The 230,686-nt window shown below is 54.2% G+C and carries 181 protein-coding genes, 1 pseudogene, 1 riboswitch and 1 other annotated feature (2 of these 184 cut by a window edge); of the genes and pseudogenes, 148 read left to right on the top strand and 34 right to left on the bottom strand.

Annotated elements, in window-relative coordinates:
- The 9 genes from MYS68_RS12610 to MYS68_RS12570 form a co-directional block, all read left to right on the top strand.
- Positions 1-1,759: the 3' portion of a glycosyl hydrolase family 95 catalytic domain-containing protein gene (locus MYS68_RS12610; protein ID WP_248926177.1), read on the top strand. The gene continues 779 nt to the left of window position 1, outside the view; only the last 1,759 of its 2,538 coding nucleotides appear in the window; the start codon falls outside the window, past its left edge; its stop codon occupies positions 1,757-1,759.
- Positions 1,760-1,923: 164 nt separating this feature from the next.
- Complete coding sequence (locus tag MYS68_RS12605) at positions 1,924-2,268, top strand: DUF2294 domain-containing protein (RefSeq protein ID WP_248926176.1); 345 nt, start codon at positions 1,924-1,926, stop codon at positions 2,266-2,268.
- A 239-nt stretch (positions 2,269-2,507) separates the two neighbouring features.
- Positions 2,508-3,611 carry an ABC transporter substrate-binding protein gene (locus MYS68_RS12600; protein ID WP_248926175.1) on the top strand — a complete coding sequence of 368 codons (1,104 nt, stop codon included), beginning with the start codon at positions 2,508-2,510 and terminating at the stop codon, positions 3,609-3,611.
- Between the two features lie 117 nt (positions 3,612-3,728).
- Positions 3,729-4,664 (top strand): nucleoside hydrolase, encoded by a 936-nt coding sequence (locus tag MYS68_RS12595; RefSeq protein WP_248926174.1) that lies wholly within the window; start codon positions 3,729-3,731, stop codon positions 4,662-4,664.
- Positions 4,665-4,697: 33 nt separating this feature from the next.
- Positions 4,698-5,519, top strand: coding sequence for an ABC transporter permease (locus MYS68_RS12590; RefSeq protein ID WP_248926173.1), 822 nt, complete (start codon positions 4,698-4,700; stop codon positions 5,517-5,519).
- A 4-nt stretch (positions 5,520-5,523) separates the two neighbouring features.
- A complete protein-coding gene (locus tag MYS68_RS12585; RefSeq protein ID WP_248926172.1) occupies positions 5,524-6,312 on the top strand; it encodes an ABC transporter permease in 789 nt (262 codons plus the stop codon).
- A gap of 15 nt (positions 6,313-6,327) precedes the next feature.
- Positions 6,328-7,389: an ABC transporter ATP-binding protein gene (locus MYS68_RS12580; protein ID WP_248926171.1), complete on the top strand. Its 1,062-nt coding sequence runs from the start codon at positions 6,328-6,330 to the stop codon at positions 7,387-7,389.
- Positions 7,390-7,412: 23 nt separating this feature from the next.
- Positions 7,413-9,125, top strand: a complete 1,713-nt coding sequence (locus MYS68_RS12575) for an adenine deaminase (protein WP_248926170.1) — start codon at positions 7,413-7,415, stop codon at positions 9,123-9,125.
- 237 nt (positions 9,126-9,362) lie between these two features.
- Entirely contained in the window at positions 9,363-10,037 is a 675-nt protein-coding gene (locus MYS68_RS12570) for a response regulator transcription factor (RefSeq protein ID WP_248926169.1), read from the top strand.
- Positions 10,038-10,161: 124 nt separating this feature from the next.
- Here the strand turns inward: MYS68_RS12570 and MYS68_RS12565 are convergent, their stop codons facing one another.
- Positions 10,162-10,641, bottom strand: coding sequence for a C40 family peptidase (locus MYS68_RS12565; protein WP_248926168.1), 480 nt, complete (start codon positions 10,639-10,641; stop codon positions 10,162-10,164).
- Positions 10,642-10,853: 212 nt separating this feature from the next.
- On the opposite strand from MYS68_RS12565, the gene MYS68_RS12560 reads away from it, so the two are divergent.
- The 5 genes from MYS68_RS12560 (at position 10,854) to MYS68_RS12540 (ending at position 16,209) form a co-directional block, all read left to right on the top strand.
- Positions 10,854-11,969: a glycosyltransferase family 4 protein gene (locus MYS68_RS12560; protein WP_248926167.1), complete on the top strand. Its 1,116-nt coding sequence runs from the start codon at positions 10,854-10,856 to the stop codon at positions 11,967-11,969.
- A 76-nt stretch (positions 11,970-12,045) separates the two neighbouring features.
- Positions 12,046-13,017, top strand: coding sequence for a carbohydrate deacetylase (locus MYS68_RS12555; RefSeq protein WP_248926166.1), 972 nt, complete (start codon positions 12,046-12,048; stop codon positions 13,015-13,017).
- A 125-nt stretch (positions 13,018-13,142) separates the two neighbouring features.
- A complete protein-coding gene (locus MYS68_RS12550; protein ID WP_248926165.1) occupies positions 13,143-14,144 on the top strand; it encodes an ABC transporter substrate-binding protein in 1,002 nt (333 codons plus the stop codon).
- On the top strand, positions 14,141-15,175 hold the full coding sequence (locus tag MYS68_RS12545) for a FecCD family ABC transporter permease (RefSeq protein WP_248926164.1): 1,035 nt from the start codon (positions 14,141-14,143) through the stop codon (positions 15,173-15,175). The genes MYS68_RS12550 and MYS68_RS12545 overlap by 4 nt, the downstream gene beginning before the upstream one ends.
- Positions 15,175-16,209 (top strand): FecCD family ABC transporter permease, encoded by a 1,035-nt coding sequence (locus tag MYS68_RS12540; protein WP_248926163.1) that lies wholly within the window; start codon positions 15,175-15,177, stop codon positions 16,207-16,209. Before MYS68_RS12545 ends, MYS68_RS12540 begins: the two co-directional genes overlap by 1 nt.
- 78 nt (positions 16,210-16,287) lie before the next feature.
- Here MYS68_RS12540 and MYS68_RS12535 read toward each other — a convergent pair whose 3' ends face one another.
- Positions 16,288-17,010: a YheC/YheD family protein gene (locus MYS68_RS12535; RefSeq protein WP_248926162.1), complete on the bottom strand. Its 723-nt coding sequence runs from the start codon at positions 17,008-17,010 to the stop codon at positions 16,288-16,290.
- Positions 17,011-17,255: 245 nt separating this feature from the next.
- Between MYS68_RS12535 and MYS68_RS12530 the strand changes: the two genes are divergently transcribed.
- The 11 genes from MYS68_RS12530 (at position 17,256) to MYS68_RS12480 (ending at position 30,145) form a co-directional block, all read left to right on the top strand.
- On the top strand, positions 17,256-18,392 hold the full coding sequence (locus MYS68_RS12530; protein ID WP_248926161.1) for an MGDG synthase family glycosyltransferase: 1,137 nt from the start codon (positions 17,256-17,258) through the stop codon (positions 18,390-18,392).
- A 28-nt stretch (positions 18,393-18,420) separates the two neighbouring features.
- On the top strand, positions 18,421-19,596 hold the full coding sequence (locus MYS68_RS12525; protein ID WP_248926160.1) for an MFS transporter: 1,176 nt from the start codon (positions 18,421-18,423) through the stop codon (positions 19,594-19,596).
- A gap of 30 nt (positions 19,597-19,626) precedes the next feature.
- On the top strand, positions 19,627-20,997 hold the full coding sequence (locus tag MYS68_RS12520) for a polysaccharide deacetylase family protein (RefSeq protein WP_248926159.1): 1,371 nt from the start codon (positions 19,627-19,629) through the stop codon (positions 20,995-20,997).
- A gap of 51 nt (positions 20,998-21,048) precedes the next feature.
- Entirely contained in the window at positions 21,049-21,663 is a 615-nt protein-coding gene (locus MYS68_RS12515; protein WP_248926158.1) for a GNAT family N-acetyltransferase, read from the top strand.
- A gap of 103 nt (positions 21,664-21,766) precedes the next feature.
- Positions 21,767-24,079, top strand: a complete 2,313-nt coding sequence (locus MYS68_RS12510) for a polysaccharide lyase 6 family protein (RefSeq protein WP_248926157.1) — start codon at positions 21,767-21,769, stop codon at positions 24,077-24,079.
- A 159-nt stretch (positions 24,080-24,238) separates the two neighbouring features.
- On the top strand, positions 24,239-24,844 hold the full coding sequence (locus MYS68_RS12505) for a DUF2087 domain-containing protein (RefSeq protein WP_248926156.1): 606 nt from the start codon (positions 24,239-24,241) through the stop codon (positions 24,842-24,844).
- A gap of 180 nt (positions 24,845-25,024) precedes the next feature.
- A complete protein-coding gene (locus tag MYS68_RS12500) occupies positions 25,025-26,155 on the top strand; it encodes a hypothetical protein (RefSeq protein WP_248926155.1) in 1,131 nt (376 codons plus the stop codon).
- Between the two features lie 125 nt (positions 26,156-26,280).
- A complete protein-coding gene (locus tag MYS68_RS12495) occupies positions 26,281-27,144 on the top strand; it encodes an aminoglycoside phosphotransferase family protein (protein ID WP_248926154.1) in 864 nt (287 codons plus the stop codon).
- A gap of 90 nt (positions 27,145-27,234) precedes the next feature.
- Positions 27,235-27,330: riboswitch (cyclic di-GMP riboswitch) on the top strand.
- A 222-nt stretch (positions 27,331-27,552) separates the two neighbouring features.
- Positions 27,553-28,308 (top strand): GTP cyclohydrolase II, encoded by a 756-nt coding sequence (locus MYS68_RS12490; RefSeq protein ID WP_248926153.1) that lies wholly within the window; start codon positions 27,553-27,555, stop codon positions 28,306-28,308.
- Between the two features lie 21 nt (positions 28,309-28,329).
- Entirely contained in the window at positions 28,330-28,701 is a 372-nt protein-coding gene (locus tag MYS68_RS38835) for a zinc ribbon domain-containing protein (RefSeq protein ID WP_338043570.1), read from the top strand.
- A gap of 115 nt (positions 28,702-28,816) precedes the next feature.
- Complete coding sequence (locus MYS68_RS12480; protein ID WP_248926152.1) at positions 28,817-30,145, top strand: extracellular solute-binding protein; 1,329 nt, start codon at positions 28,817-28,819, stop codon at positions 30,143-30,145.
- A 147-nt stretch (positions 30,146-30,292) separates the two neighbouring features.
- On the opposite strand, the gene MYS68_RS12475 is transcribed toward MYS68_RS12480, so the two are convergent.
- On the bottom strand, positions 30,293-31,249 hold the full coding sequence (locus MYS68_RS12475; protein ID WP_248926151.1) for a YbhB/YbcL family Raf kinase inhibitor-like protein: 957 nt from the start codon (positions 31,247-31,249) through the stop codon (positions 30,293-30,295).
- Between the two features lie 133 nt (positions 31,250-31,382).
- Here MYS68_RS12475 and MYS68_RS12470 point away from each other — a divergent pair, with 133 nt between their 5' ends.
- Positions 31,383-32,183 carry a PaaX family transcriptional regulator C-terminal domain-containing protein gene (locus MYS68_RS12470; RefSeq protein WP_248926150.1) on the top strand — a complete coding sequence of 267 codons (801 nt, stop codon included), beginning with the start codon at positions 31,383-31,385 and terminating at the stop codon, positions 32,181-32,183.
- An 83-nt stretch (positions 32,184-32,266) separates the two neighbouring features.
- Positions 32,267-34,726 (top strand): tetratricopeptide repeat protein, encoded by a 2,460-nt coding sequence (locus MYS68_RS12465; protein WP_248926149.1) that lies wholly within the window; start codon positions 32,267-32,269, stop codon positions 34,724-34,726.
- A gap of 90 nt (positions 34,727-34,816) precedes the next feature.
- On the opposite strand, the gene MYS68_RS12460 is transcribed toward MYS68_RS12465, so the two are convergent.
- Together MYS68_RS12460 and MYS68_RS12455 are read right to left on the bottom strand one after the other, a co-directional pair.
- Positions 34,817-36,100 carry an MFS transporter gene (locus tag MYS68_RS12460; RefSeq protein ID WP_248926148.1) on the bottom strand — a complete coding sequence of 428 codons (1,284 nt, stop codon included), beginning with the start codon at positions 36,098-36,100 and terminating at the stop codon, positions 34,817-34,819.
- A 104-nt stretch (positions 36,101-36,204) separates the two neighbouring features.
- Positions 36,205-36,372, bottom strand: a complete 168-nt coding sequence (locus MYS68_RS12455) for a hypothetical protein (RefSeq protein WP_248926147.1) — start codon at positions 36,370-36,372, stop codon at positions 36,205-36,207.
- Positions 36,373-36,613: 241 nt separating this feature from the next.
- Between MYS68_RS12455 and MYS68_RS12450 the strand changes: the two genes are divergently transcribed.
- The 11 genes from MYS68_RS12450 to MYS68_RS12400 all read left to right on the top strand — a co-directional run bounded on the left by MYS68_RS12450 (position 36,614) and on the right by MYS68_RS12400 (position 48,740).
- The gene (locus MYS68_RS12450; protein WP_248926146.1) at positions 36,614-37,594 is read left to right on the top strand and encodes an HD-GYP domain-containing protein; all 981 of its coding nucleotides are present in this window, start codon (positions 36,614-36,616) and stop codon (positions 37,592-37,594) included.
- Between the two features lie 404 nt (positions 37,595-37,998).
- Positions 37,999-39,369 (top strand): ABC transporter substrate-binding protein, encoded by a 1,371-nt coding sequence (locus MYS68_RS12445; protein ID WP_248926145.1) that lies wholly within the window; start codon positions 37,999-38,001, stop codon positions 39,367-39,369.
- Between the two features lie 71 nt (positions 39,370-39,440).
- Positions 39,441-40,307 (top strand): carbohydrate ABC transporter permease, encoded by an 867-nt coding sequence (locus MYS68_RS12440; protein ID WP_248926144.1) that lies wholly within the window; start codon positions 39,441-39,443, stop codon positions 40,305-40,307.
- Positions 40,304-41,137, top strand: a complete 834-nt coding sequence (locus tag MYS68_RS12435) for a carbohydrate ABC transporter permease (protein WP_248926143.1) — start codon at positions 40,304-40,306, stop codon at positions 41,135-41,137. Before MYS68_RS12440 ends, MYS68_RS12435 begins: the two co-directional genes overlap by 4 nt.
- A gap of 23 nt (positions 41,138-41,160) precedes the next feature.
- Positions 41,161-42,168 carry a Gfo/Idh/MocA family protein gene (locus MYS68_RS12430; RefSeq protein ID WP_248926142.1) on the top strand — a complete coding sequence of 336 codons (1,008 nt, stop codon included), beginning with the start codon at positions 41,161-41,163 and terminating at the stop codon, positions 42,166-42,168.
- A 43-nt stretch (positions 42,169-42,211) separates the two neighbouring features.
- Positions 42,212-42,742 carry an adenylyl-sulfate kinase gene (gene cysC, locus MYS68_RS12425; RefSeq protein ID WP_248926141.1) on the top strand — a complete coding sequence of 177 codons (531 nt, stop codon included), beginning with the start codon at positions 42,212-42,214 and terminating at the stop codon, positions 42,740-42,742.
- The gene (locus MYS68_RS12420; RefSeq protein WP_248926140.1) at positions 42,739-44,157 is read left to right on the top strand and encodes a sulfatase family protein; all 1,419 of its coding nucleotides are present in this window, start codon (positions 42,739-42,741) and stop codon (positions 44,155-44,157) included. Before cysC ends, MYS68_RS12420 begins: the two co-directional genes overlap by 4 nt.
- Positions 44,158-44,241: 84 nt before the next feature.
- Entirely contained in the window at positions 44,242-45,204 is a 963-nt protein-coding gene (locus MYS68_RS12415) for a helix-turn-helix domain-containing protein (RefSeq protein WP_248926139.1), read from the top strand.
- 145 nt (positions 45,205-45,349) lie between these two features.
- A complete protein-coding gene (locus tag MYS68_RS12410) occupies positions 45,350-46,453 on the top strand; it encodes a Gfo/Idh/MocA family protein (RefSeq protein WP_248926138.1) in 1,104 nt (367 codons plus the stop codon).
- 48 nt (positions 46,454-46,501) lie between these two features.
- Positions 46,502-47,308 (top strand): sugar phosphate isomerase/epimerase family protein, encoded by an 807-nt coding sequence (locus MYS68_RS12405; protein ID WP_248926137.1) that lies wholly within the window; start codon positions 46,502-46,504, stop codon positions 47,306-47,308.
- Positions 47,309-47,351: 43 nt separating this feature from the next.
- The gene (locus MYS68_RS12400; protein WP_248926136.1) at positions 47,352-48,740 is read left to right on the top strand and encodes a sulfatase family protein; all 1,389 of its coding nucleotides are present in this window, start codon (positions 47,352-47,354) and stop codon (positions 48,738-48,740) included.
- A gap of 178 nt (positions 48,741-48,918) precedes the next feature.
- Here the strand turns inward: MYS68_RS12400 and MYS68_RS12395 are convergent, their stop codons facing one another.
- Complete coding sequence (locus tag MYS68_RS12395) at positions 48,919-50,316, bottom strand: sulfatase family protein (protein ID WP_248926135.1); 1,398 nt, start codon at positions 50,314-50,316, stop codon at positions 48,919-48,921.
- Between the two features lie 360 nt (positions 50,317-50,676).
- Here MYS68_RS12395 and MYS68_RS12390 point away from each other — a divergent pair, with 360 nt between their 5' ends.
- From MYS68_RS12390 to MYS68_RS12310, 17 genes are all read left to right on the top strand, one after another.
- Positions 50,677-52,878, top strand: coding sequence for an ATP-binding protein (locus tag MYS68_RS12390; protein ID WP_248926134.1), 2,202 nt, complete (start codon positions 50,677-50,679; stop codon positions 52,876-52,878).
- A 32-nt stretch (positions 52,879-52,910) separates the two neighbouring features.
- Positions 52,911-53,471: a Pvc16 family protein gene (locus MYS68_RS12385; protein WP_248926133.1), complete on the top strand. Its 561-nt coding sequence runs from the start codon at positions 52,911-52,913 to the stop codon at positions 53,469-53,471.
- A gap of 232 nt (positions 53,472-53,703) precedes the next feature.
- Positions 53,704-54,264 carry a hypothetical protein gene (locus tag MYS68_RS12380; RefSeq protein ID WP_248926132.1) on the top strand — a complete coding sequence of 187 codons (561 nt, stop codon included), beginning with the start codon at positions 53,704-53,706 and terminating at the stop codon, positions 54,262-54,264.
- A 115-nt stretch (positions 54,265-54,379) separates the two neighbouring features.
- On the top strand, positions 54,380-56,215 hold the full coding sequence (locus MYS68_RS12375) for a phage tail sheath family protein (protein WP_420852113.1): 1,836 nt from the start codon (positions 54,380-54,382) through the stop codon (positions 56,213-56,215).
- 38 nt (positions 56,216-56,253) lie between these two features.
- Complete coding sequence (locus MYS68_RS12370; RefSeq protein ID WP_248926130.1) at positions 56,254-56,688, top strand: phage tail protein; 435 nt, start codon at positions 56,254-56,256, stop codon at positions 56,686-56,688.
- Between the two features lie 89 nt (positions 56,689-56,777).
- Positions 56,778-57,155: a phage tail assembly protein gene (locus MYS68_RS12365; RefSeq protein ID WP_248926129.1), complete on the top strand. Its 378-nt coding sequence runs from the start codon at positions 56,778-56,780 to the stop codon at positions 57,153-57,155.
- Positions 57,152-57,334 carry a DUF6760 family protein gene (locus tag MYS68_RS12360; RefSeq protein WP_248926128.1) on the top strand — a complete coding sequence of 61 codons (183 nt, stop codon included), beginning with the start codon at positions 57,152-57,154 and terminating at the stop codon, positions 57,332-57,334. Before MYS68_RS12365 ends, MYS68_RS12360 begins: the two co-directional genes overlap by 4 nt.
- Before the next feature lie 14 nt (positions 57,335-57,348).
- Positions 57,349-57,786: a phage tail protein gene (locus tag MYS68_RS12355; RefSeq protein WP_248926127.1), complete on the top strand. Its 438-nt coding sequence runs from the start codon at positions 57,349-57,351 to the stop codon at positions 57,784-57,786.
- 11 nt (positions 57,787-57,797) lie between these two features.
- Positions 57,798-61,985 carry a hypothetical protein gene (locus tag MYS68_RS12350; protein WP_248926126.1) on the top strand — a complete coding sequence of 1,396 codons (4,188 nt, stop codon included), beginning with the start codon at positions 57,798-57,800 and terminating at the stop codon, positions 61,983-61,985.
- Between the two features lie 35 nt (positions 61,986-62,020).
- Positions 62,021-62,638 carry a CIS tube protein gene (locus tag MYS68_RS12345; protein ID WP_248926125.1) on the top strand — a complete coding sequence of 206 codons (618 nt, stop codon included), beginning with the start codon at positions 62,021-62,023 and terminating at the stop codon, positions 62,636-62,638.
- Between the two features lie 4 nt (positions 62,639-62,642).
- The gene (locus tag MYS68_RS12340) at positions 62,643-63,737 is read left to right on the top strand and encodes a phage late control D family protein (RefSeq protein WP_248926124.1); all 1,095 of its coding nucleotides are present in this window, start codon (positions 62,643-62,645) and stop codon (positions 63,735-63,737) included.
- Positions 63,734-64,453 (top strand): phage baseplate assembly protein V, encoded by a 720-nt coding sequence (locus MYS68_RS12335; protein ID WP_248926123.1) that lies wholly within the window; start codon positions 63,734-63,736, stop codon positions 64,451-64,453. The genes MYS68_RS12340 and MYS68_RS12335 overlap by 4 nt, the downstream gene beginning before the upstream one ends.
- A 49-nt stretch (positions 64,454-64,502) precedes the next feature.
- On the top strand, positions 64,503-64,904 hold the full coding sequence (locus tag MYS68_RS12330) for a GPW/gp25 family protein (protein ID WP_248926122.1): 402 nt from the start codon (positions 64,503-64,505) through the stop codon (positions 64,902-64,904).
- The gene (locus tag MYS68_RS38830; RefSeq protein WP_248926121.1) at positions 64,905-67,958 is read left to right on the top strand and encodes a baseplate J/gp47 family protein; all 3,054 of its coding nucleotides are present in this window, start codon (positions 64,905-64,907) and stop codon (positions 67,956-67,958) included.
- 52 nt (positions 67,959-68,010) lie between these two features.
- Positions 68,011-70,263 carry a putative baseplate assembly protein gene (locus tag MYS68_RS12320; protein ID WP_248926120.1) on the top strand — a complete coding sequence of 751 codons (2,253 nt, stop codon included), beginning with the start codon at positions 68,011-68,013 and terminating at the stop codon, positions 70,261-70,263.
- Between the two features lie 12 nt (positions 70,264-70,275).
- A complete protein-coding gene (locus tag MYS68_RS12315; RefSeq protein ID WP_248926119.1) occupies positions 70,276-72,357 on the top strand; it encodes a phage tail protein in 2,082 nt (693 codons plus the stop codon).
- A 35-nt stretch (positions 72,358-72,392) separates the two neighbouring features.
- On the top strand, positions 72,393-74,060 hold the full coding sequence (locus tag MYS68_RS12310; protein ID WP_248926118.1) for a hypothetical protein: 1,668 nt from the start codon (positions 72,393-72,395) through the stop codon (positions 74,058-74,060).
- 52 nt (positions 74,061-74,112) lie between these two features.
- On the opposite strand, the gene MYS68_RS12305 is transcribed toward MYS68_RS12310, so the two are convergent.
- Both MYS68_RS12305 and MYS68_RS12300 read right to left on the bottom strand, forming a co-directional pair.
- On the bottom strand, positions 74,113-75,786 hold the full coding sequence (locus MYS68_RS12305; protein WP_248926117.1) for an MORN repeat-containing protein: 1,674 nt from the start codon (positions 75,784-75,786) through the stop codon (positions 74,113-74,115).
- Between the two features lie 34 nt (positions 75,787-75,820).
- Positions 75,821-76,207, bottom strand: coding sequence for a DUF4280 domain-containing protein (locus MYS68_RS12300; protein ID WP_248926116.1), 387 nt, complete (start codon positions 76,205-76,207; stop codon positions 75,821-75,823).
- Positions 76,208-76,275: 68 nt separating this feature from the next.
- On the opposite strand from MYS68_RS12300, the gene MYS68_RS12295 reads away from it, so the two are divergent.
- Genes MYS68_RS12295 through MYS68_RS12285 form a run of 3 tightly spaced genes read left to right on the top strand, consistent with a single transcriptional unit; the run spans position 76,276 to position 82,664 of the window.
- On the top strand, positions 76,276-78,015 hold the full coding sequence (locus MYS68_RS12295) for a TolC family protein (protein ID WP_248926115.1): 1,740 nt from the start codon (positions 76,276-76,278) through the stop codon (positions 78,013-78,015).
- Entirely contained in the window at positions 78,012-79,850 is a 1,839-nt protein-coding gene (locus MYS68_RS12290) for a stalk domain-containing protein (RefSeq protein ID WP_248926114.1), read from the top strand. The genes MYS68_RS12295 and MYS68_RS12290 overlap by 4 nt, the downstream gene beginning before the upstream one ends.
- Positions 79,851-79,871: 21 nt before the next feature.
- A complete protein-coding gene (locus MYS68_RS12285) occupies positions 79,872-82,664 on the top strand; it encodes an adenylate/guanylate cyclase domain-containing protein (RefSeq protein WP_248926113.1) in 2,793 nt (930 codons plus the stop codon).
- 514 nt (positions 82,665-83,178) lie between these two features.
- Here MYS68_RS12285 and MYS68_RS12280 read toward each other — a convergent pair.
- A complete protein-coding gene (locus tag MYS68_RS12280; protein ID WP_248926112.1) occupies positions 83,179-83,550 on the bottom strand; it encodes a winged helix-turn-helix transcriptional regulator in 372 nt (123 codons plus the stop codon).
- A gap of 102 nt (positions 83,551-83,652) precedes the next feature.
- Positions 83,653-84,552 (bottom strand): LysR family transcriptional regulator, encoded by a 900-nt coding sequence (locus MYS68_RS12275; protein WP_248926111.1) that lies wholly within the window; start codon positions 84,550-84,552, stop codon positions 83,653-83,655.
- Positions 84,553-84,850: 298 nt separating this feature from the next.
- On the opposite strand from MYS68_RS12275, the gene MYS68_RS12270 reads away from it, so the two are divergent.
- From MYS68_RS12270 to MYS68_RS12195, 16 genes are all read left to right on the top strand, one after another.
- Positions 84,851-85,729: a DMT family transporter gene (locus MYS68_RS12270; protein WP_248926110.1), complete on the top strand. Its 879-nt coding sequence runs from the start codon at positions 84,851-84,853 to the stop codon at positions 85,727-85,729.
- A 596-nt stretch (positions 85,730-86,325) separates the two neighbouring features.
- A complete protein-coding gene (locus MYS68_RS12265) occupies positions 86,326-87,366 on the top strand; it encodes a hypothetical protein (protein WP_248926109.1) in 1,041 nt (346 codons plus the stop codon).
- Complete coding sequence (locus MYS68_RS12260; RefSeq protein WP_248926108.1) at positions 87,353-89,539, top strand: molybdopterin oxidoreductase family protein; 2,187 nt, start codon at positions 87,353-87,355, stop codon at positions 89,537-89,539. The genes MYS68_RS12265 and MYS68_RS12260 overlap by 14 nt, the downstream gene beginning before the upstream one ends.
- Positions 89,536-90,099 (top strand): 4Fe-4S dicluster domain-containing protein, encoded by a 564-nt coding sequence (locus tag MYS68_RS12255; protein WP_248926107.1) that lies wholly within the window; start codon positions 89,536-89,538, stop codon positions 90,097-90,099. The genes MYS68_RS12260 and MYS68_RS12255 overlap by 4 nt, the downstream gene beginning before the upstream one ends.
- A gap of 32 nt (positions 90,100-90,131) precedes the next feature.
- Positions 90,132-90,668: a Rieske 2Fe-2S domain-containing protein gene (locus MYS68_RS12250; protein WP_248926106.1), complete on the top strand. Its 537-nt coding sequence runs from the start codon at positions 90,132-90,134 to the stop codon at positions 90,666-90,668.
- Positions 90,658-90,846, top strand: coding sequence for a hypothetical protein (locus tag MYS68_RS12245; protein ID WP_248926105.1), 189 nt, complete (start codon positions 90,658-90,660; stop codon positions 90,844-90,846). The genes MYS68_RS12250 and MYS68_RS12245 overlap by 11 nt, the downstream gene beginning before the upstream one ends.
- A gap of 11 nt (positions 90,847-90,857) precedes the next feature.
- On the top strand, positions 90,858-92,372 hold the full coding sequence (locus MYS68_RS12240; protein ID WP_248930893.1) for an MFS transporter: 1,515 nt from the start codon (positions 90,858-90,860) through the stop codon (positions 92,370-92,372).
- Entirely contained in the window at positions 92,365-92,685 is a 321-nt protein-coding gene (locus tag MYS68_RS12235) for a hypothetical protein (RefSeq protein WP_248926104.1), read from the top strand. The genes MYS68_RS12240 and MYS68_RS12235 overlap by 8 nt, the downstream gene beginning before the upstream one ends.
- 68 nt (positions 92,686-92,753) lie before the next feature.
- Positions 92,754-93,374: a L,D-transpeptidase family protein gene (locus MYS68_RS12230; protein WP_248926103.1), complete on the top strand. Its 621-nt coding sequence runs from the start codon at positions 92,754-92,756 to the stop codon at positions 93,372-93,374.
- Between the two features lie 204 nt (positions 93,375-93,578).
- Positions 93,579-94,880 carry an ABC transporter substrate-binding protein gene (locus MYS68_RS12225; protein WP_248926102.1) on the top strand — a complete coding sequence of 434 codons (1,302 nt, stop codon included), beginning with the start codon at positions 93,579-93,581 and terminating at the stop codon, positions 94,878-94,880.
- A gap of 76 nt (positions 94,881-94,956) precedes the next feature.
- A complete protein-coding gene (locus MYS68_RS12220; RefSeq protein WP_248926101.1) occupies positions 94,957-96,057 on the top strand; it encodes a dipeptide epimerase in 1,101 nt (366 codons plus the stop codon).
- Positions 96,054-96,986 (top strand): C40 family peptidase, encoded by a 933-nt coding sequence (locus tag MYS68_RS12215; RefSeq protein WP_248926100.1) that lies wholly within the window; start codon positions 96,054-96,056, stop codon positions 96,984-96,986. The genes MYS68_RS12220 and MYS68_RS12215 overlap by 4 nt, the downstream gene beginning before the upstream one ends.
- 54 nt (positions 96,987-97,040) lie before the next feature.
- Positions 97,041-98,075 carry a serine hydrolase domain-containing protein gene (locus MYS68_RS12210; RefSeq protein WP_248926099.1) on the top strand — a complete coding sequence of 345 codons (1,035 nt, stop codon included), beginning with the start codon at positions 97,041-97,043 and terminating at the stop codon, positions 98,073-98,075.
- 34 nt (positions 98,076-98,109) lie between these two features.
- Complete coding sequence (locus MYS68_RS12205) at positions 98,110-99,087, top strand: carbohydrate ABC transporter permease (protein WP_338043569.1); 978 nt, start codon at positions 98,110-98,112, stop codon at positions 99,085-99,087.
- Positions 99,088-99,129: 42 nt separating this feature from the next.
- Positions 99,130-99,951 (top strand): carbohydrate ABC transporter permease, encoded by an 822-nt coding sequence (locus tag MYS68_RS12200; RefSeq protein ID WP_248926098.1) that lies wholly within the window; start codon positions 99,130-99,132, stop codon positions 99,949-99,951.
- Positions 99,948-100,718 (top strand): HAD family hydrolase, encoded by a 771-nt coding sequence (locus MYS68_RS12195; RefSeq protein ID WP_248926097.1) that lies wholly within the window; start codon positions 99,948-99,950, stop codon positions 100,716-100,718. The genes MYS68_RS12200 and MYS68_RS12195 overlap by 4 nt, the downstream gene beginning before the upstream one ends.
- Positions 100,719-100,753: 35 nt before the next feature.
- Here the strand turns inward: MYS68_RS12195 and MYS68_RS12190 are convergent, their stop codons facing one another.
- Both MYS68_RS12190 and MYS68_RS12185 read right to left on the bottom strand, forming a co-directional pair.
- On the bottom strand, positions 100,754-102,337 hold the full coding sequence (locus tag MYS68_RS12190; protein ID WP_248926096.1) for a sensor histidine kinase: 1,584 nt from the start codon (positions 102,335-102,337) through the stop codon (positions 100,754-100,756).
- Positions 102,334-103,023, bottom strand: a complete 690-nt coding sequence (locus MYS68_RS12185) for a response regulator transcription factor (protein ID WP_248926095.1) — start codon at positions 103,021-103,023, stop codon at positions 102,334-102,336. The genes MYS68_RS12190 and MYS68_RS12185 overlap by 4 nt, the downstream gene beginning before the upstream one ends.
- Positions 103,024-103,211: 188 nt before the next feature.
- Between MYS68_RS12185 and MYS68_RS12180 the strand changes: the two genes are divergently transcribed.
- The 6 genes from MYS68_RS12180 to MYS68_RS12155 are packed head-to-tail and all read left to right on the top strand — an operon-like array spanning position 103,212 to position 111,245.
- The gene (locus tag MYS68_RS12180) at positions 103,212-104,066 is read left to right on the top strand and encodes a carbohydrate ABC transporter permease (protein WP_248930891.1); all 855 of its coding nucleotides are present in this window, start codon (positions 103,212-103,214) and stop codon (positions 104,064-104,066) included.
- A gap of 17 nt (positions 104,067-104,083) precedes the next feature.
- Positions 104,084-104,992 (top strand): carbohydrate ABC transporter permease, encoded by a 909-nt coding sequence (locus MYS68_RS12175; RefSeq protein WP_248926094.1) that lies wholly within the window; start codon positions 104,084-104,086, stop codon positions 104,990-104,992.
- A gap of 39 nt (positions 104,993-105,031) precedes the next feature.
- Positions 105,032-106,177 (top strand): efflux RND transporter periplasmic adaptor subunit, encoded by a 1,146-nt coding sequence (locus MYS68_RS12170; protein WP_248926093.1) that lies wholly within the window; start codon positions 105,032-105,034, stop codon positions 106,175-106,177.
- Positions 106,178-106,190: 13 nt separating this feature from the next.
- Entirely contained in the window at positions 106,191-107,642 is a 1,452-nt protein-coding gene (locus MYS68_RS12165; protein ID WP_248926092.1) for an ABC transporter permease, read from the top strand.
- Complete coding sequence (locus tag MYS68_RS12160) at positions 107,623-109,050, top strand: ABC transporter substrate-binding protein (protein ID WP_248926091.1); 1,428 nt, start codon at positions 107,623-107,625, stop codon at positions 109,048-109,050. The genes MYS68_RS12165 and MYS68_RS12160 overlap by 20 nt, the downstream gene beginning before the upstream one ends.
- A 26-nt stretch (positions 109,051-109,076) precedes the next feature.
- On the top strand, positions 109,077-111,245 hold the full coding sequence (locus MYS68_RS12155) for a hypothetical protein (RefSeq protein ID WP_248926090.1): 2,169 nt from the start codon (positions 109,077-109,079) through the stop codon (positions 111,243-111,245).
- Positions 111,246-111,319: 74 nt separating this feature from the next.
- On the opposite strand, the gene MYS68_RS12150 is transcribed toward MYS68_RS12155, so the two are convergent.
- Both MYS68_RS12150 and MYS68_RS12145 read right to left on the bottom strand, forming a co-directional pair.
- Positions 111,320-112,240, bottom strand: coding sequence for a DMT family transporter (locus tag MYS68_RS12150; protein ID WP_248926089.1), 921 nt, complete (start codon positions 112,238-112,240; stop codon positions 111,320-111,322).
- A gap of 103 nt (positions 112,241-112,343) precedes the next feature.
- Entirely contained in the window at positions 112,344-112,937 is a 594-nt protein-coding gene (locus tag MYS68_RS12145; protein WP_248926088.1) for a sterol desaturase family protein, read from the bottom strand.
- Between the two features lie 274 nt (positions 112,938-113,211).
- On the opposite strand from MYS68_RS12145, the gene MYS68_RS12140 reads away from it, so the two are divergent.
- From MYS68_RS12140 to pdxA, 10 genes are all read left to right on the top strand, one after another.
- Entirely contained in the window at positions 113,212-115,173 is a 1,962-nt protein-coding gene (locus MYS68_RS12140; protein WP_248926087.1) for an ABC transporter permease, read from the top strand.
- 21 nt (positions 115,174-115,194) lie between these two features.
- The gene (locus MYS68_RS12135; protein WP_248926086.1) at positions 115,195-115,851 is read left to right on the top strand and encodes an ABC transporter ATP-binding protein; all 657 of its coding nucleotides are present in this window, start codon (positions 115,195-115,197) and stop codon (positions 115,849-115,851) included.
- An 85-nt stretch (positions 115,852-115,936) separates the two neighbouring features.
- Positions 115,937-116,236: a DUF2277 domain-containing protein gene (locus MYS68_RS12130; RefSeq protein ID WP_248926085.1), complete on the top strand. Its 300-nt coding sequence runs from the start codon at positions 115,937-115,939 to the stop codon at positions 116,234-116,236.
- Between the two features lie 121 nt (positions 116,237-116,357).
- Complete coding sequence (locus MYS68_RS12125) at positions 116,358-117,077, top strand: YebC/PmpR family DNA-binding transcriptional regulator (protein WP_248926084.1); 720 nt, start codon at positions 116,358-116,360, stop codon at positions 117,075-117,077.
- A 201-nt stretch (positions 117,078-117,278) separates the two neighbouring features.
- Positions 117,279-119,078: a sigma-54-dependent Fis family transcriptional regulator gene (locus MYS68_RS12120; protein WP_248926083.1), complete on the top strand. Its 1,800-nt coding sequence runs from the start codon at positions 117,279-117,281 to the stop codon at positions 119,076-119,078.
- A gap of 268 nt (positions 119,079-119,346) precedes the next feature.
- Complete coding sequence (locus tag MYS68_RS12115) at positions 119,347-120,516, top strand: iron-containing alcohol dehydrogenase (protein ID WP_248926082.1); 1,170 nt, start codon at positions 119,347-119,349, stop codon at positions 120,514-120,516.
- A 37-nt stretch (positions 120,517-120,553) separates the two neighbouring features.
- Positions 120,554-120,715 (top strand): hypothetical protein, encoded by a 162-nt coding sequence (locus tag MYS68_RS12110; protein ID WP_248926081.1) that lies wholly within the window; start codon positions 120,554-120,556, stop codon positions 120,713-120,715.
- A gap of 39 nt (positions 120,716-120,754) precedes the next feature.
- Positions 120,755-121,657: a 4-hydroxy-tetrahydrodipicolinate synthase gene (gene dapA, locus MYS68_RS12105; RefSeq protein ID WP_275983466.1), complete on the top strand. Its 903-nt coding sequence runs from the start codon at positions 120,755-120,757 to the stop codon at positions 121,655-121,657.
- 98 nt (positions 121,658-121,755) lie between these two features.
- On the top strand, positions 121,756-123,039 hold the full coding sequence (locus MYS68_RS12100) for a four-carbon acid sugar kinase family protein (protein ID WP_248926080.1): 1,284 nt from the start codon (positions 121,756-121,758) through the stop codon (positions 123,037-123,039).
- Positions 123,036-124,028, top strand: coding sequence for a 4-hydroxythreonine-4-phosphate dehydrogenase PdxA (gene pdxA, locus MYS68_RS12095; RefSeq protein ID WP_248926079.1), 993 nt, complete (start codon positions 123,036-123,038; stop codon positions 124,026-124,028). Before MYS68_RS12100 ends, pdxA begins: the two co-directional genes overlap by 4 nt.
- A 98-nt stretch (positions 124,029-124,126) precedes the next feature.
- Here the strand turns inward: pdxA and MYS68_RS12090 are convergent, their stop codons facing one another.
- Together MYS68_RS12090 and dapA (MYS68_RS12085) are read right to left on the bottom strand one after the other, a co-directional pair.
- Positions 124,127-125,776 carry a stalk domain-containing protein gene (locus MYS68_RS12090; RefSeq protein WP_248926078.1) on the bottom strand — a complete coding sequence of 550 codons (1,650 nt, stop codon included), beginning with the start codon at positions 125,774-125,776 and terminating at the stop codon, positions 124,127-124,129.
- A 153-nt stretch (positions 125,777-125,929) separates the two neighbouring features.
- On the bottom strand, positions 125,930-126,820 hold the full coding sequence (gene dapA / locus MYS68_RS12085; RefSeq protein WP_248926077.1) for a 4-hydroxy-tetrahydrodipicolinate synthase: 891 nt from the start codon (positions 126,818-126,820) through the stop codon (positions 125,930-125,932).
- A 428-nt stretch (positions 126,821-127,248) separates the two neighbouring features.
- Here dapA (MYS68_RS12085) and MYS68_RS12080 point away from each other — a divergent pair, with 428 nt between their 5' ends.
- The 5 genes from MYS68_RS12080 (at position 127,249) to MYS68_RS12060 (ending at position 135,591) form a co-directional block, all read left to right on the top strand.
- On the top strand, positions 127,249-128,217 hold the full coding sequence (locus MYS68_RS12080) for an aldo/keto reductase (protein WP_248926076.1): 969 nt from the start codon (positions 127,249-127,251) through the stop codon (positions 128,215-128,217).
- A 183-nt stretch (positions 128,218-128,400) separates the two neighbouring features.
- Positions 128,401-128,835 (top strand): VOC family protein, encoded by a 435-nt coding sequence (locus MYS68_RS12075; protein WP_248926075.1) that lies wholly within the window; start codon positions 128,401-128,403, stop codon positions 128,833-128,835.
- A gap of 138 nt (positions 128,836-128,973) precedes the next feature.
- Positions 128,974-134,226, top strand: coding sequence for a macro domain-containing protein (locus MYS68_RS12070; protein ID WP_248926074.1), 5,253 nt, complete (start codon positions 128,974-128,976; stop codon positions 134,224-134,226).
- Between the two features lie 94 nt (positions 134,227-134,320).
- Positions 134,321-134,968, top strand: a complete 648-nt coding sequence (locus MYS68_RS12065) for a DUF2306 domain-containing protein (RefSeq protein ID WP_248926073.1) — start codon at positions 134,321-134,323, stop codon at positions 134,966-134,968.
- A gap of 92 nt (positions 134,969-135,060) precedes the next feature.
- Positions 135,061-135,591, top strand: coding sequence for a hypothetical protein (locus MYS68_RS12060; protein ID WP_248926072.1), 531 nt, complete (start codon positions 135,061-135,063; stop codon positions 135,589-135,591).
- An 11-nt stretch (positions 135,592-135,602) separates the two neighbouring features.
- Here MYS68_RS12060 and MYS68_RS12055 read toward each other — a convergent pair whose 3' ends face one another.
- Positions 135,603-136,478, bottom strand: coding sequence for a helix-turn-helix domain-containing protein (locus MYS68_RS12055; protein WP_248926071.1), 876 nt, complete (start codon positions 136,476-136,478; stop codon positions 135,603-135,605).
- 127 nt (positions 136,479-136,605) lie between these two features.
- Between MYS68_RS12055 and MYS68_RS12050 the strand changes: the two genes are divergently transcribed.
- Both MYS68_RS12050 and MYS68_RS12045 read left to right on the top strand, forming a co-directional pair.
- Positions 136,606-137,619, top strand: a complete 1,014-nt coding sequence (locus tag MYS68_RS12050) for a zinc-binding alcohol dehydrogenase family protein (protein ID WP_248926070.1) — start codon at positions 136,606-136,608, stop codon at positions 137,617-137,619.
- Positions 137,620-138,094: 475 nt separating this feature from the next.
- A complete protein-coding gene (locus MYS68_RS12045; protein WP_248926069.1) occupies positions 138,095-139,423 on the top strand; it encodes a sulfatase family protein in 1,329 nt (442 codons plus the stop codon).
- A 781-nt stretch (positions 139,424-140,204) separates the two neighbouring features.
- On the opposite strand, the gene MYS68_RS12040 is transcribed toward MYS68_RS12045, so the two are convergent.
- Positions 140,205-141,131 carry an IS110 family RNA-guided transposase gene (locus MYS68_RS12040; RefSeq protein ID WP_248925012.1) on the bottom strand — a complete coding sequence of 309 codons (927 nt, stop codon included), beginning with the start codon at positions 141,129-141,131 and terminating at the stop codon, positions 140,205-140,207.
- Positions 141,132-141,547: 416 nt separating this feature from the next.
- Between MYS68_RS12040 and MYS68_RS12035 the strand changes: the two genes are divergently transcribed.
- From MYS68_RS12035 to MYS68_RS38825, 6 genes and pseudogenes are all read left to right on the top strand, one after another.
- Positions 141,548-142,564: a response regulator transcription factor gene (locus tag MYS68_RS12035; RefSeq protein ID WP_248926068.1), complete on the top strand. Its 1,017-nt coding sequence runs from the start codon at positions 141,548-141,550 to the stop codon at positions 142,562-142,564.
- Positions 142,561-144,366 (top strand): cache domain-containing sensor histidine kinase, encoded by a 1,806-nt coding sequence (locus MYS68_RS12030; RefSeq protein WP_248926067.1) that lies wholly within the window; start codon positions 142,561-142,563, stop codon positions 144,364-144,366. Before MYS68_RS12035 ends, MYS68_RS12030 begins: the two co-directional genes overlap by 4 nt.
- A 106-nt stretch (positions 144,367-144,472) precedes the next feature.
- Positions 144,473-145,993 (top strand): extracellular solute-binding protein, encoded by a 1,521-nt coding sequence (locus MYS68_RS12025; RefSeq protein ID WP_248926066.1) that lies wholly within the window; start codon positions 144,473-144,475, stop codon positions 145,991-145,993.
- A gap of 92 nt (positions 145,994-146,085) precedes the next feature.
- Positions 146,086-147,633 (top strand): sulfatase family protein, encoded by a 1,548-nt coding sequence (locus tag MYS68_RS12020; RefSeq protein ID WP_248926065.1) that lies wholly within the window; start codon positions 146,086-146,088, stop codon positions 147,631-147,633.
- Between the two features lie 70 nt (positions 147,634-147,703).
- Positions 147,704-148,684 (top strand): annotated as a pseudogene (locus MYS68_RS12015) (sulfatase family protein); the annotation flags it as partial.
- A gap of 223 nt (positions 148,685-148,907) precedes the next feature.
- Entirely contained in the window at positions 148,908-149,342 is a 435-nt protein-coding gene (locus MYS68_RS38825) for a chitobiase/beta-hexosaminidase C-terminal domain-containing protein (protein ID WP_338043670.1), read from the top strand.
- A gap of 82 nt (positions 149,343-149,424) precedes the next feature.
- Here MYS68_RS38825 and MYS68_RS12005 read toward each other — a convergent pair whose 3' ends face one another.
- The gene (locus MYS68_RS12005; RefSeq protein ID WP_248926063.1) at positions 149,425-150,822 is read right to left on the bottom strand and encodes a sulfatase family protein; all 1,398 of its coding nucleotides are present in this window, start codon (positions 150,820-150,822) and stop codon (positions 149,425-149,427) included.
- Positions 150,823-151,042: 220 nt separating this feature from the next.
- On the opposite strand from MYS68_RS12005, the gene MYS68_RS12000 reads away from it, so the two are divergent.
- From MYS68_RS12000 to MYS68_RS11960, 9 genes are all read left to right on the top strand, one after another.
- Entirely contained in the window at positions 151,043-152,509 is a 1,467-nt protein-coding gene (locus MYS68_RS12000; protein ID WP_248926062.1) for a sulfatase family protein, read from the top strand.
- Positions 152,510-152,543: 34 nt separating this feature from the next.
- The gene (locus MYS68_RS11995) at positions 152,544-154,079 is read left to right on the top strand and encodes an extracellular solute-binding protein (RefSeq protein ID WP_248926061.1); all 1,536 of its coding nucleotides are present in this window, start codon (positions 152,544-152,546) and stop codon (positions 154,077-154,079) included.
- An 88-nt stretch (positions 154,080-154,167) separates the two neighbouring features.
- Entirely contained in the window at positions 154,168-155,112 is a 945-nt protein-coding gene (locus MYS68_RS11990; RefSeq protein ID WP_248930889.1) for an ABC transporter permease, read from the top strand.
- 2 nt (positions 155,113-155,114) lie between these two features.
- Positions 155,115-155,984, top strand: a complete 870-nt coding sequence (locus MYS68_RS11985) for a carbohydrate ABC transporter permease (protein ID WP_248926060.1) — start codon at positions 155,115-155,117, stop codon at positions 155,982-155,984.
- Positions 155,985-156,120: 136 nt separating this feature from the next.
- Entirely contained in the window at positions 156,121-157,131 is a 1,011-nt protein-coding gene (locus MYS68_RS11980; RefSeq protein ID WP_248926059.1) for a response regulator, read from the top strand.
- Positions 157,132-157,135: 4 nt separating this feature from the next.
- Positions 157,136-158,965, top strand: a complete 1,830-nt coding sequence (locus MYS68_RS11975; protein WP_248926058.1) for a cache domain-containing sensor histidine kinase — start codon at positions 157,136-157,138, stop codon at positions 158,963-158,965.
- Complete coding sequence (locus tag MYS68_RS11970; RefSeq protein ID WP_248926057.1) at positions 158,962-160,434, top strand: sulfatase; 1,473 nt, start codon at positions 158,962-158,964, stop codon at positions 160,432-160,434. The genes MYS68_RS11975 and MYS68_RS11970 overlap by 4 nt, the downstream gene beginning before the upstream one ends.
- A 35-nt stretch (positions 160,435-160,469) precedes the next feature.
- Complete coding sequence (locus MYS68_RS11965) at positions 160,470-162,701, top strand: glycoside hydrolase family 3 C-terminal domain-containing protein (RefSeq protein WP_248926056.1); 2,232 nt, start codon at positions 160,470-160,472, stop codon at positions 162,699-162,701.
- A 641-nt stretch (positions 162,702-163,342) separates the two neighbouring features.
- A complete protein-coding gene (locus MYS68_RS11960; protein WP_248926055.1) occupies positions 163,343-168,643 on the top strand; it encodes a choice-of-anchor I family protein in 5,301 nt (1,766 codons plus the stop codon).
- Between the two features lie 129 nt (positions 168,644-168,772).
- Here MYS68_RS11960 and MYS68_RS11955 read toward each other — a convergent pair.
- A protein-coding gene (locus MYS68_RS11955) for an IS1182 family transposase (protein WP_248924449.1) occupies positions 168,773-170,130 on the bottom strand; the annotation gives its coding sequence in 2 pieces (ribosomal slippage) (positions 168,773-169,566 and positions 169,566-170,130; 1,359 coding nt in all).
- A 275-nt stretch (positions 170,131-170,405) separates the two neighbouring features.
- On the opposite strand from MYS68_RS11955, the gene MYS68_RS11950 reads away from it, so the two are divergent.
- Genes MYS68_RS11950 through MYS68_RS11935 form a run of 4 tightly spaced genes read left to right on the top strand, consistent with a single transcriptional unit; the run spans position 170,406 to position 174,602 of the window.
- Entirely contained in the window at positions 170,406-171,863 is a 1,458-nt protein-coding gene (locus MYS68_RS11950; RefSeq protein WP_248926054.1) for a sulfatase family protein, read from the top strand.
- Positions 171,864-171,904: 41 nt separating this feature from the next.
- Positions 171,905-172,717: an ABC transporter permease gene (locus tag MYS68_RS11945; protein ID WP_248926053.1), complete on the top strand. Its 813-nt coding sequence runs from the start codon at positions 171,905-171,907 to the stop codon at positions 172,715-172,717.
- A complete protein-coding gene (locus MYS68_RS11940) occupies positions 172,693-173,508 on the top strand; it encodes an ABC transporter ATP-binding protein (protein ID WP_248926052.1) in 816 nt (271 codons plus the stop codon). Before MYS68_RS11945 ends, MYS68_RS11940 begins: the two co-directional genes overlap by 25 nt.
- A 23-nt stretch (positions 173,509-173,531) precedes the next feature.
- Positions 173,532-174,602: an ABC transporter substrate-binding protein gene (locus MYS68_RS11935; protein ID WP_248926051.1), complete on the top strand. Its 1,071-nt coding sequence runs from the start codon at positions 173,532-173,534 to the stop codon at positions 174,600-174,602.
- Positions 174,603-174,638: 36 nt separating this feature from the next.
- On the opposite strand, the gene MYS68_RS11930 is transcribed toward MYS68_RS11935, so the two are convergent.
- Together MYS68_RS11930 and MYS68_RS11925 are read right to left on the bottom strand one after the other, a co-directional pair.
- A complete protein-coding gene (locus MYS68_RS11930) occupies positions 174,639-175,334 on the bottom strand; it encodes a response regulator transcription factor (RefSeq protein ID WP_248926050.1) in 696 nt (231 codons plus the stop codon).
- Positions 175,335-175,351: 17 nt separating this feature from the next.
- Positions 175,352-176,878, bottom strand: a complete 1,527-nt coding sequence (locus MYS68_RS11925; RefSeq protein ID WP_248926049.1) for a sensor histidine kinase — start codon at positions 176,876-176,878, stop codon at positions 175,352-175,354.
- Positions 176,879-177,084: 206 nt separating this feature from the next.
- On the opposite strand from MYS68_RS11925, the gene MYS68_RS11920 reads away from it, so the two are divergent.
- The 4 genes from MYS68_RS11920 to MYS68_RS11905 are packed head-to-tail and all read left to right on the top strand — an operon-like array spanning position 177,085 to position 182,691.
- The gene (locus tag MYS68_RS11920; RefSeq protein WP_248926048.1) at positions 177,085-178,044 is read left to right on the top strand and encodes an ABC transporter permease; all 960 of its coding nucleotides are present in this window, start codon (positions 177,085-177,087) and stop codon (positions 178,042-178,044) included.
- 1 nt (position 178,045) lies between these two features.
- Positions 178,046-178,915 carry a carbohydrate ABC transporter permease gene (locus MYS68_RS11915; RefSeq protein WP_248926047.1) on the top strand — a complete coding sequence of 290 codons (870 nt, stop codon included), beginning with the start codon at positions 178,046-178,048 and terminating at the stop codon, positions 178,913-178,915.
- A 38-nt stretch (positions 178,916-178,953) separates the two neighbouring features.
- The gene (locus MYS68_RS11910) at positions 178,954-181,221 is read left to right on the top strand and encodes a glycoside hydrolase family 3 protein (protein WP_248926046.1); all 2,268 of its coding nucleotides are present in this window, start codon (positions 178,954-178,956) and stop codon (positions 181,219-181,221) included.
- A gap of 33 nt (positions 181,222-181,254) precedes the next feature.
- Positions 181,255-182,691: a sulfatase family protein gene (locus MYS68_RS11905; protein WP_248926045.1), complete on the top strand. Its 1,437-nt coding sequence runs from the start codon at positions 181,255-181,257 to the stop codon at positions 182,689-182,691.
- An 81-nt stretch (positions 182,692-182,772) separates the two neighbouring features.
- Here the strand turns inward: MYS68_RS11905 and MYS68_RS11900 are convergent, their stop codons facing one another.
- A complete protein-coding gene (locus MYS68_RS11900) occupies positions 182,773-183,336 on the bottom strand; it encodes a hypothetical protein (protein ID WP_248926044.1) in 564 nt (187 codons plus the stop codon).
- 117 nt (positions 183,337-183,453) lie between these two features.
- On the opposite strand from MYS68_RS11900, the gene MYS68_RS11895 reads away from it, so the two are divergent.
- The 5 genes from MYS68_RS11895 (at position 183,454) to MYS68_RS11875 (ending at position 191,226) form a co-directional block, all read left to right on the top strand.
- Positions 183,454-183,804, top strand: coding sequence for a carboxymuconolactone decarboxylase family protein (locus tag MYS68_RS11895; protein WP_248926043.1), 351 nt, complete (start codon positions 183,454-183,456; stop codon positions 183,802-183,804).
- A gap of 807 nt (positions 183,805-184,611) precedes the next feature.
- Positions 184,612-185,583 carry an ABC transporter permease gene (locus MYS68_RS11890; protein ID WP_248926042.1) on the top strand — a complete coding sequence of 324 codons (972 nt, stop codon included), beginning with the start codon at positions 184,612-184,614 and terminating at the stop codon, positions 185,581-185,583.
- A gap of 55 nt (positions 185,584-185,638) precedes the next feature.
- A complete protein-coding gene (locus tag MYS68_RS11885; protein WP_248926041.1) occupies positions 185,639-186,523 on the top strand; it encodes a carbohydrate ABC transporter permease in 885 nt (294 codons plus the stop codon).
- Between the two features lie 44 nt (positions 186,524-186,567).
- Positions 186,568-188,133, top strand: a complete 1,566-nt coding sequence (locus tag MYS68_RS11880) for an extracellular solute-binding protein (protein WP_248926040.1) — start codon at positions 186,568-186,570, stop codon at positions 188,131-188,133.
- Positions 188,134-188,886: 753 nt separating this feature from the next.
- Positions 188,887-191,226: a helix-turn-helix domain-containing protein gene (locus MYS68_RS11875; RefSeq protein ID WP_248926039.1), complete on the top strand. Its 2,340-nt coding sequence runs from the start codon at positions 188,887-188,889 to the stop codon at positions 191,224-191,226.
- 17 nt (positions 191,227-191,243) lie between these two features.
- Here the strand turns inward: MYS68_RS11875 and MYS68_RS11870 are convergent, their stop codons facing one another.
- Both MYS68_RS11870 and MYS68_RS11865 read right to left on the bottom strand, forming a co-directional pair.
- Positions 191,244-192,581: an ArsB/NhaD family transporter gene (locus MYS68_RS11870; protein ID WP_248930888.1), complete on the bottom strand. Its 1,338-nt coding sequence runs from the start codon at positions 192,579-192,581 to the stop codon at positions 191,244-191,246.
- A gap of 22 nt (positions 192,582-192,603) precedes the next feature.
- Complete coding sequence (locus MYS68_RS11865) at positions 192,604-192,777, bottom strand: hypothetical protein (RefSeq protein ID WP_248926038.1); 174 nt, start codon at positions 192,775-192,777, stop codon at positions 192,604-192,606.
- Positions 192,778-193,117: 340 nt separating this feature from the next.
- Here MYS68_RS11865 and fumC point away from each other — a divergent pair, with 340 nt between their 5' ends.
- From fumC to MYS68_RS11820, 9 genes are all read left to right on the top strand, one after another.
- Positions 193,118-194,509, top strand: coding sequence for a class II fumarate hydratase (gene fumC, locus MYS68_RS11860; RefSeq protein ID WP_275983464.1), 1,392 nt, complete (start codon positions 193,118-193,120; stop codon positions 194,507-194,509).
- 80 nt (positions 194,510-194,589) lie between these two features.
- Positions 194,590-194,851, top strand: a binding site (T-box leader).
- 106 nt (positions 194,852-194,957) lie between these two features.
- Complete coding sequence (gene asd, locus MYS68_RS11855; protein ID WP_248926037.1) at positions 194,958-196,043, top strand: aspartate-semialdehyde dehydrogenase; 1,086 nt, start codon at positions 194,958-194,960, stop codon at positions 196,041-196,043.
- 138 nt (positions 196,044-196,181) lie between these two features.
- Positions 196,182-196,964, top strand: coding sequence for a hypothetical protein (locus tag MYS68_RS11850; RefSeq protein WP_248926036.1), 783 nt, complete (start codon positions 196,182-196,184; stop codon positions 196,962-196,964).
- A 179-nt stretch (positions 196,965-197,143) separates the two neighbouring features.
- Positions 197,144-198,946 (top strand): cache domain-containing protein, encoded by a 1,803-nt coding sequence (locus MYS68_RS11845; RefSeq protein ID WP_248926035.1) that lies wholly within the window; start codon positions 197,144-197,146, stop codon positions 198,944-198,946.
- A gap of 68 nt (positions 198,947-199,014) precedes the next feature.
- Entirely contained in the window at positions 199,015-199,260 is a 246-nt protein-coding gene (locus MYS68_RS11840) for a hypothetical protein (RefSeq protein ID WP_248926034.1), read from the top strand.
- A gap of 228 nt (positions 199,261-199,488) precedes the next feature.
- Positions 199,489-200,880, top strand: coding sequence for an MATE family efflux transporter (locus tag MYS68_RS11835; RefSeq protein ID WP_248926033.1), 1,392 nt, complete (start codon positions 199,489-199,491; stop codon positions 200,878-200,880).
- Positions 200,881-200,934: 54 nt separating this feature from the next.
- Positions 200,935-202,098 carry an iron-containing alcohol dehydrogenase gene (locus MYS68_RS11830; RefSeq protein ID WP_248926032.1) on the top strand — a complete coding sequence of 388 codons (1,164 nt, stop codon included), beginning with the start codon at positions 200,935-200,937 and terminating at the stop codon, positions 202,096-202,098.
- Between the two features lie 301 nt (positions 202,099-202,399).
- Positions 202,400-203,122, top strand: coding sequence for a kasugamycin N-acetyltransferase AAC(2')-IIb (gene aac(2')-IIb / locus MYS68_RS11825; RefSeq protein ID WP_248926031.1), 723 nt, complete (start codon positions 202,400-202,402; stop codon positions 203,120-203,122).
- Positions 203,123-203,275: 153 nt separating this feature from the next.
- Positions 203,276-204,928: an S-layer homology domain-containing protein gene (locus MYS68_RS11820; RefSeq protein ID WP_248926030.1), complete on the top strand. Its 1,653-nt coding sequence runs from the start codon at positions 203,276-203,278 to the stop codon at positions 204,926-204,928.
- 88 nt (positions 204,929-205,016) lie between these two features.
- On the opposite strand, the gene hcp is transcribed toward MYS68_RS11820, so the two are convergent.
- On the bottom strand, positions 205,017-206,312 hold the full coding sequence (gene hcp, locus MYS68_RS11815) for a hydroxylamine reductase (RefSeq protein WP_248926029.1): 1,296 nt from the start codon (positions 206,310-206,312) through the stop codon (positions 205,017-205,019).
- Between the two features lie 230 nt (positions 206,313-206,542).
- On the opposite strand from hcp, the gene mobA reads away from it, so the two are divergent.
- Positions 206,543-207,172, top strand: coding sequence for a molybdenum cofactor guanylyltransferase (mobA, locus tag MYS68_RS11810; protein WP_248926028.1), 630 nt, complete (start codon positions 206,543-206,545; stop codon positions 207,170-207,172).
- Between the two features lie 5 nt (positions 207,173-207,177).
- On the opposite strand, the gene MYS68_RS11805 is transcribed toward mobA, so the two are convergent.
- From MYS68_RS11805 to MYS68_RS11795, 3 genes are all read right to left on the bottom strand, one after another.
- Complete coding sequence (locus MYS68_RS11805; protein WP_248926027.1) at positions 207,178-208,281, bottom strand: PAS domain-containing sensor histidine kinase; 1,104 nt, start codon at positions 208,279-208,281, stop codon at positions 207,178-207,180.
- Positions 208,274-208,927: a response regulator gene (locus MYS68_RS11800; protein ID WP_248926026.1), complete on the bottom strand. Its 654-nt coding sequence runs from the start codon at positions 208,925-208,927 to the stop codon at positions 208,274-208,276. The genes MYS68_RS11805 and MYS68_RS11800 overlap by 8 nt, the downstream gene beginning before the upstream one ends.
- A gap of 83 nt (positions 208,928-209,010) precedes the next feature.
- The gene (locus tag MYS68_RS11795) at positions 209,011-209,448 is read right to left on the bottom strand and encodes a GAF domain-containing protein (protein WP_248926025.1); all 438 of its coding nucleotides are present in this window, start codon (positions 209,446-209,448) and stop codon (positions 209,011-209,013) included.
- Positions 209,449-209,742: 294 nt separating this feature from the next.
- On the opposite strand from MYS68_RS11795, the gene MYS68_RS11790 reads away from it, so the two are divergent.
- The 13 genes from MYS68_RS11790 (at position 209,743) to MYS68_RS11730 (ending at position 223,582) form a co-directional block, all read left to right on the top strand.
- Positions 209,743-210,453: a Crp/Fnr family transcriptional regulator gene (locus tag MYS68_RS11790; RefSeq protein ID WP_248926024.1), complete on the top strand. Its 711-nt coding sequence runs from the start codon at positions 209,743-209,745 to the stop codon at positions 210,451-210,453.
- A 192-nt stretch (positions 210,454-210,645) separates the two neighbouring features.
- Positions 210,646-212,003, top strand: a protein-coding gene (locus MYS68_RS11785; RefSeq protein WP_248924449.1) for an IS1182 family transposase whose coding sequence is annotated in 2 segments (ribosomal slippage) — positions 210,646-211,210 and positions 211,210-212,003 — 1,359 coding nt in all. Because the reading frame shifts where the segments join, the coding sequence is not laid out codon by codon here.
- 274 nt (positions 212,004-212,277) lie between these two features.
- Positions 212,278-212,454: a cytochrome c oxidase subunit 2A gene (locus MYS68_RS11780; protein ID WP_420852112.1), complete on the top strand. Its 177-nt coding sequence runs from the start codon at positions 212,278-212,280 to the stop codon at positions 212,452-212,454.
- A 38-nt stretch (positions 212,455-212,492) separates the two neighbouring features.
- A complete protein-coding gene (locus MYS68_RS11775) occupies positions 212,493-212,963 on the top strand; it encodes a cytochrome c oxidase subunit II (RefSeq protein WP_248926023.1) in 471 nt (156 codons plus the stop codon).
- Between the two features lie 25 nt (positions 212,964-212,988).
- Complete coding sequence (locus MYS68_RS11770; protein ID WP_248926022.1) at positions 212,989-214,647, top strand: b(o/a)3-type cytochrome-c oxidase subunit 1; 1,659 nt, start codon at positions 212,989-212,991, stop codon at positions 214,645-214,647.
- A gap of 225 nt (positions 214,648-214,872) precedes the next feature.
- Positions 214,873-215,184, top strand: a complete 312-nt coding sequence (locus tag MYS68_RS11765; RefSeq protein ID WP_248926021.1) for a heterocycloanthracin/sonorensin family bacteriocin — start codon at positions 214,873-214,875, stop codon at positions 215,182-215,184.
- A 158-nt stretch (positions 215,185-215,342) separates the two neighbouring features.
- Positions 215,343-217,259 carry a putative thiazole-containing bacteriocin maturation protein gene (locus MYS68_RS11760; protein ID WP_248926020.1) on the top strand — a complete coding sequence of 639 codons (1,917 nt, stop codon included), beginning with the start codon at positions 215,343-215,345 and terminating at the stop codon, positions 217,257-217,259.
- Entirely contained in the window at positions 217,256-219,199 is a 1,944-nt protein-coding gene (locus MYS68_RS11755) for a TOMM precursor leader peptide-binding protein (protein WP_248926019.1), read from the top strand. Before MYS68_RS11760 ends, MYS68_RS11755 begins: the two co-directional genes overlap by 4 nt.
- 60 nt (positions 219,200-219,259) lie before the next feature.
- Positions 219,260-220,837, top strand: a complete 1,578-nt coding sequence (locus tag MYS68_RS11750) for a SagB family peptide dehydrogenase (RefSeq protein WP_248926018.1) — start codon at positions 219,260-219,262, stop codon at positions 220,835-220,837.
- A gap of 98 nt (positions 220,838-220,935) precedes the next feature.
- Positions 220,936-221,526: a TetR/AcrR family transcriptional regulator gene (locus tag MYS68_RS11745; RefSeq protein ID WP_248926017.1), complete on the top strand. Its 591-nt coding sequence runs from the start codon at positions 220,936-220,938 to the stop codon at positions 221,524-221,526.
- Positions 221,527-221,844: 318 nt separating this feature from the next.
- Positions 221,845-222,783 carry a hypothetical protein gene (locus MYS68_RS11740; RefSeq protein WP_248926016.1) on the top strand — a complete coding sequence of 313 codons (939 nt, stop codon included), beginning with the start codon at positions 221,845-221,847 and terminating at the stop codon, positions 222,781-222,783.
- Positions 222,784-222,945: 162 nt separating this feature from the next.
- The gene (locus MYS68_RS11735) at positions 222,946-223,113 is read left to right on the top strand and encodes an anti-repressor SinI family protein (RefSeq protein ID WP_248926015.1); all 168 of its coding nucleotides are present in this window, start codon (positions 222,946-222,948) and stop codon (positions 223,111-223,113) included.
- A gap of 133 nt (positions 223,114-223,246) precedes the next feature.
- Positions 223,247-223,582, top strand: coding sequence for a helix-turn-helix domain-containing protein (locus tag MYS68_RS11730; protein ID WP_248926014.1), 336 nt, complete (start codon positions 223,247-223,249; stop codon positions 223,580-223,582).
- A gap of 58 nt (positions 223,583-223,640) precedes the next feature.
- On the opposite strand, the gene MYS68_RS11725 is transcribed toward MYS68_RS11730, so the two are convergent.
- From MYS68_RS11725 to glmS, 5 genes are all read right to left on the bottom strand, one after another.
- Positions 223,641-225,653 (bottom strand): hypothetical protein, encoded by a 2,013-nt coding sequence (locus MYS68_RS11725; RefSeq protein ID WP_248926013.1) that lies wholly within the window; start codon positions 225,651-225,653, stop codon positions 223,641-223,643.
- Between the two features lie 241 nt (positions 225,654-225,894).
- Positions 225,895-226,710: a response regulator transcription factor gene (locus MYS68_RS11720; protein ID WP_248926012.1), complete on the bottom strand. Its 816-nt coding sequence runs from the start codon at positions 226,708-226,710 to the stop codon at positions 225,895-225,897.
- 38 nt (positions 226,711-226,748) lie between these two features.
- Positions 226,749-228,212, bottom strand: coding sequence for a glycosyltransferase family 2 protein (locus MYS68_RS11715; protein WP_248926011.1), 1,464 nt, complete (start codon positions 228,210-228,212; stop codon positions 226,749-226,751).
- The gene (locus MYS68_RS11710) at positions 228,209-229,423 is read right to left on the bottom strand and encodes a HEAT repeat domain-containing protein (protein WP_248926010.1); all 1,215 of its coding nucleotides are present in this window, start codon (positions 229,421-229,423) and stop codon (positions 228,209-228,211) included. Before MYS68_RS11710 ends, MYS68_RS11715 begins: the two co-directional genes overlap by 4 nt.
- Before the next feature lie 37 nt (positions 229,424-229,460).
- A protein-coding gene (glmS, locus tag MYS68_RS11705) for a glutamine--fructose-6-phosphate transaminase (isomerizing) (RefSeq protein ID WP_248926009.1) crosses the window boundary here: on the bottom strand, positions 229,461-230,686 show its 3' portion. The gene runs 601 nt beyond the window's last position; 1,226 of the gene's 1,827 nt are visible here — the last part of the coding sequence; its start codon lies beyond the right edge, outside the window — the gene reads right to left on this strand; the stop codon is at positions 229,461-229,463.

The following is a 230,686-nucleotide window of genomic DNA, read 5'->3' as shown; positions in this document are numbered from 1 at the left end:
CGCGCAGCTCGAATCGGCAAGAACGAAGGGATATGCGCAATTGCTGGCCGAGCATAAAGCATGGTGGAACGACTTTTGGACGAAGTCGTATATTCGCCTGAACAGTGCCGACGGTAAAGCCGAATTCGTGGAGACGCATTATACGTATTACCTGTACCTCATGGCCTCGAACTCGCGGGGAGGCCATTACCCGCCGAATTTCGGCGGTATGCTGCTGAGCCCGCGCGGCGATTTGCGCCACTGGGGCGCGATGCAGTGGTGGAACAATCTGAATTTGTATTACAATGCGGTGCTCCCGTCGGGACATTTTGAACTGATGCATCCGCTATTCGACATGTACTCCGGAATGTACGAGGCGTGCAGGACAGCGGCCCGGCAGCAATGGGGGAGCGAGGGCATATACATCCCCGAGGTGACCTGGTTTAACGGTCCGGCGGAGCTGCCGGACGATATCGCGGAGGAAATGCGGGAGCTGTATTTGTTCCGCAAGCCGTGGGAGGAGCGTTCGGCGCGGTTCACCGAATATGCATACTTGAAACCTCCGCATGAAAGCCGTTGGAACTGGAAATGGCACGAAAAATGGATCGACGGCAGGCTCGTATATACGGACCGGGGATACGGCCCGTTCGGTGCGACGACGTTCATGTTTTTGGCGCAGGCGGAGGTCGCTTATCACTTCTGGTTGTATTACGAGTACACGAGAGACGAGGCTTGGCTGCGCGGCCGGGCATATCCGATGATAAGAGGAGTGGCTGAGTTTTTCCGTCATCTCCCGCTGGTGCGCAAAGATGAAGACGGCTTATACCATATTTATCACACCTGCAGCGATGAAAAATATTTTGACGGCAAAGATACGGTCGATGCGATGGCGGCCATGCATTTCGTATTCCCGGCGCTGCTGAGAGCTTCAGAGATTCTGGGCGAAGACGAAGAGCTCAGGACGCTCTGGCAGGAATTTTACGACCATCTCGCACCGCTGCCGAGGAGCGATCATCCCGAAGCCGTGCTGCGAACGGAGGAAGATGAGCCTGCCGTCTGGGTAGGCGCTTTGGGACCCGTGTTGGACGGGCGAAGCGGGGTCAGCCTGAACGTCGGCCGGGTTTGCGATTTGATTTCACTCGAAACGGCTGAGGACAACCCGGATATGTTCCGTACGACTATAGCCACGTTCGAGCACGAGCAGGCGAGACATGGAGGCGACTGGGGAAACGCGGCTTCGGAGATGTCGACGGTTCCTTGGGTACTCGCGAACTTAGGGAAGGCGGAGCCGTTCAAGCAGGTCGTGCTCGCGCAATTGGAATGCAGAAACGCGGAGCGGGAATACTGCTATTTCGAAGATACGGGCCGGGTGAAGTTTTTCGAAAACCGGCTGACCGTCCGCGAAGGCGTCAACTGCATCAGCGCGCAGCGTCTGGGCAACGCCGCCGTCGGGCTGCAAAGCGCGCTGTGCCAAAGCCGGCCCGCAGGCCCCGGGAAACCGGCCGTAATCCGCGTATTCCCGGCTTGTCCGGACGATTGGGATGCGCAGTTTTCGCTGTGGTGCCGCGGCGGCTTTGTCGTTACGTCCGAAAGGAGGGGCGGCGAGATTCCTTACGTGGAAATCGAGTCCACGCTCGGCGGCATATGCCGGATTCGCAACCCATGGGGAGAGCGTCAAGTGATCGTCCGCAGAGGGGACGAAACGTCGACCATAAACGGTTCGCTTCTGGAGATCGATACCGAAAAGGGAAGCAAAATTCGTCTCGAATCATTCCAATGAAAACGCCCCATTCGGGAAAAATGAATTTTATGTCACACGTTATGTCAGAAATTGCTTGTTTTCGCGAATAAAACCGAACGATTCTCTTGATAAAATCGGTCATCCTATGTATTATTAAGATAGGTTTTGTGATATGGGTCGATATCGCTCCAGAAGGTGGTCCCATGCCCCCTGTAGATTCCAACGATTATAAGAAGAAGCTGTGCCATATGTACAACGAGATTTCGAAGGAATTGTTCGGTTTCGGCACAACGTCCTTGCGGGCGGCGGTTGAACCCAATCTGATCACGTTGTACGCCCGGCACCGCAAGTCGCCGCGCTCCACTGCTTTGGAAGGCGAGGCTCCGACGCTGAAGCACGAGGTCGATTTTTACATGTCCTCGATCTATAAGAAGAGGATCCGCGAGAAGCTGGAGCAGGAATTCGAACTTTCGATCGAAGCTGTGCTGAGGGACTACGATCCGCATACGCAATGGGCGATCACGAACATCATTCTTGCCGAATCTTAAAGACGAACCGAATAAGCCGCGGAGTTTTTCTTTTGATTTATCTTAAGGAAAGCCCGCACGAAAGCCAAACGGATGTCGCTTGACGTTGTTTACGACGAAGAGTGCTCTTGTGAGATGACTTATTATCTTCCAAGGGTGCTTTTTCTTTTTTTTCGGGACAGGGTGAGGGGTTGGAGCGTAAGAATGGGGACTCATGGAAACAATACTTGTAAAATTTATGAAACATGGGGGTTATCTCAATGAAACAACGAATGATCCGCGGTTTGGTATCTTTGTCCTTGGTGGGACTCGCTTTATCCGGATGCGGCACGCCGGCGAAGGATCAGGCGGGAGCGGGAACGAACGCGAATACCGGAGCGCCGGCAGCGGCACCCAAAGGCGAACCGACGCAGCTCGTCATCTCGACTTGGGGCTTCTCCGACGACTTCTTCAAAAAAGAAGTGTACGCTCCGTTCGAGAAAGAGCATAATGTGAAAATTGTGCTCGACACCGGAAACAACGCTGACCGTTTAAACAAAGTGCGCCAAGGTACATCCAACGTGGACCTGATTTATTTATCCGACTATTATGCGCAGCAGGGTATCGAAGCGGGAGTATTCGAAAAAATCGACCGCAGCCGCATTCAGAATCTGAACGATATTTACGACATCGCCAAAGCGCCGCTTGGAGAGGATTACGGTCCGGCGTACACGATCGGCCAGCTCGGCATCGCGTATAATCCGAAAGCGCTCGGAGGCAAGGACCTTACCTCGTGGAAAGACCTGTGGAGCCCCGAGCTCGCCAAGAAGCTGACGATGCCGAACATTACCGGCACGACGGGGCCGATGGTGCTTGACGCGGCTTCCCTTGTTTCCGGCAGTGCGCAGTTTAACGCCGACCAGGCATTCGCGAAGCTGAAAGAGCTGAACAAAAGCGTAGTGAAGTACTACGGACAAACGTCCGAGTTCGTCAACATGTTCGCCCAGGGCGAAATTGCCGCAGGACCGATCATGGAAATGTACGTGAAAGATTTGAAAGCGGCCGTGCCGGAAACGAAGTTCATCACCCCGGCGGAAGGCGGGTATGCGGTCATGAATACGGTGAACGTGGTCAAGGGCAGCAAAAACAAGCAGCTCGCCGAAGATTTCATCAATTACCACCTCAGCAAGGAAGTTCAGGAAAAAATCGCCAAAGCGAAGGTGGATTCTCCGGTCAACACGAAGCTGCAGCTGAGCGGTGACGATACGAAGGGCATCACCTACGGAGCGGATACGGTCAGCAAGCTGCGCAAGCTGGACATGAAGTTCGTCAACCAGAACCTGAAAGGCTGGATCGACCGCTTCAACAAGGAAGTCGCACAATAAATCTTAATGGGACAAGGGTATATGACAACCGCATGTACCCTTGTTTTTCGCTTGGAAATCGATGCAAAGACCATTCGTTGAATAAACGGGGACCAGGAGCAAGGGGGGCTGATTCCAATGAAAAAGAAAGTGATCCTCGACGTGGATACGGGGGTGGATGACGCATTGGGCATTTTGCTCGCGATCCGCAGCGGGCAAATGGATGTGCTCGGAATTACCACGGCAAACGGCAACGTTTCGCTCGATCAGGCGACGGAAAACACCTGCAAAATATTGCAGCTGCTGGGAGCTGAAGCCGAGGGTATCCCGGTCGTCCGCGGCGCGAATAAGCCGCTGCTGCGGCAGACGTATTTCGAGCACCGCGTGCATGGACAGAACGGCATCGGCGGGGCGCTGGCCGACATGCCGGTCAGCAAGGAGCCGGCCGAAGGGCACGCGGCGGATTTTATCATCGGCCAGGTGCGGCGTCATCCCGGCGAAGTGACGCTGGTTATGACGGCGCCGCTGACGAATTTGGCGATCGCGCTGATGAAATGCCCGGAGCTGGTCCGGGACGTCAAGGAAGTGATCGTCATGGGAGGAGTCGTGCTCGGCTACGGCAACGTGACGCCGACCGCCGAGTACAACATGTACGTCGATCCGGAGGCGGCGCGGCTCGTCTTTCAGGCGGGCTTCGCCTCCCTTACGCTCGTCGGGCTCGATGTGACGCGCCGCGCGCTGCTCACGGAGGAGCATATGGAGCGTCTGGGCGACACGAATCTGGGTCGCTACGTCCGCGAAAGCACGGCGGGATACATGCAAAGATACTTCGAGCGAAACGGCGTGCGGGCGTGCGCGCTGCATGATCCGCTGGCGGTCGGTGTGGCGCTCGACAAAGGGCTCGTGACGACCAAGATTTACTACGTCGATGTCGAGACGAGAAGCGAGCTTTGCGACGGGCAAACGGTGTGCGATTTTCAAAACCGGCTCGGCAAACAGTCGAACGTCCACGTGTGCATCGATGTGGAGGCGGATGCATTCCTCGAGCTGTTTGTCCGCACGCTGCGCGGCTAGTCTCGCGAACCCACGAACAGGAGATATCAAGCGATGAAGAAAGCGAACGTATCGTTATTGCTGCTGCCGGGACTGCTTTTTCTGGCCGTATTTATGCTCGTGCCCATCCTGCTCACGGTCGGATCCACCTTCTTTGAGAACGGCCGGCCGTCGCTTGCCGGGTACTGGCATTTTTTCCAAGACCCTTATTTTCTGAAAATATTATGGACTACCCTCAAGGTCAGTCTGGTTACGACTCTGCTTTGCATTTTGCTCGGCTTTCCGGTTTCCTATTACATCTCCAGGCAAAATCCGCGAAAGAAAGCGCTGCTGCTGGCGCTGGCGATTTTTCCGCTGCTCACCAGCTCCGTCGTGCGCTCGTTCAGCTGGATGATCATTTTGGGGAAAAGGGGCCTGCTCAACAACACCCTTGTCGCGCTCGGCATCGTGAAGGAGCCGCTTGACATCTTGTATACGCCGGCGGCGATGATGATCGGCCTGATTCATCTGTTTTTGCCGCTGATTATTATCACGCTCGTCGGGGTGATGGAAAATATCGACCCGGATTTGATCAAAGCGGCCGAAAGTCTTGGCGCGGGCCGTTTCAAGGCGTTTTTTAAAGTGATCGTGCCGCTCAGCGTGCCGGGCCTCATCATCGGCAGCATTCTCGTGTTCGTCGGCAGCCTGACGGCATATACGACGCCCGCCTTGCTCGGCGGCAAGCAGCGGGTGATCTCGACGTTTCTGTACCAGAACGCGATTACGCTGAACGACTGGCATCTCGCTTCCGTCATCGCGACGATCATGATGGTCATCACGTTTGTCGTGATCGGTCTCATGAACAAGCTGGCGAACAAAGTAAATCCGAAGGGGTGAGGGGATGAAGGAGAACAATCGCGGGCTCGGCCTGTTTACGCTGCTCGTCTACGTGTTTTTGCTCGGACCGCTGGTCATCATCGCCATAGCCTCATTCGAACCGAGCAGCGTGCTGAAGTTTCCGCCGACAGGCTTTTCGCTCAAATGGTACCATAACATTTTGGAAGTGACGATGTTCGTCAAAACGTTCTACACCTCGATTCTCGTGTCGCTGGCGGGCAACGTGCTGGCGCTCTTGCTCGGCATTCCGGCGGCGTATGCGCTGAGCCGCTTCCCGATTAAAGGAAAAGATGCGCTGAACGCGGTATTCATATCGCCGGTGCTTATACCGGGGATCGTTCTTGGTTTTACGATGTTGAAATATTTGATCGCGGTATACAATCTGCCGATTTACGCCGCGCTGCTGTTCGGGCATACGGTCATCATGCTGCCGTTCATCATTCGCGTCATCGGCTCAAGCCTCGCGAACTTCGATTTCGCAGTGGAAGAGGCGGCGCTCAGCCTGGGGGCCGGCCGCGTGGCGACGTTTTTCAAAGTCGTGCTGCCGAACATCAAGTCGGGCATCATCGCGGCGGTGCTGATCGCCTTCCTGGAGTCGTTCAACAACGTCGACATCTCCGTCTTTATGACGGGACCGGGGGTCAGCACTTTGCCGATTCAAATGCTGACGTACGTGGAAAACCATTTCGATCCGACGATCGCCGCGATTTCCGTGCTGCTGATGCTGTTTACGGCGGTGTTCATGTTTATCATCGAACGACTGATGGGATTGTCTTATTTTACCAAACGATAACGGAGGCTTTTGCCCATGGCATTGCTATCTTTGGAAAACATCTCGGTTGCTTACGAGCAGCAATATATTTTGAAAGATTTTAACCTGAACGTGGAAAAAGGGAACCTCATTTCGCTGCTCGGCCCAAGCGGCTGCGGCAAAACGACCACGCTTCGGCTCATCGCGGGATTTCTTGAAGCGAAGGCCGGCCGGTTTACGCTCGGCGGGAAAGATTATACGCGCGTGCCGGTAAACAAGCGCAATTTCGGCTTTGTGTTCCAAAGCTACGCGCTCTTCCCGCATCTCAATGTTTTCGATAACGTGGCGTTCGGCCTTCGCTTGCGCAAGGTGAACGGCGCCGATATCGAGAAGCGCGTACGCCGGATGCTGGAGACGGTCAGCCTGACCGGCTTCGAGAACCGGTTCCCGAAGGAGCTGTCGGGCGGCCAGCGGCAGCGGGTCGCGATTGCCCGCGCGCTCGTCATCGAGCCGGACCTGCTGCTGTTTGACGAGCCTCTCAGCAATCTCGACGCGAATTTGCGCGTGAACATGCGGGTGGAAATCCGCCGAATCCAGCAGGAGCTGGGCATTACGACCGTGTACGTGTCCCACGATCAGGAGGAATGCTTCTCGATCTCCGACCAGGTCGCGATCATGAACAAAGGGGTTATCGAGCAGCTCGATCGTCCTTCGACTATTTTTAAATATCCGAAGACGGAGTTTGTCGCGCGGTTTATCGGGTTTACGAATTTTATCGATTTCCATGAGCGGCAGGATAACGCTGACGAAATTACGCTCAAGGCGAAGGAATATACGTTCGTTGCGGCTAAAGGTGCCGGCAGGGGAGAGCAAAAAGGCCGAAAAGGCGCCATCCGCCCGGACGATATCGCGATGGGGACGGCGCAGGAAATCGGCGAAGGGGTCGGGTGTTTGGACGGTCGCGTCAAAGTCAGCACGTTTCTCGGTCGCAGCTACCAATATGTGGTGGAGACGACGCTCGGCGATTTTACCGTCAACAAAGAGATGGAGCTGCCCTATGCGAACGGGCAGGAGGTCCGGCTCTTTATTCCAGGCGAGAAGCTCGTCCTGGTGGAATAGATGCGGTGGAAGGGGAAGACAGCATGAGAGTGGACCTGCTGATACAAAACGCTCAAATCTACAACAGCTACTTTAAAAAATTCATCCATGGCAGCGCCGCCGTATTGGACGGCAAGTTTCTATATATCGGCCCTCGGGGGACTGAAAGCTTTCAGCCGGATGAAGTTGTCGACGCGCAGGGCCGGTACGTTATTCCCGGTCTGATCGACATTCATTTGCATATCGAAAGCACGATGGTGACGCCGCAGACGTTTTCGCAAGGAATTATCCGCAACGGCGTGACCACCATCGTGCCGGAACCGCATGAAATGGCCAACGTGTTCGGCCTGGACGGGGTGAAGCAGATGATATGGGCGAGCCGGGACTGCGCCGCGGACATGTTCTATGCGATTCCGAGCTCCGTACCGGCAACGGCGATGGAAACGAGCGGCGGATCGATCGAAATCGAAGACATGGACGAGCTGCTGCTCACGGAGCGCATCATTTGTCTCGGCGAGATCATGAACTACGTCGACGTGATCAGCGATCCGGACTGCAAAACGAACAAGATCCTCAGGCACATCCGCTCGAATTACCCGCAGCTGATCATCGAGGGACACTGCCCGAAGCTGCTCGATCTGGATCTGCACCGGATCATTTACAGCGGCGTCGATTCCGATCATACGCACCAATCGATCGAAGGCATGGAGGCGCGGATCGCCGCGGGCATGTTTATCGAGATTCAGGAAAAATCGATGACGCCGGAAGTGATGGACTACCTCATCCGAAATGACGTGGCCGAGCATTTCTGCTTCGTCACCGACGACGTCATGCCGGATTCGTTCCAGCAGCGCGGGCATCTCAACCACATTGTGCGCAAAGCAATCTCGATGGGCATGCCGCCGGAAAAAGCGATATACGCGGCTACGTTCACGCCGGCGCGCCGGATGCGCATGTACGACCGCGGCGCAATCGCTCCCGGCAAAATTGCCGATTTTGTGCTGGTAAGCGATGTGCAGCAATTGGCGATCGAGCAGGTGTACAAGAGCGGACGGAAGGTGTACGACGCTCAGGAGCCGTATGAGCCGAAGGCCGGCACCTATGCTTTTCCGGCGCATTATTACCGCAGCGTGCAGCTGCCCTTGCTGAGCGAAGATGATTTTATCGTCTCCGCAGTGGTGAACGACGGCCGGTATCCGTGCCGTGTTATGACGGTGAAGGACGGCTCCACCTTCACGGAGGAATATATCGCCGAAGCGGAGGTGCGCGAAGGCAAGCTCCGTTGGCAGGAAACCGGCTTCGGCCTCATCGCGACGTTCGAGCGCTACGGCAAAACCGGCGGCCGAGCCTACGGCCTGATCGGCGGCGATACGATCAAACGCGGCGCCGTGGCGACGACGTATTCGCACGACAATCACAACCTGCTCGTGGTCGGGCACTCGGCCGCCGACATGGCGCTGGCCGCGAATGAAGTCATCCGCGGGCAAGGCGGGTTTTGCGTCGTCGATGGCGGCCAAGTGCTGGCCAGCCTCCGGCTGCCGGTCGGCGGCATCCTGACGGAAGCGCCGCTGGAGCGGCTCGCCGAAGAGGTGGAGCGGCTGCGCAGAGCGATGGAATCGCTCGGGTATCGCCATTATAACCCGATCATGTCGATCAGCACGCACTCCTTGCCGGTCAGCCCGGCGCTGAAAATTACCGATTTCGGCCTGATCGACGTAAACGCCGGCAAAGTGGTGCCTTTGCTGGTCCACAGCTGACCGCCTTTATGCGGTAATGAAACGGACACCGGGTTTCTCCTTACGGAGAGCCCGATGTCCGTTTTTTGTCCTGCAGGGAATGGGCTAAGAAGGGTGTATGGAGCGGATTCTCTTCCATTTTCTAATCGGCTTCTCATTGATTTCTAATGCTGCTTGTTTTCCCCTCATGTTACGATGTTATAAACTAAACTATGAAGCATTTCGCACCTTAAAGAGTTTGGAAGGGCGGCGATCGGAATGAAGCGCATATTGCTGATAGAAGATGAAAGCAGCTTGTCCCGTGTAATAGAACTGGAGCTTCGGCATGAGCATTTTATCGTTCAAACCGCCTTTGACGGACAAGCCGGACTTGAGTGCGCATTGAATGATGACTGGGACCTGGTACTGCTTGACGTCATGCTTCCGGAATTAAACGGAATCGAGATTTGCCGGCGCATTCGTGCCGAGAAAACGACGCCGATTATTATGCTGACCGCAAAATCCGGCATCGCAGACCGTGTATTGGGGCTGGAAAGCGGTGCCGACGATTATATGCCGAAGCCGTTTGACGCCCGGGAGCTTGTAGCCCGTATTCGCGCTTTGCTCCGCAGGACGGAAATGATGGATCCTTGCCGCTCGTCAAGGTTAACGTTTCGCGATATCCGGGCGGACATCCTTGCCCGCGTCGTTACCAAAGGATCGGAGCTCGTTGACCTGACCAAAAGAGAATTCGATCTGCTCGTCATGTTCTTGAGGCATCCTAACGTCGTGCTTTCCCGCGAACAGCTGCTGGATAACGTATGGGGCCATCATTCGCCCGTGGAAACCAATGTGGTGGACGTGTACGTGCGTTACTTGCGGAACAAACTGAAGGATCCTGGGAAAAAGAGCTGCATAGAGACCGTCCGCGGGATCGGATACGTTCTTCGATAACCGAAATTTTCCGTGCCGCAAACCGCGGCAAAAACGACTTCGCTCCATAACGGGTGAAGTCGTTTTTGTTTGATGCCGCCAAGTGTTCGGAGAGATCCGGAGGAGATGGAGAAGTGTTTTCGGCTTAGAAATGGCGGCCGACGATGAACCGGCTTTGCCAGAACCCCGAGTTGATATCCGTTATTTCCACACCGCGTCCCGGATGATTGTGCACCATTTTTCCTCCGCCTATATAAATACCGACATGGTTGATGTGACCGGGCGTACTTACGCTGAACATGACAAGATCGCCCTTTTGCAGATTCGCTTTGCTTGTAACCGGCTTTCCGTATTGAGCTTGTGCGTTCGAACCCCATGGAAGTTTAATGCCGTTTTGGGCAAATACGAATTGGGTAAACGCGGAGCAGTCGAAAATAAGGCGCTGAGGATCTCTGACGCCATACACATATTTCACTTTGCCGATGTAGGATTCCGCTGTGTTCACGATGCGATCGGCGGTCGATGACGAGATTTGGGCGGTGGCCGCAGAGGATGCCATAGCGACACCGCTGCATGTGCCAAGAAGCGTGACGGCAAGAGCAGAGGCTGCAAGCAGTTTGTTCACGGGCGTTCTTCCCTTCTCATGTTGTCTGGTGTGCTGCGTGTTCCAGTATAAGTGCCGACGATGAGAAAATAATGAGAATCCGGTTGGTAATTTTTTCTCCGTCTGCCCACACGCATCGTTTTCGGGATCATAATGTAGCCATATAAAATGCGGTTGTGTGCCTTGTCGCGCCGGCAACGAGGACCGTCACATTCGGGGAGGAGAAAGGTTTTATGGGAAATTATCGGGTGGTCTGGAGAGGCCCTGTCCATAAAGCGAGCGGTCTCGGGATAGCGAGCCGCGAATACGTTCGGGCATTAAGAAGACAAGGCGTGGACGTCAAGGTCGATACCGGCGTTTCGGAAAAGGCGAAAGCAGGGGATACCGGCAAACGAAAAATACTGATCTACCATTATCCTCCTTCGATGATCAACATGAATAAGGAAAGAAAAAGATTCGACCGGATCATATTGAATACCGTTTGGGAAACGACGCGCATTCCGCAAAGATGGATGGCCAATATCAACCGGTTCGACGCTGTTTGCGTGCCGTCTGAGCACAACAAAACCGCGCTGCGCAACAGCGGCGTAACCGTTCCGATTTTTGTCGTGCCCCACGGCGTTTACACGCAGCAATTTCGTCCCGGCAATAAGAAGCTTCCGCTTAAACAGGCCGCAGGAAGATTCGTATTTATTTCGGTGTTCGGCTTTCAGCACCGCAAAAATCCCGAAGCTCTGCTCAAGGCGTATTGGCAGGAGTTTTCCGCAAAGGATCGGGTCTTGTTGGTAATTAAAACGAACGGCTATGCCCGTTATGAAAATTCCGCGTGGATCAAAACCAAAATTGCGCGATACAAAAACAGCTTGAATCTCCGCAAGGACACGGCGCCGATTGCCATTTATGCCGGCCAGATGGGCAAAGACCGGATTAAGCAATTGTACGCGCTCGGGAATGTTTTCGTACTTCCGACAAGGGGAGAAGGGGTCGGATTGCCGTTTCTCGAATCGCTGGCAAGCGGTGTCCCCGTCATTGCCACAGGCTGGGGCGGACATATGGACTTTTTAACCCGCAATAATTCGTTTATCGTCGCATACAAGCTGACCAAGCCGACGGCAAGCATGAACGGGGGCAGCGCGATTTCCCGAACTTTCCGCCATTTGTTCGCGGGTAGCGGGCAGCGCTGGGCCGAACCGGACATCGGCAGCCTGAGAAAGCAAATGAGATATGCTTACAGCCATCCCGACCTGTGCAGAAAAAAGGGACGGCAGGGCAGGCAAGATATGCTTCGGTGGTCTTGGGATCGAGCCGGAAAGTTGTTTAAGCAAGCGATAGAAAATGTGATCGGGTAGGTGTATTTGTCCATTGCCATTCGTCAAGCCGCCGCATGAGATAAAGGTATAAGATGACGGACGGAGGCCGCAGCACATGAAATATTTGATTATTAATGCCGATGATTTCGGTTTGTCGCCCGGTGTGAACAAAGGAATCGCCGAAGCATACGGGGCCGGAACAATTACAAGTGCTACGCTGATGGTCAATATGCCCGGGTTTTCCGACGCCGTCGGGTTATCCCGTTTGCTGCCGGGCCTCGGTGTGGGTCTTCATTTCAATTTGACTTACGGCAAACCGGTATCGGATCCGAGGCTCGTCCCCTCACTTGTACAAAAGGACGGCTCGTTCCACCCGATCACCGCGCAGTGCACCAGAGAAGAGGGCGATATCGAAACCGAGCTGGCCGCTCAGTGGAATCGGTTTGTCGAGATAGGCCGAAAACCGACTCATTTGGACTCGCATCACCATATTCATCAGGTATTTCCCGCCGTTTACAAGGCGATGATCCGCTTGGCCGAAAAAGAAAACGTCCCGATGCGCCGTTTGCAAACGCCTCACGAACTGACCGTCACGTCTCCGCGGACTACGGATTACGTGCTGCTCGATTCCTACCATAAACAGGACGGCTTGCAGCGGCTGCTCCACTATCTTCGCCACCTTCCGAACGGCACGACCGAACTCATGTGCCATCCCGGGTACATCGACGATACGGTGCGCGAAATCTCCGGTCTGAAGAACGAACGGGAGTCGGAACTGGCTGTTTTTCGCCATCCGCTCGTCAGCCAAATCATCCGGGAATCGAACATTAACCTGATTCATTACGGAAATCTTGGGGAGCTCGGGGAGAAGTCCCCCCAGCCGGAAACCGCCATGGAGATGGAGGAGATCCGTCCTTCGGTCGTTTTGCCAAGTAAAGCGGCGCTGAAGAACAAAAAGAGGCGAAAAGTTTCAAGGCGAAAAAAGAAAACAATCAATATGGAGCGCACCAAAAAACGTCCGGCCTCCCCCGCCAAACGAAAGAAAAAAAAGGTGCTCTCAAGGGCAGGGAAATTTCAGCGTAGATGAGATGAGCCATGCAAAACGACTTTTTTCGTTGACAATGATAATCGTTATCAATTATGATGGTTTTGCGAAACCATATCCGGAATGGGAACGCGCTCATATGGTTATTTCAAGGAGGAACTTTTGTTATGACGCGTCATTCAGCCCATAGAGCCAACCTGCTTCGATCCCGGCACGACTTCACTCGGTGGGCAGTGATTTTGTTACTGGTCTTATTTGTGCTTGCCGGCTGTCAGCCGGGGCAAAACGATACGCAGCAAGCCGGAAGCAGCGGGGCCAAACGGGTCGTTAAACATTTGGGCGGAGAAACGACGATCGAGGGCACTCCGCAAAAAATCGCGGTTCTGGATTACCGTCTCGCCGATTCGCTGCTCGCGCTCGGCATCAAGCCGTATGCGATGACGACGTTTCTCGGTTCGACCGAGCTGCCTTATGTGGACGGCAATTCTCTTTCGAATGTGATTCCCCTCGGCGATACACCGAACCTGGAGGCCATTCTCCAGGCCGGTCCCGATCTGATCATTGCCCGCAGAACCGAAGAGAAGGTGTACGATCAACTGAGCAAAATCGCACCTACCGTCATTGTGGACGTACCGGCCGATTGGCGCGAAGGATTCAAGGAGCTGGGCAGCATTTTGCAGCGCGATAAAGAAGCCGCCGAATGGCTGGCGAACTACGATAAGAAAGCGGCTGACGTCCGCAGCGAACTCGCGCGCTTCGTAAAGCCCGGCGAGACGTTCGTATATTTGCGGATCATGCCGAAGGAAATACGGCTTCACGGCACACAGGAGCTGTTCGGCGCAACTCTGTTCCGCGACCTGAAGCTGACTCCCGCACCGGGTCTCGATCAATTGCAGCGGATTGAAGCGATCTCGCTGGAGAAGCTGCCCGATTATAACGCGGATTACATATTTATGGAAGTCGGTTCGCCGACAGCCGGCGGCGACAAGAAAGCCGAAGAAAATTTGGCCGGCATCTCGCAGTCGGCGGTATGGAAAAATCTCAAGGCGGTCAAAAACGGCCATGTGTTTACGATGCCGCAATGGATCATCAGCGATTATCCGCATATTAAAAGCAAGTCGCTCGATTTGATACTCGACCATTTCAAACGGTCGGTGCCCGGAAAATGATGACGACAGCGGCATCTTCCGAACCCAAGCTGCGCTCCAGGCCGGCTGCCGCCGCGTTCATTATGTTCGGCGGCATCGCCTTGCTGGCGCTAGGTATTATCTTATCCGTCAGCTACGGTGCGGCGAACATCAAGCCGGCTGCGGTATGGCAAGCCGTTTTCAGCTACAATCCGGAGCTGACCGAGCATCAGATCGTCCGGGAGCTTCGCCTCCCCCGCGCTTTGGCAGGGGCGCTTGTCGGCGCCTGCTTCGCCGTAGCCGGTGCGATAATGCAGGGCATGACGCGCAACCCGCTCGCCGATCCCGGGCTGCTCGGCATTAACGCCGGAGCCGGGCTGGTGCTCGCGGTTTGTTTTGCCTTTTTTCCGGGGCTTCCGTTTCTGAAGCTGATCCTGCTTTCTTTTCTAGGAGCGGCGGTTGGCGCCGCACTTGTGTACGGCTTCGGCTCGCTGGCCGGCAAAGGGCTGACACCGGTGCGTCTGGCGCTGGCCGGAGCGACGGTCAGCGCGCTGCTCACGGCGATAAGCGAAGGAATCGCGATCTATTTTCGCATCGGGCAAGATCTCGCCTTCTGGCATGCGGGCGGCGTGGCCGGCGTCAAATGGACGCAGCTTCGCGTCATGTTTCCTTGGGCGGCAGGTGCGCTTGCCGCTGCTCTTCTGCTTTCGCGCTCGGTGACGCTGCTCAGCCTCGGAGAGGAAGTGGCGACCGGGCTTGGCGGGCGGACCGCGATGGCGAAGCTCGGCTGCGCGGCCGTCGTGCTTGTGCTTGCCGGCGCCGCCGTATCGGCCGTCGGTCCGATCGGCTTCGTCGGGTTAGTCATACCTCATATTGCGCGTTACTTTGTCGGCGTTGACTACCGCCGGATCATCCCCGTCTCCGCGATCTTCGGCGGCCTGCTTATGGTGTTCGCCGATATTGGCGCGAGAATGGTCCACCCGCCGTACGAGACGCCGATCGGCGCGCTGATCGCCTTGATCGGCGTTCCGTTTTTCCTCTATTTGGCGCGCCGGGAAGGGAGGGAGCTGTGATGAACGGAGAGCCGTTTCCCGGCTCGTCTCATCGAATGCCGATTCGCGGCATCGCCGTTTGCGCGGTACTCGGGGTTTTGATCATCATCGCCTTTATCGTGAGTATGAACACCGGCTTTACCCGGCTGCCGCCGCTCGATGTGATCAAGACGTTGTTTGGAGCGGGGACTGCGAAGCAGCAGATCATTTTGTTTGATTTTCGTCTACCGCGGATCGTGATTTCCGTGCTTGTCGGCGCGGGGCTCGCCGTGTCGGGCTGCATTATGCAAGGGTTGTCCCGCAACGGGCTCGCCGATCCGGGCATTCTTGGCATTAACGCGGGCGCGGGGCTGATGGTCGTGTTATTTGTCGCGTTTTATCCGGCTAACACGGCTTCTTCGATATTTCTTCTGCCGTTTCTGGCGCTGGTCGGCGCAGGGCTGGCCGCCGCCCTCGTATATGCGCTTGCTTATCAAAAACATACAGGATTGTCGCGCACGAGGCTGGTCTTGACGGGAATCGCCGTCGCGGCAGGGATCCATGCGGCGATGATCGTGCTTACGCTGAGAATCGATCCGCAAAAATACCAATTTGTCTCCGTATGGCTGGCGGGCAGCATTTGGGGGACGAATTGGAAATTCGTGGCGGCGCTGCTGCCTTGGATACTCGTGCTGCTGCCCTATGCGATATACAAGTCGCAAATATTGAACGTGATCAGCCTCGGAGATCAAATGGCGGCCGGTCTCGGTGCTTCCGTGGAAAAGGAACGTCTCCGCCTGCTTGCCGTTTCGGTCGGTTTGGCCGGATCGTGCGTGGCGGTGGGGGGCGGCATCGGCTTTGTCGGCCTGATCGGCCCGCATTTGGCCAGGCGGCTCGTCGGACCGAAGCATCAGGTGCTGCTTCCGGCTTCGGCGCTTGCGGGAGGGCTGCTCGTCATCGTCGCAGACACATTGGCCCGCTGGATCATGCAGCCGAGCGAACTTCCGGCAGGCATCGTCGTCGCCGTCATCGGCGCGCCTTACTTTCTTTATTTGCTGGTCAAATCCAAAGAATAACGCAGCCAAGCCTTGCCGATGACATCCCCGGCAGGGCTTGCTCTTTTTGTGCGAGAGGGCGGGGAGACATCGCCGAACCTATTTGAATGAAACAATGCTGCGGAACACCGATTTGTCTTTCAATTTTCGGAACAGATGAACGTTCGGTTTAAAATTCGCTTCGATAACCCATACTCTGCCCTTGCGATCGAGACCGATGTCGATCCCCATCATTCGAATTCGTTTAAAATATTTGCCGAGCAGCTTGGCTGTCATGAGCGCCACCTCGTCGATTTCCGAAAGAATCTCCGAGGAAGAATATTTCCTTAAAGATGAGCGCTGCAGCGCATATTTGACCGGAACGACTTTGCCTTTGCTTCGTAATATATTAGTGACGATGAAGCCTTTTCCGGCAATTTTGGCCAGCTTGCCCGTTACCGCCCATGGGGAATTTTTGCGGCGTTGCACCATGACCCTTAAATCGAAGGGGCGCCCATCCACCCGGGCCAGCGGGATTCGCTCCTGCACGATATAATTTTTCAGCTTCCGCTTTCGCAAATAGGAAGCAAGGGTTTCGCGGCTTTCGAACATGTTTGTTTTGTTCTCGTGATGCGTCTCATAACGGCGGTCAACGGTTTCGGAAATTTGCACGACTCCGTTGCCCCTGTAGCTTCCCGAAGGTTTTACGATGACCTTGCCGTATTTATCCAGCATCCGCCACAGATTTCGCATCTTCATGTAGCGGGTTTCCGGCAGATAGATCGCCAGTTCCGGCGATTTTCGGAGTATTTTATATTTGCCCCATTTCGTCCAGCTTACCATCGGCGGATCTTTCTCCTTTGTCAAAATCGGTTTTATTTGCTATCGTATTCAGCGGGTGTCCACAAGGTGAACAAACTGCCGCCCGTACGTCCGAATCATAAAGATTTCACATGCGAACTCCTTAAGAAAATGTTAATATTTTCTTCACAGGGTATTTACTTTTCGGTTGTATGATGAATACTATACTGGAGCAAATAGATCCAATGTTTCACTGATTGCCGCTTGCATGGGGGGAGGAAAAGAAAATGGAGCGCAATCCGCGAATATTGATTCTCACGGCAAGTTACGGAGACGGGCACTTGCAGGCAGCCCGTTCGCTGAAGGCTGCCTTCGAACAGCAAGAAACCGGGCTTGTTCATATCATGGATTTGATGAAAGAAGCGCATCCTATTATCAACAAGATTACAACGACGCTTTACATAAAAAGCATGCTGACCTCTCAGTTCGGCTTCGATTATTACGGATGGAGTTATTATTTGACCCGGGACTCCAACCCATATGCAGGGTGGAACCGGTATTTCAATGCGATGGGCAAAAAGAAGCTGAAGCAGCGTGTGGAGCAGGATCGGCCGGATGCGATTGTCTGCACGTTTCCGTTCGGGGCTGTGCCCGAGCTTTGCGAGCAGGAAGGCATTCCCGCTTTTACCGTTGTAACGGATTTTTCCCTGCATTCGCGCTGGATTCATCCGAAAATCGACAAATATTATGTGGCGACCGAGGACTTACGGGAAGAGCTTGTCTCCAGAGGAATTTCACGAAGGAATGTTATGGTCAGCGGCATTCCGATCAGAAAAGCTTTTGAGCAGACCACGGACAGGGAGGCAAATTCGTTCGCGGACCTGTTCGATAAGAACCGCAAAACCATTTTAATATTAGCGGGATCATATGGAGTGCTTGGAAGCATTGAGGACATGATTCAAGCGTTAATCAGGAATACGGGCTGCCAGCTTGCCGTCGTTTGCGGGCGAAATCAGAAGCTGGAGGGTAAGCTGCGGCTCAAATACGGACATGAACCGCATGTCCGCATATTCGGATTTGTCGAACAAATGCAGGATTTGATGGCCGTTTCATCCTGCATCGTCACCAAAGCCGGCGGGCTGACGTTGTCCGAGGCGATTGCGATGCAGGTTCCAGTGTTCATCTTTAAGCCTTTTGCCGGGCAGGAAAAAGAAAATGCCGCGTATTTGTCCGGCAAGGGGGCGGCCCGCATAGCCCGCAGCACGGAAGAGCTGGCGGGGCAAATCGCACAATTGCTCGCGGAGGAAACTACCGGGGCTCAGATGAGGCGGCAGATGGCGCTGCTTCGCAAACCTTCGGCGGCCGGTCTGATCGTTCAGGACGTGCTGCATTACGTAAAGGAGCGGGCAAGCATCCTGATCTAAACTTCGTTTGAAGAAAGGCAGGCTGGGTATGGAGGCTGTAAGCAAGACGCTCGTGCGCGGGAATATGCTGATGTTTGGGATTGTATTATTTATCGTCGAATTCGTCAGGGGAGCGTATCTTGTTTCCTTTTTGCCCACTTATGGTGAAAAAGCATTGGGTTTTTCCGCCGCCGCGGTCGGCACCGCCGTATCTGTCCACTATGTTACGGATACGCTCATCAAATGTTACGCAGGTTATTTATTGGATCGCTTTTCGCTGCGGCTGATCGTCCAGTCCGGCCTGTTCATTTCCTTCACCGGACTTATAATGATGCAATACGCCCATTCCTTTTGGCTGCTTGTCGCCGCTGCCGCTTTATTCGGGGTTGGAATTTCTCCCATTTGGCTGGTATGCTTAAGTAAAGTCAAGCCGGAGCAGCGCGCGGCGGGTATGGGGTTATTGTACACTTGTTGGCTTTGCGGCCTTGGGGCGGGACCGGTCGTCATCAATTTCGTCATCGATCGGAGCTACACCATCTCGTTTCAGATCATGCTTGTGCTGTGGGGGCTGGGCTGGCTGCTTTCGTTATTTATTTCCAATGCGAAGGAATCGGCGCCGGAGCAAATTCCCGTCCGCCAGCAAATTTCCATGTTGTGGGAACGACTGATTGCGATGAAGAAGCTGCTGCCCGGCATGATTTTGCAAACCGCTTCCGCCGGCATGCTCGTCCCGATTTTGCCGGGATTTGCTTCAACTTATTTGGGATTGCAGTATTCCCAATACTCTTACGTGCTTATAGCCGGCGGCGCTTTTACCGTCATTTTTCTCGTACCGATGGGGAAATGGTCGGACCGCTGGGGCAGAAAATGGTTCCTGATCGCCGGTTTTTCCGGGTTCGCCGTGATGCTGTACAGTTTGACGTTTGCCCATACGTTGTGGCAAGCCGTTCTGCTCGCGGCTTTACTCGGCTTATCTTACGCCGCGGTGCTCCCTGCCTGGAATGCGATCATTGCGGGGTTTGTTCCGGCCAACCAGCAGGGGCTCGGTTGGGGATTGTTTTCCAGCGTGGAGGGGATCGGCGTTATCATCGGCCCTGTGCTGGGGGGCTGGCTCGCGGATCTTTTCGACGCCCGGGTAGCGATTTGGACCAGCGCCGCCTTGCTCGCCGCCATTGCCGCCTACTATATCGCAGTGCCGCTAGAAGGGGATAAAGAGCTCGCATGACCAGTTGTTTTGGGCTGAGGAGGACGGGGCATGAATCATATATTGATCCTAATCGTGTGCGGTTTACTCGTGTATACGATCATTCCAACCTTTGTCATTCGGCTGTTCGGCTTCGGAGTATACAGACAAGGGACGGCCGGACGAAGCATCGCGCTCACGTTCGACGACGGCCCGGATCCGGAATACACACCCCGGCTGCTTGATTTGCTGGGGGAGCATCAAATTAAAGCGACGTTTTTTGTGCTCGGCTCGAAGGCGGAGCAGCATCCCGAGCTCATCGTGCGGATGCATGAAGAGGGGCACCTGGTCGGCGTACATAATTATGTGCATTGGGCGAACGCCCTGATGACGCCGAAGCGGGTCAGAAGGCAGATCGAACATTCCGTCAGCGTCATCGAACGCATCGTCGGAATTCGTCCCGTTCATTACCGGCCGCCGTGGGGGATCATCAACATCTTCGATTTTTTGCTGATGAAAAGATTCCGGATGATTATGTGGTCCATTATTGTCGGCGACTGGAGAAGCCGCGGAGGCAAAAGAAAAATCAAAATGAGGCTGCTATCCAAGCTGCGGCCAGGGGCCGTGATCGTACTGCATGACAGCGGACGGACGTTCGGCGCCGATCTGGACGCCCCGGTCTACATGCTTGAGGCGCTGCATGAATTTATCGGCGAAGCGCAGGCCAAAGGATACAACTTTGAACGGATAGACGAAAAGATTTCGCAGGACGAACGAAGCGGGCATGCGAAAATTGGGCTCACGAAACGGTTGTTCGCCTCCCTGTGGTTCAAATGGGATGAGCTTTTTCATCTGCTGTTCCGAATCAAGCAGGTGGACCCGGAAAATCCGTTCCTGTTTTACCGTACGGTCACGTACCGGGGAAAACCGATTCCGCTCGCGGACGGCGAGACGCTGGCAAGCGGCGACCGCGTGATCGAGCTGCATTTTAACAATAAAGTATTGCTGGCGATCGCCGCCGAAACCCGTTCGACTATGCAGCTTGCGGTGAAATTGATCCGCACCGTCAAAGAGGCATTGCCGCAAATTACGGCTAATTTGCTGAAAGACGCAGCCGAAGGACCGGTTAAGGCGGTTTATGGCATCACGATGATCCACCGCGGCGCCGAGCAGCTCGGATTTACGATTACCGATTTGCCGCGCGGATGGTTTTTATTCGCCTCCCGCATTTACCTGCGGGCGCTGCTGTATGCCATTCACCCGGATGGCAAAGCCAGGCTGCAGGCGCGGCCTGAACTTTTGACGCCGAAGATACTCGCGATCTCGACCAAAAAGCTGATATCCGCATTTCCCGCCCCCACCCCTGTGGCGGAGCTGCTCGCTGAAGATCCTGCCGTGACTTCCGCCGTTTCGTTCGAAAGCCAGTTTATTTCCAACCATTGATTAAACGTACGCAAGCCGGCGTATATTTTCGATGAATGCAGGTGAACCCGTTTGCTCGATAAAACACTGCCCTATTATCACGTTATCATGCTGCGTCAAGCAGGTTCATCCGTTCCGAAATTCGCGCTTCCCGCGGGCTTCAGGTTTTCATTGTTTACTCCAGGCAAGGAAGAGAAATGGGCGGAGATCGTTACCTCGGTCGGCGAATTTGAGCGCACTGCGGATGCATTGAAATATTTTGCAAGCGAATATTTGCCGTTCTCTCCGGAACTTGAACGACGGTTGCTGTTTATTGTTACGGAAAAGGGAGAAGAAGTCGCCGCAATTACCGGCTGGTGGAATTACACCGGCCGGCGGCGCGATCCTTCCATTCATTGGGTGGCCGTTAAGCCGGAGTATCAGGGATTCGGGCTCGGGAAGGCGCTCGTTGCCGAAGGGCTGCAAAGATTGCTGCATTTGGAAGGCGACCTGGACATTTACTTGCACACGCAAACGTGGAGTTATAAAGCGATCGGCATCTATTTGCAGGCAGGTTTTCGGATTATGCGGCAGGGAAGCTTCGGCACCTACAAAAACGAGTGCGCGCAGGCTCTGCCGGTATTAATAGAAAAATTATGTGGCGGCACGGAAAATAAAGAAAGCGCTATCACGAAATGGTTAATATAGTGCAACTACATCGGAGCTTTGTACATATTGAAGTATGCTATAATCGCCTCGAAACGCTTCCGGATTGAAGCAATCCCATATGTGGAAAGGCGGTTATGATGATTTGAAAAAAAATATGTTCAAAGTCCTTCAAATGGTTTGTATCGGCGTTCTTGCATTGCCTGCAGCCGGGTTGGCGGCGGGTTCGGGCAACGCAGAGCAGGGCAACTTTGTGAGCGCTTCCAACTCGACTTATGCGCCGGTTTCCGCAGCCGATACAGCTGATGCGGTTAGCGTTTCGAACGCATCGGAGCTTGCTGCGGCCATCGCCGCCGCGACGGCGGGCACGACGATTTTGCTCGAGGATGGCGAGTATGCGCAAAACAGCACGTTCAGCATCAGCGGTAAAAACGGCACCTCCGACAGCCCGATCACCATTGCTGCCAGACACGCGGGAAAGGCGGTCATTAGCGGGAAAGCCGGCTTCAATATCAGCAACTCGTCGTATGTCGTTATTCAAGGCATGAAATTTACCGGAACCGTTACGGCGGTAAATCTGAACAACTCGAACCACATTCGCGTTACCCGCAATACGTTCGCGCTGGCCAATATCAACAATCCGAGCGGGTTCAAATGGCTGCAGTTTTCAGGCTCGAACAGCCACCATAACCGGATCGATCGCAACGAGTTCGGACCGCGCGGCGATTTGGGGCAAATGATCGCTTTTCAAGGAACGGTGATGTCACAATACGACGTCATCGAGTACAATTATTTCCATGACGCGGCGCCGCAGACGGAGAACGGCGGGGAGACGATTCGCGTCGGTTTGTCCGGCTCCTCGATGAGCAGCGGTTTTACGACGATTCAGTACAATTTGTTCGTGAACTGCGACAGCGATGCCGAAATCATCAGCGTAAAGAGCGGAAACAACACGATCCGTTACAACACGTTCATCGATAACAAAGGCCAGGTTACCGCCCGTCACGGACATGCAAACAGCTATTACGGCAACTATTTTTTCCGTACCGGCGACAAACCGGGCGTCGGCGGCTTGCGTATTTATGCGAACGATCAGAAAATATACAACAATTACTTCGAAAATATTCCGGGCACGATTCATATCGACGGCGGCGATTACGATGCGGGGCCGGACGGCAAAAACTACGATTCGTCCGTACTGACCAAACATTGGCGGGTGTACCGCGCCCAGGTGTTCAACAACACGATCGTCGGCAGCTCTTCCGGTATTGTGATCGGCAAAAGCTATACGTACGCACCGGTGGACAGCATTGTGGCGAACAACATCGTCATCGGCAGCGGCGGGCCTCTGTATAACGAAATGAAAGAAACAAACACCGCCTTTTACGGAAACATCGGGTTCGGCGGCGGAACGCTCTCGAACGTTTCGCGAACCGCGGACGAGATCCGGGAGATCGATCCGCTGCTTGTCCAGGCGGACGGCGTGAGCAGGCTGACGGCGGGAAGCCCGGCTATCGACGCGTCGATGTGGAGCAGCCCGCTGCTCGTTGAAGATATGGACGGTCAGCCGCGCCAGGCAGCGGATACCGGTGCGGACGAATATTCGGGCGACCCGGTTCGTCGACGGCCGCTGACCGTCTCGGATGTCGGCCCCGGTTCCGTCATTGTCGTACAGTCGAAGGTGCAAGGAACGGAGCACAGCGGCTGGTACCGGTCGGACGTCAGCGTCGCACTCAGTCCGCTGAATACGGAGCCCGGCGTCGGGCGGGTCGAATACCGGACGGATGCGGAGGCCGCTTGGCAGGAGTATGCCGGCTCGCCGATCCGTTTGACGGAGGAAGGCACGCATACGCTGAGCTACCGTTACCTGAACGAAGACGGAATGGCCGAGTCGGAGAATGCGCAGACGTTCCGCATAGATAAATCGGCCCCGCTGGCGACCTTACTCGCGAACGGGCAGCAATTGGCAGACGGTGCAGTGTTCGCCGATACGGTGACGCTCGCGCTGCAGCTTCGGGCTTCGGACAATTTGTCCGGCATTGCGAACACGAGCTTTACGGTTGCGGGCGCTACCTACGCGTCGCAAGCCGCTCTGCCGCTTGCCGGGCTGCTCGGGGAGAGCCGCATTGACTTCAAGGCGGAGGACACTGCGGGCAACGTGAAGACGGGGGCAATTACGTTCAAGGTAACTCCGACTTGGGATACGTTATCTGCTTTGCTGGACGGCTATGTGACGACAGGGGCCGTTCGCGGTCCGCTCGTACCGCAGCTGATGGGCAGCCTGGATCAGGCTCGCCATCAAAACGACAAAGGCTCGGTGAAGCAGGCGGCGAAATTTCTGGACAATTTCGTCAAGCATTTGACCCGCGACGAAATGGCTGACAGCATCACGCCGGCGGCGCGCCAGGCGCTCCAAAACTATGCGGAAGCGCTGAAAAATCTTTGGGAGAACGCTTGAAGCCAGAAGCTTAAGGCCGATAAAGCCGATTTTTTTAAAAAAGCCTGTGCAAACAGGCTTTTTGTTTTGCCTATTTACAATCGTTTGTAATTAGATTATTATCTAATTAGATAAATACCAAATTCGATTATGATGAAATAATGAGGTGAACTATCCGTTATGCAATTGGATAAAGTCGTCAGCTACCATAAAGCACTGGCCGATCCGACGCGGATCCGATTTCTGATCCTTCTGGCGGAAGGCGAAATGAACGGCCAGATTTTGGCGGAAAAATTATGCATATCTCCAGCAACCGTCACGCATCATGCCGCCAAGCTTCGCGAAGCGAGCCTGATAAACGAACGGCGCGATAAAAACACGATTTATTTTTCGCTGAATCACTACTTCCTTAAAAGCAGCTCGGCGGCTACGGTCGAGTTGATTTACAAAAACGTTAGCGCGCCAGGAGGTCCCGAAGCGATGGATGAGAAAAACAAACGGTTAAAGGATTCCGTTCTGAAAAATTTTTTTACAGCGGAGGGCAAATTAAAGCATGTTCCCGTCCAGCTTAAGAAAAAGCTGATCGTCCTGGAACATGTCGTCTCCCAACTGGACAAGGGCCGAAAATATACGGAGAAAGAAATCAACGACTTCATCAAACGGTTTCATGACGACTTCGCGACGATACGCAGGGAGTTTATCATGCATCAATTCATGTTCAGGGAGAATGAAGTATACGAGTTGAACCCACCGGAGCTGTGGGCCAAGTGGGAGACGTTGTCGTGACGCTGCTCTGACACATTTTGAACTCGGGGCTTTAGAAAACGAAAACATCGGGAGACTGCAAAGTTTTACAAACTTTGTGAGCTCCCTTTTTAATTTCTAATAAATGGTTTGATTGGTATAATGGAAGGGGAAGTTGTCGGATTGTGACCGGTGTTGGACGTAAAATCGAGGGGATTAAGAATGATTGAAATTTATCATGGTGTTCCAGACGAAGTAAAAGAAGCTGCAAATGCTCACTTGGAATCTTTTATCCACTTTTATATGGACATTCAAAAGGATCTGGATGAAAATTTTGATGACCTGTATTCGGATATATTTCCGGAACTGGTCTATTTTAGCAGGAAAGCAAAGTGTATAAAGGCTGTTGAGGAATTGTTTTATTGGACGAGAGACGATTTTATACATACATTAACTCCATTGCACGAGTATGCTCTGTATAACATTATCGAGTATTGCGAAGAAGCCGATGAAGAATTCTGGAAAGAAAATAATGAAGCGTTGTTTTTTAAACATACGGATACCAATGAAGCCATTTTTGAAAATTTCGTTGACGAGGATGAGGATTGGAGCCTTGAAGACATAAACCGTTTTAAGTTTGATTTTTTTTATAATAATTGTTTTCAGGATGTTGATTTTTTGGATGTCGCCTTATACTACTCTTGCTTTAAAACGATGACAGATACCCAATTTAAACAACTTAGAATTAATTTACATACTTATACTGATTTGATGCCCACTGATATAGAGGAAGAATTTCTGAGACTGTCAAAAACCAAAAATTCAAAAGACGATAATTTTGAGCGGACAGTCCGGGAAGGAATAAAATATTTTCAACACTCGATTATGAATCGTGGTATTTACAAATTACTTTGGGATAACGAGCAGGAACCAAGGGATGAAGCGTCGGTTCAAAACCTGTTTTTTGGTATTTCCTTTGTTTTTTTTAGTTTAAATAATATTAATATATCTCGTGAAGCAAACACAGGAAGAGGACCTGTAGATTTTAAATTAAGCAGGGGATCGAATGAAAGATTATTGATCGAAGTGAAGCTGGCAAGAAATAAAAAGTTAAAGCACGGGATTGAAAAGCAGCTATGCCAATATATGATTTCTGAACAAATAAAAGTGGCTGTATACATGGTAGTTATATATCTGGAATCGGAAATGGCTTTCGTTGAACCATTAAAAGAAATTATTGAGAAATGTAATGAAATGTACGATCTTAAGCTAAAGCTGGAAATTATTAATGCCTGTAAAAATAAGCCTTCCGCTTCAAAATTACCGGAAGATTATGACGTTTTTCAATTATGATTTTTGGACTGAGCAGCATCGATTACAAACTAAGGAAAAAACTTCAAAACGACGAAAGAATCATAGAAAGACTAGACATTCTAATCAATGATAGCAGAAGGAAAGATTGAGGTGGATTTTGTGCCATGAACCCGATCAGCGGCATCCGTTGGAAAGAAAAAAGCCGGGTTGTTGATGTGCTGCTCTCGTCAAGCGACTCAATTGAAGCAATCCCTTTGGCTCCCGGCCTCGAGGCTGAAGTGACAAGAATTCGTCTAAAAGGAGCCGACTATGTGCTCAAAGTATGGAACCGGTCATCGAAGCCCAGTATCGAGAATCAGTACAAGCTGCTGCAGGCATTATTTGACCGGGGGTTATCGGTATCGGAACCTTTGGGGTGGGGACTGGATAACAATAATAACCAGGTATTGTTAACAAGTTTTGACGGCGAACCAGTAAGGAAAGTGAACAAGTCGTTATTTGCTCAAATTGCGAAAATATTGACCGGCATTCACAAGTTCCCGCTTGAAGATTTGGACGAAAGCATCGTTCGAAAATACGACTTTGTAACTTATTTTTATCCGCGAGTGGAAGAACATAAAGATATACATCCCTTGCTCCTTCAACTCGTTAAGCAAAGCCAAATGAAACAGGATAAATTGATTCATGGAGATTTTAATTTAGGCAATATTTTGGAAACCGCAGGAAGGTATACCGTAATTGACTGGACGAATGGACAAATGGGCGATCCGAGGTACGATCTGGCTTGGTCGATCGTTTTGATCACCGTGTTTGTGAGTGAAAGAAACGGCTCGATTTACCGTTCGGCCCTGTTGGCGGCAACTCGATATGAAGCGGATGAACTGGAATTATTCGAAGCAATGGCTTGTCTGAGATGGGTCTTGCTGCACAGAATGTTTAATCTGATCAAAGGAAAAGAAACCGCGGCAAGAGTAAGAAACATGTTGAAAAAAAACATCTACTTGAATGAAAGCTTTCTTGGATTGTGACTCTGGCTTCCAAGTAAATATTGGATGAATTTTGGGGATGACCCTTGTAATTTCAGGTATTGTAGTTTATATTTAGTTTGTGTTTTGGAGAAATCGAACAGGCAAAGCTAGTGAAAATTAGCGACGCAAAGCTACAGGGGCTAAGGGATTGCAGGTGCTGCAGTCCGATGCCAGCCAGTTGCCGTATCGTTTGGAGAATCCCGGAAGGACCGTCTCTGCGGTCTCTTCGTGATGTTTTATATCTCCATCCCTGTCGTCGGCAACGATGGCGGGGATTTTTTTGTCGCAAATATCGTTGATCGCAAAGTTTTTTTGTTTTAAGAGCATGGGTCAGCACATAGTGAAACGGGTCCGTCACGATTTTGCGGAAGCAAACAGCAGCCATCTTATACAAGGAGCGGAACGTTGATGCAAACAAGCCTAGTCAGAGAAATGCTGGCGGACAAGATGACCATTTTAACGCAGCCGGGAGCTTCGGATATCGCTTTGGTCGGTCCGGTTCAGCTTCCCGTTCAGCTCGAAGATAGGGAAATCACCTTTCAATGGTACACTTGGTTAAACACGGAAAAAACCGATGTGCAAAAGGAAGACCTGCTCGACATGCTGCCGAAGGCGGAGCTTGCTTCATTTCAGCAATCCTCCGTGCTTGTTTTCGGAGATTTCTCCCATTCGCAGCAGGCGCTTGTCCGGATGCACAGCATTTGCCATACGGGGGACATTTTCGGGAGCAAGCGCTGCGACTGCGGTTACCAGCTGCAGCGCGCCCTGCGTATGATCGCGGACAATGGCAGCGGCGCTCTTTTTTATTTAGCCGACCACGAGGGACGCGGAATCGGGCTTTTTGCCAAATCACTGGCATACTTGCTGCAGGAAGAAGGCTTCGATACAGTGGAAGCGAATCACGGTCTCGGCTTTGCGGACGATCAACGTTCTTATGACGAAGCCATCCGCGTGCTTCGGGGGTTACGTTCAAAGCCGGTCACTTTGATCACAAACAATCCGAAAAAATTGGAATCGCTGCGGGAGCAGGGCTTGTCGACCGATCGTCATATTTCGATATGGGGCAGTATATCCAAGCATAACGTTCGCTATTTGGCGACGAAAATCGCAAAATCCGGCCATTTAACCACCGGAATGATGATTCAAAATATCGAGCGAGGATAATCCAAAACGGAGGGACGGCTTATGATTCAATGCCCGTGGTTCTCTTGCGAAGTCGAACTCGTCGATAATATTTGTCCGGAGTGCAAACACGAGGTTTTGCCCGAACATGTTCAACCAAAAACGAATTCTGTCGATCAGGCAATTATGCATGCCAGCATCGAAGAAATCATCATGAACAAGTTCCGGTGCTCGAAATGCAACCACAATGAATGTTTAACCAAAGAAGTTTCCATGAGCGGAACAGGGTTGAGCAAAATTTTTGATATTGAGTATAACCATTTTTTATTTGTGTCTTGTACGAATTGCGGTTTTGTCGAGGTGTATAATCCCGATGTGCTGAGAGGACATACATCGGGAAGGTTGGGAACGATCATGGACCTTTTATTCGGATGATAGGCGAGGAAATGAAGAATAGACAACAATTTCTTAATATCCGCTAACGAAACCGCCGCCCTCCCTTGGTACAATATGTTGAAAGCGCTTTTACGAAGAAGGGGAGGGAAATGTCATGTCATGGCGGAAGACGGTTTCTTGGTCGCTGTCCGTCGCTGCTGCGGTTTCTTTGGCCGGCTGCGGGGGTGGAGGCGGCGTTTCTCAAGGGGATCAGGGGGTGAAGTCGGGGGATGTGAAGGATTTGGCTTCAAGCAACGAGCCTGTCACAATCACCTTTTACCGTCCGAATAATGCGACAACCGAAGACGAATTCAACAAGTTGATGGGCGATGCGATAAAAGCGAAGTTTCCTAACGTTACGCCGAAGTTTATTCCTTACGATAAAAACGTCGGGATCGACGGTGTGATAACATCGGGCAATGATATCGATATTATGCTGCTGTCCATCGCCTTTTTGCCGCAATTTCCGAACTACAAGCTTCAAATGGACCACACCGATCTGATCAAAAAATACAACTTCGATTTGAACCGGCTGGAACCGACGATGGTGGAGTATATGAAAAACTTCAGCAGCGGGGGCATGTATGCGCTGCCGATTTTCACCACGGCGGAGACGCTCATCTATAACAAGGACCTATTCGACAAATTCGGCGTTCCTTATCCGAAGGACGGCATGACGTGGGACGAAACGTATGAGCTGGCGAAGAAAATGACGCGCGTGGAGGGAGGGACGCAGTACTACGGTCTGATGATGTCGACCAGCCATATGATGCGGACCAACCAGCTTGGACTGCCTTATGTCGATATTAAAACGAATACTCCGCAAATCGCGACCGATTCGTTCCGCAGGCTGATTGAAAATTATACGCGGTTTTACATGGTGCCCGGAGCGGAGCTGAAGGACAAGAAGCCGAACGAGCTGGATCTGTTTACGAAAAGCCGCACGCTCGCCATGTATGCTTATTTTAACAGCGCGATGATTGCCGCTCCGGAGGATATGAATCTGGACGCCGTCACGCTTCCGACATTTAATGAAGCTCCGGGGACTGGCTCGCAAATGTATCCGACGTATGCAGGCGTGGTCAGCAGCAGTAAAAACAAAGAAGCCGCCTTCCAAATACTCGCCTATTTGACAAGCGAGGAGATGCAGCTCAAATTCGCCAAAGACGGCACCGGGCTTCCGGTTATCAAAAACAGCGAAAAAATCGTCGCTGCTTTCGGAGAAAGCAAACCTCAGTTAAAGGGGAAAAACATCAGGGCGTTTTATCCGGCAAAACCGGCACCGATCCCGCAAAGAAACGTATACGAGGATCTCGCCGACAAGCAGCTGAACGCCGCCTTTACCGAAGTAATTCTCGGCAAGTCCGACGTCAATTCGGCGCTGCGCAAGGCGAATGAGCAGGCGGCCAAAGATATCGAGGCGGCCAAAGCGGCGGCGAAGTAGGAATAGTGCAGAGCTTGGCTTAGGCCGGGCTCTTTTTAGCTTCATGGAAGCCTGCTGCTGCATTTGCTGAATGCGGCGGAGTAGGAGGAGACCCGCCCTAATTTGCAAAGTTACTTTGCACCGAAAGACGGGCCCGAAGGTTTTCCGTTATTGCTTAAAGAAGCCGTCCAGTTCGGCGAAAGCGAGCGTATGCTCCTTCAGGATCGGCTCGAGCTGTTCGAAAAATACGGGTGCGTTTGCGACCTCCAGCTTCTCGGTATCGAGGGCGAATACAACGACGCGATACAGGTGGTCGCCGGAATAACGCGGAGGTTCCATGCCGAAATAGGCGTTTAATTCGGTTCCTTCCGGCAGATGGCCTGCGGCGCCTTCCTCCAGCCGGTTCGTCGAAGCCGGCAGATTAAGTACACTCCAATGGATGAAATTGTCGGCGATCGGGTGGATATCGTACATGACGACCGCATACGATTTGGTGCCCTGCGGAGCGCCTTCCCAGCTTACCGGGAGGCTGATGTTCCGTCCCCCGGCGACGCCGCCGTGAGCGTATTGCACGGGAATATCTTCATTTGCATTAAAAGCGGCAGACTTAATGTGGAAAGACTCGTGGTCCGGCCTGGCATTCACCGCAAGCGTTCTTCCGGCGGAATCCCACCGGAGCTCCGAGCCGAGCGCAAGCGGCACAATTTTCTCCGATGCCATGAAGCTGCCGTTTTCGAGCAGCGATTCGTTGTCCAGTTCATAAGACGTACCGTTGACGATGACGGTACGCTGCCCGAGCTTTTGGGCAAGGGAGAGCCCGTTCCTTTGGACATGCAAGGTTTGCGTATCCGCGTCCCACGTCACTGCGGCCCCTGCGGCTTCAAACAGCTCGCGGACCGGGACAAGCATGCGGGTGCCGATCATGATTCCCTGGGATTGCAGCGGTTTGCCGTTATAGACGATTTTGAAAGGAGTATTCCACTGCTGGTAGGAGGCGACGTTTTTCATGACGTCCTTCTGAGTATCGGCCGGTTTGACGGCTTCCGCGCCTGCCGCAGCGGGGGATGACAAGGCGAGCAGCAGCGCTCCGGCCCATAAAGTGCTCCGTTTATAAATGTTCAACATATTTAACCTCTCCTCGTATTTGGTTTTGTTGTACAATAAGATAGGGTAGATCTACCGATATAACAATAAAATGATCTGTCGACGATATTTATGTTATAACCAAATGTTGCCTTTGTCAAGGAGAGGGACAAATTTGTTATCCATCGATAAACAGGTTTTATTTTTGCTGTCGCGGGCTGACGATCTGGAGCCTCACGAATTGATCAGGATTTATGAGCGCAGGGGGTATTCCGCGCCATACATACGCAATGCGTTGTCCCGTTTAAAGAAGGAGCGGTACGTAGACTCTCCGTCGCGTTCCATTTACCGGATCACGGATGCGGGGAGAGCTTTTATCCGCTCCATCAACAGGAAGCCCGGGCTGTACGGGCAAATTTGGGACGGCAAATGGCACCTGGTTTTGGCGGAGTTTCCCGAAGCGCTTCGCCGCAAGCGCGATCAATTCCGCGCAGATTTGCTGCAAACGGGCTTCGGCCTGCTGCATGGCGGCGTCTATTTGGCGCCTTGGCCATACCAGGCGGAGGTGGCGGAGCTGATCGCCAAACATGATGCGGCAGAGCAGGTCACTGTGTTCCGCGGCGCCGGGCTGGAAGGGAGCGGACTATCGCCGGAGGCGGCCGCCGGTATATGGCGCCTCGGCGATGTAGCTGCGGCGTACGGGGAGAAGGAGCGCTGGCTGGTGAGCGAGTTCGAACCCGTCGTTAACCGCATATTTGACGGCGAGCCCGAGCCGCTGGACGTATTTGTCGCTTATTTGCAGCTGGGGGAGGCGATCAGCGAGCTTTATTTGATCGATCCGATGCTACCGGACGAGCTGCTTCCGGCGGCCTGGCCAGCCCGCGGATTGCTCTCCCGCATGAATGACCTGGCAGAACGGCTTATCCGCGCGATACCGGATAACTCCTACTACGCGCGGTTCGTGAGAGGGAATTGAAATTTTTCCGGGCCAGGCTGCAACTTCGGCTATTTTATCGTCGTCTAACATATGGTGGAAAATTATAGGAAAAGGTGAAGACGATGAAGCAAGCTCCCCGGTTTGTTATTTTGACGCTCGCGGCGGCACTGACGGCGGCCGGCATCACATCGGCCGAAGCGCTCAAGACGTCCGAGCCGGCGCTGGAGATGGCGCAAAATCCCGGCTGGCCGGAGGAGCTGACCCGCACGGTAAACGATGCCAAAGCGGCGTACGAGCATGACCGGTCGATCCCGCCGGAGCTGGCCGGACAGCTGACTGCTGCGAAAGAGCAGTTGATCGGCACAGCACGGCAGCGGCTCACTTTGAAGAATGACGGGGGTCAAACGAATGCCGTATCCGAACGCGACAGCTTGCCTCCCGACTGGAGATTTTGGGCGGAGGTGGCGCTGCTTTGGAACGATTCGCGTCTGGTCGACGTGCTTTTGGACTGGACCCGGGCATTTCCCGCGGATATTTACGACAGGAGAGCGTACTTCGAGCTGGTCGCCGGCGCGCTGGGCAGCGATCAGAAGCAGCTTCTTCTGGAGCGGCTCGCGTCGGCCAACCGCCAAGGGACCGAGGTGCTGCTCGGCCTCATGCACAACAAAGGCTGGCTTGACCCGGATCAGGTCGGTTTATGGCTTGTATCCTATTCCGGCAAGCCGCAAGGCGACGGCGTGCTCGATTATTTGGTTAACAGCCGGGAAGGCGCCGATCTGATCCGGATTTATGAAGGCTTCGAGCTTACGAAGGCGCAGAGGCGAGCCGTCATACAAGCCGCGTTAAGCCGGAATGTAGACAAGATGACGCTGGAGTGGGTGAAAAATATCGCCGCCACCGAAAGCGACCCGGTCATCGAACAGAATATCGACCAGTATCTTGTGCTGTTCCACGGCGATCAGGAAGCGGCGGGGAGGCTTTATCGCAGTGGCGAGCGGGACGGCTTCGTCCTTCCGTTGAACGGAAGGGTGGAGAAAGTGCTCGCGGATCTGTACCCTTCCGGCAATCTGGCCGAAGGTGTCCGGCTGTATGAATCGATTCGCGGCCAATCGTATTTTTATTGGCAGGACGAAGCCACCTGGTATAGCCCGGACGGAATCGACCATGAGCACCCGCAGCAATCTATCGATCGCTGGCTTGATTTTTTGACGCGGTATCCGAACCATCCGTCTGCCGACGATGCCGCGTACCGGCTTGCCCGCTGTTACCAGCTTACCGGGGACGGCGAAAATGCGCTTTACTGGCTGAACCGGGCGGTGGGGCTGGGAGACCGGGATCTCGGATACGATGCCCGAGGCATGCTGCTGTTCGTGCTGGATGTCGAGATGCCCGGGGACAAGCTGGCCGGCGTCCATACAGACCGGCTGCCTTCCTGGATGAAGCCGTGGATCGAATATTCCTCGGCGGTGGAGACCCTGCGGTCGGGAAAATATCGGGAAGCGGCGAATGCGCTGCGCGCTTTCATCGATGCCTACGGAGGTCAGGACCTGTTTTCTCAGGCGTACGCACCCCGGCTCACGGATGGGCAATCGGAGTTTTTGCTGCCGCAGGATAAGTACCCGTTCTGGGAGCACGTTCGTTCGCAGCTTGTTCTGGCGGAGCGGATGGCGAAGCTTGCGGAGGAAGTCGAAGGAGCGGCGTCCCCCGCTGACAAGGCGGACCGCCAATATGCGCTTGCCGCGGCGATTTACCGCGAGCCGTTGCTGTTTTACAATCATTTGTGGCGGGGCGAACGTCAAAATTTCTTTTGGTTCGGCCATATCAAGGAAATGGAATACTACGAACCGCTGGACGGTTACATCGGAAGGTTCAATCACTTGTTTCAGGCGGTCGACAAGTTCGCCGCGATCGACCTGCAGCAGGCAAGCGGCAATACGGCGGCAAAAACGCTTTATTCCACGGCGCTCACTTATAGCAAGTTGAGCCATTACAGCACGGAAGTGTCGTTTCATTTGCCGGGATCCAAGCTGAACGAAAATGTGATGAAGTACGCCGGGCAGCTCGTTGAGCGTTACCCGGATTCGGAGCTGGCCGACGATGCGCTCATGCTGATGTACTACCATAGCGGGGATAAAAAGTGGCTCGAACAGGTCGTCGAGCGGTACCCGGGCGGAGACCAGGTAGACGAGGCCAAACGGGTATTGGAAGAGCTTGCAGCCAAGGGAGCAGTCTCGAATGGGGCTGTATCCCCAAGGGTCTATCACGGTTACGGAGTACGTTATGAGGATCTGCAGATCGATGATCCCCGTTTGCCTGAGACGATTAAGAGCTGGCTGGAAGAGCATCGCGGTAAGGCATACCACGGCACGATGACGGAAGGCGACTGGGTGTATGCGCTGATTTCCGCCGACGAAGGGAACGTGATTCCGTATTTGGCGATCGAAAGCGAAAACTTCCGCACGATGGTCATGTCGGAACAGAAGGCTTGGGAAGAAGGGTCGAAGCTGCCGCGCATGAGACTGGCCAGAGTCAAGGCGAATTTTGTGCACGATGGGGAGTGGATATGGCAAGCCGGCCGATGAACTAGGTATTATATGAGCATTCATAAAACAGCAAAAGGGATAGGGCATGCCGGAGCAAGAGCTCCGGAAAAACCTATCCCTTTTTCGGCTTCAAGCGCCGGAACTGCCCGATCCGCTCTTCGCGGCTTGGCTGCGCTCCGCCTCTTCCGCCCATATTTTCAGCTTGCGGTCCGACGGCAGGAAAATCGCCAGCAGCCCGATGAGCGGCAAATAAGCGCACAGCTTGATGACGTGTTCGATGCTCGTGGAGTCGGCGAGTGCGCCGAGCGCAGCCGCCCCGAGGCCGCCTGCCCCGAACGCGAGCCCGAAGAAAAGGCCGGACACGGTGCCGATGTTGCCAGGAAGCAGCTCCTGCGCATAGACGACGTTAACCGAGCCGCTGGACATGATCGTAAATCCGATGATCACGCAAAATACGATGCTCAGCGTAAAATTCACGTAAGGCAGCAGGAAAGCGAACGGCAGCGCGCCGAGAATCGAAAACCAGATGACATTGCGGCGTCCCCACAAATCGGCAAGCGGGCCGCCGAAAAACGTTCCGACTGCGCCGGCGGCCAGAAACGCGAACACGCACCACTGCGCCTGCCCGACGGACAGACCGAACCGCTCCAGCAAATAAAACGAGTAAAAGCTGGTGATACCGGCCAAATAGGCCATCTTCGAGGTGAGAATCAGCACCAGAATCGATATCGCCGCTGCGACTTTTCCGCGGTTAGCGAGCGGTATGCCTGCCCCGCTGCGTGACCGTTTGCCCGCCGCATCCGAGCGCAGCCGCCCGCTGTACCAGCGCGCGGTAAACAGCTGAATGACGATGGCCAGTACCGCCAGCAGCGAGAACCACAAAATGCCCGGCTGGCCGAGCGGCACGAAGATGAGCGCTGTCATGATCGGTGCGAGCGCCTGACCGGCGTTGCCGCCGACCTGGAAAATGCTCTGGGCGAGACCCCGCCTCGGCCCTGCCGCAAGGTAGGCGACTTTGGCCGATTCGGGATGAAACACCGACGAGCCGACGCCGACGAGCACGACGGACAGCAGCATCGTCCAAAAGCCGGAGGCAAACGCAAGTCCGAGCACTCCTAGTAACGTGGATACGACGCCGAGCGGCAGCAGAAACGGCTGCGGCTTCCTGTCGCTGTATAGCCCGACGGCCGGCTGAAGCACCGACGCGGTCGCATTCAGCGCAAAGGCGATGAGTCCGAGCTGCGTATACGTGAGCGACAACGAATCTTTAACGATGGGGAATATCGCCGGTACGACCGACTGAATCGTATCGTTGAGCAGATGAACGAGGCTGATCGCGAGCAAGATGCCGAATACCGTGCCGTTCTGCTTGAGCGGGACGCTGCGTGCGGCTGCCGTCATTTTCGTTTGCATACAAACGTACCCTCCGATCCATGAAATGATGGTTTCGGAAAGTATAGCACAAAATTTCATATGTGTGTCAAACTATTTAGCTGCAGACCTCCGGTGGGGAGCGATTATTTCGGCTTGATCTCCCGCAGCTGGCAAAGCAGCTTGTACGTTTTCATCCGTTCCAGCTTGTCTGCCGCGTTCGGATCGGCCTCATCGTTTTTTTGCAGCTGCGCTTCCATGTGGAAAGCCTGACGGTTTTTAATCATTTTATGCAGATCATAATTGGAGAACACGATAATATCAGCTCCTACAATCATCTCGCAAAAACGGGTTACAATATCATTCGGCATAAACGGCGGGAAACAGGGGGCTGACGTAAAAAACAATTACGACATATATCGACAAAAAACGATATAATACTAGTTCTTCATACACAACACGACAAAAAGATGATATAATTACTAGTGCTTTATACATAAGGCTGCAAAAAAACAATCGATTCGATTATCGAATGCACGCATAATGGAGGACTTTATGAGAATTATTCCGATCGCGCAATATAACGAACTGACCATGCAGCTGGCGAAGCCGGTTTACGACCGGTTCCGGCGCATTTTGCTTGCGGCGAACACAACGATTCACCCCAAGTATTTGCAAAAAATGAAAGAAATCGGCATCCGCAGCTTGTTTGTCGAAGATGCGCAGTCGCGGGGCATTACGATGGATGAGCTGATCGATATGCCAACCTGGATGGACGTCATTCAGGTGCTCAGCGACGTGTATGCCGCCGTCAAGGCGAAAAAAGCGCTGCAGCTGGCGAGGGTGCACTCCAGCGTGGCTCAACTGATCGCCGAGGTCAAGCGAAGACCGATCGTGCTTCCGATACATACGAACGCCATGCCGGACGAAATCAGGCCGTACGGTCATGCCGTCAACGTGGCGCTGCTTGCGCTGCAAATCGGCAAAAATCTTGGCTACAACGAAATAATGCTGCGCGATCTGGGGATCGGATGTCTGCTGCACGATATCGGCAAGGCTGCCGCAGCCGACGAAAGGAAACATCCCGAAGAGGGCTTCGCGATTTTGCGGGGGATCCGGGAGTTGAACTTGCTGTCGGCGCACGTTGCGTTCCAGCATCATGAGACGCTGGATGGGAAAGGGTATCCGCGGGCGATCAGCGGGGCCGCATTCCACGAATATGCTCAGATTTGCGGATTGTGCAACGTATACGAAAATATGACGACGGCCAAGGACATGCCTTCCCATGAAGTTATGGAATATATGATGACGCTGAGCGGCACCGGTTACTCGCCCCATATCGTCGATATGTTCACGAGGTCCGTACCGTCGTATCCTCCCGGAACGATGGTGCAAATGAACGACGGGAAAAACGCCATTGTCGTAAAAATTTCGGCTCATATGCAGCGCCCGTCGATTCGGTATCTCGATACCGGGGAGGAGATTTCGCTGGCGGACCATCCGACGGTGATGGTGGCCAAAACCGTTGTTGTATAAAGTGATTTGGGCAAAACAACAGCATACTACCGCATGGACGGAGCGGCAGCGGAACAGCGATGTTTCGCGCTTGCTCCTTTTTTGCGCTTGCCTGACCCCATAAAGCGGGTTTGCCCGAGCGGACTGCCGGGAATGGCGTCCGAGAAAACGGGAGAGATGGCAAAATCAGCCATGCGAATGGCTATATAGACAATGATGTGCACGAAGAAACCATTTTACAATAAGGGAAACAGGCAAAATCACCAACGCCCGTTGCTTTGGAAGGGGGATACCGGACAAATCGAGCGCATTTTGCAGAGAGAGCAGAGTGAAAGGGCAGCACAAGTATTCAAATGTTTGAAACCGCTTACTTGGTGTCAAATCAGCTTGACCAATTTCATTTTATGCAAAAGGGTGATGTACGAATGACAAAGACCACAAAACTCGTCACGTTAACATCATGTGCTACCATGCTCTTCACCGTATTGACAGGATGCAGCACGACTAACGCCCCTGCAGGCTCGGGCGGCGCAGGCACGTCTTCATCGGGATCGTCTTCGCAAACGGGATCCTCGGGCCAGGCGTCGTCCGACAAAAAAGTGGCGTTGACCCTGATGGTCGGCAAAACGGGCACGCTTTACACGGCGCTTCAGGCGGTGGCGGCGGAAGCAGAGAAAAAGCTGAATATCGCGATCAAATTCGATATTAAACCCGACGGCACCGAAGGCGACAATCTGGTCAAAACGCGTCTCGCCACAGGCGATATGGCTGACATTCTGGCGTACAACTCGGGCTCGCTGCTGCAAGCGCTCTCACCGGAAGAAAATTTCGTCGACCTCTCCAAAGAACCTTACATGGCGAATATTCTTGACTCCTTTAAGTCGACGGTTACCGCAAACGGCAAAATATTCGGCGTGCCGAGCGGCTCCTCGAACGTCGGCGCCGTTTTGTACAACAAGAAGGTCTACGCCGATCTAGGTCTCCAGATTCCGAAGACATGGGCCGACTTTATGGCCAACAGCGAAAAGATCAAAAACGCCGGCAAAACGGCCATTATCGCTTCCTACAAAACCACTTGGACGTCGCAGTTGTTCGTACTCGGCGACTTTTATAACGTGCAGGCGCAGGCGCCGAATTTTGCGAGCGATTACACGGCGAACAAGGCGAAATACGCCACCACGCCGGCGGCTTTGCGCGGATTTGAGAAGACGCAGGAGCCGTTCAAGAAAGGCTATTACAATAAGGATTTTCAAGCGACCACCTATGATGCCGCACTGAAGATGCTGGCTGAAGGAACCGGCGCCCAGTACCCTATGTTGACCAGTGCCATCGACGTAGTCAATCAAAATTTTCCCGATAAAGTGAAAGACATCGGCGTCTTCCCGCTGCCGAGCGACAAAGCCGAGATCAACGGCCTCACGGTATGGATGCCGGGCGCGCTGTATATTAACAAGAAAAGCAAAAACGTCGATGCGGCCAAGAAGTGGGTTGAATTTTTCATATCCGCGGAAGGCCAGGCGATCCTGACGTCCAAAAACAAGGCATCCGGCCCGTACGTGGTAAAAGGAGTAAATTTGCCCAGCGATACGTACGAAGGCGTCAAGGATATGCAGCCGTATTTCGACTCGGGCAAAACGGCCCCGGCGCTGGAGTTCGTTTCTCCGGTTAAAGGTCCAAGCCTCGAGAACATTACGATCGAAGCGGGCAGCGGCATCAAGACGCCGCAGGAAGCCGCCGAGGCTTACGACAAAGACGTTCAGAAGCAGGCCAAGCAGCTTAATCTTCCCGGCTGGTAAGAGGGCTTAAGCGAACGGTTGCGGCCCTGCATGCGCGAGCAGCGGGGCCGACTTTTCAAGGGAGGAAACCTATGACGCAAGTATTTAAGAACAAGTACTCGTATGCATTGCTGCTGCCGGCAGGCATCATTTATTTCGTCTTTTATTTGCTGCCGACGATCATGTCGGTTTTCTTCAGCTTGACGCGGTGGACGCTCACGAAATGGGAATTTATCGGCCTGGAAAACTTTCAGATGTTTTTCTCCGAGGACTCCCTCAGCATCGGCTTTCGAAATACGCTGATCTATGCGGTCGTCACCTGCGGGCTGAAGGTGATCCTGGGGCTCCTGCTCGGCACGTTCCTGACGTCCCGGATTTTGTTCAAGGATTACCTGAGATCGGTCATCTTCTTTCCAACGCTGCTCAGTACGATCGCCGTCGGCATCGCCTTCAGCAGCATGATGCACCCGACGGAGGGGATCATCAACAAAGCGCTGGCCGCCGTCGGCATCAGCGGCCCGGACTGGCTCGGAGACGTCAAGCTGGCGCTCTTGTCGGTCGCTTTCGTCGACGTGTGGAAAGGGGTCGGCATCGCGACGGTCATCTACATAGCGGGCATTTTATCGATCCCGCAGCATTATTATGAAGCGCTTAAAATCGACGGAGGCAATAATTTCGACAGCTTCCGGCATATTACGCTTCCGCTCAGCCGTCCGGCCATGAATTCCGTCATTATTTTGGCGTTCATCGGCGGGCTGCGCAGCTTCGACCTGATCTGGGCGATGACCAAGGGCGGACCGGGTTTCACGACCGACCTTATCGCCTCGATCATCTATAAACAATATCAGGCCGGCTTTTACGGCCTCGCCACAGCGGGCAACGTCATCCTGTTTATCGTCGTTTCCGTACTCGCCTTCCCGCTGTACAAGTTTTTGAACAGAAGCGAGGTTGACCTATGAGCAGAAGCAAAAGCCAGTGGGTAACCGGTTTGATTTCGCTGCTGCTGTCGACATTAATCTTTTGGGTGCCGTTTTACTTCGTTATCATGAATTCATTCAAAAACAGCGCGGAAGCCTCCCTGTTCAACATGGCTCTTCCGACGGCGTTCGAAGCCTTGAACAATTACAAAACGGTGCTGACGGCCGACGATTACATGGTGGTCCGCGCATTTTACAACAGCACGGTGCTGACCGTCTTTTCCATCGTCGTGCTGGTGATCGTCTGCTCGATGGCCGGATTCGTGCTGCAGCGCAGGGAGGGAGGCAGAGCGTCGTCGCTTATCAATTTCCTCATCTTGACCGGACTGATGATTCCTCCGGCGATTGTGCCGACGATCTGGGTGCTGAACGGCATCGGCCTGTTCAAAACGATGACCGGGCTTACGCTCGTCGAGGTCGCGCTGCATTTTCCGTTTGCGGCGATATTGTATAAAGCTTTCATGGCGACGATTCCGAAGGAGCTGGACGAAAGCGCGTTTATCGACGGATGCGGCGGACTCAGGCTGTTTTTCAGCATCGTGTTCCCGCTGCTGAAGCCGGTCACCTCGACAATTGTCGTTTTGACGGCGGTCGGCATATTCAACGACTTCGTGAACCCGCTGTATTTTTTGCCGGGATCGGAGAACGCGACGGTGCAGCTGACGCTGTACAACTTCACGAGCATTTATAAAACGGAGTGGAACTTGCTGTTCGCTGATATCGTGCTCATTTCGATTCCGCCGCTTGTCTTGTTTTTATTTTTCAATAAAAAGATCGTGGCCGGCATGACGGCCGGAGCCGTCAAAGGCTGATCCGCAGGAAGGAGGCGCTCGCTATGATTCGCGTAGCGGTAGTGGGGGTAAACCGGATCGGCGGCATTCATTGCCGTTTCTACAAAGACCATCCGGATACGGAGCTCGTTGCGGTTTGCGATTTGCTGGAGGACCGGGCCCGGCAGGCGGCGGAGGCTTTCCAAACGAAGGCATATACGGATTTGTCCGCCATGCTTGCGAATGAGGAGATCGATATGGTGTGTGTCGCGACGGGCGGCGAGGAGAAAGGAAGCCATCACTTCGCTCCGGTGATGGCGGCGATCGAAGCGGGGAAGGATGTGCTCGTGGAAAAGCCGATCTCCAACAGCATCGAAGAAGCCCGGGAAATGGTGCGGGCGGCCAGGAACAAGGGCGTCCGCTTCGCCTGCAACCTGAACCACCGCTTTACGCCGGCGGCGGCCAAAGGCAGGGAATGGATCGGCCAAGGCAAGCTCGGCGCGCCGCTCTTCCTGAATATGCGGTTGACGATCGCCAATAAAGCTGACGATACCGAATGGTTTCATATGCGGGCGCTGCATCCGCATTCTATCGACGTGATGCGGTACATGTTCGGAGACATTCGCCGCGTGCAGTCGTTTATGACCAAAGCGCCGGGGCGGTCCACGTGGTCGACGGCGAGCGTCAACATGCAGTTTGCCAGCGGCGCGGTGGGGCATCTGACGGGCAGCTACGACATGTCGATGCTGCATCCGATCGAATGGTGCGAGGCTGCCGGCACGGACGGACGTTTCGTGATCGAAAACGTATACGAAAGCATCACGCTGTACCCGCACCGAAGCGAAGAGACGACGGCTCTGCGCAATCCGATCATGCGCGGCATGCTCGGCTTCGACGATACGTTTAACCGGCGGCTCGAGCGGTTTATCGTACAGATTCAAAACGGCGCGCCGCCGGAGGAGATCGAAGCTTCGGGAGCCGACGCGCTCGCCGCGCAGGAAGTGATTGAAGCGGCGATTCTCTCGCACCAGTCCGGAGGTGAAGCGGTTGACGTACCCGCCGCAGGTTTGTAGCGAACATGTGCATACTGGCGACGAATTAAAGGAGGCCGCAGCGATGGATAAACGGGAAGGGAACGTCCTTTGGTTCACCGGGCTGTCGGGTGCAGGAAAAACGACAACCGCCCGCGAAGTGTACGGGTATATGGTCCGGCTTGGCCGGGGGGTGGAGCTGCTCGACGGCGATGAGCTGAGAGCGCGGGTTTGCAAAGGGCTTGGGTTCGACCGCGAGGGACGAATGGAAAACATCCGGCGCATCGGGTATATCGCTTCGCTGCTGTCGCGGCATGGGGTCGACGTGATCGTTTCGGCGATCACCCCATACCGCGAAATGCGGAATTATCTTCGCACGCTGCTTCCCGGTTATGTGGAAATTTATGCGCAATGTTCTTTGGCCGAATGCGAAAAGAGGGATGTGAAAGGATTGTACGCCAAGGCGCGCAGGCAGGAGATCGGCCATTTCACCGGCATCTCCGACCCTTACGAGGAGCCGGAGCGGCCTGATCTCATCATCGATACGGAAAACCGGCCGCTCGCCGAAAACGCAGGCGCCATCATCGAGTGGCTGAGAGGAAGGAACCGGCTATGAACATTATTATGATCTCGCTGGATACGCTCCGCGCGAGCCGTTTGGGGTGTTATGGCTACGCAAAGCCGACCAGCCCTTATCTGGACCGCATCGCCTCCGAGGGGGTGCTGTTCGAGCGGGCGTACGCCTCCGATATCCCGACGGAAGTGGCGCATACGTCGATTTTTACCGGCAAAATCGGCCTGACGACCGGCGTCGTATCGCACGGCTCGGACCTCAGCTACCTTCCGAAATCGGAAGGATGGTTGCCGGCGATGCTGCGGTCGGCCGGATTTACGACGGCGGCGGTCGACAACTTGTATCACCTGAAGGAGTGGTTTGCCAGAGGCTACCGCTACTATATCAACAGCTCCGGCAGGACGCGCTGGATCGACGGCAAAACGGTAAACGAGCTTGCGCTCGCCTGGCTGCGCCAGCATCGTACCGGGCCGTTTTTTCTGTTTTTGCACTACTGGGACGCGCATACTCCGTATTTGCCTCCCGAATCGTACGTCGGGGAGTTTTATCCGGCCGGGCGCGACCGGTTCGACCCTGCCAACCGCAGCATGGAACGCGCTTACAACCATCCGGCGTATCCGTTTTTTAAGCATCATCATTACTGCCATCTCGGCCCGGTAACGGACAGCGATTATGTCAGCGCGCTGTACGACGCGGAAATCCGCTACCTCGACGACCGTCTCCGCGAGCTGGACGAAGCGCTTGAAGCTCTCGGCATCCGCGAGGAAACGCTGCTCGTGCTGTTCGGCGATCACGGCGAAAGCTTGACGGAGCACGATATCTACTGGGATCATTGCGGGCTGTACGAGCAGACGGTGCACGTTCCCGTCATAATGCGCTGGCCGGGACGCATTCCGCAGGGCAAGCGAATCGGCGGTTTGGTGCAGCATGCGGATTTGCTGCCGACGATTATGGAGGCGGTGCGCCGCGGGCAGCCTGCGGGGATCGAGCTTGAGGCGCTGCGTGAGACGGGGACGCTTGACGGGAAAAGTTTATGGCCTTGCATCGAAGGTACCGATTCGAAAGGGACGAACGGGCGCATATACTTAAGCGAGTGCGCCTGGCAGGCGGCCCGGGCTGTAAGGACGGAGAGATACAAGTTCATCCGTTATTACGATTCGGGGCCGTTCACGCGGCCGCTGCGGGAGCTGTACGATTTGCTTGCGGACCCGGAGGAGACGAACAATCTCGCGGAGCGCCTGCCCGATGTTGCCTCAGAGCTGGAACGCGATCTGATTGAGTTCGTTCAAGCGAAGCTCGCCGGCCGGCCCGACCCGATGCATCACCAGCTCAGCGAAAAGGGGCTGCCGTTTCGCAGACGAATTGAGACGATTTTGGCGCAGGCCGGCATGACGTGGGACGAGTGGCGGTCCGATCCCCGCAGGGAGCGGTACGATGCCCGCAGCGACCATCGATAGAATTTTTTCAGGATGCACGGACAGTTCTTATTGCTTTCAAACGGCCGTTGACCTTAAATGAGGAAATCAAAGGAGGGCCTTGCATTGGAGAACCGTTATAGCAGCAGCCAGTTTATGAAGGAACGATCTTTCCCGTTTTGGATTGACCGGTATTTTCATGATCATGATCATGTGCCTTCTCTTCACGGACACGATTTTGTCGAGCTGGTGTACGTGGTGCGCGGCGAAGCGCTGCACGTCTTCGAAGGCAACGCTTACGAGATCCGGGCCGGCGACGTATTTATCATCAATCCGGGCGAAGTGCATACGTACGAGATCAAGATGGGCAAGGAGCTCGAAATCATCAACTGCCTCTTTTTGTCGGACCTGATCCAAAGCAATATGCTGCTGGAGCTCGGCATTCATCAATCGATGGATTACTTCTACGTGCATCCTTTTCTGAATAAAAAAGAGCGCTTCCATAATCAGCTCAACCTGCGCGGCCAGGATGCGGCCCGGGTGCTGTTTTTGCTGGAAGCGATGATGAACGAGCTCTCCGGCCGGCAGCCCGGCTGCGAAGCGCTGATCCGCCTGCAGATGGTGGAGCTGCTCATTTTGCTGTCGCGTTTTTACAGGCACAGGGAAAAGCAGGCCGTCCGCGGCTCTGCGCGCAACAGCGAGCGCGAGCTGCTCGTGCGCCGCATTTGCGGTTATTTGGAGCGCTATTACGACAAGAAGCTGAGCATTCCCGATATTTGCAAGCTGTTCAACATCAGCTCGCGGCAGCTGAACCGCATTTTCAAGGATGAACTCGGCATGACGGTGTTCGATATGATCCATCAGATCCGCATCGAACGGGCAAAAACATTGCTGGCGGAAACGGAGGAGAAGGTGATCATGATCGCCGGGCGCGTCGGCTACGACGATTCCGCTTTTTTCAGCAAGCTGTTCCAGCGGCTTGTGGGCTGTTCCCCGGGAAAATACCGGGAAAGCTCCTATACCGGCAAACGTAGGTCTATCCCGGTCATTTCCGACGCATATGAAGCCGGCGACCAGCGCCGGGCATGACGACACAATCGGCTGTCAGAATGTCGCAATCGGCCATGAAAGCGGCGTTCCGGCTGTCGTATGATAAATATGTAAGGTTTACCATAATCCAGGAAAGGTGGTGCAGTCTCCGGGCCTGACGTCTCCGGGCCCAGGGGCGCAAACTATGGCTTTGAACATCGGCATTGTCGGGATGAACGGAATTGGCATGCGCCACGCGGAATGCTACTCGAAGGACCCGCTCGCGAAAGTGCTGGCGGTATGCGACGTCGTGAAGGAGCGGGCGGACAAGGCAGCGGAAAAATACGGCGTCAAAGCGTATTACAGCCTGCGGCAAATGCTCGAAAGCGAGCCCGATCTGCAGATCGTCGATGTGACGACCGGCGGCATCGAAAACGGCAGCTGGCACTTCGAGCCGGCGATGCAGGCGATCGACGCCGGGAAGCACGTGCTTGTGGAAAAGCCGCTGTCGAGCGATATCCGCGAAGGCCGGGAGCTTGTGCGGTTTGCCGAACAGAAGAAAGTATATCTCGGCTGCAACCTGAATCATTACTTTACCGCACCGGCGGAAAGAGCCAAGCAATATATGGATTCGGGGGATGTCGGGGAAGTCGTTTATTGTCTGGCCAAGATGGGCTTCAACGGCGGGGAGGAGCTGTACAGCGCGCCGAAAACGATGAAGGACAAGGACCGTCCCTACTTCCATATGAAAGCGTTTTTAACCCATCCGTTCAGCGTAATGAGGTATTTTTGCGGCGATATTACGCATATCCAGACGTTCTCGAACCAGGCGGGCTTCCGGAAAAGCGCCGGCGATGTCACGGTATCGATCAACAGCATCCACGTCAAATTCGCCAGCGGCGCAGCGGGTTATTTGCTCAGCCAACGCGGCGACGCGACGTACGGTTTGGGCGGCTGGTGGAGCATGGAGGTAGGCGGAACGAGAGGCACCTTCACGATCGAAAACTGCGTGGAGAAGGTATCCTACTGGCGGGCGCAAAAGGGTGTGCCGGCGATCGGTTCGCATCCGGCGCCGGAGGTGACGGAATCCGGCGTGACCGAGTTTAATACGACGTTCAACAACCGGCTGCACGCTTTCCTCGAAGACATCGCAAATGGCGTTCCGCGCGAGCATATCCGGGCTTCCGGGCGGGACGCACTGGCCGTGCTTGAATATACGTTCGCGGCGATGGAGTCGTATGAACAGGGCGGCGCCGTCGTCAGGCCGCAGCCGCTTCCGCCGTTCCACGGCGATCCGCTTGTCATGTAAGCCGGTCTTTTGCGGGATGAGTTTTTTAGATAAAGGAGTGTATCGACAATGATCAAGCTTGGCGTGAATTCGGTGTTATTCAAGGAATTCGACTTTCAGACGGCGGCCCGTCACATTGCGCTGTGCGGTTACGACGGGGTGGAGGTTTCCGCGATTGAAGGCATGTGCGAGCATCTCGAGCTGGCGCGGTGGAAGGAGCAGGCCGCGCAGATCCGAACGGCCGCTCAGGAAAACGGTCTGGCTCTGCTGTCCATGGAATTTGCCGGCGTGAAAAGCGAGCAGCGCCTCTTGACCGCCTTCGAGGCGGCTGCGGAAATCGGCATTCCGATCGTGAATGTAGGACCCGGAGGGAAATCCGGTGTGGAGGAGGATGTGCAAAAATCGATCGATATGCTGCAGCGCATGTCGGAGCAAGCCGCGTCGTTTGGCGTGACGCTGTGCGTGAAGGCACACGTCGGCCAGTCGATCTTCGATACGCCGACGACGCAGCGGGCGATGGCCGAGGTGACCTCCCCCGCATTCGGCATCGACATGGACCCGAGCCATATTTACCGGGCGGGGGAGGACCCGGAAACGGCGCTGCCGGCGGTGATCAGCCGCGTGAAGCACGTGCATATCCGCGACTGCAAAGGCCGCGAACAGGGGCCGGGACCGATCGAACTGCAGGCGTGCGGGCGCGGGGACATCAATCTGTTCGCCTACTGCAAGGCGATGGTCGACCATCAGTACGACGGTCCAGTCGTACTCGAAGTGATCGGTGCGAAGCCGGAGCATTCGCTGGCGCAAATCTCCATTATCGCCGCCGAAACGTACGGTTACCTGAATGCTTGCCTGAAGCAGCTTGGCGCAAGGTGACCGCTTGAGCGCCGCATATCCGCCTGATAGGGGAGTGAACGATATGGCAACAAACAAACCGAACCTGATTGTTTTCGGCATCGACAGCTTGCGCCGCGACCGGATGAGCGCTTACGGCTACGGCAGGCTGACGACGCCGCACCTGGATAAACTGGCGCGCGAAGGGGTTTTGTTCGAGCAGCACTTCAGTCCGAGCATCCCGACGACTCCCGCTTATGCGAGCATGCTGACCGGGCAGGACATCTTCGGCACCGACGTGGTTGCGCTCAGGCATAAAGGGCCGATCGGAAACCACGTCAGAACGCTGGCGGAAGTGCTGCGCGAAAACGGCTATAACACGACCTGCGTAGGGTTCACGGGCAATCCGTCGTCACGCGGCTTCGACAAATATTTGGACTACGAGGCGTGGATGCCGGACGAGGAAGGAAGATGCCCGAAAGCGGAAAATTTGAACGACGTCACGATCCCGGAGCTGAACCGGCTGGCCGGGGAGGATAAACCGTTTTTCCTGTTCCTGCGCCATATGGACCCACATTCGCCCTACCTGCCGCCCAAGCCTTTCGAGCGGCTGTTCTACGGCAAAGACGAGCGCGATCCGTCCAACCGTTCCATGGACCCGGTGTACGGCTTCAAGCCGTTCGCCGATTTTCTGAAATCGTGGATTCCGGAGGGGGTGACCGATCAGGAGTATGTATGCGCCCAATATGACGGAGCTGTCGCCTATATGGACGCCTGTATCCAAAACCTGATGGAGCACGTTTCGTCGCTCGGCCTGGATGAGGATACGCTGGTCGTGATCACGTCGGATCACGGCGAAACGCTGTACGAGCACGATTGCTACTTCGATCATCACGGATTGTACGACTGCACGCTGGTCGTTCCGCTGATCATCAAGTTTCCGGGTAAAGTGCCGGCCGGCAAACGCGTTGCGGACATTACCCTGATCAGCGATATTATGCCGACGATCCTCGATCTGATGGGTCTGGAGGGGGCGAAGGCTCTCGATGGACGAAGCCTGGTTCCGCTTTTGGAAGGCAGTTCCGTAAAGCCTGTCAGCGAGTTTTACATCACCGAATGCACTTGGATGAGAAAACACGGCTGGCGGACGCCTCATTGGAAGCTGATTCGCGCGCTGGAGCCGGATTTCCATTTCAAACCGGAGATCGAGCTGTACAACCTGATTGAAGACCCGCTCGAACTGAACAATGTGGCGGAGCAGGAGCCGGAAATCATCCAGCTCTTGACTAGCCGGATGGAAGCGTACATACAAAAGCGCGAGCGGGAGACCGGACGGACGAACCCGATGTATACGAATCTCGATTGGCATGGCAAGGGGAGCGGTCCGTTCAAAACGTCGCAGGAAGCGTACGATGCGCTGTATATCGGCAATGCGCGGACCGCACGGACGCTTCAGGCGAAAGAGGCGAAGTAGGCGCAGCAAGGAAACGCAGCGGATAAATTAGGTACCGGAGTCGTGGGAAAACCCGCCTTGCCGCAAGGCGGGTTTTGACTTGCCGGGGCTCGGACGCGGGATCGAGAGTTGTTTTCCCCGATTCGGGTTCTCCGATGCGCGTTGGGGGATGTCGTGCTTGACGGGGGATTTCATCAAGTCACAGCTTTCGTCCCCGCAGCAGCTGATCGCGCATCCACTCGTTTTGCACAAGTCCGTCTCCTTCGGCAAGAAGCGTTTGATACAGCCGAGTTCTAAGCTCGGCCACGACATTGCGGCAGGAAGAATCGCCGATCCGGTTGACGAGCTCTCCCGGGTCGTCTTCCAGATGATACAGCTCGTCGGTGTCCGTCGTATTCCAGATGTACTTCCATTCGTTCGTCCGGATCATCCGCTGGGTATAAAGCCCGAATTGCTGCCCGTTGTAAGTGGCGACCGCTTCTTCCCGCCAATCGGGAACCGGAGCGCCCTGGAGCAGCGGCAGCAAGGACCTGCCGTGAAAATCGGCGGAAGCCGGCATACGGCCGGCCGCCTCCAGCAGCGTGGGGGGAAGGTCCAGCATGTTGCACACGAACCGGTCGCATACGGTTCCATTCCGAACCATCCCGGGCCAGCGCACGATCAAGGGTACTTTAACGACGTCGTCGTACAAAATGTAATGCTTATCCATCATCCGGTGGGCTCCGCACATATCCCCATGGTCGGCGGTAAATACGACGATCGTATGTTCTGCCTGATTCGCGTCCTCCAAAGCCTGCAAAATGTGTCCGACCGCGTCATCCATCTGACTGATGACGGCGTAGTAGCGGGCGACGATTTCCGACCAATCCTGCCACGTATAACCCTCGATGCCCCAGTTATAAAGCTGCTGCTTTTGGATGTAAGGCTTGCCTGCAAACGATTCCTTGAAATTATGCCACTCCGGAATGTCGGCGGGAGAATACATCTCGCTGAAAGGGCTGGACGGCCTGCACGGCAAATGCGGCTCGGGAAAATGCACTTGAAGGTGCCACGGCTTCCGTTCCTTGGCGAACGCATGGATACGCCGGACCGCTTGCGAGGAAAGCCAGTGGGTCCGGGATTGCTCCAGCGAAATGCGATCGTTTTCGCCGAAGTAACCGTTCGCACTCGGCGCAGGAATGCCGGTCTGTTTGCGGAATTCAGCGTATTCCCGTTCCCCGATATACTCGCCGAAGCCGTATTCCATCGGGTCATGCTCCGGATTCACACCCCATTTTCCGATATAGCAGGAGCGGTAAGCTTCGGACAATTCTTTGGGCCATGCGTACTGCTCAGGGGACAGGGCGGACACCTTGAGGGCGCCGCTGAAATTCCACAGCGCTCCGAACGTTTCCGCTCTGCGGCCGCGAATAAATGCTTGCCGGGCCGGGCAGCAGACGGGGATCGGCGTGAATGCGTTCGTAAACCACGCCCCCGCGGATGCGAGCCGGTCCAAATTCGGCGTCCGCACCGGATATTTCCGGGCATACCCGATACAATCGTAACGGCACTGGTCGGCGACAATGACAAGCAGGTTCACCTGCGGCTCCATTTTCATAAATCCCTCCGGGTCGAGAAAAAGATGGATACTATCGACATTTCCAACATACCCTTTTTGACTTAAAAAATCATGGCCGATATTGCCAACTTGGCGATATGAATCCGTTATTCCAAGGCCACGTTCACTGGAAAGGCTTTGTCGAAAGAGCGGGAACCGGGATTCCGGGAACACACCGTCGAATTTCGAAAGATCCATGCGGCATATTATGTTATTTTTTTGAAAATGCAGGAGGAAAATGTTGGCGATCGTCGAATAGTTCCTTTATTAACGAAGTGGGACTTATCTCCTGGTATGTTGCATATAAGAGCCGCTGGCGGCGATCGGGTAAGTTGCCGTTATGATCGGAGGGGTGGATGTTTGGCGAAGCGAGTCGCGGAGAGCAAGCAGCATGAGCCGTTTTCTACAATTGCGGAACATTTGCAGGCCGAATTGACACTGCTGGATTTGAAACTTCATTCACTTTGGCTGAAGCGAAGAGCGGCCGGCGCGGACAATCCGTTCGATCATTTGAAAGGTCTCGTCATGTCCGAGCAGGAGGTGCTGCATTGGCTGAGCGGGCCCGAAGCGGCTTCCGAAGAAGACGAAGATTGGCGAATCGGGGCGCTGGAGGCGGAAATAGAGCAGCGCTTGCAGCTTGGGACCGAAAGGCAGATTGTCATGCCGCTGCAGTATGTATCCCGCGTTTTCGGGTTATCCGCCTGCGAAGAACAGTGCGTGATCATCTGTCTGGCGCCGGAGATTCACCGGAAATACGAGAAAATTTACGCTTATTTGCAGGACGACGTTACCCGCAAAACCGCCTCGGCGGAGCTGGTCATGCAGCTGATTGGCCGCACGGAGGAGGAGAAGCTGCAGCTGCGAAGCTGCTTTTCCGCCGGCAGCACGCTGCAGCGTCTGTTCTTATCGCCGATTCCCCAGCCACCCGGCGGCACTCTGCTAAGCCAGCCGCTCCAGCTCGATGAAAGAATCGTCGAGTTTATGCTCGGCACCGGCAGGTTGGACCGGCGGCTTTCTTCGTTTTGCGAGCTGATCCGCCCACAGGACAATCCGGGCGAGCTGCTCGTGGACCAAAAGCTTCAGGACAAGCTGAGGACGTTTGCCCGCAGGGCGGACGAAGCGGACTCCGAAGGGCATAATGGGCTGCTGTTTTGTTTGTTCGGCGCTTCCGGAGCCGGCAAGCTGTTTCAGGTCCGGCACTTTTGCTCGTTTTTCCGAAAGCCGCTGCTTGTCGTGGATGCAGGGCGTATGCTGCAGGAGGACAAACCGCTTGGCGAGCTGCTGACGCACGTGACCCGCGAGGCGCATCTGCAGCAGGCCGTTCTCTGCTTCCGCCGGCTCGATCCACTTCTGCAGGAGGATCCGGCGGCAAGCAAAAAGCTGGATGCGCTTTCGGCGTCTCTTAAGCACTTCCCGCAGATAGTGTTTTTATTGTCGGAACGGTCCTGGAAACCGGATCATGCCGAGCAGCGCTTATGTATCGAAGCGGAGATCGGCATCCCGGACGAAGGGCAGAGGGAAAGGTTATGGTCGACGTTGTCCGGGAATTACCCGATGGATCGGACGGGCATCCCGTGGGGGATGGTCGCCGGCGCATTTCGCTTTACCCCGGGGCGCATCGTGCAGGCGCTGAAACAGGCGCATACGCTCAGCATGTGGGATGCCGGGGATGGCCCGAATGCGGGGCAAATCCGTTACGAGCATGTGATTGCAGCCTGCTATCGCGGGGCGCAGCATCGTCTGGAGACGAAGGCGACGAGGCTGAAGCCGAAATACGGCTGGAGCGACGTCGTTTTGCCGAAGGAGCAAATCAGGCAGCTGCAAAATGCATGCAGTCAGATCAAATATCGGCATATCGTGTACGGCCAGTGGGGTTTTTCGCGCAAGCTTTCGTACGGCAAAGGCGTCAGCATGCTCTTTTCCGGACCGCCCGGCACGGGCAAAACGATGGCGGCGGAGGTGATCGCGGGCGAGCTGGCGCTGCAGATTTATAAAATCGACCTGGCCCAGGTCGTCAGCAAATACATAGGCGAAACGGAGAAAAACTTGCATGACCTGTTTCGCGAAGCCCAGCTCAGCCATGCGATTTTGTTTTTCGACGAGTGCGACGCCCTGTTCGGCAAACGGTCTGAGGTGAAAGATTCGCACGACAAATACGCCAACATGGAAACGTCCTTCCTGCTGCAAAAAATGGAAGAGTACGAGGGCGTCTGCATCATGGCCACCAACTATTTGCAAAATATCGACGAGGCTTTTATGCGCCGCATCGGCTATATTGTCAAGTTTCCGTTTCCGGACGCTTCTTACCGGGAAAACATATGGCGTTCGCTTTTTCCGAAGGAAGCGCCCCTGTCGGAGGAGGTCGATTTCGCTTATCTCGGCCGCAAGCTGGAGCTTTCCGGAGGACATATCAAAAATATTGCTGTGTCGTCGGCATTTCTTGCCGCGGAGGCGGGAGAGCCGATAGGAATGCGTCAAATTATGCAGGCAGCGCGCTACGAGCTGCAAAAAAACGGCAAAATCATATCGGATAACGATTGGGACGAATATGCGGAGGCGTAACGGATGCCGTCCTATTAAGCGAAGGTGGGTTTATGGGAGATTATACGGCGATCGCCGATGTGAGCCAAACGTTGATCGGGCTGCTTCGGGAGCAATTGACTCCATATCCGATAGCGCGTCCCGAGCTTGTAGGTCTCGCTTCCCCTGCGGAGAAGGGGGACTTCGGCCTTACGTTGTTTCTTTACAGCATCAAGGAGTGCATAGAATACCGGCAAGCTGCGTTCTCCGGGCAGGGCGGCGGCTCGAAGCCGCCGATGGCGGTGGAGCTGAACTATTTGATGACGGCCCACTCCGCAGCCGATCCGCAAACCCGCGCGCTCGACGAGCATCTTATTTTGGGCAGGGCGATGCAGGTGTTTCACGAAAACGGCATTATCGACAATTCGTCGCTGCGCGGCACGCTTGCCGAAAACCGCGAAGCGATCCGCATCGTGCGCGAGTCTCTTCCGCTCGATACGATGCTGTCATTATTTCCGCAAATGCCCTATAAGCTGTCTGTCAGCTATTTGGTAGGGCCTGTCTTCATCGATTCGGGCAAGTTTTCGGTCAAGCCGCGGGTCCGCGGGAGCAATACGAGGATGGAAGGCGTATGACAAGGGGGTTATTCGCATCGCAACGATCCGGCTTTCTTTTGTCATCCGGCTAATCGATACTTGCACCGGCGGCCCGCCGCCCGATGGCTCCGTTACGGTTACGCTCGCAGAGACATCCCGGCGGCCGATCGCCAAGCAGGGGGGCATTTACGCTTTCGTCGATCTTTTTCCGCAAACGTATACGGTTTCTGTGCGGTCGCCTTTGTTTTTCGAGCGGGCGATCTCCGTCGATATGGCGTCCTTAGAGCCGGAGGACCCGGTCGTTTACGCGGCGCTCGAACCGAGACCCGAATATCCGTTCGGCGACAGGGAAACGGTGGTTCGCGCCGCTTTGCGCAGCGCTTCCGGGCAGCCTTTGGCCGGCGCGATTGTCATCGCAAGCGTGCTGACCGACGATTGCGCGAGAGCGAGGCTGGCGGCGGATGCCGAGGAAGGCGGCCAGGTCGTCCGGCTTGCCGGTCTGACCGGACCGGTGAGCATCGGGGATACATACCGCATCAAGGATAAAACCGCCGTTTCGGAGCAAACGTATGCCGTATCCGGATTGCATGGCGATCCGAGGACCTTCGAGCTTTCCCCGCCCCTGCCTGTCGGCTACAAAAGGGGAGCCGCGCTTCTGCCCGTCGCCTCGTCCCGAAGCGATGAAAGAGGCGAGGCTGCGCTCGCTTTGCGCGGCTGCCGGACCAAACAGGTTGCCGTCAGGCTTGATATCACATACGCAGGGCGATCGGCCTTCAAGGAACTGAACATCTTGGAAGGCGTGTCGAACTACGCCGGCCGCATTCAATTATGATTAGTCGATCGGACCACACGGCCGGTCTTCTATATAAACCCACCAGGAGGGAGGAACTGGTTTCGATTTTTGAAACCGGGTAATAATGCCAGAGTACAGATCGCCAGGAGTGTATGTGGAAGAGTTTGACAGCGGCGGCGTGCCGATGCAAGGGGTCGGTACGAGCACTGCCGGATTTATCGGCATGGCGGAGAGGGGGAGCGTTGAGGGACTGCCGCAGCTGGTGACGAGCTTCGGCGATTTTCAGCGCCAGTACGGATCTTATTTGCCGGTGAATCCGTACGGTTCCATGCGGTATTTGGCGTATGCCGTGGAGCATTTCTTTATGAACGGGGGGAGCCGCTGTTATGTGATGCGGGTAGCACCCGAAGATGCCAAGGCCGCTTCGGCAGCGACGCTGCTCACAACGGTAGGATTTGCCGCCAAAAATCCGGGAACCTGGGGCAATCAGATCCGTCTAGAGTTTACCCCGGCCAGCAAAGCAAAGACGACGATCACGGCGGTTGTCGGCGATCCCGCCGGCTCTCTCCAATACCGGGTAAAAAATTCATCCGGCTTTAGCCCAGGCGACATCGTCGCTTTCACGACGGACGGCAAAACCAAAGCATACAACAAGATCACGGCGGTTCATGACGACATCATCACTCTTGAGTCCCATTTGGCCGGTGATGCGGATGTGGTCGACGACGGCAAGACGCTGCCTCCGGTCAAGCTGCTGACCACCTGCGAAGTAACGTTAAACGTTTATTGCGGGCAAGAAAATGAAACGTATGAAAACTGCTCCCTGAACGACTCGGCCGCCAATTACATCGAGAAGGTCGTGGGACGCTCGAAACTGATCGTTTTCGCCCAAAACGTGCAGACGCCTGCGAAAGCGGCGGAAGATCCGGCTGCCGGTCCGAACGATGCGGGCGATGAAGGGAACGAGCCTGCGGGTCTGGGCAAAACGGCGTCCTCCGGGATTACGCCTCCGTTTCAAACGCTCGCCGGCAAGCCGGAAACGCCCGTGGACGGCAAGCCGCCGATATACCGGATATTCTTCGCCGGCGGAACCGACGGCACCGTTTCCGACGATCCGAGCAAATTCCCGGCGGACATATACATAGGGGCGGACGGAGGACCGGGAAAACGTTCGGGGATTCAGGCGTTCATCGACAACGAAGAAGTAAGCATCATCAGCATTCCCGGCGTCACGGACCCGGCTACCCAGCTCGCGCTTGTCGCGCATTGCGAAAACCTGGCAAGCCGTTTCGCCGTCCTGGATATTCCGCAGCACAAGAAAAAAACGGACGAGGTGCAGAGCCACCGCAATTTGTTCGACACGTCTTATGCCGCATTATATCATCCGTGGCTTCAAGTGTACGATCCGCTGGAGAAACGGAATATTTTCATCCCTCCTTCCGGCTCGATGGCGGGAATTTATGCCCGCTCGGACAACACGAGGGGCGTACATAAAGCGCCGGCCAACGAGGTCGTTCGCGGCTGCCTGGGGCTGGATTGCCAGTACAACGTCGGCGAACAGGACATTTTAAATCCGCTCGGTGTCAATTTGATACGCGCCTTCACCGGTCAAGGCATTCGGGTATGGGGCGCCAGAACGCTTTCCTCCAACGGGTTGTGGAAATACGTCAACGTTCGAAGATTGTTTATTTACATCGAGCAGTCGATCAAGCAGGGAACGAATTGGGTCGTGTTCGAGCCTAACGATCAGACGTTGTGGGGCCGCGTCAATTTGACGATCGACGCGTTTTTGACCAGCGTATGGCGCAGCGGTGCCTTGATGGGGTCGAGCCCGTCCGAAGCGTTCTACATCCAGATCGGCCACAGCACGATGACCCAGGACGACATCGACAACGGCAGGCTTATATGCGTCATCGGCATAGCGCCTGTGAAGCCGGCGGAGTTCGTCATCTTCCGCATCACGCAAAAAACCGGCGGAGACGCCAGCTAAAGCGGCAGCATCTTTTAACGAAGTGAGGGGAACCATTCATGCCAGATCGTATAGATCCGTATCGCAACTTTCGCTTTAAGGTTCAATTGGACAACATTACGCAGGCCGGTTTCAGCGAGGTGTCCGGCTACGACGCTTCCATCGAAGTGATCGAGTACCGCGAAGGAAATGAAACGGCGACGACGGCCCGCAAGTTGCCGGGTCTGACCAAGTACAGCAACATTACGCTAAAATGGGGCGTTACGGACTCGATGGATATGTACAAGTGGATGGAGGACGCCATTAACGGCAAGATCGCGCGAAAATCCGTCACCATTACGGCGATCGACGAGGTGGGGCAGGAGAAGGCGGTCTGGACGGTCATCAATGCGTGGCCGTGCAAATATACCGCGCCGGATTTTAAAGGGACGGGCAACGAGGTAGCCATCGAGCTGCTGGAAATCGCTCACGAGGGCATGACCCGCAAAAAATAGCAGGAACCATAGGCGGGGCGGATGGGCACGCCGCAAGGCGGCTTGCTTTTTCGCTCCTCTAGCCGGACAACCAAAGGGAGGCATCAGGGATGGTTTTTAAAACGGAGTATGCATTCGAGCTGCCGAAAGGGTATGTGGATGAAAACGGCAATTTGCATAAGCGGGGCGTCATGAGGCTGGCGACGGCCGCCGATGAAATCGCTCCGCTGCGCGACCACCGCGTGCAGTCGAATCCGAGTTACTTGACGATTATTTTGCTGGCGCGTGTCATTACAAAGCTAGGGGACCTGAAGGCGATCGATACGATGGTCATCGAAAATCTGTTTACGGCGGATTTGGCGTTTCTTCAAGGGTTTTACCAGGAAATCAACAAGGCCGATTCTCCGCGCGTTCAGACCGTTTGTCCGAAGTGCGGCCACGAGCATGAGGCGCCGATCGATTTTTTAGCCGGGAACGAGGCGGTTTGACGGTTTATCCTGCGGAGAAGCTGCTCGAGGAGGTCGCCTTTATCGCTTACCACTTCCACTGGCCTCACGATCAAATTATGGCGATGGAGCATCGCGACCGCCGCAGATGGTGTGAAGAGATTTCCAAAATCAACCGGAAGTTCAACGACGAGCCGGAAAACATTTTTGACGTGTTTTAAACGAGGTGGACAACATGAGCAATCCTAGCGGCGCTTTTCGGTTTTTGGTGGAAATCAAAGGAATTGAAGGCGTCTCGGGTTTTTCCGAGGTGAGGGGGCTGCAGGTGGAGACCGAATTCGAGGAATACCGAGAGGGAGGACTCAACGATTACGTGCACCGCTTTCCGAAAAAAACGTCCAGCCCGCCGCTTGTTTTCAAGCGGGGCATCACCGAGTCGTCCAAGCTCTGGGAATGGTACAGCAACGTGACGATGGGGAAAATCGAGCGGCGGCAAGGTTCGGTTATTTTGCAAAGGCAGGACGGCAAACAGCTGTGCCGGTGGGATTTTGTCGGGGCTTACCCGGTGAAGTGGATCGGCAGCGACTTGAACGCACATGGCAACGAGATAGCCGTTGAGACGCTGGAGATCGTGCACCAGGGTCTCAAGACGGTATACTTGACGGGCGGATAAGGGGAAAACGTATGATTCGAGTGCGCTTGCAGCCTTCGCGGTTTGTGCGGGAACAACCAGGCTCGCGAAGTTTCGCCGAAGCGATCATGTCCAAATACGGGTACGTGAAAAGGCCGTATTTGGGGATCGTGCCGCTTGTTTTCAGAGAGCCGGATGTTTTTGCTCCGGATGCGGGGGGCGAATCCGTTTGGCACACGCTGAATCGGTTCCATGTGCAGATTCGGCTGGAGCTCACAGCGCTGCACAGCAAGGAGGCGTCCTTTTTTACGAACCAGGCGCTGACGATGCGGCGGCTGCAGGCTCTCTTGCTCCTCCAGCAGACGGCGGCTTCCGCGGGACGGTTGGGACAGGCTCCCGTCTCGGGAGCGGGACAAAAGCTGCCCGGCCGCGACAATGGGTTCGCCGCGCGCGGACGAGAGTTGGCCGGGACGGCCGGGCAAAGCCGCGAACCGGCGGCTGAAACCCTATGGCCGGGCATGGGCGTTGGTCGTATGCTCGAGAGACAGCCGGCCGCGGATCCTTTTCGCTTGGCCGGGCAGCTCGGGCGTCGCAACTGGAATGCGGCGGTGTTACCCGCTTACGGGCTCATTCCGGGGATTAAGGAGTATTTTGCCCCGGAAAAACGCGGCTTCGCATTTGGGCCGACCGGCGAAAACGGAAATCTGCGGTTGATATACTCGAGGATCGCCGATACCGCAATGGTGCTTGGCAAGCGCAGTGCCGCCGGGGGGGCGGGATTGCCGGGGGTGACCGCGTTTACGCCGCTGCAGGGAAGGCCCGGTATGCCGGCGGCTCGGGTTATGCCCGAAACGCCGGGCGTAACCGGAGGGCCGGGAAAGCCTGCGGGAATTCCGGCGCTGCCCGCGATTCCATCTATGCCGGGGATTCCGACTCCGACTATAGTGCGGAGCATGCCGGAGATTTCGGCGCTGCCTGTCGTGCAGAGAATGCAGGCACCCCTGCCGGTTCCGGATATGCCGGGTTTCAAAGCGGGGCAACGATTATTAAGATTCCCGCCGGAGCCGCAAATTCGCATAATCCGGGGCGCACAGCAGATAGGGGGACCGCTGTCGGCACCTAAAAGTACAGGCTTTCCGGGTTTTCCGCGTGTATACGGGCAGCCTCGAACATCGTGGGGACCGACAGTTAGGATCTTCTCCGGTTCTCGCGCGGAGCCGGGGATAGCGGCGGTAGACGGCATTCAGGGAGATTCCGGTCCCGTGGGTGCGTCGGCAATACGCGGGGCAACTGGGACACAATGGGACCCGATCATGTTTTATGCACGCGAGCAAGCGTGGGGGCAGCAGCGACCGGCCGAAAGCACGGGGACAGGCCGACGGCCTGTCGTTCAGCCGCATGCGTTTTTCAGCGATATGCTTCGTCAAACGGCGGCCGTGCCGAATAACGCAGCCCCGGCTCCCGATATAGTGGGAGGATTGCCGAATGCAATGTTTTTCAGATTGCCTGCCATGCTGCTGTCTTCTGTCGGACCAATCCGGAGAGCAGAGAGCGCGGAGCTGCGCTTTATCGAACGAAACTTTATTGGCCGCACGGGGGGCAGTGCGAGAGAGATTGCGATTCAACCAGTTGGCTCGAATGCGCCTTGGTTGAGCGGTTTATTCGGGATTCCTGCGGCAATCGTTTGGCGAAACGCAGCGAAGTCGACGTTGTCGCCCCTTGCGGAAAATGCTGCCAACAGGTTCGTTCGGCAGGAGGTTTCTGATCGAAGCACGAGAATAAGGGGGCCGGGATTCCGGGGGCCCGAATCGGGTGCGGCGGCAGGTCCAGGACGGGGGCAACCCCCCGGTCTGCCGCCGATCAACATGGGAACGGATTTCCCGACGATGCTGCAAGGCGGGGCAAAGGCTGTCATAGAGCAAATGTTCAATCGTCGGAGAATGCTTCCTGATGACGCCTTGTTTTCCGACTATCGGCTGAACGGACGAGCCGGTCAGGTGTTTATGCAGAGTGCAAATGACGCGTTTTTCCCGCGTTATGTACCTTTAACCGACGCTGAAAGCGGAATGCGGCTTTTCCCTGAAAATGTATGGCGAAACATAACGGATACCCGCAGGGAAAAAACGCGGCCGATTTTTATTTCACAATCTCATTTGCCGGATATGGCCGGCGGCGGCGATTTACTCCTGCCCAGTTTGGACAGCCGCATAATCCGTTTATGGAGCACTATCGTAAGCGGCCTGACCGCCTTCCTGCCCAGCGACCTGCGTGCAGTCCGGCAAGCCAGGTCAGGCGGCTTTCAGACCGCTGCTGCGCGCGCATGGGGCGGGATGATGCCGGTTTTTATGAATCGGAACGTTCGGTCAAACACATTCGGCGGCTATGCGTCAGAACGGCGAATGATCGGGCCGTATGACGCTCCCGGAAGCCGGCTGTCCGGCTTTCCGGCACTGCAGCTCGCGACCCGTGCCGGAACTGCCGCAAATACCGCGATCATAGCTGCTCTGGCGATCAATGGCCGGCGTGGGTTTATACCTGCGATGCCGTTCATCGGCGGCGGGCCGGAGACGGCTGCCGCTTATGCCGCTTCGGCAGCGGCAGGAAACGGAACGCCGAATGCGGCGGTCTTTAGGGCTATGCCCGTATTGCAAAGAGTGGTATGGCCTCTCGGACACCCTGCTCCAAACGCAGCGGCGAGTCCGATGCAGTTGCAGCACGCGTACAGGTCGGTTCGCGATATGCGGGTATGGCAAAATGCGGCTGCGGCGGGGCGTCCGAACCGAAGCGGTCATGGCGATGGCGCAGTGGAAAACTTTGCGGCAAAGCGCGTTTTCGGAGAAGGATGGCGGGACATGCAGTTGCAGTTCACGCCGTTTTCCGTACCGCAAGTATTCCGTCGGTCTGACAGGCAGAGCGGGCAGCAAGCGATCCGATTAAGCCGCCTGGTCCGCGAGATTTCCGTTTCGGCGGGACGCATCGCTCGCATATTGCAGGCAGGCTTCCCTCGCGGGGAACAGCTCATGTCCCGTCAAGCCGCGTACGATTTGTCGACGAGGAATATCCCGGCAATCGACCGCAGCGCAAAACCGTTTTTGTTTCCGATTTTGCAGAGGCAACCGGGAACCGCCGCGGATTTCCGCGCCGGATCGGCATTAAGCGTCCCTATTCGGCATACGGCGCTCCGGCCTGTTATTGGTCCGGGACCGGATAAGGCTGACAAGACGGCTTCAAATTTACCGATAAGATCAGCGGCATATCGCTTTGCGCTGCGTTTATTCGGAATACCCGGGCCGAGGGAAAGAGGCGACAGTCCGAACGTGGCGGTGGAGGCGCTTTATGCTCCGGGCGGGAAAGCGGAAGCAGCCGGAACGGTAAGCCCGCTGAAGTGGAGAACCGGTTTCATGCAACTGCAGCAGGCGCCAGGCACGTTGGCGGAAATCGTCGGGGCTCGGAGAGGGTGGCAGACTTTACTGCTTCTAACGAAGTTGCGAGGCCGGCTTGAACCCGTGAATGGAGCGGCTGTATCAAGCGTCGATATGACCGGCGGATCAGGCCGAATCACGGAGCTTCGCTTCGGGGAAAGCTTCCGGACAAATCGCATGGAAACCGATCAGCCGCATATAACCCGCATTTTGAACCGGCAATGGATACGGACGGTTATTCAGCGGCAGCTTCGGCCTGCGGAGAAACGGACTCAAGGACGAGGCGCAGGTCCGCGGGGCGAAGGAGCCCCTGCGCTGATTCTCACCCGCATATTATCCGTTCCCGACAAACACCGCGCGACATCCATGCTTGCCATAAGCGGCAGCGGTATCGGAGCGGCGGAACGGCTTCCGGTTTTTGCTTCAACATACCGGCTCCGGCAGACGCTGCGACCGATTTCGCAAGCGCCAGGCCTAGCCTTGGCATCCGGTGATAGTCCGGCGGCACGATCGGCGCCCGTTCAAGGTCCGACAGGACCGGCGACCGCAAAACGTCCGGCGGCCGCGGAAAGCTTCATGCAGCCGCACTTGCTGCGCCCGCCATCGCTGGAATACCGCAGCAGACCGAGAGCAGCGGAGCACGAGACGGAATCGCGAAGCGGAAGCGGTACGAATACGACGCAAAGCGAAGTGAAGCTGCAGGCCAACGTTGTGCAGCCGCCCGAGACCCCGGCGATCGATTTTCACAAGATAGTGGAGCGCGTTTACAAGGAAATCGAGCGGAAGATCCGTTTCGATCAGCAGCGCAGAGGCAGGTAAATTCAGACCGGCCGGAGGGAGGGACGTTCACGTTCATGTTGACCAAAGCGAAGATCATCGTCGATCGTCCCAGTCAGACGATAGAAGTATTGTTTAACCCGAACGAATATTCCATTTCGGCAGGGAACCGGTTCGGGCGGGATACGGTGCCCGGTCTGTCCGGCTCGATTTTACAGTTCATCAGCGGCGAATCGATGACGCTGACGATGGATCTGTTTTTCGATACGTATGAGAAGGGGACGGACGTCCGTGACCATACGATGCAAATCGTCAATTTGCTGAACATCGACAAAGACCTGCATACGCCTCCGATATGCCAATTTGTATGGGGAACGATGGATTTCAAGGGCGTGCTCGAAAAAGTGAACCAGAAATATACGATGTTTCTGGGGGACGGCACACCCGTCCGGGCCACCTTGAACGTCACCTTCCGGTCGACGGAAACGGTGATCAAGCAGCAGAAGCGGACTTCGAAGCAGTCCGCCGACCGGACCAAAGAGCGGCAATTGAAGCAAGGGGAGCAGCTGTGGCACATTTCCCAGGAGGAATACGAATCTCCGGCCTACTGGCGGCAAATCGCCCAAGCGAACGGCATCGACAACCCGCGCGACGTGAAGCCGGGTGCCCAACTGATCGTTCCCCGTTTGGAGTGAGCGCATGGCCGAGCCGACATTATCCACCCAAACGTTTACGTTCGAAGAGCTTGAAAAAAAATACGGCGGCTTTTTTGCGCCGACCTTCGAGGTACTGATCAACGGCACCAACATAGCTTTGACGGCAGCCATCACGCAGGTGACGGTCGAGACAAGCATTGAGTCGGAGGCGAGCTCGTTCGAATTCACCGTCGTCAACGCATTTGATCCGTTAAAGCAGGAATTTCAGTGGCTGGACAGCGAGTTTACGCTAGGCACGTACGTGGAAATCCGCATGGGTTACGTGGATAAGCTGGAGACGGTTCTCTACGGCCTCATAACGTCCGTATCGTGCGAATTTCCTTCCGACGATTTGCCGAAAATCATCGTGCGCGGCATGGACATGTCGTTTCTGATGATGCGCAGCGTCAGATCCCAGTCGTGGGAGAAAAAGAAGATCAGCGACATCGTGTCGGAGGTTGGGAAGCAATATGTATCGAAGGTGGTCGCCGACGATACGGGCGATCCGATCGAGATTACTGCGCAAAACGAATGCAGCGATTACGAGTTTATTTCCGAGCTGGCGAAAGAGTTGAATTACGACTTTTTCATCGTCGGCAAGACGATGTATTTTCGCAAGGCTTTGGAGAGTACGTCTCCGGTCGTCACGCTGGCCTGGGGGAAGACGCTGCGCAGCTTCGCGCCCGAGATGAACATCGCCGCCCAGGTGGGCAAGGTGGTCGTGCGCGGATGGGATGTAAAGAAAACGGCCTTGCTCGAAGGAACATCCGGGCAGGTGAAAAAGCTCGGCTCCAACTCCAAGACGGGGCCCGACATTTTGAATTCGCTCGGCAGCTATACGGAGTACGTTTATACGAACGTGGACACGGAGCAGGAAGCGAAGGATAAAGCGACGGCGATCCTGAATTACCGGGCGATGCAGCTGATTTCCGGCTACGGGGAATGCGACGGCATTCCGGAAATGATGGCAGGCCTCTACGTCAAGATGGAAGGGCTCGGAAAAAAGCTCAGTCAGCCCTATTATTTAAAAGCGGTGACACATACGATCGACAGCTTCGGGTACGTTACCCGTTTCAGAATAGGGGGAAATGCGGTATGAGCGTATGGGAACGCAGCTTTCCGGCAAGCGAACGGACATATCAAAAGGCGGAAGGCGTCATGGTGGCGATCGTCACTAACAATCAGGACCCCGACGGCCTCGGACGCGTGAAGCTGAAGCTGCCGCTGCGGGAGACGGAAAACGAGACCGACTGGACGCGGATCGCCACCTTGATGGCAGGCAATGACCGGGGCAGCTATTTTGTGCCGGAGGTGGGGGACGAAGTGCTTGTCGCGTTCCATTTGGGCGAAATCCGCCAGCCTTACGTCATCGGCACGCTGTGGAGTCCGACCCAAAAAGCGCCCAAAGGCGACGATAAAAACAATTTGCGGAAAATCCGCTCGCGTGCCGGACACGAGCTGACGTTCGACGATACCGACTCGGCTGGTAAAATCACGATTACGACGACGGGCGGCACGAAGATCGTTATCGACGACAAGGCCGATTCAATCGAACTTACGGACAAAAACGGCAAAAATAAGATCGAAATCAAAGGCGGCAGCGCAAACGAAATCGCTTTGACGAGCCAATCGACAACGATCAAGATGACCGGTCAAGGGGAAGTGACGGTTTCGAGCCCGAAGTCGATCGCGCTCAAAGCCGCTCAGGTGACGGTGGAGGCTTCCGCGACCCTCAGCTTAAAGGGCGGCGCTTCCGTAGATATCAATTCGGACGGCATGGTCAACATTAAAGGCAGCATGGTGAAAATCAACTGATACGGCGAAAAAGCTAACGCGATGCCAAGCGGGAAAGGATAGACGTCGGATGAATAAAGATTTTCTCGGCCGGGGCTGGAAGTTTCCGGTGCAGGTGGACGGGGCGACAGGCCGTATCCGGATGGCGGAGCACGAAGACGATATCGCCGAGGCGATCCGCATTATATTGCGCACATCGCCCGGAGAGCGGGTCATGCGCGCCGATTTCGGCTGCGGCGTACAGCGCTACGTTTTCGGCACGACGGACCGGACGACGCTGCACCTGATCGAAACGGCGATCCACGAAGCGATACTCGCATGGGAACCGCGGGTGACGAATGTGGAAGTTCAAGCCAACCCGGATCCGGAAATGCCGCAGCGGCTGCTTGTGACGATTCGTTACACGGTCCGTTCGACGAACAATTTGTTCAACCTGGTCTATCCTTTCTATTTGCAGGAAGGGACGAAATAGGTGAAACCGCCCAAAATCGATCCGAGAACAACCGAGATGCTGATCGAGCAAATGAAAGAGATGGTGCCGCATTATACGCCGGAATGGACATTTTCTCCGGATCATCCGGACCCGGGGGCGGCGCTTTTTCTCCTGTTTGCGCAAATGTATCAACAAAATATAAAACGGCTGAACGAGGTCCCGAACAAAAACTTCATCGCCTTTCTCAATATGCTGAACGTATCTCAGCTGCCGGCAAAACCGGCATCCGCTTATGTGACGTTCCGGCTGAGCGAGGGCGCGAAGGAACCGGTAATCATTCCCCAAGGGACCCCGCTGGCAGGGAGCGGCGAGGACGGCGAAGAGGTGATCTTCGAAACGGACCGGCCGCTGCTTGCGACGCCGGCCGCCATCGTCGACGCCTACCAGGTGAGCGCGAGCCGCGACTTCATTTCGCGCGTATCGGACCGTTTCGATCAGGTGGCGGCGGGCAGCGAACGGCGGCCGTTTACGATGTTTTGCTATTCGGAAGGAGACAATCTTCAGGAGCATGCGCTGTATGTCGGCCATCCGGATATATTCAACGTACACGGCAGCTCGCAAATCGAGCTGACCGTCGAAAATTCGCTTCAGCGTTATGCGGAAGCCGGGACCGTTCAGAAGCTGGCGGATACCGCCCATTACGAGTGGTCCTACGGTACGCAGCAAGGCTGGACGCCTTTTGATGCGGTGAGCGCGAACGGTCGCTCGGTCGTTTTGCGAAAAAACGCCGCAGGCCGGATCGTCCTTCGGGAGGTTGCAGGCGATGAAGGCCGCTGGATCCGCTGCAAGGTCAAAGGCGGAATGGGCGAGGCCGGGGCGCAGGAGATCGTGTTCGACCGGCTGCGCATCAAAGCGGAGCATGCTGCGAAGCTCGATTTCTCCGGCCTTGCGCCGGACCGTCTGTTTTTCAACGATATGGACTTGAATGCGTCGGGCTGTTACCCTTTCGGCGAATATTTCGCGCCGTACGGCGTGTTTTACATCGGCAGCCAGGAAGCGTTCAGCAAAAAAGACGGTTTGATTACGGTTACGCTGGGAGTAAGCACCCGCAGGAACGTGCTGCAAAACGAGCCGCCTCCGCAAATCGACTGGAAGCCGATCATGAAACGGTCGCAGTTTGAGCGTCCGGCACCCCCGGAAATCAGCATCCGCCGGGTTATCTGGGAATATTGGAACGGCAGCGGTTGGGTGAGGCTGTTTTCCGGTACGGAATATGAAGAGCTTTTCGACAGGCCCGAAGCGGGCGAGCGGACGATCCGGTTCCGCTGTCCGGCCGATATCGCGGAAACCTTCGTCAATTCGCAGTACAATTACTGGATTCGGGCGCGCATGCTGACGATGGATACGCCGACGGCCGGCAACCCGGTATATCTTTCCCCCTGGATCGGCGGTGTACATCTGCAGTACGAGTTTGAGGACCGGTCGTATTCTGCGTCGGGCTGTGTAACCGGAAATAACGCGGAATACCTGGACCATACGGCGGAGGCGGCTTTGGGGGGGCGGCTCATCCAGCCGTTTGTCGCGGTCGATGGCGACTGCCCGGCCTTTTATATGGGTTTCGCGTCGCCGCCGGTAAAAGGGCCGATCGGCCTTTATTTTTCGCTGAAGGAGCAGGCGTACGGCAATGGGCAGCAGCTCGCGATCGATTGGGAGTACTTAAGCGCCCAAAGCGAAGGAAACCGGTGGGGCAAGCTGAAGACGGCGGACGATACCGGAGGGCTCACGAGAAGCGGCACCGTGCAGTTCGCCGGGCCTGCGGATTTCGCGTTCGCCTCCGTATTCGGCAGAAAGCTTTATTGGATCCGGGCGGTCAACCGCAACCGTCTCGCGGAAAACCAGGAGGCCGGCCAGCCTTTGCCTGTCGTAAACGGCCTGTATCTGAATACGGTCCGGGCGACGCAGCAGGAAAGCGTAAACGGCGAGCTGCCGGAAAAAATAACCGGGCCTGGCGGCGCTTTTTATGCACTCAGCCGGATTCCGGTCGTTTCCGAGGAAGTGTGGGTCGACGAGACGGGGCATGTTGCCGAACAGGACATTGCGCTGCTTGAAGCGAGGGGGTACCCCGCACGGGTCGTTCGCGATTCGGAAGGCCACGTCCAAAAATGCTGGGTGAAATGGAAGGCCGTGCGGACGTTGTACGCGTCTTCGGGGACAGACCGCCATTATACGATTCACCGCACAAGCGGACAAATCCGCTTCGGGGACGGCAAAATGGGCAAAGCGCCTCCAGGCAAGGGGATCGATGCGGTGAAAGTCGACTATAAAACGGGCGGCGGGACGAAGGGAAACCTGCCTGCACAAGCGATCAACAAGCTGAAAAATTCGATCGCATTCGTCAATGCCGTCATGAACCCCGAACCGTCGGGCGGCGGCGGGGAAATGGAAAGCGTCGGGCAGGCGCTCGAGCGCGGCCCTCATTACATCGTGCACCGGGGCCGGGCGATAGCCGCAAACGACTTCGAGTGGCTGGCAAAGGAAGCTTACCCGAACATCGCCAAGGTGAAATGCCTGCCGAATATGAACGCGCGCATGGAGCGGGAATACGGCTGCGTCACCCTCGTCGTCGTGACGCAGGGAGGACTGGGAGACGCGCTTTATTTTCACGAAATGAAGCGGAAGCTGGAAGCTTATTTGCTGGAGCGGGCCGCAAGCGTCATCGCTTTTCCCGAATATATTCAGGTGATTCAGCCCGCCTATTTGGAGGTATCCGTCATCGCCCGGCTGGCGGTGGAACGGATGGACGATGCATTGGCGGCCGAGACGGCGGCGGTCGAGAAGCTGGAGCGGTTTCTCGATCCGATCCGCGGGCAAACGGACGGAAACGGCTGGGAAATCGGGGCGGTGATCCATGAGTCGTTTTTTTACGGGCTGCTGAAGGCGGTTCCGCATGTGCGCTATGTGGAGGACGTGACGATGAGCGTTGTCAAAATCGAGGCCGGAGAGAGGACGCCGCTTAATGCAGGCGCGCTGCCCGCGCTTGCGCACGGGCTTGTCGTCAGCGGCAAACACCGGGTGATTGCAATCGTAAGCTAACAGGGAGCGATGCGCAGCGGCCATCTGCGGCCGGATGAAAGGGGATGACGTCATGCTGCCGATACCTGAGCTCGACGACAGGCGGTTCGAGCAGATCGTCAATGAGGCCAAGCAAATGATTCCGATGCTGTTTCCCGCCTGGACCGACGAAAATTACCACGATCCCGGCATTACGTTCATCGAGCTTTTCGCTTGGCTGACGGAGATGCAGCAGTATTATTTGAACCGGATTACGCTGAAAAACGAACTGAAATTTTTGAAGCTGCTCGGTTTTCGTCGCCGCGCTGCGACGCTTGCCAAAGTTCAATTGTTTTTTGAAAATATTGGCGAGGCAGCGGTTATTCCCCGAGGGACTCCTTTTTTAGCTGAGGAGGAAGTGTTCGAAACGGACGAGACGGTGCTGCTTGTACCGAACGGTGTGTCGAAAATTATCGTGCGAACCGAATCGGAGCTGTGGGACCGCTCGGCCGCCAACGAAAATTTGGGCGTTGCCTATTATGCGTTCGGACCGGACGCGAGAACGGGCAGCAAGTGGTATATCGGCTTTGACAGCCCGCTGCCGGAAGGCAGGGACCTTACGTTAACCGTTCAGATGTTCGAAGATTACCCGGTACCGATCGGCGGGACGGCGATGCAGGCGCAGGTGAACCCTTCGGCGCGTCTCGTCTGGTCGTATTACGGGACGGACGGAGCAGGCGAAGGGAATACGGAACAGACGGGTTGGCACCCGCTGGACGTAAGCCGGGACGAAACGCAGCATTTGGCCTATAGCGGACGTCTTGCTTTCCGGCTCGGCGGCAGGCTTCAGCCGCTCAAGATGTACCCTGCGGCCGATCGCCCCCGCTACTGGCTTTGCTGTACGATGGCGGAGGGGCGGTATGAGGTGGCTCCGCAAGTCCTCAAGGTTTGTATGAATGCGGTACCTGCGACGCACCGGCGGACATGGGTGCGGACGCTCGAATTCGACGGGACCGGCAAGGCCGGACAGACGATCGGCGCCACGGACGATCTTGTTTGGAACGGTATCGTACAAGTGCAGGTGCGCCGGAAAGACGGCGGCTGGATATTTTGGAACGAAGCCGAAGATTTGGCGCAGCAAGGCCCTTCCGATCGATGCTATTCGGTCCGCAGGGACGAGGAGTCGAAGACGACCGTCATCGTGTTCGGCGACGGGCGGGCCGGAGCGATCCCACCTCAGGGGAAAAATAACATCCGCATCATCGCGGTTGATAAAAGCTTCGCCCATCGGCGGGAACCGGCGGCGAGCAATGGGCTTCCGCTGCAAACGGTGCTTACGGAGCTGGAAGGGATCGAAGCGGACAGCTTTCGTCTGCAGGTGGGTGAGGAGCAAACGCAAGACGGCTTTAGCGAAACGGTATGGTTCGATTGGCGCCGGGTCGACGATTTGGACCGGTCCGGTCCGGACGATCCCCATTATACGCTGGACAGCCAGGCGGGAGAAATCGGCTTCGGCAATCACGAACAGGGCCGCATTCCGGAAAAAGCGAATTTTCGCAACATCGCGATAGTTTCCTGTTCGACCGGCGGAGGGGAGAAAGGCAACATTATCAGCCGTTTGCCGCTGAAGCCGCTCAGGTACGCACCGGAATGGGACGGGCTCGCCCTTACCAACCACTTCGGCGCGAAGGGCGGGGCGGACCCCGAAACGATGGAGCAAACGAAGCAGCGGGTTGCCGCCGAGTTTGAGGAAAGCCACAGCGCAGTGACGGGAAGCGACTACGAAGCGCTCGTCAAGCGGGCTCCCGGCCTTCGCATTGCGAGGGTGAAGGCGCTGCCGCTTTATAAGCCGGGGATGCACGATTACCCGAACCGCCGGGCTCCGGCGCAAATGACCTTGGTGGTCGTACCTTACAGCGAGGCGGAAATGCCGCTGCCGAGCGCCGGATTCATGGAAATGGTCCGCCGCTTTCTGGAGCCTTACCGGCTCATTACGACGGAGCTTCACGTCATGGAACCGGTTTATATCGAAATTACCGTGCAAGCGGCCGTAGTCGCCGACCAAAAAGCGAAAGAGGTCGATCAGGCCGTTCGGGATGCGCTCTGCGGGCTGCTCAGACCGCTGGATAAAAACGGCGGAAGCGGCGGATGGGAGTTCGGCAAAACGGTGCATAAAGGCGATGTGCTCAGCGTCATCCACAGCATCCCGGGGGTACATTACGTGGAAAGCCTGACTTTGCATGCGGGAGGAGCCGGTTGGATCAAGGAGCGGTCCGGAGATATCCGCATTCCTCCTTATGCGCTGGTTTATTCGGGAGACCACATCGTCGACGTGCGCTGTAAGTAAGGAGGGAGCTTCTTGGCGGCGAGAAACCTGTTTTTCTCTTTCAATAAAAAGTCCGATTGGGCAAAAGGCCGTACGGTAAACATGGAGATCGACGACCAGGGCATGCGGATCGAACGCGAGATGACGTATACGTTTCGGCGCCATGTGGCGCTTCCGGATCCGGCCGTTTATGGAGCAGCCACCGATCTTGCCGTCGGCAGGCACGGCATGTTGTACGTGCTCACGGGCAGCGCCGCGATTTATCAATTCGATGCGGCGGGCGAAGCGGTCGAGCCGCTGTTCGTACAAGGCCACGGGCTGTTTACAAGCCGGGCGATGCTGGCTGCTTCCGACCGGTTTCTGTTTGTCGCGGACATCGGTGCCCCGGAGCGGCTTGCCGCTTACTCGGCCTTGAACGGACAAATCGTTTGGAGCATGAACCGGATCCGCGGCATGGAGCTGTACCCGCTGGCGACGGCGGCGGACATGGCGGACCGGCTGTATGCGGTCGTCCCGGAACGTGTCGAGCCGGGAACGGATGGAGGGCTTGTCGTGCCGCAAGGTACGGGCATCGGCTTTATCGTGCTGGAAGGGGACCGGCCCCGAGACGCTCCGGACATTCACTTTTTCACGACCGTGGAACGGGATACCGCCTTGAATCGATTGGGCGAATCCTTCTATGCCGCGGTTACGCCGGAAGGCGAGCTGTTTGTGTATGATTCCGGCACGGGGCGTCTGTTCAGAGCGGATGTGACCAGGGGCGACCCTGTTCATACAGGGCCGCTTGAGCTTCCGCCGTCGATGCGCCCGGAGTCGTTATCGGGATTCGTCGTCGGTGCGGACGGCCGTTTGTATCTTGGGGAGAGCCAATCTATCGGACCGGACGAGGACGGGCGGTTTATCCGCATGCTGGCTCCGGACGGCAACGATTCCGCGCTGATTGCCCCGCTGCCCGGCCGCATCGACAAGCTGCTGATCGACCGGTACCACCGGATGTTCGCGTTTAACCGGCAGGAAAACATACTGACGCTGCTTGAGCTTTCCTGGCGAACGAAACCGCTTCGGCCGGGGATAACGAAAGGAGTTTACTACAGCCACGCGCTTGACAGCACGGTTGAAGGCACCGAATGGCACAAGGTGCAGCTGGAAGCGGACAATCCGATCGAGACGCAAATCCGCATCATTTATTACGCCACGGACGAGGAAATGACGCCGGACGATTGGGTGCGGCTTTCCGACACGGATGAAATCGCCGCCAGCGCAAGTGGACCGGCCATCGTCAATCCGCGGGACGCGCTGCTTTTTGGTGCCAAAGGCCGCTACTTGTGGCTGAAAATCGAGCTGTCCGGCAACGAAGGGCAAAATCCGCTGCTCCGCCGGCTGCGCGTCTATTTTCCGAGACAATCGCTGCTCGATTATTTGCCGGCGGTTTATCAGGAGCACGAAGCGAGCCGGCAGTTTCTGGACCGCTTCTTGTCGCTGTTCGCCACCTTTTTCGACGAGCTGGAATATCAAATCGACCGGATGGCCGCCAACTTCGATGCGGGTGCGGCGTCGGGCGATTTTGTAAAATGGATTGGGACGTGGATCGGCATTTCGGGCGAGCAGCACTGGACGGACAGCCAGCTTCGCCGGTTTATCCGCCGCTCTCCGGAACTGTACCGACGTCGGGGGACGAGAAGCGGGCTTGAAAGCATGCTCGAAATTTTTATCGGGGAAAAGCCGATTATTATCGAGCACTTTCAGCTTAAGAGCATGCGCGAGCATGCGGAGCTGAAGCCGATCGCCGAGCGGCTGTACGGCGGCCATCCGTACTGCTTCCACGTGCTGCTGAAGCCGGAGCATGCGGACAGCGAAAGCAAGCGATACGTGGTGGAACGCATTTTGCAGGATCATAAACCGGCGTTTACGGAGGCGAAGCTGATCGTGCTGGAGCCGTGGATGTACCTTGGCATGCATACGTACCTCGGGGTGAACACCGCCTTGTCGGAGCCGTCGCCCATGGGGCTCCTGCCGGGCGCCACGATGCCGCACCATACGCTGCTCAGCGAGAAAGACCGGGATCCGCGACTCGATATGCACGCGCGGATAGAAATGGACGCCGAGCTTGAATAGGTTATTTAAGTTGATGGGAAGGGGAGGAAATCCTGATGAAAAAACCGCGGCGTTATCCTTTTGTAAAAAACCGGTATTTCTACGGCAAGCTGCTGACGGTGCGCGATTTCCAGCTGGAGCAAACGTATGTTGGCGATAAAAGAGGCCTGATGAACAAGCTGCTGCACGGCAGCGGAATCGTCACCGGACTGGAAGTGTCGCGCGTCGACGACAATTACATCGCCGTGCAGCCGGGGCTGGCCATTGACAGCCATGGCAACGAAATCGTTTTGCCTTCTACCGTCAAGCAGCAGCTGTCGATGGTAGAGGGCTTTCCGGCGTCCGATTATGCGCAGAACGTGTACCTGTGCATTGAGTATCGGGAGGAGGACAACGAGCCGGTTCATTCCGTGGCCAGCTCGGCCACCCGCTCTGAAGAGGTGCAGGAGTTCAACAGGATCAAGGAAACGTACAAATTGGTCATCCGCACGGACGCTCCGGCGCCTGCCGATCCGAATTACGCGGGGCTGCTGGAACACGTAGGGGAGCTGTACGCGGACAGCCGGGTGAAGGTGTGGATCAAAATCCCCAAATATGTCAATGCCGGCGATTATTTCGATGTAACGGTGCATATCGACAAAGCGCTCGGAACGGAAAAGGTGAAGCTGTCGTTCGAGCTGATCTCCGATCAATTCGAGTTGGCCGGAGGGAACGGCGGTTCCTTGATTGTGTATGAGGAGCCTGACGGCTTGAGGGAAACGTACGCCGCAAAAACTTACCGTTTTAAAACCTCGGGAGGCCTCGGCGCAGGAACGTTTCGCATTCCGGAGGAAAGCGCCAAACTGACGGTGGGCGATAAAACGAACGTGCTGAATACGGCGTGCATGGAAAGCATGCCGATTGAAATCATCGGCGAACCGGTCAAGGACCGAATCGTCGCCGATTATTATAACCGGACGCTGGATGCGGCCTATGAGGCCGGCAGCCACACGGACGGCTGCATTTATTTGGCGAAAATTTGCCTGATCCAGGTGAAGGTCGACATGAGCACGACCTACAGCATCCAGAAGGTCGAGCCGATTCCGTTCCGCGGGCAGGTCGTCAACCCGACGTTTCTGGGGAAGCTGAGCGAAGCGCTGCCCGCCGCCGCTGCGGCTGCGCCGCTAAGCGTCCATTCGGCGCTGTCCGAAGGGGACTATGACAGCAAACCGAAGCTCGATGTCGATTACAGCTCGGATACGAACAAGCTGGATGTGAATTTGGTCCTGCCGAAAACGCGGCCGGCCGCCGAGGATATTCGCATGGGCATCATTGAGCTGGAGCTCAGCTCAAACAGCCTGAACCCGTTCTCCCGTCCGGAAAAAGTATCGGAGGAAATTCCGCACGGCCTCGGCCCGGGACCGGTTTTTATCGAGGTCGGCATCGAGGCTTACAACAGCGGCACGTTTTCCGAGATGCTGAATTCGAGCGAGCGCATCTATTACGGAAATATCGACGTGTTCGGCGGCGGACCGTACGAATGCGAATGGCCGCGGGTTTCGATCGGGACGATCGTGTATCCGAAAAAAGGCACGTTCCGCATCGGGGTCAGGCTGAACCAGTCGGCTGAGGCGGGAGCGGTGCGGCTCCGCTGGTGGGCGTTCAAAAAACGCGAAGACGCCGCTTCGGAACTTTATGCAAGCGAAGCGGCGGCCTCGAGCGACAGCGGAAGCGGCGGCACGTGACCGCGAAGAAAAAGACCGGTGCCAGAAGGCGCCGGTCTGCCCGCGCTTATTTTCATGATGATGTCACTTCGATCAAGGTGAGCTTGCGATCCACCGGACGGAAATAACATTTGTAAAGGTAGCCGTCCCACAAATATGTCGTCACCGCCGTACCGTCCGGCATCTTTTCTTTCAGCTTCGGGATCGGCTCATCGGCATTGCCGGATTTATCCTTCTTTGCAGCGGCCGATTCCAGGTCGCCCAGCAACTGCTGCATCAGCCGGCTGCCCCAAATTTGCACGGCCGAGACGTTGTTCTCGAGCGGGTTCGCTTCGGAGATGTTCAACAGGAACGTCATTCCATTGTCATTGTATTTCATCGACAACCGGACGTTCGTAAGCGAATCCGGGGAGATTCCGGCGGGCTCATCGGCATGGCCGTCCGTCAGCGCTGCCGCCTCCGTCGCTTTGCCCAGCACTTCCTCCAGCTTGCTGCGGGGCAGGCCGAGGAATCCGGGGTAATAAACGAGTCCGTTTTTAAAATAACCTTTGAAATTCGGATGGCCGTCCTTGTCAAACAAGGTGCCGAGCCCATCGTACAAGCCGTCCTTGAATTTGCCTTCGTATACCGGAGACCCGCCCGATTCGAGCAGCTTGCCGAGTCCGTTATAACGTCCGGCAGCGAACGTACCGGTGTAGCGCAGCATCCCTTGATCGTCGAACAGGCTGCCCTCGCCCCCGTACAGGCCGGCAACGAATTGGCCCTTGTAGACGACTTTGCCGCTCGTATCGAACAGGGTGCCGTCGCCGGCATACACGCCGCTGCGGAATGTACCTTCGTACTGCGCGGTTCCGTCTTGGCGGAACGCTTTGCCGTTTCCGTCATAGACGCCCATCAGAAACGAGCCTTTGTATTTGACGGCGCCGTTCGGGTAATAAGCGACGCCTTCTCCGGAAAATTGGCCGGAGGCGAAGCCGCCTTCGTACGTTTTGCCGCCGTCCGGGTTGAACAGTACGCCGGTTCCGTTATAGAGGCCATCGCTGAAAGTGCCGGCATATTTCACTTTGCCGTTTGGATATAACTCCGTGCCGCTCGCCGGTTTGCCGCCTTGAAAAGTGCCGCGGTACTGCACCGTATTCGGCGCTTCGGAGGTAACCGGGTAATACAACGTCCCTTCGCCGGCGTAAGCGCCGCTTTCGAACGCGCCGCGGTAGACGGGATTTCCCTTACCGTCATATTCGACACCGGCACCTTGCTTGACGCCTTTGGCAAATTGACCCTCGTAGATGAGCTGATCCTTGGCGTCGTACAGCTTTCCTTGACCGTCGTATTGTCCGTCCGTCATATCGCCAAAGTAGAAGAGGCTTTTCCGGCTGTCGAACAGCTTGACCAGACCCGTAAAGTCGACCGGCTTGCCCGCTTTTTCATAGATGGGGGTCGGCAGGCGAAGCCACTTGTTTAGCCAGACCGGCCGGTGGATGAAGCCGAAGACGACGATGAGCGCCAGCAGCAGGACGATAAGGGCAAGCAGACGCTTGGATACATAGTAACGACCGATAGGGATATAGTCGGCCAGCGTGAGCTGCTTTGGAAACAGCAGTCTGCCGGCAGCGGCGGCCGCTTGTTTCAGCGCCTCCAGCGCGGAAGCGAGCAGCTTCCCCAGCAGCTCGGCCGCCTTGGGCGCTGCGGCGGACCGGGCCGTTTGGCTCCCGGCTTCGGGGGTTTGGGTGGCGATGCCATTTTCCAACAAGGATCTCTCCTTACATCTTAGATTCGGCCGGTCAGGGCACCTGAATCGTAAACTGCCCCGGCATCGTAATTTGGATCACTCCGGCCCAACTGCACATCAGCTTGGAGCTGTTGTTCAGTGCGGGCATGCCGCCGATCTGCACGGTCGGGGAGCCCGGCGCCCATGGAGCCGCCGTAACCGGCATGCACGGCTGCGGAGTGAGCACGCCCATGGCCGCCGACGTGGCCGCCGCGACGGCGGGATTCGCCATAGAGCTGCACATGCCGAACGGCATAATATTTACACCCGGCTTGTTGTCCATAATGTTGGCAATCGGCGCCGAGGTCGTCACCCGATTCGCCGGCAGCACCGTGAGCGAGCTCGGAGCCGCGCCGAAGCTGCACTGCAGCACGGCGCCGCCGCATACGATCTGACCCATTTCTATCAATCCCCTTATATGGAAATGTTAAGCTACCATCATCTTACTATAAGGAGAGCCTGTCAACAATGCATCATTTGACAAAATTGCCCCGATCCGTGTCGATCGTTATCCTGTGCGCTGCGGTTTCCCTCGGATCGCTGGCGCCGGCCGCGCCGGTTCGCGCCGAACGGCTGCTGACGCTGGAGCAGGCGGTTAAGGCGGCGGTAGCCGGCGATCCCGAGCTCGCGAAGATGGATCCGAACATCAAGCAAAAAAAGCTGGAGCTGCAGCAGGCGCAGCGGGCCGTTCGCATCCAGGAAGAGAAGGATTCCAGCCTGTTTGCGCGGCAGCACAGTCTGAACAAGGATATCGAGCTGAAGCTGAAAGTGCCGCTGGCGCGCAGCGGCTGGCAGCAAGCGATGACGGAGAAGCTCGACAAGGAGCGCGCCGTCCGCTTTCAGGCCGAGCAGCTGTACCTGGGCGCGCTGCAGGCGATGCAGGCCGCGGATGCGGCCAGGGCGAAGCTCGCTCAGGCAAATGATGCCGCCGAGGCGATGAAGGCGAAGCTGCGTTTCGGAGCCGCCGCATCGAAAGATGTCGACGCCGCGCTGAAGGAGGTCCAGCGGGCGCAGTCGGCGCAGAAGCAGGCGGAGCTCGCCTACCGGGCGAAACGGATCGAGCTGGGCCAGGCGATAGGCATGGACTTGGAGAGCGGCTACACGTTCGAGCTTAAGCCGCAGCATGCGGTGCTGACGCAGGAGACGCTCTGGCGGATGACGCAGCAGGCGGAGAAGCACGATTACACGCTGTATCAGGACGTCGAGAAGCGCAAGCAGGCGGAGGAAAAGGTGCGGACGATACGCGCCTTGTACAAAAGCAAGTTCGGCGCGGGCGATGTCGCGCGGATCGATGCAATGGCCGAGCGGCCGGAATCGGCGGACGAAGCGTTTATGGACGAATACGGTGAAATGCTGGAGAGGATCAAGCGCAAATGGGAAGGGATTTTTTTGCTGCCGATTCCGTTTATTCCGATCGTCCTGCCGATCCCTAAAGTGGTGCTGCAGGGAGAATACGACGGGCTCCGGTATTTCGAGGATTTGCCGAATTCGCTGCCGGTCGCGATGCTGGAGCGGGACAAGGCGAGGATGAAGGAAAACCAGACGCGCGTGGCTCTTGTCGCCAAAGTGAAAAAGTCGTATTTGTCGGCAAAAGCGGCCGAGGAATCGTACGCGCAAGCGCTTGCCGCCGATGAGGCGGCGAAGCGGGAGCTGGGCGATGCGGAGCGAAAATACAAGGTGGGCGTTGTCGGCATCGAAGAGCTGCAAAGCTTCCGGGACGCCGCGGAGCAAGCGGCGAAAGCGGTGCAGGGCGCATCCGCTGCCTACCGGGTGGCCATCGGGCAGCTTCATCTCGATACCGCCGGCGGCGTCGGCTACCGGGACGGCGAGCTGCCGTGGAAAACGATCGACAGCGGGCTTGATGCATTCAAGGAACTTCCCGGCGATTCGCAAACGGTCGGCAGCTGGACGTTGACCGAAACCGTCGGGACGATGATGAGCGAGCTGGAGATCGAGCTGGGCAGCGGCACACCGGCTACCGATTTTGCCGTACGGACGGCCGGAGGGCAGACGATCGGCGGGAAAACAAAGCTGGGCGACAAGGTAAAGCACTTGAGCTTTCTGTTCGGCGACCCTTCGTCATTGCGGATTGTACTGTATCAGGGCGAAACGCTGTTGTTGGAAGCCGAGCTTGACGGAAACGGCACGGGAGGACTTCTGAAAAAGGCGGAGCCGCCGGGAGGCGCAGGAGAGGAGGATGCTCCATGAATCGGATGAAACGGGGGACGGCGGTTCTGCTGCTCTTCGGAATGGCCTTTGCCGGTTGGCTGGGGCTGACGCCGGGGCCTTCCGCCGGAGCGAAAGCGAAGCCGGGCGCATCGGAGCTGAGTGCGGGGTATTTGCTGATCGGCACTTATTTGATTCACCGCGACTCGCTGACCGAGGATAATTTGAAGGCGGCCAAAGCGTCCGTACAGCAGTCCGGCCAAGGCATGTATTATAAATCCGAATTTGCCGACGGGGCCTGGTTTAATATCGAAAACGCCACCGACATCGGAAGCATCATGAACGGGAAGGGAACAAAGCCGGTTTCGAACGAGGCGATCGACAAGCTGAAGCTGGCCGTATGGATCGACGAATCGGGCAATGTCAGCAACTTGCAATCCGACGCCGAAATCGACAAACAGATCGAAGCGCTCAACAAGGAAAAAAAATCGCTGCAGGAAGACAACGAGAAGGCGGTGGAGAAAAACAAGACGAGCGATTCCGCGCAGACTGCGCTGCAAATCAAGGATGTCGAAGCGCGCATCGCCTTTCTGGAGGCGCTGAAGCAAGAGGACGGACGCGCTGCGGCCGGGCAGATGAAAAAGATGGCGAACCCCGCCGCCCTTCTGGCCGAGCTTCCGAAGCAGCTGGACGAGACGCTGAATGCGGGCGACAAGGCGCTGCAGGACGAGCGCGACAAGCTGGCGGCGGCGCTTCGGCAAGCCCGGGACGGCGGGCAGGCCGATCAGGCCGCGACGCTGTCGGCGCAGCTGCAGCAGGCCGACGCGAAGCTCGCGCAGGCGCGGCTGGACGCCGCCGATACGCGGCTCGCCGCGCTCCGCGAGCAGCAGGCGGAGCAGCAGCGGCAGCTCGCGGACGCGCTGGAGCGCGGCGACCGCGCCGCCGCCGAAGCCGCCGCGCAGCAGCTCGGCGCGCTCGCCGCGGCGACCGCCGCCGCGCAGGACGCGCGGCAGAGCGCGCTGCTCGCGAGCCTCGCGCAGCGGCAGGCGCAGGCTGCCGCCGCGCTGGCGCAAGCCGAGGCGCAGCGGGACGGCGCCGCCGCGGACCGGCGGCGGGCCGAGCTCGCGCAGCTCGAGGCGCAGGCGGGCGCGGTGCAGCGCGGGCTTGCGCGCGAGCTCGAAGCCGCGCGGGAGGCGCTGCAGCAGCTGCAGGACGAGCACGGCGAGGCGGTGCGCAAAGGGGACGGCGAGCAGGCGGAGCTGCTGCAGCCCCAGGTGGCCGCCGCCGCCGCTAACGTGAGGAAAGCGGAGAAGGCGGGCCTTTTTTTCCGCAAGGCGCGGTATGAGGAGAAACTGGCCGCTGCGAAGTCGGGAGGGGCCGCTGCTCCCGCGATGGAGCAGCTTGTGAGCGATACCGTTACGGCGATCAGGCAGGTGGAGAAAAGCAAATACAGTAAAGAGGAGCTCTCCGCTCTTCAAGACATTGCGGCCGCCATCGAAAAAAACGGCGAAGGCATGCAGTCACTGCCGGTGGAATCGGTCATTTCGAGGGACTTTGACATACGATTCGAGGCGCCTCCCGTTATGGCGGTCGGCATCGCTTTGATTCCCATCCGTCCGATCGTCACCGCATTCGGAGCGTCCGTCGTCTGGGACGAGCAGGAGCGAAGCGTGACCGTTCTTAAGGAAGGCACCGTCGTTTACTGCCGGATTGGCGATAAAACCGCCTTTGTGAACGGAAGCAAGGCGGAGCTCGAACGGGGACCCGAGCTGATCGGCGAGCGGACCTATGTGCCGCTGCGGCTTGTGATGGAAGGACTCGGCCTTCACGTGCAGTGGATGGAAAACACGAAGACGATCCAAATCGATGCTTATTGATGCGAAGGGAGGAACTTACAGGTGAAACGATTGGCCGTCTCACTGCTTGCCATCGCCGCCGCTCTCGTTTTACTGGGGGTGCTGCTGATCGTCTATCGGGACGAATACGGCGGCTGGGGATTTCGCAGCAAGGTGCAATTTCACCATGTGTCCATGGCCCGAACGGATGCCCGGGGAGGGGTCAGCGTCATCAGCGATTCCCGGCAAAGCCTGAGAACGTTCGATGCGGACGGTACGCTGCGCTATACGATTCACCCCGGAGACAGAGGAGAGCGCACGATGTCGGTTTTTACCGAGGCTGCTGCGGATTCGCAGGGACGTCTGTACGTGCTGACCACCGTGCTTGATTACAATGGCCTCGCGATCCTGTCCGAGGAAATTGAGCGATATTTGCCGGACGGACGTCCGGACAGCTCGTGGAAGCCGATCTCCCGGCCGGCAGCCGCTTCAGGCGGGCAGGCTGCAAGAATGAATGCGATCCGCTCGCTTCAGCTGAAAGGGGATGAGCTCTTTTATTACGAGCTGGAGACGGCGAATTCGGCGGTGCTGAGGCGTGTCACAGCCCCGAACGGGACGAAGAGCGACACCGTGCTGCAGCTGGCTCTGGACAGCGACATTTATCCCGCTTCATTTGCCGGAACCGAGCCGGGGAGCATCGTGTTTTCCACCAAGCGGGGAGAGCTGTACCGGGTGATGCCGGATGGAAAACCCCGGCTTCTGCTGCGCGGCAGCGGAGACGCCGCCGCTAAGGGGGGCGCGGGTTATGCGGAGCAGCCAATTGTTGTCGGAGGAGTCGTTTATTTTATCGACAATTACGGCAGTCAGGTGAAGCGCCTGCCCCTCAGCGGTACGTCCGCGCCGGAGCTTTGGCTGCAGGCGGATAAGCTGACGAACGAGGATCCGGATGCGGATTTTCAAAGCATCCACCCGGGGCAGGACGGCAGCATATGGGCGGCCACGCCGCACCGGGTGCTCCGCATCGACCGCGAACTTGCGGTCCATCCGCTGGAGTATTCGGTGAAAACGATGGCCGCCGACTACGCCTATTGGGCTGCTGCCGCCGCCTTTGCGCTGCTGCTGCTGGTCCTGCTCAAGCTGCTGCTGTTCGATGTGGCGCCGTTTTCCATCATGTATAAGCAAATCTTTGTCTATATTCCGCTTGTGCTGGTCTGTATGCTGGCTCTGGCGGGGATCGTCACGTATCAGCATACGAAAAACGTCCACGACGAGGTGCGCCGGGGGCTCGTTTTTCTTGCTCACGACGGGCAGAAGCTTGTTCAGACGGACAAGCTGGAGAGCATCGGCACCCCCGGCGATTATATGAGTCCGGCGCATGCGCAGCTGGCGGGCAGTCTGGCGTATGCGGACGGGTTTTCCAAATTCTACCGCGTGCTGTACAAGATTGACGGCGATCAAATGCGGGTGGTGCACGATGAGGATATCGCCAGCCTGCGGCTGATGGAACCGAACTCGCTGGGGGCGATCGAAGGCGAGCAGACATGCCAGTACAAGGACGAGCAGACCGGCGCCGTTTATCCGATGACCGATTTTCGCCTGCTGCTTCGGGGGGAATACGCGACATGCCAATATGTGAACGAAAAAGGCAACTGGCTGTATGCGCTCGGTCCGCTTTTTGACACCGCCGGAAAAAAGGTTGTCGGCGTGTACGAGGTCGGCATTCATACGAACGCGCTCGATCAAAGAAGCCGGCAAATTCTCGTCAATACGCTGTACACGATCGCCGCGGTCGCGCTTGCGATGCTCGGTTTGTTCGTACTCGTCACGACGCTGCAGCTTTCCTCGATCCGCGAGCTGCGCGACGGGGTCATTGCGATGACCCGGAGGAGCAGCGACTTGCTGCGGGTTAACGTGCGGGGAAAAGACGAAATCGCCACGCTTGCGGAAAGCTTCAACCGGATGGCGGAGACGATCCGCGGCAATATGGCTGAGCTTCACGAGATCAACAAAGCGAATGCGCGGTTTGTGCCCGATCCTTATTTGAAGTTTTTGGGGAAAAACTCCTTCGTCGATATCAAGCTCGGCGATCAGGTGGAGAAGCCGATGGTGATGCTGAACATGAGCATCCATTCGTTTTACGCTGTAGCGAAGCAGCTGGACACGAAGCAAAATTTCGATTTTATCAACGCTTTCCTTCAGGAAATGGTGCCGGTCGTCCATCATCATAAAGGGATTATCGACAAATATTTGGATGCGGGACTGCTTGCATTGTTTCCCCAGGATGCGGGCGAAGCGCTGCGCTGCGCCATCGCCTTGCGGGAGCGGCTGTACCGTTTCAACGAGGCGAGTCCTGCGCAGTTAAAGATCGATACCGGCATCGGACTGCATTTCGGCACGCTGCTGCTCGGCATCATCGGGGAAGAGGAGAGGCGGGGGGCCGCCGTCTTGTCCGACAACGTGCAAATTACGGCGATGCTGGAAGCGATGACGCAGAAGCTGGAAACGCCGGTTCTGATTACGGATTCGTTCTACGAGCAATTAGGCCGGCCGCAAACGTTTCTGTACCGAAATCTCGGCATGGTTCATTTCGAAGGCAGAAGCAAACCTATCCATCTGATTGACGTATACGAAGGCGATACGGAGTCGCAGCGCAAGCTGAAGCACGCCACAAAGGCGGCGTTTGAGAGGGCGGTCGGACTTTATCAAATAGGTCATTTCGAGGAAGCACGCGAGCTTTTCCTGGAAGTGATCAAACGCAATCAGGGGGATAAGCCGGCCAAGCTGTATTTTTTCCAATGCGACCGTTATTTGCAAAACCGTTCGAAGGACGGATGGAACGGCACTTTGTACGCTTGACCGGAAACCTTACGGCTAACGAAAAACCTCCGGAACCGCGGTTAAACGGGACCGGAGGTCTGTTCTTGACGTTTAAAGCTTAAGTTGCTAAAGCGTGAAAGCGCGAACGAGAGCTTTCTTCCGCGGAATTGCGGTCGGCTCATCCTTGCAGGTAAATCAAGAATTTCTCTTGGCTGTTCCTGGAGATTCGGGTCAAGTCACGGTCCGAACGCTGTTCAAAAACTGTAACGGTTGTGACAGAGCTTATTTAGCTCAAAATACTCATTTTTCAAATTCTAATGGTTGCCTGTGAGCTTATTTGAAGGATTATACAATAAGAGATCACCATTTTGTCCAAATAACGTCAACCAGAACCATTAGAATATTAAAATCCGTAATTTTCCCCCTATAACCTCTGTGGCAACCGTTACAATTTTATCGCATCCAATTCACTTTATCGCCAGTAGTCGACGTTAGAAGTTTTTCTTGTTCGGGAAGCTGTGCGATGCTCATTATCCCGGGCTGCCCGGTTTATTTAGTTCGTTGGCTGCGGCTGGGGCGCTCCCCATTTTTTTACCCATTTATCCATTTCCTTCAGGGCTGTTTGGAAGTCCTTGCCTTTTTCCGTCAATGAATATTCCACGGTGACCGGGACGGTGGGGAACACTTTGCGCAGCACGATGCCGTTTTGTTCAAGATGCCGCAAAGTATCGGTGAGCGACTGCGTTTTGACGATCGCTACGTCTCTCTGCAGCTGCTTAAACCGTTTCGGGCCTTTGTACAGCTCGTCGATGACCAGGAAAGCCCACTTGGCGCCGAGAATTCGGAGCACCTCGCAAATGTTCGAGCCACCCGTTTCCGTGCACGTCTTGGTGGAAGCTTCCTGGGAAGCGGCGTCTTGTTCCATCGTCTCTTTCACTCTCCTTACTTATAATAAGTTAGTCAAAATGACAGGGTAATGTCGAAAAATCAGTGTCTCTTACAAGTTTAAAGCCGCGTCTCTACAATGTCAATCAACGAATTCTCCGCTTAAAAGGGGGGTGGCGGCGTCTTCTTCGGCGCTCGGCAGCAAATCGATAAGAGCGCGAAGCGCGCCGGTCATAAACGAATCTTTGCGCACGATGAATTCGGTCTTCACGTGCCGGATCGATTCGGGCAGTTCATGCGCGCGTAATTTGCCCTCCGCCTCGAGCTTGCGGATGACGGCATGGGGCAGCATGGAAATGCCGAGTCCCGCCGTTACGCCGCCAAGAATCGCTTCCAGCGTTCCGAATTCCATGATCACCGATTGCGTCAAGCCGCGGGAGTGGAGCCACTGCTCCAACAGATCTCGGTATGAACAGCCTCGACCTAAAACGAGAATCGGTCTTTTCACCGCATCCTCCAAATCGGTCACCGACGGCACGGACACGATGACGAGCTCCTCGTCGAAAGCGGGGAACGACCGCAGTTCGGGGTGTGTGCATTGGCAGCCGATAAAGGCGCCGTCCAGCTCGTATTGCAGCACTTTTTCCATCAAAAACGATGTCGGCCCGGTCGTCAGCGTCAGCAGTACATTCGGATGTAACCCGTAATAGGAGGCAAGCAGATGGGGCAGCCGGACCGCGGCCGCCGTCTGCGAGGAGCCGATCGTGAGCGGGCCGCCCGGCTCGTTTACGGAGCTGAGCGCCTTCGTAGCCTCGTCGAGCAGGCCGACGATTTTGTCCGCGTAGGCAAGCAGCGTCTTGCCGCTGGAAGAAAGCGTCATGCCCCGGTTATGGCGGAAAAAGAGCGGAGTCCCGAGCTCGGCCTCGAGCTGTCGGATCCGCGCGGTCACATTGGATTGCACGTAACCGAGCCGAATGGCGGCTTTCGTAATCGAGCCCTCGCGGGCTACCGCTTGAAATACGCGCAGATCGGCGCTTTCCATGGGGAGGTCACCTCTTTTGTTCGCTGCGGCTCGGATCGTACCTCCGATCGCTCTTGTTCACGGATTTCTTGATTGAAACGCCGTTCGGCGGTTGAAATCCGCTCACAAAGGCGACCGCTTCGCTTCTTCGGCACGATTCCGTCCACTCCGCTATTTTCATCAACAATATGGAATCGATGCGAGCTTGATATCATAAATTATGATAATTGCCATCTATAACATTCATTATACTTAAAACCAAAGTTCCGTTACAATAGAGCCAACCTGAAGATATGAAACCGCATGGGAGGTTCTCGCTATGAATCAGATCAAGTATTTCAGTCTTGTCCTATTAACGACGCTTATTATGGGTGTGGCGTTTCCCGTCGGCAAAATCGGCATGGCGTACGCGCCGCCCTTTCTGCTCATGGGGACCCGCTTTGTGCTCGCCGGCGGGCTTTTGGTGATGATCGTCGCCGGTAAGCCGCGACCCCAAGGCGTGCGCTGGCTGCAGGCGGCTTTGATCGGCGTGCTGCAATCTGCCTGCGTGATGGGCTGCGCCTATTACAGCATGCATTGGATCACCTCCGGCGAGTCGGCGATCATCACGTTCACGAACCCGCTGCTCGTTATCGTGCTTGGAACGATATTTACCGGTGCGGTGTATCGCATCCGTCAATGGATCGGCGTTGCCGTCGGCATCGTCGGCGTCGCCTTCAGCTTCGGGTTTAACTTGGGGCTGCAGCCCGGGACGTTTATCGGATTCGCCGGTGCGCTTAGCTTCTCGACGGCAACGCTGCTGATTAAACGGTGGGGACCGGCATTCGATATGAATGTGCTGGCGGCTTACCAAATGTTATTCGGCGGGATCGCCTTGTTTATAGTTAGCGCCTTTACGGAGCATCCGTATTTTGCGTTCAATGGCGTGTCGGTGACGGTTCTGCTTTGGCTTGCGATCGTTTCTTCAATCGTGCAGTTCTCGCTTTGGTTTTATTTGCTCCGCAGCGGAGACCCCGCGAAGACGAGCGCCTTTTTGTTCCTTGCGCCGCTGTTCGGCGTCCTTTCGAGCTGGCTGCTGCTCGGTGAGAAAATCGAGTGGTTCGTCGGAGTCGGAGGAGCGTTGATTTGCGCCGGTATTTTCCTCGTCAATTGGGAAAGAAAAGCTGTTGGCGCAGCGAAAAGAACGGTTATGGGATGACAACCGATACGATGTTGGCCGCGCGAATGCGCGGCTTTTTTTTAGTGACAGAAAGTTTAAGTTCATTAACGCGCTAAAGCGCGTAATCTGTTCATAAACTGTAACGGTTGTGATAGAGCTTATTTAGCTGAAAATGCTCATTTTCAAATTATAACGGTTACCAGAGAGCTTATTTGAAAGATTATACGATAAGAGATCATCATATTGCCCAAATAACGTTAACCAGAACCGTTAGAATTTTAAAATCCGCAAATTCCTTGCAATAACCTCCGTGGCGACCGTTAGAATTTTACCGCATTCAGCTCTAATCCGATGGTCAGAAAGCCCTGACAGCTGGGTCGGGTAGATGTCTGTAAAGATTACCAAGAAAAGCTTCAGCTAAAACACGAATATATCTTCATAGAGAAGGCTTCGATCAGAAGCTTTTCTTATTGTTTCTAAAGGAGTTTGGGGGACGGCTTGCCGCATTGGGGCAACGACAGGCGCCGATTCCTTCCGGTCCGGCGTTTTGGCGGTGTGATAATTATCATCGCGGGCACAGCCTGCCGCATGCTGTAATAGGGACATAGATCACCTGACCAAAGGAGATATGAACCATGGACCGAGCGTTTGCCTCGAAGTTTGCCAAATCGTTTTTCCTCACCGTTTGCGCATTACTTATCCTGATTTACATCGGCTCCCGGTTTTTCACGCATCTGGACCTGGCGCTTTACGGATATATGGTGGGGACGATTGTGTTTATCGGCGGCTTTTTTTACCGCTTTATCGCGTGGGCCGACCGCCCCCCGACAAAGCTGATTTTGCAGAAAGGACTTCGAAGGTTGTTTCGCAGAAGCACGCCGCAAACGGCGGTCGAGCATCTGGCGACCTACCGGTTCATCTGGAACCGCGGCTGGTACCGCTGGACGCAGCACGTGCTGCTGGGCTGGGGCTGCATGTTATCGGCGCTTGTTACGTTCCCGCTCGTATTCGGGTGGATGTATTTTACAATGGCAAACAACGGTTTCTATACCGTCGTCTTTTTCGGCATCGACGTGTTGAAAGTAAAAGCGGACGGGGCCATCGCCTTTTTATTCTACAACGCGCTGAACATCACGGCATTTATGGTGATCGGCGGCGTCTGCATGGCGCTCTACCGCCGGCTCAAAAACATGCAGGCCCGCTCGGAGCAAACGGCGGTTTACGATTTTTTGCCGCTTTATATGCTGCTTTTTGTCAGTATTACCGGCCTGCTGCTCACCTTCTGCAACGTGTTCCTGCACGGCTGGGGACATTCGGTCGTGACTCTCGTTCACCAGTGGTCGGTGATCGTCACGCTGATTTACATTCCGTTCGGCAAGCTGGCGCATATTCCGTTCCGCCCGATGAGCGTGTTCGCCAGAAGTTATCGGGAGTATTACGCCGAGCAGGCGATGAAATCGTGCCGGGTGTGCGGCACCGGGTTCGTATCCGCCGAACAATCGAGCGACGTGATCCGGGTGTTAAAGCAAAACGAGATCGAATTCAGCATGCCGGAAGGCTTTCATCTCGCTGAGTTATGCTTGCCCTGCAGGCGCAAATACCGGATGTCGCGGTTTACCGGCATCCCTACGCACGAGATCAAGGTCAAGGAGGCCAACCAGAATGCCCGAGGATAAATTTTTCAAAGCGATCGCAAACAAAACGCACCCGAACGAGCAGCTCGTGCCGACGCATTGCTCCTACTGCGGCATGCAGTGCGGCATGAATCTGCGGGTGGATACGGCGACGAATAAAATTATCGGCGTCGAGCCGCGCTACGACTGGCCTGTTACGCTCGGCAAAATGTGCCCGAAAGGGGTGACGGCGTACCAGCAGACGAATCACGAAGATCGGCTGCTGCGCCCGCTCATCCGCGACGACGCTTCCTTGAAAGGGACGAAGGAAGGCTTCCGCGAAGCGAGCTGGGACGAAGCATATACGCTTATTGCCAGAAGGTTCGGGGAGCTTCAGCAGCAGTACGGCAAAGACAGCTTATCCGTATTCAGCGGCGTTTCCATGACCAACGAAAAATGCTACCTCACCGGCAAATTCGCCCGGGTTGCGCTGCAAACCCGCTACATCGATTATAACGGCAGGTTTTGCATGTCGAGCGCGGCAGCCGGATTTCTCCGTTCGTTCGGAGTAGATCGCGGTTCCACGCTGCCCTGGACCGATTTGCACGAAACGGACTGCCTGTTTATCGCCGGCAGCAATACGGCGGAATGCCATCCGACTTCGATGTTTCGGGTGTGGGAGGTGCAAAACCGCGGCGGCTACCTGATCGTCGCGGATCCGCGGGAGACGCCGATCGCCCGCCGCGCGGACGTTCATCTCGATCTGAGGCCGGGGACGGATCTCGCTTTGGCGAACTGCATGGTCCATTTGCTGCTGCAAAACGGCTATGCCGATGAAGCGTTTATCCGCGAGCATACAAGCGGCTTCGAGGAAATGAAGGAAGTCGTGAAGCTGTTCACACCGGAATATACGAGCGAAATTACCGGCGTTGCCCCGGAGAAGCTGATTCGCGCGGCGGAAATTTACGGCAAGGCGCCGAATGCGGTCGTCATGTTCGCCCGCGGCATCGAGCAGCAGCATAAAGGCGCGGACAACGTATGCGCCTATACGAATATGTGCCTCGTGACGGGGAAAATCGGCCGGCCGAAGTCGGGCGTGGCGACCTTTACCGGCCAGGGAAACGGGCAAGGAGGGCGCGAGCACGGGCAAAAATCCGATCTGCTGCCGGGCTACCGGAAAATCACCAACCCTAAGCACGTCGAGGAGGTGTGCAGGGTGTGGGGCATCGCGCAAGAGGAAATGCCGCAGCCCGGCGTATCCGCCTACGAAATGTTTGAGCTGATGCAGAGCAAAACGATACGCGGATTGTATTTGCTGTGCTCGAACCCGGCGGTTTCCGCCCCTAACCAAAATTATGTGCGCGCCGCTCTGAAAGGGCTGGATTTCATGGTATGCGCGGACATGTTTTTGTCGGAATCGGCCGAATTTGCCGATGTGGTGCTGCCCTCCGTCTCCTGGTCCGAAGACGAAGGCACCGTGACGAACCTGGAGGGACGGATCATCAAGATCAACCGGGCGCAGCGGCCGCTCGGAGAATCGAAGCCGGATTGGCTTATCCAGGTGGAGCTCGCCGAACGGCTCGGCCGCGGCCAATTTTTCCGCCATTTGAAAACCGCCCGCGACGTCGGGGACGAGTTCCGTTTGGCCTCGAAGGGCGGTTATGCGGATTATTACGGGGCGACGTGGGAGCGGATCGAGAAGGAAAACGGCCTGTTTTGGCCGTGCCGCAGCGTGAACGATCCGGGTACGCCGCATATGTTTCTCGATAAAAAGTTCTACCATGCCGACGGCAAAGCGAAGCTGTGCGCGCTGCCGTACCGCCCTCCGGCGGAAGAGCCGTGCGGACAGTATCCGCTCAGGCTTACGACGGGCCGCGTCGTTTATCATTATTTATCGGGCAACCAGACGCGGCGCATTCCGTTTTTGCGGGATATGTGCCCCGAGCCGTATGTGGAGGTACATCCGGAGACCGCTTCAAGGTACGGGATCGAACACGATGAAATCGTACGTCTGTATACACGCCGCGGCGAGGCCTTGTATAAAGTGAAAATCATCGAAGCGATCCGGCCCGATACGGTATTTGTGCCATATCATTTCGGCCATGAGCAATCGGTCAACCTGCTGACGATTGCGGCGCTCGATCCGATGTCGAGAATGCCGGAGTTTAAAGCGTGTGCGGCGCAAATTGAAAAAATCGGCGATGCGTCCGGCAAGAGGAAGGAGGGCGTGCGATGAAACAGCATCTTTACATCGAGATAGACAACTGCATCGGCTGCCGAAGCTGCCTGGCTGCCTGCACGCAATGCGGCGGGCATGACCAGCGCAACCGGAATTACGTCTACGATGTCAATCCGTTCGTGAACCGGCAGACGATTCCGCTGATGTGCCTGCACTGCGTCAATCCCGCTTGCGCCCGCAGCTGTCCGGCCCAGGCGATTCAGATTACCGAGGAGGGGGCGGTGCTCTCGGCGCTTGTCGAGAAATGCATCGGCTGCCAAAATTGCACGATTGCTTGCCCTTATGGCATCCCGAAATTCGATGAAGCGCAAAACCTGATGTACAAATGCGACCTTTGCTACGATCGGACGAAGGAAGGCATTCCGCCGATGTGCGCCTCGGTTTGCCCGACGAATACGCTGCAGTGGCTGACGGAAGAGGAGCTCGCGGCGAAAAAATCCCGGCAGCAGCTGGGCCGGTGGACGGCAAGCCGCGATCCGTACGACGCGCTTGAAGGAGAAACGAACGTAAAGATAAGCTTGCCGGGAATTTTACAAGGAACAGTGAAGTTGTTTTGACTATAGCGACCTGACTAAGGGGTGGGACTATAATGGATCAGCCGAAAGAACCGCGAAACGGCAAAGTGCCTTTTGAAGAAGATAACTATACCCACAATATACGAAAAAACAACGAGCGGCTGCTGGACCGCAGGGGCTTTATGAAAACGATGGTCGGTGCGGCGGGACTGTTCGCGGTATCGACATTGCCTTGGGGAGCCATAGCGGCGCAGGAGCTGAACGGACTGAAGCAAAAGGCTTACTCCAAACTTAAAATCGCCGATATCTCTGCGCTGCAGGTAGGGGATGCCGTGGAATTCGCCTATCCTGGAGAACACGATTCCGCACTGCTCGTCCGTCTTGGAGAAAACAGCTACGTTGCTTACCAGAACGCCTGCACCCATCTGAAATGTCCGGTATTCTGGAGCAAGGAAAAGGCGGAGCTCGTGTGCCCGTGTCACCACGGCCTGTTTGATGTCAAAACCGGGGCCCCTGTCGCGGGACCCCCGAGAAGGCCGCTGCCGGAAATATTGCTATCGGTAGAGAAGGGTTCCATTTATGCGACGGGAGTGAAGCGGTATGAAGCGTAGCTGGCGAGGCGTCGTTTATTTATGCGTCGTGTTGTTCCTGGACATCGTGTTCACCCAGAAGGCGGTTGGGGCTTTCTTCTATGAGAAGTATGCGTCTGTGGTCGTATACGCTTTGCTGAACGTGCTGCTGTTTCCCGCAGCTTATCTGATTTACCGCAAGGAGCGTGATGCCGTGTGAATGTAAAAAAGATGCAGCTGCCTTTGCAAACCGTCAGTCTTGTCCTCGGTTTTATGGTTTGGGTCATTTTGTCGTCGCTGATGCCGTTTATTAAAGAAACCATTCGCATGACCCCGTCGCAGCTGACGCTTGTGACCGCGATACCGGTGCTGTTCGGCTCCGTGATGCGAATACCGGTCGGATATTGGACGAATCGTTACGGAGCGCGCAAGCTGTTTATGATCAGCTTCATTTTATGCCTGGCCCCGGTATACTGGGTCAGCCAGGCGGATTCGTTTGCGGATTTGGTTGTCGGAGGTTTTTTCCTCGGCATCGGCGGGGCCGTATTCTCGGTTGGAGTGACATCGCTTCCTAAATATTACCCGAAGGAACGTCATGGCTTCGTCAACGGCATCTACGGTATCGGCAATCTGGGAACGGCCATCTCTTCGTTCGGGGCACCGGTGGTCGCCGGTTATTTCGGGTGGCCGAAAACGGTTCTGATGTACGGAGTGCTGCTGATCGCACTGGCGGCAATGAATTTTTGGCTTGGCGACCGGCAGGAAACGCCGGTCAAATCTTCGCTCCCCGAACAGATCCGGGGGATATCGCGCAATTCCAGGCTGTGGCTGCTGTGTTTGTTTTATTTCATCACCTTCGGCTCCTTTGTGGCATTTACCGTATATTTGCCGAACTTTCTCGTCAGCAATTTTCAGCTGGCCAAGGTCGACGCGGGAATGAGAACCGCGGGTTTCATCGTTCTTGCCACCGCCATGCGACCGGTCGGAGGATGGCTCGGAGACAAATTCAATCCTTTTAAAATTTTGATGTTCGTCTTCGCCGGACTAACCTTGTCGGCGGTGCTGCTGTCGTTTGCGCCTTCGATGGGCTGGTATACGGTGGGATGCCTGACCGTCGCTTTGTGCGCCGGCACCGGCAACGGCACGATCTTTAAGCTCGTACCGCTTTATTTTACGAAGCAGGCGGGCATCGCAAACGGGATGATCTCCGCGATGGGGGGGCTGGGAGGATTTTTTCCCCCGCTGCTGCTGACGGCGCTGTACGGTTTGACCGGGCACTATGCGATCGGCTTCATGGCGCTTTCCCAGGTGGCTCTGGCCAGCCTGATCCTGGTGATCTGGATGTTTTACCAGGAGAAGCTGGCGATATCCACCCATATCATCGATCAGACGCAGGAGGGCATCCTGGTGACGGACACCAATGGCGTCATCCGCTCGGTCAATCTGTCTTTTACGAGAATGACCGGGTATGCGGCAGAAGAAGTCATCGGTAAAACGCCGAACATTTTGAAGTCGGGGAAACAGGATCGCGCGTTTTACGATTCGCTGTGGGGCTGCTTGCGGAGCCAAGGGTTTTGGCAGGGAGCGATCTGGAATCGGAAGAAAAGCGGCGAAATTTATTTAGAGTGGTTAACTATTAGCGCCATTAAAAATGAAGCGGGCGATGTCGTCTGTTATTCGGGCATGTTCAGCGACATTACGGAAAAAGCGGATTTTGCGGCGAAGGGCAGTGCGGTCAATGCCTAGCGAATTTCGGGTCGATCTCGTGTTCATTCGGCCTCAAATGAAGAACTCCCGTTTCTTTGACGAGATTGAGCGGGAGATGGAGCGGGTTTTTGCAGGGATCGGTCATTGGTTCGTAGAGCGGAAGCGGGAAGATCGGCTTGAGATAGCCGTAGCGGAGGTAAACGGTTTATCGCCGTTTGATTCGGAGGAGGAGCTGCTGCTCAGCGTGGAGCAAAAGATAGGCTCCGGCTGCTGGGATTGGCTGCAGGGGCTGCATGTGCGGGTCATCCCCAAGGAAGAGGCCGGCGCTTGTTATTGCAGGAAAAGAGGATGAACTGTTGTCAAACGGGCGAATTGTCGCATATAGTAATGGCTGAAGCGAATCAAGTCCGGAGGATGACTATGGAAAAGTTTTGGGATCCGCCGTTTGGCGGGGATCAGCTCGGCCTATGCGAACAGGTTATTTCGGTGGAAGCGGAGCAGCCTGCTTCGTTTCGCGCTGATCTCAAGCTGTTCGAGAAGTCGGGGGAGGTCTGGACGCAAACGATGGGCCCCATCCCCGTCGCAATAGGCCGAAGCGGCATCGCTGCGGACAAAACCGAAGGAGACGGTACAACGCCGGCCGGTTGTTACGAGCTGGGCGAATCGTTCGGTACGAAGCCCGCTCCGGAAGACATTCTGATCCGCTATCGCAAAGTGACGGATTACGATTACTGGATCGACGATACGGATTCGGATGATTATAACCGCTGGGTGTATCATAAAGGCAATCCTTCGGACAGGTGGAAATCGTTCGAACGGCTGACCGACCCTTTATACAGCCACGCGATTATCGTCAAGTACAATATGGAACCTGTGGTGAAAGGGAAAGGCAGCGCGATATTTATCCACGAATGGAAAAATGAGTTCTCTCCTACGGCAGGTTGTGTAGCGATGTCCTATGACAGCCTCGTGCGGCTGATGAAGCGGATCGATCCGCGCAAAAAGCCAAAAATCGTTATCGCAGCAACAGTGAGAGCGTAAAGCCGGGTACAAAGAGCTGCCCGGACCGGTAACGCCCTTTAAAACTGTTATTTTACAAAACCGTTACAAAACCGGCAGCCTCGGGCGGCCGGTTTTATTGTCTTATTCATGAAATAAAATTTCTCAAATTTATTTACAGAAAGATATATTATTTTATATAATTTTTGTTAAGGAATTGTAAATTTCATGAGGGGGGACGGAAATATGAATAAGAGGAAGCTGATCTTTGGTTCTGCGATGATCCTGCTGAGCTCCATGGCGAGTGCTTGCGGCGGAGGCGCGGCTACGCCGGGCGATACGAAGCCGGCCGAAGGCGGGGAAGCGGCCAAGCCGAAAGGCGACCCGGTCAAGCTTGTCATGTACAGCTGGAGGCCGGAAGATAAGGATGGCTACGCGAAAATCGTCGCCGAGTTCGAAAAGGACAATCCGGACATCAAGGTGGAATTCAAGCCGTTCAAATCGACGGAATACAACACGATTTTGACGAATGCGCTGCAGTCCGGCACCGGCGTCGACATTTTGCAGCTTCGCCCTTACGACGGCGCCAAGGCGCTTGCCGATGCGAATTATTTGACCCCGCTGGACAAAACGAAAGGCCTCGAAAATATTCCCGACAGCTACCTCGACGCGGCCAAAGGCAGCGACAACAAAGTGTACGGCGTCCCCTTCATGCTGAACAACGCGGTTATTTTTTACAATAAAAAACTGTTTGAAGACAACGGTTTGCAAATTCCGGAAACGTGGGACGAATTCGTCAAAACGTGCGAGGCGCTGAAAGCGAAGAACATTACGCCGATCGCGCAATCCGGGAAAGCGGCATATTTGCTTTCGATGACGCATACGGTAATCGGTCCGAGCGCATACGGCGCGAACGAATACGTGCAGTCGCTGCTTAAAGGCGCGGCCAATTTCAAGGACGCGAGGTTCGTCGATTCGATCAAGCGGATGAAGCAGCTGGAGGCCTTTTTCCCGAAAGATTTCGTCGCGATCGAAGACAAGGACGCCCAAGGTTTGTTTTATACCGGCAAAGCCGCGATGTACATAAACGGAAGCCACAGGCTGGAAACGTTCGAGGCGAATAAAGTGCCGTTTCCGATCGATTTTATCCCCGGTCTGTCCGCGAAAAAAGGCGATCCGGCGAATATTGCGACCTGGGTTGACGGCTCCTGGGGGGTGGCGAAGAGCTCGAAGCATCAGGAGCAGGCGCTCAAGTTTATGGAATTCGTCGCTTCCAAAAAGTTCGGCCAGCTGTTCAGCGACGAGTTGACCCGGGTTAGCCCGATCAAAGGGGTCGAGCCGAAAAATCCGCTGCTGAAAAGAATGGCCCAGCTGAGCGAAAAGGGCAGCACTCCGTACCTGCTGCTCACCAACTTCAGCCAAGGCACGCCGACGACGAAGACGACTTTCGAGGATTCGCTGCAGGGCATGTACATCGGCAAGCTGACGCCTGAAAAAGTGGCCGAAGATACGCAGGCATCTGCGGACAAATGGTTTAAACCGAAGTGACAAATCCCCACTTAATCCATCGAATTGGGCTCTGCATAATTTGTAAGTAAAATAAACGGCATCGGGAGGCGGCCAAATGATCATTCAGAGCGTTGAAGTGCGGCGTCAATCCGTCCCTCTGATCAAACCTTTCAAAACGGCGCTGCGCACGGTGCACCATGCGGAGTCCGTGTTGGTTCGAATAACGCTGGATGACGGGAAGACAGGTTGGGGGGAAGCGCCGCCAACCGTCGTTATAACCGGGGACTATTTGGAGGGCATTGAAGCTGCGATTCGCCATACGTTTGCGCCGCTTTTGCTCGGAAGAAATGTGCTCGCTTACGAACAGTTGCTGCAATCCGTTCACCAATCGGCGGTCGGCTGTACGAGCGGCAAGGCGGCAGTCGATATGGCTATCTACGATCTGATGAGCCAAAGTTGCGGTATGCCGCTGTACCGGTTTCTTGGCGGTTACCGGGATCGGCTGGAGACGGATTACACGGTCAGCGTGAACTTGCCGGAGGAGATGGGAGAGGACGCCGCCCGTTACGCCAATGCGGGCTTTCGCGTGCTCAAGATCAAGGTCGGCAAAGATTCGATCGAGAGAGATATCGAGCGCATCCGTGAGGTGCGCCGGCGCGTCGGCAGCGGCGTCCGCATCCGCGTCGACGCCAATCAGGGCTGGCAGCCGAAGGAGGCGATCCGCTCGATCCGCCGTATGGAAGACATGGGACTGGACATCGAGCTCGTCGAGCAGCCGGTGAAGGCTCACGATATCGACGGGCTGAAGCGCGTCACCGATGCCGTAGAAACGCCGGTGATGGCAGACGAAAGCGTTTTTTCCCCGCAGCAGGCGTTTGAGATAATCCGGAGCCGTGCGGCGGATATGCTCAACATCAAGCTGATGAAATCCGGCGGCATTTACAAGGCTCAGATCATTTGCCACATGGCGGAGGAGTTCGGCATCGAATGTATGGTCGGCAGCATGATCGAGTCGCGCGTGGCCGTAACGGCGGCGGCTCATTTTGCCGCAAGCAAGAAGAACGTTACGCGCGTCGATCTGGACGCGCCGCTCATGCTGCTGCACGATCCCGTCTACGGCGGCGTAAAATATGACGGCCCGCTGATGACGTTTGCGGAAGAAGCCGGGCTCGGCATTCGCGGTGTGGAAGCATTCCGGGAGGAGGCGCTGGGATGAGCGGCCTTGCGAGAATGCGGGCGGCCGTTGCGGTGGCGACCGTATGGACTTCGCCGGATTCGCCGAGAGCATTGGACGCCCCGGCGTTGAGCAATCCGGCGGATATGCGCGGCTGGCTAAGGTCGATGACGACAGATGACAAGTTGGATTTGTGCGATGCGAACCGGGTACAGACGCAGATTTTGCTCGGAACCGAAGTGGTCGTGACGGAGGAGTGGGGGGATTGGGTTAAGATATGCATCCCCGACCAGCCGACACCGAAACATAACCTCGGGTACCCCGGATGGGTGCCGAGATGCCAGCTTGCGGAGACGAGAGAGACGGTCGATGCGGAAAAATGGGCAGAAGTGACCGCGGCATCGAGTGTTCTGAAACTGGCGGAAGCGCAGGCATCTATGGCTGAAGAGCTGGAGCTGAGCTTTTTGACCCGGCTGCCGGTGCTGGAAGAGACGGACCTCCGCGTTCGCATGCTAACGCCTTCGGGCGAAGGGTGGCTGGAGCGCCGGGACGTGAGCATCCGCATCGGCATCACGCCGACTGCAGCGGACGGCGGGGCGGGCAAGCGGATCGTGGAGCAGGCGGAGCGCTTTATCGGGCTGCCGTATTTGTGGGGCGGGATGTCCTCGTTCGGCTACGACTGCTCCGGTTTCGCCTATTCCATGCACAAGGCGCAGGGCATCACGATCCCGCGGGACGCGTCCGCGCAAGCGCAGGGAGGCAAACCGGTCGCCCGCGAGCGGCTTGAGCCGGGCGATCTGCTCTTTTTTGCGCGCGACGAGGGGAAGGGGCATATCCACCACGTCGGGATTTATGAAGGGGAAGGAAGAATGATCCATTCTCCGGATTCCAAGGGCGCGGTTGAGACGGTACAATGGAATGGGCATAAGCTGGCGAAGGAGTTTTGTCTGGCTGTCAGATATTGGTCGTAAATCTCCGGCATGCGCAGTCGACGCGCACGGCCGGTTCAGAAACGGTGGTTCGGAATGCAAATGGATAACGTAGACAAACTCGTGCAAAGCTGGGTACGCGAGCGGAAAATTCCCGGCGGTGTGCTGAGCGTGGATGTAAATAACCGGTTCCGTTTTCAGAAAGCGTACGGTTCTTTTTCGGATGGCGCGGCCGAAAGAAGGATCGCTTTGGATACGATGTTCGACCTCGCGTCGCTGACCAAAGTCGTGTCGACGCTGCCCGCCGTGCTTACGCTCGTCGCGGCGGGAAAGCTTGGTCTGAACGACCGGGTGATTCAGTATATCCCGGAGTTCGCTCACAAAGAGGTGACGATTCGCCACCTGCTCATGCACAGCTCCGGCCTGCCCGCCGACCTCCCGTATGAGCCGCGAACGGCGCAAGGCCGCCGGGTGCTTGACGACGTGCTCAAGCAGGAACTGCTCGCTCCTCCGGGAACGAAGGTGCTGTACAGCGACCTCGGCATGATTTTGCTCGGCGAAATCGTTGCGCGCATTTCCGGTGAGCCGCTCGACAGGTATGTGCGCAAGGCGGTATTCGGATCGCTCGGCATGACCGAAACGCGGTTTAACCCGGATGCGTCGCTGAAGTCACGCATTGCCGCCACTGAGCTGGTGGACGGAGCCTACGTGCACGGGGAGGTGCACGACGAGAAATGCCTGCACCTCGGCGGCGTATCGGGCAGCGCCGGGCTTTTCGGCACGGCGGACGACCTCGCGAGGTATGCGCGATTTTGGCTGGAGCCGGAGAAGTTCGGCATTATCCCGGCGGAGCTGATGCGGCAGGCGACCCGCGAGCCGTTTCAAAACCGCGGTCTCGGCTGGGAAGTGCTGGAGGACCCGCAATCGCCCCCGTACAGCTGCGGCACGCTCTGGACGCCGGGCAGCTTCGGCCATACCGGCTTTACGGGAACGAGTTTGTGGATCGACCCTTCGCGTGAACTGACCGTCATCTTTTTGACGAATGCCGTCCACTTCGGGCGAAACAACCCTCTACGGCATTTGCGCCGCAGGCTGCACGACGAAATTTTCGCTTCGCTTTTTCATGCGTAAGACGGTCTGCATCCCATAGAAAAAGGAGCTGCCTATGACAGGAACAGGAATCGATCCGGCCAAGGAAGTCCGTTTGTCTGCCCCGTCCAAGCCGGCCGCAGGGAAGGGGAGGCGCAGCATGAAGCATCTTGTCCACCTCTTTTTGCTGCCGGCTCTGCTGTTTTATGCGATGTTTATGATTTATCCGATTTTCCAGGCGCTGCTGAACAGCTTTTTTTCGTGGAAGGGCCTCACCCGGGGTTCATTCATCGGCTTGCAAAACTTCATCCGTCTGTTCACCGAATCCCCGTTCAAGGAAACGTTTGTCCGTGCGCTCGGACACAACGTCATCTTTTTCATCGGCACGATGCTGGCCAAGCTGGTTGTCGCTTTTATCCTGGCGCTGCTGATCAACAGCAAAATCAGAGGCAAAGAGCTGTTCAAGACGTTGTTTTTCATCCCCAAGCTGCTGTCCGTCATTGTCGTCGGTTATTTGTTCAGCCTGATTCTTAATCCGACTTACGGCGCGCTGAACACGTTTCTCGGCGCGATCGGGCTGGAGGAGCTGGCGAAGCCGTGGCTCGGCGACCCGAACACGGCGCTGTATGCGATCATTTTGGTGAACAGCTGGTACGGACTTGGCTTTGCCGTGCTTATTTTTTTGGTCGGCCTGCAGGCGATTTCCCCGGAGGTGTACGAAGCGGCGAGAATCGACGGCGCGTCGGGCCTTACGATGGTGTACAAAATCACGGTTCCGCTGGCGATGCCGTCGATCATGATCATGTCGATTTTGACGTTTATCGGCGCGTTCGAAACGTTCGAGCTTATATTCGCGATGCAGGGTTCGTCGGGAGGCCCTTATTATTCGACGGACGTGCTCGGGCTGTATTTTTACCGGCTTGCGTTCGGATCGGTCAGCGGGGGAGAGTCGATCGGGCTGGGATCGGCGCTTGCCGTCGTATTGCTGATTCTCATTTCCGCCGCCACCGCGGTATCGATGTTTTTCTTTAAACGCAAGGAAGTCGATCATTAACAGATTTGTTCTGTCAGGCGAATATACGATCGGAGGTCATCCATGGCTCTGCGGCTTGCGCAATCGGCAAAATATGTGGTGCTGCTCTTGTTCTCGTTTATTTTCGTTTATCCGATTTTTCTGATGATCGCCTCATCCTTCAAATCGAAGCTGGAAATCATGACGCATCCGCTCGGCCTGCCGACCGGCTTTTCGCTGGAAAACTACGTGTCCGTGTGGGAGAAGGTACATTTTTCCGATTATTTCGTCAACAGCGTCTACGTCAGCGCCGTGTCGGTGGTGCTCATCCTGTTTGTCTCGTCGATGGCGGCGTTTTACATCGCGCGTTATTCGTTCCGCTGGAACGGGCTGGTGCTGATGTTTTTCATGCTCGGCCTCATGCTGCCGATGAAGCTGGCGATTTCGCCGCTTTACATGATGATGCTGAAGCTGAAGCTGCTCGATACGCTCATGTCGCTCGTCATCGTTTATGTGGCCGGGCATATATCGTTTGCGGTGTTCGTGTTTTACGGCTTTTTCCGCACGCTGCCCAAAGACCTCGACCAAAGCGCGCGCATCGACGGCTGCAGCGATTTTCAGGTGTATTACAAAATCGTGCTGCCCCTCATGAGGCCGGCGCTCGCCACGGTCAGCATCGTCGATTTGATCGCGATATGGAACGATTTCTTTTATCCGCTGATCTTTATCAAAAGCACGGAGCTTGGGACGATTCCGCTTGGCATGCTGACGCTGTTCGGCGAATATGATACGGATTGGAACCTGCTGTTTTGCGGCCTTACGCTGTCCTCGCTCCCGATGATTTTGGCGTTTCTGGCAGCTTCAAGACAGTTTATCGAGGGAATGACGACAGGAGCGGTGAAATGATGCATACATGGATTACGTTTGACCTGGACGGGACGCTGATGCAAAACCCGTTCGGGAAGTGGGTGTTTCCGGAAATCGAGGCGCTGATCTCCGAACGGCTGCAGCGGGAGTTCAAATCGACGGAGGCGCTCGTTCGCGAGCATGAGCGGCGCATGTCGCTGAACCTGACGGTGGCCGCTTACGATTGGGACGATATGGTGCGCCGGCTGCTTGGCGAACTGCAGCTCGATCTGCATATCGACGTGGAGCAGCTGGTGGTGAAACATTCCGCGTCTCCGAAAATACATTTGCTTGAGGAGTCGGTCATTCCGACGTTAAAAAAGCTGAAGGAGCGGGGCTTCAAGCTGGCGACGGTGACCAACGGCTTTTACAAATACCAATACCCCGTCATGAAGGAACTCGGCCTCGCCGAATGGTTCGACGAAATCGTTACCCCGGAAAAGGCCGGCTGCGGCAAGCCGGACGCGGGAATTTTACGCGGGCTGCGGGAGACCGGACGGATCGCGGCTCATGTGGGAGACCGGCTCGATCATGACGTTTTTTTGGCAAACGAAAGCGGGGTTTCGTCGGTACTGATTTACCGCAAGCTGCCGGATTCGCTGAAGCGGCTTCGCCCGGACGAGCGTCCGAACGAAGCCGCGTTTTTGGACATTTGCAGGGAGAAGCTGAGGAAGGAAAACCCCCATGTCGGCACGGATCCGTATCCTTCCGCCTACGTGCCGACGCACGTCATTTGCCGGATGGAGGAGCTGTCGGACTGCGTTTAAGGCTGGTCATGCGGCATGTCGTCTTGAGGATCGCCTCAAGGCGCATGCGCATCCAGCGTGAAAAAGAACCGTACGCCGCCGGGCAAATTTTCCGCTCCGAAGCGGCTTTCATGCAAGTTCAGAATGTTTCGGACAATCGCCAGTCCAATGCCGGTTCCGCCGATTTCGCTCGTTCGCGATTTTTCCACTTTGTAGAACGTATCCCAAATATGGGGCAAATCATCCTCTGGAATCGGCTCACCTTCGTTTTCCACCGAAACGAGCCATTTCCCGTCCGCCTCCGGGCGCAAAACAACCTCGATTCGTCCGCCGTCCGGCGTATGCTTGACTGCGTTGCCGAGCAGGTTGGTCAGCACCTGCTCGATGCGCAGGCGGTCGGCCCGCACGAAGGCATGCCCGCCATCCGGCAGCCTGACGGACACGTCAAGCCGCGCCGCTTTCTTTTCCGCTTCGACCGCATATTTGCGGGCTGCCGAACACACCAGCTCGTTCAGCGGAAAGTCGGAAAGGCGCAGCTTGTATTTCATCGCCTCGAGCTGCGACAAATCGAGCAGATCGTTTATAATCGCGGACATTTTCTCCGTTTCCTCCACGATCACATCCAGGTATTCGTCGCGTGCTTTTCCTTGTGCGATATTGTCCCGCAAACCTTCCGCATAACCGCCGATCAAACTGATCGGCGTTTTCAGCTCGTGCGAAACGCCGGCGACGAATTCCTTGCGCAGCTGCTCGAGCCGCTTCTCCTTTTCGATGTCGCGTTTGAGCTGCTCGTTCGCTTCGTGAAGCTGGCCGAGCGTTCGCTGCAAATTGCCGGAAAGCGAGTTGAGCGAACGCCCGAGCTGGCCTATTTCATCCTCGGTGCGAACGTCGCAGGCGACCGAAAAATCGAGCTCGGCCATTCGCAATGCGGCATGGTTAAGACGGACCAGCGGCCTGGAAATCATGCGCGAATAAATCCAGGCCAGCAGTAAAATGCCGAGAATGACAACAAACAGTGTATAAACGTAAAAGTCTTTCAGCACGGTGCCCGCTTCGCCGACGGGCTGCAGCGACAGCATGGCGACAAGCAGCCGCGGAGCCGAACCGCCTGCCGGAAGGGGCGAGATGGCAACGACGCGCGAAATCGGGCTCATTTTGTCGGATTCGTAGGCGACCGTCCTACCTTGCACCGTGACCTCGTCGTACAATTTCCGGTCGTCCAGGAATGACTTCAGCTCTTCGTTCAAGATATCGGGAAGCATCATCTCCTGAACACGTTCGGGGGATAGCATGCCGGCTTCATCCGGATTTCTGATTTTGAGAAATAAACGGATGTGAGGCGTGTTTGTCCCGAAATCGTAGACGATGTTATCCGGGTTTTTCAGGTCGGCCGTAGCGACGACTGCGTCGTAGTTGATCTCGAGCGGCGAAAACGATTGGGACAGCGTTTCGAAATCGCCCGGTGACTTGTAATGCTGCGCTTTAAACGTATCGAGAGCGGTTTTGATTTCGCTCATTTTTTTATTTTTGTAATAAGGCTCGAACCACGACAGCTGGACGAACTGCACGGCGGATAAAAACAGGGTCAGAAACAGGCACGTCACCGCAAACAACTTGAGAGAAATCGGCCATTTTTTCATTTGCCCACCTGAAATTTGTAGCCGACGCCTTTCACCGTCTCGATCATATTCGCTTTGCCTCCCAGCTTTTGTCGAAGCCGCTTGATGGTCGTATCGAGTGTCCGCTCATCTCCTTCGTAATCGTAACCCCATACATGCTCGAGCAGCTTGTCCCGGGTCAGGGCGATATTGAAGTTTTTGGCCATATACAGCAGCAGGTCGAATTCTTTCGGGGACAATGAAACCGGTTCTTCGTCCGCGCTTACGGTACGGGCTTTTAAGTCAATCGAGAGGCCATTCGCGGATAGGATGTCGTCCGGCTCGCGCTGCGTGCCAAGAAGCATTTCCTGGCGTTTGAACAACGCGCGAATTTTGGCGAGCAGCACCTGAGGGCTGAACGGCTTCGTAATGTAGTCGTCGGCGCCGAGCTCGTAGCCTTTCAGCTTGTCCTCTTCCTCGGAGCGGGCGGTGAGCATCAGGATAAGCACCCCAGACTTTGCCCGCATTTCACGGCATACGGACCACCCGTCCAAAAACGGCATCATCACGTCAAGCAAAACGAGATCGACGCCCCGTTCGTTAAAGCGCTCGAGCGCCTCCCGGCCGTTTTTGGCCAAAACCGTCTCATAGCCCCCGTGCCGCAAATAATCGTTCAGCAGCCGCTGCAGCCGTACTTCGTCCTCGACGATCAGCACCGTTTTCCCCATCGGTCCGAACACTCCTTGTCATGAATTCGGCAGTCTCTCACATTTGCCACATATTCTATCAGATCTGTCACACGGTTGTCACTTTGGAATCTTACAATGCAAATCGAGATCAATTGGCAGCTTGATCCAACCATACAAGCTCCAACCAGCAAACGAGGAGGAATGCAAATGTGAAAACTAGCAGGGCCATGGTCAAGGAGCGCTGGATTGCCGCCGCCTTTTTGTCGCCCAGCCTCATCGGCTATTTCCTGTTTTTCCTGCTGCCTTTCGGCATCGGGTTGTATTACTCGCTCGTCGACTCTCCCGTCGACGGAACCTTTGTCGGTCTGCGCAATTATGAAGAGCTGCTCGGCAACGAGGCGTTTTTGCGGGCGGCGGCGAATTCGGCCAAGTTTACGGCGGTTTGCGTACCGCTCGGCATGGCGGTGTCACTTACGCTGGCGATGCTGCTGAACTGCAGCGTCTATGTGCGAAAATGGCTTCGCCTTGCTTTTGTGACGCCGCTCGTTGTTCCGGTCGCCTCGGTCGTGCTCGTTTGGCAGGTGCTGTTTGACAGCGGCGGCGTCCTGAACGGCTGGCTGGTTACGCTTGGCAAACCGCCGGTGGACTGGATGGAAAGCGATGCGGCCATGTGGGTAATCGTGCTCGTCTATTTGTGGAAAAACGCGGGCTACAACATGCTGCTCTTTCTCGCGGGCCTGCAAAATATTCCGGCCGAATATTACGAAGCGGCTTCGCTTGACGGGGCATCCCGGTTTCGCCAATGGAGGGGAATTACGCTCATTTATTTAATGCCGACCGCATTTTTCGTCTTTATCATGTCGATCATCCATTCGTTCAAAGTGTTTCGCGAAACATACCTGATCGCCGGCGGCTATCCGCACGAGAGCATTTATATGCTGCAGCATTACATGAACAACATGTTTCGCTCGCTGGATTACCAGAAGCTGACGACGGCCGCGTTTCTCATGGCCATCGTCGTCATTGTGCTGGTGCTCGTGTTGTTCGCCGCAGAGAGACGAATCAGCCAATCGCTCGGATGACATCGGAGGGAAGCCATATGATGCGGCACATTCGCAAAAAAATCCGCACGACGCTTCCTGTGCTGCGGAAGGCGGCGCTTACCGCCTGGCTCGTTTTTCTGGCGGCCGTCCTGCTGTTTCCGCTGGCGGTCACTTTGACCAATTCGTTTATGACGAAGGGAGAAATTGAGCTGCTTTACGAGCCTCTGTCGGATACGGCGCAGCAGGCGGACAAGGAGGCGTCGGAGCGGTATGTATCGCTGAAGCCGATCCCGGAGAGAGTCAGCTTAAGCCAATATTACGAGGCGCTTGTGAACAAGCCGATGTTTTTGTTCATGTTTTGGAACTCCGTCCTGCTGACTCTGCCGATCGTGGCCGGGCAGGCGGTTGTCGCCTCGCTTGCGGCATACGCTTTTTCGTTTCTCCGCTTCCCGCTGAAGGAAGGGCTGTTTTTCGTGTACATCGTGACGATGCTGATGCCGTTTCAGGTGACGCTTGTGCCGAGCTTTATCGTAGCCGACAAGCTCGGCCTGCTGAACACGCACGCCTCGATCGTGCTGCCCGGCATTTTCGGCGCATTCGGCGTGTTTTTGCTCAGGCAGTTTATGGTGTATATCCCGTACAGCTACATTGAAGCCGCGCGGGTTGACGGGGCCGGGCACCTGCGGATTTATGCCGGCATCGTGCTGCCGATGTGCCGATCCGGGATGGCGGCGCTTTTGATTCTGACGTTCGTCGATAACTGGAACATGGTCGAGCAGCCGCTTGTATTTCTGCAGGATGCCTTGAAACAGCCGCTGTCCGTGTTTATGTCGTCGATCAACGAAGAGGAACGGGGAATCGCGTTTGCCGCCGCTTCGCTGTACATGCTGCCGATGGTGCTGCTCATGCTGCATGCGGAAAACGATTTGGTGGAAGGCATTCAGCTTTCCGGCATTAAAGGGTAAGCCGTTTTGGCGATGCAACCTGGAGAGGAGGAACCTGACATGCAAACGACGGCAGCGCATGAAGCTGTGCCTGCTGCGGACAATGCAGCGCGAAAAAAAGCGGCCCGCAGGTGGATGGCGCTTGCTACCGGCGGATTGCTGCTGCTTACGTTATTTTCCAATACGATCCTGACGTTCTCGCTGCCGACCGTTTCCGCCGAACGGCCGAAGCCCGGCATGCTCGAGCATGTCATTACGGGCAGCGCGCGGATCGAAGCGGCCGAAACTGCAGATGTTTTTTCCGAGGTCAGCTGGTTTGTGAACGAAGTATTTGTAAAAGCCGGCGACAAAGTGGAGGCGGGACAGCCGCTCGTTTCGTTCAAGACGGATACGGCGGCCGACTCCATCCGCGACCTGCAGGATCAGCACCGGCAGAAAGAGTTAAATCTCAAGAAAACCCAAGATGCTTATATCGATGCCCGGATGAAAGGGGATGACAAAGAGGTTAAGGACGCCGCCCGGCAAATCGAAAGCGCCAAGCTGGAGCTGCAGATGCTGGAGCGAAAAATCGCCCAGCTGCGCAGGCAGCTGGATACGCAAAGCGTGCTGAAGGCACCGGCCAGCGGCATCGTTGCCGAGGTTAACGCCCAGGCCGGCGGCATCATTCCTGCAGGGAAGGCAGCGGTTCGCATCAAGGACCGCAGCAAAGGCTTCTCGATGACGGTGCCGGTTGCCGAGAGCAAAGCGAAATATGCGAGCGTAGGAGAGGCGGCGGAAGTGATCGTCCCCTCATGGCAAAACGCCCGGTTGAAAGGAACGATCACGGAAATCCGCTATCCCGAATCGGCCGGGCCGGCGGCCCTGGAGAAGAAGGAAATCGTGGTGACGATGTACGACGATCGGCTGATCGGAGGGGAAACCGGGGAGCTCTCCATCACGAAAAAGGAACCGGGCGGCGCGTTTCTCGTTCCGAGCGAAGCGATACGGCAAAGCGACGGCGGGGGTTATTACGTGCTCGTGCTGAAGGAGCGCAAAGGCCCGCTCGGCACGGAATATTACGCCGAGAAGGCCGAGATCCAGACCGGCTCGTCCGACGATACGAATACGGCCGTACAGTCCGGGCTTCGTCCGACGGACCGCGTCATCGTGTCGGCAAGCAAGCCGATCGACGAAGGCAGCCGCGTCATTGCGGAAACTGCCGAGTGAGGAGGGGGGCGGCATGCGTCGAATGCGGAACTATCGCTTGCCTCTGGCGCTTGGAATTGTGATCATCGTTTGCGGGTTGTCGCTTGCGGCGGCATTGGTCCGCGAGGAGCTGGATGCATCCGGGCCGGCCGGCTGGAACAAGATCGGCATAACCGTTTACTCACCCGGCTATTCGGACGGGCAGGGCAAGATCACGGAGGACGACATTCGGGAGCTGCAGCGGCGGCTCGCCCCGCGCAAGGTGGCGTACAGCGCACGTACGCTGGATACGCTGGAAACCGAAAAAACGTCCACGCAGGCGGACGTGATCGGCGTAGGCGGCCAGTACGGCGAATTTGCCGCACTGTGGGTCACGTCGGGCAGTCCGATCACCGAACAAGCGGTCCTTGGCCGCAGCCGCATAGCCGTCATCAGTGAAAATACGGCCGAGAAACTGTTCGGCTCGCAGCGAATCGTCGGCAAGACCATTCGCATCCACGGGGAGACGTTCACCGTCGCGGGAATTTACCGCGAGCGGGAGACGCTGGTGCAGAAAATGGCTGACAACGGTGTACCGGACGTCTATGTGCCGGCAACCTCGCTGCTGGATTTGGACAGCGGCGCGGGCATCGGCACGGTGGAATGGGAAGCGGCGGACGATGCACCCATACGCGGCAAGACCGAGGCGGGGAATCTGTTAACCGCACTCGATAAAAACAAGTCGCTGTTCGGTGTGACGAACTATGCGGAGAAACGCGAGCTTGTCGGGCAAGTCCCCGCCTTATGTCTGCTCGCCGCAGCGCTTGTGTCCGGCGCAGCGAGCATGCGGCTTGGTATCCGGCTGACAGGGCGGCTGGTCGGTTTGCTGCAGGCGGTGCGAGCCGGCATGGACTGGCAGGCCGAGCTTCGCGTCAGGTGGCGGAAGGCGGTCCGGCTCGGCACAGGTCTTGCCGCATTGATTGCGCTTAACGCCGCCGTATGGCGCCTTGTCGGCTTCCGGCCTTATATTCCGCCGGAATGGATCCCGGAACAATGGATCGATATCGGCTTTTTCGCGGAAAGGATCGAGGAAAGCTGGTACGGGCAGACGAAAAAAATCGGCTATGCCGCGTCGATGAACGAGTGGCGGCTGGCGCGAATCTTCGAGCTCGTCACACTATGCGGCGGAGCCGCACTTCTGCTCGGCTGGCCCGCATACCGGCTCGGCCGGCGCATCCGCAAAACGGCGCAACGCATTGCGAGCGGATCGCCGAGCGGCCTCGCTGCTCATGCGGCGGAGCCTTCGGCTCTACCGGACACTCTTTATCCGGAGCTGCATGCGAGCTTATTGCTCGGCTATGCTGCGGCCGCAGCCGCGATATGGGCCTGCGGAGCTGTCCCGCTGTTCGATTGGCGGGAAGGGCTGGCGCTGCTTGCTTTGCTATATATCGATTGTATTCAATACGAATGGGAAGGGAAGATGCAAGATGAAACCTATTGGCAATGAAAAAAATCGCCCGGCGACCGTTTTGGCGTCCGTGCTGGCGGTGGCCTCCGTGCTGCCGCTTGCCGCTTGCGGCGCAGGTTCTGCACCGGCCGGAAGCGCCGGCGGCGGGGGAGAAAAAGGCGGCACGGTGGCGGGCAACGATCCGATAACGATCACGATTTCAGTGCCGACCTCAAGCCGTTTTCTTGAGCAGGCCAAACAGGCGTATATGGAGAAGCACCCGGGTGTGACGATCTCCATCAAAGAGTATTACGCGACACCGAAGCAGCCCGGCAACATGATGGTGCGGTCCGCGGAGGAAGACCCGAAAAACATCGAAAAATATGTCACGACCGTAAGTGCCGAACTGCTCGGAGGCAAAGCATCCGACTTGATCTTCACTTCCTATTTGCCGTACAAAAAATACGCGGAAAAAGGGCTGCTCGCCGACATCGGCGAACTGATGAAAAATGACAAATCGTTCGACACCAAAGCGTATTACGAAAACATTTTTGAGGGCGTGAAATTTAACGGCAAGCTGTACGCGCTGCCGGTCAACTTCTCAATTAACAAGCTGCTCGGCAATCAGGATGCGATCGGCAGCGAGCCGATCAACGATTCGACATGGACATGGAACGATTTCGTCAGCCTGGCGAAAAAGCTTTCGAAGGACAACAACAAAGACGGTATTCCGGACGTTTCTCCATTGAACCGGATCGAACCTGCGTTGCTCATGAAAATTATGGTAAACAGCAGCTTTGAAAAGTTCGTCGATGTCCCCGGCAAGAAGGCCAATTTCAACTCGCCGGAGTTTATCGGCCTTCTTAAGCTGGCGAAGGCGATGTACGATGAGAAGATGATTCCCGCAAGCGAAATGGCTCCCGGCTCGTCGATGTTTGCGAGTGTCCCGAATATATCGGGTTATGAGGAAATGATCATGCTGCCGCAGGCCAATTTCGGCGATAAAACAGCGATGTACAACCTTCCGAGTCAAAGCGGCGACGCCTCGCTGTCGTTTGGCTCCGGCGTTATGCTGGGCATTTACGAAAAATCGAAAAACAAGAAGGCAGCCTGGGATTTCCTAGCCTTTCTGCTCTCCGAAAACATGCAAAAACAAAGGGAGCTCGGCGGGTTCGCCGTGAATAAAAATGCTTCCAAAGCGAGGCTGGAAAGTTTAAAAACGTTCGGCACACAGCCGGGCATGAAGATGATGATAAACGGAAAAGAGATCGTGCCGAAGCCTGCCTCGCCGGAAGACATCGCACGTTTTGGGCAGACGCTCACTTCAGTCAAACGGTATGCCGAATCCGACCCTAAGGTGACGGAAATCGTGCGGGATGAGACGTCCGCTTATTTTGCCGGACAGCGTTCGGCGGAAGATACGGCGAAGTCGATTCAAAACAAGGTCGGCACGTATTTGCAGGAGTAAACTACTTCATAAAAGAGGGATTCATCATGAGCTGGGAAAAACCGCTCCGCTGCGGCGCGCTTGCCGCGCTGCTCGCATCCGGCCTGCTGCTTGGCACAATGCCGGCGCAGGCTGCGGGTGAAGCCGCCGCACAAGAGGTTGTGCCGCCGCCGGCAGCTGCGGCTGTGCCTGCGGCGGCATTGTACACACCGCGTTCCGTTGGCGAAATTGTTTTTGCGGACGGAGTTGTCGGCGAATTTTCCGATCTGTTCGTCATGTCAGGTGCCGATCCGGCCGAACGGACGGCGGTCTTTACGATGACGCTTCGTAATGCGTCCCCGGAAACGTTCGCGCTTTCGGACTATTGGATCCGGCTGACAGACAACTCGGGAGCGGAGTTTACCGCACGTTTGCTGCCTACCGAAAAGCAGGTGACCTCAATCGACGGGCGTACCGTCAAGTCGATCAAGTATTATGCGAAAATCGGCAGCGTTCCGACGGAGGAACTCAGCATCGAAGCAGTTCGTTGGGATTTCAGTGCAGAAACGTTCGAACGACTGACGGGGCGTCTCCCTATACCGGCGGACTACGAGAATACGACGCCGGCCGGCATCCCCCGCTCCTTGACGGTGAATGGGGTTACCGGCGAAATATCGGTTGCCAGGGTAAGCGGATTGGCTGAGCGGCTTTCCACGTTTACCGTCGATGTGGAGCTTGCAAACAGCGACTTGGCGGCGTTCGACGGCACGATGCTTGTATTTGCCCTGCAAAACAAGGGGGACGGTGCCGTGGTTCCTCTTGCCGCGAAAGATTTTGCGGCTTTATCCGTGCCGAGCCGGGAGAAGCGGGTTGTCCGGCTCGCAGGCAGCACTCCGAACGATGCCCGGGACGGTAACTGGAAGCTTGTCGTTTTCCAAACGTTCAAGGACAGCCAGCTGAAGGCGCCGATCTCCGCTTTCGCGCTGCCGGAAGCGGCAATCCCGTCCTTCTCCGCCGATGGAACGGGCGGCGAAACTTTTTTTCAAACGGAAGAGGGCACGTTCGGGTTGAAGCTGAATCATGTCAGACGCATGCCGTCGGAGAAGAGCGATCTGATCGTTGCCGAACTGACGCTGACGAACCGGGGAGAAACGATGTCCAGGCTGCCGCAGCTTTCGGCTTATTACCGGCTAGGCGGCGGCGTAACGCTGGAGGGGAAAACGGCGCTTTCGGAAGCGATCGGTCTTTCGCCGGGAGAAAAGGTCGGGGTTGTAGCTTACGCCAAGCTGCCTTATTATTCGACACTGGATCGGGCGGTCCTCGTTATCGGGCAAACCGATGACGACAAGCAAACGAGGGAAGTGGCCGAATTCGCCGCCGCTTTCGCTGCGATTCCGCAAATTCCGCTGGGCAGCCCGCTTGAGCTGAACGAACCCGGGTATGCGTCATCCGTCACGGTGAAAAAAGCCGATATGTATGACAGCTTGTCAGCTTCCATCGTCGCCCTGCAGCTTGAGATTGAAAACAAGGAAAACCGTTTTGTCGCGCTGCCCCAATGGATTGCTTCCATTGAAGCCGTTGACGGTACGTTATATCCGGCAGCGGTTATTGATGCCGGCGGCAGCATCGCCCCGCGCTCCAAAGCGCTGTTGACGGCGTGGGCGTACGTGCCGAAAGGCTTCGCCTCAGGCGGAGCCCGTCTGCTGCTCGGCCAGGCGCTCACCGGCGCCGGCTGGACCCGCGCCGGGGAAACGGCCGACGCATACGCGCATGCGGGCTGGCTGGAGCTTCCGAAGAGCGAATATGAGGTGCCAAAGAAGCTGGCCGAGGTTGCGCTCGCACCGTACACGATCGACTTGACCCGCATCGGAACAAGCATCAACCAAAAAACATTGACGCTCATATTCGATTACCATATCGATAAAAATCCTTTGCTGCAAGCCAATATGGAAGGGCACCGTCTCGTCGTCGCCTTTGAGGACGATAACGGCAACAAAGGGTTCGAACGTTCGTACGATTTTGCCGAAATCGATCCGGCGACGCCGCCCAAAGCGGAAACGATGACCGGGCTCCGATTGGGCAAGCACAGCGACTTCCGCATCACCGTCGAAGATACGGACCTCATGTATAAAGCCAATTTTTTAAAAACGTACACGATTCGCCTGTATGACGAGTTTCAAGGTTACCGTAAGCTGCTCGCGGAGCAGACGAACGAGTGGTTCGGTTACTCCGATTAAAATGAATGGCCTGCATCAACGCAAAAACCTCCGATCCGTCCCGGTCGGAGGTTATTTTTGGCGCATAATCTCCATCAAGCCGCCCGCTTGCTGCTGACGGTATCTTGACGCGTTGGTTGGCGCGACAGCAAAATGACGGCGACAATGATGCCAACGCCGCCCAAAAGCTGCACAAGATCCAGCGGCGTATGTAAAAAAACGGTTCCCACGAGAACGGCCGTTAATGGCTCGGCGCTGCTTAAGATGCTGGCACGGGCCGGCGGCACGAGCCTGAGGCTGTCGAGGAACAAATAGAACGGAACGATCGTGCCGATAAGCACGATAAACATGAGCAGACCGGGCAGTTGAAATGAGCCTTGGCTCCAATCAAACGACCAGGGAGGGTAGACGAAGCTCAGTCCGGCACCTCCGATGATCATGCTCCAGCCGACAACGGGCACCGCTCCCCACGTCTTCAGCAGCTTTGCCGGGTATAATGTATAAAACGCGGCGGCTACCGCCGATAAAATTCCCCAAACGAAAGCATTTGCCGTTATTTTTAACGAATGTAACGAACCGCCGGTCGTCATGAAGAACATGCCGGCCAGTGCAATCGCAAATGCCGCGAGCTCTGCGCCCCTCGGCATTTTTTTCAAACGCAAAGAAACGAAAAGGATGATGAACACAGGCCCCAAATATTGAATTAATGTGGCCGTGGCCGCGTTTCCATAGTGTATCGCCGCAAAAAACGTATATTGAACGCCCAGCATGCCGGCGATTCCGAATACAAGCAGCGTCAGTCTGTCCTTTTTGTGAGACCAAATGGAAAATGCGCTCTGCGCCCCTTGAACGACGGTTTGCAGCAGGACCATCAGAATGCCGGCGGACAGCAAGCGGAGGGATACGAGCAGACCGGGAGATGCTGCAAAATGCTGGAAAACGATCTGCGCCGCGATTCCCGACAACCCCCAGCATACGGCGGCGCTTAGAACCATAATAACCCCTTTGTTTTTCATGCTCCGTCTCCGACCTCCGCGAAATAGCAATAATAAAGATCATATACTATTGAAGCGCGGCATGCCAGAGTTATTTTAGGCATCGAAGCTGCTAAAACTCGGCCTACAAGGTCATATTTTTATCGGATCCCCGGGGTTTGGTTTCTTTGGGCCGGTTCGTTCCCATGACGATGTCCAAAACGGGGTTGGATACGCCGTACCACGTGGTTTCATCTTTATGATGATGCAGCAGATGTTTTTTCTTAAGCCATTTGCCCCACGGCGTGAGCGGCGTGATAGGGCGGTGGGATACGTAATGCTTCCATTGATAATAGAGCTGGAACCCCGATGCGCCGAACAGGACGGACCAGGTCATATTCCAGTTATATCCGGTCAAAAGCCACGTTGCCAGCAATACGATAACGTAAGAGACCATGTCGATGGAGACGGGGCCGAACAAATATTTGATATCGCTGGGAGCTTGGTGGTGGGCCACATGCCCTTTGTAGGCAAACGGCGCAATACGCGGGAACTCGTGAAGAATATAACGGTGGACGACGTATTCGACGATAATGAAGAAAAGAGCACCCGCGCAAACGGCAGCGGCAGCGCGGGCACCGCTGTATGTGACAGCAGCTCCGCAGCCGCTGACCATAACAACGGCGCACAAAAACAAGATAAGACGCTGGCTCATGAACTCCTTGACATATTTCGTCATAAGTCTTCTCTCCTTGTCTGTACAAGAATGAGTAAAGAAAGAGATAGCGACCTTGTTTTATATAAATTATACCATTTACCGCCGCCCGTTAACAACGATTCGGCCCTTGCGACAAGCCATTCGACCAGCTTCCCGCCTCAGTAAACTGTACACGGCAAAACGACAAAATATTCTTGGATGAATTCTCATTTCATAATATACTACTTAGAGAACTATGGTGCGAGGCGGTTGCCCAAAAAGAGAATAGATTCGACATACGAAGAGGATTGTCGCCATGGCAAATGTAAACCGCAAGGGGAGCGGTCTGTTTTCCCCCAGATGGACTAAAGTGTTCCGGGATTTGCTCGTAAGCAAAGGACGCTCGCTGCTGGTCGTGCTTACGATTGCGGTTGGCGTGGCGGGCATTGGCGCCGTAGGCCAAGCGGCCGTCGTTTTGAACCGGGCGATGTCGGACACCTTGCGTTCGGCGCAGCCCGCGCAAATTACGCTGTCTACGGCTCTTTTTCACGACAAGGACATTCTTGACCGGCTTCTTGAGCTTCCGGACGTCAGCGGTGCGGAAGCGTCAGCTTATTACCGAGTCAGGCTGAGCGTATCGAAAAATGGGGACGATGCTCCTGCGGCAAGCGCGTGGCAAAATTTTGATCTTTATGCGCTGCCGGATTTTAAAGGTAAACGGATTGACCGGATCTCACCCGAACTGGAGGGGGGAGGTTGGCCTCCCGGAGACGGGAGGATATTGATAGAGTGGCTTACGGCCGAAAATTTGCAGGCAAGCGTGCATGATAACGTCTGGATAGAAACGCCGGACAGCGAGCTACACCGGCTTCGCGTGGACGGAACGGTTTGGAATTCAGGCAAAGAAGCGGTAACGGTTTCCAAGGTCGGTTCCGGATTTATCACGATGGATACGCTGGAAAAGCTGGATTTGCCTTCCGATTACAATCTAATTACGATCCGGGTTCAAGGCGAGGGCACCGATATGAAGCAGCTCGAAGCGGTGGCCGCCGCATCCAGAGAGCTGCTGAAGGATCATTCGATTGAAGTGAAATCGACCTGGATCCCGGAGGCGGGCAAGCATTGGGCGTCGGATATCGTGAATTCGATGACCTCCATACTTCAGTCGCTGGGCGCTCTGGCATTGATTGCCGCAAGTTTTCTCGTCGTCAACACGATGCTCGCCATACTCGGCAGCCAGCTCAGGCAGATCGGGGTGATGCAGGTGCTTGGAGCTGAGCCTGGCAGTTTGGTGCGCATGTATTTGACGCAAGCTTGTCTGTTCGGCGTACTCGCGCTTTCGGTCGGGCTGCCGGTCGGCATGATCGGGTCCAAGGGGCTAACGAATCAATCTACCTGGCTGCTCAATTTTACAAGCGAAGGGTACGATATATCTTATTATATAGTTGCGGTGCAGGTCGTTATCGGACTGGGGCTGCCGCTTCTGTCCGCTTACATTCCCGTTGTGAAAGGGACGCGAATCAGCGTCCGCGAAGCGATAAGCGGGATACCGTCGGGGATGGCCGCCCGTTCCCGGATGGACCGAATGGTGGAAGGCATCCGGGGACTGCCTCGTCCTCTGTTGCTCTCGTTAAGAAATACGTTCCGCAAAAAAGGCCGGTTGCTTCTGACGTTGGCTTCGCTCGGACTGGGCGGAGCGATTGTCATTTCCGTCTTTAGCGTCCAGGCTTCGCTGCTAAAGGCACTCGACCAGTCGCTGCGGTATACCGAATACGACATTCGGGTAGCCACGGCAGCGCCGCAGGATCAACATGAGCTCAGCGAAATCGCCTTAAGCGTTCCCGGCGTTGTCCGGACCGAGCAGTGGGGACTTCTCCGCGCCTACCGCGTTTTTGCGGATGGGAGCGAAAGCTCCGAGCTGACCGTAGAAGCGCTGCCGGCCGATTCCGGGATGATACATCCGCAAATGCTGCAGGGGGAGTGGCTGGCTCCCGGCGAAGACGATACGCTTGTGTTCGATTCCTACTTGCTGAGAAAACATCCCGGACTGAACGTCGGCGACACCATCGCCCTTAAGATCGGCGACAAAACCAAGCTGTGGCGCATTAAAGGATTTTCGCAAAAAATGGTCGGCGAGCCGGTTTGCTATATTACAAAAGAAGGGATGCGCAGAGTGCTGGATGACGATTCGCAAGCATCTCTCGTGCAAGTGATCACACAGCGGCACGACCAAGCAGCCCAAGCTGCCGTAGAGAGCAAGCTGAAGCAAGTGGTATAATCGTTTCAAAGCGAAAGCGGCGTGTACACCGTCTTAAAAGGAATCGACCTGACCATCCGCACCGGAGAATTTGTCGCCATTATCGGCAAATCCGGAAGCGGAAAATCGACGCTGCTCAATATGATTACCGGGATCGACCGGCCAACGTCGGGAGAGGTGCGCGTCGCCGGCACGGACCTGCATACGCTGCACCCCAAACAACTTGCGCCTTGGCGCGGCATGAATATCGGCGTTATCTTTCAGTTTTTCCAGCTGCTGCCGACGCTTTCCCTGCTGGAAAATGTGATGCTGCCGATGGATTTTTGCCGCACTTATACACCGAAGGAACGCAAGGAACGGGCGTTCGAGCTGCTTCGCCAGGTGCAGATGGCCGATCACGCTCACAAGATGCCGTCCGCGGTATCGGGCGGACAGCAGCAGCGCGTTGCGATCGCCCGGGCGCTCGCGAACGATCCTCCGATTATCGTCGCCGACGAGCCGACGGGAAGTCTCGATTCGCGAACGGCCGAATCCGTATTCTCCTTGTTTCGCGATCCGGTAGACCGCGGGAAAACGGTTGTGATGGTGACGCACGACAACGATTTGGCGCATCAGGTTAAGCGGACGATTATCGTCGCGGACGGCGAAATTGTCAACGAGCATGTCGTACGGAACACAGGTTGTCGTCAATGCGCCTGAAACTTTGCGCGACCGGCAAAAGGTTACTGTAACTCCATAAATGGATAACCTGCTAAGGAATAAATAAAATCCGAAGGAGATTGCTATGTGCCGAAATATTAAAACGTTGTTTAACTTTGACCCTCCGGCAACCGACGATGAGGTTCAGGCAGCTTCGCTGCAGTTCGTAAGGAAGCTGACCGGCTTCACCGTGCCTTCGAAAGCGAACGAGGAGGCGTTTAACCGGGCCGTCCAAGACATTGCCGCCGTTGCCCGCGGGCTGCTGGATTCGCTCGTCACAAATGCCGAGCCCCGCAACCGCGAGGTCGAAATCGAGCGGGCGCGTGCCAGAAACGTAAAGCGATTCGGAGTCAAGAACGCATCGGATGCGAAAAACCCGCAGTGAATCGCCAGGCTGCGTACGGTTCGAACGCGCAGCCTGAACTTGTTCAAGCGCCCTTAACGAGATATAATAGACAAAGGTTATTGCGGAGTCAGATTCAATAGCGAAAGAGAGCGGAAACAGTATGGGACGTAAGTGGAACAATATTAAAGAAAAGAAAGCATCGAAGGATGCCAACACAAGCCGAGTATACGCCAAGTTTGGAATTGAGATTTACGTGGCGGCCAAGAAAGGCGAGCCTGATCCGGAGTCGAACCAGTCGTTGAAATTCGTGCTGGAGCGGGCAAAAACGTACAATGTACCGAAAGCGATCATCGACCGGGCAATTGAAAAAGCGAAAGGAAGCTCCGATGAAACATACTCAGAGCTCCGTTACGAAGGCTTCGGGCCGAACGGATCGATGGTCATCGTCGATGCGCTCACCAACAACGTGAACCGTACGGCTTCCGCCGTGCGTGCCGCGTTCAGCAAAAACGGCGGAAGCATGGGCGTGAGCGGATCGGTAGCATATATGTTCGACGAGACGGCGGTGATCGGGCTAACCGGCAAGTCGGTGGACGAGGTCATGGAAATATTGCTGGAAGCCGACGTCGACGTTCGCGACATTTTGGAGGAAGACGAAGCCGTTATCGTTTATGCCGCACCCGATCAGTTCCATGCGGTGCAGGAGGCTTTGAAGAAAGCCGGCATTACGGAATTTACCGTGGCGGAAGTGACGATGCTGGCGCAAAATTACGTGACGCTTCCGGAAGACTCGCAGGGACAATTTGAAAAATTGATCGATGCGCTGGAAGATTTGGAAGACGTTCAGCAAGTATACCATAACGTAGAGTTCGAAGAATAAACGACAGAAGCGGCCAAACAGGTGTTATGCCTGATCGGCCGTTTTTCTTTTTAATATGATTGATTTATCTATCTGATGATGTGTTGCAATTTGCCGCATAAAATTGACACTTTAAACTTGGAAAAGATATAGTAATATTGCTTGCCGCAAATTCGCTGTATGAATTTGCATAACTGAGCTCCTTATACCGGGAGGATACGAATGAAACTTAAGGCTCTTGTGATAGCGCCGTATAGAGGGTTGGCGGAATTAGCCTCATCTTTGGCCGAGCAATTGGAACATTTTCACGTAACGGTGGTTCAGGGCGATTTATTTGAACTGTCGTTGGAAAGCTTGAGGAAGTACGAAGAGGAAGGATATGATGTGATTATAAGCCGCGGAGGCACAGCCAAGCTGATTCGCGAACACTGCTCGCTGCCCGTTGTCGACATCAAGGTGTCGGGTTACGATATTTTGCGGCTTATCACGCTGCTTAAAGAATATAAGACGAAAATTCATATGATCGGCTTTCCGAATATTATATCGGGTGTCATTTCCGTGTCCAAGCTGCTCGAGGTACATTTCCCGCACACGATCATCCATGAGCAGGATGAAGTGGTCGGTGCGTTGGAAGATGCAAAGAAAAGCGGAGCGCTTGTCATCGTAGGAGGCTCCAATACGGTACGTCTCGCCAAAGAGATGGGATTGCAGGGCGTTTTGGTCACTTCAGGACGGGAATCGGTGCTTGAAGCTTTCGAGCATGCCCAAAACATGTGTTATTCGATCAAACATTATCAAGCTGAGAACAAGCTTTTGCAAGGTTTGTTGAACGGGATGGACACGGGAGCGGCGGTTGTTGACCGAAACGGTGAACTGAAGCTTTGCAATGCAAGCTTCTCGAGTCAGCTTAAACTAAGCGGAAACGGTCTACCGGCAAGCCGCGCCTTCAGCGAAAAATATCCCAAGGCGGCAAGTTTGCTGCAAAAAGCATCGAAAAAAAGAGAAGCCGAAGCTTCTTTTGAGTTTTTGGACAGCACCTACAAACATAAAGTAGTGATTGTTCCTCAGCCGCAATACCAGGAGGAGCAGCTGTATCATCTTTACGTTCACCCTGTTCCGGAGGGTGAATTCGATATAAAGATTCAAAATCTGGCAGGTTTTCTCGGCAGCTTTCCACCTCTTATCCAATCGCTGCCCGATTTTAAAGAAGCGATTGCCGCGGCATGGGATCATGTCGGCGAACACAAACCGTTAACCGTCTATGGCGAACAAGGGACCGGCAAGCGGATTTTGGCCGGCGCCATTTCCGACAGATTAGGAGTTGAAAGCGAGCGTTTGCTTGAAGTGTCTGTGGTGCGCGGTTCGGAAGAAGCATTCGAGCATTTGAAGCTGCTGATGGAAGATCTTCCGCGGCAAGCCCTATGTTATATTCGCGGGCTGGAGCGGTTCTCACCGAAACTGCAGCGGAGGCTGGCGGAAATATTCCGAAAATCGGAAGCGCATCTGATTGCGTCATTCGAGAAGCAGCCCGGCCGATTGCTGGAGGAAGGGCAGCTCGATGCGGATTTGTATGATTTGATGTGTAAAATTACGGTCGGCATGAAGCCGTTGCGCGAAAATTTGCAGGAGCTGGAGGAGCTGGTGCGCATTTTTATCGCTGAAAACAACGAGAAATACGGCAAACAAGTTGTCGGCATCCGGTCCGCCGTTCTTGAAGTGTTTTATGAGCAGCCGTGGAAAGGTAATTTGATCGAGCTCAAGGATACCGTGAAGGAGCTTGTAAAATCGTGCACCGGCGAATATATCGACGAAGAGACGTTTGCTTTGCTGCAAAGGCAAAAAGCGGAGCAGCAGCAGGCGGGCGTCGGGAAAACGATCAATTTGAACCAAACGTTTCAGGAAATACAGAAGGATATTATTCAAATCGTGCTGCAGGAAGAAAACATGAACCAGTCGAGAGCGGCGAAACGGCTTGGTCTGAATCGCTCCACCTTGTGGAGAATCTTAAAAGAGCAAACGTAGGCAGCGGCAAGGTTCTGAAAAAAAGTGAAACGCGAAGTCTTGCGTCCTAAGGTCAGAGGGGAGTTTCCGGCCGTAGGACTTTTTTTACGGAATAAACTGTTGCAAATAACAACAATAAATTATTATATGTATAATAGTTCAAGAAAAGTGTTGTTAAAACGACCGTAATAAATATAATAATGATAGCAAGGATTTGAATGTCTTGCGTGGTTAAAAGGAACCTATGGTTCGGAGCGTAATAGGGAAGCAGCGACAAGGAGTTGAGGAAATGAAAGCGTTGTACCGGTTTCAAACCGCAAATCATATCGCGGCGGGACAAAATTCGCTTCAACAGCTGTGCGATCACCTCCATTTAACGGGAGTCCCGGTAAAATCGGTTTTAATCGTCACGCAGCCTTCGATTATAAAGCTCGGTGTCATTGACGAGATCGTAAGGCAGCTGTCCGGCAAAGGGATACATGCCGATGTGAATACCGGTGTCCTTCCGGAGCCGACGGTAGGAAATATCGAAGAGGTTTTTGCAGGTATAGCCGATATAACTTACGATGTTTTGATCGGTATCGGAGGCGGAAGCGTGCTCGATACGACGAAAATTTTATCCGTCTTGAAAACAAACGATTGCTCGGTGCGGGAGCTTTTGGGGACGGATCTGGTCAAAAAGCCGGGCATTCCGACCGTTCTTGTTCCGACCACTTCGGGGACGGGAGCGGAGGTGACTCCCAATGCGATAGTGACATTGCCTGAGGAAGAATTGAAGGTAGGGGTTATCAGCAAATTTTTGCTGCCTAAGTTGGTTATCATCGATCCGGTATTGACATTGGGCTTGCCGAAGCCGATTACCGCTGCAACGGGAATGGATGCGTTCACTCATTCCCTGGAATCGTTTATTTCCAACAAAGCGAATCCGATAAGCGATATGTTTGCCTTGGAATCCATCCGGTTAATCTCATCCGGTATTGTTGAGTCATATCAGAACGGCTCCAACAGTATAGATGCCAGAGAAAAAATGATACTCGGCTCCATGTATGGCGGCATGGCTTTGACGGCTGCGGGTACGGCCGCCGTGCATGCGCTGGCGTATCCTTTGGGAGGCAAGTTCAAAATTGCTCACGGCGTCGCCAATTCGATGCTTCTGCCTCATGTTATGAGCTTTAATATGGATGCCACTGCAGACCGGCTTTCCTTGGTGGCGGAACCTATGGGAATCCATGTTCAAGGCGGATCCGCTTTGCGTGCAGCCGAGCGGGTAGTGGAGCGAATTGCGGAGTGGACGAACCTGTTGGAAATTCCGCAGGATTTAAGAAGTTTCGGAGTGAAGCGGGAAGATGTTCCGGAACTCGCTGTATCCGCTTCCAAAGTAACGCGTTTATTAAATAATAATCCCAAGCCGCTGAACTTGACGGATATCGAATCGATTTATCTTAAACTATTGGTTTAGCTTTTTTGAAACTCAAGAAAGGAGAAACGATTCCGTTATGAAAGTGGCGCTGTTCGAGCTTCCCAATATTATCGCAATGCCGCATATCGCCGGCTACACCAGCGGCGCTATTAATACGCTCAGCATGACCTGCGTGAAAAATATCATCGATGTGCTTATTAACAAGAAAAGACCGCAGCATGTCGTCAACGGGTTATAAGGCGGTATGTTACGATATCAACCATGAGGAGGAGCTCATTTGTTAATTCCAAAAGGCATCATTCCCGCTATGGTGACACCGTTCACCGAGGAATATAAGCTGAACGAGCCCGCATTGCGGCAAATGGTCAACAAGTTTATCGATGCGGGGGTACACGGGTTATTCGGTTTGGGTACGAACGGCGAGTTCTTCTCATTAACCGGCGAAGAAAAAATTCGCATTGCCGAAATCGTGGTGGATGAGGTCAAAGGAAGGGTCCCCGTATATATCGGAGCGGGTGGAATCAGTACGGAAGAAACCGTCCGCCTGACCAAGAAGCTGGAGGAAATCGGCGTGGATGCCGTTTCGGTCATAACCCCTTACTTTTTGACCTTTACGCAAAAAGAACTGCTCGACCATTACAAAACATTGGCCGATTCCACGTCCTTGCCGATCGTGCTGTATAACATTCCTGCGCGAACCGGAAATCATTTGCAGGCGGGTACGGTCAAGGAGCTGTCCAAGCTGCCGAATATCGTCGGCATTAAAGACAGCAGCGGGAGCTACGATCATATTTTGGCCTACATCCAAGAGACCGATCCCGAGACGTTCTCGGTATTGGCCGGGACGGACTCTTTGATATTATCGACCTTAATGGCCGGCGGCCAAGGAGCGATCGCCTCGACGGCCAATGTGTTTCCTGAAGAGGTGGTTTCGATTTATTCGCACTGGAAGCAAGGGGAGCTGGCGAAAGCGGAAAAGGCTCAGCGGGTGCTCCGCAGCCTCCGCAGCGCTTTTGCACTGGGGACGCTGCCGTCGGTGCTTAAGGAAGTGCTGAACATGATCGGAGTTCCGGCCGGACCTTCGCGAAAACCGGTAGGCGAGCTGTCCGCCGAAGTGAAGGGGCAGCTGGAAAAGATGGTTCAAACCTATCGTGAACAAGGCTTTTTGAAGCAGGCGTAACTGCTCAAGGGCGAATAACCGGGCTTGTTGAAGCAGGATCGCAGCCTGGCGGCCCCGATCTGCTTTTTCAAATTGGCCAAAAGGAAGTGATTTCGTATATGCGCTTATGCATAATTTCGGACGATCTGACAGGGGCATGCGATTGCGGCGGTCAATTAATCCGCTACGGACTTGATGTGTCCGTTGCGCTAAACGGCGATGCAGAAGCTTTGCGGGTGAAAGACGCCGTGATCATCGATACGGACAGCCGCGCCGTTTCGGGAGCAGAAGCGTACGAACGGGTAAAAAAAGTGTGCGAACGTATAGGGAATGAGTCTTTTGATGTCGTATATAAAAAAATTGATTCCACTCTGCGCGGAAATGTCGGGACAGAAATCAATGCGGTTTACGACGTTTTTCGCCCGGATTTCGTCATTATTGCGCCGGCTTACCCGGAAAACGGACGCCAGGTCATCGACGGGGTTCACTTTCTGAACGGAAAGCGGCTGCATGAGACGGAAGTGGCGCGGGATCCGAAAACTCCGGTTCAAGATTCCCTCGTCAGCCGGCTTATTCAAACTCAAGCGCAGCGGGAAGTGGGGCACCTATCCTGCCATGATTTGAATCAGGGCCGCGATGCCGTTGCGGAAAAACTGAAATCGTTTAAAAACAGAAACATTTCTTACATAACGGCGGATTCCGCAGTTGAAGAGGATTTGCACCGTCTCGTTCTGTTTTTGAAGCAGACCGGGTATTCTGTCATTTGGGTAGGCTCAGCCGGTTTAATGAAATATTTGCCGCTTGCTTATGGATTAAGGCAGGAAAAAAAGGAAGCCGCCATAGCTAAGCATGAACAACCTGTTTTGCTCGTCATAGGGAGCGTCAGCGCCACCGGACGAAAGCAGCTGCAGCAGCTGCTTTCGTCCCCCAATGTGACCGGAATTGAGCTGGAATCGGCACATGTGCTGCTGGACGGGGAAGCGAAACAAAAGGAACGGCAGCGGGTGATGCAGCTCGCTGAAGCCGCTTTTCTTCAAGGCCGCCATACGGCGCTGTTTTCGTCCAATCAGGTGGAGATTACGCAGCAAATCGGCAGCGGATACGGCCTCGGACCGGTCGAGGTGAGCAATTTAATTTCGGAAGCGCTTGGTGAATTGACCGTCTCTCTGATCCGGCGTTTTGATTTGCAGCATCTGTTTCTTACCGGAGGAGACACGGCGCATCAAGTGTTTCGGCAGCTTCAGACCGATGAATTTCAGCTGCTTGACGAAGTGGAGCCGGGGGTTCCGCTGGGGAGGCTTTATAAAGAGAAAGAGATTTTTGCCGTGACCAAAGCGGGCAATTTCGGTACCGAGTCGGTCATGATAAAGGCGGTAGAAAAACTTCAAGGAGGTCCATTATGAAACCAATCGTCGGGATCACTATGGGAGACGCTGCAGGCATAGGCCCGGAGGTGATTGTGAAAGCACTCGCGCATTCGTCTGTGTACGAAATATGCCGGCCTGTCGTAATCGGGGATAAGGCTATATTGGAACGCGCCGCCCGCATCGTGCAGGCTGAAGCTGCCGTTCATTCGATCCCTCATGTAAGGGAAGGGAAATATGCGCCGGGGACGATAGATTGTTTGGACATGAACTTGCTGCCGGACGATCTTCCGTTAGGGCAAATATCTCCGAAAGCCGGCGACGCCGCGTTTCAATTCTTGAAAAAAGCGGTTGAACTTGCGATGGCCAAGGAGATTCATGCGATTTGCACAGCTCCGTTGAACAAGGAAGCGCTGCAAAAGGGCGGTCATTTATATCCGGGCCACACCGAAATTTTGGCGGATTTGACGGGGACGGAAGATTACTCGATGATGCTTTCTTCGCCCAAACTTAAGGTCATTCATTTGACCACCCACGTAGGCTTGATCAAGGCTATCGAATCGATCACTCCCGAGCGTACGTATAAAGTGATCAAGCTGGCACACGAAACGTTAAGCCGGGCCGGTTACGTCAATCCGAGGATTGCCGTTTGCGGCATTAACCCGCATGCGGGAGAAAACGGCCTCTTCGGCAACGGGGAGGAGGAGGAGAAGTTAATCCCGGGCATACAAAAGGCCGCAGCGGAAGGCATACAGGCGAGCGGTCCCTATCCTGCCGACACGTTGTTTTTCAGGGCGGTTCGCAAAGATTTCGACATCGTGGTCGCATGTTATCACGATCAAGGCCATGTTCCCATCAAGGTGCTGGGGCTTGAAGAAGGCGTCAATATAACGGTAGGGCTTAACGGAGGGATCATACGCACATCCGTCGACCACGGCACCGCCTTCGATATAGCGGGCAAAAACATAGCGGATGAAAGGAGTATGCTCGCCGCCATTCAAGCGGCTGCCGACCTGTCTCCGAAGTAATTAGCGATAAAGGGCTATCCCGGAGCCGTACGGCTAACCGGGATAGCCCTTTTCTTTTCACAAGCGATTTTCAGCAAATCCACCTGGGTATAACGCTGCTATTTATTCGAGGAGCCGAATTCGATCTTCGCGACCGAAGCTCCGATGCCCGGCTCGTTCGGCCGGTTATCGCCGCGCGGCTGGTCGAAGTTGCTGATATACAGCGTATGGCCGACGAAATGCAGGCTCGCCGGGAATTCCAGCGGTCCGCCGTTGCCGTTGTGCGTGACTTCCGTCACCTTGCCGTCCAAGGAGACACGCACGATCGCGTTGCGCTCGTTCGCCGCCACATACACCGCACCGTCCGGTCCGAAGTTCAGTCCGTCCGCGCCGTACAGCAGCGGACTTTGGGCAACGCGTTCCCGCGCGCCGAGCGAGCCGTCCTCGTTGATCGCAAAGCGGTTCACTTCGCCGGAGCTCGTGTTGGCCACGTACAGCTTGCCGTCCTTGCCGAAGGCTACACCGTTCACTGTGATCATCTGCTCCTGGCGCTCCGGCGTTATGCCGCTCTTGAAGGTGTATAATTCGCCGCCCTTCGTCAGCAAGTAAATGTTGCCGTTCGCGCCGCCGCTGACATACATGTTGCCCTTGGAGTCGAACGTCACACCGTTTGCGCCTTGCGTTCCGGTGATATACGTCTCGACCTTTGACGTTTCGAACGGTCCGCCCTCCAGATCCGCCTTGCGGACTTTGAAAACAACGCCTTCTTCGCCGCCGCTCGCAATGAACAGATTGCCTTCGGCGTCGAAAGCCATCCCAGTCGCGGTCCGCGGCAGCACGGTCAGCACGTCCGTTTGGCCGGTATCCGCCATAATGCGGTACAGCTTCTTGCTATCCATTTCGACCGTATACACGCGGTGTTTCTCGTCGGCGATCACGCCTTCGATCCGAAGGCCCGTCGCTTTGTCCGGATCCAGATCCTTCAAAATCGAGACGGTTACGGAGTGGAATTTGATAACCTGCTTAATATCCGGCTGCAGAGGTTTATGGTCGTTGCCGACAAGCTGAACGGTGAGCGTATGTTCGCCCGGCTTCAGGTCCTTGAACACGACCGGTTCGTTTTTGAACGCTTTCACCGCCGTTTGCGGATCGAGCTTATCGGTGTCAAGCCATAGATGAATATGGCCTTCACCGGCTTTGGCTTCCTTCGCTTGCGCAAAATCTTTCAGGGCATGGTTGAAGGCGAAGACGGAAACTTTCAGCTCGCTGCCTGTGACGTAGCCGTCCTGGGTTACGCCGTGCACCTTGAAGGCGGGTTTGGCGTCGGTATTCGATTGCATGCTGACAAAGCGGGTTTTGCTGTCATAGCCGATCCGGTAATCGAAGGCTTCGAACACGACGCGAACAGGTACGAGCACCGCTGTGTCCGTTACCTGTAGGGATGTGGGCGCAGCCAGCTCAAGTCCGTTCACTTTGTACGAACGGCTGCCGGCCTTAAGCTCCAGCGTATTGCTTTCCTTTTGCATCGTCAACGTCTTCGTTTCCGCATTCCATTTCGCTTCTGCACCAAGCTGTTTCGCAACCGCTTCATAAGGCGCATACAAGCTGCTGTCCACCAAATAGCTTTGGTTTGCAAATTCGGCATCCTTGCCGTTAATTTGCAGCAGCATGTCGGACTTGACCGGTTCGGCGGCAAATGCCGCCGAGGATGCCAGCGCCAAACTGCAGGTAAGCGCCGCGGCCGTTGTTAACCACATCTTTTTTCGCATTCTTCGAACCTCCCATATTGATTTGCATGCAATTGCATTGTAATCATTCGCTGCAATCCCTGATTTTTCCTTGGTCAATTTTCTGATTTTTAAAAAAAATTAAGACGGAAAAACAGCGGCGTGGGAGGTTCTTAGGTAAACGGTTCGGTTTGGTTATTGTGCACGAAGTTGGAAAACATGCTCCAGCTCCTGCTGCAGCGCTGCCGTAATCGGTCCCATCGGGGAACGGAGGGCGGCTGACGATAGGATGCCCTTGCGGGCCATCAGCCATTTGAGCGGGGCGGGGTTGGATTCCCGGAATAACATTTCGATGAGCGGATAAAGGGAATCGAATGCTTTTTTCGCCCCGGTGAAATCGCCCTGATCGGCAAGACGGTAAACATCGGCAAAGCGGTCCGTTTCCATGTTGGCCGACGCCAGTATGCCGCCGGAAGCGCCTTGGCTTAACATGGCGTGAAAAAACAGATCGTCCCCGCAAAGCACCGGTTTCGTTTCATGGCGCGTCAGCTCGGAGATGAGCGAAGTGCCTCCGGAACTGTCTTTTAACCCGATCACCCCGTTTAAATCCATGATCCTGAGAATGGCAGCTGCAGAAAGCCGAATACCCGTACGGGAGGGAACCTCGTAGGCGATGACCGGTACGCCGACCTGCGCCACCCTGCGAAAATGTTCGATAATGCCTTCCTCGGACGGACGGCTGTAATACGGCGTTACGACAAGCACAGCGTCCGCGCCGAGCTTCCCGGCCAGCTCCGTCCGTTTTACCGTTGAAGCGGTATCGTTTGTTCCCGTGCCTAATATAATCGGCATGCGAACTTTATGTTCCGCCATGCCGATCTTGACGACCTGCACAAGGGCGGTTACTTCCTCCAAGGAAACGGTCGGCGATTCGCCGGTCGTACCGTTAACGACCAAACCTTGAATATTTTGCCGCAGCAGGTTTCCTGCGTATTTCCGGAACGAATCCAAATCCAATTCCTCATTCGGCAAAAAAGGGGTTACTACCGGAACAAAAATACCTCGCATATCCCGTTCGTTTAACATGTTTTTTCACTCCCATTGCGGTTATTGAGCTTATACTAACACGGCTTCGCTCAGCGGAGTTATCGATAAAAACCGATCTGCAGCATCGATAATATCGATGATTGACTATCATGGAAAAGATAAATATTCTTTCCCTTTGGATTGAATTCGGTTAAAGTTAGGACATAGGAAAATATTCACTGAAGGTGATGCCGATGGGCAGACGGATCAGGGAAGCCCGGATGGACGACGCTGCGGCGTTGATCGATTTGCGGCGGCGCGGCCGGATCTTCTGTAAGCGCTGACTTTTATAGCGAGGCCGAGTATGCAAAGTGAAAGTTGCGGATATGAGTGAGCTCAATGTCGCCGAATTTAATACGGATGCGATCCAATTATACGAAGCGATGGGGCTAAGGACACGAAACCCGAAGAATGGAGTTGTTGCTGAAATGAAACGGACGAAGATTACCGGAACGGAATTGGTTAGCTCCTCGATTTCGCTTGGCGGCGTCGCTTTGGGCAGCAAGCTGAATGAGGAAGAGTCGTTCAGGCTGATGGACGAGTATACCGATCTTGGCGGAAATATGATCGATACGGCCGAGGTATATGCCAACTGGCTTCCGGTCGAACCGAGCGTCAGCGAGAAAACGATTGGCAGGTGGATGAAATCGAGAAACAACCGGCATAAGCTGATCGTCACCACCAAAGGAGCGCATCCCCGGCTGGAGACGATGAACGTTCCGAGGCTGTCGCCGGCAGAAATCGTCCAAGATTTGGACGACAGCCTGCAGCGGCTGCAGGTGGATACGATCGACCTGTATTGGCTTCATCGGGACGACACGAACCGGCAGATCGGAGAAATTTTGGAAACGTTAAACGGTCAGGTGAAGGCCGGCAAAATCCGCTACTTCGGCTGCTCCAACTGGACCGCCGCCCGCATCCGGGAAGCTCAGCAGTATGCAGCTGCGCATCGGATTCAAGGTTTTTCCGGGAACCAGATGATGTGGAGCCTTGCGGAGGCGGACCGAACGCAGTTGGGCGATCCCACGCTGGTTACCATGGACAGCGAGTCTAAGCAGCTTCATCTTGAAACCGGTCTGACCGCCGTCCCTTATTCATCCCAGGCACAGGGACTGTTTACCAAATTGGCATCGGGGGCGCTGTCGTTTGATGACGGGCAAATCAAACCGCATTACCGTACGGAGGTAAATCGCGGGAGGCTGCAGCGGGTCCGCCAGTTTGCGGCGGAGTACTCCTTAACCGTCACCCAAGTGGTGTTAGGTTATCTTTTATCGCAACCGTTTTCAACGATTCCGATCGTCGGGTGTTACACCCGCGAACAACTGCACGAATGCATGCTTGCGGATCGGGTTCATTTTACGGGCGAGCAACTTGCATATTTGGAGAATGGGAATTAGGTGCATGATTTTCTTGGAGACTCCACGATTTGGGGAGTCTTTTAGTCCAATAAAAATCTGTTCCATCATTTTTGAGCCGTAAAATCAACGAGGTGTATGGATTCGCCGCGGCCGTTCGTTTAATAGAGGAGATCTGTCACAAGGAGGGTTTGCGCAAATCCTTTATAAAGGAGAGGGTTTCCCATGAAAAAGAAAGCATTGTTAAAGCGCATCGAATGCGCTTACTTGCCGGTGACGGACGTTGCCGCATCGGCCGCATGGTATGAACGCGTGCTCGGCCTGAAGCTGCGTTCCCCGGTACAGCCGGGGCGGGGAGCCATCATGATCATGGACAGCGGACAGTGGCTTTTCCTGCTGCCGAGCCCGGACGGACACCCGCTGCATTTTACGACGACCGCCTGGACGGAAGACGGATCGCCGTTTGAAATGTTTCCGATTTGCTTCGAAACGGACGACATTCGCGCGCTGGATGAATCGCTTCGCGAGTCGGGCGTGTGGGTGGAGCAGGAAGTGCGGGACGAAGGCGGCTGCGGCCTGCAGCTCAATTTCAAGGATCCGGACGGCAACAAGTTTCAGGTGTGGCAGCAGCCGGTGCCCGCGGGAGTACCGGTACGGTAACGTCTCATACAAGTAATGAACGGCGGCCTGCGAACAGCAGCCGCCGTTTGTGCGACTTAAGGCGCGTGAAGGGAAACGGCGTAGCTTGGAGAATATGTACCTGATGGAACGAAACATAGCTACGAAGGAGGCCTGTGTATGCCTAAAGAAACTCCTTCCCGGACCGCGGTATTGCCGGGCCAAGGCAAACGGCATCAGCCGGCTGCGGAACAACCGTCGACAAATTTGCAGAACGTTCTGCAAAGCATGCTGACAACCCCCGAATCGCTAACATATGGTCAGGTGGCTCAGCTCCAGTCCCTGCTCGGGAACAGGGAGCTCGCCTTATTGCTTGCCGCTGGCAGAGGCGCCGGCAGGAATGCAGAGCGGAGGCCTCTTGCCGGGGCAGCCCTCGCTGCGCCTGCACAGCGGAAACCGATCCAGATGAAGAAGGAATGGGTTCGGGTGGACGACGACTTGCTCGATTTTTTGCAGCGTTTGATAGCTGCGGAATTTATAAAACCGGAGAAGGAAACGCAGCCGAAGGGCGAAAGCATGCAGGAGGAAGCCGAGACAGCCGCGTTCCAAATAACCGATGAGGTGCTGCTTCGATTATTTTCCGCAACCGAAGAAAATCGAAGGGAGGACTCCGGAACCGAAGAAAACCGGGTAGAGGAATCTGCAAATACGGCAGCCGACGGAGGAAGCCTCAAACGGAAGCGGGGGAGCGATTCGGAGACTCAGGGAGAGAATTACGGCGAGCCCCAAGATGAGAAAGGCGATAATCCGCGCCATACTAAAAAGAAACGGATCGAATACCGAAAGGCCCAATTGCCGGACGGGGAGATCGGCTCGAAGCCGCTTATGCCGGACAAGGACTACGACCAGACCAAGCTGCTGAAGCTGATGCGGGATATTTTTCAAAAAGCGATGGAGGAGTTTTTGGACGAACAGGTTCCGGTGCCGGAATCGATCAACAGTGCACTCGGCGCCATCAAGACGCTGTGGGAGTACCAGAAGCTGCATGCGGACAGCGATAAGCCGCCTAAGAACATTAGCCGGTATACCCGCAATTCGAAGCTGGCATTTTTTAATTTGGGAGAATCCATACTGCCCGGCGGCACCTACGACGACATTCGGGCAAACCTTCTTGCCGTATTCGGCGAACTTAAAAAAGCGAACCAGGCGGGACATTTGCTGTTGAGGCTTGTTGCCGCCCCCTCGTTTGCCGTTTTTACCGACATTGTAAACGATATTCCGGAAACCGAGGTCAGCGCTGAAGAGAGGGAGCAGATTCGAACGGTCGGCTGGCAAATGAACCAGCTTTGGCGGCTGGAGGCAGGACGCCGGTTGGCCGGAGGAGCGATTAACACCGTTTTGCTGGAAAAGGCATTGACCCGCAAAGACATTTCCGTGAAGGAAGCGGTCGAAGCACTAACGGTAAAAAATGTCATGAACTTTGAAGGAGCTTCCGGCAAATCGGACGGCTACCAATTTTTATACGGCAAACAGTACAAGCTTGTCGCTTCGCAAACGATCATTAACGAGCTGATGATCGACGCTTCGGGGCATGAAGTGCTTGTCGGCCTGCGCGATTCGCTGGACGTATTTTATAACAAGCTAAGGGATAAAAACAAACCCGTTTCAGCCATGGACGACGAGACGATTTCATCTGGCGGGGCGGAACCGGATGAACAAGTCGGGTCCATGTCCCCGGTAGAGATTGCCCGTGAACTGGGGGGAGACTGGGAGAAAGCGGCCACCAAAACTTACGAAAAGAAAGGAGCTCGGCAGTTCGCGCTGGAGCAGCGCGGCGACCGTGAGGAGATGGACCGGCATGTCAGCCGGAGGCTGGCGGACAACCCGTACTTGAATGCAATCTTCGCTTGGCCCGAATTCAAGGCGGTCGAACGCATGTTCGAAAAGCTGATGCGCGTGCATTACGGCATGAATGCAAGCGAATCCAAACCGATGGATTTGTCGGAGACCGGGCAAGATAAGCCGAAGCATGCCAAGCGCCCCATAAAGTTTAACGAATTTGAGACTTGGCTGATCGACAAGGCCGCCGCCCAAGGGCATCTGCGGGTGTTGGAGGACGAAATGCTCAAGGATGAAACGTTCCTTGAAATGTTCGAGGCCAACGCAGATCCGAATAAGGCTACGGCGGTTAAGCATGTGGCGAACCTGCGCAAAGGACTGGAGCTGACCTCGGATCCGTACCATCCCTTTTATAAGCTGGTGATCGACTCCGAACGGGCCAGCACGATCTACGATAAAGATTTCGGGGAATACCGAGATATTGCAAGTGACGTGTTCCACCCGATCGGGCATTTGTTCAAAACGGGAAAAAATTTGCTGCAAGAGCAGGTCAAGGCATTAAAAGTGTTGAAAGCGGCGGAAGAAGAGGGCGAGCCCGTCACCGTCGAACAGCAAAAGATAACCAATTTGGCAAAAAATAAAAAGGCCGGGGAGAACAGCCTCGCCTTTATGGCCGATTTGTCTTTCGGGGAAGTGGAGAGCATGAAGCAGCTGCTGGAGCATTTGGCTGACTTCGAGCAGCTTGCGGACGCCGTCGAATCCATATCAAACCGTAAGGCATCCAGTTTGGAAAATGATTATTACAAGCCGCTGGCCGCGTACCGCAGCGCCATTGACCGGCTCGGCGGACTGAAGCGGGTTTACCACATCGTGGAAACCGTCCGCAGCTTTCCGATGGGCATTTTGAATATGATGGTCAACCAGGCAACGAATTTATCCCCTTCCGATAAATTCAAAAATTACAATGCGATGAGCGACAAAGGAGCGGCTACGGACGAAAAGCTGCAAAACAAGAAGGTGATATCGATTTTGAAAAAAGTCACCTGGACGGAAAAGAAACCTATGCATTATTTGATCAATGCCATTCTTCAGCAGCTTGCGGCATTATCCCAAGAAGAGGAGGAGGGAATAACGGAGGAGAACAAGGATCGTCTGACCGCGATGGTCAAAACGTTTCTCAGCATGGCGTACGAACCGGACAGCCTGATCGAATTCGATCGTGAAGAACTCGAGAATAACGGTCCTGAGGCAAATGTCAGATTTTATTTCAAGGTGCTTACCACACGTATGAAGCAGCAGCTGGAAGCGGGAAATCTTTCATCGTTCAACGAGCTGTTGAACAAGTTCTACGATCAAGCCCAGGCTTTGGCGGATAAACCTTACTTCGAACCGATTTATAACGAAAGCGTGGCGAACGTGCACGCCCTGATCGCCCGTGCGGCGAAGTCGAACCAAACCAGAGCGATATACGGAGGAGGCGGCTTCCACGGAAGTTTTGGGACGGAGCCAAAAGATGCCGTCGACTCTTCTTTCTCGATGAATACGAAAGGGGCGCTTCCTACGGATGCGTTCCTGAAATGGGAAACCGTCGGGGATAACAACTGCGCCTTTAACGGCTTCGGCTTGTCTTTGATCGGACTTATCCGTCAAGGCTGCCTGTCGGAGCCGTACGTGCTGGAGCGGCTCAATTATTATATCCCGAACGCAATTTCCGCAGACGAGCTGACGAAGCTCGTTTCGGAGTATGGCGAAGAGGCGATTGATCAGCATCTTCGAACCGCTTCGCGCGGGCTGCAGCAGCGATTTGAGCCGGTCATTCGACAGCTCGCCGTGGGAGCGCTGCGGAGGAATGACGGCTTGATCGAATCTATACGGCTTGATCTGCTCGCTACATTGGAAAACAAGGTAAGAAGCGGGCTCGGGCTTATTCCGCAGGGAGCAAGCGGGGATTTGTTCCGGGATCCGAATTCGCCTGGCGTACAGCGTCTGGAGGAGGTAACCCTCGACGCTCTAAACGAATTTATGGAGCGCGAGGAGGCGTTGTCGGACCCGCCTCCCCAGAGCCTGGACGAACGGCTAAAAGATTTTTTGAACGAGAAAAAACAAGCGCTCAGCGTATGGTTTATCGAAGTCGGAAAGGAAATGTACCTGGGCCATATGGAGCAGGAATACACTTGGGGAGGGGCGCCCGAGCTGCAAGCATTGGCCCGGCACTTCGGCATTCACCTGGCGATATCGACTCCGTTCGGCCTCGATATGGGTGGCGGAGAGGCGGGTAGCGCCGCCGTGAATTACACGTTTACGGACGGAGATGGTCAGGGGCATACGGTGAACAATGGCGCGGAGGTTGCGTTTACCGAAGAGGAGATCGGGCTGCTGCGATCCGATGCAGCCAACGTCATAGAAGGCGTTCCGATGGATACGGAAAATCCTCGCATCTATTTCCGGCTGATGGATCGCGGGCAGGTGCAGGAAGCGCTGAACAATCTGCCCGAGGATTTAAAAAGGCGGTTTCTGACTCTTTACGATCGGTACTATCGTTACCGGATAACCGGGAAAACGGCGGATATCCGCGTGCGGGAGGAACACGAAATGATTCTGGATGAACAGGAAGGGGAGCGGGCGGCATTTTTCACAGCGGCAGAGCTTCAAACGCTGATACAGCGTGGGCTTATCGACGACCCGGGAGCGAACCCCGAGCGAATTACGTTTAGGGCTGCGGATCCCGGAACGATCATGAACCTTCTTCAAGACAATGAAAGATTGCGCGATAAGTTTTTGGAGGTGTACAACGCATCGCAGCCACGGCCTATTGTAGCCGGCATGATGAACCGCAACTCGGTTCATTGGAGCGCCTTTACGACGGACAAAGGCGCGTTCAATTTAATGGATGCGGAGGAATTTATTCAACACGGCGAATGGCGGGAATCGGGCTTTGTCATGTCGGGCTCGTCCGTTAAAAAACAAGCTTCGACCGCATCAAAAGCCGCCCCTTATACGGGTGAACTGTACAAACGGCAGCCGATTCCGAATATCGTGACCGTATTCAGCGATTCGTTGTTCGGAACTGTCGAGCAAGTGGCGATTCCGTTCAGTTTGACCGATATCGACCCGTCGCTCAAACCGGATACGGATCGCGTGGGACTTGTCAACGCAGCGAATGCATCGCTAAAAGGTGGTGGCGGCATTGACGGTGCGATCCATGAAGTTGCGGGAGCGGGTATTACGGATGAGGCTCAAGCATGGTTGCAGGATGAGGGCAATTCCAAGTATTGGGATAAAGGCCAAGGCAAAGCGATGTCGACGACAGGCGGCCAACTGACCGGAGACGGCATCCATCGGATCATTCATACAGTCGGCCCGGATAACCGTCTCGGCCAGCCGCTGACCGTCCTCGAGGACTGCGTCCGATCCGTGCTTCAGGAAGCTGCCAATCATAAGCTGACGGCAATTATTTTCTGCAATATAAGCTCCGGCATTTACGGCTTTAACGAGAATGAAACGGCGATAGCCATCCATCAGGCAGTCGACAAAATTTTGAACAGCGAGATGAGCGGATACAGGCCGAAAATTATATTCAACAATTTTCCTTAAGTGCGTTTTTTACACTTTTTTTAGAAATCGTTTAGAGTTTGTTGCGATTTAAAGGCTAAGCTGATAGGAGGATAAGGGAAGGGGGGACGGAATCATGAAACTTCGGAAAAGCTGGTGGGTTTTGGCAATCGTTTCGATCGGGGTGATGATCCCGTTTATGGCGCCTTATGTTACGCTGGATCCGGCGAAAAGCCGAATCGAGATTACATCGTCCGCCGTGCAATACCCGCTTCTGGTCGCTCATATCGCTTTCGCTTTTGTGGCGCTTGTATCCGGCTTGCTCCAGTTCATTGACCGGATTCGCGTCCGCAATCCTGAAACGCATCGCAATGTGGGCAAAGTTTACGTATACAGCGTGTTCGTAAGCGGGCTGCTGGCGATCGGAACAATTTTCTATATAGAAAATTATACGAAAGCGATCGCGTTCCTGGTGCTGGCTTTGGCCTGGCTGTTTACAGGCTGGAAAGGGTATGTCGCCGCCAGAAAACGAAATTTTGAGGAGCATCGGCGATGGATGATTCGCAGCTTCGGCATGACGTTGGTGGCGGTCAGCGCGCGTCTGCTAGTGCCCGTGTTAATGCTTCTGTATTACGTTCTCCACGGCTTTGCCTTGCCCGGCGGAAGAGAAGCGATGGTTAATGAGATACTCAATGTGAATATGTGGGTCGGACTTGTCCTCGATCTGATGATCGTCGAGTGGGTCATGCTTAAATCGGCTATAAAGCCGGCACAAGTGCCCTAGAGGCGCCGCAACCAACCTCGGATCCATGCGTCTATATTATAGCGCTTCAGACGCTATCATTTAGTCAGACAGATTTGGGGAGGAAACCAGCAATGAAACAACTGTTCAGAAGAGCTCTGCTTCCGGCCATAGCCGCCAGCATGGTGTTCGTATTGCCCGCAGCGGCGCTCGAAGCGCCCGATGTAGACGGCGGGCAGGCCCGGACCGCACCTCGCGAAATGGCCTTTCAAATTCCGATGAACAACTTCTGCAGCAACGACAATGCGTTTGATTTCTCGTTCCAATTGTCCAACGCTTCGGATCGGCCGACCGACGTCACTTTATTTTTGTATCAAAAGAACGGCAGTTCGTTTCTTGAGAGCGGAACTTCCTATGCCGGCATGGAATCCACCATCGTTCCGGGGACGCCCCTAACCTTGAAGGCGAATGCCACCGAGTTTTACCATTTGAACTTCGGCAATAACAAGACCTGCTCCGAACGTATCTATATGGGCAAAATCGTCGCGGGCTCCGGACAGGCGAAGCTGCTCGCCAAAGGGTGGGTAAGAAGAACCGGAGTTGATGCCAAGGAAACGGAATCGATCGTGATCAACGAAAACAACGCCTTCGAGTTGGCACCATAACGACGCGTCCGCTATTCCCTGCTGCGAATTTCCCGCCTGTATACGCCCGGGGTGCATCCCGCCAAAGCTTTGAACGTGCGGTGAAAATAAGGTAAGCTTTCAAAGCCGCAGTGAGCGGCGATCGTGTCGATGCTGTCGTCGGACCCGGCGAGCAGCTCCTTGGCATGAACGATTCGCTTGGCGTTAATGTAGTCGGTCACCTTCATCCCGGTCAACTGCTTGAACACGCGTGAAAAATGCGATGCCGTAACGGCCGCCCGCTGAGCCAAAACGGAGAGGCCGAGGCCGGGCTCGGCATGGTGGCGGTCGATATGCTGCAAGCTTTCATTCATCCAGGAGGGGCCGATTGGGATGCCATCCGAAACTTTCGGCAGATCGGTCTGAGCGAACCGATTGAGAACGAGCAGCAAACGATGAAGGAGCAGCCGAACCGCGTGACGATGGCCGGGCTGTTTGGCTGTCATTTCGGCGGACATTTCCTGCAAAATATCCTCTGTCCTTCCGCGAGGCGGCGAAGGTAAGTCAAGCTTGAACTGCTTGCGTTTGCGGACGATCTCGAAAACGTGCAGGCTGGAGTAAGCGTCGTCCAGCGCGTCGGAATGGGCGAATGCCGGGGCGAAGAAGAGAGCCGTCGAGGTGACGGGATCGTCCGTATCGGGGAATGCCCGGTGTATCGTATTGCCCGGTATGATGAAGATGTCGCCGGCTTTCATATCATAGAAGGATTGGTTGATAAAAAAAGTTCCGCTCCCGGAATATACATATACGATTTCGTACCGGTCGTGGAGATGATCGGGCAGCTCGCTTTGCGGGCTTTTCGTATCTTTGAACACGAGCTCGAAAGGGAAGAGAGGATCCTCGAAAAAAGCTTTGCGGACGGGTCCCACCTGGCATAACCTCCTGCTGTTGAGCGATATCAAAATTGGGTATGTTTTAGCAAATATAAGTTATTATATATTGCATTTGCGGCTGGTACAATGAAGATATCGCTTACATTTAAGGAGGAATCGACGTATGAAAGGAATCATTTGCGAGGAAATTGAGAAATTCGCGCTAATCGACATGCCCGAGCCGCAGATTGTTCCCGGAGAAGCGATTGTTCGCGTTCGCCGGATCGGCATCTGCGGCACCGATTTGCATGCCTTCAAAGGCAACCAGCCGTTTTTCACGTATCCGCGTATACTCGGGCACGAGCTTGCAGGCATTATCGAGTGGATAGGTGACAATGAAGCCGGGCTGCGCGAAGGCGACCAGGTCAGCGTCATTCCCTACATGCACTGCGGAACATGCATCGCCTGCCGCAGAGGCAAAACCAACTGCTGCACCGACATGAAGGTGCTTGGCGTCCATATCGACGGCGGCATGCGGGAAAAAATTTCCGTTCCGGTCACTCATCTGATCAAAACGGAAGCGCTTACCTTGGATCAGACCGCGGTGCTGGAGCCGCTCGCGATCGGAGCCCATGCGGTGCGCCGCTCCGGTTTGCGTTCGGGCGAGACGGCGCTCGTCATCGGCGGCGGGCCGATCGGACTTGGCGTCATGGCTTTCGCCAAATATGCGGGGGCTCAAGTCATAGCGATGGATATCAACGAAGAGCGGCTGGCATTCAGCCGGGCGTGGGCGAATGTCGCGCACACCGTTAACGCCTCGCATGATCCGAAAGAGCAGCTTGCCGCGATAACGGGTGGAGACTTCCCGACGGTCGTATTCGATGCGACGGGGAATGCGAAATCGATGGCCGCTTCCTTTGGTTTGACCGCCCACGGAGGAACCTTGGTTTATGTCGGGCTCGTGAAAGCGGACATCGCCTTCAGCGATCCGGAGTTCCACAAACGAGAGCTGACGCTGATGGGCAGCCGCAATGCGACCCGGGAAGATTTCGATAACGTCCTGGAAGCGCTGCGAAGCGGAGAAATCGACGTCGCTCGCTACATCACGCATCGCTCTTCGCTGGAAAGCATGATCGGGCAATTCGAAAGCTGGCTCAAGCCCGAATCCAAGGTGATCAAAGCGATGGTTGAACTTTAGACCTCTGCTGCTTGATCAGGCATATTTTCCCTTGTACCGTTGAATCGGTGCAAGGGATTTTTTTATTATCCGGCCGGTGTGAAATGTGCTGATTCGGTTGGATTTAAACGTACATTGAAATAAATAGAGGAACTGAGATGTGCTAAATCGGTAAAAATGGCGTGTGCATCGAGCAAACGCATAATTAGATCACCTGAGTTCCGCTAATTTTCCAAAATATCCGATTATGCTCCATATAGCGAACGCTAGTTCCGCTATGTTTCCGATTAACCCGACAACATTGCGCTTGGGGTTCCTTGAGCGCTTTGCGGAGCAAAGCCGGCGTCGGAAGCTTAGGCTCCCGGCGGAGGGACTTAGGGAGCTGCTGGGTTTTAGGTGGGATCCCACAGTTAACAAATCATCCGATCGTGCAACGAAATATGCTCAAATTAGGCTTATAGTAAAGGGGGAGACCACTGAAAAAGGAGGCTTATTTTTGAGAAACGTCATAATGATTTCAACGGATCAGCAAAAGGCGGACGCGATGGGCTGCGCCGACCCCAGCTACTATACTCCGAACCTCGACAATCTGGCGGACAGGTCCGTCCGGTTTACAGGCGCAATCAGCACATCGGCTCAATGCTCGCCTTCGCGCGCAAGCTGGATGACCGGGAAGTTCCCGCATCAGGTCGGCGTGTACCAAATCGGCCATGTGCTCGATCCGCAGGAGTGGGGGATCGCCAAGGAGTTTAACCGGGCCGGTTATGAAACGGTTTATTTCGGCAAGTGGCACCTGGGATTATCTCCCGCCGATCATGAATTTCAAGTGACCGACTATCGAACGGACGGACTGGATCTTGCCGGTGCGAACCCGGATTCGCGTTTTCACAGCCATAAGGATGCAGTCACAACGACTCAAGCTTTAAATTATTTGGACGACTATGACGGTTCGAAACGGTTTTTTATGAAATTATGCTGGTATATGCCGCATCCGAATACGCCGGTAAGAAGTCAGCCCTTCGAGCTGATCGAACGCTTTGCGCAGCAATTCCCGCCGGAGGATATGCCGGTTCCGGACAGCTTTTACAAGGACGATTTATCCGGCAAGCCGCCGTTTCAGCGGGAGCGTTCCTCCTCCGCCGAATCGGACCTGACGGAAGAGATTGTAAGAAGTGACGCACGGAAATACCGGTCGATGCTCGTCCTTATGGATACATACCTGGGACGATTGATGGAAAAGTTGGAAGAAAAAAATATGCTGGAGGATACCGTCATTTTATTCACCAGCGACCATGGGGATATGCAGGGTGCGCATCGGCTGCGGTTGAAGGGGGTGCTGCCTTACAAGGAGCTGTACAACGTTCCGCTCATTTTATATATCCCTGGCGCGGAACCGATACGGAAAGTCATCCCCGATCTCGTATCCACCGCTGCGGTAACGGGCACGCTGCTTGATGCGGCCGGAATTCCGGTGCCGAAAGAGTGCGAAGGCGGCTCGCTGCTCCCTGTCCTGGACCGGTCCGCGCCGCCCGCGGACGAACACGTCTTTTTCGAGCATTATAAAGCCTACTGGGGACGCCATCCGATGATCGGCATACAAACGCCCGAATGGAAATACGTCTATTATCTCGAAGACGACCTGGAAGAAATGTACGACCTGCGTAACGATCCGGACGAAATCGTCAATGCAGCCGACCGGCCCGAAGCGGAAGAAGCGCGAATCCGCCTGCGCCGCACCGTGGAACAATGGTGGACCTCAACCGGCGCCCTGACCCGCCCGGCCATCGAAGACCACGAAAGTGAATGGATAAAAAAATTTAATTAAAAGAACACGTGGTAATAAGGAGGACGAAGCATGCTCGTCTTCCTTTTTGTTTGGATTTTCAGAGTTTCCTTGTCTTTGCGGAAATTGAAAGTTTCTTGCCGGCCGTTAGTTAAGCGGGTCCGGCACGAATTCGGCGTCAGCCGAAACGTGCCGGACAACCGCGAGCCCGAGGCACGCAGTCACTCCCGGCATCATCGCTCCCAAAGTAAAGCGTGTCTGGCATAGGATTTTTTGCGCGCAGCCCAAAAATCCATGCCAGACAGACGCGACCTAGCAGCGAGCAGTCCCTCTCAGCGGGCGGGTCCAGGGCGCCCGAGCGCCTGGGGTCCCCCCAGTGGGGGGATTTGATGGGAAAATAACGTTTAGCTCGAGGTCACTTCGAAGAGAAAATGGATTGAAATGAGGTCAAAAGCCGAAAAAAGGCAATAGGATGCCCGGTCCCCATAATGAATATTTTTTAAAAGAGCCTAACTGGTTGAGGGAAGTTCGTCTACTTTTTGTATCGAGTAACCTAATTTTTGTAGCCTACGAATCATTAGCTCTTCCTTGGAAATGCTTCGTCGTTTCTCTAAATAGTCCGCACCAAGTTCTTTGTACGGTTCGTTCTTCAATAGGATGTGGTACGCAATGACTAGAATCTTATGGGCGATCGCAATGACAGCCTTGTTTTTCCCGCGCCGACTTGTAATGGACCAGAACTTTGCACCTAAGTAGGATTTCGTGTTGCTGGCGGCCCAGGCTGCTTCTGTGAGAGCAGACTTAAGAATTTTATCGCCTTTGGTTATGGTAGTACTTTTTTTTTACCGGCACTCTCATTATTGCCCGGACTAAGCCCTGCCCAAGAAGATAGGTGCATCTCCGTGGGAAATACAGACATATCCGTTCCCAGTTCAGCCAAGATGATCTTGGCGGTATGCTCGCCAACACCAGGAATACTATCCAATAGCTCTAATTGCCGCTGATACGGTGCGAAGTATACTTCCATGTCGGCCTCTAACTCAGCGATGGATTGTTCGAGAAATTCGAGATGTTTGAGCGATCTAGCGATCATGGAACGATGGTGTTTGGTGACGCGACCATTGAGAGCAGAAACGAGTTGCGGAATCTTGGAGCGCAGAGAGGCTTTGGCAAGATCGGCGATTTGCGCGGGTTCAATAACTTCGCCATTCACAAGAGCTTGAAGCATGAGACGGCCGGAAACGCCAAAAACATCGCTCATAAAGGTGGAGAGCTTAATGTTAGCCATCTCGAGAACCTTCAAGATGCGGTTTCTTTCGGCGGTAGCGTGCCCAACGAGTTTTTTGCGGTATCTCGTCAAATCTCGCAATTCGCGGATTTCCACAGGAGGCACAAAGCTGCCGCGGATTAAATCGCACCGATGAAGTTCTGCGATCCATTGGGCATCTTTCATATCGGTTTTACGGCCTTTGATGGCTTTAATATGGGCAGCGTTGGCCAGAGTGATGGTGCAAGAAGCTTCAAGTACATTGTAAACAGGTTGCCAGAAGATGCCGGTGCTTTCCATGGCGATCTCTGTGCATCCTTCTTCAGTGAGCCAGTCGGCTAGTTCGAGCAGGCCGGAGAGTACCGTAGAAAACTCCCGAATCACTTTCGTCGGCTTTTGATGAAGAGGGCCTTTTAACAAGCAAACAACAACGTTGGCCTGATGAACATCGAGGCCGGCGCAGCAAGTACGAATCGCATCCAAATAGATCATCCTTTCTACACAGGCTACCAACACCCTCCCAGACCGAAATTTGATGGGTGTGCTCGTGGCGACAAAGATTTGTTCTCAGGGTGTGGTAAGTCAGTTTAGGGGGCGAGGTCGTACACTCAAAATCCCGGCGACTTACCTGCACTGTGTAGTAAAAAGAATTCACGGTTTAAACAGAGTTTAAACCGTGAACCGCTCGAACATTTTCATATCTTATTGTGACGCTCTGTCATCTTGTTTAGGGGGGAGGATCGCGAGCACCTGGGGTCCCCCCGGCGGGGGGATTTAGGGGGGCGAAGTTACCAGTTAACTTTTCAGAGAATCGTATAATTTTTCCTCTCCGCCGCTTAAAGGGATATGCCGCGTCCAGCAAGAACTAAATAGAGACAACAAGATGGAGGTGCTTCCCGATGTACCATGTGTTGGTGGCCGAAGACGAGCACTGGATCCGCAGCGGAATCGTCGAGATGATAGACCGGATCGGCGGAGGGTTTAAGGTGGTGGGTGAAGCGGAGAATGGGACCGAAGCCTGGAATTTGATTCAGGAGCTGAATCCAACCGTGCTGATAACCGATATCATGATGCCGCAAATGGACGGTTTGTCGTTAATCAAGCAGATCGACGAGATGAAGTTTCCGATCGTCAGCATCATCATCAGCGGATACGACAATTTTGCCTACGCGCAGCAAGGAATCCGTTACGGCGTATCCGAATATTTGCTGAAGCCGGTTCGGCAGGAGATGCTGCAGGAGGCGCTGGAGAAATCGATTTACCGGCTCGAAATGCTCCATCCGGTACACGAGCAGCTCATGCAAATTCAAGCTTTTATCGATCGAATCCAGTCGATGGACGCGCTGCAGCTGAATGCGGAACAGCTTCAGCTGACCCAATCGATTTTGAAAAACCGGCAGAGCCACCCGAGTTTCAGACTGGGGCTTTTGCGCATTTTGGCCGGAAAAATAAGCGATTTGCTGGAATTTTTTGATCCCGAATATGTAAAAATCCCGGTGGACGGCGGAAGCGAAGAGTCGCTCAAGCGGCATATTCAGCAGCTGACCGAGCTTTGGTGCAAGATCAGCCAAACCCAGCATAACAAGCGATCGTTCCGGCTTGTGATCAAGCAGGCGTGCGATTACGCCGAGAAATTTTACATGCAGGAAATCAGCCTGTCGCAAATTTCCGAGCATGTCGGGCTCAGCGTCTCCCATTTCAGCGCACTGTTCAAGCAGCAAACGGGAGACTCGTTTGTCAACTATATGAACCGGATACGGATTGACAAAGCCAAGCAGCTGCTGCTCGAGCCGGATCTCAAAATATACCAGGTCGCCGACATGGTCGGCTTCTCGTCGATACCGTATTTTACGCGTGTGTTTAAAAATATGACCGGATTGTCGCCGAACGAATTCCGAAAAGGTATGGGCATATGAAGCGGCTATGGATGCGGTTTCCGATCAAAATGAGCATGGTCGTTTTATTTATGGGACTCAGCCTGGTCTCCATCAGCCTGATGGGCTTGTTCTCGCATATCAATTACAGCAACGCCGTGAAACAGGATTTTCATACGGTGACCGACGAAGCGACGAAAAGGCTGAATCACCATATCGAATTTTACTTTGAGCAGCTGTCCAAATCGACCAAGCTGCTGGCGAACGCGGATCTGATTCAAGCCTGGTTTGACGGCAGCCGAAAGCTGACAGCGTTTGACACGGATGAGATCGAAGCGCAGCTGCGGCGAAATGTCGCTCTAAATAATACCGAAGTCGCCGGCATATTTTTAAAATCGTTCGATAACCGGATTTTGGCGATGCGCAGCTACTATTCGTCGGAGCCCGATTTTACCGGGGAGCCGTGGTATAACGTCCCGTTTTCCGAGCAGAAGGTGCTGCTGCCCACCCATACGATCACGTACCCGCAGCAAACCGGGATGGCGGTCGTTTCCATGATCACCCCGGTGTACAGCCAAACGACGCTGGCCCCGATCGGTTCGATCATCATCGACTTGTCGCTCAAAGAAATCGAAGCCACCCTGGAGCGCTCGAAAATCGGCGAGACCGGGCAGTTTATGCTGCTTTCGCAGGACGATACGATCGTATACCACTCCAATAAGGAGTGGCGCGGCCGCAAGTTATCCGAAACGCCGCTTCGCGCCATCGGCATTCCGGGGGAAGGAGATGTCGGGACGCAAACGTACGAAGGCAAAAAGGTGCTGATCTCCACGAGCAGCTCCAAGGTTTCCGGCTGGAAGGTCGTGGCGATCGTTCCGTTTGACGAAATGGCGAGCGGGCTGTACACGGCCCGGAATTCCACGATCATAGCTTTTGTCCTCATTGCCGTCATGGTGATGCTGCTTGTGCCCTTGGTATCCGATCTTTTCGTCAATCCGGTGCTTCATCTGAAACATAACATGGATAAGGTGTTCCAGGGCAACTACGGGACGAGAGCGGAATTTTACCCGAGTCGCAACGAATTTCAAAAGCTGAACTACAGCTTTAACAAAATGGTCGAGCAGCTTGATGAGCAGCTCGGTACGATTTCAAACCTGAAGCTGCAGGAAATTCATGCCCGATTGCGGCAAAAAGAAGCGTACATCCAAGCGCTGCAAAACCAGATCAATCCGCACCTGCTGTACAACTCGCTGGATGTGATCAAAAGCATAGGGTATATCCACAATGACGAACTTGTCGTCAGCATGGCCGGCAACCTGGCCGACGTATACCGCTACACGGCGAAAATTTCCGACAATGAGGTCACGTTGAAAGAAGAACTGAGCATTTTGGAGAAATATTTGGAGATTACACATATCCGTTTTCCTAAGAAGTTCCAAAGCCGCATCACCGTGAACCCGAAGTTTCATGATTGCCTGCTTGTCAAGTTGACGATCCAGCCGATCGTGGAAAATGCCGTGAAATACGCGGTAGAGCCGAGAGGCGGAAATGCGGCGATTATCGTCAGCGCATACAGCGACGAAGACGACTTGATTATCGAAATCGCCGATAACGGCGAGGGGATGGTGGAGGAGAAGCAGCTGGAAATCATCGAACGGCTGAACCGGATCGTGCTCGGCACCGGCGAACACGATTCCATTCGCTCGGAGTCGCTCGGCCTCGCCAACGTGCATACCCGCTTGCTTTTAAAATATGGAGAACGGTACGGGCTTCATCTGTCGACTTTTCAAGGCCGGGGCACGGTGGTTTCCATACGCATCCCTATGAGATTCGGCTGCGCCTAGCAGATTTGCGGTTAAGAAATCAGAGAATCGTGTAACGCGATAATGACACAAATCCCCTATGATATGTAATGAAGCTGAAACTGTTAAAACCGGAGAGGGGAATACAATGAAAAAGAAGATGACGGTATTGTGCGCTGTTATTATCTCGATCGGCAGTGTGATCGGCTGCTCCAAGCAGGACGCGGGGGCTCCCGCTGCGCAAAAGGCCGGCGGGCAAACTGCAGCCGCAAACGATCTGGGCGAAAAATTGACGATCACCTGGATGGCGCGCTCTTTTCAAGGCGGGGGCTGGCCGGACGATCATCCGATGATTAAGGAAATAAACAAAAAGTTCAACGTGGATTTGAAAATTCAATGGGTGCCGGCGGCGAATTATAAAGAGAAACTTAACGTGCTCGCTGCGTCGAACGAATTCCCGGATATGTTCCTGGTGCTCAATCCGGAGTTCAATAAATGGAAGAAGCAGGGGTTATTCCTGGATCTGCAGCCCTTGCTGAAAGATTATCCGAACCTCGCAAAAATTCCCGCGGATGCGCTAAACAGGCTGAATCCGAAAGGAAAAGTGCTCGGACTTCCGTATTATATAACGGAAACGAGAGATTCGCTGTCGGTACGCGAAGATTGGCTAAAAAAGCTGGGCCTCTCCGCGCCGAAGACGCTGGACGAATTTTACGAGGTCGCCAAGGCGTTTGCGACGAAAGATCCGGACGGTAACGGCAAGCAGGACACGACCGGATTTACGTTCTATATCGATACGACTCAAAATACGCCCAAAGACGTTGAATTTATTATGGCCGGTTTCGGTCTCGCGAATCAATGGAAAGATGTGAACGGAAAGCTGGTGCCTTACCAGACGCAGGTGGAAGAGTGGAAAAATTTCCTGACGTTTATGAACAAGGCATATAACGAAGGCGTGTTGGACAAGGATTTTGCCGTGAACAAGATCAGATCCACGGTCGAAAAATTCGAAGGGAACAAGGTGGGCTTCGCTTATTTGAATCCGAATGAGTGGGGTACGCATGTGACCAACGTGACCAAGCTCGATCCGAACGCAGCGCCTGTCGCGTTTGAACCCCCGGCAGGTCCGACCGGCCTTAGAGGAACCAGCAACATCGATATGCTCGACAAAAACGTCATCAACGCGAAGATCGATCCGAAAAAGCAGAAACGCATCCTGATGATTATGGATTATTTCCTTTCCCCGGAAGGCTCGGATTTCATCAAACACGGGATCGAAGGGGTGCATTACAAGAAAGTTTCCAACGACAAATACGAGAAGCTGGAAGCTGCGGACAAAGACCGTCAGGACTTGCTCAACAACTGGGTATTCCGTCCTTTTGATCCGAGCATCAAATTTTACAAATGGGAAGACCCGTCCCAGCACCAAAGGATTAAGGACATGTTTGCGCAAAACGCGAAATACAAGTGGGTCAATGCGGCGGCCGGGCTCGATTCCGATACGATGAACCGGGTCGGAGCGAATTTGAATATCAAATTTATGGAAATGGTATCCAAGATCATCATGGGACGCGAGCCGGTATCGGCCATTGAGAAAGCTTCGCAAGATTGGTTGTCGGGCGGCGGCAATAAGATCATTGAGGAAATGAACAAAGCTTATACGGAATAACCGCGAGTAATCCTCCTCCGGAGCTGCATACAGCTCATTATGCGGCTCTTGAGGAGGATTTTCCGGAAAATCGGAAGAGGAGCTGAGAAAATATGAGGATATTGTTTCTCGATTTGGATTCGACAAGCCCGGACCACTTGGGATGTTACGGTTACCATCGAAATACGTCGCCGAATATTGACAAGATCGCCGCGGAGGGCGTCCGGTTCACGAATTATTATACGTCCGACGCTCCGTGCGCTCCGTCCCGGACGGCACTGATGAGCGGCAAGTTCGGCATTATCAATGGCTTGGTCGGTCACGGAGGGACGGCCGGCGATATGAAGCTGGAAGGGAAAGACCGCGAGCTGATGGGCAAGCTGACGCGAGGAGGATCGCTTCCGTCATACCTGGGGTTGGCAGCGGATTTGAACACGGTATTGATCAGCCCGTTTGCGCAAAGACATTCGACCTTCCACTTTTACGCGGGCTTTAACGAGATCATGAACACGGGCAGATACGGCAACGAATCCGCCGAGCATGTGACGCCGGTCGCGTTGGACTGGATCGAGCGCAATGCAGCGCGGGATGATTGGTTCCTGTACATCAATTACTGGGATCCGCATACGCCTTACCGGGCCCCGATGGAGTTCGGCAATCCGTTCGAGAACGACCCGCTACCGGAATGGATAACCGAGGAAGTGCTGGAAAGGCACAAGCAGGCGGTCGGCTCGCATTGCGTTCATGAGCTGAATATCGATCATAGGAACAGAAGATACAACAACGACACGTCTCCGAACTTCCCGCGGCACCCGGGGGAAATTCAGAATATGGACGATATGAGGAAGATGATCGACGGATACGATTGCGGCATCCGCTACATGGACGAACATCTGGGCCGGCTGTTTGCGGCATTGGAAGAGCAAGGGGTGATGGACGAGCTGATCATTATCATTTCCGCCGACCATGGCGAAAATATGGGGCAGCTCGGCATCTACGGCGAACACGCCACCGCCGACCAGGGCACCTGCCGCATCCCGATGATTATCCGCTGGCCGGGCATGAAGAAGGGCATAGTTGACGATGGCTTGCATTATCATCTCGATCTGCTGCCGACTTTGGCGGAGATGCTGGACACCCCGCCCGTGCCGGACTGGAACGGTGCGAGCTACGCTCCGGTGCTGAAGGATGGCGTGGACTCCGGGCGCGACTACTTGGTCGTATCGCAATGTGCGCACGTCGCCCAACGCAGCGTCCGTTTCCGCGACTGGATCTATATTCGCACTTATCATGACGGGTTTCATCTGTTCGATGAGGAAATGCTGTTTAATCTGACTGAAGATCCCAAAGAACAGTTCAATGTCGCTGCGCAGCGAAAAGATATTTGCCACGAAGCGGTGTATTACTTGAATCGTTGGCATGACGAAATGATGCGCAGAAACGTCGACGCGGTCGATCCGCTGTGGACGGTCATCAAAGAAGGCGGACCTTTTCATGCGAAAGGTTATTTGCCGGGCTACGTTCAGCGGCTGGAGGAAACGGGCCGCGGCCATCTCGCGCAGGAGCTGATCCGCAGGCATCCCGAAGAGTTCCCGAAAGCGCCGAACCCCGTGCTGGGGCAATTGCAGGCCAAGATAAGCGCCAGAATGGCCGGAAAATAAGGGGGGACGAGGGTCCGTCCGACGGACAACACCCAAGTCAAGCCAAAACTTAGGGAGGGACTGAACGGGCATGAAGCAGACAGCAGGCAGACCTAACATCCTGTGGATTTCGCTTGAGGATACGAGCCCGCGGTTCGGCTGCTACGGCGATCCGTTGGCGCGCACGCCCAACATCGACAAGCTGGCCGGGCAGGGGACGATTTACCGCAATGCGTTTGCCGTGGCCGGGGTATGCTCTCCGAGCCGCTCGGCTGTCATTACAAGTATGTACCCGACCGCCATCGGAGCGCACCATATGCGTACGGAGCATGTCAACAAGCATACTCCGGAGCTGCCGACGCCGTATTTCGCGGTTCCGCCCGCCCACGTGAAAACGTTCACGGAATATTTGCGCGCCGACGGGTACTTCTGTACGAACAACTGGAAAACCGACTATCAGTTTGCTTCTCCGTTAACCGCGTGGGATGAGGACGGGCGGGAAGCGCATTGGCGCCACCGGGGGCCGGGGCAGCCGTTCTTCGCCGTATTCAACCATATGCTGACGCACGAAAGCGGCATGTGGGGCGATATGATCCGCAAAGCCTACTACCCGGATCAAGCGGAGGACAGGCCGCTTATCACCGATCCGGACAAGGTGCGGCTTGCCCCTTATTTGCCGGATACGCCGAAATCCCGCGAGTCGCTGGCCAGGTATTATGATCTGATTGCGGAGGCCGATGAGTTTGTCGGCCGCTTGCTGCGGCAGCTGGAAGAGGACGGACTCGCGGACAATACGATCGTGTTCTTGTGGAGCGATCATGGAGAAGGACTGCCGCGCGCCAAACGATGGCCTTACGATGCAGGCATCCGCGTGCCGCTGATCGTCCGCTGGCCCGGCGTGCTGGAACCGGGGCAGGTGAGCGATCGGCTCGTGAGCCTGATCGATCTCGGGCCGACGGTGCTGTCGCTCGCGGGGGCAACCGTCCCGTACCATCTGCAAGGGCAGCCGTTTCTGGGCGACCATGCAAAACCGCGGGAATACGTTTTCGCCACCCGCGACCGGTACGACGAGTCCTACGACATGGTTCGTGCCGTCCGCGACAAGCGGTACAAATACATTCGTAATTATTATCCGGAGAAGCCGTGTCTGCAATGGATCAAATTCAGCCATCAGCATCCGATGTTTCAGGAGCTTTGGAGACTTGAGCTCTCCGGTCAGCTGGAAGGGGATCAGCGGCTGCTGATGCAGCAAAGACGGCCCGCCGAGGAATTGTACGACTGCGAGAGCGATCCTTATGAAATCCGCAATTTGGCGGACGATCCGGCCTGCCGGGAGGTGCTGGAGCGGCTTCGCGGCGTATTGGACGATTGGTGCGGCAAATATGACGTGTGGGGCGACGTGCCGGAAGAGCGGATGGTGGCGCAAATGTGGCCCGGAGGCGTTCAGCCGCAAACGGCCGCGCCTATTTTTATACCGATCAAGCGTCCTGCCGGGCATCGAACCTTCAAACGAAGGCGTATACGGCGAGCCGACGGCGGTTATGCTGCATTCGGCAACCCAAGGCGCTTCCATCGCTTACACGATCGAGGAGGGGCCGAACCCGCGATGGAAGCTGTACCCCGGCCCGATTGCGCTGCCTCCGGGGGCGACGGCGATTCGCGCCAAGGCGGTCCGCATCGGCTATAAAGACAGCGAGGAAGCGGCTGCTTCTTACGTGGTGGAATTGTGACGGGACGGCGGAGTAGGATCGTAGACGAAGGGAAGACGCGAAGGGAAGACGAGCATCATCGTCTTCCCTTTTTAAATCCGCCTTATTTTCGCAGAAGCCGCATTTCACCCATTAACCGCTGCGCCAGCCCAGGATGTTCTTCGATGATATTGACCAGCTCATGGGAGTCTTCCTGCAGATCGTATAGTTCGTTTATGTCGTTGTGATTTTCGATAAACTTGTATCTGCCGTCGAAGATCATGCGCGTATTGTTCAGCTCGCTGAATTGAAAAGCTTTGTGCGGCTCCGTCCCCCGTTTCAATTGCGGAACGAGCGACCGGGCGTCCAATCGGCTTTGAGAGTATTCAATGCCGGCTAATTCCAAAATAGTCGGATGCAGGTCCATTAATTCCGCAAGCGAATCGCTTGTTCCGGCGCGAGCCTCCCGCGGATCGGCAATGATAAGCGGGATGCGCAGAGCACCTTCGTACATCGTGCTTTTTTGAAACAACCCGTGATCCCCCATCATCTCCCCATGATCCGCGCAAAAGATGACCACCGTATTGTCGGACAGTCCCTTCCGTTCCAAGTTGTCGAGAATTTGCCCCACCCAGTCGTCGATCAGCTTGATAGCTGCGCCGTAGTGCCGTTTCACGTTGTTAAGATCATCGGCGGACATGCCGGCCGAATGTTTTTTCGATTTTTTCCTGATCCACTCCGGCTTTTTATCGAGATCATCGCCGATTGAAGCAGGGAACGTTTTGTTTGCAAAGGCATCGACATATTCGGCCGGGGCGTCCCACGGATCGTGCGGCCCGACGAAGCTGACGAACAAGTGCCATGGGGATTCAGCGGGAACACGCTCCAGAAACTCGCATGATTTGCGCCCTATATAGCTGTCATGAAAATGTTCCGCCGGAAGCGGCGACGGCCAAGCGTTCCAAAACTTCCAGTCCGCAAAACGCCGGCGGTAATCTTCGGTAAATGCGGTGAGCAGCCCGCGATCGCGCAAATAACGTTGATATGGCCCGGCGATATGGCTGTCATCGCCCGGGTCAAGATCAAAACTCATCAGGCGATTGCGGCGAAACGCCGCGTTCATCTTGCCTTCGGTTTCATGAGGATCCGTAAAGCCGAGATGATACATGAAGGGGAGATCCCCGTCCATTCCGTAAAAATGATCTCCTTTATGCAGATCGCTTTTCCCGACGATCGCTACGCGATAACCCGCCCGCCTTAGCGCTTGGTAGTAGGTCGCCCGCTCCGAAGGGTAATTCACGAAATTTTCCAGGTTTCCTACTCGATGCGGGTACACGCCTGCCGCGAGCGAACAGCGGCTCGGTCCGCAAACGGGGCTGTTGCAGGCGGCTCTGGGGAATCGAATGCCTCTGGCGGCGATCCGGTCGATGTACGGGGTATCCACAAAATCGGTGCCTGCGCAGCTCATCCAATCGAAACGGAATTGATCGACCATGATGAGTAAAATGTTAGGCTGGCTCATTGGGAGATCTCCTTTCGTTTTAAAGGTATCATCTCGAATATACAGCGAAGGAATCCGATGATCGATTGCGGATTGTCCGATTTCTTAACGTATTTTCCGCGATGCCGCACAAGGCCGATCATAAGAAAAAATGCAAAAAAATCGGAAAATCCGTTAACGACGCCTCCATGGTTTACGCCGTATAGTAAATGTATCTTCAAGACAAGGAGGGGGCTTTCTATTGAAGAGACCGCATATCGTTTTATTCAATCCCGATCAATGGAGGGGCGACGTCCTGGGACACATGGGCAATCACGCCGCTGTAACGCCTAATCTGGATCGTTTTGTCGCAAGCGACGCCGTTTCCTTCCGCAGCGCCTTCTGCCAAAACCCGGTTTGCACGCCGAGCCGATGCTCGTTTATGTCCGGTTGGTATCCGCATGTAAGAGGGCACCGCACGATGTACCATATGATGCAGCCGAACGAGCCGGTGCTGCTGAAAACACTCAAGGACGCCGGATATTTCGTTTGGTGGGGGGGCAAAAACGACCTCGTTCCGGCCAAAAACGGCTTCGATGCGTATTGCGATATCAAATACGTGCCCGAACGTAAACCAAAACCTCCGTTCGGCGGCGATTTGCGAAGAGGGGAGCCCGGCAGCGATACGTATTATTCTTTCTATGTCGGGAAGATTGAAACGGATCAAGACGAGTCATTTTATTACGATTCGGACTGGGCCAATATTTTAGGAGCTGTCGATTTCATTAAAAATGCCCCTGAAGACCGGCCGTTGTGCATCTACCTGCCGATCCTGTACCCTCATCCTCCATATGCGGTGGAAGAGTCGTGGTACAATAAAATCGACAAGTCTCTTCTGCCGAAACGAATCGCGGCGGACCGGCTCCAAGGCGACAAGCCGTCCATGCTCTCAGGGCTTCGGGAGAGATACAATATGCAAAGCTGGACGGAGGACCGATGGACGGAGCTTCGCGCCACGTATTACGGGATGTGCGCTAGGGTGGATCACCAGTTCGGATTGGTCATGGATGCGCTTAAAGAAGCGGGCATATATGACGATACGGCGGTATTTTTCTTCTCGGATCACGGCGATTTCACCGGCGATTACGGGCTCGTCGAAAAAACGCAAAACACGTTCGAGGATTGCTTGACCCGCGTGCCGTTTATTGTGAAGCCGCCGTCGTACGCCCCGGTCAAGCCGAGAGTCAGCGAAGCGCTGGTAGAACTGGTCGACCTGGCGGCGACTGTGCACGATTATGCGGGCATTGCGCCGGATTACACGCTGTTCGGAAAGACACTTGCTTCGGTTATTGCCGGTGAAACCGACGAACACCGGGATGCCGTATTTTGCGAGGGCGGCCGGCTGCATGGCGAATTTCACTGCAACGAATCGGCCCCGGCCAACGCCGACCCATCGATGCTGTATTGGCCAAGAGGCGAGATGCAGCGCAGCGAAGGGCCGGAGCATACGAAAGCGACGATGGTGCGCACGAAACAATACAAGTACGTACGCAGATTTTATGAAGCCGATGAACTATATGATCTGGAGCACGATCCCGGAGAAACCGAAAACAAAATAAACGATCGTACATTGGCGCCTGTTTTGCTTGGTTTGAAAGAAAGAATGCTCGATTTCTATCAAATGACCTGCGACGTTGTGCCACACCAAAGAGATGCCAGAGAAAAGTAAAGCGGGAAACGTATAAAGGGAGGTCCAATAGACCATGAAAAAACTGACAGCGCTTTCGTTAAGCGGAGTGCTGCTGACAACGGCAGCCATTGCGGGATGTGCCGGGGGTTCGGCGGTCAATAAAAACGAATCGGGCAAGAGCAAAGCCGGAGCGGACGATCTCGGCGAAAAAATAACGATTAACCTGATGACGCGCAGCTACGCCGGGGGAGGCTGGCCTCCCAATCATCCCGTCATCGACGAATTGAATAAACGGCTGAATATCGACCTGAAGATCGAATGGGTTCCTGCGGCCAACTATCCGGAGAAGCTGAATGTGATGGCGGCGTCCAACAACTTTCCGGACGTCTATTACATAACGAACACGGAGTATGTGAAATGGCAAAGCAAAAACATTTTTATGGATGTGAAACCCGAGCTCAGCAAATATCCGAACATTGTCAAATATATTCCGGAAGAATCGCTGAAACATTTTAATCCGAAGGACAAATATTACGGCATTCCTTTTTACTATCAGGAGGCGAGGGATTCGCTCGCCATCCGCAAGGACTGGCTGGATAAGCTGGGACTCAAGGTGCCGGAGACAATGGATGATTTTTATAACGTCGCCAAGGCGTTTGCAACAAGCGATCCGGATGGAAACGGCAAGCAGAATACGGTCGGATTTTCTATGGAAATAAGCCCTGCGGGGACGTTCGGCTTTGGCGGCCCCGCCAATTTCTTAACCTCCAGCTTCGGATTGGCTAACAATTGGAAACTGGATGGAGGCAAGCTGATTCCGATGCAAACCCAAAGCAAGGAGCTCAAGGATTTTATCGGATTTATGAGGAAGGCCTATGCCGAAGGCGTGCTCGATAAAGATTTCCCGATCCTGAAATCGCGGGATTCGCTGAACAAGCTGGAGGCCGGCAAGTCCGGTATAGCCAACGTGAATCCGCAGCAGCTTTATGTGGAAACGCTGCCCCCCCTCACGAAGCTGGATCCGAAAGCGGAGCTCGTGCAAGTACTGCCTCCGGTAGGCCCGACAGGACTTCGCGGAACCAGGGGTCTGCCGACAGCCGACAAGATCGTCATCAACTCCAAAATCGACGCCAAGAAGCAGCAGCGTATTTTGAAGCTCATGGACTATATGCTCTCCGATGAAGGATACGATCTGGTCAAGCACGGGATCGAAGGCGTCCATTATAAAAAGACGGCGGACGAGAGATACGAGCAGCTCGAAGCTTCGGTGAAAGACAGACAGTTTTTGCTTGTGGGCTGGTTCTTTAAACGCTTTGATCCGATGTTCCTTATTTACAAATGGATGGATCCTAAAGAAACGGCGACCATCAAAGCGTATTTTGACAACAATGCGAAATATGTGACGAAAAACGAAGGGTTTGGCTTTGTTTCCGAAACAGCGATCAAGGTGGGGCCGAACATCGATAAAAAATGGATGGATACGATGGTCAAGGTCATTGTAGGCCAAGAGCCGATGGAGTCGATCGACAAGGCGATTGCCGAGTGGAAAGCGGGCGGAGGAGACGCCATCATCAAGGAAATCAACGAAGAATATCAGAAGTCAAAGTAACGGGTGATTCATGAAGACGGTGAGAACCTGGATGATTCAACCGGTCATTCAGGTTTTTTCCGAATAGAGGAGGTTGGCAGGTTTGAGCATGGCGGTTACCGGTTCCAAAGCGGCGGATATCAAGACCAGGCAGCGTAAATGGGAGGAATGGAAGCGCGGTTTGCCTATTTATTTCATGATTTTGCCCGGGTTATTGTTTTTTATCGTTTTCAAATATGTTCCGATGGGCGGGATTTTGATCGCTTTCCAAAATTATGATCCGTTCGACGGGTTTCTTCAAAGCAGTTGGGTAGGCTTCGATCACTTTCAGAGATTGTTTCAAGATCCGGACTTTTGGAAAATTTTCCGCAATACGCTGATGATCAGCGCATTGAACTTGTTTTTGTTTTTTCCCGTGCCGATCATCGTTTCCCTTCTCTTAAACGAAGTGCGGCTCAAATGGTTTAAGAAAGGGGCGCAAACGCTGCTTTATGTGCCGCATTTTTTAAGCTGGGTCGTGATTGTCAGCATGACCGTTTTGTTATTTTCCGCGCAGGACGGGGGAATTAACAATCTGCTCTCCACCATGGGCTACGAACGGATCGAGCTGATGACGAATCCCGAATACTTCCGCATGGTGTATTTATTTCAGGTGATCTGGAAGGAGGCCGGATGGAGCGCCATCATCTTTCTTGCCGCGCTGGCTTCAGTAGATCCGACTTTATACGAAGCGGCCACGATGGACGGCGCCAGCCGCCTAAGACAAATATGGCACATCAATTTGCCGGCGCTTCGCTCGACGATCATCATCCTGTTTATTTTAAGATTAGGCCATGTCATGGATACGGGCTTCGAGCATATCTTGCTGCTGCAAAACTCGCTCAATATCGACGTTTCGGAAGTGTTTGACACTTACGTATACCGGGTCGGCATTCTGCAGGCGGAATTCAGCTATACGACGGCGGTCGGACTGTTTAAAGCGTTAATCGGACTGGGGCTTGTTTATTTGGCCAATCGGGCATCCCGGAAAATCGGCGAGGAAGGGGTATACTAATCATGAAGAGTATTACCGCCACGAGATCGTTTTCCCTGTTCAATACGCTTGTATACCTCGTCCTTGGTTTGCTGCTGCTTATCGTTTTGCTTCCTTGCTTGTACGTGCTGTTCAGCTCGTTTTCCACCAAAAGCGAAATGCTGTCGCGGGGATTTTACCTTATCCCGAAAGTTTGGACGCTCAATTCATACGGCTATTTGTTCAGCAATCACAATTTCACTGCCTCCTATTGGAACGCGCTGCAAATTACGGTGGGCGGGACGGCGCTCAGCATTTCGGCGACGACCTTGATGGCTTACGGGTTATCGCGAACCTGGCTCAGGGGCAGAAAACCTTTGAATTTTATGGTTCTGTTTACAATGCTTTTTAGCGGAGGCATTATTCCCACGTATTTGCTGACCAGCCAGCTCGGACTGCTCAACAGCTACTGGTCGCTGTTTTTGAATAATGCGATTTTACCGTTCAACCTGATTGTGATGAGAAGCTTTTTTCAAAATACGCCGAAAGAGCTGGAGGAAGCGGCGCGGATTGACGGCTGCGGAGAATGGAACTTGTTTTTCCGGATCATCCTGCCTTTGTCGATGACTTCGGTGGCGACGTTTATTATGTTTTATGCCGTATTTTACTGGAACTCGTATTTCCAGGCGATCTTGTTCATCAGCGATTCGCAAAAAATGCCGCTGCAGGTGTTTTTAAGGCAAATTATACTGGAGTCCGGCAATTCGCTTGAGTCGGTCACGGACGGTTATGAATTCGGTCCGCCGGTAAAAATGGCCGTCGTCGTGATGGCTTCGATCCCGATGCTCGTTATGTATCCGTTTTTTCAAAAATATTTCGATAAAGGCATGCTTGTCGGTTCGGTGAAAGGATGACGAAGGAAGTCGAATAATGACGGGAAGGACGAAGTCGAAGATGTTATAATGAATCTGCGGTGCAAACAATCCCAAGTATAGTCTGGGCTGCAGCACGGCGTCTTCGTTCTAAAATATCGGACCGGACGGTGTTCCTATGTATCAGGTTATGATTGTCGAAGATGAGCATTGGATTCGCAGCGCAGTCGCGAAAATGGTGGAAACGGACGGCATCTATGAAGTCGTTGCCGAGGCCGGCAACGGGGAAGAGGCGCTCGAAACGATCTATCATGTTTGGCCGACAATCGTCATTACGGATATTATGATGCCGGTTCAGGACGGGCTTTGGCTCGTGCGGGAGATTTATGAGAGGAAATTGCCGGTCATCACCGTCATTCTGACGGGCTACAACGAATTTGAATACGCCAGGCAGGCGCTGCGGTACCATGTAAGCGATTTTTTGCTTAAACCTGTGATGGAAGAGGAACTGAGGAAAGCGCTTGCGAATGCGCGGGAGAGAACATCGCAGTTCGGTTCTCTGAGGTTATTTTATTTGGCGATCCAGCAGTTTTTTGACAAAATTGCCGATCTGGACCCCCAGAAGCTGTTTAAAGAGCAGGCGCAGCTTGTTCAGCTCATTGCAGCTGCCGATACGCTTCAGGAAAGCGAGAAAATCGTCTTGTTCAAAACGTTTTCCGGCAAATTCAACGATTTGATCCAGACGGTCGATCCGTCCTTCGAACGTATGCCGGTCGCTTCCACACGGACGGATTATATCCGCACTCATTTTCTGAAGTTGACGGAACACTGGCAGCAAATTTGCAGCAAGGTATTTAACGGTGAAATGCGTCAAATTATTCGCAAGGCTTGCGACTATTTGCAGGCCCATTTTTCCGAAGACTTATCCGTTTCCGATATGACCCAGCGTTTTCATATAAGCGTCTCCCAATTCAGCCTGTTATTTAAAAAATATACCGGTCATTCGTTCGTGAACTATTTGAACGGTTTAAGAATCCGGCATGCGAAGCAATTGCTCATCGAAGGCGAGCTCAAGGTGTACGAGGTGGCCGAAAGCGCAGGATTTAATTCCTTGCCGCATTTTAACCGCGTATTCAAGCAGCTTACAGGCCAGTCGCCCAATGAATACCGAAAGTCGATGAGCATATAATCCTATGAGAAAATTATTAGCGAACATTCATTTCAGGTATTCGATCAAAACGAAACTGACCGTCGCCTTTCTGTTGGTCGGACTGCTGACGATATTAATCATGGGTTTATTATCTTACACCTATTACAGTGCCGGGATTAAACGGGATTTTTACCGCATCTCCCAGGAAGCTACGCTGCGGCTTAATCATCATATCGAATTTTATTTGTACCAACTTGCCAAATCGACTTCATCCGTCGCGAAGGACGACCTCGTTCAGATGTGGCTGCTGCACGGTCATGGTTTTTCCCTGGAACAAAAAGTTGAAGTTCAAAATGTACTGCGAAGATATGTGGCGCTGAATTATCCCGAGATTATCGGAATGTTCCTGTTGACTCCGGATGGGCGCACGCTCGCCATGTCCAATCTGTCGGTCATCAGGGATGACGTATTTAACGAAGAACCTTGGTCTCATAACGGGTTTCAGGAAAAAGTATCGGTAATTTCCACGCATACGGTTAAATATACCTCCGGCGACGTGCGTGTCCTTTCTTTGGAAACGCCGATCTACAGCATTGCCAATATGGATTATTTGGGGAAACTTGTGATCGATTTTCATTTGGAAGAGATTCGGCGCACTTTTGAGAAGGCTGACCTCGCTCCGGAGGGTCGTTTCTTTATCGTCTCCGATCAGGATACCATCGTATATTATCCGGAATACAGCTGGCTTGGGGTTCCCCGCAGCCAAACGAAATTGGGCAAGCTCAATTTGTCGGATAACGAAAGTGCGTCCATTCAGCAGTGGGAAGGAAAAAAAACGCTTGTGGCGGCGACGAAATCGGAAACGACCGGCTGGACCTTCGTTTCGGTCGTGCCATTCGACGAGATGGCGTCGGCCACGAAAAATACGCCTAACGCGATGTTGATCGCATTCGTGATCATTGGCTTATGCATCGTACTCGCCGTTCCGTTTCTGTCCCGAGCTTTCGTCCAGCCGATATTGCATCTTCGCCAGGTCATGAGCAGCGTTGAACGGGGAGATTTGACCGTTCGCGCAACGCAGGTTTCCGGCCATGACGAATTCCAATATTTAAACCGAAGCTTCAATACGATGATCGAACGGATCAACGAGCTGCTGCAAACGGTAAGCAGCCTGAAGCTGAGGGAGGTCAGCCTGCAGCTCAGGGAAAAGGAAGCTCTCGTTAAAGCTTTGCAAAACCAGATCAATCCGCATTTTTTGTACAATTCGCTGGACATTATCAAAAGCATGGCTTATTTGGAGGATATGCCGGAAATCGTCACCATGGCGCGCGGTCTGGCCGACTTTTACAGGTATACCGCACAGGATACGAATGCGTTCGTGAAGCTTGAAGAGGAATTAAATCAACTCAAGCATTACTTGTCGATTGTTCATATCCGTTTTCCGGGAGCTTTTCGCAGCCAGTTCAGCGTGAATGACAAATTTATGCAATGCCGGATCCCCAAGCTCATTATTCAGCCTATTGTGGAAAATGCGGTAAAATATGCGATCGAACCGAAAGCGGGCAAAGGCAGCATTATTGTCAATGCTTTTGACAGCGGACCTTATCTGGTCATCGAGGTTGCGGATAACGGGCCGGGAATCCTTCCTGACCGACTGGAGCAGATCCATGCTACGCTGGCTCAGATTACGGAAAACGGCCAGCGCGGATACGGAGCTCATCAATCTCTGGGAATGGCTAACGTTCATGCGCGCATCGTCTTGCAGTATGGAAGAGAGTATGGACTGAGCCTGGATTCGTTCGAAGGACGCGGGACGGTCGTATCGATTCGCCTGCCGCTAAGTAAAGAAACCGAAGGGAGATTGATTTCATGAAAGCGATTATGGTCATGTTTGACACGCTCAACCGGCATATGCTGCCGCCGTACGGCTGCGACTGGACGTATGCGCCGAATTTTGCAAGACTGGCGGAGAAGACGGTCGTTTTCGACAACAGCTATGTGGGCAGCATGCCCTGCATGCCCGCGCGCAGGGAGCTGATGACCGGCCGTTATAACTTTCTGCACCGCAGCTGGGGCCCGCTTGAGCCTTTCGATGATGCGATGCCGGAGCTGCTCGGGCAAAGCGGCGTTTATACGCATTTGGTCACCGATCATCAGCATTATTGGGAAGACGGCGGCGGCACTTATCATACACGCTACAGTACGTTTGAGCTTATTCGCGGGCAGGAGGGAGATCCGTGGATCGGCCAGGTGAAAGATCCCGAGACGCCGGAGTCGATCAACGATTCGAGAATGGGCCGTCTTGTTCGGCAAGATTGGATCAACCGAAAGCGGCTTAAGACGGAGGAGGACTTTCCGCAAGCGCAAACGTTCGCCAGAGGTTTGGAATTTATCAGGAGCAACCACAAGGAGGACCGCTGGTTTCTGCAGCTGGAGACGTTCGATCCTCACGAGCCTTTTCATACTCCGCAGAAATATAAGGACCTGTATCCGCACAATTATGACGGCAAACACTTCGATTGGCCGCCTTATGCGCCGGTTAGTCAGACGCCCGAGGAGGTGGCCCACATGCGCTGCGAATACGCGGCGCTCCTCAGTATGTGCGACGAATATTTGGGCAAGGTGCTCGATCTGATGGATGAGCTCGATTTATGGAAAGATACGCTGCTTATCGTGAATACGGACCACGGGTTCCTGCTCGGGGAGCACGATTGGTGGGCCAAGTGCGTACAGCCTTTTTACAACGAGGTGGCACATACGCCGCTGTTCATTTGGGACCCTCGCTGCGGAAGGATGGGCGAGCGCAGAAGCAGTCTGGTGCAGACGATCGATTTGGCGCCTACGCTGCTGGAGTTTTTCGGGGTCCCTATCCCGAAAGATATGAAGGGCAAACCGCTCAAGGATACGATCGCTTCGGACGTGCCGGTGAGAGAGGCGGCGCTGTTCGGCATTCACGGGGGACATATCAACTGCACGGACGGGCGGTATGTATATATGAGAGCGCCGGTGAACGCGAATAACCGGCCGCTTTACAATTACACGCTGATGCCCACCCATATGAGGAGCCGATTTAGTGCCGCGGAGCTGCAGCATGCCGAGCTCAGCGAGCCGTTCGATTTTACCAAAGGCGTGAAGCCGCTCAAAATCGAAAGCGCCGGCTTTGTCAAGGTTCAGCAACTGGAAACGATGCTGTTTGATTTGCAGGAAGATCCGCAGCAGCTAAATCCGCTTCGCGATTCTGCGGTCGAAGACCGGATGCTGCGGCATATCGCACGTTTAATGCGGGAAAACGATGCACCCGCGGAGCAATATGTCCGCATGGGGATTGAGCCGGCAAGCTAACCGGCGATCTTTTATCAAGGGAGGGGAACGGTGAAGTGAATATCGAGGAACTGATCGGCAAGATGACTGTGGACGAGAAAATCAGTCTGCTCGCGGGAGCTTCGTTCTGGGGGACGCAGGCGGTCGAACGTCTGGGGATTCCGCCCATCGTGTTAACCGACGGACCGCACGGGGTCAGACTTTCCATGGGGACGGAGCCGGGGGAGGTGCTGTCGAAGACGAAGCCGGCCACGGCGTTCCCGGTCGAGGCGGCGATGGCGGCCACATGGAATACGGAGCTGATTCGGGAGCTGGGTACCGTGATCGCCGAGGAGTGTCAATACTATGATGTCGGCATCGTCCTCGGTCCCGGTCTGAACGGCAAACGTTCTCCGCTGGGCGGCCGAAACTTCGAATATTTCTCGGAGGATCCTTATTTAACGGGCAAAATGGGGGCCGCCTTTGTGAACGGAGTTCAATCGGGCGGTGTCGGGACATCCATCAAGCATTTTGTGGCCAACGAACAGGAAACGAACCGGATGGTGGTCAGCTCGGAAGTGGACGAGCGCGCATTAAGGGAGCTTTATATGCTGCCTTTCGAAATAGCTGTTCAGGAGGCTAAGCCGTGGACGGTCATGTGCTCTTACAATAAAGTGAACGGAACCCATATGGCGAACAACGACGCATACTTGAACGGCGTGCTGAAGCGGGAATGGGGCTTTGAAGGGCTGGTCATGTCCGACTGGGGTGCGGTCGTTGACAAGGTGGCGTCCGTTCAGTTCGGACTTGATCTGGAGATGCCGGGACCGGGCCGCCGCAATGAGGAAGTAATGGAGGCTTACCGCACCAGGCAGGTTACCGATGAGCAGCTCGATGACCACGTCCGCCGCATCTTGAAGGTCATCGATCGGGTGCTTGGGCATAAAAGGAAGGTTTCGTCAATCGACGCGGACCGTCATCACGAGGTTGCCCGGAAAGTGGCGGAAGAGGCGGTGGTGCTGCTCAAAAACGAGGGTGTCGTATTACCCCTGCCGAAACAGGCCAAAGTTGCGGTATTGGGCAAATTTGCGATCGCTCCCCGCATTCAGGGCGGGGGCAGCTCTCATATGAATCCTGCGCGGCTTGACATTCCTTTTGACGAAGTGGCCAAGTTCGCTTGTGCAGTTTACGGTGCCGGTTATGATACGGATGACGTTAACGAGGCGCTTTTGCGTGAGGCGTGCGAGCTGGCGGCAGGTCAAGATGCGGTAATCGTCTTTGCGGGAACGACGGAAGCGATCGAAAGCGAGGGCTACGACCGTGCCGATTTGAACATCCCGCACAGCCACGTGCGGCTGATTGAAGCCGTGTCCGAGGTCAATCCGAACGTGATTGTCGTATTACACAGCGGCTCCGCCACGAATATCGGCGCTTTCGAATCAAACGCGAAGGCTGTTATCCAGGCATGGCTTCCGGGACAAGCGGGAGGATCGGCCATTGCAAACATACTGTTCGGCGAGGTAAACCCATCGGGGAAGCTTTCGGAGACATTCCCGTTGGCGCTGGAGCATAACCCGTCGTATCTTTCGTTCCCGGGCAATGTCCGTGAGGTAAAATATACGGAGAGCATCTTTGTCGGGTACCGTTATTACGATGCGAAGAAGCTGGATGTGCGGTACCCGTTCGGCTTCGGGCTTTCTTATACCGAGTTCGAGTATTCGAACCTGCGTTTGTCGTGCGGCAGCTTAACAAACGGCGACATACTGACGGTGAGCGTGGATATAAAGAACGTCGGCAGCCGCGCTGGAAAAGAAGTTGTACAGGTTTACGTGCGCGACGTAAAATGCACCGTGCCGAAGGCGGATAAGGAGCTGAAGGGATTTGTGAAAATCGAGCTGGCGCCAGGCGAAACCGGGACCGTGCATTTGGAACTGAACGATCGCGCGTTCTCCCATTACGTGGAACATCTGGGCAAATTCGCTGTCGAATCCGGCGAGTTCGAAATCCTTGTCGGAGCTTCTTCCCGCGATATCCGCCTCGCCGGTATCGTGGAATTCACCTCCGCCGTGGACGTGCGAGAGCCGCTGACACTGCTGCATTCGCTTCAGGCGTGGCTGAAGGACGATCGTTACGCCGATAAGGTTCGGCACGTTATGGATCAGATGAAGCTGAATGCGGATAATCCGATGTATCCGATTTTGCTGGGCATGCCGATCCGCACCATTCTGAGCTTTCTTCCGGCATTCGGCTATCCGCAGGAGACGATCGATCGAATCTACGAAACGTTCGGGGGAGAGTACGATAGGTAGTAGAGCAAACGGGCGAATATCATTAATGACATAAAATATTAACTCAATTAAATGAATGGACATTGTTAAATGTAACCATCAAATTTTAGTGGTTACATTTTTTGTTTTTCAGGAAGATGCTAGACAATGTTTCGTCAAGAACCGTAGTGAAGCGCGTCAGCCATAGTTTGGCATAAGCAAAACCATGGCTCACACACGCACGTTCCGAGGCACGAATGGACTCTTTGCGCCTGTCACCGAGTCATAAAGGAACTACAGTGCGCTATCATGGACATTTCAACTGAATCGCCAAGAATAAAGGAACTCAGATGCGTTATTTACAGTTTTTCCAGCCCTTCAGCGATTTTCCGTATATTTAACGCACCTCAGTTCCTCTATTTTTCAGATGTGCTTATTTTCCCGAGAATAGCGAATGTGAGTTCCTCTATATTTGTGAACAGTTTCCGGTTAGTTCGGTTTGTTTGATGATCGAGTGCATTAAGGGCTTTGCTCTGCAAAGCCGGTTTCGGAAGCCTGTAGTCCCCCTTTAGGGGGATTTAGGGGGCGTTGTTAACAAAAAATTAACAAACACCAAATATATCGAAAACATTCCTAATCTACGATAAACGAGGCAAATGATTACATAGTAGAGGAATGATTCCATGTTGAAGCGAAAATGGAAGAAGATGATTTCCCTTCTCGTCATTGCGGAAATGATGGGCGGAGCGCTCATCGCCGGTATGCCGCATATGGCGGAAGCCTCAACGGCGGGGAGTACGTCTGACGCGACAGTTGTATCCAGCACTTATAAGCAGGATACTATCAGTATCGCGAAGATCGCTTCCTATTCCGTAGGACAAACAAACAAAGACGGCGGTGTCGCGGAAATCGTCAAGTACAACAAGGATAACGCCAAGTTTTACCTGGTCAACGGCTCCACAACTCCCGCGACACTGGATATCGTGCCGCTCGGAGCCACCCGCGGCTCTTTGACCAAGGAAAAGTCGCTCAATGTATCTACACTTGTTGAAACGAACGGATTTATGTACGGGGATTTGACCAGCGTAGACATTAATACGTCATCCAAGCGGGTAGCCGTTGCGGTTCAAGAAAAAGATGCGGCAAAGAACGGCAAAATCCTTGTGCTCGATTATGAAGGCAATCTGCTCAATTCATACGAGGCTGGAGTTCAGCCGGATATGGTCAAGTTTACTTCAGACGGCCGTTACATACTGTCCGCCGACGAGGGCGAGCCGCGGGTTGCAGGAGTAGACCCTGAAGGCAGCGTGACGATTGTCGATACATCAAACGGTTCGGTAACCCATGTGAAATTCGACAACCCGGCTGTCATTGACAATTCCGTCCATATCCGCGGAGCGTCCGACGGGACGGGTCAAGTGACCGGAAGCGGGACGAAAGCGGACGCGGTTAAAGACCTGGAGCCGGAATATATCGCGTTGTCCGGCGACGAATCGATCGCTTATGTCAGCTTGCAGGAAAATAACGCGATCGCGGCCATAGACATTGCCTCAAAGTCCGTCATTTCCGTCAAAGGGCTTGGTTATAAGGATTTTAGCAAGGCCGGAAATTCACTCGATTTGGTGAATGACAGCCAGATCAAGCTGGAAAATGTCCCGTTCTACGGGATGTATATGCCGGACGGCATTGCTGCATACACTTCTCAGGGCACTACGTATCTGTTCTCCGCTAACGAAGGCGACGAGACGGATTGGAGCGGAAGGAAAAATGGCTCGTCCATCAAAAACATCAAAGGAAGTCTCAACCCGACATCGGAAGCGGCCAAATTCCTGAGCGGTACAACCGCATACGACAAAGTTACCGTGGCCGGGGATATGGGGACCGACAATGTGTACTTGTATGGCGGCAGATCCTTTTCTGTTTGGAACGCAGCTACAATGGAGCAAATCTATGACAGCGGAAACGATTTCGAGACGATAACCGGCGAGCGGCTGCCTGCCAATTTCAACGCAAGCAACGACACAACGGGGATGGACAAGCGCAGTCCCAAAAAAGGGCCGGAACCGGAATACGTCACGATCGGCAGGATCGGAAGCAAAACTTATGCGTTTGTCGGATTGGAGCGAATCGGCGGGGTAATGACCTATGATGTAACCGATCCCGCACATCCTGTATTCGCGAACTATATCAATACGCGCGACTTCGAGCCGGTTGATAACCTGAATACGGATACCGGGCCGGAAGGTCTGGAATTTATCCCTGCATCGGAAAGCCCGACCGGAGCTCCGCTGCTGCTGGTGGCGAACGAAGTCGGCGGAACGGTTGCGGTGCTGCAAATTAATGCAGTAACAGTGAGCGGCCCATCCACCATGACCGTCGGGGAAACCTCAGTTGCAGAAGCAACCTATGGCGCGACGAAGCTGACGGCAGGTTCGGGCGTCGTCTTTGCGAGCAGCAATGCGGCGGTTGCCGAAATCGGCGGCACGAGCGGTCAAATCACCGCAAAGAGCGCAGGACAAACGGTTATCAGCGCAACCTACGGTACGCAAAGCGATAAGTATACGTTGACTGTCCAAACTCCGTCATCCGGAAACATCAAAGTTCAATTGCTCGCCATGAACGATCTGCATGGCAATATCGACAGCAAGTTCAACGAGAAAGACTCTGGCATTAACGAAGACCTGGACGGTGACGCCAAGAAGGACAAAGATCTGGGCGGCATGCAGTACATGGCGACTTACATTCATGCGAAAAAAGCCGAGAATCCGAATACACTCGTTCTTCACTCAGGCGACATGATCGGGGCAAGCCCGCCTTTATCCGCGCTGTTCCACGACGAGCCGACGATTGAAGTGCTTAATGAAATCGGCTTCGATGTCGGCGCGGTCGGCAACCACGAGTTCGACGAAGGAACGGCCGAACTAATCCGCATGATACAGGGCGGCGCACATCCTGACGGTACGGGCTCGCCGAATTACGCGGGCATGAAATATCCGATTCTCGGGGCAAACGTCAAGTTTAAAGCGGACCACCGTCATGCACTGCCTCCTTATGCGATAAAAGAAATCGGCGGTGTCAAAATCGGGTTTATCGGTGTCGTCACCGAAGAAACGCCGCATATCGTCATCCCGACAGGCATTCAGGATCTCGAATTTACCGATGCGGCCGAAGCGGTAAACGAAGCGGCCGCCGAACTGAAAGCCCAAGGAATCAAAACGATCGTCGTACTTGCGCATATGAGCGCGGACCAAGGAACGAACGGCGCGTTCACCGGTGAAGCAGTTGACCTGGCCAATAAAGTGGACGATGAGGTTGACGTCATTTTTGCGGCGCATAACCACAAACGGGTCAACACGACAATTGACGGCAAGCTGGTCGTAGCGGCGTGGGAATACAGCAAAGCGCTGATGGATGTCGATCTGGAGATCGACCGCACGACAGGCAATGTCGTATCGAAAAAAGGCGAGATCTTGTACAATTTCCGCACCGTGACACCGGACAGCGACGTACAGGCCATAATCGACGATTATAAAGCAAAAGCAGGTCCGAAGCTGAAAGCGGTCGTAGGCGAAAACGTCAATCCGATGGTGCAAAACTATCCGGGCAAAGGAACGGATACAAACGGCGACTTCCCGTTAGGTAACCTGATCGCCGACGCGATGAAGGCCGAGATGAACGCGGACTTCGCCATGATGAACGGCGGCGGAGTACGGGCTCCGCTCGATGCAGGTCCGATCACGTGGGAAGAGCTGTTCTCGATCCAACCGTTCGGCAACACGCTCATTAAGGTGGAAGTAACCGGAGCCGATCTGAAGGAAATCGTGGAAGCACAGCTTGGCACGAATCCGATATACGGACCGGATTCGCACGTCGGCGGATTCCGCTATACATGGGCACAAGTCGGCAAGACGCGTAAAGTGTTCGATTTGACGTTCCCGGACGGCAAGCCGATTCCGGCTGACGGGAAATACACGCTCGTCGTCAACAGCTTCATGTATACAAGTAACGACGCAAGATACATTAAGATGCATACGCTTGGTAAAAATTCGGTGCAAGGTCCGGAAGATTTACAGGCAACCGTAAACTTCGTGAAAAATTACCAAGGGCCGATCAATTATGTGTCGGAAGGCCGGATTCGCGAGATTGTTGCGCCGTCTTCGTTGAACAATGCGAACCTGAAGACTTTGCAGCTTAGCGGCACGCAGTTTGGTTTTGCAGCGGATAAGACGGAATATGCGCTCAGCGTCGGCAATGGCGTAAAAAGCGTAACCGTAACGGCAGAGGCGGATGCGTCCGCAGCTAAAGTTGAAATTAACGGAGAGGCGGTCCTCAGCAAGCAGATCGATCTATCCGAAGGGCTCAATACTGTCACGGTCAAAGTAACGGCGCAGGACGGCACGACCCAGAAGACATACAAGCTGCTGGTTACAAGAGCGGTTCTCCATACGGCAACCGGCGAGCCGATTCCATTGTCCACATCGCCGGTAAGCATTAACGTGCCTTCGGGGGTGAGCGCAAAGGTCAAAGCCGCTGCGGAGACAAACGGAGATACCAAGAAAGCCGTGCTGCCGCTCGTTGAAGTGACGGCATCGACTTCGCTTGGCAGCGTAAGCTTGAACATCCCCGACGGAGCAGTGATTTCCGCTCCTGCAAGCTGGGACGGAACGATCAAATTGCCCGAGATTCAACCGAATTACAGCGTTTCTGTCAGAAACGGAAAAGTCAATGCGGTAGTCGAAGTAGGTTCGCCCGACGTAACGCTGGTCTTCGATAAAGCGGTCAGATTGCTGATTCCGGGCCAAGCAGGCAAAAAAGCCGGATATGCGCGTGGCGGCGTGTTCACGCCGATCACAAGCACCGTTAGCGCGGATTCCCAGGAAGCGGCGGACCGCGAAATTGCAGCCGGCGGCGAAGCGAGAATTGACGTGGGCGGCGATTTGGTCATCTGGACGAAGCACTTTACTCAATTTGTCAGCTATGCCGAGGATAAAAAATCGAGCAGCAGCGGCAGCTCGTCCGGCGGCTCCGGCTCCGGAACGACTGTTACAGGCACCAGCGGCGCAACGGTGACGGAAAACGGTGTAAAAATTGTCATCCCTGCGGGCGCCTTCAGCACGGACGTCAAAGTGACGGTGGAAAAAGTCGCAAATGCCTCCGATCTTGTCAAGGACGCTTCCCTTAAGCTGGTCAGCGACGTGTTCGAGATCAAGAAGGACAAGGAAGGCGAATTCACGAAGCCGGTTACGATAACGATGCCGTTCGATAAGATGAAGGTTGACTTGACCAAATGGACGGTGTCCATCTACTGGCTGGACGAAACAGCGAAAAAATGGATCGAACTCGGCAATCCTGCGGTAGACGCCGACAATGCATCCGTATCCGGATCGGTCAGCCATTTCACGAAGTTTGCCGTCCTTGCCAAGGAAAAACAAGCTGAAGATACTGCGGACGGATCCGCACCTTCCGTCGAGCTTTCCGACATTAAAGGACACTGGGCGGAAACTAACATCCGCGAGCTCGTGAAGAACGGGGCGATCGACGGATATCCGAACGGTACGTTCGGTCCGGAGAAAAACATCACCCGCGCCGAATTTGCCGCAGTCATCGTCAAAGCGCTCAAGCTGCAGGAGAAGAGCGGAAAAGGTTTTGCCGATACGGCCGGTCATTGGGCGAAAAAGTCGATTGAAACCGCGGCGGCCTACGACATCATCACGGGATACAGCGATACCGCCTTCGGTCCCGACGACCTGATCACCCGCGAGCAAATGGCGGTGATGATTGCGCGTGCGGCCAAGCTCCCGGCTGCATCCGGCGGAAAAGCATTTGCGGATAACGCAGATATCGCGGGCTGGGCCAAAGATGCGGTAGCTTCCGCAGCAGCGAGCGGCTTGTTGAACGGTTACGAAAACGGAACGTTCAAGCCTAAAGCGAATGCAACCCGCGCCGAAGCGGCAACAGTCATTTTGAAAGCCATCAAAAAATAATAGGTTCGAACAAACACCCCCTGCAGATGTGCAGGGGGTGTTTGCTCAGATTGTTGACAAAGCCCCGGTTTTTCGGGGCTTTTGTAGGATCATTTTTTGAATTTAGCCCTAAAAATAGAAGATCGCCTCTTATCCGGCCCTTTTAGCCAGGATATTGGCGATCTTTTTAATGTTTTGACATAGTGCAGTCAGTAATGCTTGCTGCTGCACTTTGTTTCGGCCGCGGAACCGGCAGTAGCGAAGCCCATGGAGCTCTTTGGCATCCGCGAAGCTTCGCTCAATCGTCTGGTATCGTAAGCGGTAGAGATATTTGCCGGACTTGCTTCTACCGTTTTGTTTTACCCACTCTTTACTATCCTGCCATACATGCCTGGTGATGACTTTTTGGTGATTCCGGGACCGGGTACATTCTTTGAGCATGGGGCAGTTCGCACAATGATTCGGATCCGACTTATACTGTCTGTAGCCTTCGCGATCCGTTGTCGTATATTTCAATTCGTGTTTTTGTGGACATATATACACATTGTTCTCCGCATCATACTTAAATCGCCACTTAGCCATTAATCCTTTAACTGGGGTAAAGGCTCTACCTCCGATGACCGCGTATATTTTCTTGTCTTGAAGCTTTTTGCAAATGTGCGACGTGAAGTAACCTGCATCCAGTGCGACGGCTTCCAGTGTTTTTTCGAATTTAAACTTCTTGATGATATGTTCCAAACGCTCTATGTAAGGGACAGAATCGTGAACATTGCCGGCAGTGACGTGGACATCCATGATGATGTTGTATTTGTGGTCGACGGTCCGATGATCGAGATAGAAAAAGCCTTCCGGCTTACCGTCCCGCACCATATAACCGCTCTCCGGATCGGTTGTGCTTACCTTCGTTAGTTTGGTTTCTTCCACCTCCTCTCGTGGCTTTAAAGCTTTTTTCCATGAGCCTCGCGATCGGCACGAATTGCTTCGTCCAGTTCTTCCATGTAGGCCTTCGTACTCTTGGTTACTTCCTCTTGAACAAACTTTCGTTTATTCGCATTGGCCTTAAGATGAGTTGAGTCGGTGATAAGTACCCGACCGGCAACGAGACGATGTTGAATAGCAAGCAGAACGACCCGGTCGAAGATTTGTTGAAGTACATCGCCTTCTTGAAGACGTTCACGAAAGTAGCTAAGGGTGCTATGATCCGGCACGCGATCCTTGAGCCCAAGCCCCAGAAACCATCGATAAGCATTATTAGAGAAAACCTCTCTTTCCAACCGTCGTTCGGAGCGAATGCCGTCAAGATACCCGATCAATAGCATCTTGAAAAGCATGATGGGATCTGCCGAGGGACGTCCATTATCCTCGCAGTAATAAGGACGGACTAAGTCGAGAATAAAGGAAAAGTCGATATGCTTATGTACTTTACGAAGAGGATGATCTGGATGAACCAGTTCCTCGATACACACCAATTCATATTCATTTTGGACATTCGGATTAGAGCGAAGCATAGGATCCACCGCCTTAAGAGTATATTTACATTATAACATATTAACGCGGTAATTTGTTAAAGATATTGAACGAAAAAGTAGCCTGTTGGGTTTTTCAACAGGCTGAACAAACACCCCCTGCAGATGTGCAGGGGGTGTTTGCTTCTTTCCGGGGGTCACATATCGAAAAGGTTGAAAAAATTTCAAACTTACCGGCTCCTCAAGGGTAGGATACAATGTAAACGAAAACAGAAAGCGTTTGCAGATGCAATTGTTTGCTGACCAGGAGGGGTTATATGAGAATCATCTACATCGACATCGATTCGCTTCGTCCCGATCATATGGGCTGCTACGGCTATCATCGAAATACGACGCCGAATATCGATCAAATCGCTGCCGAAGGCGCCCGTTTTAACGACTGCTACTGCGCATCGTCTCCATGCGTACCTTCGAGGGCCAGCTTCATGTCAGGCCGCTTCGGCGTCAATCACGGCGCACTGACGCACTGGGGGCCCGGCTGCGAGTTCGAATATCCGGAGGGAGACGGACATAGCGAGACCGTTCCGTTTTTTACGAGATATTTGCGCAAAGCCGGATATAAAACGGTATCGTTCTCTTCGTTCGGAGACCGGCACCACGCCTGGTGGTATTTTGCCGGATGGAACGAGATGCATACGCATTCCTTGAAGGAAGGCAACGAGGATGCCAACGAAGTCAACGATGCGGTGATCCCGTGGCTGAAAGCCCATGGGAAAGAGGACAACTATTTTCTTCATATTCAGTATTGGGATCCGCATACGCTGTACACTTACCCCAAGGAATATGCGGATCAATGGATCGGCGAACCGGTGAAAGCGTTCCCGGACGAAGAGACGATCCAGGAGCACAGGAAGGCCAGCTTTCCGCGATCCGCCACATTCCTTCACTGGGCCGATCGCTTCCCCGAGACGATGCCGGAGCAGATCCGAAACCGGGACGATTTCGCTCATCTGATCAACGGATATGACGGCGGCATTTATTATATGGACAAACATATCGGACAGCTGCTGGAAACGCTCGAGGAGCTGGGCATCCGCGACGAAGTTTGCTTTATCATCAGCGCCGACCATGCGGAGTCGATGGGGGAACACGGCGTATATATGGAGCATGCCAACGCCTCCGAGTCCGTACACCATATTCCGCTGATCGTAAAAGTGCCGGGATTGACGCAGCCGGGGCAAGTCGTGGACGGGTTTATCTATAATGTCGATGTGATCGCATCGATCGTGGACATGGCCGGTTTGCCGATTCCTTCCGGCTGGGACGGACAATCCTTTGTTCCCGCCCTAAAAGGCGAACATTGGCAGGGCAGAGATTATCTCGTCATGGATCACGCCTTATACGTATGCCAGCGCGCCGTCCGCGACCGCAAATGGTCGTATATTCGGACGTACCACACCGGTTTGTTCGATTTTCCGGAAGTGTCCTTGTTCGATATGGAAAACGACCCGTACCAAACGAACAATGTGGCTTCCATGTACCCCGACGTGGTGAAGGAAATGGACCACCGCTTGATGGAATGGATGCAGGAGCACGTTTACCGGGCCGGCCGGAAAGTCGATCCGCTGCAAAAAGTGATCGAAACCGGACCGTGGAAATATATGACGGTAGACGATTGGGTGCGCCGTCTCCACCGTGACGGCTGGCATGAATCCGCGGAAATACTCGCCTTAAAGTACGGAAGCGAGTCCCTCAGATCCGCCTACGGGGCATGAACCGATTTTCGATAGATTTTGGATAGAGGAAGGAACATAACATGAACAACACGCAGAAAATATCCGCTCGAAACATAAACCGTGAGCCTGTTTGGAACCGTATCCCGCCGGGTGTCATGGTGGCGGTTTCGCTCGTGCTCGGCATCGCGGTATGGTCGCTTTTGTCGGTGATTCCGACCGTAGGGGCGATCATCTCGAATCCGCTGACGATTCTGAAAACTTTTTCAACGGAGTTAACCAGCGGCCGGCTTTGGAACAACATTTACGCCAGCCTGTTCCGGGTGATCGGCGGATTTTTGCTCGGCCTCATCGCGGCCATCCCGGTTGCGTTTCTTATGGGCTGGTACCGCACCTTGCGCGGGCTGATCGAACCGTGGATCCAGTTTTTCCGGACGATTCCGCCGATCGCTCTCATTCCGCTCGTCATCGTGGCCCAAGGGGTAGGGGAAGGGGCAAAAATTACCGTTATTTTTGTCGCGACTTTTTTGGTGATGGTCATCTCCATTTATCAAGGCGTCCGCAATGTGGACCCCACATTGATCAAGGCGGCCCGGGTACTGGGCGCGACCGATCGCGCGATATTTCTGGAAGTCGTCGTACCGGCTTCGTTTCCGTACATTCTGGTCGGAGTGCGGCTCGGCCTCGCGAGCGCCTGGACGACGCTTGTCGCAGCGGAGCTGACCGGCGCTTCGAAGGGCCTTGGCAACATGATTATGGAAGCCGGGTTGTATTTTCGCATGGATCTGATTATATTGGGGATTGTCGTCATCGGACTTATCGGATATGCGATGGATAAGGGCGTACTTTATTTGGAAAGGAAGCTGACAGGGTGGCAAGAACTGCGGAAGTCCTAGATTTGGCGGCAAACAGCCGGCCGAAAATCGAAATAGCCGGCTTATCGAAAATTTACCAGGGGCGGCAAGGGGACGTCGTAGCGCTGCAGCAGGTGAACCTGACGATACAGCCCAACGAGTTCATCTGCGTCGTGGGTCCCAGCGGCTGCGGCAAAACAACGCTGCTTAACATCATCGCCGGACTGGAGGAATCGAGCTCCGGCTCCGTGAAGGTGGACGGAGTGGAAGTGACCGGGCCGGGCAAGGAACGCGGTGTCGTATTCCAGCAATATGCGTTATTCCCCTGGAAGACGGTCCTCAAAAATGTGGAATTCGGCCTGAAGCTGAAAGGCATGAATCCGCGCGAACGGCGCGAAAAAGCGGAGAAGTACCTGGAGCTCGTCGGCCTGAAGGACTTCGTTAACGCCTATCCGAAGGAGTTGTCGGGGGGAATGAAGCAGCGGGTGGCGATCGCCAGAGCTTATGCGGCCGAGCCGGAAGTGCTGCTGATGGACGAACCGTTCGGAGCTCTCGATGCGCAGACGCGGGCGCAGCTGCAGGAAGAGCTGCTGCATACGTGGGAAAGCGAGAAAAAAACATGCTTTTTTATTACCCATGATGTGGAGGAAGCGGTTATTTTGGCGCAGAAGGTGATCATCATGAGCGCCCGCCCCGGTCGGATCAAAGAGATCGTGGACGTCGACATTCCTTATCCGCGCAATCAGGAGACGAAACTGCAGGAGCGTTTTTCGCAAATTAAAAACGACATTTGGGCGAAAGTATACAAAGAATATTTGGAAGTGAAAAAGTAAATTAAAAAGGGGATGGATGTCACATGTTTCATTTTGTCCGCAACACGAAAAAAGCTTTTGCTTCCGGAGCGCTGCTCCTTTCTACGCTTGTTTTGCTGAGCGCATGCGGCTCGGGTACCGCTCCCGGCGCGTCCGGCCAAGGCGCGCCGACAGCCGCACCGACGCAAACTCAAGCGCCTAAAGAGGCGCCGACCATCAACGTGGCGTACATGCCCGACATGCACGGAGCCACTCCGATCGTGATCGGAGAGGAAAAAGGCTTTTTCAAGGAAGCCGGCATAAAAGTGAATGCGGTTAAATTTTTGAGCGGGCCGCCCGAATTTCAGGCGATGGCTTCCGGCGACATCGATATCGCCTATATCGGGCCGGGTGCGGCGTTTTTGGCGGCACAGGGCAAGGGCAACATTATCGCGATCGACAGCTTGAATACCGGCGATATGGTATTTGCGACGAAAAAATCGAACATCAAAGATTGGAAAGATTTAAAAGGGAAAACCGTCGGCGTTCCGAAAGGCACTTCCGGCGAAATGATTCTCAACCTGGGCATCGAGAAGGGGGGCCTGAAACCGTCCAACGTCAATATCGTGAATATGGACGTCGCGGGTGCCGTCAGCGCATTTGTTTCGGGCAAAGTAGACGCCGTTGCGATCTGGTCCCCGTATACCGTGGAAATCGAGAAGCAGGTGGGTAAAGACAACATCGTGAAGCTGGGCGACAACAAGACGTTTTTCCCGGAGTACGTCTTCCCGCAAAGCTGGGTGGTGAATCCCAAGTTCTTGAAGGAAAAACCGGAGCTGGTCGAGAAATTTTTGGCGGCGTGGGCGAAAGCCAACGATTACCGGATTCAAAACATCGACGAAGCGGTCAAGATGACGGCGAAGTTTACGCAAGTGCCGGAGGATTCGCTTAAGGTGCAAGTCGATACAACCGAGTGGATCGATTCGAAGAAACAAATCGATTATTTCAAAGACGGAACGGTGGGCAAATGGTTCGAAAATCTGGAAAAACTGTTTGTACAAGGCGAGAAATTGACGGAGGTCGTACCCGCAGACAAATTCGTCAGCAAGGATCCGTATTTAAAAGTCGTTAAATAACGGCGGCGCTGCAAAAAGAGGGAACCGATCCAAGGATCAGTTCCCTCTTTTTACGTTATGGAACAAATGAGTGACGTTCAGTTCGCGAATCAGCCGGGTTACTTCCTTGGTTCGGCGTTTGCCGAATTTTCGCAAAATGCCGTTAATCTGCGTTTTCACCGTCGATATCTCCACATTTCGGGCTTGGGCGATTTCCGTTATTTTCCGATCCTCGAGAAGAAGATCGACGATTTCCATTTCCGTCGGCGTCAGCTGGGAGAGCAGCGTCATCGCCTCGAACATCTTCGCTTCGCTGCGTCGTATCCGGGTGAACTCGCTGCGGATTTTATAGGCGATTTCCGGACGGATCGGGGAGTTTCCCGCTTTGGCGGAATAAATGCTGTTGACGATTTCAGCGGGTTGCGCCGTTTTCAGCACATAATCGACCGCGCCGGCTTCAAATGCGCCGAATACGGTTTCGTCGTCCTCGTGAACGGTAAGAAAAACGATGCGCGTGCCGGGGAGTTCTTCCAGTATCGTTTTGGCCGCCATGATGCCGTCGTGTTTGACGTCCATCTCGATGTCCATCAAAATCACATCCGGCCGATAGGTCCGGGCCATCAGGCAGGCTTCCTTGCCGCTCGACGCCTGACCGACCAGGGTCAAACCGCTTTCGCCGCGCACCAATTGGGCAAAATGCTCCCTCAATACCTCCAAATCTTCTGCGATCAGCACCCGTATCGGTTCTGTCATGTCAAGTCCCCCTCCAGTTAGGATGAAACGTCTGTCCCCGGGCTGCGGTATTCGTGCAAATAGACCGGAAGCATAAACTGAAATACGCTGCCGACGCCGGGAGTGCTCTCCACATGAACATGTCCGTAATGGCCATGAACGATTTGCCGAACATAGGAGAGCCCGACGCCCCAGTTTTTGTTCGTATTTTTATTCGTATAAAACGGATCGAAAATCAGCTCCAGCTGCTCGGCATTCATCCCGATCCCGTCGTCTTCGATTTTCACGATGAACCAGTTGTTTTCCGTGTAAGCGTGGATTTTTACCGAGCCGCGCCGGTCTTTGCCGATTGCTTCAAAGGCATTGATCACGGCGTTGGACAGCGCTTCGACCATATGGCTTTCGTCGACCAGCACAAGCGGTTCCCCGGAAGCGTGCACCGTGAGAAGGTCGATGTTTGGCGGAACCTGCACCTTTTTGAGCAGCATATTCAGCAGGTCGCGGCTCGAAACCGGTTTCATTTGCAGGTAAGTCGTTTTGAACGAGTTATACAGCTGATCGAGCCGGTTCAGCGTTTCGCTGACGATGGCCGACATTTTGCCGATATGCTCGGGTACCTCGGAGGGCGCTGCGGACGCGGGCGCGGTTTCGAGCGAAGCTTGCGTCCGGTTCAGCAGAAGCTGCAGCATCAGCAGCTGGTTTTTGATCGCGTGCGTGAATACTTTGGTGCCCATATCGGCCGTTTTCAGCTTTCGCTCCAAATGAAGGTTCAGCTGGCCGAGTTTTTTGTCCACTTCGGTATACTTCCAGATGAAAATGATGCTCACCACGGAAAGAAGGCCGGTGATGCCGATGCTGATGTACCACTCGGCAATCGTCAGCGGCGGGTTAAAGTTGGAAAAATCCGAATAGAGCACGTAATACGTACGGATGTCGGTAACCTGCAGCGGTCCCATAAAGCCGAGATAAAAATAAAACAGGATCAGTGCAAAAACCCCGAGCATCACATATTTCACCTGATGTTTAAACCAGGGAATCGTAATCCGGCGGTATCTCCAAATCATCAGCGCGACGGCGACGAATGCGGATACGAGCAGCCACCCGCGGGTGATCCAACTGATCGGGTACGTCCATTCGCGGGCGATTACGCCGAGCGACCACCTGTAGACGATCGGATCATAGAAGATGATGTTCGCCAGCGGCAGCAGAGCGTTCAGGGCGTACACCTTCCAAAGCCGGCGGAACGGCCGATAGTAGAACAGCGTGACGGAAAGTCCGGTCAGGCTGAAAATGAACAACGAACGGCCAATCGTGATCATCCGGCTGATCGCGTCGATCGAAAGCGGGGCGTGCAGCAGCGCGTTGCGGATAAAGTCGTTAAAGAAAAGCACGATATTGACTTTGTAATAAAAACCTCCGTACTTCGCGATGAACAGCACAAGTCCGGACATGCTGAGAAACCAGCCGAGCAGCACGAGTCCCATCCAGTAGGCGGAAGGATGCCGCGCTTTCGTAATAAACAAAGTGATCGAAGCGGCCATCAAAATCAAAAGCAGTATCGTCATAGTTTCACCTTGGTGTGTGTGGATATATTCATCATAACATGCCGGGCGGATTCTTAGTAGACGGGTAAAGCGGTACGTCGTGTTTACGAACGCTCTTTCGGCACAGCTTGGTTTGCAAATCAGAGAATTGTGTAACGACTTGCGGCGGAAGGTTCTCTATGATGGAAATATACCAAATCAGACGTTTCTTGCAGGAGGGAACAGACTTGAGAAATGAGTCCACAGTCGAGATCCGCCGGCTCGGATCTCCGTTATTAAGAAAATCATCGTCATTAAAGGTATGGAAAAGAGGGTTACCGCTGTACCTGATGATATTGCCGGGGTTGTTGTTTTTCCTGATCTTCCGTTATTTGCCGATGGGAGGCATTGTCATCGCCTTTCAGGACTACAGCCCGTTCGCCGGATTTACGGGCAGCGAGTGGGTCGGCTTCGCCCACTTCGAGCGTTTGTTCGGGGAGGCCGATTTTTGGTCCTTGCTCAAAAACACTTTGATCCTGAGCGCGCTCAATTTGTTTTTGTTTTTTCCCGCTCCGATTGTCATTGCCGTTGTGCTGAACGAGGTCAGGGTGCAGTGGTTTAAAAAATTCGTGCAAACTGCGATCTATATGCCTCATTTTCTGTCGTGGGTCGTCGTTGTGGGGATTACGGTAATCCTGTTCGCTACACAGGAGGGTGCGATCAACAAGGCGCTGGCTGACGCCGGGTTTGCGCGGCTTGAGATCATGACCGACCCGAAATATTTCCGCATCGTCTATGTGCTGCAAAACGTGTGGAAGGAAGCCGGCTGGAACGCGATTATTTTTTTGGCGGCGCTCGCCTCCGTGGACCCGACGTTGTATGAAGCGGCGGTGGTGGACGGCGCGAACCGGTGGAAGCAGCTGTGGTATGTAACGCTGCCGGCGCTAAGGTCGACGATCGTCATCCTGTTCATTTTGCGATTGGGGCATGTCATGGACATCGGGTTCGAACATATTTATTTGCTGCAAAATTCTTTGAACCTGTCGGTTTCCGATGTTTTCGACACTTACGTGTACCGGACAGGCGTGCTGCAGGGGGAGTTCAGCTATACGACGGCCGTAGGTTTGTTTAAATCGTGCATCGGCCTGATCCTGATCGTGATAGCGAATAAAATGTCGAAAAAAGCCGGAGAAGAGGGGGTTTATTGAGATGAATACGTATGACGCGCGCGGAAAAGACCCGCTTTTTATCACGGTCATTTACGGACTTCTGATCGTGTCTCTGCTCTGCATTCTCGTTCCGTTCGTCTATGTGACCGCCAGCTCGTTTGCTACGGAACACGAGATTTTGTCTCGCGGGTTCTTCTTTTTCCCGAAGGAATGGACGGTTGAAGCCTACGGATACCTGCTGACCAACCAAAATTTTACCCAGTCGTTCAAAAATGCGGTCGTGATCACATTCTTCGGAACGCTGATCAATATTACGCTGACGAGTCTAATGGCTTACGGATTGTCCAAAAGCTGGCTGAAAGGCCGGCGAGTGCTCAACTTTATGGTGCTGTTTACAATGATTTTTGCCGGGGGCATGATTCCCACTTATCTGGTCATTAAAGAGCTGGGCCTGATCAACAGCTACTGGGCGTTGTATTTGAATACGGCGATCGCCCCGTTTAACCTGATCGTGATGAGAAGTTTTTTTCAAAACATTCCTTCCGAGCTGGAGGAAGCCGCGCGCATCGACGGATGCTCCGAGCTGAGGTTGTTTTGGCGCATCGTGCTTCCGCTATCGATGCCGGCCATCGTGACGTTTACGCTGTTTTATGCGGTGTTCAACTGGAATACGTACTTTTTTGCGATTTTGTTTTTGAACGATTCTGCGGATTGGCCGCTTCAGGTGTACTTGCGGCAGATGCTGATCGAAACGGCTTCGAGCATGGAGGCGGATTCCGGAGGATTTCATTATACGCCGGCGGTCAAGATGGCTGCCGTCATCATCACCGCTCTGCCGCTGCTTGTCGTGTATCCGTTTTTGCAGAAGTATTTTAACAAAGGGATGCTGTTAGGTTCTGTTAAAGGTTAGTCGAACGATAAACGAATAGGGGAAGAAGGGGAAAGAAATTGACGGCAAATGAAGGACTCGAACGAATTCGTTACGTGCAAAACGACGGAGGCCCGACGCTCGGGATTTCCGAATCGTCGGGAGTAAGCATTATTTATCGGGACGGTCTCGCCTTTAAGGATTTGAACAAGGACGGCGTGCTGGATAAATACGAGGATTGGCGGCTGTCGCCGGAAGAGCGGGCGAAAGATTTGGCTGCGAAAATGTCGATCGAGCAAATCGCCGGATTGATGCTGTACAGCAAACATCAGGCCATCCCCGGCAAACTGGGCTGGTATCCGGCCACATACGGCGGCAAGCCGTTCGACGAAAGCGGCGCCGCCTCCGACGAGCTGACGGATCAGCAGCGCCGTTTTTTGGCCGACGACCATATCCGGCACATTTTGGTGACCCGGGTGGAGAGCCCGGAGACCGCGGCGAGGTGGAACAACCGGCTGCAGGCGTTCGCGGAAAGTTTGCCTCTCGGCATACCGGCGAACAACAGCTCGGACCCGCGCCACGGTCTCGACGCCTCCGCGGAATTCAAAGTCGGCGGCGGCAGCAAAATCTCGATCTGGCCGGAATCGATGGGCCTCGCAGCGACGTTCGACCCGGAGGTCGCGCGGAAGTTCGGCGAAGTCGCCTCCAAGGAATACCGTGCGCTTGGCCTCACGACAGCATTGTCGCCGCAGGTGGATATCGCGACCGATCCGCGCTGGTTCCGCTTCGGCATGACGTTCGGCGAAGACCCGCAGCTTTCCGCGGATATGGCCCGCGCGTATATCGACGGCTTCCAGACGTCGGAGGGAGACGCGGAAACCACCGGAGGCTGGGGCGCCGACAGCGTCAACGCGATGGTCAAACATTGGCCGGGCGGCGGCTCCGGGGAAGCCGGACGAGATGCGCATTTCGGCTACGGCAAATACGCCGTCTACCCGGGCGGCAACTTCGAGCAGCATATGGTGCCTTTTACCGAAGGCGCGTTCAAGCTGGCCGGCCCTACGGGCAAGGCCTCGGCGGTGATGCCGTATTATACGGTTTCGTACGGCCAGGACAAGAAAAACGGCGAAAACGTCGGCAACTCCTACAGCTCCTACATCATAAACGACCTGCTGAGAGAGAAGGCCGGCTACGACGGCGTCGTCTGCACCGACTGGGCGATTACCGACGACGAGCCTGAGGAGATTTCCAGGCTGATTCCCGGAGGGCGCTGCTGGGGTGTGGAGGATGGCTATACGGTCGCCGAGCGCCACTACAAGCTTCTCATGGCAGGCATCGACCAGTTCGGCGGCAACGATCAAGCCGGACCGATCGTCGAAGCGTACCGCATCGGGGTCAGGGAACACGGCGAAGCGTATATGCGCAGGCGGTTCGAGCAATCGGCCGTACGGCTTTTGATCAACATATTCCGAGTAGGCTTGTTTGAGAATCCGTATTTGCAGGAGGAAGAAACGGCCTCCGTCGTCGGATGCGACGAATTCGTCAAAGCCGGCTTCGAGGCGCAGCTAAAATCGGTAGTGCTGCTGAAAAACGCAGGTCGCGTGCTTCCCCTTGAGAAGTGGAAAAAGGTGTACATTCCGAAGCGCAGCCTTCCGGAGAGCACGGGCTGGATGGGCGGGACGGTGCCGGCGGTGAACGGCTATCCGGTAAATCTCGACGCAGTCCGGAAATATTTCGAGGTAACCGATCAACCGGACGAGGCGGATTATGCGCTCGTGTTTATCGAGAGCCCCCGCTCGACGATGGGATACAGCAAGACGGACCGGGAAGCCGGAGGAACGGGATACGTTCCGATCAGTCTGCAATACGGGCCTTACACGGCCGAGCATGCGAGGGAAACGAGCATTGCCGGCGACCCTCGACCGAAGGACGTGCTGAACCGCACGTACAAGGGCAAAACCGTCACGGTGCTGAACCAGGGCGATCTCGAAACGATACTTCACATAAAGAGACTGATGAAAGGCAGGCCGGTCATCGTCTCTTTGCAGCAGTCCAATCCGACCGTAGTGGGCGAATTCGAGCCGGCGGCAGATGCTCTGCTTGCTCACTTCGGCGTGCAGGATGAGGCGCTGATGGAGATTCTTACGGGCGGGGCCGAACCGAGCGCGCTGCTGCCGTTCCAGATGCCCGCCGATATGAAAACGGTCGAGCTGCAGTGCGAAGACGTTCCGCACGACATGGAGGTTTTCGTGGATGCTGACGGAAACGCTTATGATTTTGCGTTCGGTCTTAATTGGAGCGGGGTTATCCGCGATGCTCGCACCGGGAAATATGCGGCGGCAAAATAAACTTGTAAGCCAGTGGAATCGGAGGAATACGCTTTGAACAGTACACCGGACATTTTGCTTTTTCTGAGCGACCAGCATCATGCGAACTATGCGGGCTTTGCCGGACATCCCTTTGTGCGCACGCCGAATCTGGACCGGCTGGCCCGGGAGGGAACCGTCATGAAGGCGGCCTATACGGCCGCGCCGATTTGCGTAGCTTCCAGGGTGTCCATGCTGACCGGCCAACTGCCGGAAAAAACGGGAGTGTACGATAACAACGGGGCGATCGGCAGCGACCAAACGACGTTTCTTCACGCTATCGCCGCGGCCGGGTATGAAACCGTTTTGTGCGGGCGGATGCATTTTCTCGGAGAGGACCAGCGGCACGGGTTTACCCGGCGAATTATGGGAGATCTCACGCCTTTGTTCTGGGGCAGATACGGCAATGTGCGCAGCGATCTCGGTCCTTATGTCGGCACTATGGCAAACGAGCCGTTAAAAATCATCGGAGGCGGAACATCGCCGGTTCTCGAATACGACAAAGCGGTGATCCGCGCTGCGCTCGAATATTTGTCGCGGGATCATGAGAAACCGCAGTGCATCGTAGTGGGCACTTACGGTCCGCACCATACGTTTGTGGCACCGCCCGATCTTTATGCGCATTATAAAGACGTACTCGACATTCCCGAATCGTTCGGGCAGCGTGACGACCATCCGGTGTTATCCGGCATGCGACAGGAGGGCCTCAACGAGGAAGCCCTGAAAAAGCTGCGCGCCGCTTATTTCGGCATGATCGAAACGATCGACGGGCAGGTCGGCGAAGTGCGTGCGGCGTGGAACCGATACCTGCAGCGAAGCGGGCGGCAGGGCGTGTTCGTGTACATGTCCGATCACGGCGAACAGGCGGGAGAGCACGGGCTGATCGGCAAGAGCACCTTTTACGAAGGATCGGCGAAAATCCCGATGGTGTTCGCCGGGGACCCGATCGTGGCGGGACGAACCGTACGCGGTGCCGTCAGCATTTTGGACGTAGGCCCGACCTTATGCGAATTTGCCGGGGCGGAAACGACGCCGAGACCGGATGGAATAAGCCTTAAACCGCAGCTCGCCGTAGAAATCGGCGATACCGATCGAATAGTCGTCAGCGAGTTTATGTATACGGCGGGTGGAAAACCGGTACCCGGACGCATGCTGCGGCAGGGAGAATGGAAATACTCCGCATACGCTTTCCACGACGATCATCATCAATTGTTCAATGTCGCCGAGGACCCGTACGAAATGAATAACTTATACAAGGTAAGGCCGGATATTGCCGAGAGGTTTCAAGCTTACTTGGACCGGACATGGAACATTTCCGCTATTGTCGATAAATACCAGGAAAAGAAAGAACATCATGTTTTACTGGCAAAATGGGGCAGAGCGGTCGACGTTCCGGAGGCCGAGAGATGGCCGGTCCCGGAAGAAGCAAGGGTGCTGCCGGTTATTGAATAAAAAAATTTTGCTACACCCAAATCCATCATTAACTTCCGTCATCCCCGTCAAGGGGATGACGGATTTCGTTACCGGGAAGTTTTAAGGGGACAAGCTCGGCTGTGCCGGATCGCTGCTTTCCGCATCGTAATGACCGATCGGAGGCGTGTCGTGCTGCTGCAGCTTTTGGTGCTCGAGGTCGCCGCTTAGGTCCATGAGTTCCGCCGAAATTTCGGAAGCCAGTTCTTCAAGCCGCGTCAGTTTATAGAACGTTTGCAAGGCTGCGTACGCTTTCGGATTGGAGGTTTGCTGCTCCGATTCGGCCAGCTTCTCGAAAGCATCTTTTTGTTCTCCCAGGATGGCGCGGTATTCTTCGGCGCAATCTGTTTTCGCTTTCTCAAGCGCCGGGTGGCAATCTCTGACCTTCTGCCGCACGGACGCCAAATTTTTGCGGATCTCGGAGATGTCTTCCTCGTTATGGTCCGTATCTGCGGTCAAATCGTGACATTGGCTGACGGCCCGGTGAAGCTGCTCCATCACTTCGGAATAAGCCGCGGAAATCTCCGGTTCATCCGAAGCAAGTCCTTCGAATTGCTCCACTGCCGATTCCAGACGTTCCAGACTGGTGCTTTCCGTTATCTCCATAATAGCCTTCATAATCTTCAAGTTTATCCACACCTTATCTTTTAATATTCGGCACGCTTTTATACACTAAACTTCATTGACGTATGAACGGAAACGAATGTAGGAAAGATAAGGGAGATGTGGAACAAGGGAGGGTACATGATGACCGAACAACGGTTGGCGCAGCAATATAGGGAAGGGCTAATGTCGTTTGGGGAGCGGATGCCTGACGTGCTGAGCGCCTACAACCAGTTTACTTCGACCTGCTTTCAGACGGGAGAGATCAGGTCGAAAGACAAACACCTGATGGCTATGGCCATTGCACTCTGCTCCGGAAACGAACACTGCATGGTTTATCACCTCGAGCTTGCGATGCAGGAAGGGGCAACCGAACAGGAAGTGGCTGAAGCCGCGGCGGTCGCAGGCGCTTATGGAGGAGGAAGCGCATTTTCGCACGGAGCTATTCTGCTGCACGAAGCGATGCAATCGATAAGGCAATCCGTTCATTAGCTGGAGGCATAAAAAAATCTTCTGCAAAAAACCGCGGGAAAGGTCCCCCGCGGTTTTTTTTGACATATCAGAAAGTATAAAATCTGAGGGGTACCTGTTCCCTTTTTCATGTGCCGACGAGGGGGCGAACCCAAGGGGCGCGCCGCGTGGATTTATTTAACGGACAAATCATCACCTTAGCGATCTGTTTTTGAACTTCCGTATCTCTTACGGACATGTTGTCCCATTAGCGGGCATAGTTGAGTAGAAAGCGGCCGATTGGGCATTCTGCGAAGATAAAATGTCCGTCAGGCAAGCTCGGCATCTTAAAATCCGGTTTTGGCGTTCCCTAATGTCCGTTAGCGACTGTCCGCCAACTGCCACATACGAGATACCTTTGTTTCCCGTTTACAATAGTCAACATATGCTTTTCTGTAAGCCTTTTAAGTATACGCCGAGAATGGTTGTCGGAGCACTGGAGATGGGAGGCGAGTTCCTCCGCGGGAAATGGCCGGCATTCGTCTGGCAAAACGTATAGTTTCCGTTTCAATCCAATGAGTGTGAAATGGGCAATGAGATAAACTTCCCGACGAAAGAGAGAACAACTAGTTTGCAGATCGAAGGATCTTCCTTGTGCAAATGCCTCATTAGAACGGGCATTACCTCACGATTTCAACTGTTTTGCCGCATTTGCACTTTGTTGATTCTGCGATGAAACCTCGAAAAATCGGGCAGGCCAATAATTTCTAATTGTCGGAAAATTGCCGATTCGGCATAATCGGATTAAAACGCTTACGCAGCGGTAAACGCACTTGGAGGTGGAGGGGGATGAAGCAGGCGGCTGCTCCCAACGAATTGAATACGGAGCAAACGATTCGCGCGGTGACCGGACGCCGGCAGAGCGTGCTGGGACGATTCAGGAAAGACAAATGGTTATATTTGCTTATGGCTCCCGGTTTGTTATATTTCATTATTTTTAAATATGTACCGATGTGGGGCATACTCCTCGCCTTTAAAAATTATCAGCCGTTTCTCGGCTTCTGGCGGAGCGAATGGGTAGGCTTCGAGCATTTCCGCGTTTTTTTCGGCAATCCCGAGTTTTTCATGCTGCTGCGAAATACGCTGCTGCTTTCGTTTTACAATTTGATCTTCTATTTTCCGACGCCTATTATACTGGCATTGCTGCTTAATGAAATCAGGCTCTCCTTCTATAAAAGGACGATCCAAACGCTGATTTATGTACCTCACTTCATATCGTTGGTTATCGTCGCGAGCTTGACGTATGTATTTCTGACAACGCAAGGCGGGATCGTTAACGAACTGCTGCAGCAGCACACCGGAAGCAAAATCGATTTTCTGGCCAGCCCCGACTGGTTCCGGCCGATGATCATCATGCAAACGATATGGAAGGAAAGCGGCTTCGGCACCATCATTTTCCTTGCGGCGCTCGCCGGAGTGGATGTGGAGCAGTACGAAGCGGCGATCATGGATGGAGCGAGCCGCTGGAGACAGACCTGGCATATTACGCTGCCTTCCATCCGAAGCACGATCGTGATCCTGCTGATTTTGCGGATGGGCGATGTGCTTGATAACGGGTTCGAACAAATTTACCTGCTGCTCAATCCGTTAAACCGCGAGGTGGCCGAGGTGTTCGATACCTACGTATATATGATGGGGATCACGCAGGGCGCATTCAGCTACAGCACCGCGGTCGGCTTGTTTAAGGCGGTTGTCGGCGTCATTCTGGTGTTGGGCGCTAACTGGCTGGCCAAGCGGTTCGGCCAATCCGGGATTTATTGATGCGCATAAATCGACGGTGGCAATGCGAATATTTTGAAGCGAGGAGGAGAGAAGGTTGGCTAAGCAATATCGAAGCGTTTCCGGAACCGTCTTTGACGTATCGAACTATCTCTTCCTGGGAATCGTCGGTCTGGTATCCGTTCTTCCTTTTATTTACGTCATCGCGGGTTCGTTCGCTTCGGACACGGAGCTGACGAAAAGAGCGGTGTTCCTCATTCCCGAGGAATTTACCGTATCGGCTTACCGGTATATTTTTTCGACGGATACGATTTTGAAAAGCATATGGAATTCGCTTTACATAACGGTGGTCGGGACGGTGGTAAATCTTCTCTTTACCGTAACGATAGCGTATTCTTTATCGAAGCGGGGGTTGATGGGGCGCAATACGGTGCTTAATCTGATCGTATTTTCGATGCTGTTCGGCGGCGGACTCATTCCAACCTATCTGGTCGTGAGAGAGCTGCACATGCTGGATACTTACTGGGCGCTCATCATACCGGGGGCGATCAGCGCCTTTAACCTGATCATCGTCAAAAACTTCTTTCAAGAGCTCCCGCAGGAGCTGGAGGAAGCGGCAAAAATCGACGGCTGTACGGAGCTGGGGCTTCTTTGGAAAATCGTCCTGCCCTTGTCGATGCCGGTGCTCGCCACTTTTACTTTGTTTTATGCCGTCGGCCATTGGAACAATTTTTTCTCCGCATTGCTTTATATCAACGATCCGTCGAAATGGCCGCTGCAGGTCATGTTAAGACAAATTGTACTGCTCTCGCAGGTGGCCGCCGGCGACGCCCAAACGGTGGATTACAACTATGTCAAAGAGGCTGAGCAATCGATCAAGATGGCTGTTATCGTTGTGGGGACCATTCCTATTTTGCTCGTCTATCCGTTCCTGCAGAAGCATTTTGCCAAAGGGGTCCTGATTGGCTCCGTCAAAGGGTAATACGGATTGCGATACATCCAAATTAAAAAAGGGAGGTACTTTTGATGTACAAAAACAATATGAAATGGGTTTCCGTTGCGGCCGTCAGTGCGATGGCGATGACCGCGATCGCGGGATGCAGCGGCGGAGGAGCCGACGGCGGGACGAAACCCGCCGTTTCGCCGAGCCAAGGTGCAGGTACTGCGGCGCCGCTCCAGCTGAACGTTATGATTCCGGTTTTCAAAACGAACTATCCGAAGGACGACGGTCCTGTCGTCACCGAAATCGAGAAGAAAACGAACACCGAACTGCATTTCGAATGGGTGCCGAACTCATCTTATACGGACAAATTTAATATAACGCTCGCTTCCGGTAAGCTTCCGCATATCCTGTATGTTGGGGACGTGAAGAACCCGAGCTTCGTCAATGCGGCGAAATCCGGAGCTTTTTGGGAAGTCGGGCCTTATCTGAAGGACTATCCGAACCTCAGCAAGGCGAACCCGGTCATTATGAACAATTCTTCCATTGCCGGAAAAAACTACGGGATTTACCGCGGCCGCGCGCTCGGCCGGAATGGGATCAACTACCGCAAAGATTGGCTGGAGGCGGTCGGCATGCAGCCTCCGAAAACGATCGACGATTTCTACAACATGTTGAAAGCGTTTAAGGAAAAAGACCCTGACAAAAACGGCAAGGACGATACGTATGGCATGGTTTTGGTCAAGTGGACCGGCCAATGGGCCAGCGGCTTCGATACGATCAAGCTGTGGTTCGGCGCGCCGAACAAATGGGGTGTCGTCGATGGCAAGCTTGTGCCTGAGCATCAAACCCCGGAATATCTGGAAGCGCTCAAGTTCATGAAGAAGCTGTACGACGAGAAGCTCATCAACCAGGACTTCGCCGTGTTCGATTCGGCCAAGTGGAACGATCCTATCGTGAACGGCCAAGCCGGCGTTATTGTCGATGTCACCGATACGGCGGCGCGCATCGACGACCGGATTCATCAGGCGCTTGCGAAGGAAGGCAAAGACAAGCCGGACGTACACTTTGTGGACAATATGATCGGCGTCACCGGCAAAAACGGCCTTAAAGCGCTGCCGACTTCAGGTTTTGCGGGCATTCTCGCCATCCCGAAATCGACGGTCAAAACGGAGGAGGAGTTCAAGCGGGTTCTGAAGTTCCTCGATCAATTGAATGAGCCGGAGCTCCAGACATTGGCGGGCTACGGCATCGAAGGCAAGCATTACACGAAGGACGGCGATGCGATCGTGCCGAGCAAAGACGCGGCCCTTCTCGAATCGGAAGTCGAAGGCCTGAACCAAATGCTGCCCTTCATTCCGGAAGACCGCGGCCTTAAGGTGAAGCAAACGCCGCTTCGTCTGCAAACCGCGAAGATTCAGAAAGAAGCGGAGCAGTATATCGTATCCAATCCTGCGGAGCCGTTCATTTCGACAGTGTATTCGCAAAAAGGCCAACAGCTCGACAACATCATCAACGACGCGCGGATCAAATTCATCGTCGGTCAACTCGACGAAGCCGGTCTGAAGGCCGCTTTCGAGACGTGGAAAAAAACCGGCGGCGACGATCTCGTGAAAGAAATGAACGAACTGTACGCTGCCGCGAAAAAATGAGCAGCACTCTCACAAAAAGCCGCATCTTACGATGCGGCTTTTTGTGATGTTACTCTGTCGCTATATATTATATGTTGAACCAAACATTTGCATGGTGCAGCGGCCGGTTTCGGCTAGAGGTATATGGTGTAACGGTTGCAGGTGAGCTAATTGGGGCCAAATGAGTGATTTCAGAACGGTAACGGTTGCCAGAGTGGTTATTTGTGAACTTTCATTGTTTTGATGGGTAAAAGATGAGAAATAAGCACTGCCACAACCGTTACAATGTTTAAATGACGTTTTTGAGACAAATAAGCTCAGCAGCAACCGTTACACTGCTCGTATCCATGACGCACATGCGATCAATGTTTCCCAAACTCCCGGCGTCACCGCTCAAAAGTGAAGCGTGCCTGGCATAGAATTTTTACCCAAGGTAAAAATTCATGCCAGGCAGACGCGGGGTAGAGGCACGTTTTACACTCATACCAGCATCGCGCCGATAGTACAGCGTGTCCGGCATAGGATTTATTGCAAGCAGCAATAAATCCATGCCGGACAAACGCGAACTAGCAGCGAGCATGAACTCCGGACTGGCGGGTCCAGGGCGCCCTAGCGCCTGGGGTCCCCCCGGTGGGGGGAATTAGGGGGGATTATTTTTGTCGGAAAAATACATAAAACACTCTGAAATTTCACTTGTACACTTCGCGGCATCCGGTGTAATCTCATGTAAGACGTACCCGGATTTGTGATATATTTGAATCGGGAGGTGACAGGATGCAAAATACGGCAATCGCAGGAATCGGCAGTCGGCTCGGCAGAATGATCGGGGGCAAAGGCCGTTTTTATAAAAAAAGCTTGATTATGATCTTTATCGTGTCGGGGATACCCGGACTGATCCTCGGGGCGCTTGTGTACTGGATGGCTGGAGGTCGGATGGAAAGCGAACTGCTACAGCTGCATTACCGGCAGATCGAGCAGCGCTCGCGCAATATCGACGATCAGCTGGGAAACCTGGAGATGCTGCTTTCCCACTGGGCGTTTGATAATAAATTCGATTACAGCTTATACGGCAACGATTTTGTGAAAAATTTCGAGCGAACCCAAGACATCACAAAAACGCTGATCGTCATGCAGGGCTCAAATTCGATGGTCAAAAGCGCGGAGCTTTTTATCAGCGGCCAGCAGCCTGTTTTGTTCCATCCCGAATATATGGCTCTCGATGCCCAGACGGCGGGGAACGTGTATGAGAAGCTGGTTCGCGATAAGCATGTCACTTATTGGACGCAATGGGCGTTTGATGCGAATTATCCGCAATCCAAGGACCTGACTCTCGTCCATCTGATTCCCGGAGGGAGCCTGCAGCCTTTCGGCGCGCTCATCTTCCGGTTCGACAACGAAAAATGGGTCAATATGATGAAAACATTGACGCCCTATAACGATGGGGAAACGTTTTTGATTGAAAAAGGTGGCGATTTGTTCATTTCCGCTAACGGAAACGCTTACAACTCGCCTTTTGTGCAGGCTCTCCGGGATAAAGTCGATGGATCCGGTTCGCAGAAAGGCTCCTTCTTTTTCGAATGGAAAGGGACGACGTATACCGTTTCGTACGGAAACTTGTCCAGAATTGCCGCCGATTGGACCTATGTATCGGCCTCCCCGATTACGAATATTACATCGCCGGTCGTGTTTATTTCCAAGCTGATCATCGCCGTCAGCCTCTTTGCTCTGCTCATTGCCGCCTTGCTCGCTTGGCTGGCGTCCCGGCGTATATATTCCCCCGTGAAACGGCTGGTTTCTTTGCTTGGAGGACATACGGCCCGTGGGGAGGAAGACGACGAGTTTACGCTGCTGGAAAAGCATTGGAACAACCTTCACCGGGAAAGCCACGAGTTGAATGCAAAACTCGCGGAGCAGCTGCCTCATGTCAAAGAAAGTTTTTTGCACCGGCTGCTGCAGGGTTACCTGTATTCCTATTCGGAAGAGGACTTGCTTCGCCGGATGGAACAATTCAAGTGGGAGGTAAGGGACCGGCAGTTTATCGTGCTGTTTGTCAAGTTGATCGGGATTACGAGCTTGGAGGGCAAATTTCACGAAGGAGATGAGGGACTCGTCTCGTTCGCAGCGGTCAACATGATCGAGGAGCTGGCTTCCCAGCATTTCGAGCAAAGCGACACGATCAATTTTCACGATATGACGGCGGGAATCTTTTTCATCGTGCCGGCCGCAGGGTCGTATGCCAAAGAGCTTCAAGCGTTTAGCGAGGAGTTGACGCTTTATATTAACCGGATACTGAAAATGCGCGTCACCATTGCGATCGGGCGTCCCGTACCGCATGTTTCGGATGTTCCGCTTGTGTTTGAAAGAGCCAGGCAGGCAACCAGCTACCGGAATTTCGACAATGCGAACCAGATCATCGATTTGGAAGCGGACGATCTCGAAACGGGCGCGGCAACCGACCTGCAGTACCCGTTCACGCTGGAAAGGGAAATGATCCAGGCGCTGCGGACGGGAAGGGAAGCCGATACGCTTAGTTTGCTGGAGTCGTTTTTGAGCGAGATTTCAGGCAGCGGAGCCAAGGAAATCGATGTACAGCAAGGCATGCTGCATCTGCTGGGGAGCGTTCAGCACGCCATCATGGTGTCGGGCATCAACCCGAACCGGCTGTTCAAGGGAGCGAACCTGTACGAGCAGCTTTCCGGCATCCGCGAACCGAAACGGATCTTGGAATGGTTTAAGGAAAAGGTGGTGACCCCGTTCCTGAAAGAGCTGTCCAGCCGTTCCGATTCCCAAGTGAAACGGCTTATTGAACAGGCCATGATTTATTTGCAGGAAAACTACATGAAAGACATTTCGCTCGACAACTGTGCGGAACATATCGGCACCAATCCATATTTTTTGAGCAAATCTTTCAAGCAGGTGACCGGCAAAAATTTTATCGATTATTTGACGGAGCTGCGAATCGACAAAGCCAAGGAATTGCTGCGGGATTCCGAAATGAAAATTTACGACGTGGCTGAACAGGTCGGATACCAGCACAGTTATTTCAACCGGATTTTCAAAAACCTGGAAGGAATGACTCCAACCCGTTACCGGGAACTCAGCCGCAATTCGTAGATGAATCCGGTCCCGTCTCAGAAAAGCCATTTTACCCAATATGCCAAAATCACCAAAGTAAACACCAAGGACGGCGGAATTACGATTAATGTCACTTTCACATACTCTTTCCAAGTGATTTTCAGTTTGTTTTGCTTGAGTATGTGCATCCAGATGAGCGAAGCGAGAGTTCCCATCGGCAGCAGCAGCGATCCGACGTCACTGCCGATCACGCTGGCCAAATAAGCGATTTTTAACGTTAAAGGATCGAGATTCATATTCGTTAAAGTCAGCGTTCCTATCATCAAGGCAGGGTGATTGTTAAATAATATCGACATGAGCGATAGCAGCGAACCCATCAGCAAGCTGGCATTGAGCAAATCACCGGAAACGATCGGCTGGAAAAAGGCGACGAGCATTTTCGTCAATCCGATATTGTTCAAACCGTAAATGATGACGTACATCCCGAAAGCGAAAACGAGGATGTGCCAAGGCGTTTTTTTCAGCATATCGGTCGGAGGGATTTTCAATGCCTTCCACCGCCAGCCCAGCAATATGGCCGAACCCAGCACGGCGACGATTTCGATAGGGATCCCTATATAAGATGCGATAAATAGTCCTACGCGCATGGACAAGACAAACAGAAGGACGTTTCGCATAAACCGGTTCCGGTTTTGTAATGCCAAAACCGTGGGGGCTTGTGCGCCGGCCAGCGGATGCCTCTCGGTCCCCGTGTAGATCACGCGTTTCCTTGGAAGCCTGCGCGGCAATCGCCGATAGAAATACAGAAACAACAGGAATACGAGAAATAACAGTCCGAGAGTGGCCGGCACAAACATCATGGCCGTATGCATATAAAGGTCCATATGAACGATTTTCAGCGCTATCAGATTGACGATATTGCTTACGCCGATAGGTGCGCTGGAAGCTGTGGCAATCAATGCCCCGGAGAGCAGATAAGGGATCTTCTCGTGATTTTTAAGCCCAAGACGCTCAAGCAAAATGATTAAAATGGGCGTCGTAATAAGAATGCTTCCGTCGTTGTTGAAAAACAGCGTCATCAGAAAGCAGAGTAAGTTGACATACCAGAAAAGCCGTATTCCTGAGCCTCTCGCTCGGGCAGCTAGTCCTTCGGCAGCCCAATAAAAAAAGCCGAAGCTTTCCAATATGATCGCCATCACAATCGTTGCCATGATGGTGATGGCGGCGCTGCTGATGGTCGCACCGATCTTCCCCAGATCGGCTAAAGTAACGCTCCCGCTTAAAAGCACCAACACGGCCCCGGCCACAGCCGGAATGGCTTCATTCAACCCGTTCGGACGCCAGAGAACCAGAACCATCGTACACACAAAAGCGATGACTGTCAGGGTTACCATGGCTGAACTGAACACGCGATCGTCACTCCTCGTTACCCGACATGTGTACTTTGGAATAATCCGGCAAACCGATGCCGCTTAGTTTAATGTCCGCATAAGCTTCATTCGTTTCAACCTCTTCGTAAAGATCGGCAGGAGGCTGCAGCAAGACGAACAGTCCGTAACCGCATAAAAGAATGATAGACAAGACAAACATCAATATCCCTCCCTTTCAATGAAGTTTTATCTACCGTTATGCATATCACTTCCCGACATTGATAGTCGTATTGTATTTATATGTCATCTTCATCCGTTTGGTATGATGAGTTCGCCTTGTTTGCCGAAAGTGTCCATAAATCCGCAAAACGGCACCGTTTGGCGGTGAAACGCCGGCAAAGGCAGCGGTCGGGACGCTTGATTTGAAAAACAAACTTGGGGGATCGGCGGATGGTACAGGACCTATCATTCCGACATATTTTTTGAGATTTGCGATGCATAACAAGAGGGTATATGGAAAAAGATATTTCCATGTACGAATGTCCATTGGAGGTAGTATATTGACGAGCGAACGGATTGAACGTGACTCGATGGGTGAAATCAAAGTGCCGGCCGACAAGCTTTGGGGCGCACAAACCCAGCGAAGTTTGGAACATTTTCGCATCGGCGGCGAGCGGATGCCGCTCGATGTGATTTATGCTTTGGCGCTGATCAAAAAATCGGCTGCCCGCGTTCAGAGGAGCATGGGGAACATGGACCAGGCTAAAGCAGAGGCGATCGAAGCCGCCGCGGATGAAATTTTGCAGAAACGGTGGGATGATCATTTTCCGCTTGTCGTATGGCAAACGGGCAGCGGCACCCAGACGAATATGAACGTAAACGAAGTGATCGCACGGCGGGCGGGGCAGCTTCTGGAGAAAGCGGGAAGCGAACTGCGCGTCCATCCCAACGACGATGTCAATCGGTCACAAAGCTCGAACGATACGTTTCCGACGGCGATGCATATTTCCGCCGTAATCGCGCTTGAGGAACGTCTGCTTTCACCTCTCCGGCGGTTAACCGATACGTTCAGACAGAAGGAAGAATCGTTCGCAGATATTGTCAAAATCGGCAGAACCCATCTTCAGGATGCCACACCGCTAACTTTAGGCCAGGAAATCAGCGGCTGGAGGGCGATGCTGGAAAAAGACGGCGCACTCATTGCTTCCGCGATTGATCCGCTCAGGGAGCTCGCCATCGGCGGCACGGCGGTAGGAACCGGCCTCAACGCTCCACCGAAATTCGGAGAGATGGTCGCCGAAGAAATCAGCCGAATCACGGGAAAAACCTTCGTTTCCGCGGCGAATAAATTCCAAGCGTTAACAAGCCATGCTCAGCTCGCTTTCGCCCATGGCGCTCTTAAAGCTTTAGCCGCCGATTTGATGAAAATCGCGAACGACGTTCGCCTGCTGGCCAGCGGCCCGCGCAGCGGGATCGGGGAGATCACGATTCCGGAGAATGAGCCGGGAAGTTCGATAATGCCAGGCAAGGTCAATCCGACGCAGGCGGAGGCGATGACGATGGTGGCTTGCCAGGTGATGGGCAATGACACGATCGTCGGTTTTGCCGCTAGCCAAGGGAATTTTCAGCTCAATGTGTTCAAGCCGGTTATTATTAACGCCTTCCTTCAATCGGTACGGCTGCTCTCGGATGCGATGGATTCATTCGACCGGTACTGCGCTGTAGGTATCGAGCCCCGTTACGAAAACATCCGAAGAAATGTCGAGCAGTCCCTCATGCTGGTTACGTCATTAAACCCGCACATCGGTTACGAGAAGGCGGCTGTAATTGCCAAGCAGGCGCATAAAGAAGGATTGACCTTGAAGGAAGCGGCTGTCCGATCGGGGTATTTGACGGCGGAGCAATTCGACGAGCTCGTGCGGCCGGAGAGAATGACCCGCCCGGAGGGCTGATTTTCTGACATATATTTTTTTCAAATTTTTTAAAATTTATGTTTACCTCGAAAAAGGTTTTTGATAAAATAATTGCAATATCAAATGCGATGAAGAGACGAGTAAATAAATGAATTCTTTCGCAGAGAGCTCCGGCAGCTGAAAAGGAGTAAAGAATCGTTTGTTGAAAAAAGCCTCAGAGCAGCACATCGGAACCTTTCGCAGGGGGATGCTGTGCCAGGAGCTCCTGTTACAGAGCTAGAGTATAAGCGTTGCTTCCAATGCCGTACTCGAAGAGGCTGATATGGCGACATATTGGCGAATCTGGGGTGGTACCACGAGGATGCAAATCTCGTCCCTAAGACTAGAGTCTTGGGGGTGGGATTTTTTTATTGCTGTAAGAGAAAGAAACTTGATATATCGTCAACCGCTTTTTAATATATGCTACTGAGAAAGGATTTGGATGACTATGACTGCAAAATTGAAAGTGGGCATTGTGGGAGGAACAGGCATGGTGGGCCAGCGTTTCGTCCAGCTGCTGGACCGGCATCCGTGGTTTGAGGTAACGGCGATTGCCGCCAGCAGCAGCTCGGCGGGAAAAACCTATGAAGAATCAGTGCAGGGCAGATGGAAATTGGCAACGCCGATTCCTGACAGCGTGAAGCGGATCGTCGTTCAGGACGCCTCGAAAGTGGAGGAAGTTGCCGCCGGGGTTGATTTTATTTTTTGTGCGGTAGATATGAAAAAAAGCGAAATCCAAGCGCTGGAAGAAGCTTACGCGAAAACAGGAACGCCCGTCGTTTCCAACAACTCGGCCCATCGCTGGACGCCGGACGTCCCGATGGTCATCCCGGAAATCAATCCGGCGCATCTGGAAGTGATCGCGGCGCAAAGAAAGCGGCTCGGCACGTCGACCGGATTTATTGCCGTGAAGCCGAACTGCTCCATTCAAAGTTATGTGCCGATGCTTCATGCGCTGCTGGACTATAAGCCGACCAAAGTGGTCGCATCGACGTATCAGGCGATTTCCGGCGCCGGCAAAAATTTTGACGACTGGCCGGAGATGCTGGACAACGTTATCCCGTATATCGGCGGCGAGGAAGAGAAAAGCGAGCAGGAGCCTTTGCGCATTTGGGGCAGCGTGGCAAACGGGGAAATCGTTAAAGCGGCCGCGCCCTTGATTACAACGCAATGTATCCGCGTGCCTGTCACGGATGGGCACTTGGCTACCGTATTCGTATCGTTTGAGAACAAACCGTCGAAAGAGGAAATTTTGAACCGCTGGAAGCAGTTCAAAGGCCGGCCGCAGGAACTCGGTTTACCGAGCGCTCCGCAGCAGTTCATCACGTATTTTGAAGAGGAAAACCGTCCGCAGACCGGACTTGACCGTGATATCGAGCGCGGAATGGGCGTTTCCGCGGGCCGTCTGCGCGAGGACTCATTGTACGATTATAAATTTGTCGGACTTTCGCACAATACGTTGCGCGGAGCGGCCGGCGGTGCCGTGCTGATCGCCGAACTGCTTAAGGCGGAAGGATACATTCAAGCCAAATAAACCGATGAAATGCCGATAGAGGAGTTGCCCCTGAGCAGCTCCTTTTTTTCTTCTCTTTTCATAGTCCGGCCTTGTTTGTTATGGTAAAATTAGTAGAAATTGATCTGACCAATGTAAAATATAAGACTGGAGGTCACCATGGAAAACAAGATGGAAGAGCGGATGAAATATCCGTCCGATGTGATGAAAGCCGTTCGAAAGCGATTGGGGACAAGCCCCGATTCCGCCGATTCGGACAGCCAAATCGAACATATGCTCAAGACGGAAATTATGGATATATACTTGGAATCCAAGGAAATCAGGGCGGACGGTCGCACAATTCGTGAAGTTGTAAACGACGTTTTCGGCATTAGCTTGGACACCATCTCCGCCAGCGGCGAGGGAAGCCTCGTTGCTTCTTATCCCGCGGATATTATGGAAGGGGTTCGCATGACGCTGAACATCGATCCGGCATCAGCGGAATTGGATACCCGGATCATGTCGATGAGCAAAACGGAAGTAATGGACCGATTCCTGGATGCCTACGGGAAACCGATCGCCGGTTCGGAAGTCAGGCGCGTCATCAACGAAATTTTCGGTCTGAACTTGAACGGACTCGCAGCGCTGGAAAAAGCCAAATTGTCAATCTTTTCGAAAGGGCAGTGGATGACGCGGAACAGCGGCGATATGATTGAGGTCATCACCGGAAAAGGCGATGTCGATGTCAGTGTCGGGGTTACGGACCATTACGAGGAAATCGTCGGAACCGATCAACTCCCGGAGGAGATTCAACGATTTATGAGCGACCTCGGTTTTGCATACATACCGGACAAGAAAACGTACTATTACTCCAATCCGGCAGGGGAGTCGGTTCCCGATTCTTTTAAAGGGCAGCTCATAGGAAAGCTTACCGCATATATACGCGATCATTTTACGGATTAATTGAAGGATTTATATTGACGGCATACAAATATCATGTTAGGATACCAAATATATCCGACTGGATTAATAGGAATATCGATGGTTGACCGGAACACCGGAAACATAGTACAGGGCCGCTAAGGCTGGTGCTATGTTTTTTTGTTTTTTTAAGAGAAAGAAATCGAAAAAGGTATGAGGATATGAGACGTCTATGGAGCAAGCTTTCGATCAAGTGGAGTATGGCTATGCTTTTTCTCGGTGTCAGCCTGATTTCCATGATCCTCGTGGGAGTCTTTTTTCACATCTACTACAGCCATACGGTGAAACAAGACTTTCATAAAGTCACTGACGAAGCGACCAAAAGGTTAAACGATCATATTGAGTTTTATTTGGAGCAGGTTTCCAGATCTACAAGGACATTGGCCGATTCGGACTTGATTCAAGCGTGGATGGACAAAAGCAGAGAGCTGAATTTGTTCGAGGTGGACGAAATAGAGACGCAGCTTCGCCGCAGCGTAGCTTTTCAATATTCGGAAGTCGTCGGCATATTTTTGAAGTCTGCCGATAACCGGGTCATCGCCGCGCCCAGCTTTAATTTTAAGGAGCCCGATTATATGGCGGAACCGTGGTATCATTTGCCCGTTCCGGAGAAAAGAGTACTGCTGCCTACTTACAGAATCAATTATCCGCAAAGCCAAGGGATGTCCGTGATTTCGATCATGATGCCTGTGTACAGTCGGTCGGATCTGACGCTCATCGGATGTGTTGTTATCGACTTGTCCCTTTCTGAAATCGAGACCACATTGGAACGTTCGAAGATCGGAAAATCGGGTCATTTCATGATGCTCTCGGATGACGATACGATCGTTTATCATAGCAACAGCGAGTGGCGGGGAACGAGTCTTACGCGTACGCCGCTGAGTGTGATTCATATTCCTCAGGAAGGAAGCGTCGGTACGGAGTTTTTTGAAGGAAAACAAATATTGGTTTCCGCACACAGCTCCAAAGCGACGGGATGGCGGGTCGTGGCGATCGTCCCGTTCGAGGAGATGGCCGGCGGCCTCAATACGGCCAAAAGCTCGGCGATCAGCGCTTTTGTCCTTATTGCTGTCATGGTTATTCTTATCGTCCCGGTTTTATCGAATTTGTTCGTCGAGCCCATCTTGCGTTTGGAGAGCAGCATGAACAAGGTGGCAGCGGGGGATTACGACACGAGGGCGGATTTTCAGCAAGGGAGCAACGAATTTCAAAAATTAAATAACAGCTTCAATAAAATGGTGCGGCAGCTCGAAGGGCAGCTTCATACTATAGCCGACTTGAAGCTTCAAGAGCTTCATGCCCGGTTGCGTCAGAAGGAAGCTTACATCCAGGCTCTGCAAAATCAAATTAACCCTCATCTGCTCTACAATTCGTTGGATGTGATTAAAAGCATCGGTTATCTCCATAACAATGAGCTTGTTGTCAGCATGGCGGGAAATCTTGCGGAGGTTTACCGATATACGGCGAAAATATCGGACTATGAGGTGACGTTGCGGGAAGAACTGACCATATTGGAAAAGTATTTGGAAATGGCCCGGATCCGGTTTCCGAAAAAGTTCCGAAGCGATATTACTGTGGACCCTAAATACTACAGCTGCCTGGTCATCAAACTCACACTTCAGCCTATCGTGGAAAATGCCGTCAAATATGCGGTGCATTCGGGGGATGGGGATACCGTTATTTCCATTCGTGTTTATGACGAAGTAAACGATCTTGTCATAGAAATTGCGGATAACGGCGACGGCATTCCGGAGAATACGAAATCGGAGCTTGTTAGCGACTTAAGGGCGATCACGATGAACGGGCATTCCCCTGAAATCGCGCGGAGAAATTCCCTCGGCATTTCCAATGTTCATTCGCGGATTTTTCTAAAATACGGCGAACCCTACGGGATCAACTTATCCTCCTGTCACGGCAGAGGCACCTTGGTATCAATCAGACACCCTCTTCAATTCGCCGGATGATGGAAGTATAAATTACCAATATATGTATCATAGTAAAGGGGAGCCTAAAACGAAAGGAGGCACCCTTGGTGGCTAATGAACAAAATAAAGCGAACCAGGCGCAAAATGCGGTGGAACATTCGCATAACGCGGTGGAGTCGGCATTGAATAATCCGACCGACCAGCAGGTCGAACAGGCGGAACGCTCGCTGCGCCATTCGCAAGCGGCCGTAAACCAGGCGCTCGAAAGTGGCAGCGACGAATCGGCTGCAAACTCTGCGGTCGATCAACTGGCGGAAGATCAAGCCGCGATGAATGACGGCGCTTCGTCCTGACGCTTGAAGTCCCAGAACCTGCCGCGCCGTTACAGGCCGTGCAGGTTTTTGTTCGTTGCATTCGTATGCCGCATTTTCATTGATTCCCCAGCGGGATAGGCGTACAATAAAGATTATGGCAAATTGCGCCAGAATGATGGTGTCTGCGAGCAGGCGATGGCCCCGGCGCCGCCGCCGTCCGGGTACAGGTTGGCTGCTGCGTCTTACGCAACGAATAAGGAGGACGATATGAAAGCGCAAGCGAAGGCAAGGCCCGTTTTGACGGAAGGACCTATCGGCAAGACGCTGTTTTTATTTTCGCTGCCGATACTGCTAGGCAACGTACTTCAATCGCTCAACGGTTCGATCAATTCCATCTGGGTCGGCAAATTTCTGGGCGAGACAGCGCTTGCCGCCACATCGAACGCAAATATCATCTTGTTTTTTCTGCTTAGTCTCATCTTCGGCATATCTATGGCCGCCGTCATTTTGGTCGGACAAAATCTCGGCGCGCAAAAAGTGGGAGAAGCCAAACGCGTGGTCGGGACCAGCACCGTGTTTTTCACATTGACGTCGATCATCGTCGGTGTAGCCGGCATTGTGTTTACCCCGCACATATTGGACCTGCTGAACACGCCGCCGGATGCGAAAGCAATGGCCGTCAGCTATACGCAGTTCATTTTTGCCGGCATCCCGTTTATGTTCGGTTTCAATCTGGTTATGGCGGTGCTCCGCGGTTCGGGCGACGCCAAAACGCCGTTTTATTTTCTGCTCCTGTCGACGATTTTGGATGTGGTGCTGAACCCGCTGCTGATTGTCGGGATCGGCCCGTTTCCAAAGCTCGATATCAGCGGTTCGGCCATCGCCACGTTTATCGCTCAGTTGATCAGCTTTGCACTGCTGCTTATTTATTTGTATGCGAAAAAATATTTTCTCCGCATCACAAGGGCAGACATCCATCTGCTGCGGCTGGATTGGCCGCTCATCGGGCTTTTGATCCGCAAGGGGCTGCCGATGGGTTTGAACATCGTCGTCATATCTCTCAGCAATTTGGTGCTGATCAACATCGTCAATGCTTTCGGCTCCGAAGCGACGGCGGCTTTCGGCGTGGCCAACCAAATTTCCAGCTACGTGCAGATGCCGGCGATGGCGATCGGAGGAGCGGTAACATCGATGGCTTCGCAAAATATCGGGGCGGGCAAATGGGATCGGGTTCGCCGGATTACATGGACCGGCGTCGCTTTTAACATCGGTCTGACGGGGCTCATCGTCGTCGTGATCCACCTGTTTAACCGCGAAGCGCTCGGCTTGTTTTTGCCCCTGCAGGGCAAAGCCATCGATCTGGGCATGCACATCAACAATATTACGTTGTGGTCGTTTATCATCTTCGGCATCTTCAACGTCGTCGCCGGCGTCGTCCGTTCGGCAGGGGCTGTGGTCGTTCCGCTTGTCGTTTCGTTTATTGCGCTGCTGCTGGTGCGGATTCCTCTGGCATCGTATTACGGTCATCAATACGGCTTCGATATGATCTGGTGGAGCTTTCCGATCAGCTTCGCAATCGCGGCGGTGCTGAACATATTGTATTACCGTTTCGGCAACTGGCGCAGCGCCCGTCTGATGGAGGCGGCAAGCCGCCCGTAACCAAACGCGGAATATCGTAAGTCATGTCAAATTCACTGGAAAGGACGAATGGCAATGAACTCCTTTACGTTCAAAAACCCGACCAAATTGATTTTCGGCAAAGGTTCGCTGGATCAGCTTTCCGCCGAAGCAGCCGGCCTTGGCAAAAAGCTGCTTCTCGTTTACGGGGGAGGCAGCATCAAAAGGAACGGCCTTTACGACAGCGTGCTGAATCATTTGCGAAGCAGCGGAGCGGACGTTTTCGAGCTGGCCGGCGTTGAGCCGAATCCGCGTCTGAGCACGGTAAAGCGAGGAATCGAGCTTTGCCGGGAACATGACATCGAGGGACTGGTGGCGGTCGGCGGGGGCAGCGTCATCGACTGCACGAAGGCAATTGCTGTCGGAGCTCGTTATGACGGGGACGTTTGGGACATCATTACGCGTCGCGTCGCTGCTTCGGCAGCTTTGCCGTTCGGTACCGTGCTCACTTTGGCCGCGACCGGATCGGAGATGAACAGCGGTTCGGTCATTACGAATTGGGAAACGCAGGAAAAGATTGGCTGGGGCAGTCCTTACACGTACCCGCAATTCTCCATTCTCGATCCCGAATTTACGTATTCGGTCCCGAAAGACCAGACCATTTACGGCATTTGCGATATCATGTCCCACGTGTTTGAGCATTATTTCAATCATACGCCCAATATTCCGGTCCAGGACGGCATGTGTGAAACGATACTTCGCACGGTCATAACTGCAGCGCCTAAACTGCTGAACGACTTGCAAAGCTATGAGCACCGCGAAACGATTTTGTACTGCGGCACGATGGCGCTGAACGGCATGATTAACATGGGCGTGCGCGGCGACTGGGCGACGCACAATATCGAGCATGCGGTCAGCGCCGTGTATGATATCCCGCATGGGGGCGGGCTCGCGATTTTGTTTCCGAACTGGATGAAACATGTGCTGGACGAAAATGTGCTGCGCTTTAAGCAGATGGCCGTGAACGTGTTCGGCATCAACCCGGATGGCCAAGACGACCGGACGGTCGCTTTGCAAGGGATAGAAGCGCTTCGCAGCTTCTGGACCTCAATCGGCGCTCCGTCGCGCCTGGCCGACTACGGCATCGACGATGCCAAGCTGGAGCTGATGGCGGACAAAGCGTCGGCGGGCGGACCGTTCGGCAATTTCAAAAAGCTAAGCCGCGAAGACGTACTTGATATTTACCGCGCCTCACTGTAAATCCGCATGATCTTCACAGCGAAAGAACTCCCTTGCCGCGTACGCGGGCTAAGGGAGTTTTTCGTTTTGGATCAAGAAGCAAGTTGAATTCCGTTATAGCGATACTCTTCCTTGTTTGTGAAGGTTTATAGGGAGGATAATATTTGTAATCGGTTAATGCCGAAGCCGAGACAAGGTGAACGATTTAAGGAGGAGGGAAATTAGGATGAGCCGACTGGAATCGATGCTGAAACAGGCATACGGTCTCGAACCTGCAGACGAAGGAACTAAATGAGATAAACGACATGATTCGGGAAGGAGAATGAGTTTGAATAACACGCCGCGGGATTTATCCGCTCTCGAGCTGATGGAGCTGCATATCGAAGCGATGTTTACACACGATACGAATGCAAGGCTTCGCACGATAAACGAACCTTGGCCGGGAGAAGCGCCTGCCCCTCGTTTTTTCTTGGGAAGAACTATAGATGGAGCGGTTTGTAGCCGTTTCCGGTATGATGTTCCGGATCGCCTTATTGCGCAATTGGAGACGTTGTGCGCCGACGAACCGATCGCCCGGGATTTCCGTACGAAACCGAAACATTTTGAAGCATACATGAGTCTATTACAAGGGGAGCGGTTTACGATGGGACCTTGCTTTCTCGTACCGAGCGAAACCGCGCCGATCATGCAGGTCGTCGGCATCACGCGGGAAAATATGACGGATCTATTAGGCGATGGATTCGAATGGCTGGCATCGGAAATAGACTACGCTCAGCCTTGCACCGCGTTAGTGTGCGAAAATCGGGCGGTCTCGATCTGCCGCAGCGTTCGCATCACCTCCGGGGCGCATGAAGCCGGTCTTGAGACCTTGCCGGAGTTTCGCGGAAAAGGTTATGCCGGTGAGGTTGTGGCCGGATGGGCAGCGGAGGTACGGAAATCGGGAGCCATTCCGCTTTACAGCACCTCGTGGGATAATACCGCATCTCAAGCCGTCGCCAGAAAATCGTCTTTATTTTATTACGGAGTCAATTTCACGGTCATTTGATTGGTCGCAGGGCAGCGACTTCCAAAGTCATGTTAAATCATGGGTGAATTCCCAGCGGACCGCTAGGCCCAATTGATTGTGTTTTGCTCTAAAATAATAGTATGCTTATGAGTAATAGATTCATTTTCCAACATATCGGGAGGACCCTTCATAATGAAAAAAAGCATAAGCCTGATTGCCGCGGCTGCCGTAGCTTTATCCATGACCGCAAACGCCGTCATGGCCGGGCCGGCAAAAACAGCGGCCGATTACAAGGACTTGACGAATCTGGACGCAGGCCTTAAAGACAAGGTGGATACGCTGCTGTCCCAGGGCATCTTCGAAGGGGTATCCGACGATAGCTTCGGCATAACGCAAAACATGACAAGAGCCCAGTTTGCAAAGGTCGCTGCGCTTATCTTCGGCCTCAAAGTCGACAATACGCTTCAAACCTCCAGCTTCTCCGACGTTAAGGCTGACGATGCCGCAAACGGCTGGGCCATACCGTATATCGAGGCGGCCAAAGCTGCCGGACTCATCGACGGAGTAACCGATACCACATTCGCTCCGGGCGAGCATGTGACCGTAGGACAGCTGGACACCGTTTTGGTCAAGGGACTCGGTAAAGCGGTTAATACTTCGGTACAGCCATGGTATGCGGATGCGGTGAAACAGGCGGCCGATCTCGGCATCCATCCCGTTGATAAAAGCGGCGGCGACGCAGCGAGCCGGGCGGACCTGGTCATAGGAGCCTATGGAGCATGGCAGGCTTCTCACGGACCAAAGAACACGGGCAAGGTTTCCGTTTCCTCCGTTCAGGCGTCCGGCGATCATGTCGTCAAGGTGACGCTTGACCAGCCGGTGGATACGGTTAAGGCAACCTTAACGCTCAGCAAAGACGGAACGGTGATCCCTGTGGATGTGGCCTGGTCCGGCGACGCAAAATCCGCTGAGTTGACACTAAAGAACGACGCTGCGCTCAGCATCGGTTATTACACGGTAACATTGGGCGGGTTGGACAGCTCGGCGATCCGATCCGCGACCGGCTCGCTCACGATCGGCACGACCAGCAATTCAGGCAATATCCAATATTTAACGGCGTCCTCTTACGTAATAGGCAACGTAATTGACAGCGGGATCACGGGATCGGCTACAGGGGCAAACGGGTATGCGACCAGAGAAGAAGCGGAAAATCCGGCGCTCAGCAAATTGGCCACGGAAGTAGTCATTAAAGCCAAAACGTCTTCGGGCGAGGAGATAGTGCTGCCCGGCCTTGTCCAGTCCGCCACTTCGACGAATCCGACGATCGTCAAGGCGGCTGTATCCGAGGACCACAAGGCCTATATCCTCGGCGTCAAGGAAGGTACGGCGACGATTAATATCATCTATGCCGCCGGTGACGACAAACGAAAGCAGGTTTCGATTCCGGTTACCGTGAAAAATGAAAGGGTGATGGTGCAAACGCTTGAGGCCAGAGACCTTTCCTTTAATCAGTACGTAACCACGGTAACCGGTAATGTGTATGCCGGCGCCTTCAATGCTTTTGAAAAGATGGACCTCAAGGCGGTCGATAATTACGGCAACGAATACGAGCAAGACGAAATCCAAAGCTATAACTTTGCTCTGGGCCTTATGTTCTTACCGGAGGATATTATAGGCGACACCGGCAGCGAGCCCGTAGGTACGGTGACGATCGACACCGACGGAACCGTTCGTGTCGTCGGCAATGTGACCCGCTTTACGCTGACAGCCACAACCCCCGAAGGGAAGCGGGTATCCTCCGACGTTTACGTTTATAAGAAACAAAAAATCGATGAAGAGGAATAACTCCGAACCGATCATAAAAGTCCCCGGCTTATTTGAGCCGGGGACTTTTGCAATAGAATAAGAATTTATAAGCCGGGCAGCCGGAGTATTAGTGAGATAGGCCGAGCATGTCCGCCATATCCTGCTGTGCTTCGCCAATGAGCTTGAGCCCGAACATTTCGGTCAGGACTTTCAGCACACCAGGGGTAATAAATTCCGGTGCCTTAGGCCCGATGCGGATGTCCTTTATTCCAAGACTGAACAAGCCGAGCAGGATGGCAACCGCTTTTTGCTCGAACCACGAAAGCACGATGCTGACCGGCAGGTCGTTCACGCCGCATCCGAAGGCGTCCGCCAGGGCTAGAGCGATTTTGACGGTCGAGCCGGAGTTGTTGCACTGCCCGAGATCGATGTAACGCGGAATGCCGGTATCGCCGACCGTACCGTAATCGACGTCATTGAACCGGAACTTGCCGCAGGACGTGGTCAGGATAACCGTATCGTTCGGCAGCGAGGTAGCGAGTTCACGGTAATAATCGCCTTCTTTCCCCGGCGCATCGCAACCGGCGATCACGAAGAAGCGGCGGATTTTGCCGTCTTTCACCGCCTGAATGATTTCCGGAGCGAGTCCGATTACGGTTTCGTGGTGATAGCCGGTAGTGAGAACCTGCCCGGATTCGATCCGCACGGCTGGCAAAGATAAAGCCTTTTCGATTAATGGGGCGAAATCTTCGCCAATCATTTTGGTGACACCTTCAAGCCCGGCCACATCATAGGAAAAAAAGCGGTCGGCATAAGCCCCTTTAATCGGCATGACGCAGTTGGTCGTCGCGAGGATGGCACCCGGAAACCACTCGAACAATTTTCGTTGATCGTACCATGCCTTGCCGATGTTTCCTTTAAGATGGGAGTATTTCTTCAGCTCCGGGTACCCGTGGGCGGGCAGCATTTCGGAGTGGGTGTACACGTTGATTCCTTTGCCTTCGGTTTGCTGCAAAAGCTGCTCCAGCGCGTATAAATTATGTCCCGTGACAACGATGGAATGACCTTCGATTTTGTTTTGAGACACGGTGACGGGCCGGGGTACGCCAAAATGCGACGTATGCGCCCGGTCAAGCACGTCCATAATTCGCACCGCTGCGGAACCGACCTTCATCGCCATGTCGATATGCTCCTGCAGGTTAAAATTCGAATTGGTCAGTGTCATATACAGCGCCTCGTGCGTGATGCGGTCGACCTCCGGATCGGAATAGCCGAGCTGTCTGGCGTGGGTGGCATAAGCTGCGATTCCTTTTAATGCAAAAACGATCGTATCCTGCAAGCTTGCGATAGTTTCGTCCTTGCCGCATACTCCGACCACTCTGCAGCCTCCGCGAGGCGTTTGCTCGCATTGATAACAAAACATGCAGCCATCTCCTTTATATTTGTTTTGTTGGTTTTCATTCACCTTCAGTATAGGGCGGCTTGATGTTGAAAGAAGTGAGGTAGATCACGCGTTAAGGATTTCGAAAGATCGGGAGAAGAGGGAAGGGGAGTATGCGGGAACGTGTCCGTGATGCACATCACTGCGGGAATCCGCTTTCTATGGTGTAATAGCATCAGCAGAATCGCAATTAAGTAAAGGAGAGGGTGAACATGCTGTCAGGAGTAATTCTCGCCGGAGGACCTAACCGTCGGATGGGCGGAGAAAACAAAGCTTTTCTCCTGGTGGATAATAAGACGATTGTCGAACGGCAAATTCGGGAGATGAAAAAAGGCTGCAGCGAGATCATCATCGTAACCAACGATCCTGCACCTTTCATGAAAACCGTGGATCGGAGCATCCGGATTATTACGGATTACATCCCCGGCAAAGGGCCGCTCAGCGGGATGCATGCCGGGCTGACCCTCGCCAAAAACCGGAATGTGTGGGTGGTCGGCTGCGATATGCCGTTCATTTCCATACAGGCCGCCATGCTGCTGCTTGAAAAGAAGGAGGAGGGGGTCGAAGCGGTCATCCCGTTTGTGAATCATATTTCATACCCGTTTCATGGCGTATTCGATAAAAGCTGCGTTCTGCATATCCTGGCTTTGCTGGATCAAGGGGAGCAGGAGCTGAGTCGTTTGCTGAAAACAATCGTCTGGCGCGAGCTCAGCGAGGCAGAATTTCATCGGTGCGGCATCGACTGCCGTTTTGTGAAGTCGATCGATACCCGGCACGATTACGACGAGCTTGCAGCCTGGTTCGAGTCCGTGAAAAATCGGTATTTGCGAATGGAAATGTAAATCCGTTATTTAGGTACCGTGAGCGTTACGGTGGTTCCCTGGCCGGGCTCGGAGCGGATGTTCAGCTGGCCGCCGACACTCCGGGCTCTTTCTTCCATGCTGAACAAACCTACGCCCGAGGAATAGGCGTCCGGGATGAAACCTTTGCCGCTATCGCTGACGACAACATCGATATGCGTTGCGAATTCCCGAACTTTAACGGAAGCCTTGGATACATCGGCGTATTTGCCGATATTCGTGAGCGCCTCCTGAATGACGCGATAAATGGTCGTTTCTTTGTTGCCCTCCAGCCGCTTGCGCAAGCTGCATTCGAAATCGACCTCAATTCCGTAATGCCGGGAATAATTATCGATGTAGGTACGAATGGCCGGAACGACGCCCAGATCGTCGAGAACGGAGGGCCGAAGCTCCCAGGCCAAACCGCGGACCTCCTCGATAATGGCTGCAGCGCTGTTGCGAAGGTCGGCGAGCTCGGAGCTCTGATGATCGACAAGAAGCCTGTCGATTTGAATAAGCAAAGAAAACAAGCTTTGTCCGATCCCGTCATGAAGCTCGCGTGAAAATCGCTTGCGTTCGTTTTCCTGCACCTGCATGACATGGGTCATCATTTGCTGCAGCTCCTGCTCGACCTTTTTCAATTGGGTCACTTCATTGCGGATCGCAAGGTATTGGTAGGGCTGCCCGTTCTTGTCAAGAAAAGGAACGATGGTCGTGTTGACCCAATAATAACTTCCGTCTTTGGCCCTGTTCTTGATCTCGCCTCTCCATATGCGGCCGGAAGAAATCGTATCCCATAGATCTTTCATGAATGTTTTGCCATGATAACCGGAGTTGATGATCCGGTGGTCCCGTCCGAGCAGTTCATGCCGCTCATATTTGGATATTTCGCAAAATTTATCGTTCACGTATTGAATTTTACCGCGCTGGTCGGTGACGGCTACGATGGAGGATTCATCCAGCGCGAATTTCAAATCGGAGAGCTGCTTGAGCGACTGCTTGAGCTCCGTACGGAACGCCGAATCCGCTATATGGGCATCGATCTGCTGCAGCAGATCGTCTACATATTGGCCGATCACTTCAGGATGCGCCGTCTGTTCTTTCTTATTCAAAATTCAGCAACCCCTTCTTGGCGGCGTATTTGACCAGCTCGGGCCTCGTTTTGAGCCCGAGCTTTTCCATGACGTTGCTTTTATGCGTTTCCACGGTTTTCACGCTGATGACCAGCTGCTCCGCAATTTCCTTATTGCTGTATCCTTTGGCGATCAGAGCGACTATTTCCTTCTCCCGATCGGACAGCAAGTCATAAGTCCCCGCCGTATCGCCGCGGTTTAGCATGTCCACATACTCGCCCATAAGCCGCTTGGTCGCGGTGGGGTAAAGGTATGCATCCCCTGCGGCAACCGTGTCAATTGCGGTCAGGAGCTCCTCATGAGGCGCGCTTTTCAAAACATAACCGGAGGCCCCCGCATGGATGGCGCGGAATAAATATTCGGCGTCGTCATGCATCGTGAGGATAAGAACAGCCGTATCCGGGAGAAGTTTCTTGATTTCGGCGGTTGCGGTTAGGCCATCTTTCCCGTGGGGCATGTTTAAATCCATCAATACGACATCGGGACGCAAAATAAGCGCCGCTTGAATCGCTTCGTTTCCGTCGGCGGCTTCCCCGACGACCTCAAGCTGTTCCTTGCTGCCCAGCAGCATTTTGAGCCCCGAACGGACTACGGCGTGATCGTCAACCAGCAAAATTTTGACCATATCCGGCTCCTTTCTTAAATTCTCGGCCGCTCGGCCGCTGCATTCCTTTCATCATAACAAATTGCTAAAAGCATGCAAAGATGTTACGCCATTCCTGTCAGATCGTTTAACTTAGCATTCAAACGACCCAGTTCCTCGTCCAAGGAAGCCAGATCGGAATCCTGATAAGGCAGCAGGGAACGCCGGCCGAACAGCAAAACGCCGATGATCTGATCAGCTCTCCTTATCGGCCGCGCAGCGGCGCACTTAAGCTGCTCGGACAACATAAACGGACAATCGAAACCGGTCTTGCCGTGTACGTCCCCGATCACGGATTGCCCGGTTCGCAAAGTAATTCCGGCGGGGCCTACGCCCGGCTTCAGAACCATCTGTTTATATCTTTCGCTCCGGTTCCCATAGACGTACCGCCAGCGGATTTGAGGCTCACGGGCGGTGTTGAACGAAAGAGCGGCCAAGTCGCTTGATGTCAAGTGAGACAGCCGCTCCAGTTCCTGTATGATTTGAAGCCCCAACACTCCCATGTTGACGGACCTCCCTCGGATCCAATAGGACAGATTGCCAATATAATTCCTATTGTACAGAAGCGGCATGAGTTTGTATCTCGGGGGAATCCCTGAAGTTCGGGTCGGGGAATTCCCTTGCAGGCTGCCGTAATATTCCCTGTGAAAAGGTCGGTAAGATATGGAAGGCAGTGTGATTTTCCTCACTTCCCGGTAAGGGTTTTTCCGCGAAAAATCAGGAAAACTCCCGATTATTGCGGCAGGCGCAATCGGATATGATGGAATTACCGAGAGTCGCGAGAGGAGAGGGTCGAAATGACGCCTGCGAAAAGTCAAATGAACGGCATTCTTGAATTTATTTCGAAGGAGAGCTTCGAACTGCTCAGAAGCATTATGTATACAAAGGACGTGCAAAAAGGGAAATATTTGTTCTGGGAAGGGGATCCTGCCGATAAGCTGTTTTTTATCCACTCGGGGAGAGTCCGCATTTTGAAAAGCTCGGACAGCGGGCGGGACTTGACGATGTATATTCACCAAAACGGCGACCTGTTCGGACAGGTGGATCCGTTTCAGGATTCGGTGCACGCCTTCAGTGCGGAAGTGACGGAGGATGCGCAGATCGGCGTCATTCAGCGGAAGGACCTGGAGGTGCTCCTTTGGCAGCATGGGGATCTGGCTATCGAGTTCATGAAATGGATGGGGCTCATGCACCGGATAACGCAGACGAAATTCCGGGACTTGATGATGTACGGAAAGACGGGAGCGCTTTGTTCGCTTCTGGTCAGACTTTGCAATTCGTACGGAGTGCCGCGCGGCCCGCATATTTATGTGGATTTGAAGCTTAACAATACGGAAATGGCCGATATGATAGGGGCGACAAGAGAAAGCGTCAACCGGATGTTGAGCGACCTGAGAAAAGAAGATGTCGTGGAGTATGAAGACGGGCATATTCTTATAAAAGATTTGGCCTACCTGCGGGACGTTTGCCGGTGCGAAAACTGCCCGAAAGAAATATGCCGGATGTAATCCGATCCGAAGCAGCGCGCCGGAATAAAATAGTTGAGGGAAACGGCTGTCGCTTCAAGCAGGTAGAGCTGCTTGAAGGACAGCCTCCAGCCTGTTGAAAAACCCAACAGGCTACTTTTTCGTTCAATATCTTTAACAAATTACCGCGTTAATATGTTATAATGTAAATATACTCTTAAGGCGGTGGATCCTATGCTTCGCTCTAATCCGAATGTCCAAAATGAATATGAATTGGTGTGTATCGAGGAACTGGTTCATCCAGATCATCCTCTTCGTAAAGTACATAAGCATATCGACTTTTCCTTTATTCTCGACTTAGTCCGTCCTTATTACTGCGAGGATAATGGACGTCCCTCGGCAGATCCCATCATGCTTTTCAAGATGCTATTGATCGGGTATCTTGACGGCATTCGCTCCGAACGACGGTTGGAAAGAGAGGTTTTCTCTAATAATGCTTATCGATGGTTTCTGGGGCTTGGGCTCAAGGATCGCGTGCCGGATCATAGCACCCTTAGCTACTTTCGTGAACGTCTTCAAGAAGGCGATGTACTTCAACAAATCTTCGACCGGGTCGTTCTGCTTGCTATTCAACATCGTCTCGTTGCCGGTCGGGTACTTATCACCGACTCAACTCATCTTAAGGCCAATGCGAATAAACGAAAGTTTGTTCAAGAGGAAGTAACCAAGAGTACGAAGGCCTACATGGAAGAACTGGACGAAGCAATTCGTGCCGATCGCGAGGCTCATGGAAAAAAGCTTTAAAGCCACGAGAGGAGGTGGAAGAAACCAAACTAACGAAGGTAAGCACAACCGATCCGGAGAGCGGTTATATGGTGCGGGACGGTAAGCCGGAAGGCTTTTTCTATCTCGATCATCGGACCGTCGACCACAAATACAACATCATCATGGATGTCCACGTCACTGCCGGCAATGTTCACGATTCTGTCCCTTACATAGAGCGTTTGGAACATATCATCAAGAAGTTTAAATTCGAAAAAACACTGGAAGCCGTCGCACTGGATGCAGGTTACTTCACGTCGCACATTTGCAAAAAGCTTCAAGACAAGAAAATATACGCGGTCATCGGAGGTAGAGCCTTTACCCCAGTTAAAGGATTAATGGCTAAGTGGCGATTTAAGTATGATGCGGAGAACAATGTGTATATATGTCCACAAAAACACGAATTGAAATATACGACAACGGATCGCGAAGGCTACAGACAGTATAAGTCGGATCCGAATCATTGTGCGAACTGCCCCATGCTCAAAGAATGTACCCGGTCCCGGAATCACCAAAAAGTCATCACCAGGCATGTATGGCAGGATAGTAAAGAGTGGGTAAAACAAAACGGTAGAAGCAAGTCCGGCAAATATCTCTACCGCTTACGATACCAGACGATTGAGCGAAGCTTCGCGGATGCCAAAGAGCTCCATGGGCTTCGCTACTGCCGGTTCCGCGGCCGAAACAAAGTGCAGCAGCAAGCATTACTGACTGCACTATGTCAAAACATTAAAAAGATCGCCAATATCCTGGCTAAAAGGGCCGGATAAGAGGCGATCTTCTATTTTTAGGGCTAAATTCAAAAAATGATCCTACAAAAGCCCCGAAAAACCGGGGCTTTGTCAACAATCTGACGGCTGTCGCTTCAAGCAGGTAGAGCTGCTTGAAGGACAGCCTCTTTTTTCTGCCGAAGTGGTCTTCCGGTCATAAAACGTTCACTTTCGCAGGCGGCGGAATGTGACCTTGGTCATAGTTGGCGCTAACTGTCCCCGGCTACAATGAGCACGTGATTGAAATCAAGCGGGCCAAAGGGAGGTAACGTTCATGGCAAAACCGCATCATGCGAAAATGACGAAAGATGAGCTCGGCAGCGTTCGGACAATGCAGACAGAGCATAAGGAATCATCGCTGAAGGGGACATTTGCTTCGGTCATGCTGCTCGGATTTTTTCTGGTGCTGACTTGGGCAGGAGCATTTGCGCTCTTCCTGCACCGAAATTAACGGTTATCGCTGAAAACTCGGGAAAGGAGTGAAAAGAAATGCACATTCATCGTTTGGAGAAAATTTGGCTGACTTTCGGCATTACTATGCTGGCCGTGTTTCTGGGCGTGGTCGGTGTCGGCGCTTTTGCGAACGGCATGCAGCCGCCCGGCGAGCACAGGCACACGGTAGATCCCGAGACGGTGCTGAAGACGGAGCCGTTTAACAACCCGGGGCTTCGAAAGATCGGAGATAACGAATACGAAGCCTATATGGTGGCTTTTGCGTTCGGATATTCCCCGGAAAAAATGGAAATACCGGCCGGGGCGACCGTTCATTTTCATATTACCAGCCCGGATGTGATTCACGGATTCGAGATTGTCGGCACTAACGTCAACATGATGGTCATACCCGGAGAAATCAACCATCTCACCTATAAATTTGCGAAGCCGGGCGAATATTTGGTGCTGTGCAACGAGTATTGCGGTGCGGCTCACGAAATGATGGCTACGACGATCATCGTGAAGTAAAGCTTGACGAAAGGGAGCGTTCCTCATGTCACCAAACAATCATCGATTCGACCGCGGAGACTCGCAGCTCGTGATGGCCCACATTTTATTCGCCTTCTTGGCTCTCCTGCTCGGCGGTATCGCCGGGCTGGCGCAAGGGCTTGTCCGCGGCGGCAACGTCCCGCTGCCGTTTGGCATCGGCTACTACCAGCTTCTGACTGCACACGGCGTTCTGATGGCGCTGGTTTTTACCACCTACTTTATCATCGGTTTCCTGTTTGCGGGACTGGCCAGAAATCTTGGCGGAGACCTGCTGCGCATCACGCGTTCGTTCGGTTGGCTCGGTTTTGGCCTGATGACCGTCGGCACGTTATGGGCGACGGTGCTCATACTGCTGAACAAAGCGACGGTACTGTATACCTTCTACGCACCTCTGAAAGCGTCGCCGTGGTTTTACGTCTCTCTGGTGCTGGTCGTTGTCGGCAGTTGGATGAGCGGGGCGGGAATGTTTATGAATTACCGCTATTGGAAAAAAACACATCCGGGCCAAGTAACGCCCATCTTCGTATTTATGACGGTGGTGACCATGCTGATGTGGATTATCGCGACCTTGGGCGTCGCCATCGAGGTGCTGTTCCAGCTCATCCCGTGGTCGTTCGGTTGGACGGAAACCGTCAACATTATGCTGAGCCGCACGCTGTTCTGGTATTTCGGGCATCCGCTCGTGTACTTCTGGCTGCTTCCGGCCTATATGTGCTGGTATGTGGTCATTCCGAAGGTGATCGGCGGCAAAATGTTCAGCGATGCGCTGGCCCGCTTGTCGTTTATTATGTTTCTGCTGTTTTCGATTCCGGTCGGCTTCCACCATCAGCTGATGGAACCCGGAATCCCAAGCGTATGGAAATATGTTCAGGTCGTTCTGACCTTCATGGTCGTCGTCCCCTCTCTGATGACGGCGTTCTCCTTATTCGCCACCTTCGAAATGCACGGACGGCAGGTCGGAGCCAAAGGTTTGTTCGGCTGGCTGAAAAAGCTTCCTTGGAAAGACGTACGTTTCTTCGCCCCGTTTATGGGCATGCTGGTCTTTATTCCTGCCGGTGCCGGAGGAATCATCAACGCCAGCCATGAGATGAACGCCTTGGTTCATAACACGTTGTGGGTGACGGGACATTTTCATTTGACCGTGGCTACAAGCGTGGCGCTGACGTTCTTCGGCATTGCGTACTGGCTGATTCCGGCTGTAACGGGACGGGTGCTGACTCCGCGCATGCACCGGATGGGGATCGCTCAGACGATCGTATGGTGCATCGGCATGTTTTTCATGTCGGGCTCCATGCATACGGTCGGCCTGCTCGGATCTCCCCGACGGACGGCGTACACCACGTATCAGGATAATCCGGACGCGCTGGGTTGGATTCCTTATCACGTGGCGATGGCTGTCGGCGGCACGATTCTTTTCATCGCCGTTGTGATGATGATCTTCAACATCGTCAAACTGATGCTTCTGCCGAAGGCGGCAGGAGCTCCCGAGCAATTCCCGATCGCCGAGACCGGCGATGCGGCGGAGAAACCACCTGCGATATTTGAACGCTGGGGTGTATGGGTGGGAGTGCTGGCGGTGCTGATTTTGGTGGCGTATACCGTGCCTGTCATGGACCTGATCGGTAACGCCGGCGTAGGCTCCAAAGGATATCGAACGTGGTAAGGCATAAAGCTGGGACTGTCCTCAGATGAGGGCAGTCCTTTTGCATTTTGATATTTGAATAACGGTAGGCATCCCGGCAAGGGGACAAATGCCCATAAAATGGGCGTTTGAATCAGTAACAAGTGCGGAGTTTTCGCCATAAATTGGAATCATGTTTCGATACCGTTCCACGTTTCCTTGGAACTCTGGTCATTATCAAAAAAATTAATTTGGAGGTTTTTTAAAATGAATGAATTCCAAAATGAGCTTCAACAGTTGAACGTTTCCCCGTTTCAGGCAGGCGAGATGACGCCTTGGAATGGAGAAGTCCCGCAGTATGCGGGCCAGATTCCGGAAGATCCGTCGCGGCTTTGCGTCGGCTTCTGTACCGGCTTCATCGGCTTTTGCACTGGATTCTGCGGCGGTTTTTGCGGTGGCTTTTGCGGAGGCTTTTGCGGAGGGTTCCGCTGCGGTGGCTTTTGCGGAGGATTCCGCTGCGGAGGCTTTTGCGGCGGTTTTCATCGCTGCGGCGGTTTTTGCGGCCCCCGCTGCCGTTAAGTCATTCGCCTGCGGACAAAAGCACGCTCCTGACAGCGATGAGCTGTCAGGGGCAACTACATATTCCCGGCAAGGCATGTGGGACGAATAGGCGTACATATGATAGGAAGAGCGGATGTTGTAACAAATTGTAAAATTTCATAGACAGGAGGACTGAAATGGCCGCATTGACCCCATCTGCGCGACCGAAGGTAAAGGTCGACACATTTTTTCTCCCGGTTCCAAACGACGGCGTCTATTTTCGCAACAATCTGGGCACGTTTCGAATGGAAGGCGAGATGATCGACCGGTGGATTGAAAAACTGATCCCAATGTTCAACGGGGAGCATACATTGGCGGATTTGACGAACGGATTGCCGAACCCTCACCGGGACCGGGTGTATGAAATTGCCGAGGTGCTGCACCAAAAGGGCTTTATTCGAGATGCGAGTCAAGAACGTTCGCATCAATTGACGGATGCCGTCGTCGATAAGTTTGCGGCACAGATAGCTTTTTTGGACAGCTTCGGCGATTCCGGCGCATACCGGTTTCAGGGCTATCGCCAGACTGCGGTGCTTGCGGTCGGGTCCGGCCCGTTTTTCGTGTCGCTGGTATCGGCATTGCTTGAGTCCGGTCTGCCCGGAATCCGCATGCTGATAACGGATTCCGTGCCGACGAATCGGCAGCGGCTCAAGGAATTGGCGGAGCAAGCCCGGCAAGCGGATCCCGAGGTGTTTCTCGAAGAAATCACTTTGGAGAAAGCGGGGGAGGACGGCTGGCGAGACGCTCTGCAGCCGTTCCCGGCGATTCTGTATGTGTCTCAGGATGGAGACGCCGAAGAGCTCCGGCTTCTGAACAAGCTTTGCAAAGCGGAGAAGAAAATGTTCCTGCCGGCAGTATGTCTTCATCAGACAGGAATGGCGGGACCGGTTGTCTACCCGGATTCTGACGGATGCTGGGAATCGGCATGGCGTAGGGTGCACCAATCAGCCGTTCATAAGGATCCGGAGCTGCATGCCTTTTCGTCTACAGCAGGGGCCATGCTGGCCAATTTGATCGTATTCGAATTGTTTAAAACGGTTACCGGTGTATCGGAGAAAAGAAATTCGTTTTATTTGCTTGATCTGGAAACGTTGGAAGGAAGCTGGCATTCATTCATACCGCACCCATTGGTACATGGTTACAAGGCGGTCCAAAGGGTTCATTTGTCGAACTTGCGGCTTGACGGGGGAACGAACCGAAGCGCTTCAAGCACATTGCTGGCTTATTTTAATCGATTGACCTCGGCTCATACGGGGATTTTCCATATTTGGGAAGAGGGCGAATTGCACCAGCTTCCGCTCTCTCAGTGCCGCGTCCAGGCAGTCGATCCGCTGGCAGCGGGACCCGCCGGACTGCTGCCGGAGTTCGTCTGTTCGGGTCTGACGCACGAGGAGGCGCGGCGGGAAGCGGGTTTGTCCGGGATTGAAGCGTATGTATCGCGGCTTTCCGGCATGCTTCTAAGAACGGAAGAAACGGTCGGAATCGGAGCCGGGGAAACCGCCGCGGAAGCGGCTATTCGAGGCCTGCAAGCCTGGTTGTCCAAGCGGTTGGCCCTGGAACCGGCGATTCGGAAGCAGCCTGTCGCGCGGGCGCGGATAAGCCGGTTGGAGGATAAGCGATGCCGGTTTTATTTGGAGTCGTTGACCGTGATGAGAGGGGCGCCGGCGTTAGCTCTAGGGAAAGATTTGTGCGGGTTCCCTGTCGTTTGGGTAGGTGCAGGCGATAAATGGTACGGCAGTGCCGGCTTGAACACGACCTTGGCGCTGCAAAAGGCGCTGAAAGCGGCACTGTATCACGCGCAGAATCACTCCGAATGCCGCACGGCACAGACGCTGGAAGCATCGTCCGTTCATCTTGGCAGCGAGGTCGCGGTTGACGTTGCCGTCCCGGCCATGGAAGCCGCCACAGAGCCGAATGTTTTGCAGGAAGCGCTGCAAATTGTAAAGAGGAACGGCAAGCAGATTTACATCGTGGATCTGGCCGTGGAACCGTTTTTGCAAGAGGGCCTCGAAGGAGTGTACGGCGTTATGCTGCGAGAGGAGGGGTCCCGGTGAACAAAACGGTCGCCATTATCGGCGAAGGGCAGCTCGCGGACTATGTCTGCGAAGAGATGTCCGGCATATGCCGAATTGTACGACAAAGCGATTTTAAGGGAGGGGTGCCGGAAGCGGCGGATTTCGCGTTAGTGCTGCACGATACGTGGCATCCTTCCGTTCATCTCGAGGCGGAGGAGCGATTTAGGTCGGCGGGCATTCCGTGGCTGCGAGCGTTCGTTGCCTTCGGCGAGGGTATCGTGGGGCCGCTGAGTCGCCCCGGTATATCCGGGTGTTCGCAATGTGCCGACACCCGTCGGCTTCTCGCGGGACGCGACCGCAGGGAGATGTGGGCGCTGCAGCAGCGGCTGGCGGAAACCGGGGGAATTCCGCGCGACGCTTGGGCATCGCGTACGGGCCTGCTGCAGATGGCGTACCTTCTCGCCGCGGAGTCGCAAAAGGCGCTTCTGGGCCAGCGGTCCCGCTGTGAGGAACGGATGTTTTTCATAGACATGAAAACGATGGGCTGCTCAAACCACTTCTATTTGCCGGATCCGCTGTGCCCCGTTTGCGGACGATTGCCGGATGACACGCCTGCAGATGCCCGCGTTTCGCTCGGTCCAAGCCGCAAGATCGGCGAGAATAGTTACCGCTGCCGCCCGCTCAAGGATTTGAAGCGTTTTCTGGTCGATGATTATCTGGATTACAAGACCGGTTTCCTCAATGGAAAAATGATGGATCTCGTTTCGCCTTTTGCCGATGTCAGCGTAAATCTCCCGATATTTGCCCACGATGAAGTTACGGCAGGACGAACGCATTCCTATGCGGAAAGCGAGCTTACCGCCATTATGGAGGGGCTGGAGCGCTACTGCGGCATGACGCCCCGCGGTAAAAGGCCGACGGTCACGGGCAGCTATCGCAATCTGGCGGACCAAGCGCTTGATCCCGTCACCGTAGGCTTATACGCGAAAGAGCAGTATGAGCGGCCTCAGTTTCCGTTCAAGCCGTTTCATCCCGACGAGCCAATCGAATGGGTTTGGGGTTATTCGCTGCTCGGACAAAAAGCGATTCTCGTTCCGCAGCAGCTCGCCTATTACAGCTCGGGCTGCGGCCAAGGATTCGTCTATGAAACGTCCAACGGGTGCGCCCTCGGGGGCAGTCGGGAGGAGGCTATTTTCTACGGCATCATGGAAGTGGTGGAAAGGGATTCGTTCCTGCTTACATGGTATGCGCGGCTGCCGCTCCCCAGGCTCGACCCCCGTTCCGCGAACGATCCGGAGCTGGAGCTCATGATCAGCCGGCTCGAGACGGTGGCGGGCTTTGATTTGCACTTGTACAACGCGACTATGGAAAACGGCATCCCCAGCATTTGGGCGATAGCTAAAAACCGGAAACCGAAGGGAGTCAACCTGATATGCGCGGCCGGAGCTCATCCGGATCCGGTTCGTGCGGTAAAAGGCGCGGTTCATGAATTATCGGGGATGATGCTGACGCTGGACGAGAAGTTCGAAGCGAACCGGGGACGGTATGTGCAGATGCTCCACGACCCGTCGCTCGTACGCGGGATGGAGGACCATTCGATGCTGTACGCACTGCCGCAAGCAGAAGAGCGGCTGCGGTTTTTGCTGGAGGAAAACCGCCCTCTGCGAACGTTTCAGGAGGAGTTTAACCGGATGCCGGCTTACCCGGATCTGACGGATGACTTGAAGGACGTCCTTCAGGCGTTCCGCCGGTTGAACCTCGATGTGATCGTGGTGGATCAGACGACTCCGGAACTGAAACGAAACGAATTGTACTGCGTGAAAGTACTGATTCCCGGGATGCTGCCGATGACGTTCGGTCATCATCTCACCCGTGTGGCGGGGCTGGAGAGGGTGCTCAAGGTGCCGGAGCTGCTCGGTTATGCGAAACGCCCGCTTTTTCCGCATGAGCTCAACCCGCATCCGCACCCGTTCCCATAACAAACGCGAAAGACGATGATTTCGACTCGGCTGCCGCAATCGCCTTAAGGAGGGAGAACGATGAGTCTGGAAAAATTCGTGTTCGATCTCCATGCGGATACTTTCGAGTCCAAACCGCCGGATTGGGAGATCGATTGGGACGACGCGCCGCTTACATATAAGCTGTACCGCAGACGGCCGGTCGTACCCTTGTCCCCGGAAGTGCCGCTGACGCTGGCCGGATTCGAATCGCCCGCCGGTCCCGATCTGTCAGCGATAGGCCATCTGCTTTGGCATGCATACGGACTCGGTCGGCTTAGCCAATACGCGCCTGCGAATTCCGTGCCATCGCCGACGGAGCCGCTGCAGTTATATCGGCGATTTGTTCCATCCGGCGGTGGACTGTATCCGAACGAATTATACGTATATTTGAAAATAGCGGACGTACCTGCCGGCATTTATCATTATGATGCGGCTCACCATCGGTTGGCTTCGCTTCGTGAAGGCAATTTTGATGATTATTTGTCCCGGGCTTTGGGCAACCGGTGCGATATGCCGGGTTGTTTTGCCGCTGTATTTGTGTCGGTTATGTTTTGGAAAAATTTTTATAAGTACAACAACTTTGCCTATCGACTGCAAGGACTGGATTCGGGCGTACTGATCGGGCAACTGCTTGAAGTGGCGAAACGGTTCGGATTCGAATCGGGCGTATATTACCAGTTTCTGGATCGGGCGATCCATCATCTGCTGGGAGTGACTGAGCGGGAAGAGAGTGTGTATGCGATTGTACCGCTTTCAACGGGGCCTGCGGCATCTTGGTTTCATAATCAAGCAAATGGGGAAAAGGCCGTTTTCGCATCCGATTTGTGCCGCGAGCTTCCGGCCGTTCGGCACGAACACTTCGTGAGGTCGCAAAACGTGAAGGAGTACCCGATGCTGGCCAGAATGAACGAGGCGTCGATGCTGGATCGGGCGGATTCGTTTCGATGCGTCGAAGCGGCGGGATTTGTTGAAAGCGGGCTGCAGGCCATATATATGCCCTCAGTGAACCGGCTCTCGTACGATCTGGCGACAGTTTGCCGAAAGCGTTATTCGCCCGAAGGGGAGTTCGTGCTAAGCCATATAAAGCTGGCGAATGCGGCCGCTCTGCTGCGGGAGGCGGCCGATTCCTTGGATTATCACAACGATTTGAACGAATCGCCCGATAAGGTTACGAACCGTTTATCCTTGTATTGTTGTTTGTATAATGTCGAAGGGATTCCGGACGGCGCATATCGCTATGACCGGGCAACTCATTCGCTGCGAAGAATACTTCCCGGGGATCACCGGCCGCGGCTGCAGCAGGGGATGTCCCTGGACAACATCAATCTTTTCCAAGTGCCGCTCTGCCTTCACGTGGCCGGAGACAGAGACCATCTCAAATCCGTACTGGGGTACCGGGGATACCGTATTCAGCAGATGGAAGCGGGATTGCTGGTACACCGCCTGCTGCTATCGGCAGCCGCCGTCGGAATGGGAGGCCGGCCTCTGCTCGGATTTCATTCGGGCTTATGCGATGAGATTTACAAATTATCTCCGTCAGGAAAAACCAGTCTCATCCAAATCCCGATCGGATATTACCGTCAGAGGCCGCGGTTGGAAGGAAGCTTGCACAGCTAGCGAAGCCCAGCGGCGTCTTGAAGGGGTGTACGGACATGTTTCTTTCGTATTTGCTGCGGCGGTTGACAGAAAGGTTTTAGTGCTACATAGTTCTAAACATGATAAAAAAGAATAAAAAACCATCCAATCGGGATGTCGCCCTCCGGGCGGCCGCCTCCCTGTTTCTGACGAAGGGCTACCATGCTACCAGCATGGATGAAATCGCAGCTGAAAGCAAAGTGTCCAAAACGAACATTTATTACTATTTCAAAAGTAAGGAGGAGCTTCTTTCGGCCATTTTTGACGGGCTTATTCAAACGTATACCGAAATGATTCATGACGCAGCGTCCCGCAGGGATTTGACCGTCCAGGAGCGATTCGAAACGCTGTTCAACTTGCTCGTTCAACAGAAGCCGGACTGTTTGGGCGGCTGCCCGTTTCTCACCCTTTATGCGCAACTGCCGCAAGATGCCGTTCCTCTCATTCAGGGGAAAGTCAGCGGTTTTTTTCGCAGCCAAATCGCGACAGTGGAAGCTTTGCTGGACGAAGGCGTAAAAAGGAAGGAGCTTAGAGCCGATCTTCCGGCCGGAACGACTGCCCAGTTCATCGTTTCGGCGATCGAAGGCGCTCTTTTTCTGCAGCAGGTTATGGGAAGCGAAGCGGCTTTGCCGCAAAATTTTCTTCATACTTTAGCCTATATGCTAAAGTAATTTTTTTTGGCTTAATTAGTACTGATCAGTACTATAAATTTAATGGGAAAGCAGGCGGTATTTCTGGCACATATTTTTATTACCGGCGAAAAGTTCCATTCATCACGTATGATGAAGATCGCGGCTGCGCATCATTTTCCGATTGCACATCCGGATTGGACGGCCAAACTTCTGAAGCAGCAGGGACTGAATTTGGGCGATGGGTTCGGCACAAATAATTGCGCCGAAGGACACATTCTTTATAACGAACAAAACATGTATAATTAAACACGAATACCAAAAATTTTGTTCTGAATCAGAAACAAAGGAGTTGACCGCATGAATCGCCCCAAATTAAGGTTGTTTTCCCGCCTTGCTGTAAAAGCTGCCGTTCTTTGTGCCGCTTTTGCGCAGATTGCCATTTCTGTTCCGGCACAGGCCGGCATGGCCAATCAGGCGAATGCCGCATCTGCCGATCGTCCGTCTTATAGCGCTACATGGATATGGGACACAAGCTCCCGTCTAAAGAACGCGGATGGTGCGATCCAATATTTTCGGGACAACGGGTTCAATCTTGTATTTATGCAGATTGATCCCGACGTTCCGAAGGAGTCCTACAAAACGTTTAACAAAAAGGCTGCCGCGAGCGGCATCGAGGTGCATGCTTTGGGAGGTGCACCCGACTGGATTCTGCGGGAAAAACAGATTAAAGTGTACCAATTGATCGATTGGGTGAAAATCTACAACCAAAGTGCAGCCGCCGAGGAGCAGTTTAAAGGAATCCATCTGGATGTCGAGCCTTACGTCATGAAAGCATGGCATGCCGATACGGATACGATGCTCGGCCTTTGGCGGGATACGGTGAGCGGGTTTGTGGAAGAGATGAAACTCGAGACCCCGCAGCTTGTCGCCGGTGCGGATTTGCCGGTGTGGCTGGAGATGTTCGATGTGCCGGACGGGCAGGGGGAAAGGACGACCTTATCAAATTGGATGATCCGCAAGCTGGATCAAACTACGCTTATGGCTTATCGCGACAATGTACCGGATATCATCTCCAGCATAACCACCGAGCTTAAGGAAGCGGAAAGAAACGGGAAACCCGTCATCGTTGCCGTGGAAACATTGCCGAGTGAGGATCTCTCCATTTCCTACTTCCATAAAACGAAAGCGCAATTGACGAGCGATCTGGGCGAAGTGGAAAAACAATTGGGAGGCAGCGCTTCTTATGCCGGATACGCCATACATGATGCGGATGGTTGGACCGGGTTAAAAGAGTAATCGATTGAAGATGCGACCGGCTTGTAATGGTGATGCCCAATGCAGCAAATAAACAAAAGTATTACATAAATGGTAAAAAATATATTATAACCCCTTAAAAAAATGGACAAGCCACGAATCGTATATTGCGCGCCAATCACCAGAATCAGGAGGGACGGGGCTATGTCCAAAAAACAAACGCTTGTACCCAACATGAACCTGGACGAGAACTGGGTGAGTCTGATGATCGCAGCACGCGATTTGGGACTGACGACCGAGGAAGTTCGGCAATTTTTTCGTGAATGCGAGCAAAACGATGAAGAGTCGATTCGTTATACAGAGAGAGAATAACGACATGGGGAATTTTTTTTAAACAGTATTGTCAGCGCTTACAATTGTTCAGGATTAAAAATAATTATCCACAGCATGCGCGTTTTTTGCTAATATAAGTTTATATCCTATGTAATATAAAGGGGTCGCTACGATGATTGGCAAGAAAGTCAAGCAGCTTCGCTTGGAACAAGGGCTATCCCTTACAGAGCTGGCGGAGAAAGCCGGGGTAGCCAAATCGTATTTAAGCTCGCTCGAACGCGAGGTCCAGTCCAACCCCTCGATTCACTTTTTGGAAAAGATATGTGCGGTGTTGGGAGTTCAGTTGGAAACGATTATTCATGATCAAACTCCGGCTCGGGAGCAGCTCGATGAGGAATGGATCGGCTTGGTGAGAGAGGCGATGAATTCCGGCATCAGCAAAGAGCAGTTTGCGGAATTTCTGGAATACCAGAAATGGCGCAGCAAACAGAACCGCACCGGGGAATAACGAATATAAGAAGCCCCTATCGCTTGATTCACTTTCGGAATCGGCGATAGGGGCTTTTTCACTTCGCAGCATAAGTTGTGCCGATCTGATGAAACGCTTCTTTCATCAGGTAGTAGCTTTTTTTCAGCCGCTCGCTGTACTGCACCTCGTTCCAGGCGGGCCAGGCGTAAATCGGCAGCCGGGAGACCGGATACAAGCCGCCGGTTTCGTCCAGGCCGCGGATGCTGCCGTCCGAGCGCCGGATGATCCAGGGAAGCAAGCGAATCCCCCGGGTCGTCGTTGCAGCAAGCTTGCCATCGGTCTCGCCGTAGCTCATCACCTGCAGTGAGCTCGGATCGGTAAAGCCGAGAAGCATCCAGGGGATGCGCATCTCGACGACACTCCCCTTGGCCTGCCACATCGCCAAAGAATTGAAATCGTCGGATGCCGGATCCGTAGATCCCCGCATCAACTTGCCTGCCGGCACGTCCTGGAACGGACTGTATGCAGCGGAATCGGGCGGGGTTTGCTCCAAATCGACGGCGAGCTTCCACGGATCGAATACTCCCGAATCATCCTTCATGTTCACCGGCTGAACCGGCAGCATGCCGTAAATGCCGCCGTACAGTCTTGTGTGAAAATTGTAATTCGAAGCGATCTTTACCTGGCTTTCATCGTCTTTGCCAAGCACGATGAGCGTCTCCAGCCCTTCGTCCAGCTTGACGTTCCCCAGTTCCTCGGCATGCCGGTTCCCGCCGGGGATCGTATCGACGCCGAAGAGGAGCCGTTCGCGTTCCGGATCAAACGGCTGCTCCAGCTCGCCCATCACGTAAACATAAGCTTCGTCATGGGTGATCCAAAGCGATTTCCAGCCCGGATAAACTCCGGTCAGCCGCTTTTTGTCGCTTTCCGGGAGCTTTTGCCAGTCATTCGCATCGCCGTCGATGACAAGCGGTCCATCTTTGCCGGACCGTTCGGCCACCAGACCGAAGTGCTGCTCATTCGTGAGCACGTTGTTCCACAGCTTGCGGCGGTTTTGCGGAATTTCGAAATGCATCGTATTCCAGGTGCGCTTAAACCATTCGTCCTGCCACGAGAAGACGATGCCTCCCGCCATGCCGGCGCCGGCGATATCCTGCAGCAGCGAAGCGTTGATGAGACCTTGCCCGGTCTCGTCATGCCCACCTTGATTGCGGCCTTTATTCGCCAAGTGCCCGATACCGACGGAAGAAGGGACGCCGAACTCCGTAATCATAACCGGCATGTCCTTGTAATGCGCCTTCAGTTGGGTCAAATAGCCGAGGTACGTATTGGGCTCTCCATTGGCGTCGGCCATGCTCGTCAGCGTCTTGTCCGTTCGGAAAAAATCCGGATAGTAAGGGTATGCGTGAAAGGAGGCAAAGTATCCTGCCGGCCAGTCCCGTATCTCCAGATGGGCCGCGTCGACGCTGACCATATCTTCTTGAACGAGATTTTCCCCGGGATGCTTCAGCGGATCGGTAGTTACCCAATTGGTGAACGTCAGCGGATGTTTCCATCCGTTCTGCGATTCCTGCACCGCCAAATGGTCGAGCATTTCCGCGAGCCAGTTTTCGAAGGGGGATGCGGCCGGGGCGGCGGAAACGTAGGAGCCTTGAAAGCCTGTCTTGTCCTTATGCTTCTCGTTCGTGCTTTGCACCATCATCGGATCCCATTCCGTTCCGATATGCCAGGCCAGCAAATAAGGTCCGGCGTTATACCGGTAGGAGCCGCTCGCCTTGCCGAACCGTTCCGGAATGTCGACGGTTCCGTAAACCGCTCCCACGGCGAGGGTGATCTCCTTCTGAAATTCGCTGTAAATGCTCTCGAGATAAGCGTCCTTTTTATCGATCAGCTCATCTTCCGGAGTCCATACTCCCTGAATAAAATAAAGCGGCGAGTCTGCGTGGCGCTCGTTGTATTCCACCAGCGCCTGATAAAAAATCGGGGACAAAATCGTATACACCCGAATCGTATCGGCGCCGAGCTCTTGAATTTGTCCGAACCACTGCATGTACGTTTCCTTGCTGATCGGCAGTTCGCCCGGGTCATGCCCCGGAAGAGCAGCACCCACGTTGACTCCTTTAACAAAAAAGGGGGTCCATCGCTGTCCGTCATACTTCTCGATGCGATCGCCCTTCGTACGGAATTTGATCTGAGTTCCGTCTTCGTTTCGGATGCTCTCCACTTTGCTCGCGGGTCAGTAGTGCCATACCAGGAAAAAAGCGGCGGCCACGGCGGCAAGACGAAGCAGCCAGGAGACGGGTGAGGTGTTTGCCTTCATGGGCTGAGACTCCTTTAATCGTCAAGGTTGGTTAAGCAAGCAGCCGCCGGAGACGAGCTTCAAGCTCCATCGGAGAGAACGGTTTTTTGATCACATCGGCGGCACCCAGCTCGAAGCATTTGCAAATATGCTGTTCGACGGAAAGGTCGGTCAGCACGACGACTTTGCATGACCGGCTCTGGGATTTCCGGATGCGCTGAATCACCTGGTAACCGTCGAGCGCCGGCAGCGTCAGCTCCGTGATGACGAGATCCGGTCGAACCGATTCTACGAGCCGAAGTCCTTCCTTGCCGTCCTGCGCCGGACGGACGTCATAACCTTGCCGTCCCAGCCGGACGTTGAGGAATTCGAGCAAATCGGCGTTCGGATCGATCATCACGACCGTCGGAGTCGCTGGGGAGGAAAGGGGGCCGTCATAAACGGCGATTTCCTCCTGATCCATTCCGTTCAGCAGCGATAGGAATTCGTTTAAATCCGGTTCCGTTGCCGGAGCGCTCTCGGAGAAGCAGGCTATGGCCATTCCTCCCGCCGGCAGACCGGCTTCCTGAAGTAATGCTTTCACCGACAGCGCTGCGAAATGCGTGTATGCCAAAGCTTGTCCGGGAAGAAGGATAAGCAGCAGGTTGGCATCCGCTTCGTAAGCGGCGACAACGCCCGGATTTTCGCCCGCAAGATTCAGACGCGATTCCAATTCCTGAAGCGTGCCCGAGTCGACGCTGTGCGCTGCCGCCGCAATGACTCCGCAGCTTTCCGTCCAAGAGCCGGCCGCTTGCAGCATATTGTTCATGCGGGCGTAAAGACGTTTGGATATACTATTTTCCGCTAACACCGTATTCGCAGTATTCATCGTTATTCACTCTCCATTTCTTTGGTATAGGGCCGCCGTCAGACGGCCCGGGCTTCGGTGGTTTGCGTTTGCGAGCCGGGAGCACCGCTTGAATGCGCCGCTTCCTCGCTCCAGCTGCGGCGCACCATGTTGCCCCAGGCGTTGTTGCGGCGCGCGTAATCCCACAAACCGAGCAGCTTCCACAGCGCATTGATCTGGTCGTAGCCGAGCGCCATCAACGCCGACAGCGCGATCATTTTGAGCACATCGTACGTTCGGATGGAGCTGCGGGAAGCCGCTTCCTCAATCAATAAGGACCCGCATGTAAAAGCCATGCCGATCAGCAGGTTGACGAGCAGAAAAGCGAGCAAAATCGGCAGCTGCGTCATATCCAGCAGCACGTATCCGGCCAGCGCGGCCAGCCCGGATAGGCGGACGAACGGATTTAATATTTCATAAACAATCGTATACGGAAGGGCCAGCCATCCGATGACTTTGTACTTCGGGATGAACAGCATCGAGCGAAACCGGCTCACGTTCCACAAGCTGCCGCGAATCCAGCGGCGGCGCTGGGCGCCGAGAACCCGAAGCGAGTCGGGCGCCTGCGTCCAGCAGACGGCATCCGGGCAAAACAGGATCCGGTAGGGCAAGCCGCGGTCGAGCATATACTTATGGAGCTTCATCACAATGTTCATGTCCTCGCCGGGGCATCCCTCTTCGTAGCCGCCGACCATGACCAACATATCTTTGCGGAACAGCCCGAAGGCTCCCGAAACGATCAGCAGGCCGTTGATGGCGCTCCAGCCGATGCGGCCGCCGAGGAAAGCTTTTACATATTCGACGTATTGCATGGCCGGAAGCCAATTATTCGACATCCGGACCGACAGCACGCGGCCGTCTTCGATGGAGCTTCCGTTGGCGATGCGCACATTGCCTCCGACGGCGATATGCTGTTCGGGATTTTCCATATACACTTTCACCAATCGGATCAACGCGTCTTTTTCCAACAGACTGTCCGCATCGATCGTGGCGACGAGCGGATATTGGCATACATTGATGCCTGCGTTCAACGCGTCCGCCTTGCCGCCGTTCGCCTTATCGATAACGACGAGCCCGGGGTAGAGGGGGCTTCGGTAGACGCAGCGGATTTCCCGGGACGGCACGAGAGGGCGGAAGCCGGACAAACGGCCGGGCTTCAGATCAAACGTTTCGATCAGCACCTCCAGCGTCCGATCGGTCGAGCCGTCGTTGATTACAACAATTTCATACACGGGAAACTCCAGCGTCATTAAAGATTGCAGACTCCCGATAATCGTCAGCTCCTCATTATATGAAGGAACGAGGATCGATACGGGCGTAACGTATTCCGAGCCTGCGAGCTCCCGGAACCGCGAATTGGCGGCGCTTTTGACCATGGAAAGCATCTTCCGATACGAAACGGCAAGAATGAACAAATATAATAAGCCGGACCCGATGATCAAATAAGTGGCGACGATTCCGTAACTAAGCAGTAACGATCTCATTGGGGCCCCCTCTCCGCCAATCGGCCCCGGGTCTGGACTTCCGCCCGGTTCACGCCGGCCCCTCTGCGTTTGCGCTGATAGATGAAAAACAGCCGATCGTATGAAGCCGTTTGCCGTGTGTCCTGCGGGACGAGAGCTTTGGCGCGGCTCAGCTCCTCCTGCACGGTCTCCCGCACGAAGTCGAGGGAGGCGGCGTTTTCGCCGCCGCAGGCGGCTTCGCAAAGCGCTTCAAACCCGGCAGGCCCGAGCCGGGACAAGCTTTCGGCGCTGTAGTAGCGCACCCACCATTCGGCGTCTCCCAGACAATCGGTCAGCACCCCGATATGCGCATCAAGCTGCAGCCGGCCGACTGCTTTGACCGCCGCCGCGCGAATTTCCCAGTCGGGATGGCGAATGAGTTCGCCGATCCGCCCCGGCGTCAGCGGATGGGCGACCTGGAGATACACCTTCGCCGCTTTGATGCGAACTTCCTTATACCCGGAGTCGATCAAACGTAGAACGGCGCCCGCCACTTCCGGATCGTTCCGTCCGGAAAGTCCTGTCAAAGCGACGATAAGATGCGCTTCACAGTCTTCCTTGGCCAGCAGCTCGGTAAAAAGCGGGGCAGGGTCCAAGGAAGAGGAGGCGGCGATATCGGCGATCAACTGATGAGCTTCCGGATGGTGTTCGGTAAGCAGAAGCAGCACACGGCGCAAATCGTCGAGCGTTTCGGCGCATTTGGCAGCCGCTCGCCCGACCACAAACGCGGTCGATTCGCCGGCTTCCCTCTCCAGAAGCTGCAGCAGCTCGCCGGTGCATTCCGCCGCCCGCATCATGCCCAAACGATAAGCGGCTTCCAGGCGCACTCCGTGTCTCGCGCTGCGAAGCCGCTTGCGCTCTAGTTCCACGAGTCCGAGATCCCGGCAAAGGTCGGTAAGCTGGTCCCGGTACTCGCCGCCGATCGTTTCCATCCATTCCAGCAGCTTGATCTGGATCGCTTTTAAATCGGCGGGGGTCAGCCGGCCGGGTGGAGGGAGCAGCGCATCCGTGCTGCCTAAGCTCATGCTGAGATAAGCGAAATAATTTTTATGTTTTTCCAGGCTTGTCTTTATCCGCTCCGCATCGGCCCTGCGCCTGGCTCTAAGCACAAACAGAGCGCAGAAGCCGCCGGCGACAGTGATGCTTAAGGCGTTCAGCACGGAGGCGGCCTGATCGTACGGTTCCATCCACATATGGTTTCTCCTCCTCCTGACTTTAGCCTGCCGAAGGCTACTCGACGGTGACGCTTTTGGCCAGATTGCGGGGCTTGTCCACATCGTGGCCCCGAATCGAAGCCGCATAATAGGCGAGCAGCTGCAGCGGCACAACTGCGACGGACGGGGTAAACAGGGAGTACGTGCGCGGCACGTATATGACTTGATCGGCCGTTTTTTCAAGCTCCTCATTACCTTCCAGAGTGAGTGCGATGACATAAGCCCCGCGTGCCTTCACTTCCTTGATGTTGCTGGCGGTTTTCTCCAGCAGCAGCTCCTGGGTGGCCAGCGCGATGACCGGAGTTCCTTCTTCGATGAGCGCCAAAGACCCGTGCTTCAGCTCGCCGGCGGCATACGCCTCCGAATGGATATATGAGATTTCCTTCAGCTTGAGCGATGCTTCCATAGCCAGGCTGTAATCGAGTCCGCGGCCGATAAAAAACAGATGCTCCCGGCCCGAGATCCGTTCGGCGATGCGCCGGATCGATTCTTTGTCTTCGAGCAGCCGCTCTACTTGATAGGGCAGCCGCTCCAGCATCGCAATCATCTCGGTAAGCGCGGCCCGGTCTATCGTGTTGAGCGAACGTGCCATGAACAGGCCGAGCATATAAAAGGCGATCAGCTGCGAGCTGTAGGCTTTAGTCGAAGCGACCGCGATTTCCGGGCCGGCGTGCGTGAACAAGATATCGTCCGCTTCGCGGGCAACCGAGCTGCCTATCACGTTTGTGATGGCCAGCACGCGTGCGCCGGCCAGCTTCGCCTCGCGCATGGCGGCCAGCGTATCCGCGGTTTCCCCAGACTGGCTGACCGCAATAACCAGCGTATTCGCGCCGATCACCGGCATCCGGTACCTGTATTCGGAAGCGAGATCGACTTCGACCGGAATGCGGGTCAGACGTTCAATCACCTGTTTGCCGATAAGGGCCGCGTGATAAGCCGTCCCGCAGGCGACGATATGAATGTGCTTCACCCCGCGAATTTGCCGGGCGGACAGCGATGTGCCGGGAAAGGAAATTCCCGTTCCTTCGAGCAGCCTGCCTCGCATCGTATCCCGATAAGCGCGCGGCTGCTCATGAATTTCTTTAAGCATAAACGTGTCGTAGCCGCCTTTCTCCGCCATTACGAAGTCCCATTCAATGCGCAGCAGCTGCTTGGCGATAAAATTGCCCTCCAGCGTCATCAGCTCGACGTTGTCTCTGGTGAGCACGGCCATTTCGCCGTCATTCAAAATATAAACGCTGC

It is taken from the genome of Paenibacillus hamazuiensis (assembly GCF_023276405.1).
In the GTDB taxonomy this organism is placed as follows: domain Bacteria; phylum Bacillota; class Bacilli; order Paenibacillales; family NBRC-103111; genus Paenibacillus_AF; species Paenibacillus_AF hamazuiensis.
The sequence above is the reverse complement of the archived record's forward strand: the minus strand, read 5'-3'. Positions and strand labels throughout refer to the sequence as shown.

What these genes read in the sequence shown, in the direction of transcription:
- MYS68_RS12605 (WP_248926176.1), top strand. Translation starts at nt 1,924, where the DNA reads ATGCCCCCTGTAGATTCCAACGATTATAAGAAGAAGCTGTGCCATATG.
- MYS68_RS12600 (WP_248926175.1), top strand. Translation starts at nt 2,508, where the DNA reads ATGAAACAACGAATGATCCGCGGTTTGGTATCTTTGTCCTTGGTGGGA.
- MYS68_RS12595 (WP_248926174.1), top strand. Translation starts at nt 3,729, where the DNA reads ATGAAAAAGAAAGTGATCCTCGACGTGGATACGGGGGTGGATGACGCA.
- MYS68_RS12590 (WP_248926173.1), top strand. Translation starts at nt 4,698, where the DNA reads ATGAAGAAAGCGAACGTATCGTTATTGCTGCTGCCGGGACTGCTTTTT.
- MYS68_RS12585 (WP_248926172.1), top strand. Translation starts at nt 5,524, where the DNA reads ATGAAGGAGAACAATCGCGGGCTCGGCCTGTTTACGCTGCTCGTCTAC.
- MYS68_RS12580 (WP_248926171.1), top strand. Translation starts at nt 6,328, where the DNA reads ATGGCATTGCTATCTTTGGAAAACATCTCGGTTGCTTACGAGCAGCAA.
- MYS68_RS12575 (WP_248926170.1), top strand. Translation starts at nt 7,413, where the DNA reads ATGAGAGTGGACCTGCTGATACAAAACGCTCAAATCTACAACAGCTAC.
- MYS68_RS12570 (WP_248926169.1), top strand. Translation starts at nt 9,363, where the DNA reads ATGAAGCGCATATTGCTGATAGAAGATGAAAGCAGCTTGTCCCGTGTA.
- MYS68_RS12560 (WP_248926167.1), top strand. Translation starts at nt 10,854, where the DNA reads ATGGGAAATTATCGGGTGGTCTGGAGAGGCCCTGTCCATAAAGCGAGC.
- MYS68_RS12555 (WP_248926166.1), top strand. Translation starts at nt 12,046, where the DNA reads ATGAAATATTTGATTATTAATGCCGATGATTTCGGTTTGTCGCCCGGT.
- MYS68_RS12550 (WP_248926165.1), top strand. Translation starts at nt 13,143, where the DNA reads ATGACGCGTCATTCAGCCCATAGAGCCAACCTGCTTCGATCCCGGCAC.
- MYS68_RS12545 (WP_248926164.1), top strand. Translation starts at nt 14,141, where the DNA reads ATGATGACGACAGCGGCATCTTCCGAACCCAAGCTGCGCTCCAGGCCG.
- MYS68_RS12540 (WP_248926163.1), top strand. Translation starts at nt 15,175, where the DNA reads ATGAACGGAGAGCCGTTTCCCGGCTCGTCTCATCGAATGCCGATTCGC.
- MYS68_RS12535 (WP_248926162.1), bottom strand. Translation starts at nt 17,010, where the DNA reads ATGGTAAGCTGGACGAAATGGGGCAAATATAAAATACTCCGAAAATCG.
- MYS68_RS12530 (WP_248926161.1), top strand. Translation starts at nt 17,256, where the DNA reads ATGGAGCGCAATCCGCGAATATTGATTCTCACGGCAAGTTACGGAGAC.
- MYS68_RS12525 (WP_248926160.1), top strand. Translation starts at nt 18,421, where the DNA reads ATGGAGGCTGTAAGCAAGACGCTCGTGCGCGGGAATATGCTGATGTTT.
- MYS68_RS12520 (WP_248926159.1), top strand. Translation starts at nt 19,627, where the DNA reads ATGAATCATATATTGATCCTAATCGTGTGCGGTTTACTCGTGTATACG.
- MYS68_RS12505 (WP_248926156.1), top strand. Translation starts at nt 24,239, where the DNA reads ATGCAATTGGATAAAGTCGTCAGCTACCATAAAGCACTGGCCGATCCG.
- MYS68_RS12500 (WP_248926155.1), top strand. Translation starts at nt 25,025, where the DNA reads ATGATTGAAATTTATCATGGTGTTCCAGACGAAGTAAAAGAAGCTGCA.
- MYS68_RS12495 (WP_248926154.1), top strand. Translation starts at nt 26,281, where the DNA reads ATGAACCCGATCAGCGGCATCCGTTGGAAAGAAAAAAGCCGGGTTGTT.
- MYS68_RS12490 (WP_248926153.1), top strand. Translation starts at nt 27,553, where the DNA reads ATGCAAACAAGCCTAGTCAGAGAAATGCTGGCGGACAAGATGACCATT.
- MYS68_RS38835 (WP_338043570.1), top strand. Translation starts at nt 28,330, where the DNA reads ATGATTCAATGCCCGTGGTTCTCTTGCGAAGTCGAACTCGTCGATAAT.
- MYS68_RS12480 (WP_248926152.1), top strand. Translation starts at nt 28,817, where the DNA reads ATGTCATGGCGGAAGACGGTTTCTTGGTCGCTGTCCGTCGCTGCTGCG.
- MYS68_RS12475 (WP_248926151.1), bottom strand. Translation starts at nt 31,249, where the DNA reads ATGTTGAACATTTATAAACGGAGCACTTTATGGGCCGGAGCGCTGCTG.
- MYS68_RS12465 (WP_248926149.1), top strand. Translation starts at nt 32,267, where the DNA reads ATGAAGCAAGCTCCCCGGTTTGTTATTTTGACGCTCGCGGCGGCACTG.
- MYS68_RS12460 (WP_248926148.1), bottom strand. Translation starts at nt 36,100, where the DNA reads ATGCAAACGAAAATGACGGCAGCCGCACGCAGCGTCCCGCTCAAGCAG.
- MYS68_RS12450 (WP_248926146.1), top strand. Translation starts at nt 36,614, where the DNA reads ATGAGAATTATTCCGATCGCGCAATATAACGAACTGACCATGCAGCTG.
- MYS68_RS12445 (WP_248926145.1), top strand. Translation starts at nt 37,999, where the DNA reads ATGACAAAGACCACAAAACTCGTCACGTTAACATCATGTGCTACCATG.
- MYS68_RS12440 (WP_248926144.1), top strand. Translation starts at nt 39,441, where the DNA reads ATGACGCAAGTATTTAAGAACAAGTACTCGTATGCATTGCTGCTGCCG.
- MYS68_RS12435 (WP_248926143.1), top strand. Translation starts at nt 40,304, where the DNA reads ATGAGCAGAAGCAAAAGCCAGTGGGTAACCGGTTTGATTTCGCTGCTG.
- MYS68_RS12430 (WP_248926142.1), top strand. Translation starts at nt 41,161, where the DNA reads ATGATTCGCGTAGCGGTAGTGGGGGTAAACCGGATCGGCGGCATTCAT.
- cysC (WP_248926141.1), top strand. Translation starts at nt 42,212, where the DNA reads ATGGATAAACGGGAAGGGAACGTCCTTTGGTTCACCGGGCTGTCGGGT.
- MYS68_RS12420 (WP_248926140.1), top strand. Translation starts at nt 42,739, where the DNA reads ATGAACATTATTATGATCTCGCTGGATACGCTCCGCGCGAGCCGTTTG.
- MYS68_RS12410 (WP_248926138.1), top strand. Translation starts at nt 45,350, where the DNA reads ATGGCTTTGAACATCGGCATTGTCGGGATGAACGGAATTGGCATGCGC.
- MYS68_RS12405 (WP_248926137.1), top strand. Translation starts at nt 46,502, where the DNA reads ATGATCAAGCTTGGCGTGAATTCGGTGTTATTCAAGGAATTCGACTTT.
- MYS68_RS12400 (WP_248926136.1), top strand. Translation starts at nt 47,352, where the DNA reads ATGGCAACAAACAAACCGAACCTGATTGTTTTCGGCATCGACAGCTTG.
- MYS68_RS12395 (WP_248926135.1), bottom strand. Translation starts at nt 50,316, where the DNA reads ATGAAAATGGAGCCGCAGGTGAACCTGCTTGTCATTGTCGCCGACCAG.
- MYS68_RS12385 (WP_248926133.1), top strand. Translation starts at nt 52,911, where the DNA reads ATGGGAGATTATACGGCGATCGCCGATGTGAGCCAAACGTTGATCGGG.
- MYS68_RS12380 (WP_248926132.1), top strand. Translation starts at nt 53,704, where the DNA reads ATGGCGTCCTTAGAGCCGGAGGACCCGGTCGTTTACGCGGCGCTCGAA.
- MYS68_RS12370 (WP_248926130.1), top strand. Translation starts at nt 56,254, where the DNA reads ATGCCAGATCGTATAGATCCGTATCGCAACTTTCGCTTTAAGGTTCAA.
- MYS68_RS12365 (WP_248926129.1), top strand. Translation starts at nt 56,778, where the DNA reads ATGGTTTTTAAAACGGAGTATGCATTCGAGCTGCCGAAAGGGTATGTG.
- MYS68_RS12355 (WP_248926127.1), top strand. Translation starts at nt 57,349, where the DNA reads ATGAGCAATCCTAGCGGCGCTTTTCGGTTTTTGGTGGAAATCAAAGGA.
- MYS68_RS12350 (WP_248926126.1), top strand. Translation starts at nt 57,798, where the DNA reads ATGATTCGAGTGCGCTTGCAGCCTTCGCGGTTTGTGCGGGAACAACCA.
- MYS68_RS12345 (WP_248926125.1), top strand. Translation starts at nt 62,021, where the DNA reads ATGTTGACCAAAGCGAAGATCATCGTCGATCGTCCCAGTCAGACGATA.
- MYS68_RS12340 (WP_248926124.1), top strand. Translation starts at nt 62,643, where the DNA reads ATGGCCGAGCCGACATTATCCACCCAAACGTTTACGTTCGAAGAGCTT.
- MYS68_RS12335 (WP_248926123.1), top strand. Translation starts at nt 63,734, where the DNA reads ATGAGCGTATGGGAACGCAGCTTTCCGGCAAGCGAACGGACATATCAA.
- MYS68_RS12330 (WP_248926122.1), top strand. Translation starts at nt 64,503, where the DNA reads ATGAATAAAGATTTTCTCGGCCGGGGCTGGAAGTTTCCGGTGCAGGTG.
- MYS68_RS12320 (WP_248926120.1), top strand. Translation starts at nt 68,011, where the DNA reads ATGCTGCCGATACCTGAGCTCGACGACAGGCGGTTCGAGCAGATCGTC.
- MYS68_RS12310 (WP_248926118.1), top strand. Translation starts at nt 72,393, where the DNA reads ATGAAAAAACCGCGGCGTTATCCTTTTGTAAAAAACCGGTATTTCTAC.
- MYS68_RS12300 (WP_248926116.1), bottom strand. Translation starts at nt 76,207, where the DNA reads ATGGGTCAGATCGTATGCGGCGGCGCCGTGCTGCAGTGCAGCTTCGGC.
- MYS68_RS12295 (WP_248926115.1), top strand. Translation starts at nt 76,276, where the DNA reads ATGCATCATTTGACAAAATTGCCCCGATCCGTGTCGATCGTTATCCTG.
- MYS68_RS12290 (WP_248926114.1), top strand. Translation starts at nt 78,012, where the DNA reads ATGAATCGGATGAAACGGGGGACGGCGGTTCTGCTGCTCTTCGGAATG.
- MYS68_RS12280 (WP_248926112.1), bottom strand. Translation starts at nt 83,550, where the DNA reads ATGGAACAAGACGCCGCTTCCCAGGAAGCTTCCACCAAGACGTGCACG.
- MYS68_RS12275 (WP_248926111.1), bottom strand. Translation starts at nt 84,552, where the DNA reads ATGGAAAGCGCCGATCTGCGCGTATTTCAAGCGGTAGCCCGCGAGGGC.
- MYS68_RS12270 (WP_248926110.1), top strand. Translation starts at nt 84,851, where the DNA reads ATGAATCAGATCAAGTATTTCAGTCTTGTCCTATTAACGACGCTTATT.
- MYS68_RS12265 (WP_248926109.1), top strand. Translation starts at nt 86,326, where the DNA reads ATGGACCGAGCGTTTGCCTCGAAGTTTGCCAAATCGTTTTTCCTCACC.
- MYS68_RS12260 (WP_248926108.1), top strand. Translation starts at nt 87,353, where the DNA reads ATGCCCGAGGATAAATTTTTCAAAGCGATCGCAAACAAAACGCACCCG.
- MYS68_RS12255 (WP_248926107.1), top strand. Translation starts at nt 89,536, where the DNA reads ATGAAACAGCATCTTTACATCGAGATAGACAACTGCATCGGCTGCCGA.
- MYS68_RS12250 (WP_248926106.1), top strand. Translation starts at nt 90,132, where the DNA reads ATGGATCAGCCGAAAGAACCGCGAAACGGCAAAGTGCCTTTTGAAGAA.
- MYS68_RS12245 (WP_248926105.1), top strand. Translation starts at nt 90,658, where the DNA reads ATGAAGCGTAGCTGGCGAGGCGTCGTTTATTTATGCGTCGTGTTGTTC.
- MYS68_RS12240 (WP_248930893.1), top strand. Translation starts at nt 90,858, where the DNA reads ATGCAGCTGCCTTTGCAAACCGTCAGTCTTGTCCTCGGTTTTATGGTT.
- MYS68_RS12235 (WP_248926104.1), top strand. Translation starts at nt 92,365, where the DNA reads ATGCCTAGCGAATTTCGGGTCGATCTCGTGTTCATTCGGCCTCAAATG.
- MYS68_RS12230 (WP_248926103.1), top strand. Translation starts at nt 92,754, where the DNA reads ATGGAAAAGTTTTGGGATCCGCCGTTTGGCGGGGATCAGCTCGGCCTA.
- MYS68_RS12225 (WP_248926102.1), top strand. Translation starts at nt 93,579, where the DNA reads ATGAATAAGAGGAAGCTGATCTTTGGTTCTGCGATGATCCTGCTGAGC.
- MYS68_RS12220 (WP_248926101.1), top strand. Translation starts at nt 94,957, where the DNA reads ATGATCATTCAGAGCGTTGAAGTGCGGCGTCAATCCGTCCCTCTGATC.
- MYS68_RS12215 (WP_248926100.1), top strand. Translation starts at nt 96,054, where the DNA reads ATGAGCGGCCTTGCGAGAATGCGGGCGGCCGTTGCGGTGGCGACCGTA.
- MYS68_RS12210 (WP_248926099.1), top strand. Translation starts at nt 97,041, where the DNA reads ATGCAAATGGATAACGTAGACAAACTCGTGCAAAGCTGGGTACGCGAG.
- MYS68_RS12205 (WP_338043569.1), top strand. Translation starts at nt 98,110, where the DNA reads ATGACAGGAACAGGAATCGATCCGGCCAAGGAAGTCCGTTTGTCTGCC.
- MYS68_RS12200 (WP_248926098.1), top strand. Translation starts at nt 99,130, where the DNA reads ATGGCTCTGCGGCTTGCGCAATCGGCAAAATATGTGGTGCTGCTCTTG.
- MYS68_RS12195 (WP_248926097.1), top strand. Translation starts at nt 99,948, where the DNA reads ATGATGCATACATGGATTACGTTTGACCTGGACGGGACGCTGATGCAA.
- MYS68_RS12190 (WP_248926096.1), bottom strand. Translation starts at nt 102,337, where the DNA reads ATGAAAAAATGGCCGATTTCTCTCAAGTTGTTTGCGGTGACGTGCCTG.
- MYS68_RS12185 (WP_248926095.1), bottom strand. Translation starts at nt 103,023, where the DNA reads ATGGGGAAAACGGTGCTGATCGTCGAGGACGAAGTACGGCTGCAGCGG.
- MYS68_RS12180 (WP_248930891.1), top strand. Translation starts at nt 103,212, where the DNA reads ATGGTCAAGGAGCGCTGGATTGCCGCCGCCTTTTTGTCGCCCAGCCTC.
- MYS68_RS12175 (WP_248926094.1), top strand. Translation starts at nt 104,084, where the DNA reads ATGATGCGGCACATTCGCAAAAAAATCCGCACGACGCTTCCTGTGCTG.
- MYS68_RS12170 (WP_248926093.1), top strand. Translation starts at nt 105,032, where the DNA reads ATGCAAACGACGGCAGCGCATGAAGCTGTGCCTGCTGCGGACAATGCA.
- MYS68_RS12165 (WP_248926092.1), top strand. Translation starts at nt 106,191, where the DNA reads ATGCGTCGAATGCGGAACTATCGCTTGCCTCTGGCGCTTGGAATTGTG.
- MYS68_RS12160 (WP_248926091.1), top strand. Translation starts at nt 107,623, where the DNA reads ATGAAACCTATTGGCAATGAAAAAAATCGCCCGGCGACCGTTTTGGCG.
- MYS68_RS12155 (WP_248926090.1), top strand. Translation starts at nt 109,077, where the DNA reads ATGAGCTGGGAAAAACCGCTCCGCTGCGGCGCGCTTGCCGCGCTGCTC.
- MYS68_RS12150 (WP_248926089.1), bottom strand. Translation starts at nt 112,240, where the DNA reads ATGAAAAACAAAGGGGTTATTATGGTTCTAAGCGCCGCCGTATGCTGG.
- MYS68_RS12145 (WP_248926088.1), bottom strand. Translation starts at nt 112,937, where the DNA reads ATGACGAAATATGTCAAGGAGTTCATGAGCCAGCGTCTTATCTTGTTT.
- MYS68_RS12140 (WP_248926087.1), top strand. Translation starts at nt 113,212, where the DNA reads ATGGCAAATGTAAACCGCAAGGGGAGCGGTCTGTTTTCCCCCAGATGG.
- MYS68_RS12130 (WP_248926085.1), top strand. Translation starts at nt 115,937, where the DNA reads ATGTGCCGAAATATTAAAACGTTGTTTAACTTTGACCCTCCGGCAACC.
- MYS68_RS12125 (WP_248926084.1), top strand. Translation starts at nt 116,358, where the DNA reads ATGGGACGTAAGTGGAACAATATTAAAGAAAAGAAAGCATCGAAGGAT.
- MYS68_RS12120 (WP_248926083.1), top strand. Translation starts at nt 117,279, where the DNA reads ATGAAACTTAAGGCTCTTGTGATAGCGCCGTATAGAGGGTTGGCGGAA.
- MYS68_RS12115 (WP_248926082.1), top strand. Translation starts at nt 119,347, where the DNA reads ATGAAAGCGTTGTACCGGTTTCAAACCGCAAATCATATCGCGGCGGGA.
- MYS68_RS12110 (WP_248926081.1), top strand. Translation starts at nt 120,554, where the DNA reads ATGAAAGTGGCGCTGTTCGAGCTTCCCAATATTATCGCAATGCCGCAT.
- MYS68_RS12100 (WP_248926080.1), top strand. Translation starts at nt 121,756, where the DNA reads ATGCGCTTATGCATAATTTCGGACGATCTGACAGGGGCATGCGATTGC.
- pdxA (WP_248926079.1), top strand. Translation starts at nt 123,036, where the DNA reads ATGAAACCAATCGTCGGGATCACTATGGGAGACGCTGCAGGCATAGGC.
- MYS68_RS12090 (WP_248926078.1), bottom strand. Translation starts at nt 125,776, where the DNA reads ATGCGAAAAAAGATGTGGTTAACAACGGCCGCGGCGCTTACCTGCAGT.
- dapA (WP_248926077.1), bottom strand. Translation starts at nt 126,820, where the DNA reads ATGTTAAACGAACGGGATATGCGAGGTATTTTTGTTCCGGTAGTAACC.
- MYS68_RS12080 (WP_248926076.1), top strand. Translation starts at nt 127,249, where the DNA reads ATGAAACGGACGAAGATTACCGGAACGGAATTGGTTAGCTCCTCGATT.
- MYS68_RS12075 (WP_248926075.1), top strand. Translation starts at nt 128,401, where the DNA reads ATGAAAAAGAAAGCATTGTTAAAGCGCATCGAATGCGCTTACTTGCCG.
- MYS68_RS12070 (WP_248926074.1), top strand. Translation starts at nt 128,974, where the DNA reads ATGCCTAAAGAAACTCCTTCCCGGACCGCGGTATTGCCGGGCCAAGGC.
- MYS68_RS12065 (WP_248926073.1), top strand. Translation starts at nt 134,321, where the DNA reads ATGAAACTTCGGAAAAGCTGGTGGGTTTTGGCAATCGTTTCGATCGGG.
- MYS68_RS12060 (WP_248926072.1), top strand. Translation starts at nt 135,061, where the DNA reads ATGAAACAACTGTTCAGAAGAGCTCTGCTTCCGGCCATAGCCGCCAGC.
- MYS68_RS12050 (WP_248926070.1), top strand. Translation starts at nt 136,606, where the DNA reads ATGAAAGGAATCATTTGCGAGGAAATTGAGAAATTCGCGCTAATCGAC.
- MYS68_RS12035 (WP_248926068.1), top strand. Translation starts at nt 141,548, where the DNA reads ATGTACCATGTGTTGGTGGCCGAAGACGAGCACTGGATCCGCAGCGGA.
- MYS68_RS12030 (WP_248926067.1), top strand. Translation starts at nt 142,561, where the DNA reads ATGAAGCGGCTATGGATGCGGTTTCCGATCAAAATGAGCATGGTCGTT.
- MYS68_RS12025 (WP_248926066.1), top strand. Translation starts at nt 144,473, where the DNA reads ATGAAAAAGAAGATGACGGTATTGTGCGCTGTTATTATCTCGATCGGC.
- MYS68_RS12020 (WP_248926065.1), top strand. Translation starts at nt 146,086, where the DNA reads ATGAGGATATTGTTTCTCGATTTGGATTCGACAAGCCCGGACCACTTG.
- MYS68_RS38825 (WP_338043670.1), top strand. Translation starts at nt 148,908, where the DNA reads ATGAAATCCGCAATTTGGCGGACGATCCGGCCTGCCGGGAGGTGCTGG.
- MYS68_RS12005 (WP_248926063.1), bottom strand. Translation starts at nt 150,822, where the DNA reads ATGAGCCAGCCTAACATTTTACTCATCATGGTCGATCAATTCCGTTTC.
- MYS68_RS11995 (WP_248926061.1), top strand. Translation starts at nt 152,544, where the DNA reads ATGAAAAAACTGACAGCGCTTTCGTTAAGCGGAGTGCTGCTGACAACG.
- MYS68_RS11990 (WP_248930889.1), top strand. Translation starts at nt 154,168, where the DNA reads ATGGCGGTTACCGGTTCCAAAGCGGCGGATATCAAGACCAGGCAGCGT.
- MYS68_RS11985 (WP_248926060.1), top strand. Translation starts at nt 155,115, where the DNA reads ATGAAGAGTATTACCGCCACGAGATCGTTTTCCCTGTTCAATACGCTT.
- MYS68_RS11980 (WP_248926059.1), top strand. Translation starts at nt 156,121, where the DNA reads ATGTATCAGGTTATGATTGTCGAAGATGAGCATTGGATTCGCAGCGCA.
- MYS68_RS11975 (WP_248926058.1), top strand. Translation starts at nt 157,136, where the DNA reads ATGAGAAAATTATTAGCGAACATTCATTTCAGGTATTCGATCAAAACG.
- MYS68_RS11970 (WP_248926057.1), top strand. Translation starts at nt 158,962, where the DNA reads ATGAAAGCGATTATGGTCATGTTTGACACGCTCAACCGGCATATGCTG.
- MYS68_RS11960 (WP_248926055.1), top strand. Translation starts at nt 163,343, where the DNA reads ATGTTGAAGCGAAAATGGAAGAAGATGATTTCCCTTCTCGTCATTGCG.
- MYS68_RS11950 (WP_248926054.1), top strand. Translation starts at nt 170,406, where the DNA reads ATGAGAATCATCTACATCGACATCGATTCGCTTCGTCCCGATCATATG.
- MYS68_RS11945 (WP_248926053.1), top strand. Translation starts at nt 171,905, where the DNA reads ATGAACAACACGCAGAAAATATCCGCTCGAAACATAAACCGTGAGCCT.
- MYS68_RS11935 (WP_248926051.1), top strand. Translation starts at nt 173,532, where the DNA reads ATGTTTCATTTTGTCCGCAACACGAAAAAAGCTTTTGCTTCCGGAGCG.
- MYS68_RS11930 (WP_248926050.1), bottom strand. Translation starts at nt 175,334, where the DNA reads ATGACAGAACCGATACGGGTGCTGATCGCAGAAGATTTGGAGGTATTG.
- MYS68_RS11925 (WP_248926049.1), bottom strand. Translation starts at nt 176,878, where the DNA reads ATGACGATACTGCTTTTGATTTTGATGGCCGCTTCGATCACTTTGTTT.
- MYS68_RS11915 (WP_248926047.1), top strand. Translation starts at nt 178,046, where the DNA reads ATGAATACGTATGACGCGCGCGGAAAAGACCCGCTTTTTATCACGGTC.
- MYS68_RS11895 (WP_248926043.1), top strand. Translation starts at nt 183,454, where the DNA reads ATGATGACCGAACAACGGTTGGCGCAGCAATATAGGGAAGGGCTAATG.
- MYS68_RS11890 (WP_248926042.1), top strand. Translation starts at nt 184,612, where the DNA reads ATGAAGCAGGCGGCTGCTCCCAACGAATTGAATACGGAGCAAACGATT.
- MYS68_RS11880 (WP_248926040.1), top strand. Translation starts at nt 186,568, where the DNA reads ATGTACAAAAACAATATGAAATGGGTTTCCGTTGCGGCCGTCAGTGCG.
- MYS68_RS11875 (WP_248926039.1), top strand. Translation starts at nt 188,887, where the DNA reads ATGCAAAATACGGCAATCGCAGGAATCGGCAGTCGGCTCGGCAGAATG.
- MYS68_RS11870 (WP_248930888.1), bottom strand. Translation starts at nt 192,581, where the DNA reads ATGGTAACCCTGACAGTCATCGCTTTTGTGTGTACGATGGTTCTGGTT.
- MYS68_RS11865 (WP_248926038.1), bottom strand. Translation starts at nt 192,777, where the DNA reads ATGTTTGTCTTGTCTATCATTCTTTTATGCGGTTACGGACTGTTCGTC.
- asd (WP_248926037.1), top strand. Translation starts at nt 194,958, where the DNA reads ATGACTGCAAAATTGAAAGTGGGCATTGTGGGAGGAACAGGCATGGTG.
- MYS68_RS11850 (WP_248926036.1), top strand. Translation starts at nt 196,182, where the DNA reads ATGGAAAACAAGATGGAAGAGCGGATGAAATATCCGTCCGATGTGATG.
- MYS68_RS11845 (WP_248926035.1), top strand. Translation starts at nt 197,144, where the DNA reads ATGAGACGTCTATGGAGCAAGCTTTCGATCAAGTGGAGTATGGCTATG.
- MYS68_RS11835 (WP_248926033.1), top strand. Translation starts at nt 199,489, where the DNA reads ATGAAAGCGCAAGCGAAGGCAAGGCCCGTTTTGACGGAAGGACCTATC.
- MYS68_RS11830 (WP_248926032.1), top strand. Translation starts at nt 200,935, where the DNA reads ATGAACTCCTTTACGTTCAAAAACCCGACCAAATTGATTTTCGGCAAA.
- MYS68_RS11820 (WP_248926030.1), top strand. Translation starts at nt 203,276, where the DNA reads ATGAAAAAAAGCATAAGCCTGATTGCCGCGGCTGCCGTAGCTTTATCC.
- hcp (WP_248926029.1), bottom strand. Translation starts at nt 206,312, where the DNA reads ATGTTTTGTTATCAATGCGAGCAAACGCCTCGCGGAGGCTGCAGAGTG.
- mobA (WP_248926028.1), top strand. Translation starts at nt 206,543, where the DNA reads ATGCTGTCAGGAGTAATTCTCGCCGGAGGACCTAACCGTCGGATGGGC.
- MYS68_RS11800 (WP_248926026.1), bottom strand. Translation starts at nt 208,927, where the DNA reads ATGGTCAAAATTTTGCTGGTTGACGATCACGCCGTAGTCCGTTCGGGG.
- MYS68_RS11795 (WP_248926025.1), bottom strand. Translation starts at nt 209,448, where the DNA reads ATGGGAGTGTTGGGGCTTCAAATCATACAGGAACTGGAGCGGCTGTCT.
- MYS68_RS11790 (WP_248926024.1), top strand. Translation starts at nt 209,743, where the DNA reads ATGACGCCTGCGAAAAGTCAAATGAACGGCATTCTTGAATTTATTTCG.
- MYS68_RS11780 (WP_420852112.1), top strand. Translation starts at nt 212,278, where the DNA reads ATGGCAAAACCGCATCATGCGAAAATGACGAAAGATGAGCTCGGCAGC.
- MYS68_RS11775 (WP_248926023.1), top strand. Translation starts at nt 212,493, where the DNA reads ATGCACATTCATCGTTTGGAGAAAATTTGGCTGACTTTCGGCATTACT.
- MYS68_RS11770 (WP_248926022.1), top strand. Translation starts at nt 212,989, where the DNA reads ATGTCACCAAACAATCATCGATTCGACCGCGGAGACTCGCAGCTCGTG.
- MYS68_RS11765 (WP_248926021.1), top strand. Translation starts at nt 214,873, where the DNA reads ATGAATGAATTCCAAAATGAGCTTCAACAGTTGAACGTTTCCCCGTTT.
- MYS68_RS11760 (WP_248926020.1), top strand. Translation starts at nt 215,343, where the DNA reads ATGGCCGCATTGACCCCATCTGCGCGACCGAAGGTAAAGGTCGACACA.
- MYS68_RS11750 (WP_248926018.1), top strand. Translation starts at nt 219,260, where the DNA reads ATGAGTCTGGAAAAATTCGTGTTCGATCTCCATGCGGATACTTTCGAG.
- MYS68_RS11745 (WP_248926017.1), top strand. Translation starts at nt 220,936, where the DNA reads ATGATAAAAAAGAATAAAAAACCATCCAATCGGGATGTCGCCCTCCGG.
- MYS68_RS11740 (WP_248926016.1), top strand. Translation starts at nt 221,845, where the DNA reads ATGAATCGCCCCAAATTAAGGTTGTTTTCCCGCCTTGCTGTAAAAGCT.
- MYS68_RS11735 (WP_248926015.1), top strand. Translation starts at nt 222,946, where the DNA reads ATGTCCAAAAAACAAACGCTTGTACCCAACATGAACCTGGACGAGAAC.
- MYS68_RS11730 (WP_248926014.1), top strand. Translation starts at nt 223,247, where the DNA reads ATGATTGGCAAGAAAGTCAAGCAGCTTCGCTTGGAACAAGGGCTATCC.
- MYS68_RS11720 (WP_248926012.1), bottom strand. Translation starts at nt 226,710, where the DNA reads ATGAATACTGCGAATACGGTGTTAGCGGAAAATAGTATATCCAAACGT.
- MYS68_RS11715 (WP_248926011.1), bottom strand. Translation starts at nt 228,212, where the DNA reads ATGAGATCGTTACTGCTTAGTTACGGAATCGTCGCCACTTATTTGATC.
- MYS68_RS11710 (WP_248926010.1), bottom strand. Translation starts at nt 229,423, where the DNA reads ATGTGGATGGAACCGTACGATCAGGCCGCCTCCGTGCTGAACGCCTTA.